At 41.1% G+C, this 230,686-nt stretch carries 233 protein-coding genes, 1 tRNA gene, 1 other RNA gene, 3 riboswitches and 1 other annotated feature (1 of these 239 cut by a window edge); of the genes, 166 read left to right on the top strand and 69 right to left on the bottom strand.

Annotated features, from left to right (window positions below):
• Together gmd and ACFPA1_RS11750 are read left to right on the top strand one after the other, a co-directional pair.
• A protein-coding gene (gene gmd, locus ACFPA1_RS11755) for a GDP-mannose 4,6-dehydratase (RefSeq protein ID WP_378583052.1) crosses the window boundary here: on the top strand, positions 1-217 show its 3' end. It extends 749 nt beyond the left edge of the window; the window shows 217 of its 966 coding nt (coding positions 750-966); its start codon lies beyond the left edge, outside the window; the stop codon is at positions 215-217.
• Positions 214-1,137, top strand: a complete 924-nt coding sequence (locus tag ACFPA1_RS11750; RefSeq protein ID WP_378583050.1) for a GDP-mannose 4,6-dehydratase — start codon at positions 214-216, stop codon at positions 1,135-1,137. Before gmd ends, ACFPA1_RS11750 begins: the two co-directional genes overlap by 4 nt.
• Before the next feature lie 131 nt (positions 1,138-1,268).
• On the opposite strand, the gene ACFPA1_RS11745 is transcribed toward ACFPA1_RS11750, so the two are convergent.
• From ACFPA1_RS11745 to ACFPA1_RS11705, 9 genes are all read right to left on the bottom strand, one after another.
• Complete coding sequence (locus tag ACFPA1_RS11745) at positions 1,269-2,555, bottom strand: glycosyltransferase family 2 protein (protein WP_378583047.1); 1,287 nt, start codon at positions 2,553-2,555, stop codon at positions 1,269-1,271.
• A 1-nt stretch (position 2,556) separates the two neighbouring features.
• Positions 2,557-3,333 carry a cephalosporin hydroxylase family protein gene (locus ACFPA1_RS11740; protein WP_378583045.1) on the bottom strand — a complete coding sequence of 259 codons (777 nt, stop codon included), beginning with the start codon at positions 3,331-3,333 and terminating at the stop codon, positions 2,557-2,559.
• Between the two features lie 38 nt (positions 3,334-3,371).
• The gene (locus ACFPA1_RS11735) at positions 3,372-4,277 is read right to left on the bottom strand and encodes an NAD-dependent epimerase/dehydratase family protein (protein WP_378583042.1); all 906 of its coding nucleotides are present in this window, start codon (positions 4,275-4,277) and stop codon (positions 3,372-3,374) included.
• Positions 4,274-4,804 (bottom strand): dTDP-4-dehydrorhamnose 3,5-epimerase, encoded by a 531-nt coding sequence (gene rfbC / locus ACFPA1_RS11730; RefSeq protein WP_378583039.1) that lies wholly within the window; start codon positions 4,802-4,804, stop codon positions 4,274-4,276. The genes ACFPA1_RS11735 and rfbC overlap by 4 nt, the downstream gene beginning before the upstream one ends.
• Before the next feature lies 1 nt (position 4,805).
• A complete protein-coding gene (locus ACFPA1_RS11725; protein WP_378583036.1) occupies positions 4,806-6,038 on the bottom strand; it encodes a methyltransferase domain-containing protein in 1,233 nt (410 codons plus the stop codon).
• 4 nt (positions 6,039-6,042) lie between these two features.
• Entirely contained in the window at positions 6,043-7,116 is a 1,074-nt protein-coding gene (rfbG, locus tag ACFPA1_RS11720; RefSeq protein ID WP_213144236.1) for a CDP-glucose 4,6-dehydratase, read from the bottom strand.
• Position 7,117: 1 nt separating this feature from the next.
• Positions 7,118-7,888, bottom strand: coding sequence for a glucose-1-phosphate cytidylyltransferase (rfbF, locus tag ACFPA1_RS11715; RefSeq protein WP_213144237.1), 771 nt, complete (start codon positions 7,886-7,888; stop codon positions 7,118-7,120).
• Between the two features lie 371 nt (positions 7,889-8,259).
• Entirely contained in the window at positions 8,260-9,267 is a 1,008-nt protein-coding gene (locus ACFPA1_RS11710; protein WP_378583033.1) for a hypothetical protein, read from the bottom strand.
• Between the two features lie 492 nt (positions 9,268-9,759).
• The gene (locus ACFPA1_RS11705) at positions 9,760-11,049 is read right to left on the bottom strand and encodes a hypothetical protein (RefSeq protein ID WP_378583031.1); all 1,290 of its coding nucleotides are present in this window, start codon (positions 11,047-11,049) and stop codon (positions 9,760-9,762) included.
• Positions 11,050-11,411: 362 nt separating this feature from the next.
• Between ACFPA1_RS11705 and ACFPA1_RS11700 the strand changes: the two genes are divergently transcribed.
• Complete coding sequence (locus tag ACFPA1_RS11700) at positions 11,412-12,794, top strand: sugar phosphate nucleotidyltransferase (protein WP_378583029.1); 1,383 nt, start codon at positions 11,412-11,414, stop codon at positions 12,792-12,794.
• A 75-nt stretch (positions 12,795-12,869) separates the two neighbouring features.
• Here the strand turns inward: ACFPA1_RS11700 and ACFPA1_RS11695 are convergent, their stop codons facing one another.
• The 4 genes from ACFPA1_RS11695 to ACFPA1_RS11680 form a co-directional block, all read right to left on the bottom strand.
• On the bottom strand, positions 12,870-13,154 hold the full coding sequence (locus ACFPA1_RS11695; protein WP_378583026.1) for a hypothetical protein: 285 nt from the start codon (positions 13,152-13,154) through the stop codon (positions 12,870-12,872).
• 35 nt (positions 13,155-13,189) lie between these two features.
• Positions 13,190-13,339 carry a hypothetical protein gene (locus ACFPA1_RS11690; protein ID WP_378583023.1) on the bottom strand — a complete coding sequence of 50 codons (150 nt, stop codon included), beginning with the start codon at positions 13,337-13,339 and terminating at the stop codon, positions 13,190-13,192.
• Positions 13,329-13,556: a hypothetical protein gene (locus tag ACFPA1_RS11685; protein WP_378583021.1), complete on the bottom strand. Its 228-nt coding sequence runs from the start codon at positions 13,554-13,556 to the stop codon at positions 13,329-13,331. Before ACFPA1_RS11685 ends, ACFPA1_RS11690 begins: the two co-directional genes overlap by 11 nt.
• A gap of 358 nt (positions 13,557-13,914) precedes the next feature.
• On the bottom strand, positions 13,915-14,469 hold the full coding sequence (locus tag ACFPA1_RS11680; protein WP_378583019.1) for a hypothetical protein: 555 nt from the start codon (positions 14,467-14,469) through the stop codon (positions 13,915-13,917).
• 294 nt (positions 14,470-14,763) lie between these two features.
• Between ACFPA1_RS11680 and rpoN the strand changes: the two genes are divergently transcribed.
• The 21 genes from rpoN to ACFPA1_RS11575 all read left to right on the top strand — a co-directional run bounded on the left by rpoN (position 14,764) and on the right by ACFPA1_RS11575 (position 38,251).
• Positions 14,764-16,086 carry an RNA polymerase factor sigma-54 gene (gene rpoN, locus ACFPA1_RS11675; RefSeq protein ID WP_378583016.1) on the top strand — a complete coding sequence of 441 codons (1,323 nt, stop codon included), beginning with the start codon at positions 14,764-14,766 and terminating at the stop codon, positions 16,084-16,086.
• Positions 16,087-16,141: 55 nt separating this feature from the next.
• Positions 16,142-16,390, top strand: a complete 249-nt coding sequence (locus ACFPA1_RS11670) for a glutaredoxin family protein (protein ID WP_213144244.1) — start codon at positions 16,142-16,144, stop codon at positions 16,388-16,390.
• A 144-nt stretch (positions 16,391-16,534) separates the two neighbouring features.
• The gene (locus ACFPA1_RS11665) at positions 16,535-17,557 is read left to right on the top strand and encodes a sugar-binding transcriptional regulator (protein ID WP_378583013.1); all 1,023 of its coding nucleotides are present in this window, start codon (positions 16,535-16,537) and stop codon (positions 17,555-17,557) included.
• A gap of 66 nt (positions 17,558-17,623) precedes the next feature.
• Positions 17,624-18,631, top strand: a complete 1,008-nt coding sequence (gene gap / locus ACFPA1_RS11660; protein ID WP_213144245.1) for a type I glyceraldehyde-3-phosphate dehydrogenase — start codon at positions 17,624-17,626, stop codon at positions 18,629-18,631.
• 163 nt (positions 18,632-18,794) lie between these two features.
• Positions 18,795-19,979, top strand: coding sequence for a phosphoglycerate kinase (locus ACFPA1_RS11655; RefSeq protein ID WP_378583010.1), 1,185 nt, complete (start codon positions 18,795-18,797; stop codon positions 19,977-19,979).
• A 153-nt stretch (positions 19,980-20,132) separates the two neighbouring features.
• Positions 20,133-20,894 carry a triose-phosphate isomerase gene (gene tpiA, locus ACFPA1_RS11650; RefSeq protein WP_378583007.1) on the top strand — a complete coding sequence of 254 codons (762 nt, stop codon included), beginning with the start codon at positions 20,133-20,135 and terminating at the stop codon, positions 20,892-20,894.
• Positions 20,887-22,419 carry a 2,3-bisphosphoglycerate-independent phosphoglycerate mutase gene (gene gpmI / locus ACFPA1_RS11645; protein ID WP_378583004.1) on the top strand — a complete coding sequence of 511 codons (1,533 nt, stop codon included), beginning with the start codon at positions 20,887-20,889 and terminating at the stop codon, positions 22,417-22,419. The genes tpiA and gpmI overlap by 8 nt, the downstream gene beginning before the upstream one ends.
• Before the next feature lie 207 nt (positions 22,420-22,626).
• Positions 22,627-23,925 (top strand): phosphopyruvate hydratase, encoded by a 1,299-nt coding sequence (gene eno / locus ACFPA1_RS11640; RefSeq protein ID WP_213144249.1) that lies wholly within the window; start codon positions 22,627-22,629, stop codon positions 23,923-23,925.
• A 291-nt stretch (positions 23,926-24,216) separates the two neighbouring features.
• A complete protein-coding gene (locus ACFPA1_RS11635) occupies positions 24,217-24,759 on the top strand; it encodes a DUF6241 domain-containing protein (protein ID WP_378583001.1) in 543 nt (180 codons plus the stop codon).
• Between the two features lie 116 nt (positions 24,760-24,875).
• Positions 24,876-25,109, top strand: coding sequence for a preprotein translocase subunit SecG (gene secG, locus ACFPA1_RS11630; RefSeq protein ID WP_213144251.1), 234 nt, complete (start codon positions 24,876-24,878; stop codon positions 25,107-25,109).
• 189 nt (positions 25,110-25,298) lie between these two features.
• A complete protein-coding gene (locus tag ACFPA1_RS11625) occupies positions 25,299-26,045 on the top strand; it encodes an alpha/beta hydrolase (protein ID WP_378582998.1) in 747 nt (248 codons plus the stop codon).
• Positions 26,046-26,076: 31 nt separating this feature from the next.
• Positions 26,077-28,464, top strand: a complete 2,388-nt coding sequence (gene rnr, locus ACFPA1_RS11620; protein ID WP_378582995.1) for a ribonuclease R — start codon at positions 26,077-26,079, stop codon at positions 28,462-28,464.
• A 383-nt stretch (positions 28,465-28,847) separates the two neighbouring features.
• A complete protein-coding gene (gene smpB / locus ACFPA1_RS11615; RefSeq protein ID WP_213144254.1) occupies positions 28,848-29,315 on the top strand; it encodes an SsrA-binding protein SmpB in 468 nt (155 codons plus the stop codon).
• 163 nt (positions 29,316-29,478) lie between these two features.
• Positions 29,479-29,814, top strand: a transfer-messenger RNA (tmRNA) gene (gene ssrA / locus ACFPA1_RS11610).
• Between the two features lie 333 nt (positions 29,815-30,147).
• A complete protein-coding gene (locus tag ACFPA1_RS11605; RefSeq protein WP_378582992.1) occupies positions 30,148-30,426 on the top strand; it encodes a sortase in 279 nt (92 codons plus the stop codon).
• Positions 30,427-30,549: 123 nt separating this feature from the next.
• A complete protein-coding gene (locus tag ACFPA1_RS11600; protein ID WP_241114035.1) occupies positions 30,550-31,968 on the top strand; it encodes a sigma-54 interaction domain-containing protein in 1,419 nt (472 codons plus the stop codon).
• A gap of 236 nt (positions 31,969-32,204) precedes the next feature.
• Entirely contained in the window at positions 32,205-32,969 is a 765-nt protein-coding gene (locus tag ACFPA1_RS11595; RefSeq protein ID WP_213144255.1) for an SDR family NAD(P)-dependent oxidoreductase, read from the top strand.
• A gap of 13 nt (positions 32,970-32,982) precedes the next feature.
• Positions 32,983-34,569 (top strand): class I adenylate-forming enzyme family protein, encoded by a 1,587-nt coding sequence (locus ACFPA1_RS11590; protein WP_378582989.1) that lies wholly within the window; start codon positions 32,983-32,985, stop codon positions 34,567-34,569.
• Between the two features lie 36 nt (positions 34,570-34,605).
• Positions 34,606-35,913 carry an MFS transporter gene (locus ACFPA1_RS11585; protein WP_378583438.1) on the top strand — a complete coding sequence of 436 codons (1,308 nt, stop codon included), beginning with the start codon at positions 34,606-34,608 and terminating at the stop codon, positions 35,911-35,913.
• Between the two features lie 72 nt (positions 35,914-35,985).
• A complete protein-coding gene (locus ACFPA1_RS11580; protein ID WP_378582987.1) occupies positions 35,986-37,047 on the top strand; it encodes an alpha/beta fold hydrolase in 1,062 nt (353 codons plus the stop codon).
• A 22-nt stretch (positions 37,048-37,069) separates the two neighbouring features.
• Positions 37,070-38,251, top strand: a complete 1,182-nt coding sequence (locus ACFPA1_RS11575) for a M20 family metallopeptidase (RefSeq protein ID WP_378582984.1) — start codon at positions 37,070-37,072, stop codon at positions 38,249-38,251.
• 60 nt (positions 38,252-38,311) lie between these two features.
• On the opposite strand, the gene ACFPA1_RS11570 is transcribed toward ACFPA1_RS11575, so the two are convergent.
• Both ACFPA1_RS11570 and ACFPA1_RS11565 read right to left on the bottom strand, forming a co-directional pair.
• Complete coding sequence (locus ACFPA1_RS11570) at positions 38,312-39,001, bottom strand: spore coat protein (RefSeq protein WP_378583435.1); 690 nt, start codon at positions 38,999-39,001, stop codon at positions 38,312-38,314.
• 536 nt (positions 39,002-39,537) lie between these two features.
• Complete coding sequence (locus ACFPA1_RS11565) at positions 39,538-40,053, bottom strand: hypothetical protein (RefSeq protein ID WP_378582981.1); 516 nt, start codon at positions 40,051-40,053, stop codon at positions 39,538-39,540.
• An 855-nt stretch (positions 40,054-40,908) separates the two neighbouring features.
• On the opposite strand from ACFPA1_RS11565, the gene ACFPA1_RS11560 reads away from it, so the two are divergent.
• A complete protein-coding gene (locus ACFPA1_RS11560) occupies positions 40,909-41,493 on the top strand; it encodes a hypothetical protein (RefSeq protein ID WP_378582979.1) in 585 nt (194 codons plus the stop codon).
• Positions 41,494-41,832: 339 nt separating this feature from the next.
• Here the strand turns inward: ACFPA1_RS11560 and ACFPA1_RS11555 are convergent, their stop codons facing one another.
• Positions 41,833-42,165: a DUF192 domain-containing protein gene (locus ACFPA1_RS11555; protein WP_378582976.1), complete on the bottom strand. Its 333-nt coding sequence runs from the start codon at positions 42,163-42,165 to the stop codon at positions 41,833-41,835.
• Positions 42,166-42,391: 226 nt separating this feature from the next.
• On the opposite strand from ACFPA1_RS11555, the gene ACFPA1_RS11550 reads away from it, so the two are divergent.
• The 11 genes from ACFPA1_RS11550 (at position 42,392) to ACFPA1_RS11500 (ending at position 50,220) form a co-directional block, all read left to right on the top strand.
• A complete protein-coding gene (locus ACFPA1_RS11550; RefSeq protein ID WP_378582974.1) occupies positions 42,392-42,565 on the top strand; it encodes a Flp family type IVb pilin in 174 nt (57 codons plus the stop codon).
• 32 nt (positions 42,566-42,597) lie between these two features.
• The gene (locus ACFPA1_RS11545) at positions 42,598-42,786 is read left to right on the top strand and encodes a Flp family type IVb pilin (RefSeq protein ID WP_378582972.1); all 189 of its coding nucleotides are present in this window, start codon (positions 42,598-42,600) and stop codon (positions 42,784-42,786) included.
• Positions 42,787-42,882: 96 nt separating this feature from the next.
• On the top strand, positions 42,883-43,392 hold the full coding sequence (locus ACFPA1_RS11540) for an A24 family peptidase (protein ID WP_378582969.1): 510 nt from the start codon (positions 42,883-42,885) through the stop codon (positions 43,390-43,392).
• Entirely contained in the window at positions 43,392-43,766 is a 375-nt protein-coding gene (locus ACFPA1_RS11535; RefSeq protein WP_378582968.1) for a TadE/TadG family type IV pilus assembly protein, read from the top strand. Before ACFPA1_RS11540 ends, ACFPA1_RS11535 begins: the two co-directional genes overlap by 1 nt.
• Positions 43,767-44,711: a pilus assembly protein TadG-related protein gene (locus tag ACFPA1_RS11530; RefSeq protein ID WP_378582965.1), complete on the top strand. Its 945-nt coding sequence runs from the start codon at positions 43,767-43,769 to the stop codon at positions 44,709-44,711.
• Positions 44,712-44,741: 30 nt separating this feature from the next.
• Positions 44,742-45,371 (top strand): Flp pilus assembly protein CpaB, encoded by a 630-nt coding sequence (gene cpaB / locus ACFPA1_RS11525; RefSeq protein WP_378582963.1) that lies wholly within the window; start codon positions 44,742-44,744, stop codon positions 45,369-45,371.
• Positions 45,368-46,552 (top strand): AAA family ATPase, encoded by a 1,185-nt coding sequence (locus ACFPA1_RS11520; RefSeq protein ID WP_378582960.1) that lies wholly within the window; start codon positions 45,368-45,370, stop codon positions 46,550-46,552. Before cpaB ends, ACFPA1_RS11520 begins: the two co-directional genes overlap by 4 nt.
• A gap of 13 nt (positions 46,553-46,565) precedes the next feature.
• Positions 46,566-47,909: a CpaF family protein gene (locus ACFPA1_RS11515; RefSeq protein ID WP_378582957.1), complete on the top strand. Its 1,344-nt coding sequence runs from the start codon at positions 46,566-46,568 to the stop codon at positions 47,907-47,909.
• A gap of 2 nt (positions 47,910-47,911) precedes the next feature.
• Entirely contained in the window at positions 47,912-48,871 is a 960-nt protein-coding gene (locus tag ACFPA1_RS11510) for a type II secretion system F family protein (protein ID WP_378582955.1), read from the top strand.
• A 4-nt stretch (positions 48,872-48,875) separates the two neighbouring features.
• Positions 48,876-49,805 (top strand): type II secretion system F family protein, encoded by a 930-nt coding sequence (locus ACFPA1_RS11505; protein WP_378582952.1) that lies wholly within the window; start codon positions 48,876-48,878, stop codon positions 49,803-49,805.
• Positions 49,806-49,881: 76 nt separating this feature from the next.
• Positions 49,882-50,220 carry a helix-turn-helix domain-containing protein gene (locus tag ACFPA1_RS11500; RefSeq protein WP_378582949.1) on the top strand — a complete coding sequence of 113 codons (339 nt, stop codon included), beginning with the start codon at positions 49,882-49,884 and terminating at the stop codon, positions 50,218-50,220.
• Positions 50,221-50,230: 10 nt separating this feature from the next.
• Here the strand turns inward: ACFPA1_RS11500 and ACFPA1_RS11495 are convergent, their stop codons facing one another.
• Both ACFPA1_RS11495 and ACFPA1_RS11490 read right to left on the bottom strand, forming a co-directional pair.
• On the bottom strand, positions 50,231-50,848 hold the full coding sequence (locus ACFPA1_RS11495) for a DUF2085 domain-containing protein (protein WP_378583433.1): 618 nt from the start codon (positions 50,846-50,848) through the stop codon (positions 50,231-50,233).
• A 131-nt stretch (positions 50,849-50,979) separates the two neighbouring features.
• Entirely contained in the window at positions 50,980-51,201 is a 222-nt protein-coding gene (locus ACFPA1_RS11490) for a hypothetical protein (protein ID WP_378582947.1), read from the bottom strand.
• A 315-nt stretch (positions 51,202-51,516) separates the two neighbouring features.
• On the opposite strand from ACFPA1_RS11490, the gene ACFPA1_RS11485 reads away from it, so the two are divergent.
• The 4 genes from ACFPA1_RS11485 to ACFPA1_RS11470 all read left to right on the top strand — a co-directional run bounded on the left by ACFPA1_RS11485 (position 51,517) and on the right by ACFPA1_RS11470 (position 54,516).
• The gene (locus ACFPA1_RS11485) at positions 51,517-52,515 is read left to right on the top strand and encodes a polysaccharide deacetylase family protein (RefSeq protein WP_378582943.1); all 999 of its coding nucleotides are present in this window, start codon (positions 51,517-51,519) and stop codon (positions 52,513-52,515) included.
• 131 nt (positions 52,516-52,646) lie between these two features.
• Positions 52,647-53,648 carry an AI-2E family transporter gene (locus ACFPA1_RS11480; protein WP_378582940.1) on the top strand — a complete coding sequence of 334 codons (1,002 nt, stop codon included), beginning with the start codon at positions 52,647-52,649 and terminating at the stop codon, positions 53,646-53,648.
• 86 nt (positions 53,649-53,734) lie between these two features.
• Entirely contained in the window at positions 53,735-53,968 is a 234-nt protein-coding gene (locus ACFPA1_RS11475) for a hypothetical protein (protein WP_378582938.1), read from the top strand.
• A gap of 113 nt (positions 53,969-54,081) precedes the next feature.
• Positions 54,082-54,516 carry a GtrA family protein gene (locus ACFPA1_RS11470; protein ID WP_378582935.1) on the top strand — a complete coding sequence of 145 codons (435 nt, stop codon included), beginning with the start codon at positions 54,082-54,084 and terminating at the stop codon, positions 54,514-54,516.
• A gap of 13 nt (positions 54,517-54,529) precedes the next feature.
• On the opposite strand, the gene ACFPA1_RS11465 is transcribed toward ACFPA1_RS11470, so the two are convergent.
• Positions 54,530-55,237, bottom strand: a complete 708-nt coding sequence (locus ACFPA1_RS11465; protein ID WP_378582933.1) for a DNA alkylation repair protein — start codon at positions 55,235-55,237, stop codon at positions 54,530-54,532.
• Positions 55,238-55,922: 685 nt separating this feature from the next.
• Between ACFPA1_RS11465 and ACFPA1_RS11460 the strand changes: the two genes are divergently transcribed.
• From ACFPA1_RS11460 to ACFPA1_RS11445, 4 genes are all read left to right on the top strand, one after another.
• The gene (locus tag ACFPA1_RS11460) at positions 55,923-56,894 is read left to right on the top strand and encodes a cation diffusion facilitator family transporter (RefSeq protein WP_378582930.1); all 972 of its coding nucleotides are present in this window, start codon (positions 55,923-55,925) and stop codon (positions 56,892-56,894) included.
• A 207-nt stretch (positions 56,895-57,101) separates the two neighbouring features.
• A complete protein-coding gene (locus tag ACFPA1_RS11455) occupies positions 57,102-57,878 on the top strand; it encodes a hypothetical protein (RefSeq protein ID WP_378582927.1) in 777 nt (258 codons plus the stop codon).
• A 28-nt stretch (positions 57,879-57,906) separates the two neighbouring features.
• Entirely contained in the window at positions 57,907-58,545 is a 639-nt protein-coding gene (locus tag ACFPA1_RS11450) for a class D sortase (RefSeq protein ID WP_378582924.1), read from the top strand.
• A 126-nt stretch (positions 58,546-58,671) separates the two neighbouring features.
• Positions 58,672-59,673, top strand: coding sequence for a DUF3231 family protein (locus tag ACFPA1_RS11445; RefSeq protein ID WP_213144284.1), 1,002 nt, complete (start codon positions 58,672-58,674; stop codon positions 59,671-59,673).
• 56 nt (positions 59,674-59,729) lie between these two features.
• Here the strand turns inward: ACFPA1_RS11445 and ACFPA1_RS11440 are convergent, their stop codons facing one another.
• The gene (locus ACFPA1_RS11440) at positions 59,730-60,242 is read right to left on the bottom strand and encodes an acyl-CoA thioesterase (RefSeq protein ID WP_213144285.1); all 513 of its coding nucleotides are present in this window, start codon (positions 60,240-60,242) and stop codon (positions 59,730-59,732) included.
• A gap of 125 nt (positions 60,243-60,367) precedes the next feature.
• Here ACFPA1_RS11440 and nadE point away from each other — a divergent pair, with 125 nt between their 5' ends.
• Entirely contained in the window at positions 60,368-61,189 is an 822-nt protein-coding gene (nadE, locus tag ACFPA1_RS11435) for an ammonia-dependent NAD(+) synthetase (RefSeq protein ID WP_378582921.1), read from the top strand.
• Positions 61,190-61,242: 53 nt separating this feature from the next.
• Here nadE and spo0A read toward each other — a convergent pair whose 3' ends face one another.
• Positions 61,243-62,016, bottom strand: a complete 774-nt coding sequence (spo0A, locus tag ACFPA1_RS11430; RefSeq protein WP_378582918.1) for a sporulation transcription factor Spo0A — start codon at positions 62,014-62,016, stop codon at positions 61,243-61,245.
• A gap of 361 nt (positions 62,017-62,377) precedes the next feature.
• Between spo0A and ACFPA1_RS11425 the strand changes: the two genes are divergently transcribed.
• The 6 genes from ACFPA1_RS11425 (at position 62,378) to ACFPA1_RS11400 (ending at position 68,629) form a co-directional block, all read left to right on the top strand.
• Complete coding sequence (locus ACFPA1_RS11425) at positions 62,378-63,547, top strand: MASE3 domain-containing protein (protein WP_378582915.1); 1,170 nt, start codon at positions 62,378-62,380, stop codon at positions 63,545-63,547.
• A 113-nt stretch (positions 63,548-63,660) separates the two neighbouring features.
• Positions 63,661-64,491 carry an amino acid ABC transporter substrate-binding protein gene (locus ACFPA1_RS11420; protein ID WP_378582912.1) on the top strand — a complete coding sequence of 277 codons (831 nt, stop codon included), beginning with the start codon at positions 63,661-63,663 and terminating at the stop codon, positions 64,489-64,491.
• The gene (locus ACFPA1_RS11415; RefSeq protein WP_378582909.1) at positions 64,478-65,173 is read left to right on the top strand and encodes an amino acid ABC transporter permease; all 696 of its coding nucleotides are present in this window, start codon (positions 64,478-64,480) and stop codon (positions 65,171-65,173) included. The genes ACFPA1_RS11420 and ACFPA1_RS11415 overlap by 14 nt, the downstream gene beginning before the upstream one ends.
• Positions 65,174-65,443: 270 nt before the next feature.
• Entirely contained in the window at positions 65,444-66,178 is a 735-nt protein-coding gene (locus ACFPA1_RS11410) for an amino acid ABC transporter ATP-binding protein (protein ID WP_378582906.1), read from the top strand.
• A 364-nt stretch (positions 66,179-66,542) separates the two neighbouring features.
• The gene (locus ACFPA1_RS11405; RefSeq protein ID WP_378583431.1) at positions 66,543-67,085 is read left to right on the top strand and encodes an NfeD family protein; all 543 of its coding nucleotides are present in this window, start codon (positions 66,543-66,545) and stop codon (positions 67,083-67,085) included.
• A 26-nt stretch (positions 67,086-67,111) separates the two neighbouring features.
• Positions 67,112-68,629, top strand: a complete 1,518-nt coding sequence (locus ACFPA1_RS11400; protein WP_213144293.1) for a flotillin family protein — start codon at positions 67,112-67,114, stop codon at positions 68,627-68,629.
• Positions 68,630-68,743: 114 nt separating this feature from the next.
• On the opposite strand, the gene ACFPA1_RS11395 is transcribed toward ACFPA1_RS11400, so the two are convergent.
• Complete coding sequence (locus ACFPA1_RS11395; protein WP_378582904.1) at positions 68,744-69,673, bottom strand: ROK family protein; 930 nt, start codon at positions 69,671-69,673, stop codon at positions 68,744-68,746.
• Between the two features lie 11 nt (positions 69,674-69,684).
• The gene (locus ACFPA1_RS11390) at positions 69,685-70,134 is read right to left on the bottom strand and encodes an AAA family ATPase (RefSeq protein WP_378582902.1); all 450 of its coding nucleotides are present in this window, start codon (positions 70,132-70,134) and stop codon (positions 69,685-69,687) included.
• Positions 70,135-70,418: 284 nt separating this feature from the next.
• Here ACFPA1_RS11390 and ACFPA1_RS11385 point away from each other — a divergent pair, with 284 nt between their 5' ends.
• The 4 genes from ACFPA1_RS11385 to ACFPA1_RS11370 all read left to right on the top strand — a co-directional run bounded on the left by ACFPA1_RS11385 (position 70,419) and on the right by ACFPA1_RS11370 (position 75,569).
• Positions 70,419-71,219, top strand: a complete 801-nt coding sequence (locus ACFPA1_RS11385) for a UTP--glucose-1-phosphate uridylyltransferase (RefSeq protein ID WP_378582899.1) — start codon at positions 70,419-70,421, stop codon at positions 71,217-71,219.
• Between the two features lie 40 nt (positions 71,220-71,259).
• On the top strand, positions 71,260-73,242 hold the full coding sequence (locus ACFPA1_RS11380) for a galactosyltransferase-related protein (RefSeq protein WP_378582898.1): 1,983 nt from the start codon (positions 71,260-71,262) through the stop codon (positions 73,240-73,242).
• Positions 73,243-73,507: 265 nt separating this feature from the next.
• On the top strand, positions 73,508-74,218 hold the full coding sequence (locus ACFPA1_RS11375; RefSeq protein WP_378582894.1) for a response regulator transcription factor: 711 nt from the start codon (positions 73,508-73,510) through the stop codon (positions 74,216-74,218).
• Positions 74,196-75,569, top strand: coding sequence for a HAMP domain-containing sensor histidine kinase (locus ACFPA1_RS11370; RefSeq protein WP_378582892.1), 1,374 nt, complete (start codon positions 74,196-74,198; stop codon positions 75,567-75,569). The genes ACFPA1_RS11375 and ACFPA1_RS11370 overlap by 23 nt, the downstream gene beginning before the upstream one ends.
• A 30-nt stretch (positions 75,570-75,599) precedes the next feature.
• Here the strand turns inward: ACFPA1_RS11370 and ACFPA1_RS11365 are convergent, their stop codons facing one another.
• The 5 genes from ACFPA1_RS11365 to ACFPA1_RS11345 all read right to left on the bottom strand — a co-directional run bounded on the left by ACFPA1_RS11365 (position 75,600) and on the right by ACFPA1_RS11345 (position 80,057).
• Positions 75,600-76,358 carry a (S)-benzoin forming benzil reductase gene (locus ACFPA1_RS11365; protein ID WP_378582889.1) on the bottom strand — a complete coding sequence of 253 codons (759 nt, stop codon included), beginning with the start codon at positions 76,356-76,358 and terminating at the stop codon, positions 75,600-75,602.
• A 387-nt stretch (positions 76,359-76,745) separates the two neighbouring features.
• The gene (locus ACFPA1_RS11360) at positions 76,746-77,489 is read right to left on the bottom strand and encodes an ABC transporter ATP-binding protein (RefSeq protein WP_378582886.1); all 744 of its coding nucleotides are present in this window, start codon (positions 77,487-77,489) and stop codon (positions 76,746-76,748) included.
• Positions 77,486-78,184, bottom strand: a complete 699-nt coding sequence (locus tag ACFPA1_RS11355; protein ID WP_378582885.1) for an ABC transporter permease — start codon at positions 78,182-78,184, stop codon at positions 77,486-77,488. Before ACFPA1_RS11355 ends, ACFPA1_RS11360 begins: the two co-directional genes overlap by 4 nt.
• A gap of 62 nt (positions 78,185-78,246) precedes the next feature.
• Positions 78,247-79,116, bottom strand: a complete 870-nt coding sequence (locus ACFPA1_RS11350; protein ID WP_378582882.1) for a substrate-binding domain-containing protein — start codon at positions 79,114-79,116, stop codon at positions 78,247-78,249.
• Positions 79,113-80,057 (bottom strand): substrate-binding domain-containing protein, encoded by a 945-nt coding sequence (locus ACFPA1_RS11345; protein ID WP_378582879.1) that lies wholly within the window; start codon positions 80,055-80,057, stop codon positions 79,113-79,115. The genes ACFPA1_RS11350 and ACFPA1_RS11345 overlap by 4 nt, the downstream gene beginning before the upstream one ends.
• 244 nt (positions 80,058-80,301) lie before the next feature.
• On the opposite strand from ACFPA1_RS11345, the gene ACFPA1_RS11340 reads away from it, so the two are divergent.
• Entirely contained in the window at positions 80,302-80,964 is a 663-nt protein-coding gene (locus ACFPA1_RS11340) for an FMN-dependent NADH-azoreductase (RefSeq protein ID WP_378582877.1), read from the top strand.
• 37 nt (positions 80,965-81,001) lie between these two features.
• Here ACFPA1_RS11340 and ACFPA1_RS11335 read toward each other — a convergent pair whose 3' ends face one another.
• Entirely contained in the window at positions 81,002-81,784 is a 783-nt protein-coding gene (locus tag ACFPA1_RS11335) for an undecaprenyl-diphosphate phosphatase (protein WP_213144305.1), read from the bottom strand.
• Between the two features lie 197 nt (positions 81,785-81,981).
• Between ACFPA1_RS11335 and ACFPA1_RS11330 the strand changes: the two genes are divergently transcribed.
• Complete coding sequence (locus ACFPA1_RS11330) at positions 81,982-82,740, top strand: DUF4931 domain-containing protein (RefSeq protein ID WP_378582874.1); 759 nt, start codon at positions 81,982-81,984, stop codon at positions 82,738-82,740.
• Between the two features lie 103 nt (positions 82,741-82,843).
• Complete coding sequence (gene rodA / locus ACFPA1_RS11325) at positions 82,844-84,013, top strand: rod shape-determining protein RodA (RefSeq protein WP_213144307.1); 1,170 nt, start codon at positions 82,844-82,846, stop codon at positions 84,011-84,013.
• Between the two features lie 263 nt (positions 84,014-84,276).
• Here rodA and ACFPA1_RS11320 read toward each other — a convergent pair whose 3' ends face one another.
• The gene (locus tag ACFPA1_RS11320; protein ID WP_378582870.1) at positions 84,277-85,269 is read right to left on the bottom strand and encodes an ABC transporter substrate-binding protein; all 993 of its coding nucleotides are present in this window, start codon (positions 85,267-85,269) and stop codon (positions 84,277-84,279) included.
• Positions 85,270-85,522: 253 nt separating this feature from the next.
• On the opposite strand from ACFPA1_RS11320, the gene ACFPA1_RS11315 reads away from it, so the two are divergent.
• The 5 genes from ACFPA1_RS11315 to ACFPA1_RS11295 are packed head-to-tail and all read left to right on the top strand — an operon-like array spanning position 85,523 to position 89,427.
• Positions 85,523-86,527 (top strand): FecCD family ABC transporter permease, encoded by a 1,005-nt coding sequence (locus ACFPA1_RS11315; RefSeq protein WP_378582868.1) that lies wholly within the window; start codon positions 85,523-85,525, stop codon positions 86,525-86,527.
• Complete coding sequence (locus ACFPA1_RS11310) at positions 86,524-87,579, top strand: FecCD family ABC transporter permease (protein WP_378582866.1); 1,056 nt, start codon at positions 86,524-86,526, stop codon at positions 87,577-87,579. The genes ACFPA1_RS11315 and ACFPA1_RS11310 overlap by 4 nt, the downstream gene beginning before the upstream one ends.
• A 25-nt stretch (positions 87,580-87,604) precedes the next feature.
• The gene (locus tag ACFPA1_RS11305; protein WP_378582863.1) at positions 87,605-88,426 is read left to right on the top strand and encodes an ABC transporter ATP-binding protein; all 822 of its coding nucleotides are present in this window, start codon (positions 87,605-87,607) and stop codon (positions 88,424-88,426) included.
• Entirely contained in the window at positions 88,419-89,216 is a 798-nt protein-coding gene (locus ACFPA1_RS11300) for an IucA/IucC family C-terminal-domain containing protein (protein ID WP_378582861.1), read from the top strand. The genes ACFPA1_RS11305 and ACFPA1_RS11300 overlap by 8 nt, the downstream gene beginning before the upstream one ends.
• A complete protein-coding gene (locus tag ACFPA1_RS11295) occupies positions 89,176-89,427 on the top strand; it encodes a DUF2573 family protein (RefSeq protein ID WP_378582858.1) in 252 nt (83 codons plus the stop codon). Before ACFPA1_RS11300 ends, ACFPA1_RS11295 begins: the two co-directional genes overlap by 41 nt.
• A gap of 175 nt (positions 89,428-89,602) precedes the next feature.
• Here the strand turns inward: ACFPA1_RS11295 and ACFPA1_RS11290 are convergent, their stop codons facing one another.
• Positions 89,603-89,734, bottom strand: coding sequence for a YuzL family protein (locus ACFPA1_RS11290; RefSeq protein WP_213117818.1), 132 nt, complete (start codon positions 89,732-89,734; stop codon positions 89,603-89,605).
• A gap of 219 nt (positions 89,735-89,953) precedes the next feature.
• Here ACFPA1_RS11290 and ACFPA1_RS11285 point away from each other — a divergent pair, with 219 nt between their 5' ends.
• The 8 genes from ACFPA1_RS11285 to ACFPA1_RS11250 all read left to right on the top strand — a co-directional run bounded on the left by ACFPA1_RS11285 (position 89,954) and on the right by ACFPA1_RS11250 (position 97,645).
• Positions 89,954-92,341 (top strand): 3-hydroxyacyl-CoA dehydrogenase/enoyl-CoA hydratase family protein, encoded by a 2,388-nt coding sequence (locus ACFPA1_RS11285; protein ID WP_378582856.1) that lies wholly within the window; start codon positions 89,954-89,956, stop codon positions 92,339-92,341.
• 107 nt (positions 92,342-92,448) lie between these two features.
• On the top strand, positions 92,449-93,624 hold the full coding sequence (locus ACFPA1_RS11280; RefSeq protein ID WP_378582854.1) for an acetyl-CoA C-acetyltransferase: 1,176 nt from the start codon (positions 92,449-92,451) through the stop codon (positions 93,622-93,624).
• 73 nt (positions 93,625-93,697) lie between these two features.
• Entirely contained in the window at positions 93,698-95,479 is a 1,782-nt protein-coding gene (locus tag ACFPA1_RS11275) for an acyl-CoA dehydrogenase family protein (RefSeq protein ID WP_378582851.1), read from the top strand.
• A gap of 178 nt (positions 95,480-95,657) precedes the next feature.
• Positions 95,658-96,017: an arsenate reductase family protein gene (locus ACFPA1_RS11270; RefSeq protein WP_213144317.1), complete on the top strand. Its 360-nt coding sequence runs from the start codon at positions 95,658-95,660 to the stop codon at positions 96,015-96,017.
• Positions 96,018-96,090: 73 nt separating this feature from the next.
• Positions 96,091-96,474, top strand: coding sequence for a glycine cleavage system protein GcvH (gene gcvH, locus ACFPA1_RS11265; RefSeq protein ID WP_213144318.1), 384 nt, complete (start codon positions 96,091-96,093; stop codon positions 96,472-96,474).
• A gap of 109 nt (positions 96,475-96,583) precedes the next feature.
• On the top strand, positions 96,584-96,823 hold the full coding sequence (locus ACFPA1_RS11260; RefSeq protein WP_213144319.1) for a YusG family protein: 240 nt from the start codon (positions 96,584-96,586) through the stop codon (positions 96,821-96,823).
• Between the two features lie 145 nt (positions 96,824-96,968).
• Positions 96,969-97,325, top strand: coding sequence for a toprim domain-containing protein (locus ACFPA1_RS11255; RefSeq protein WP_213117825.1), 357 nt, complete (start codon positions 96,969-96,971; stop codon positions 97,323-97,325).
• An 8-nt stretch (positions 97,326-97,333) separates the two neighbouring features.
• Complete coding sequence (locus ACFPA1_RS11250) at positions 97,334-97,645, top strand: thioredoxin family protein (RefSeq protein WP_213144320.1); 312 nt, start codon at positions 97,334-97,336, stop codon at positions 97,643-97,645.
• A 481-nt stretch (positions 97,646-98,126) separates the two neighbouring features.
• Here the strand turns inward: ACFPA1_RS11250 and ACFPA1_RS11245 are convergent, their stop codons facing one another.
• The gene (locus ACFPA1_RS11245; RefSeq protein WP_378582846.1) at positions 98,127-99,041 is read right to left on the bottom strand and encodes a nuclease-related domain-containing protein; all 915 of its coding nucleotides are present in this window, start codon (positions 99,039-99,041) and stop codon (positions 98,127-98,129) included.
• A 245-nt stretch (positions 99,042-99,286) separates the two neighbouring features.
• Between ACFPA1_RS11245 and ACFPA1_RS11240 the strand changes: the two genes are divergently transcribed.
• The 10 genes from ACFPA1_RS11240 to sufB all read left to right on the top strand — a co-directional run bounded on the left by ACFPA1_RS11240 (position 99,287) and on the right by sufB (position 109,713).
• Positions 99,287-99,643: an SCP2 sterol-binding domain-containing protein gene (locus ACFPA1_RS11240; protein WP_378582844.1), complete on the top strand. Its 357-nt coding sequence runs from the start codon at positions 99,287-99,289 to the stop codon at positions 99,641-99,643.
• Positions 99,644-99,724: 81 nt separating this feature from the next.
• Positions 99,725-99,826, top strand: a riboswitch (SAM riboswitch).
• A gap of 69 nt (positions 99,827-99,895) precedes the next feature.
• Positions 99,896-101,212, top strand: coding sequence for an O-acetylhomoserine aminocarboxypropyltransferase/cysteine synthase family protein (locus ACFPA1_RS11235; RefSeq protein WP_378582840.1), 1,317 nt, complete (start codon positions 99,896-99,898; stop codon positions 101,210-101,212).
• A gap of 125 nt (positions 101,213-101,337) precedes the next feature.
• Positions 101,338-101,443, top strand: a riboswitch (SAM riboswitch).
• 122 nt (positions 101,444-101,565) lie between these two features.
• Positions 101,566-102,591, top strand: a complete 1,026-nt coding sequence (locus ACFPA1_RS11230) for a methionine ABC transporter ATP-binding protein (protein ID WP_378582837.1) — start codon at positions 101,566-101,568, stop codon at positions 102,589-102,591.
• Positions 102,584-103,249 carry a methionine ABC transporter permease gene (locus ACFPA1_RS11225; protein ID WP_213144325.1) on the top strand — a complete coding sequence of 222 codons (666 nt, stop codon included), beginning with the start codon at positions 102,584-102,586 and terminating at the stop codon, positions 103,247-103,249. Before ACFPA1_RS11230 ends, ACFPA1_RS11225 begins: the two co-directional genes overlap by 8 nt.
• 14 nt (positions 103,250-103,263) lie before the next feature.
• The gene (locus ACFPA1_RS11220) at positions 103,264-104,094 is read left to right on the top strand and encodes a MetQ/NlpA family ABC transporter substrate-binding protein (protein ID WP_213144326.1); all 831 of its coding nucleotides are present in this window, start codon (positions 103,264-103,266) and stop codon (positions 104,092-104,094) included.
• 373 nt (positions 104,095-104,467) lie between these two features.
• Complete coding sequence (gene sufC / locus ACFPA1_RS11215; RefSeq protein ID WP_213144327.1) at positions 104,468-105,253, top strand: Fe-S cluster assembly ATPase SufC; 786 nt, start codon at positions 104,468-104,470, stop codon at positions 105,251-105,253.
• 24 nt (positions 105,254-105,277) lie between these two features.
• Positions 105,278-106,588: a Fe-S cluster assembly protein SufD gene (sufD, locus tag ACFPA1_RS11210; protein WP_378582832.1), complete on the top strand. Its 1,311-nt coding sequence runs from the start codon at positions 105,278-105,280 to the stop codon at positions 106,586-106,588.
• Positions 106,588-107,817 (top strand): cysteine desulfurase, encoded by a 1,230-nt coding sequence (locus ACFPA1_RS11205; protein WP_378582830.1) that lies wholly within the window; start codon positions 106,588-106,590, stop codon positions 107,815-107,817. The genes sufD and ACFPA1_RS11205 overlap by 1 nt, the downstream gene beginning before the upstream one ends.
• Entirely contained in the window at positions 107,807-108,244 is a 438-nt protein-coding gene (gene sufU, locus ACFPA1_RS11200; RefSeq protein WP_378582828.1) for a Fe-S cluster assembly sulfur transfer protein SufU, read from the top strand. Before ACFPA1_RS11205 ends, sufU begins: the two co-directional genes overlap by 11 nt.
• A 71-nt stretch (positions 108,245-108,315) precedes the next feature.
• Positions 108,316-109,713 carry a Fe-S cluster assembly protein SufB gene (sufB, locus tag ACFPA1_RS11195; RefSeq protein ID WP_213144331.1) on the top strand — a complete coding sequence of 466 codons (1,398 nt, stop codon included), beginning with the start codon at positions 108,316-108,318 and terminating at the stop codon, positions 109,711-109,713.
• On the opposite strand, the gene ACFPA1_RS11190 is transcribed toward sufB, so the two are convergent.
• A complete protein-coding gene (locus ACFPA1_RS11190) occupies positions 109,702-109,920 on the bottom strand; it encodes a hypothetical protein (RefSeq protein WP_378582826.1) in 219 nt (72 codons plus the stop codon). The two genes, sufB and ACFPA1_RS11190, sit on opposite strands and share 12 nt — an antisense overlap.
• Positions 109,921-109,987: 67 nt before the next feature.
• On the opposite strand from ACFPA1_RS11190, the gene ACFPA1_RS11185 reads away from it, so the two are divergent.
• The 5 genes from ACFPA1_RS11185 (at position 109,988) to yunB (ending at position 114,290) form a co-directional block, all read left to right on the top strand.
• Positions 109,988-110,833: a DUF72 domain-containing protein gene (locus tag ACFPA1_RS11185; RefSeq protein WP_378582824.1), complete on the top strand. Its 846-nt coding sequence runs from the start codon at positions 109,988-109,990 to the stop codon at positions 110,831-110,833.
• A gap of 27 nt (positions 110,834-110,860) precedes the next feature.
• Positions 110,861-111,682 (top strand): sulfite exporter TauE/SafE family protein, encoded by an 822-nt coding sequence (locus tag ACFPA1_RS11180; RefSeq protein WP_213144333.1) that lies wholly within the window; start codon positions 110,861-110,863, stop codon positions 111,680-111,682.
• Between the two features lie 10 nt (positions 111,683-111,692).
• Entirely contained in the window at positions 111,693-113,042 is a 1,350-nt protein-coding gene (locus ACFPA1_RS11175; RefSeq protein ID WP_378582821.1) for a bifunctional metallophosphatase/5'-nucleotidase, read from the top strand.
• Positions 113,043-113,109: 67 nt separating this feature from the next.
• On the top strand, positions 113,110-113,412 hold the full coding sequence (locus ACFPA1_RS11170) for a YunC family protein (protein WP_378582819.1): 303 nt from the start codon (positions 113,110-113,112) through the stop codon (positions 113,410-113,412).
• A 92-nt stretch (positions 113,413-113,504) separates the two neighbouring features.
• Positions 113,505-114,290, top strand: coding sequence for a sporulation protein YunB (gene yunB, locus ACFPA1_RS11165; RefSeq protein WP_213144336.1), 786 nt, complete (start codon positions 113,505-113,507; stop codon positions 114,288-114,290).
• A gap of 28 nt (positions 114,291-114,318) precedes the next feature.
• Here the strand turns inward: yunB and ACFPA1_RS11160 are convergent, their stop codons facing one another.
• Positions 114,319-115,302: a M23 family metallopeptidase gene (locus tag ACFPA1_RS11160; RefSeq protein ID WP_213144337.1), complete on the bottom strand. Its 984-nt coding sequence runs from the start codon at positions 115,300-115,302 to the stop codon at positions 114,319-114,321.
• 178 nt (positions 115,303-115,480) lie between these two features.
• Between ACFPA1_RS11160 and lipA the strand changes: the two genes are divergently transcribed.
• On the top strand, positions 115,481-116,401 hold the full coding sequence (gene lipA, locus ACFPA1_RS11155) for a lipoyl synthase (protein ID WP_213144504.1): 921 nt from the start codon (positions 115,481-115,483) through the stop codon (positions 116,399-116,401).
• Between the two features lie 56 nt (positions 116,402-116,457).
• Here lipA and ACFPA1_RS11150 read toward each other — a convergent pair whose 3' ends face one another.
• Positions 116,458-117,096: a YhcN/YlaJ family sporulation lipoprotein gene (locus tag ACFPA1_RS11150; RefSeq protein WP_378582816.1), complete on the bottom strand. Its 639-nt coding sequence runs from the start codon at positions 117,094-117,096 to the stop codon at positions 116,458-116,460.
• Between the two features lie 115 nt (positions 117,097-117,211).
• Here ACFPA1_RS11150 and ACFPA1_RS11145 point away from each other — a divergent pair, with 115 nt between their 5' ends.
• Positions 117,212-117,487 carry a YutD family protein gene (locus ACFPA1_RS11145; protein WP_213144339.1) on the top strand — a complete coding sequence of 92 codons (276 nt, stop codon included), beginning with the start codon at positions 117,212-117,214 and terminating at the stop codon, positions 117,485-117,487.
• Positions 117,488-117,521: 34 nt separating this feature from the next.
• On the opposite strand, the gene ACFPA1_RS11140 is transcribed toward ACFPA1_RS11145, so the two are convergent.
• Both ACFPA1_RS11140 and ACFPA1_RS11135 read right to left on the bottom strand, forming a co-directional pair.
• Complete coding sequence (locus ACFPA1_RS11140) at positions 117,522-117,815, bottom strand: cytosolic protein (protein WP_213144340.1); 294 nt, start codon at positions 117,813-117,815, stop codon at positions 117,522-117,524.
• A gap of 58 nt (positions 117,816-117,873) precedes the next feature.
• Entirely contained in the window at positions 117,874-118,140 is a 267-nt protein-coding gene (locus ACFPA1_RS11135; RefSeq protein WP_213144341.1) for a DUF3055 domain-containing protein, read from the bottom strand.
• Positions 118,141-118,328: 188 nt separating this feature from the next.
• On the opposite strand from ACFPA1_RS11135, the gene ACFPA1_RS11130 reads away from it, so the two are divergent.
• The 3 genes from ACFPA1_RS11130 to ACFPA1_RS11120 all read left to right on the top strand — a co-directional run bounded on the left by ACFPA1_RS11130 (position 118,329) and on the right by ACFPA1_RS11120 (position 120,922).
• Complete coding sequence (locus ACFPA1_RS11130) at positions 118,329-119,630, top strand: EAL domain-containing protein (protein WP_213144342.1); 1,302 nt, start codon at positions 118,329-118,331, stop codon at positions 119,628-119,630.
• Between the two features lie 27 nt (positions 119,631-119,657).
• Positions 119,658-120,095 carry a DUF86 domain-containing protein gene (locus ACFPA1_RS11125; RefSeq protein ID WP_213144343.1) on the top strand — a complete coding sequence of 146 codons (438 nt, stop codon included), beginning with the start codon at positions 119,658-119,660 and terminating at the stop codon, positions 120,093-120,095.
• A 62-nt stretch (positions 120,096-120,157) separates the two neighbouring features.
• Positions 120,158-120,922, top strand: coding sequence for a TIGR01457 family HAD-type hydrolase (locus tag ACFPA1_RS11120; RefSeq protein WP_378582811.1), 765 nt, complete (start codon positions 120,158-120,160; stop codon positions 120,920-120,922).
• A gap of 39 nt (positions 120,923-120,961) precedes the next feature.
• On the opposite strand, the gene ACFPA1_RS11115 is transcribed toward ACFPA1_RS11120, so the two are convergent.
• Entirely contained in the window at positions 120,962-121,462 is a 501-nt protein-coding gene (locus ACFPA1_RS11115; protein WP_213144345.1) for a phosphatidylglycerophosphatase A, read from the bottom strand.
• Between the two features lie 184 nt (positions 121,463-121,646).
• On the opposite strand from ACFPA1_RS11115, the gene yutH reads away from it, so the two are divergent.
• Positions 121,647-122,657, top strand: a complete 1,011-nt coding sequence (gene yutH / locus ACFPA1_RS11110) for a spore coat putative kinase YutH (protein ID WP_213144346.1) — start codon at positions 121,647-121,649, stop codon at positions 122,655-122,657.
• A gap of 71 nt (positions 122,658-122,728) precedes the next feature.
• On the opposite strand, the gene ACFPA1_RS11105 is transcribed toward yutH, so the two are convergent.
• Complete coding sequence (locus tag ACFPA1_RS11105) at positions 122,729-122,971, bottom strand: NifU family protein (RefSeq protein WP_241114018.1); 243 nt, start codon at positions 122,969-122,971, stop codon at positions 122,729-122,731.
• A gap of 136 nt (positions 122,972-123,107) precedes the next feature.
• Between ACFPA1_RS11105 and ACFPA1_RS11100 the strand changes: the two genes are divergently transcribed.
• Positions 123,108-123,434 (top strand): YuzD family protein, encoded by a 327-nt coding sequence (locus tag ACFPA1_RS11100; RefSeq protein WP_213144348.1) that lies wholly within the window; start codon positions 123,108-123,110, stop codon positions 123,432-123,434.
• 50 nt (positions 123,435-123,484) lie between these two features.
• Here the strand turns inward: ACFPA1_RS11100 and ACFPA1_RS11095 are convergent, their stop codons facing one another.
• Both ACFPA1_RS11095 and ACFPA1_RS11090 read right to left on the bottom strand, forming a co-directional pair.
• Positions 123,485-123,850, bottom strand: coding sequence for a HesB/IscA family protein (locus ACFPA1_RS11095; RefSeq protein ID WP_378582806.1), 366 nt, complete (start codon positions 123,848-123,850; stop codon positions 123,485-123,487).
• 135 nt (positions 123,851-123,985) lie between these two features.
• Positions 123,986-124,225: a YuzB family protein gene (locus tag ACFPA1_RS11090; protein ID WP_213144349.1), complete on the bottom strand. Its 240-nt coding sequence runs from the start codon at positions 124,223-124,225 to the stop codon at positions 123,986-123,988.
• A 263-nt stretch (positions 124,226-124,488) separates the two neighbouring features.
• Between ACFPA1_RS11090 and ACFPA1_RS11085 the strand changes: the two genes are divergently transcribed.
• A complete protein-coding gene (locus tag ACFPA1_RS11085; protein WP_213144350.1) occupies positions 124,489-125,556 on the top strand; it encodes an NAD(P)/FAD-dependent oxidoreductase in 1,068 nt (355 codons plus the stop codon).
• Positions 125,557-125,603: 47 nt separating this feature from the next.
• Here the strand turns inward: ACFPA1_RS11085 and ACFPA1_RS11080 are convergent, their stop codons facing one another.
• Complete coding sequence (locus ACFPA1_RS11080) at positions 125,604-126,599, bottom strand: NAD(P)/FAD-dependent oxidoreductase (protein WP_213144351.1); 996 nt, start codon at positions 126,597-126,599, stop codon at positions 125,604-125,606.
• A gap of 435 nt (positions 126,600-127,034) precedes the next feature.
• Here ACFPA1_RS11080 and ACFPA1_RS11075 point away from each other — a divergent pair, with 435 nt between their 5' ends.
• The 10 genes from ACFPA1_RS11075 to kapD all read left to right on the top strand — a co-directional run bounded on the left by ACFPA1_RS11075 (position 127,035) and on the right by kapD (position 134,056).
• Entirely contained in the window at positions 127,035-128,252 is a 1,218-nt protein-coding gene (locus tag ACFPA1_RS11075) for an NAD(P)/FAD-dependent oxidoreductase (protein WP_213144352.1), read from the top strand.
• 162 nt (positions 128,253-128,414) lie between these two features.
• On the top strand, positions 128,415-128,906 hold the full coding sequence (locus ACFPA1_RS11070; protein WP_213144353.1) for an NUDIX domain-containing protein: 492 nt from the start codon (positions 128,415-128,417) through the stop codon (positions 128,904-128,906).
• Positions 128,907-129,061: 155 nt separating this feature from the next.
• On the top strand, positions 129,062-129,190 hold the full coding sequence (locus tag ACFPA1_RS11065; protein WP_213144354.1) for a YuiA family protein: 129 nt from the start codon (positions 129,062-129,064) through the stop codon (positions 129,188-129,190).
• A 134-nt stretch (positions 129,191-129,324) separates the two neighbouring features.
• Positions 129,325-129,648 (top strand): YuiB family protein, encoded by a 324-nt coding sequence (locus tag ACFPA1_RS11060; protein WP_213144355.1) that lies wholly within the window; start codon positions 129,325-129,327, stop codon positions 129,646-129,648.
• A gap of 120 nt (positions 129,649-129,768) precedes the next feature.
• A complete protein-coding gene (locus ACFPA1_RS11055) occupies positions 129,769-130,377 on the top strand; it encodes a 3D domain-containing protein (RefSeq protein ID WP_213144356.1) in 609 nt (202 codons plus the stop codon).
• 89 nt (positions 130,378-130,466) lie between these two features.
• Positions 130,467-130,844, top strand: coding sequence for a DUF309 domain-containing protein (locus ACFPA1_RS11050; RefSeq protein WP_213117866.1), 378 nt, complete (start codon positions 130,467-130,469; stop codon positions 130,842-130,844).
• Positions 130,845-130,909: 65 nt separating this feature from the next.
• The gene (locus ACFPA1_RS11045) at positions 130,910-132,418 is read left to right on the top strand and encodes a leucyl aminopeptidase (protein WP_213144357.1); all 1,509 of its coding nucleotides are present in this window, start codon (positions 130,910-130,912) and stop codon (positions 132,416-132,418) included.
• Between the two features lie 101 nt (positions 132,419-132,519).
• Positions 132,520-132,765 (top strand): hypothetical protein, encoded by a 246-nt coding sequence (locus tag ACFPA1_RS11040; protein WP_241114017.1) that lies wholly within the window; start codon positions 132,520-132,522, stop codon positions 132,763-132,765.
• Between the two features lie 116 nt (positions 132,766-132,881).
• Positions 132,882-133,262: a hotdog fold thioesterase gene (locus tag ACFPA1_RS11035; protein ID WP_213144358.1), complete on the top strand. Its 381-nt coding sequence runs from the start codon at positions 132,882-132,884 to the stop codon at positions 133,260-133,262.
• A gap of 170 nt (positions 133,263-133,432) precedes the next feature.
• Positions 133,433-134,056 (top strand): 3'-5' exonuclease KapD, encoded by a 624-nt coding sequence (kapD, locus tag ACFPA1_RS11030; RefSeq protein WP_213144505.1) that lies wholly within the window; start codon positions 133,433-133,435, stop codon positions 134,054-134,056.
• A 36-nt stretch (positions 134,057-134,092) separates the two neighbouring features.
• On the opposite strand, the gene ACFPA1_RS11025 is transcribed toward kapD, so the two are convergent.
• Complete coding sequence (locus ACFPA1_RS11025) at positions 134,093-134,473, bottom strand: kinase-associated lipoprotein B (protein WP_213144359.1); 381 nt, start codon at positions 134,471-134,473, stop codon at positions 134,093-134,095.
• Between the two features lie 129 nt (positions 134,474-134,602).
• Here ACFPA1_RS11025 and ACFPA1_RS11020 point away from each other — a divergent pair, with 129 nt between their 5' ends.
• From ACFPA1_RS11020 to ACFPA1_RS10990, 7 genes are all read left to right on the top strand, one after another.
• Complete coding sequence (locus ACFPA1_RS11020) at positions 134,603-135,343, top strand: peptidylprolyl isomerase (protein WP_213144360.1); 741 nt, start codon at positions 134,603-134,605, stop codon at positions 135,341-135,343.
• 79 nt (positions 135,344-135,422) lie between these two features.
• Positions 135,423-135,632 carry a hypothetical protein gene (locus ACFPA1_RS11015; protein ID WP_213144361.1) on the top strand — a complete coding sequence of 70 codons (210 nt, stop codon included), beginning with the start codon at positions 135,423-135,425 and terminating at the stop codon, positions 135,630-135,632.
• Positions 135,633-135,730: 98 nt separating this feature from the next.
• Positions 135,731-136,285 carry a superoxide dismutase family protein gene (locus ACFPA1_RS11010; RefSeq protein WP_213144362.1) on the top strand — a complete coding sequence of 185 codons (555 nt, stop codon included), beginning with the start codon at positions 135,731-135,733 and terminating at the stop codon, positions 136,283-136,285.
• A gap of 161 nt (positions 136,286-136,446) precedes the next feature.
• The gene (locus ACFPA1_RS11005) at positions 136,447-136,785 is read left to right on the top strand and encodes a hypothetical protein (protein ID WP_213144363.1); all 339 of its coding nucleotides are present in this window, start codon (positions 136,447-136,449) and stop codon (positions 136,783-136,785) included.
• Between the two features lie 214 nt (positions 136,786-136,999).
• Positions 137,000-138,202, top strand: coding sequence for an alanyl-tRNA editing protein (locus tag ACFPA1_RS11000; protein ID WP_378583427.1), 1,203 nt, complete (start codon positions 137,000-137,002; stop codon positions 138,200-138,202).
• Positions 138,203-138,349: 147 nt separating this feature from the next.
• Entirely contained in the window at positions 138,350-139,762 is a 1,413-nt protein-coding gene (gndA, locus tag ACFPA1_RS10995) for an NADP-dependent phosphogluconate dehydrogenase (protein WP_213144365.1), read from the top strand.
• A gap of 73 nt (positions 139,763-139,835) precedes the next feature.
• Positions 139,836-140,213, top strand: a complete 378-nt coding sequence (locus tag ACFPA1_RS10990; RefSeq protein ID WP_213117877.1) for a PH domain-containing protein — start codon at positions 139,836-139,838, stop codon at positions 140,211-140,213.
• A 46-nt stretch (positions 140,214-140,259) separates the two neighbouring features.
• Here the strand turns inward: ACFPA1_RS10990 and ACFPA1_RS10985 are convergent, their stop codons facing one another.
• Positions 140,260-141,426, bottom strand: coding sequence for a MalY/PatB family protein (locus tag ACFPA1_RS10985; RefSeq protein ID WP_378582793.1), 1,167 nt, complete (start codon positions 141,424-141,426; stop codon positions 140,260-140,262).
• A 92-nt stretch (positions 141,427-141,518) separates the two neighbouring features.
• Between ACFPA1_RS10985 and ACFPA1_RS10980 the strand changes: the two genes are divergently transcribed.
• Positions 141,519-141,782, top strand: coding sequence for a DUF1871 family protein (locus tag ACFPA1_RS10980; RefSeq protein WP_213144367.1), 264 nt, complete (start codon positions 141,519-141,521; stop codon positions 141,780-141,782).
• A 141-nt stretch (positions 141,783-141,923) separates the two neighbouring features.
• On the opposite strand, the gene ACFPA1_RS10975 is transcribed toward ACFPA1_RS10980, so the two are convergent.
• Positions 141,924-142,145, bottom strand: coding sequence for a helix-turn-helix domain-containing protein (locus ACFPA1_RS10975; protein WP_213144368.1), 222 nt, complete (start codon positions 142,143-142,145; stop codon positions 141,924-141,926).
• 229 nt (positions 142,146-142,374) lie between these two features.
• Between ACFPA1_RS10975 and yugI the strand changes: the two genes are divergently transcribed.
• The 10 genes from yugI (at position 142,375) to ACFPA1_RS10925 (ending at position 153,914) form a co-directional block, all read left to right on the top strand.
• Positions 142,375-142,773: a S1 domain-containing post-transcriptional regulator GSP13 gene (gene yugI / locus ACFPA1_RS10970; protein ID WP_213144369.1), complete on the top strand. Its 399-nt coding sequence runs from the start codon at positions 142,375-142,377 to the stop codon at positions 142,771-142,773.
• Between the two features lie 181 nt (positions 142,774-142,954).
• A complete protein-coding gene (locus ACFPA1_RS10965) occupies positions 142,955-144,154 on the top strand; it encodes an ornithine--oxo-acid transaminase (protein ID WP_378582790.1) in 1,200 nt (399 codons plus the stop codon).
• 79 nt (positions 144,155-144,233) lie between these two features.
• Positions 144,234-145,505 carry a Glu/Leu/Phe/Val family dehydrogenase gene (locus ACFPA1_RS10960; protein ID WP_213144506.1) on the top strand — a complete coding sequence of 424 codons (1,272 nt, stop codon included), beginning with the start codon at positions 144,234-144,236 and terminating at the stop codon, positions 145,503-145,505.
• Positions 145,506-145,629: 124 nt separating this feature from the next.
• The gene (locus ACFPA1_RS10955) at positions 145,630-146,793 is read left to right on the top strand and encodes an iron-containing alcohol dehydrogenase (protein WP_378582787.1); all 1,164 of its coding nucleotides are present in this window, start codon (positions 145,630-145,632) and stop codon (positions 146,791-146,793) included.
• 645 nt (positions 146,794-147,438) lie between these two features.
• Positions 147,439-148,788 carry a glucose-6-phosphate isomerase gene (locus ACFPA1_RS10950; protein ID WP_378582784.1) on the top strand — a complete coding sequence of 450 codons (1,350 nt, stop codon included), beginning with the start codon at positions 147,439-147,441 and terminating at the stop codon, positions 148,786-148,788.
• Between the two features lie 211 nt (positions 148,789-148,999).
• A complete protein-coding gene (locus tag ACFPA1_RS10945; RefSeq protein WP_213144373.1) occupies positions 149,000-149,407 on the top strand; it encodes a YugN-like family protein in 408 nt (135 codons plus the stop codon).
• Positions 149,408-149,592: 185 nt separating this feature from the next.
• Entirely contained in the window at positions 149,593-149,757 is a 165-nt protein-coding gene (locus ACFPA1_RS10940) for an aspartyl-phosphate phosphatase Spo0E family protein (RefSeq protein WP_241114154.1), read from the top strand.
• Positions 149,758-150,488: 731 nt separating this feature from the next.
• Positions 150,489-152,162, top strand: coding sequence for a DUF6044 family protein (locus tag ACFPA1_RS10935; RefSeq protein ID WP_378582781.1), 1,674 nt, complete (start codon positions 150,489-150,491; stop codon positions 152,160-152,162).
• A gap of 18 nt (positions 152,163-152,180) precedes the next feature.
• The gene (locus ACFPA1_RS10930) at positions 152,181-153,200 is read left to right on the top strand and encodes a glycosyltransferase (RefSeq protein WP_378582778.1); all 1,020 of its coding nucleotides are present in this window, start codon (positions 152,181-152,183) and stop codon (positions 153,198-153,200) included.
• Between the two features lie 90 nt (positions 153,201-153,290).
• Positions 153,291-153,914 (top strand): LysE family transporter, encoded by a 624-nt coding sequence (locus ACFPA1_RS10925; RefSeq protein WP_378582775.1) that lies wholly within the window; start codon positions 153,291-153,293, stop codon positions 153,912-153,914.
• A 43-nt stretch (positions 153,915-153,957) separates the two neighbouring features.
• On the opposite strand, the gene ACFPA1_RS10920 is transcribed toward ACFPA1_RS10925, so the two are convergent.
• Positions 153,958-155,322: an amino acid permease gene (locus tag ACFPA1_RS10920; protein WP_378582772.1), complete on the bottom strand. Its 1,365-nt coding sequence runs from the start codon at positions 155,320-155,322 to the stop codon at positions 153,958-153,960.
• Between the two features lie 34 nt (positions 155,323-155,356).
• Positions 155,357-155,518 (bottom strand): hypothetical protein, encoded by a 162-nt coding sequence (locus ACFPA1_RS10915; RefSeq protein WP_213144378.1) that lies wholly within the window; start codon positions 155,516-155,518, stop codon positions 155,357-155,359.
• Positions 155,519-155,748: 230 nt separating this feature from the next.
• Between ACFPA1_RS10915 and ACFPA1_RS10910 the strand changes: the two genes are divergently transcribed.
• The gene (locus ACFPA1_RS10910) at positions 155,749-156,516 is read left to right on the top strand and encodes a TraR/DksA C4-type zinc finger protein (protein WP_378582769.1); all 768 of its coding nucleotides are present in this window, start codon (positions 155,749-155,751) and stop codon (positions 156,514-156,516) included.
• 49 nt (positions 156,517-156,565) lie between these two features.
• On the opposite strand, the gene ACFPA1_RS10905 is transcribed toward ACFPA1_RS10910, so the two are convergent.
• Entirely contained in the window at positions 156,566-156,772 is a 207-nt protein-coding gene (locus ACFPA1_RS10905; protein ID WP_213144380.1) for a YozQ family protein, read from the bottom strand.
• A gap of 139 nt (positions 156,773-156,911) precedes the next feature.
• Here ACFPA1_RS10905 and ACFPA1_RS10900 point away from each other — a divergent pair, with 139 nt between their 5' ends.
• The 8 genes from ACFPA1_RS10900 to ACFPA1_RS10865 all read left to right on the top strand — a co-directional run bounded on the left by ACFPA1_RS10900 (position 156,912) and on the right by ACFPA1_RS10865 (position 162,945).
• Positions 156,912-157,049: a hypothetical protein gene (locus ACFPA1_RS10900; protein WP_213144381.1), complete on the top strand. Its 138-nt coding sequence runs from the start codon at positions 156,912-156,914 to the stop codon at positions 157,047-157,049.
• A 34-nt stretch (positions 157,050-157,083) separates the two neighbouring features.
• The gene (locus tag ACFPA1_RS10895; protein ID WP_213144382.1) at positions 157,084-157,974 is read left to right on the top strand and encodes a cation diffusion facilitator family transporter; all 891 of its coding nucleotides are present in this window, start codon (positions 157,084-157,086) and stop codon (positions 157,972-157,974) included.
• Between the two features lie 276 nt (positions 157,975-158,250).
• Positions 158,251-159,189, top strand: coding sequence for a magnesium transporter CorA family protein (locus tag ACFPA1_RS10890; protein WP_213144383.1), 939 nt, complete (start codon positions 158,251-158,253; stop codon positions 159,187-159,189).
• 212 nt (positions 159,190-159,401) lie between these two features.
• The gene (locus ACFPA1_RS10885) at positions 159,402-160,658 is read left to right on the top strand and encodes a S8 family peptidase (RefSeq protein ID WP_378582764.1); all 1,257 of its coding nucleotides are present in this window, start codon (positions 159,402-159,404) and stop codon (positions 160,656-160,658) included.
• A gap of 188 nt (positions 160,659-160,846) precedes the next feature.
• Positions 160,847-162,067: a tetratricopeptide repeat protein gene (locus ACFPA1_RS10880; protein ID WP_378582761.1), complete on the top strand. Its 1,221-nt coding sequence runs from the start codon at positions 160,847-160,849 to the stop codon at positions 162,065-162,067.
• 16 nt (positions 162,068-162,083) lie between these two features.
• Positions 162,084-162,236: a hypothetical protein gene (locus ACFPA1_RS10875; RefSeq protein WP_378582759.1), complete on the top strand. Its 153-nt coding sequence runs from the start codon at positions 162,084-162,086 to the stop codon at positions 162,234-162,236.
• Between the two features lie 76 nt (positions 162,237-162,312).
• Complete coding sequence (locus ACFPA1_RS10870) at positions 162,313-162,486, top strand: hypothetical protein (RefSeq protein WP_378582756.1); 174 nt, start codon at positions 162,313-162,315, stop codon at positions 162,484-162,486.
• A gap of 60 nt (positions 162,487-162,546) precedes the next feature.
• Entirely contained in the window at positions 162,547-162,945 is a 399-nt protein-coding gene (locus ACFPA1_RS10865) for a cytosolic protein (RefSeq protein ID WP_378582753.1), read from the top strand.
• 249 nt (positions 162,946-163,194) lie between these two features.
• Here ACFPA1_RS10865 and ACFPA1_RS10860 read toward each other — a convergent pair whose 3' ends face one another.
• The 8 genes from ACFPA1_RS10860 to ACFPA1_RS10825 form a co-directional block, all read right to left on the bottom strand.
• The gene (locus ACFPA1_RS10860) at positions 163,195-164,721 is read right to left on the bottom strand and encodes an MDR family MFS transporter (RefSeq protein WP_378582751.1); all 1,527 of its coding nucleotides are present in this window, start codon (positions 164,719-164,721) and stop codon (positions 163,195-163,197) included.
• Positions 164,722-164,884: 163 nt separating this feature from the next.
• Positions 164,885-165,448, bottom strand: coding sequence for an FAD-dependent oxidoreductase (locus ACFPA1_RS10855; protein ID WP_378582748.1), 564 nt, complete (start codon positions 165,446-165,448; stop codon positions 164,885-164,887).
• 169 nt (positions 165,449-165,617) lie between these two features.
• Entirely contained in the window at positions 165,618-166,820 is a 1,203-nt protein-coding gene (locus ACFPA1_RS10850; protein ID WP_378582745.1) for an MFS transporter, read from the bottom strand.
• Positions 166,821-166,834: 14 nt separating this feature from the next.
• Entirely contained in the window at positions 166,835-167,239 is a 405-nt protein-coding gene (locus ACFPA1_RS10845; protein WP_213144394.1) for a MarR family winged helix-turn-helix transcriptional regulator, read from the bottom strand.
• 142 nt (positions 167,240-167,381) lie between these two features.
• A complete protein-coding gene (gene metH / locus ACFPA1_RS10840) occupies positions 167,382-170,831 on the bottom strand; it encodes a methionine synthase (protein ID WP_378582742.1) in 3,450 nt (1,149 codons plus the stop codon).
• The gene (locus ACFPA1_RS10835; protein WP_378582740.1) at positions 170,812-172,671 is read right to left on the bottom strand and encodes a bifunctional homocysteine S-methyltransferase/methylenetetrahydrofolate reductase; all 1,860 of its coding nucleotides are present in this window, start codon (positions 172,669-172,671) and stop codon (positions 170,812-170,814) included. Before ACFPA1_RS10835 ends, metH begins: the two co-directional genes overlap by 20 nt.
• A gap of 2 nt (positions 172,672-172,673) precedes the next feature.
• The gene (gene metC / locus ACFPA1_RS10830) at positions 172,674-173,861 is read right to left on the bottom strand and encodes a cystathionine beta-lyase (RefSeq protein WP_378582738.1); all 1,188 of its coding nucleotides are present in this window, start codon (positions 173,859-173,861) and stop codon (positions 172,674-172,676) included.
• Positions 173,861-174,973: a methionine biosynthesis PLP-dependent protein gene (locus tag ACFPA1_RS10825; RefSeq protein ID WP_378582736.1), complete on the bottom strand. Its 1,113-nt coding sequence runs from the start codon at positions 174,971-174,973 to the stop codon at positions 173,861-173,863. Before ACFPA1_RS10825 ends, metC begins: the two co-directional genes overlap by 1 nt.
• A gap of 82 nt (positions 174,974-175,055) precedes the next feature.
• Positions 175,056-175,170, bottom strand: a riboswitch (SAM riboswitch).
• A gap of 515 nt (positions 175,171-175,685) precedes the next feature.
• Between ACFPA1_RS10825 and ACFPA1_RS10820 the strand changes: the two genes are divergently transcribed.
• The 15 genes from ACFPA1_RS10820 to ACFPA1_RS10750 all read left to right on the top strand — a co-directional run bounded on the left by ACFPA1_RS10820 (position 175,686) and on the right by ACFPA1_RS10750 (position 192,670).
• A complete protein-coding gene (locus tag ACFPA1_RS10820) occupies positions 175,686-177,512 on the top strand; it encodes a polysaccharide biosynthesis protein (protein WP_378582734.1) in 1,827 nt (608 codons plus the stop codon).
• Positions 177,513-177,553: 41 nt separating this feature from the next.
• Positions 177,554-178,795, top strand: a complete 1,242-nt coding sequence (locus ACFPA1_RS10815; protein WP_378582731.1) for a DegT/DnrJ/EryC1/StrS family aminotransferase — start codon at positions 177,554-177,556, stop codon at positions 178,793-178,795.
• 29 nt (positions 178,796-178,824) lie between these two features.
• Complete coding sequence (locus tag ACFPA1_RS10810) at positions 178,825-179,538, top strand: sugar transferase (RefSeq protein ID WP_378582728.1); 714 nt, start codon at positions 178,825-178,827, stop codon at positions 179,536-179,538.
• Between the two features lie 14 nt (positions 179,539-179,552).
• The gene (locus ACFPA1_RS10805; protein WP_378582725.1) at positions 179,553-180,452 is read left to right on the top strand and encodes an alkaline phosphatase family protein; all 900 of its coding nucleotides are present in this window, start codon (positions 179,553-179,555) and stop codon (positions 180,450-180,452) included.
• Positions 180,453-180,540: 88 nt separating this feature from the next.
• A complete protein-coding gene (gene galE / locus ACFPA1_RS10800; RefSeq protein ID WP_378582723.1) occupies positions 180,541-181,554 on the top strand; it encodes a UDP-glucose 4-epimerase GalE in 1,014 nt (337 codons plus the stop codon).
• Positions 181,555-181,588: 34 nt separating this feature from the next.
• Positions 181,589-182,869 carry an O-antigen ligase family protein gene (locus tag ACFPA1_RS10795; protein ID WP_378582720.1) on the top strand — a complete coding sequence of 427 codons (1,281 nt, stop codon included), beginning with the start codon at positions 181,589-181,591 and terminating at the stop codon, positions 182,867-182,869.
• Between the two features lie 108 nt (positions 182,870-182,977).
• Complete coding sequence (locus ACFPA1_RS10790) at positions 182,978-183,730, top strand: YveK family protein (RefSeq protein ID WP_378582717.1); 753 nt, start codon at positions 182,978-182,980, stop codon at positions 183,728-183,730.
• Complete coding sequence (locus ACFPA1_RS10785) at positions 183,720-184,406, top strand: CpsD/CapB family tyrosine-protein kinase (protein WP_378582714.1); 687 nt, start codon at positions 183,720-183,722, stop codon at positions 184,404-184,406. The genes ACFPA1_RS10790 and ACFPA1_RS10785 overlap by 11 nt, the downstream gene beginning before the upstream one ends.
• A 47-nt stretch (positions 184,407-184,453) precedes the next feature.
• Entirely contained in the window at positions 184,454-185,203 is a 750-nt protein-coding gene (locus ACFPA1_RS10780; RefSeq protein ID WP_378582711.1) for a glycosyltransferase family 2 protein, read from the top strand.
• A gap of 12 nt (positions 185,204-185,215) precedes the next feature.
• Positions 185,216-186,382, top strand: a complete 1,167-nt coding sequence (locus ACFPA1_RS10775; RefSeq protein ID WP_378582709.1) for a nucleotide sugar dehydrogenase — start codon at positions 185,216-185,218, stop codon at positions 186,380-186,382.
• A 170-nt stretch (positions 186,383-186,552) separates the two neighbouring features.
• Positions 186,553-187,476, top strand: a complete 924-nt coding sequence (locus ACFPA1_RS10770; RefSeq protein ID WP_378582707.1) for a glycosyltransferase family 4 protein — start codon at positions 186,553-186,555, stop codon at positions 187,474-187,476.
• A 94-nt stretch (positions 187,477-187,570) separates the two neighbouring features.
• Positions 187,571-188,506 carry a glycosyltransferase family 2 protein gene (locus ACFPA1_RS10765; RefSeq protein ID WP_378582705.1) on the top strand — a complete coding sequence of 312 codons (936 nt, stop codon included), beginning with the start codon at positions 187,571-187,573 and terminating at the stop codon, positions 188,504-188,506.
• 51 nt (positions 188,507-188,557) lie between these two features.
• Complete coding sequence (locus tag ACFPA1_RS10760; RefSeq protein WP_378582704.1) at positions 188,558-190,006, top strand: hypothetical protein; 1,449 nt, start codon at positions 188,558-188,560, stop codon at positions 190,004-190,006.
• Entirely contained in the window at positions 190,003-191,469 is a 1,467-nt protein-coding gene (locus ACFPA1_RS10755; RefSeq protein WP_378582703.1) for a lipopolysaccharide biosynthesis protein, read from the top strand. The genes ACFPA1_RS10760 and ACFPA1_RS10755 overlap by 4 nt, the downstream gene beginning before the upstream one ends.
• Positions 191,453-192,670 carry a hypothetical protein gene (locus ACFPA1_RS10750; RefSeq protein WP_378582700.1) on the top strand — a complete coding sequence of 406 codons (1,218 nt, stop codon included), beginning with the start codon at positions 191,453-191,455 and terminating at the stop codon, positions 192,668-192,670. The genes ACFPA1_RS10755 and ACFPA1_RS10750 overlap by 17 nt, the downstream gene beginning before the upstream one ends.
• A 142-nt stretch (positions 192,671-192,812) precedes the next feature.
• Here the strand turns inward: ACFPA1_RS10750 and ACFPA1_RS10745 are convergent, their stop codons facing one another.
• Positions 192,813-194,642, bottom strand: a complete 1,830-nt coding sequence (locus ACFPA1_RS10745; protein WP_378582698.1) for a metallophosphoesterase — start codon at positions 194,640-194,642, stop codon at positions 192,813-192,815.
• A gap of 324 nt (positions 194,643-194,966) precedes the next feature.
• Positions 194,967-196,025 (bottom strand): lactonase family protein, encoded by a 1,059-nt coding sequence (locus ACFPA1_RS10740; RefSeq protein ID WP_378582695.1) that lies wholly within the window; start codon positions 196,023-196,025, stop codon positions 194,967-194,969.
• A gap of 211 nt (positions 196,026-196,236) precedes the next feature.
• On the opposite strand from ACFPA1_RS10740, the gene ACFPA1_RS10735 reads away from it, so the two are divergent.
• Together ACFPA1_RS10735 and ACFPA1_RS10730 are read left to right on the top strand one after the other, a co-directional pair.
• On the top strand, positions 196,237-196,935 hold the full coding sequence (locus ACFPA1_RS10735) for a DsbA family protein (protein WP_378582692.1): 699 nt from the start codon (positions 196,237-196,239) through the stop codon (positions 196,933-196,935).
• A gap of 1 nt (position 196,936) precedes the next feature.
• On the top strand, positions 196,937-197,359 hold the full coding sequence (locus ACFPA1_RS10730) for a disulfide oxidoreductase (RefSeq protein ID WP_213144435.1): 423 nt from the start codon (positions 196,937-196,939) through the stop codon (positions 197,357-197,359).
• A 117-nt stretch (positions 197,360-197,476) separates the two neighbouring features.
• Here ACFPA1_RS10730 and ACFPA1_RS10725 read toward each other — a convergent pair whose 3' ends face one another.
• Both ACFPA1_RS10725 and ACFPA1_RS10720 read right to left on the bottom strand, forming a co-directional pair.
• A complete protein-coding gene (locus tag ACFPA1_RS10725) occupies positions 197,477-198,367 on the bottom strand; it encodes a DUF2935 domain-containing protein (protein WP_213144436.1) in 891 nt (296 codons plus the stop codon).
• An 85-nt stretch (positions 198,368-198,452) separates the two neighbouring features.
• Positions 198,453-198,692: a glutaredoxin family protein gene (locus tag ACFPA1_RS10720; RefSeq protein ID WP_378582688.1), complete on the bottom strand. Its 240-nt coding sequence runs from the start codon at positions 198,690-198,692 to the stop codon at positions 198,453-198,455.
• Between the two features lie 275 nt (positions 198,693-198,967).
• Here ACFPA1_RS10720 and ACFPA1_RS10715 point away from each other — a divergent pair, with 275 nt between their 5' ends.
• The 3 genes from ACFPA1_RS10715 to ACFPA1_RS10705 all read left to right on the top strand — a co-directional run bounded on the left by ACFPA1_RS10715 (position 198,968) and on the right by ACFPA1_RS10705 (position 202,459).
• Entirely contained in the window at positions 198,968-199,564 is a 597-nt protein-coding gene (locus tag ACFPA1_RS10715) for a cell wall hydrolase (RefSeq protein WP_378582685.1), read from the top strand.
• A 196-nt stretch (positions 199,565-199,760) separates the two neighbouring features.
• Positions 199,761-201,179 carry an NAD-dependent succinate-semialdehyde dehydrogenase gene (locus ACFPA1_RS10710; RefSeq protein ID WP_378583424.1) on the top strand — a complete coding sequence of 473 codons (1,419 nt, stop codon included), beginning with the start codon at positions 199,761-199,763 and terminating at the stop codon, positions 201,177-201,179.
• A gap of 155 nt (positions 201,180-201,334) precedes the next feature.
• Positions 201,335-202,459 (top strand): HAD family hydrolase, encoded by a 1,125-nt coding sequence (locus ACFPA1_RS10705; protein ID WP_378582684.1) that lies wholly within the window; start codon positions 201,335-201,337, stop codon positions 202,457-202,459.
• Positions 202,460-202,566: 107 nt separating this feature from the next.
• On the opposite strand, the gene ACFPA1_RS10700 is transcribed toward ACFPA1_RS10705, so the two are convergent.
• Positions 202,567-202,707 (bottom strand): hypothetical protein, encoded by a 141-nt coding sequence (locus tag ACFPA1_RS10700; protein WP_378582682.1) that lies wholly within the window; start codon positions 202,705-202,707, stop codon positions 202,567-202,569.
• Between the two features lie 48 nt (positions 202,708-202,755).
• The gene (gene serA, locus ACFPA1_RS10695) at positions 202,756-204,399 is read right to left on the bottom strand and encodes a phosphoglycerate dehydrogenase (protein WP_378582680.1); all 1,644 of its coding nucleotides are present in this window, start codon (positions 204,397-204,399) and stop codon (positions 202,756-202,758) included.
• Positions 204,400-204,501: 102 nt separating this feature from the next.
• Positions 204,502-204,715: a binding site (T-box leader), on the bottom strand.
• Positions 204,716-205,006: 291 nt separating this feature from the next.
• Here serA and ACFPA1_RS10690 point away from each other — a divergent pair.
• Genes ACFPA1_RS10690 through thrB form a run of 3 tightly spaced genes read left to right on the top strand, consistent with a single transcriptional unit; the run spans position 205,007 to position 208,270 of the window.
• Entirely contained in the window at positions 205,007-206,302 is a 1,296-nt protein-coding gene (locus ACFPA1_RS10690; protein WP_213144441.1) for a homoserine dehydrogenase, read from the top strand.
• Positions 206,299-207,369, top strand: coding sequence for a threonine synthase (gene thrC / locus ACFPA1_RS10685; protein ID WP_378582678.1), 1,071 nt, complete (start codon positions 206,299-206,301; stop codon positions 207,367-207,369). Before ACFPA1_RS10690 ends, thrC begins: the two co-directional genes overlap by 4 nt.
• A complete protein-coding gene (gene thrB, locus ACFPA1_RS10680) occupies positions 207,356-208,270 on the top strand; it encodes a homoserine kinase (protein ID WP_378582676.1) in 915 nt (304 codons plus the stop codon). The genes thrC and thrB overlap by 14 nt, the downstream gene beginning before the upstream one ends.
• 27 nt (positions 208,271-208,297) lie before the next feature.
• Here thrB and ACFPA1_RS10675 read toward each other — a convergent pair whose 3' ends face one another.
• Positions 208,298-210,835, bottom strand: a complete 2,538-nt coding sequence (locus ACFPA1_RS10675; protein WP_378582674.1) for an EAL domain-containing protein — start codon at positions 210,833-210,835, stop codon at positions 208,298-208,300.
• A 74-nt stretch (positions 210,836-210,909) separates the two neighbouring features.
• Complete coding sequence (locus ACFPA1_RS10670; RefSeq protein ID WP_213117933.1) at positions 210,910-211,053, bottom strand: hypothetical protein; 144 nt, start codon at positions 211,051-211,053, stop codon at positions 210,910-210,912.
• A 156-nt stretch (positions 211,054-211,209) separates the two neighbouring features.
• Here ACFPA1_RS10670 and ACFPA1_RS10665 point away from each other — a divergent pair, with 156 nt between their 5' ends.
• From ACFPA1_RS10665 to ACFPA1_RS10620, 10 genes are all read left to right on the top strand, one after another.
• Positions 211,210-214,449, top strand: coding sequence for a BTAD domain-containing putative transcriptional regulator (locus ACFPA1_RS10665; RefSeq protein WP_378582671.1), 3,240 nt, complete (start codon positions 211,210-211,212; stop codon positions 214,447-214,449).
• A 153-nt stretch (positions 214,450-214,602) separates the two neighbouring features.
• Positions 214,603-215,799, top strand: a complete 1,197-nt coding sequence (locus ACFPA1_RS10660; RefSeq protein WP_378583421.1) for a substrate-binding domain-containing protein — start codon at positions 214,603-214,605, stop codon at positions 215,797-215,799.
• A 169-nt stretch (positions 215,800-215,968) separates the two neighbouring features.
• Complete coding sequence (locus ACFPA1_RS10655) at positions 215,969-216,724, top strand: ABC transporter ATP-binding protein (protein ID WP_213144446.1); 756 nt, start codon at positions 215,969-215,971, stop codon at positions 216,722-216,724.
• Complete coding sequence (locus ACFPA1_RS10650) at positions 216,721-217,428, top strand: ABC transporter ATP-binding protein (protein ID WP_378582668.1); 708 nt, start codon at positions 216,721-216,723, stop codon at positions 217,426-217,428. Before ACFPA1_RS10655 ends, ACFPA1_RS10650 begins: the two co-directional genes overlap by 4 nt.
• A 17-nt stretch (positions 217,429-217,445) precedes the next feature.
• On the top strand, positions 217,446-218,306 hold the full coding sequence (locus ACFPA1_RS10645; protein WP_378582665.1) for a branched-chain amino acid ABC transporter permease: 861 nt from the start codon (positions 217,446-217,448) through the stop codon (positions 218,304-218,306).
• Between the two features lie 4 nt (positions 218,307-218,310).
• Positions 218,311-219,309, top strand: a complete 999-nt coding sequence (locus ACFPA1_RS10640; protein ID WP_378582662.1) for a branched-chain amino acid ABC transporter permease — start codon at positions 218,311-218,313, stop codon at positions 219,307-219,309.
• 12 nt (positions 219,310-219,321) lie between these two features.
• A complete protein-coding gene (locus ACFPA1_RS10635; RefSeq protein ID WP_213144450.1) occupies positions 219,322-219,501 on the top strand; it encodes a hypothetical protein in 180 nt (59 codons plus the stop codon).
• 14 nt (positions 219,502-219,515) lie between these two features.
• A complete protein-coding gene (locus ACFPA1_RS10630; protein ID WP_378582660.1) occupies positions 219,516-220,526 on the top strand; it encodes a 3-oxoacyl-ACP synthase in 1,011 nt (336 codons plus the stop codon).
• Between the two features lie 5 nt (positions 220,527-220,531).
• A complete protein-coding gene (locus tag ACFPA1_RS10625) occupies positions 220,532-221,434 on the top strand; it encodes an alpha/beta fold hydrolase (protein ID WP_378582657.1) in 903 nt (300 codons plus the stop codon).
• A gap of 282 nt (positions 221,435-221,716) precedes the next feature.
• Positions 221,717-223,201, top strand: coding sequence for an acyl-CoA synthetase (locus ACFPA1_RS10620; RefSeq protein WP_378582655.1), 1,485 nt, complete (start codon positions 221,717-221,719; stop codon positions 223,199-223,201).
• Between the two features lie 174 nt (positions 223,202-223,375).
• Here the strand turns inward: ACFPA1_RS10620 and ACFPA1_RS10615 are convergent, their stop codons facing one another.
• Entirely contained in the window at positions 223,376-224,260 is an 885-nt protein-coding gene (locus tag ACFPA1_RS10615; protein WP_378582653.1) for a selenium metabolism-associated LysR family transcriptional regulator, read from the bottom strand.
• A 215-nt stretch (positions 224,261-224,475) separates the two neighbouring features.
• On the opposite strand from ACFPA1_RS10615, the gene ACFPA1_RS10610 reads away from it, so the two are divergent.
• Both ACFPA1_RS10610 and ACFPA1_RS10605 read left to right on the top strand, forming a co-directional pair.
• Positions 224,476-224,841 (top strand): SCP2 sterol-binding domain-containing protein, encoded by a 366-nt coding sequence (locus tag ACFPA1_RS10610; RefSeq protein ID WP_241113813.1) that lies wholly within the window; start codon positions 224,476-224,478, stop codon positions 224,839-224,841.
• 137 nt (positions 224,842-224,978) lie between these two features.
• Complete coding sequence (locus ACFPA1_RS10605; protein ID WP_378582651.1) at positions 224,979-226,232, top strand: DEAD/DEAH box helicase; 1,254 nt, start codon at positions 224,979-224,981, stop codon at positions 226,230-226,232.
• 884 nt (positions 226,233-227,116) lie between these two features.
• Here the strand turns inward: ACFPA1_RS10605 and ACFPA1_RS10600 are convergent.
• The 4 genes from ACFPA1_RS10600 to ACFPA1_RS10585 all read right to left on the bottom strand — a co-directional run bounded on the left by ACFPA1_RS10600 (position 227,117) and on the right by ACFPA1_RS10585 (position 230,135).
• A complete protein-coding gene (locus tag ACFPA1_RS10600) occupies positions 227,117-228,655 on the bottom strand; it encodes a cation acetate symporter (RefSeq protein ID WP_378582649.1) in 1,539 nt (512 codons plus the stop codon).
• Positions 228,655-228,981, bottom strand: a complete 327-nt coding sequence (locus ACFPA1_RS10595) for a DUF485 domain-containing protein (RefSeq protein ID WP_213144457.1) — start codon at positions 228,979-228,981, stop codon at positions 228,655-228,657. Before ACFPA1_RS10595 ends, ACFPA1_RS10600 begins: the two co-directional genes overlap by 1 nt.
• Positions 228,982-229,286: 305 nt before the next feature.
• Positions 229,287-229,359 (bottom strand) — tRNA-Ala (locus ACFPA1_RS10590).
• 80 nt (positions 229,360-229,439) lie between these two features.
• Entirely contained in the window at positions 229,440-230,135 is a 696-nt protein-coding gene (locus tag ACFPA1_RS10585; RefSeq protein ID WP_213144458.1) for an MgtC/SapB family protein, read from the bottom strand.
• Positions 230,136-230,686 lie beyond the last annotated feature (551 nt).

Genomic DNA, 230,686 nt, shown 5'->3' with positions numbered 1-230,686 from the left:
TGAACTTGTAGAAATCGCTTTTACTCATGTCGGATTAAATTGGGAAGATTATGTGATTCAGGATCCAGCTTTTATGAGGCCGGCAGAGGTAGATTTGCTCCTAGGAGACCCACAGAAGGCAAAAAAAGAGTTGGGGTGGGAGCCAAAGGTTTCTTTTGAGGAATTAATAAAGATGATGGTAGATCATGACATGCAAAAGTACGGTCAAAATCAATGAAGGCACTTATTACGGGAATAACAGGTTTTGTCGGGAAACATCTTGAGTCCTTCTTGAGGGATAAAGCGGATGTTTATGGAACTTCCCGGTCAAATAGAAGCAAGAATCATATTTTTGAAGTAGATTTACTTTCTGAAACAAAAGTCACCCGGTTAATTGAGGAAATTAAACCGACGCACATTTTCCACCTTGCAGGGTTAAGTAATGTTAAAGATTCTTGGAAACAAAAAGCGGATTTTATTCAGGCTAATGTGATAGGAACGATTCATTTATTGGAAGCTGTCAGAAAAGTAGATAACAAAATAAAGGTCATGACGGTCGGCTCGTCAGAGGAGTATGGACGGATTCAGGGAGAATTAGACAAGGTTATTGAGGAGACTGCATTGCATCCGGTTAGTCCTTATGGAATTAGCAAGTGTGCAGTAAGTATGCTTGTCAGTTTATATCACCGGTCATATGGATTAAACGTCGTCCATGCCAGGCCATTTAATCATATAGGACCTGGGCAAAGGTTAGGATTCGTAACATCTGACTTTGCCTATCAAATAGCACTTATCAATAAAGGGAGAATAGACGATCCTGTCCTCCGGATTGGAAATTTAAAAACAGCAAGGGATTTTACCGATGTAAGGGATATAGTGGAAGCTTATTACAATATCGCATGTTTCGGTATAGCGGGGGAAGCTTATAATGTGTGCACTGGCCAAGGAGTTTATATTCAAGACATATTAGAGAAATTTTTAAGTTATTCAAATAAAAAGATTGAACTCGTGGTTGACCCAAGCAAAATAAGAGTGGCAGAGATTCCTAAACTAGTAGGGGGCCCCGAAAAATTATATAAATTAACCGGCTGGAAACCAAAACGAAAACTTGATGATACATTAAAAGATATTTATGATTATTGGATAAATAATCTGTGAAGCACCAACGGCTATTCAATCTCCTTGCAGTCGGTACGTGTGTTCATAGAAAAGAGAACAACGGCAAAGGGAAGCCCTTTGCCGTTGATTAATTTTGGATATTAAATATTGTTGCTTAACTTTACTTAGCATTATATTAGATATAAAAATGGTGCACTGCTGGCTACATATAAAAAATCTTTCCTATTTTCGTATCCTTTTTTTGTTAGATGTTGTGTATGAATGTTAGGCTGCACGGAAGCAATAATCACAAAAGGACGAACGGGCAGTTCAGAAGGGTCCGTTAACTTCTCGAAGAAATTTGGTTGTGTGGACAGCGCGGATTCTTCAAGAAATCCGTGAACCGGTATATGATTCTCAGAGAAATATTTCCACCATAGTATGATACTTACTTGTAATGACCCTATTAAAATGATGGGACGTTCTTTTGCTAACTTTTGGAACCTAACTGCTGAACTTTCTATACTGGCGACAATTTGTTCAGGTGGTTTCTCTGTTGTCATTAATGCATTCATAAATTCATAAACGAACTCTGAATCAATGACTCGATCTTTCAAAAAGGGGGTGTGTTCAAAACAGCTCATTTGTACCCAGCTCATTTGTTGAAAGACAAGCACATCAAAGAAATCTTGAATAAGTTCCGAAGGCACATTTTTTTCTTTTAGAGTTAGATATAAATTTTTGATAAGTTGTGTATGAGATGTAGAGGCTATAGTTTGTTGTCTCTCGGGATTGGAAGTAATGGAATTAATTTGGTCATAATGGGTCTTCTCAGGGAAGTGACGATAAAAAAGTAGTCTCTCCTTTACCTTGACGGCACTCCCCAGCAAGAAAAGCTCTAAACAGAGAATAACATCTGGCCCATACTCCTCCATAAATAACCTTGTTTGTTTTAAATATTCAGAGCGCCACAAACCATAAATAACAGACCCCATCCAGGTAACGTTTAAGAAAAATTGGTGCAATCGTTCAGTAAAAGTAAGATTAATTGTCTCTATTGCTTCGTGCTCATCGTTAAGATATTTGCCTTCCGTATCAATGATGGAAATTTCTGTTACACATATAATTGCCTCAGGGTGCTGGTTAAATTTTTGTAGACACTTGCTGATATAGGCTGGATGCCGCAAATCGTCAAAGGCTTGCCACATAAAAAAGTCACCTTTTGACAACTCAAAAGTCCGGTTAAAGTTTTTTGCGGCGCCAATGTTCGTATCATTTCGGAAATAGTGAATACGTGGATCTTTTTGTTGATACTGTTGGCAAATTTGTGGTGTAGTATCAGTGGAGGCATTATCGGATATGATGATTTCAATGTTAGTGTATTCTTGTGATAACAGTGATTCGATTGCTTCTGCAATGTATTTTTCACCGTTATAAACAGGCAGACCAATACTGACCAAAGGCTTATGTTCAGTCATGTCACTCATCTTCCTTCATTCTTTTTAACCAGGCCGATGGCCAATGGGTTACATTTTGTGTAAGGGAACTTTCATTGAAGAGCCATGCAGGCTGTTCTAATGTAAACTCCGGATGCTCTTTTGCAAACTCCAAAACAGCCGTACACGGATTATCCTCTATCCAGCCTTTTTCCCCTCTAGGGACATCATGCAATTCCTTCATAATCCCGTCTGTTGAAACTATATATGACCCGCTTGAAACGAAAGGATGGTAAGCTTCAAGTTCTTTTTTTACATGGTCTTTTGAATGGCATGAATCTAAAATAACCAAAACTGTTTCTTCCTTTTTAATCATAGACTTTACTGTATTTATCGTATCGGCAGCAGCCGAATCGCCCTCAATCAAAGTAATATACGGGTATAGTTCATGACCTTCTATCGCCCGGCGATTATGAGGACGAATCTCAATATCAATTCCAATAACCCTTCCTTTTTCCATCGCTTTACACAGGCTTGCATAATAGATTAATGAACCGCCATGGGCAACGCCCGTTTCCACAATTACATCAGGCTTTATCTGATAAATCACTTCCTGTATACGGATTAAATCCTCGGGAAGCTGAATAATGGGTCTTCCCATCCATGAGAATGTATACACGTATTTCTCGTTCCAGCCGACCTTAGTCCAAATATCAGAAAGTATTTCGAAGGAGGTTTTACAATATAATGGAAGGGATTTTTGGCTGATTCCGTCATCAATGATTAACTGATTATTTTCTGAGTCAATGGTAATTTTCATGATCGCTCTCCATTCAGTTCTTTAATTTAAAATTCAATTTACACTTGATTTTTTCTCCACCAAGCTATGGTCCGCTCTAAGCCTCTATCTAAGTCAATTTTCGGGCTCCATTTGATCTCATCTTTTAGAAGTTTCGTGTTTGCCCCGATAAACAATGGCTCTGTATCAGGAAATGGAATTGCCCCAAGTTTTACTAATTCTGATTTACCTAATTTATCTGCAATTCTAGAAATCATTTCCTTTACCTGAATGGAATGTCCCGAGGCTATATTCACGGGTCCTTGCGCATCGCTTTCCAATAACGAAACAAACGCTTCTGAAGCATCCTCGACATGTAAAAAATCCCGATATTGCTCTCCGTGGGTGCATAAAGCTTGTTTATTGTTTATTAACGAGTTAATCACAGTGGGTACCAGTCTTGAACGGTGTTCCTTTGGTCCATATAAAAAAAATATTCGCCCCCAGGCGCTGCTAAGTCCTACGGATTCCGAAAACGAACGAACAAGACTTTGAAGCGCATTTTTAGCGGAGGCATAAGGGGGTTTGTTCGAGCAAGGAGTGATGTTTTCTGAAAGGTATCCATAGCTCCAATCGTATTCAGCGCAAGTCCCTGCAAATACAGCTCTTTTACCGCCATATTTCGCGAAGTTATATAGCAGCTCTATACTTGCTTGAACCCAAAGATAATTATTTAGTGAACGCCAATATTCCCCTGGTGTCGCTTCCCATGCGAAATGGAGAAGATGTGTAGGTTTAATGTTTTCTATCAGATCCCTGGTTTCTTTTACATGCAACAGATCAGCTCTGTGCCATTTGCATTTCAACATAGGGGTATTAACAAATTTCCTGCTAACCGCATGAACCTCAAAATCCTTTTCTATTAATTTCTTTATGACATGACTGCCTATCCACCCATTTGCCCCTGTCACAAGAATCCGCTTCATGTTTTAAAATCCCTGTAGGATTGATCTTTATTAGAGGCGATAACATCCTTTATAGGCCAATCAATATTGAAGGAAGGATCATTAAACCTAACCCCTTCTGCATAATTCGGCTGATAAAATTCACTCATTTGATACAATACTTTGGTGTTTTCCTGCAATGTTTGAAACCCATGAGCAAACCCTTTTGGGACATATAGCATTTTCTGATTTTCCTCACTTAATCTAACGGCAATCCATTGTTTAAATGTTTTAGAATCCGGACGTAAATCGATGATAACATCATAGATTTCTCCCTTTATGCAGCTAACCAATTTAATTTCTTCATAGGGAGGTGTTTGAAAATGCATCCCTCGGACAATTCCTTTTTTCTTATTGTATGAGAGATTAGATTGAACAAACTCGACATTCAATCCATGGTCATCAAACTCTTTTTTGCACCAAGTTCTAACAAAAGAGCCCCGTTCATCGTAATATGGCTCAACTTCAATAATGAAGGTACCTTTTAATTTAGTTTCTGTAAAAATCATTTTAAAGCACCTCAATTTCAGGAATTGCTACAACAAATTGGCCGCCCCATTCTCTTATAAAAGACATTTGGTCCATAATTTCTTCTTTCAAGTTCCACGGCAGAATAAAAACATAGTCCGGCTTTGTTTCAGAAATCATATCCGGCGCTTTGACAGGAATATGTGTCCCGGGTAAATACAGCCCCTGTTTAAAAGGGTTTCTATCAACTGTATAGGGAAGAAGTTCTTTCCCAATGCCGCAATAATTTAATAATGTATTTCCTTTTGCGGGAGCTCCATATCCTACAATTGTTTTTCCTGACTTTTTGGCCTGTATAAAAAATTCTAAAATCTTAACTTTTGTTTGCTTAACCAAATCATAAAATTTTTGATATGTGTCAAGACGGTGCAAGGATAGGCTTTTTTCTTTTTCAATCAGTTTCCCTATATTGGAATGAATGACTTTTGACCGATCTTCTTCATGCTTTGCAAAGATTCTCAGTGAGCCGCCGTGCGTAGGAATTTCCTCTACATCAAAAACTTCCAGATTATGTGCTTTAAATATTTCCTGAAAGGTTAACAGGGAAAAATAAGAGAAGTGTTCGTGGTAGATGGTATCGAATTGATTTTGACAGATAAGGTTTAATATGTGCGGGAATTCTACAGTAATGACCCCTAAAGGGTGCATTAATTGTTTCATCCCGCCTACGAAATCGTGCAGGTCAGGAACATGGGCCAAAACATTATTTGCGATAATTAAGTCTCCTTTAAGGCCTTCGACAACTAATTGCCGGGCAAAGACCTTGCCGAAAAACTCAGTCCTAGTCGGAATTCCTTTCTCCATCGCTTTAAGAGCAACGTTTTCAGCCGGTTCCACTCCTAGGACGGGAATATTTTTTTCTTTAAAATATTGAAGTAAGTATCCATCATTACTAGCAATCTCAATAACCTTTGAATGGGGGCCGAGCTTAAATTTATCTATTACACTATTTACATAATTTTTTGCATGGTCTAACCAACTGTCCGAAAAAGAACTGAAATAAGCATAGTCTTTAAAAATATGTTCGGGAGATTCAAATTCTTCTAATTGGACTAAAAAACATTGGTCACATACATACGTATGCAATGGATAAAACGGCTCCATTTTACTAAGTTGATTTTCCTTTATAAAAGAATTTGCCAACGGGGAAACCCCAAGGTCCACAAATGTATGCTTTAAAGGAGACCGGCAAAAACGACAGGTTTTATCCGACATTTTCTCAAACTCCCTTTATTTGTTCGTATCTTTTAATCTGATTCACCGTAAATGGCCCCATCACTGTTCCTGACTCGTAATTTCTAAACCATTCGACCGTCCATTTAATTGCTTCCTTCGTAGATAGTTTAGGGACCCAGCCTAATAATTTTGAGGCTTTTGAACTATCAAGCTGTAAATAAGCAGCTTCGTGTGGATGCATTTCATTGTTTTCATAAGTAATGTCAATTTTTCTACCCCATAACTGCATTGTCATATTCAGAACATCCTGTACCGCAAATTCCTGACTAATCGACGGGCCAAAATTCCAGCCTCCGCCAAAGGACGAATCGTCCCACAGCCTTTCAGCTAGCTGAATATATCCACTTAACGGCTCCAGTACATGCTGCCATGGGCGAACTGCATTTCGATTTCTGACGATTAATTTTTTGCGTTCTAAGAAGGAGCGCATCAGATCTGGCACTAATCGTTCCTCCGCCCAATCCCCGCCGCCGATTACATTTCCTGCTCTTACTGAAGCTAGATTAATAGAAGGGATATGTTTGGTTTGAAAAAACGACCTTCTATACGATTCAGTTACAAGTTCAGCACAGCCTTTACTGGCACTGTACGGATCATGGCCGCCCATTCGGTCTTGTTCCTGGAAAGACTTTTTAATTATTGTGTTTTCATAACATTTATCACTTGTTACATTCACGATAACCTTGACGCTGTTTGTATGTCTTGCTGCTTCCAATACATGGGCTGTACCTAAAACGTTTGTTTTAAACGTTTCAATTGGGTTTTGGTATGATTTCCTAACGAGAGGCTGAGCTGCTAGATGAAAGATAATATCTGGCTGGTAATACTTCATTGTTTGTTCAAGTTGTTCAAAATCGTTTATATCGCCATAGCACGACTGGCATTCTGCTGCGGCATTCGTTAAATCAAATAGATTGGGGGATGTAGGTGGATGAAGCGAATAACCGATTACTTTTGCGCCAAGAGATGAAAGCCAAAGGGACAGCCACGTACCTTTAAACCCAGTATGTCCAGTTACAAAGACTTGTTTTTCGTTCCAGAATGCATGATTTGACATTTCACCACACCTTCCATGGAGCTTCATTCAAACGCCAATATTCCTCAAGCTTCATTTTATCTCTTAATGTATCCATTGGCTGCCAAAAGCCCGTATGCCTAAAGGCTGCTATCTGTCCCAATTCAGCCAAACGCTCGAGTGGTTCTTTTTCCCAAGCCGTTTGATCTCCTGCGATATATTCAAGGACGGCGGGTTCCAATACAAAAAATCCTCCGTTAACCCAGTTGCCGTCACCTTGCGGCTTTTCTTTAAAGCCAGTCACTGCATCTTTAGCTGCTATGCTTAACGCCCCAAATCTTCCAGGAGGTTGAACTGCCGTGACTGTTGCTAATTTCCCATGTTTTTTATGAAATTCAATTAAATTTTCTATATTGACGTTGCTAACTCCGTCGCCATACGTGAAACAGAAGGGTTCTTTATCCAAGAATTTTTGAACTCTTTTTAACCTTCCTCCTGTACTCGTATGTTCGCCGGTATCCACAAGCGTTACCTGCCATTGCTCCGAACTATTATTGTGAATCACCCGTTTATTATTGGATAGATCAAATGTAATGTCTGACATATGCAAAAAGTAGTTGGCGAAATATTCCTTTATCATATACCCTTTATAACCAAGACAAATAATAAATTCATTAATGCCGTAATGGGAATAAATCTTCATAATATGCCAAAGTATCGGTTTTCCCCCAATTTCAATCATTGGTTTAGGCTTGAATTCTGTTTCTTCACTGATTCTCGTTCCATAACCTCCAGCCAATATGACAGCTTTCAAATTCTCACCCCTTATGTGTAAGCATCTTTTTTATGGTATGCAACCACAAAATCGTAGGTTAACACTTTCTAAGCTTTGTATAAGATCGAAAAGTAATCGGAAAGGAAAGAGTTGAGGAAAAAAATAAACAGAAACACCAATGTGTTGTCTGTTTGTTTTTTTGAAAAGTTAGATGAGGAACGTATGAAAGGTTAATCGAAGAAGGTCAAGCTTAAAATTATGTAAAAACAGGGACATTGATAGAAAGAGAGGCGACCCTAAAGGGCGGCCCCACAGTTTGAGATTATAAAGAACTGTTTGTTTACCGTGCTTTTAGAACCACTAAAACTAATGACTGCTTTAAGGCTTTAGAGATAGTGGTCTACATATGATTATTCATTTTGTTCTTTCATTTGTTGCAGTAATATCTCCATTTTTGCTGCTTTTCCATTTTTATCTTCCTCTGTTGGTTGTGTAGCATGGAATTTTTGAAGCAATTGCTGGACTGTATCCTCGAAGCTTGCAGGACGTGCTAGGCCGAGCAAACCAGCGTCCCCAGTCTCACAAGTTGTAATATGCAATTCCCAACCACCAGCCATTATACCGGAATCGGCTAGTGCCTGGTCGATGATATAAAGATTCCATACTCCATTTGGATCCATTCCATTAAAGACGCTTAATAATGTATTTCCTGATGGTGCAGGTGCAGGTGGTGGGTAAGTGCCAAAAATTCCGTTGTTCGTAGGACGGTAAGTTCCTGAAACGATTGGAGTTGGTACTGTTGTCGCAGCATTGTCATCGAAGGTAAGTGTAACGTTATTTATGTCAGTTCCGCCCCCAGCACTTGACATTAAAATTGTATTAGGTCCTGTATTCCCAGCTGGTCCCACCAGCATGGCACTTATATCAGCTGGAAATGTATGTGACAAATTATTAAATGTTACTGTTACCTGTATGATAGAACCTGTTAAACCGGAAACTACAATTGGTGAAGGATAAGGAGCTGCCGGACCCTCGGTGCCTTCTGCTGGGATTAAAATCGGTGTTGTATTTGAAAAAGTTGTAGTTCTTGTCGTACATGTTGCTGTTGCGGCTACGAGATCCAAAACATTTTCAAACTTGAATTCTAACAACATTTCCTTTTTAATCACATCACGAAGGGTTCTTTGGACACTTGTATCAAGGGTAAAAAGATTTGTTAGCGAAACTGTTGCAGGAGAAAAAGTAGTACGTGCAGGGGTTAATGTTCCGAGAACGAATTGAAGCTTCTCTGCTTCTGCATTTAGCAAATGAGCTAAAGCCAGTTCTTCTAGTGCGATTGATCCAAGAAGCAGTGGAACAGTTTGTCCAACACTAAGCGAAATCGTGGGTGTAATATTGGGGATATTTGGATTAGACATTTAATCACTCCGTTTCATTTATTTATATAAGTTCGTTTTAGAACCTGATCTTGAACTAAAGCCCAGGAAAGAGGAATAAATCCTAACTGAAGGAATTCCTTAAAGGATAGTTAAGATTGCTAATTAGAGCTTATACACTCGTATAATACGAAAAAAGTTATAAATAGTACGGGCTTATTAACATGAAAATTGTATTAAAGCGTCCATTTTTTGAAACACTAGTATGATAGATTTTAAGTTAATGGAACCTTTTAGGTGATTTTCATTGGAATAGATTTAACCATTAAAGCTAAAGGTTCTGCTGAGTGTCCATTACACAGTCAGGTTATTGGAAGATCTAGGGAAGGGTATGGGAATACATTGACTGAGGATACGCAAAAAGAATATGTATTGGCAAGGGCTCAATTAGCAATGATGAAAACTTGATACCATGATGGGGCAATCCAAAATCTGGATTGCCCCATTGATTTATTTTTACTGATTAACAATTTACTATAAACCGGAGAAGCTTATCGTTACCTGACCATCTCCAGTGCCGACACCGGCTGTGTTGACTTGGCTGCTGCCAGCGTTGTACGAACCGCCGCCACCGCCGCCACCGCCATCAGCATTAACAGCATTAAAGCCGCCACCGCCGCCGCCGCCGCCTCCGGCAAAACCACCACCGCCGCCGCCGCCGCCGCCGCTAGGAGCACTATCAGAGCCGCCGCCGCCGCCGCCAGCACCTAAACCACCGCTAGTACCATTACCTTGGGGACCAGTGCCGCCAGCACCACCGAAACCACCAGCAATAATATTGGTGCCGCCAGCACCACCAGTAGCGTTGAACAAAACAGTCGCGTCCCCGCCTTTACCGCCAGAACCAGTTATGCCGCCGCCGCCGCCGCCGCCAGCATCAAAAGTAGAGGCGCCGCCGCCGCCGCCGCCAGCACCGAAACCATCACCGCCATTTTCACCAGGAAGACCAGTACCACCGCCAGCACCACCAATGCCACCTAAAATATTAGTGCCGCCAGCACCGCCTCCTCCGTTATCGTCACCATTACCTGCTTTTCCTGCAGTTCCATTTGAGAAGGTTGGGGGAAGATCTGCTAAAGGAACGGTAGCGTTCACTCCGTCACTTACATTGCTAGTTTCAAAAACACCACCAGCACCCCCGCCGCCACCTGCTGCAACCAGTAGTGTAGTTGAATTTAAAGTACTACCACGCCAAACAAACGATCCACCGCCGCCGCCAGCACCAGAAGTGGCATTATCGATACCCTTTTCCCCTACAAATATGGATAGAGTTTCTCCAGGGGTAACCGGAAAAGTTCCTTCTATTGATGCACCTAAGCCTCCTGTAGCAGATCCTAGGAAGTCTCCACCTTTTGCACCAATAGCCTGGATTCTTGCAGTAGTTGCAAAGTCGGGAACAGTAATCGTTGTAAGTCCTGGCGTTGTAAAGGTGGAAGTCCCTAAGTTTGCCAAAAATCCTGCCAAATCCAACGTATTTTCAAATTTGAACTCCAATAGCATTTCCTTCTTAATCACGTCACGAAGGGTTCTTTGGACACTTGTATCTACAGTAAGAAGATTCGTAATAGAAACGGTTGCAGGGGTAAAAGTAGTCCGTGCAGGGGTTAATGTTCCAAGAACGAATTGAAGCTTCTCCGCTTCTGCATTCAGCAAATGAGCCAAAGCGAGTTCTTCAAGAGCGATTGAACTAAGAAGCAACGGAACAGTTTGTCCTACACTTAGCGAAATCGTGGGTGTGATATTAGGGATATTTGGATTAGACATTAAAACACTCCTTTATTATTAATTTATATAAGTTCGATATAGAACCTGCACTTTAATTTAGGTAACTGTAAACAAAAAAAGGAATACACTGAGTGAATTCTATAAAAATAGACTAGTTAAGGTTACTAATTGAAACTTATACACTAGTAGCATACGAAAAAAGTTCCGAATAGTACGGGCTGGTCTCTCATTAAAAAAATTTTTTTGTTGGGGCTAAAAAAGTCCAAAGTAACTACTTTCATTTTTATTTTTAATCAAGTATTCTTGGGAGTTTATCTATTACAAAATGCCGGATGCACTCATATGATAATAATTCAAGTGGAATGATTTTTTGGATAATTTATTGTATAGAGGTGCATAAAATGAAACTTATTTTGCTCTCAGGGGGATCCGGAAAACGATTGTGGCCGCTTTCCAATGACTCCAGATCGAAGCAATTTTTAAAAATGCTGACACGTGCAGAAGATGAGCTAGAATCCATGGTCCAAAGGATCTGGCGGCAATTAGATTCGAATCAATTAAGCAATCATGCCTATATTTCTACCAGTAAAACACAAGTGGATATCATACAAAGCCAACTAGGGACTGAAGTACCGTTAATTATTGAACCGCAGCGAAGAGATACCTTTCCGGCCATCACTTTAGCAGCAGCTTATTTGTATTCCATCATTGGTGTTAATCGAAATGAAGTCATCATTGTCATGCCTGTTGATCCATTTGTGGAAAATCAATTTTTTAATAAAGTCAAAGAATTAGAGGATGTCATTTTGGATTCAACGATGGAAATCGCTTTAATTGGTGTACATCCTACCTATGCTTCCACAAAATACGGGTACATTATTCCGGAAAAAGGAAAAGGGGACTGTGAACAGGCGCGTGGATATATAAATGTAATCGGGTTTAAGGAAAAACCGACAGAAGAGCAGGCAAAGCACCTGATAAAAAATCAGGCCCTATGGAACTGTGGTGTATTTGCCTTTAAACTCGGCTATATGATTGATCAGTTGGAAAAAAGAGGTTTTCCTGCACAATATGATAAAGTAATAGAAAACTATAGTAGTCTGCCTAAAATAAGTTTTGATTATGAGATTGTCGAAAAGGCCAAGCGAATTGCCGTAATCCCCTACAACGGTTATTGGAAGGACTTGGGGACTTGGAATACATTGACTGAGGAGATGGAGACAAATATCCTGGGCAGCGGGTCAATTAGTCATGATTGCAGCAATACACATTTAATCAATGAATTGGAAGTACCTGTGTTTGTTTTGGGTGCTTCGAATATAGTGGTGGCAACGAGTCCCGATGGTATTTTGGTTTCTGAAAAATCAGCAAGCCACCAAGTCAAAGAAATCGTCAAAGATATGGAACAACGGCCTATGTTCGAGGAGCGCCGTTGGGGGTGGTATCGTGTCTTGGACTACAAAAAGTCAACTGAGGGAAAAGAGGTACTGACTAAGCGATTATTCGTATTTGCAGGTCATAACCTCAGCTATCAATATCATCATTACCGGAGTGAAGTTTGGGTGGTCGTCGAGGGGGAAGGGGAATTCGTTCTGAATGACAAATTGTCTTATGTAAAAAAAGGCGATGTTCTAACCATTCCTTTAGGCGCAAAGCATGGAATCAAGGCAAGTAGTGATCTTGAAATCATTGAAGTTCAAATGGGGAGTAAACTGGATGAAGGAGATATTGTTCGGTTATTTATGTCATGGGAAGAAATGAAGAAAGCCATTGGGAGTGAGTAATTTTTCATGCGGTAATGATAGTAAAACTCTTGCATAAGGGCAATCCAGTTCTTAAGGATTGCCCTAAAAAATTTTTTAAAGTAAAAAATCAATCGTATCTTCAAGCTCAAACAATAACAAAATTTCTTTCGCAATGATTGCGCGCAGCACACGTTCGGCCTTCCTGTTTGCCTTTTTTAGATCTTTTTTTGATGCTCTTTTACATTTAACGTCCTTCACTGTTTTTCGAAGTATTTTTACCTCTGTTTCTAATAAATGTGCCAGTGATTGTTCCATCAAGGCAATACCTGCTAGCTTCAATGTAACTACATCCCGCCTTTTGGGGATATGAAAATCTTTTGGAATTTCCGGTAAACCCATTTTGGCCCTCCTCTTTTCGTTATACTTTCCCTCGGTTAAACCTCTGCAAATTTCTGCACATTATAACCTATGTTTTCATTATCTTTTTGTGCAATAGAAAATAACAATTCGGTCTTTAGAGACTTAGTCCAAACTGGACCCATAAATAAAACAGACAGCATTTTTGCGGTCTGTTCATTTTCCAATTAACACCCTTCTCTTTTGGTCCGCCAGTCGCTTAAATTCTATAATAGAATCCCTGATAGCCTTTATATCTCTTAATACAATAAAAAAATCGTCTCTTTCCTCCATTGCTTCTTCAAGCATACTGAGGGAATTTATAAGGTGATTGAAAGATGATTCAATATGGGAGAGAGAATCTTCAAACATTTGGCTAAACTTTTCACTAGGATGCTCCTCCATGTATATTTCCCCCTTTCCCATGGAAGACAAGACAAAAGTGATTAATCTTTGGGGTCTTTATGATCTGTACATTTTCAATGCCTTTTTTTGCATTTATGACAAACAATTTTTTCCTTTTTGACGACCTCTAGTGTATTTTCCAATTTCTTTAGTAAAAGCCATTCCTTCATCACAATGGTTTCGAGCATTTGTCTTACCGAATGATTTATATCAAGGATGTCATCATTACATGGTTTAGTAGGAAAATTGCCCTTTTTGCCTACAAAGGCTTTGATTTTTTCGGCTTCAGCTTTAATAAGTTTGGCTAGAGCCTTTTCTTCCTTAGCAATGGATTCAATTAATTTAAACAGAACTTTATCTAATGATTGTTTTTTACGGCGTTTCTTCGAGGAGCGTTTTTTTCGATTTCTACTACCACTACTGCCACAACTACCACTACTGCCACAACTACCACTGCTACCACAACTACCGCTGCTGCCGCTGCTGCCGCTGCTGCCGCTGCTTTCACTGCTTCCGAAGCTGCCGCTGCTTTCACTGCTTCCGAAGCTGTCGCTGCTTTCACTGCTTCCGAAGCTGTCGCTGCTTTCACTGCTTCCGAAGCTGTCGCTGCTTTCACTGCTTCGGAAGCTGCTGCTGCTCTCGCTGCTTCCGAAGCTGCTGCTGCTCTCGCTGCTTCCGAAGCTGCTGCTGCTCTCGCTGCTTCCGAAGCTGCTACTGCTGTCGCTGCTTCCGAAGCTGCTGCTGCTTTCACTGCTGCCGTAGCTGTCGCTGCTTTCGCTGCTGTGGATACCTTTATGCGGATGTTTTTTACTGGTGCTACCTCTGCTGCTACCACTTCTGCCACTACTGCCGGGACCTTTATGCGGTCGCTTTGGGCCACCATCCTTGTCATGATGCTTCGGCATTGTTCCACACCTCTTTTTGATTTTTTTTCACACGGTATATATATGTGTTAATGCCCGGATTGGTGTTACAACATGGCGAAAAAGAAATTCGAAAGAGGCTAAAAGAAGAGCTAAAAAAAACGAATTACAACCATTGGAGGGAATACCATATTGGTCACAATTTACTCTTACTATATTTGATGGGACCGAAATGACAGTATAATAGGAACAGGTGTTTAAACTGACTAATTAAATCCAACCAACTAATTTCCATTCACGAACCTAACTCTTTCATGTAAAATAGAACCCAAGGGGGGATAGGAATGAATTTTAAGCCAGGTTTATGGCAACAACAAACACTCAAATTGACCATGACGCAGGAACTGTCCCAGGCGATTGCCTTATTGCAGTATTCAGCGCAAGAATTGACAGCATTTTTAGAAAATAAGGCACTTGAAAATCCCCTAGTACAAATTGAAAATGTCAATGAGCGACCAATGAATCCGCTGCTTGACCGGAACCGGCGCAAACATCAAAAGATGGAAAAGGATTGGATTGAGCAGATTGGCGCTAAGCCATACTCGGTTGAGGAACAATTAATCTCACAGTTAAATATAACAAAGCTCCCGGCGGCGGAGTTAAAGGCAATTCGCTATCTTATTCAGAATTTAGATGAAAACGGTTACTTTACTGGTGACTTACACGAGGTAGCCGCAACATTAAGAATACCGCTTGAGCTGGCTGAAGACGGTCTGGCCGTTCTTCAGACGCTTGAACCGGCGGGAATTGGGGCGAGAAACCTGCAGGAATGCCTGCATATCCAGGTAGATTATCTTTTGCCTGATAACGAGCTCGCCAAAAAGATTATTTCGGACTATTTTGTCCCGTTTGCTGAAAAGAAATGGAAGCAAATTGCGAAGGAACTTCAGGTCTCATTAAAAGAGATCCAAGATGTTTTTGACGAGATCCAATTTTTGAACCCGAAACCGGGAGCGCTTCTAGGAATAGAGGCAGCTTCTTACATCATTCCAGATGTGATTATCGAACAAACACAAGAAGGGCTAATCGTCCGAATGTTTGATGACCCCATTCCGAAAATTAGTTTTAATGATAAATATTTTCATAAATTTAAGGACCAGGATCAGCAGGTCAGCAAATTTCTTCATGAGAAGGTACAGGATTATCAATGGATTTTAAAAAGTATTGAGCAGCGAAAGGAAACGCTGACACGGGTGGTTACCAAGATTGTCGAAAAGCAGCCTGCTTTTTTCCAAAAGGGTCCTCAATATTTGGCGCCGATGACGATGAAGGAAATTGCCTCCGAGTTGGATGTTCATGAATCGACTGTCAGCCGGGCGGTTCGGGAAAAATATGTGCAAACTCCGATTGGGACATTTCCGTTGAAGTCGTTTTTTTCGAGTACTATCCAAACCGTATCGGAGGAAGAGTCCACCTCGTCGACACAGGTAAAGAATGCTATTAGCAAACTGATTGAAAAAGAAAACAAAGAAAAGCCGCTTTCTGATCAGGATATCGCGGAGCAATTAAAGGTCTTGGAGGGAATCGTCGTCTCCAGAAGAACGATTGCCAAATACCGGGACCAACTTGGCATCCCGTCTTCTTCGAAGAGGAAGAGGTTTAATTAGCGGGGGCATTTGGGATAAGCTGCCCCCTGGATAAAAGGTAGAAAGGATACAAACTATGCCGCAAACAACCATTACCCTATACACAAGAAACGGCTGCCCTCTATGTGATAAAGCCAAAGCGACCTTGCTCGAGCTGAAGGAGGAATATGATTTTTCTCTGGAGGAGATTGATATCGAGCAGGATGATGAGCTTCATGAGCGCTACGGACTGATGATCCCGGTTGTCAACATAGATGGGGAAGAAGCTGCTTACGGGTTCGTTAACAAATTTGAAATAAGTAATCGTTTGCAAGAAAAATCCTAAGTTTAAATTAGTTGAATTAAATTTTCACTCCTGCTACAATAAAAAACGTAGTAAGGGTGATTTTTTTTTGGTGGTTGTGGGACATAATATGTCTATGGTGGACATTTTTTGACCAACTGCATATAATAAAGGAGTATGGAAAACATGCAGTCATTCATCGATATGACAAAAAGATTATTGCCCGATTTCCTTCCAGTCCTGCAAAAACGTCATTCCATCTTAAGATACATAGGGATGATGCAGCCTGTAGGCAGGAGGAGTTTAGCCACAAGCCTTGGACTAACCGAAAGAATCCTTCGTAGTGAAGTAGAATTCCTCAAAGAGCAAAATCTTATTTATACAAACAATGTAGGAATGAGTTTAACTCTTGAGGGAAAAAATTTGCTTGAGGATTTAAACGGGTTTATGCGTGAGTTGAAGGGTATCGACGTCATGGAACTGGAACTAAAGCATCAGCTTGGTATTAAAAAAGTTATCATTGTTCCAGGAGACAGCGACGAATCTCCGATGGTCAAAAGCGAGCTTGGCAAGGCGTCTGCAGCCTGCATGAAAAAGCTTTTTCAAGGAGAAAATATCATCGCTGTTACAGGCGGCTCAACGATGGCTGCCGTAGCGGAATGGCTCTCACCTGAAGCCTCAGGCAAGGAATTGCTGTTTGTACCTGCACGAGGCGGGGTTGGCGAGGATGTTCAAAATCAAGCCAACACGATTTGCTCCAATATGGCGCAAAACACCCATTCTAGACACCGCGTCTTTTATGTTCCCGATCAGGTCAGCACGGAAATTTATGACTCCTTGATTAAGGAACCCGGCATCCACGAAGTTTTGGAATTAATCCGCTCCGCCAACATGGTTCTCCATGGAATTGGGGATGCTATGACAATGGCCGAACGGCGCAAGACGAACCCTGATATATTGGAAAAGCTGGGAAATGGTAAAGCTGCCGGCGAGGCTTTCGGCTATTATTTTAGCGAGGCTGGCGAGATTGTCCACAAAGTGGTCACCATTGGGCTTCAGCTAGAGGATTTGGAAAAGATTCAAAACGTGATTGCAGTCGCTGGCGGAACATCAAAGGCAAAAGCAATCAGGGCTTATATGAAGCAGGCACCGCCATCCACGATATTAATTACGGATGAAGGGGCCGCAAACAAATTATTAAACCAGTAATAGTTAATGAAAAGGATTATTCCTTTTTAAAAATAAAACCCTGCCCATCTAAAGGAGGAAATTAACATGACAGTAAAAGTTGGTATTAATGGTTTTGGACGTATCGGTCGTAACGTATTCCGTGCGGCATTAAACAATAGCGAAGTGGAAATCGTAGCAATCAATGACTTAACAGATGCAAATATGCTTGCTCACCTTTTAAAATATGACACTGTTCACGGAACACTTGCAGAAGATGTAACTGTTGATGGTGAATACCTAGTAGTTGGCGGCCACAAAGTGAAGGTTCTAGCTGAGCGCGACCCTGCACAATTAGGCTGGGGCGACCTTGGTGTAGACGTAGTAGTAGAATCTACTGGACGTTTCACAAAACGCGAAGATGCAGCAAAACACCTTGAAGCAGGCGCTAAGAAAGTTATTATTTCTGCTCCAGCAACTAACGAAGATATCACAATCGTTATGGGTGTTAACGAAGACAAATACGATGCAGCTAACCACCATGTACTTTCAAACGCATCTTGTACTACTAACTGCTTAGCTCCATTTGCAAAAGTATTAAATGACACATTCGGCATCAAGCGCGGTATGATGACTACTGTTCACTCTTATACTAACGACCAGCAAATCCTTGACTTGCCACACAAGGACTACCGTCGTGCTCGTGCAGCAGCTGAAAACATGATTCCAACTTCAACTGGTGCTGCAAAAGCGGTTGCGTTAGTTTTACCAGAACTAAAAGGCAAATTAAATGGTATGGCAATGCGTGTTCCAACTCCAAACGTTTCTATCGTTGACTTAGTAGCTGAATTAGAAAAAGATGTAACTGTTGACGAGATCAACTCAGCTCTTAAAGAAGCTGCTGAAGGTCCATTAAAAGGTATTCTTGCATACAGCGATCTTCCATTAGTTTCTAGCGATTACAACGGTGCTACAGTTTCTTCTACTGTTGATGGTTTATCAACAATGGTTCTTGAAGGAAACATGGTAAAAGTATTATCTTGGTACGATAACGAAGTTGGTTACTCTAACCGCGTTGTTGACCTTGTTGATTACATCGCTAAAAAAGGACTTTAATTCTTTTTCTCCAATCCCGTTGGATAGGAATGGAATTTTTACCGCAAACTATTTATAATGATTAATGGTATTCCAAGGGGAGTGGGTGATGGGAGCCCCTCTCCTTTTTTACTGTGTTTACAGGGATTTTTTCAAAAGCCATACATAAGGAGGTCCTTTTTCGATGAACAAAAAGTCAGTAAAAGATGTTGATGTGAAGGGTAAACGCGTGTTTTGCCGGGTGGATTTCAACGTTCCGATGCAGGATGGAAAAATTACCGACGAAACGCGAATTCGTGCGGCACTGCCAACGATTCAATATTTAATCGAGCAGGGTGCAAAAGTAATTCTGGCGAGCCATTTAGGCAGACCAAAGGGCAAAGTGGTTGAAGAAATGCGACTAACTCCAGTGGCGGTTCGCCTGTCTGAACTTCTTGGAAAAGAAGTGAAGAAAGCAGATGAAGGCTACGGGGATTCTGTTAAAGCGTTAATCGACACCATGACTGAAGGCGACGTTTTATTGCTTGAAAATGTTCGTTTCTACCCTGGTGAAGAAAAGAATGATGCAGAACTTGCGAAGTCATTTGCAGAGCTAGCCGATGTTTATGTAAATGATGCATTTGGTGCTGCACACCGTGCTCATGCTTCCACAGAAGGAATCGCACACCATTTGCCAGCAGTATCTGGCTTCTTAATGCAAAAAGAGCTTGATGTTCTTGGCAAGGCATTGTCAAATCCGGAACGTCCATTCACAGCGATTATTGGCGGGGCAAAGGTAAAGGACAAAATTGGTGTTATTGAAAATCTATTAGAATTGGTTGACAACTTGATTGTCGGCGGCGGCCTTGCTTATACGTTCGTTAAGGCACAGGGCCATGAAATCGGTAAATCGCTGCTTGAAGAAGACAAAATTGACTTAGCTAAATCCTTTATGGAAAAAGCAAAGGCGAAGGGCGTTAACTTCTATATGCCGGTTGATGCGATAGTTGCTGACGATTTCTCAGCAGATGCCAATACAAAAGTGGTTGCGATCGAAGAGATTCCTGCTGATTGGGAAGCATTAGATATCGGACCAAAAACAGCAGAAATTTACCGCGATGTCATTCAAAAATCCAAGCTTGTCATTTGGAACGGGCCAATGGGTGTGTTTGAAATCGATAAGTTTGCTGGCGGTACGAAGGCTGTTGCGCAGGCTTTGGCAGATGCTGAAGGTGCGTATTCCGTTATTGGCGGTGGCGATTCCGCAGCGGCAGTTGAAAAATTCGGCCTTGCTGATAAAATGAGCCACATCTCCACAGGCGGCGGCGCTTCATTGGAGTTTATGGAAGGAAAAGCACTTCCAGGTGTAGTGGCGTTGAACGATAAATAATTTTTATCTACAAATTTCAGGTGGATATCTACAAAGATTGAACCGTTATCTACAATTTTTAAAATATATCTACAAATTTTAGGCAGATATCTACAAATTTTGGACTGATATCTACATTTCAATTTTTTTAACCAAAGAAAGGGATGTTCCAGCATGCGTAAACCAATTATTGCAGGTAACTGGAAAATGCACAAAACACTTTCCGAAGCGAAAAGCTTTGCGGAAGAAGTGAAAGGCCTCGTGCCTGCTGCTGACAAGATGGATTCTGTCATTTGCGCACCTGCGTTATTTTTACAAAGCCTTGTGGAAACGGTCAAAGGCAGCGAAGTGAAAATTGGTGCTCAAAATGTGCATTTCGAAGAAAAGGGTGCCTTTACAGGCGAAATCAGCCCTGTAGCACTTGCTGACTTAGGCGTTCAATATGTCATTATCGGCCACTCTGAGCGCCGTGAAATGTTCAATGAAACAGATGAATCAGTTAATAAAAAGGTTCTTGCAGCATTTAAACACGGCCTAACACCGATTGTTTGCTGCGGTGAAACATTAGAGCAACGCGAAAATGGCGAGACTATGAACCTTGTCGGCTCTCAGATTGAAAAAGCTCTCACAGGCTTAACGGAGGACCAAGTAAAAGTAACGGTCATTGCTTACGAACCAATCTGGGCAATCGGAACAGGTAAATCTTCGACTGCTGCAGATGCAAACGAAGTGTGCGCTCACATCCGCCAAGTTGTTGCTAAGCAATTTTCCGAAGATGTGGCAGCGGCTATCCGTATTCAGTACGGCGGCAGCGTGAAGCCAGAAAACATTAAAGAATACATGGGACAGCCTGACATCGACGGTGCCCTTGTTGGCGGCGCAAGCCTTGAACCGCAGTCATTTTTGCAATTACTAGAGGGTGGTAAATATGAGTAAAGCTCCTGTTGCCCTCATCATTCTTGACGGCTTCGGCTGCCGGGATGAGCATAAAGGTAATGCGGTCTACCATGCGAAAAAGCCAAATTTTGACCGCTATTGGGAAACTTACCCGCATAACCATTTAACTGCGAGCGGTGAAGCAGTCGGCTTACCGGAGGGGCAGATGGGTAACTCGGAAGTCGGTCACCTAAATATCGGTGCTGGCCGGATTGTTTACCAAAGCTTAACTCGTGTGAACATCGCCATCCGTGAAGGGGAATTTGAAAAAAATGAAACCTTCCTTGGCGCAATGGAGCATGCGAAGAAAAATGGCACAGCTTTGCATCTGTTTGGCCTTCTGTCAGACGGCGGTGTGCACAGCCATATTAATCATATGTTTGCCCTTTTAAAATTGGCCAAGGAAGAAGGCGTGGAAAAAGTATATATTCACGCATTCCTTGACGGCCGTGACGTCGGCCCACAAACAGCGCCAACATATATTAAAGAGACTATGGAAAAAATGAAGGAGATTGGTATCGGTGAATTCGCCACCATTTCCGGACGTTATTACTCCATGGACCGTGACAAGCGCTGGGAGCGGGTTGAAAAATCATACCGGGCAATGGTGTATGGAGAAGGACCTTCTTACAAGAGCCCACAAGAGGTTGTAGAGGATTCTTATTCTCACGGAATCTATGATGAATTCGTTCTTCCATCGGTCATCGTCAAGGAAGACGGACAGCCTGTTACAACCATCCAGGACAACGATGCAGTTATTTTTTATAACTTCCGTCCGGACCGGGCCATCCAGATTTCGAATACATTTACAAACGAAGACTTCCGTTCGTTTGACCGCGGACCGAAGCATCCGCAACATTTACACTTTGTTTGTTTAACACATTTCAGCGAGTCGGTCGACGGCTACGTGGCCTTTAAGCCGACGAACTTGGACAACACGTTAGGTGAAGTATTGTCGCAAAATAATATGAAACAGCTGCGCATTGCTGAAACGGAAAAATATCCGCATGTCACGTTCTTTATGAGCGGCGGACGCGAGGACAAGTTCCCTGGCGAAGAGCGGATTTTAATCAATTCGCCAAAGGTACCAACTTATGACCTTCAGCCGGAAATGAGCGCCTACGAAGTGACTGATGCTTTGTTGAAGGAAATTGCAGCGGATAAATTTGATGCGATTCTCTTAAACTTTGCCAACCCAGATATGGTCGGTCACTCCGGCAAGCTTGAGCCAACCGTCAAGGCGATCGAGGCAGTGGATGAGTGCTTAGGAAAAATTGTCGATGCAATTCTTGCAAAAGGCGGTACAGCGATTATTACTGCCGACCACGGAAACGCTGATGAGGTGGTGACCCTTGAGGGCAATCCAATGACAGCACACACCACTAACCCAGTGCCGGTTATAGTCACGAAGCAGGGTGTTGAGGTGCGTGACGGCGGTATCCTAGGAGATTTAGCGCCAACTATTCTGGATCTTTTAAATGTGAAGCAGCCGGCGGAAATGACAGGAAAGTCGTTGATTAAGTAAAGTTCGCTTAAAAAATCGATTCGCCAATAGAATGCTGGTATTCGCCAATAGAACTGCGAAATTCGCTAATAGGACTCCTGAATTCGCTAATAGAATAAATAAATCCGCTAATAGAACCAGAAAATTCGCTAATAGGGTGTAATTTTTCACCTAAAATTGAACAGAACTTGATTAATAAAATTAATTTTTCAAAGGAGAGAATTAAAAATGCCATATATTATTGATGTTTATGCTCGTGAAGTATTAGATTCCCGCGGTAACCCAACAGTTGAAGTTGAAGTTTTCACTGAATCAGGCGCATTCGGCCGTGCTTTAGTACCAAGTGGAGCTTCCACTGGTGAATACGAAGCAGTTGAACTTCGTGACGGCGATAAGAGCCGCTACCTTGGCAAAGGTGTTCAAAAAGCAGTTGACAACGTAAACGACATTATCGCGCCAATGTTAGTTGAAGAAGGCTACAGCGTGCTTGATCAGGTTTCTGTCGATAAAGCTCTTATCGAGTTAGACGGAACTGAAAACAAAGGCAAATTAGGTGCTAACGCGATTCTTGGCGTATCTATGGCAGTGGCTCATGCTGCAGCAAACTACCTGGATGTTCCTTTATACCAATACCTTGGCGGCTTCAACTCCAAGCAGCTTCCAGTGCCAATGATGAACATCGTAAACGGCGGCGCGCATGCTGATAACAACGTAGACATTCAGGAATTCATGGTTATGCCTGTCGGTGCTCCTAGCTTCAAAGAAGCTCTTCGCATGGGCGCAGAAATTTTCCACAGCTTAAAGTCTGTTTTAAAAGGCAAAGGCTTAAACACTGCTGTTGGTGACGAAGGCGGCTTTGCACCAAACCTAGGCTCTAACGAGGAAGCATTACAAACAATCATCGAAGCTATTGAAAAAGCTGGCTACAAGCCTGGCGAAGAAGTTATGCTTGCTATGGACGTTGCTTCTTCTGAACTTTACAGCAAAGAAGACGGCAAATACCATCTTGAAGGCGAAGGCAAAGTCAAGACTTCTGAAGAAATGGTTGCTTGGTATGAAGAGCTTGTTTCTAAATACCCAATCATCTCTATCGAAGACGGTCTTGATGAAAACGACTGGGAAGGCCACAAGCTATTAACTGAGCGCATCGGCGGCAAAGTTCAATTAGTCGGTGACGACCTATTCGTTACAAACACTAAGAAGCTTGCAGAAGGAATTGAAAGAGGCATTGCCAATTCTATCCTAATCAAAGTAAACCAAATCGGTACATTAACTGAAACATTTGATGCAATCGAAATGGCTAAGCGCGCAGGCTACACTGCAGTTATCTCTCACCGTTCTGGTGAAACAGAAGATGCAACAATTGCTGACATCGCTGTTGCTACAAACGCTGGTCAAATCAAGACTGGTGCACCATCTCGTACAGACCGCGTTGCGAAATACAACCAATTGCTTCGCATTGAAGATCAATTAGGTGAAACTGCACAATATAACGGAATCAAGTCTTTCTATAACTTGAAGAAGTAATTTTTAATAAAATTAGGACCTCCTGCCGTACTAGGCTGGAGGTCCTTTTATTATGTTTCGGGGGTGACTGTCGGATAAGTCGCTTTTACTGGCGGATAACGTATGGTTACTGTCGGATAAATCGCTCCAACTGTCGGATAGCATTTCGTCACTGTCGGATAAAACCAGTTTACTGTCGTAGCATCCATTTATGAAAAAAATTGGAATGAAAAGCAGGGAATCAACTTGCCTTTGTATAATAATACTTAGAAAACAACATTGTTTAAAACAGATAGACTGGGGAAGATGGGAATGAAAAAAATTCTGAAAAGGTTATCGAAGATACAGTGGGTGCTTATAATTGTTGCTGTTCTTGCTACTGGATACTATCTTTTCAACGGATCTTTGCCTTTTCAAAAAGCGGATGTCACCATGAAGGAGCAAAAAGCAAAGAGTGGGGAAACCGTCATCCAAATTGAGGATGCTGACGTCAGCCAAATTGCAGTGGAGTTCCCAATGGATATGTCCGAAACGGCAATCATGGATGCTATTCACAAAATGTCTCACCAAAAGGTGATCGCCAATAAAAAGTGGGGAGCAATCCCATTAACAAAGGAACGGGTGGAACGATTGCTGGAAATAGTTAATGCCCACCCTGCTAAATATGAAAATGCTTCCCTTTACATCGCTATCTTAAATCGCTGGGAAAAAGGAGAGTTTTCTAGGATTGATACCGACCACAATGCTATTTGGAATCTTCAAGGCGGAACGATAGGAAAAGCGACAGGAGTATTATCACTGGATGAGGAGAAAAAGTATATTGAGGCCAATTTCAATATTAAGGTAAAACAATAATCCTTTTCATGCAGTCTCAAATCCAAAACCTGTCACAGAAAGTTGTATTGTTAAAAAGGCTTAATTATGGTAAATTTAATATACTGTGTATTGTACGTCTACAGGAGGTGGCCTTCATGCATGCATTTTTAGTTACATTATTAGTGATCGTAAGTATTGCACTTATCGTTGTTGTCTTACTTCAATCAGGTAAAAGCGCTGGTTTATCCGGTGCCATTTCCGGTGGTGCTGAACAGTTATTTGGTAAGCAAAAAGCACGTGGAATCGACTTGATCCTTCACCGTATCACAGTCGTCCTATCAGTTCTATTCTTCTTGCTCACCTTAGCCGTTACCTACTTCAAAATCTAATATAAGTAAACAAAAACCCGGCCCCGCGCCGGGTTTTCTGCATTTTGAGCGAGAGCTTCAGTGGTGTGTCCATCTGGGCAGGACAATGTCCACGCGCGGCACTATTCAAGCATTTTGGTAGAATGTTCACTTCTTCTTTGATTAAACTAAGGAATAGCGATATTTTGTGTTAGTGAAGGAGTAGTATGTATGAGGATTACGTTACCGAAGCCATTTTTGTTTGAGGGAGGGAAGCGGGCTGTTTTGCTGCTGCATGGATTTACTGGTAATTCTTCAGATGTCCGGATGCTTGGGCGTTTTCTGGAGAAAAAGGGCTACACCTGCCATGCGCCGCATTATAAGGGCCACGGAGTACCCCCAGAAGAACTGGTTCACACTGGTCCGGAGGATTGGTGGCAGGACGTATTGAACGGGTATGAATTTTTGAAAAATAAAGGCTACGATGAAATTGCGGTTGCCGGTTTATCCCTTGGCGGCGTATTTTCCTTGAAATTGGGATACACTGTACCTGTAAAGGGAATTGTCACCATGTGTGCCCCGATGTATATCAAAAGTGAACAAGTTATGTACGAAGGAGTTCTCGAATATGCCCGTGAATTTAAAAAGCGGGAAGGAAAATCAGACGAGCAAATCGAATTGGAAATGGATGAATTTAAAAAGACACCAATGGGGACGCTTAAGGCTCTCCAGGCATTGATTGCCGATGTACGCGACAATGTCGATATGATTTATGCCCCAACCTTTGTGGTTCAGGCCCGCCACGACAACATGATCAACACCGAGAGCGCCAATATTATTTTCGAAAATATTGAATCGGAAAAGAAGGAAATCAAATGGTATGAAGAATCCGGCCACGTCATTACGCTGGACAAAGAGAAGGAACAACTGCATGAAGATGTGTACGCCTTTTTAGAAAAGCTAGATTGGCTCGTATAACGTTAAAAACCTTATTAAAGGAGGGATTAATATGGAAGAAAATATTAAAAAGCATGTCGACAGGCTTTTGCAATATATGAAGGACGAGGCATACAAGCCGTTAACAGTTCAGGAGCTGGAATCCGCGTTGGGTATTTCGGATTCTGCTGATTTTAAGGAATTTGTCAAAGCACTTGTGCAAATGGAGGAAAAGGGTCTTGTTGTAAGAACCCGGGCGAACCGCTATGGTCTTCCTCAAAAAATGAATCTAATCCGTGGCAAGTTGACGGGGCATGCAAAGGGATTTGCGTTTGTTATTCCCGAAGAGGCAGGGATGGATGATATTTTTATTCCGCCGACAGAAACGAATAATGCCATGCATGGGGATACCGTGCTAGTTCGAATTTCCTCGGAAAGCTCGGGCCAGCGCCGCGAGGGAAGCATTATCCGGATCATCGAACGAGGTATACAGCAAATTGTCGGTACTTATGTTGAAAGCAAAAGCTTCGGTTTCGTCATACCGGATGACAAGAAATTTGCTAGTGATATTTTTATCCCAAAAGAGGCATCCAAGGGTGCGGTCGAAGGACATAAGGTAGTCGTAAAGCTTACCTCCTATCCTGAGGGGAGAAAAAGTGCTGAGGGCGAAGTAATTACCATCCTTGGCCATAAAAATGACCCTGGTGTGGATATTTTGTCTGTTATACATAAGCATGGGTTACCGATGGCGTTTCCGGATGAAGTTCTGCAGCAGGCTAATGAGACACCAGACACAATCGATGAAAGTGAGCTGGTGAATCGCCGTGACCTTCGTGGCGAAACCATTGTGACGATTGATGGCGCGGACGCAAAAGACTTGGATGACGCTGTTACCGTTACGCGACTCGATAATGGTAACTACAAGCTCGGCGTCCATATTGCCGATGTCAGCTATTATGTAAAAGAAGGCACGCCGATTGATGTCGAAGCTGCGGACCGGGCTACAAGTGTTTATTTAGTAGACCGTGTAATTCCGATGATTCCACATCGGTTGTCGAATGGAATCTGTTCCCTGAATCCAAAGGTAGACCGGCTAGTGCTATCGTGTGAAATGGAAATCAACGAGGAAGGCCAAGTCGTCTCTAATGAAATTTTTCAAAGCGTAATTAAAACGACTGAGCGGATGACGTATTACGATGTCAACCGGATACTCGTCGATAAGGACGAGGAGACGAGGGCGCGATACGAGGCGCTGGTACCGATGTTCGAATTAATGGGCGAGCTTGCTTCGATTCTTCGGGCTAAACGAATGAAGCGGGGCGCAATAGATTTTGATTTTAAAGAATCAAAGGTATTGGTTGATGAGGAAGGAAAACCAAGCGATGTTGTCTTGCGTGAACGTTCAGTAGCGGAACGCCTGATTGAGGAATTCATGCTGGCGGCCAACGAAACGGTAGCCGAGCATTTCCACTGGATGGATGTTCCGTTCATTTACCGAATCCACGAAGATCCAAAGGAAGACAAACTGCGCAAGTTTTTCGAGTTTATTACTAACTTCGGGTATTTTGTAAGGGGGACAGCAAACAATGTCCACCCGCGGGCATTGCAGGAAATTATTGAAGAGGTCCAGGGCAAGCCAGAGGAAATGGTTGTTTCCACTGTGATGCTGCGCTCCATGCAGCAAGCGAAATATGATCCCGAGAATCTTGGCCACTTCGGGTTATCAGCCCAGTTTTATACCCATTTCACCTCGCCAATCCGCCGTTATCCGGATACGATTGTGCACCGGTTAATCCGGACATATATTATTGAAGGAAAACTGGATGAGGGCACAAGGGCAAAATGGAATGCCGAGCTTCCAGATATAGCAATGCATTCTTCAAAAATGGAGCGCCGTGCCGTTGATGCGGAGCGCGAAACCGATGAATTGAAGAAAGCTGAATATATGGAAGACAAGATTGGCGAAGAGTACGATGGAATCATCAGCTCCGTCACGAACTTCGGAATGTTTGTCGAGCTGCCGAACACGATTGAAGGACTTGTCCATGTCAGCTACATGACCGACGATTATTACCGTTTTGACGAGCGCCATTATGCGATGATTGGCGAGCGAACCGGGAATGTGTTCCGTATCGGTGATGAGATTACCGTTCGGGTCGTTAAGGTCAATAAAGAGGAGCGCTCGATTGATTTTGAAATCGTCGGCATGAAGGGTACGCCACGGCGTGAGCGTTCTACAGTGCCGAAGGTCTTTAAGACGGGCAGCAATGAGTCAAAGCCTCGCCGGAATAAGCAGGGTGAGCGTGGGCAGCAGGGCGGCCGAGGAGGCAAACAAGGTGACGGCAAGTCCGATGCTGGCGGCGGTGGCGGCCAGGGCGGCGGAAAGTCGAAAAAGAAACGCAAATTTTATGAGAACGTTCCGAAAAATAAAAGCACCAAGCGGAAGAAAAAGAAATATTAGGGAGAGAGCCTTTTTTGGGCTCTCTTTATTAACTTTAATTGAGTATGAAGACCAGGACTTAGTTGTACGAGCTAGAAAATGTCCTTCATGTTGCAGGTGAAGGACAAAATGCAGGGGTGGAAGTCGTAAAATGTCCTTCATAAAGCGGATGAAGGACAAAGTGCAGAGGTAGAAGTCGTAAAATGTCCTTCATAAAGCGGATGAAGGACAAAGTGCAGAGGTGGAAGTCATAAAATGTCCTTCATAAGGCGGATGAAGGACAAAAAGCAGAAGTGCGAGGCTGAAAATGTCCTTCATCCACCGCGTCATCCCTTTCACCTTCTTTTCTAATTGTATAGACTCACCTGTTCTGTTAAAATTAACACGTAAACGAGGTGAAAATTATGCCAAAAGGTGAAGGAAAAGTCGTTGCCCAGAATAAAAAGGCTTATCATGACTATTTTATCGAGGAAACATACGAGGCTGGAATCGTCTTGCAGGGAACGGAGATTAAGTCCATCCGTGCCGGCAAAGTGAACCTAAAAGACTCCTACGCGCGAATTCATAATGGAGAAATCACCCTTATCGGAGTGCATATCAGCCCATATGAGCAAGGAAACCGCTACAATCATGACCCGGAACGAGAACGAAAGCTACTGCTTCATAAGCGTGAAATTTTAAAGCTTTTTGGGGATACTAGAGAAGCAGGGTATTCTTTAATTCCATTAAAGCTTTATTTGAAAAATGGTTTTTGCAAGGTGCTGCTTGGACTTGCAAAAGGTAAAAAGAACTACGATAAGCGTGAGTCTTTGAAGCAAAAAGAAGCAAAACGTGAAATCGAGCGCGCCTTCCGCGATCGTCAGAAGATGTAAAAAAGGCAATTTGATATATCTTACAAATACTTACAATTGAAAAATCCTCTAAATGTGTTATAATAAATTTGTCGCTGAGATGAGCGGCAAACAACTTGGCTCAAGAGCTTGCCATTTTCCTAACGTCTTGCTTCATAAAAGCAACTTTTTATAATGGGGACGCTACGGATTCGACAGGGGTAGTTTGAGCTTAGGTTGCGAGTCGAGGGGATCGGCCTCGTTAAAACGTCAAAGCCATAACTGGCAAAACTAACAACAACTTAGCTTTCGCAGCTTAATAACTGCATAGCTGTTCGCCCCTCCATCGCCTATGTGGTAGGGTAGCGGACTCACTCTTAGTAGGCTACGCCGGAGTCCACCGCCTGAGGACAAAGGAAGAGAACAACCAGGCTAGCTGACCGGACGCCTGTCGATAGGCAGATGGATCAGCGAAGCGCGAATATGTCGACTACACTCGTAGAAGCTTAAGTGCCAATATCTTTGGACGCGGGTTCGATTAGTAATTAGTCGCCTTATGTGGTAACACATAAGTGAAAATCTGGCTTTATCGGTGAAACCTAAGTTGCTTGAAAAAGCGATAAGGCAATGCCGAGCGGTATGTGGAGCAATCCAACAGCCGTGTATCGACTTATAGGCTGCCAAACAATCCATTGGTAGTACTAAGATGCGAAATCTCATACCCCAAAAAAGGGTAAATCTACATTTCGCATAAAACGCCAGAGGACCTGTAAACAACAAACAGGTTCAAGATATAGTCAGTGCCATGACGAAAGCATGGAAACGCACGTCCCGCCGTCTCCACCATACATAGGTGGATACAAGATCAGCAGAAATGCTGGTCTTTTTTAATGCTCTTTTTTCTCCGGTCGGACACAGAGACACGGTGTTTAGAAAGTTTGGCGGACTGAAACCGGGCGATTTTTTTATCCTTGAATTCCCTTATGGCACTTTTAAATACAAAATGGCTTCTTCGAAAATTGTCGATAAAAATGATCGGACCATCATTAGAAAGGCGGGCAAGGAGGAATTGGTCCTGTCCACCTGCTACCCGTTCCATTTTGTCGGCAATGCGCCGAAACGATATATCATTTATGCCTATCCGGTTGAATAAAACCGGATTTTTTGTATTAAAAAAGAGGAAATTTCAAATATTTGGAGAATGTTTGATTATAAAAGGAATCAAACAGAAAAGTTGATTCGATTTTTCATCAACAATCTTTAGGGGTGAGCGCCAGTGGAAAATGAGAACTTCTTTTTATCGGAAGCCATGCGGATGAATGGAGTGGAAAAGTCGGATATCGAAACTATTTTGGTGTCGATTTTTCATGGAAGCTACGATGGAGTCTATGTTGCGGATAAAAACGGTGTCGGAGTGATGGTAAACAGGGCTTACTCCAAAATAACCGGTGTGAAAAGTCACGAACTGCTTGGAAAAAGCATGGAGACTGTGGTGAAAGAAGGGATTGTTTCTGAATCGGTCACATTAAAAGTATTAGAAGAAAAAAGACCGGTCACAATCATTCAAACAGTAAGAGGCAAGGAACTGCTGGTAACCGGGAGTCCAATTTTTGACCCGGGCGGTGACATAGCGTTTGTTGTCACGAATGTTAGGGACATATCAGATTTAAATCAAATGAAAAACGCACTCTATCAATCTAGAAAATTAACAGAAAAATATTTAAGTGAAATTGAAGATTTCAAAAAACGGGAATTAATCCAAATGCATGTTGATGGGATAGTCGCACAAAGCCAGGAAATCATGAAGGTTTTTCATCTGGCAAGAAAAGTGGCCAAGGTAGATTCCGGTGTGCTGGTCTTGGGGGAGTCTGGAGTAGGAAAAGAGGTTATTGTCAATTATTTGCATAACGAAAGCGACCGGGCCGATAAGCCATTAATTAAAGTCAATTGCGGTGCCATTCCTAAACACCTGCTTGAATCCGAACTATTTGGCTATGAAAAAGGGGCGTTTACCGGTGCGGACAGCCATGGAAAACCGGGGTTGTTTGAGCTGGCAAATGGGGGTACCATCTTTTTGGATGAGATTGGTGATATGCCAGTTGATCTTCAGGTGAAATTATTAAGGGTGCTTCAGGAGTTTGAAATCATGCGAGTCGGCGGCCGGAAAAGTATTAAAATTGATGTAAGGGTTATCTCCGCGACGCATATGAATCTGGAGGAAATGGTCGATAAAAATGATTTCCGAAGGGACCTTTATTACCGGCTAAACATCGTTCCTATCCGGATTCCTCCATTAAGGGAAAGGAAAGCCGACATTGTGCCGCTTGCGTTCTATTTTTTAAATAAAACGAATAAAAAAAGCAAGCTGAATAAACGATTTCATCCTGAAATTCTGAATTTCTTTGAAAAATACCATTGGCCAGGGAATATCAGAGAATTGGAAAACTTGGTGGAAAGACTAGTGATTACCTCCGATCATGACGAAATCCAGATTAAAGATTTGCCGCCAAATTTACTCAGAGGTTTGGAAAAAACAACAACAGAAAAGGGAAAGTTAAAGGAAATTTTGGCCAATGTGGAGCGGAAGGTCATAAAAGAACAAATGGAGGAATCCAGGACAACCAGGCGTGCTGCGATGGAATTAGGAATTAGTCAGTCTGCGCTAGTAAAAAAGATGCAAAAGTTAGGTATATAAAATTTTTGATGAAAAAAGGAATCAAACCCTAATATCCTTATTTTAGAGCCGACGTTTATTTGTCGGCTTTTTTCTGTTCTTTTCAACATTGTTTGACAAAAATTTTATAAGAATTTGTCGATTAATATCTAAATATTAAATATTTTCTATTTATTCAAAAATTGGCACGATAATTGCAATATAAAAATATGGATTGTCATTAAAAAAATAAATTTGACGGAAGGTGATGAAAATTGATGGATTTTCCAACTTTTGAGCTTAGTGGAAAAGTGGCCCTTGTAACCGGAGGAAGTAAAGGAATTGGCTTAGGTATGGCACAAGCTTTGGGCCGTTATGGGGCAACTCTTGTCATTACCAGCCGGGGGGCCGATGAAGGAGAAACGGCCGTACAACAATTAAAGGAAGAAGGCATGAATGCCGCTTATATTCAAGCTGATGTGACAAAAAAGGAGCAGGTAGAAAAGCTTGTCCAGAAAACAGTCGAGCGCTTTGGCTCGCTTGATATCTTGGTCAACAATGCCGGCATGAATATCCGCAAGCCGTTGGTCGAAGTGGAAGAAAGCGATTGGGACCGAGTATTGGGGGTCAATTTAAAAGGGATTTTTCTGGTCGGGCAGGCCTGTGCCAAGCAGATGATCAAACAAAACTACGGGAAAATTATTAACATCTCCTCCATTTTTGGAAGCGTGGGAATGTCGTTTCAAACTTCCTATGCTGCCAGTAAAGGCGGCATTAATCAATTAACAAAAATCTGGGCTGAGGAATTGGCACCAAATAACATTACTGTCAACGCGATTGGCCCTGGCTATATTATGACGCCGATGACGCAGGATTGGCTTTCCGATCCTGAGCGGGTCGAAAAGATCGTCAACTCTACGATGATCAAAAGATTTGGGGAAATATCAGACCTCGTTGGACCAGTCGTGTTCTTGGCATCTGATACATCAAAATATGTGACAGGCCAAGTGCTCCACGTCGACGGCGGTTGGACGGCACGTTAAAGGAGGTTGCTGCATGAATATCGTAAAGGAAATCCATTTTAATCGTGAATTAAAAGTATTCGAGAACCGGCCGCAGAATCTTTTTGCGATGTTGGAGGAAGCTTCCCAGAAGTTCCCTGAACACGAAGCGCTGGTCATGAACGGAGTACGATTAACCTACAAAGAAACGTACGATAAAGCGCTAGAAATTGCCGGCAATTTACAAAGTTCCTTATGTGTAAAAAAAGGCGACCGAATTGCCCTGCTACTTGGGAACAGTATTGAATTCAGTTTACTGGTATTTGCCTGCGCTAAATTGGGTGCCATTTTTGTACCGTTAAATACCCGTTTAAAAGAAAACGAGCTTTCCTATATGCTCGAGCAATCAGGCAGCCAGCTCTTGTTTGTCGATGATGAATTTTTGGAAACAGTTGAAAGCATGAGAGACAGCAGTTCAACTGAAACGATTCAAAATTTCTTTTTAATAGGAAATAAAACTCCTAAACGAAAAGACTATTTACCTTTTGAAATCCTTGAGCAGCCTGCGTCTGTTTCCGAGGTTCCTGTTTCAGAGGATGACCCCCTATTTATTATGTATACATCTGGAACTACCGGGTTGCCAAAGGGAGCGGTCGGAAGCCATTTAGGTGCCATTCACAGTTCCATCAATTATGAAACTGTCTTTAAAACGACGCACAAGGCGAAGACACTGATTGCGGTTCCGCTCTTTCATGTGACCGGATTAATTGGGCAGCTTTTTCATATGGTACGAGTGGGCGGCACGTCCTTGATCATAAGGAGATTTAAGACGGAGGAATTCATCCGCTTGGCAGCCGAAGAACAGGTAACATTCTTATTTAATGTACCGACCATTTATGTCATGATGATGGCCCATCAGGATTTCTCATTATACAGCTACACAAATGTAAACTGTATCGCATATGGTGGAGCGCCAATGTCGACAGAAACCATTTATAAATTGAAAAAATATTTTCCAAACGCCTATTTGCAAAATGCATACGGGGCAACGGAAACATCTTCTCCGGCAACGCTTATGCCGCAGTCATATAACGAAGCGAAATTTCAATCGGTTGGCTTGCCGGTGCCGGTTGGCGAGTTAAAGGTCGTAAATGATAACGATGAGCCATGTTCACCGGGAGAAGTCGGGGAACTATTAATTAAGGGGCCGATGGTGGTAGAGGGATATTGGGACAATGAAACAGCCAATCAAACCTCATTTGTCGATGGGTTTTGGCGCTCCGGCGACCTGGCCAAAATGGATGAGGACGGCTTTGTTTATATAGTCGACCGGAAAAAGGATTTGATTAACCGCGGTGGTGAAAAAATCTTTTCCATCGAGGTCGAAAATGTCCTTTATAATCACCCAAAGGTGCACGAAGCCGCCGTAGTCGGCGTTCCTGATGCCATTTTTGGAGAAGTGGTCAAAGCGGTCATTGTAACGAAAGACCAGGAGGTTATTGACCCACAGGAAATAAGAGATTTTGTAGCTGAAAGATTGGCAAATTACAAGATTCCGAAACTAGTAGAATTTGTTTCCGAGCTGCCTCGCAACCCTGCGGGGAAGGTTTTAAAAAATGCATTGAAGAACCTGCAAAGCTAATTTTACATTCGAAAGGATTTGATTCCATTGTCCACTATGGCAAAAAAAGCTTGGAAATATCGTTATGTCGTTCTTGTCATTCTTTGGTTAGTCTACATTATTAACTATTTTGACCGGATGGCCGTTCTAACCTTCCTTCCGTTTATCCAGAAGGATTTAAATCTGACACCGGTCGAGGTTGGCCAGCTTGCTTCCGTGTTTTTCTTCGCTTATGCTGCGGCGCAAATCAGTGCAGGCTTTCTTGCGGATAAAATTGGCGCCAAAAAGGTTATGTATATTGCAATTACAGTGTTTACTGCAGTTACAGCCGTAACCGGCATGGTGAAAAGCTTCGCGCAGTTTTTAATGCTCCGCATCGGTTTGGGATTAGGGGAAGGCCACCATTTTGCACCGGCCATCCGCGCCATCAATAACTGGTTCCCATTCAAGGAAAGAGGAAGAGCAGTTTCGTTCTTTGCCACCTCTTGGGCTGTTGCACCGGCCATTGTTCCGGTTATCGTTACCAGCATTTCTGTTTACTTTTTCGCAGGTGACTGGCGTCCGGTCTTCTATGTTCTGGCCATCCCGGGTGCACTTGGAATCTTTTTATTATGGAGATTTGTAGCAGATTCTCCAAAAGAAATGATTGAAAAGGGACGATTGAGCAAGGACGAAGATATTGAAGATGGAGCAGTTTCCGCCACTCTTACAAAAGAAGAAAAAAGAAAGCAATACGGAGTTTTCTTAAAGGATAGTAATTTTTATGTGTATACGTTGTGCTTATTTTGCCAGCTGGCCGTATATTGGGGTTCATCCACTTGGCTGACTTCTTTCTTGGTTACCCAACACGGATTAAATATTAAAGAAATGGGCTTTTTCGCATCCGCTCCTTACATCGTGGCCTTCTTCGCGATGATGCTTGGCGGCTGGCTGATGGATAAAGTTCTTCATCGTATGAAGCCTGTTGCCTTGATTGCCTATATCGGCTGTATTCCAGTTCTATGGATGCTTGGTGCTGTTGAAAAAGGGAATACAGGTATGTTACTGACGCTCCTTTTACTTACTGGTTTCTTTGTTAACTTAAACTTCGGTTCCATCTATGCTTACTTGCCAAAGCGCTATCCAAAAGAAATTGTCGGAAGTGCAACAGGATTAGCAAATGGTATCGGTCAATTAGGATCGTTTGTTTCTCCTCTTGTTGCCGGATATTTAGTAAAGGTTGGGGCAAATGGTTCACAGGATTTTAGCGGTGTTTTCATATTCTTCGCGTTGACTGCAGCATTAGCGGCTATGTGTGCGATTATTTTGAAAGAGAAGCAGATACATCAGCTTGCGGTAGTGAAAAATGAGAAATCAGTAATTTAATTTTTAGAAAATAGGGAACGAAGTCTTTCTAAGCATCTTCGTTCCCGCTATTTGAAGCAAGGGGGACAAATCGTGCCAACAAATACAGCAAACAAAGAGGCATCTTTTCTTGAAAAAGAACAGAAGCGCTGGGAAAGATTTTTCAACACCCTAAACAGTGGTGACTTTAAATTCGGTCATACGACCAGACAATTAGTTTGGAAAAAAAATAAAGCCACCTTATGGCACTATCCGGCAGCAACAACAAAAAAATATGATGTTCCTATTTTTATTGTCTATTCGCTATTCAATCAGCCAACGATTCTCGACTTTGCTCCAGGCTCAAGTGTTCTCGAAGGACTGGTAAACAGGGGGTATGATGTCTATTTATTAGATTGGGGCGTCGCCGGATACGAAGATAAAAATATCTCAATTGAAGATTATGTAGCCAGCTATATCAAAAAAGCGGTTCAGCGGGCATTAAGGCATTCCGGTGCGGAGGAAATATCGGTGGTGGGTTATTGCCTGGGCGGCACGCTGGCAGCGATGTATGCCTCCATAGCTGAGGAGCCAATCAAAAATTTGGTGACGGCTGCTGTTCCGATTGATTTTAGTGTGGCGGCCTCCCTTCCGGAAAACTGGGCGGAAGCGATGCTTGAAGGGAACATGAATCTCGACCGCTTTATCGAAGTGTATGGATTAGTACCGCCTGTTTATGTGGAGGCCATGTTCAGGTCGATCACTTCACCGGTGTACAACACCCCTTACACGCTCCTTTTATCACGGGCGCATGATCAAAGGTTTACGGAAAAATGGCATCGGATGAACACATGGACAAAGGGGCACGTCCCGTTAACCGGCGGAGCGTTTAAGCAGTTAAACGAAGACTTGTTTAAAGGAAATAAGCTGGTTAAAGGCGAATTTACCATTCACGGCAAAAAAGCAGATTTAAAAAATATTAAGGCGAATCTATTGGCCGTCAGCATGAAAAGTGACAACCTGATTCCAGAAGAGCAAAGCAAGCCAATTATGGATTTGGTTTCAAGCGTGGATAAAACGTTTTTACGTATAGAAGGCGGCCATGTGAACTTAGCGATGTCCGGTAAATTTGCCGGAATTTTGGATGACTGGCTTAGTGAACGTTCAACGAAATAAAAATAGCAAGGTGGGGAAGCAAATGCAGAAGCTGCATTCGATATATGAGATGGTAAATGTAGAAGAATCGGTCCAATTTTTGCAATCTCTTATCCAAGTTAACAGTGTTAATCCTGACGGCAATGAAAAAAGGGTCGCTGAGGCTATTGAAACGTTTTTAGCTTCATCCAAGCTTCAAGTGGAACTGGATGACCTAGGCAATAACCGGGCCAACTTATTTGTTACTTATCCAGACAGAAAAACTGACGAGAGGTATTTAGTTTACAGCGGTCATTTTGACACAGTCCCAACCGGTAAAGTGGAATGGCAGCATGCTCCTTTTTCCGGGGAAATCGTCGGCAACAAAATGTATGGCCGCGGAACTACTGACATGAAAGCTGGAGTTGCCGCGATGATCCTTGCGATGGAGTATTTATCTCGGGCCGGTGTGAAGCTTAAGGGTAAGCTGCAGTTTGTCGGAACTGCCGGAGAAGAGGTCGATGGCTACGGTGCCAAAACGGTTGTCCAAAAGGGTCAGATTGACAAAGCGACAGCCATGGTTATCTCGGAGCCAAGCGAAAATGAAATCTATAATGCCCATAAAGGCTGCTTGTGGCTAGAGATTACTACATATGGAAAAACTGCTCACGGCTCCATGCCGGATCAGGGCGTTAACGCAATTTTAGCCATGAACGATTTTATCAATGCTCTTCTTAAGTATGAGTTTTCTTATACTCCGCATCCAATCCTGGGGCATCCAACCTTAAATATCGGCACCATTGAAGGCGGCGTCAAAACAAATGTAGTGCCGGATCAATGCAGCGTGACGCTGGATATTCGAACAGTTCCAGGGCAGGATATTGACCGGATCTTAAAAGATATTGATGAGTTGCTGAAGGGAATCGCTGAAAAAACAAAGGCATCGTACCAAATCAAAATAATCAATCGCATGGAATCGGTTAGTACAAAGGAATCTGACGAGTTTGTACAAATGGCGGTCAGGACTGGTAAGAAAGAGTTAAACTTGGACTTGAGTCCAACCGGTGTCAATTATTATACAGATGCATCTGTTTATCAGCCTCATTTGCAGATTCCAACGTTCATCTTTGGCCCGGGGCACCCTAAACTTGCCCATCAGCCGGATGAATATGTGGAAATTGACAAGTTCATCCAATCGATTCGTTATTTTATGGCACTGGCCATTGAGTATTTAGGGGAGAAATAAACAAGCTGGAGGCTATCTTATTGGGGTCTGACCCTTTAAGACAGCCTCCAGTTTTTATGTTTAGTGCTTTAAATTCATGTTGTTGTTCATGCCTAAATTCATATTGGCATTCATGTTCATATTCATGTTTTGCGTTTGCGGCATGCCCTGTGCAGGAGCAAAGGAGTTAACAATTTGCGTCATATCCTGCTGGGCCAGCTGTGGTACTTGGTAGTAATGGTTTTTATTTTGATAAATGGACAACTCATAAGCCATTTCAATGCAGTTCGGCACAGAGTCTGCAAGCACGCGGCGGACAACTGGATTGGTTGTTTCACAAGCGGCTGTTGTCTTGTGGGAAGCACCGGATTTACAAGCTGCTAGCATACAGCCGGAAATAAACTCATCGGAGATTTCCGTCATGTTCTGCATTGGCTTTTTCGGCTGGGTCGGAGTTAACCCATAGACAAAGTCATTCCCCTGCTTCATTTTATAGCTTTGCGTCGGCTTAGACGGGTCCTGCCCGGATTGGAAGCACTGCAATGTAATATTATATTCATCCTGAATGAATTGATATTGACGGTCTAAAATATCAAGCAGCTCAGGATCTTTTACATGCGGGCGCAGCATCAAATACTGATTTAAGGTCCCAATTGACCCATTCAACACTTCATGTACATCAAACATTTCATGGCCGCCATGGTTCAACTGCTGCGGCACAGCTCCTGTATGCATATTTTGGTGCATTTGCCCCTGCTGATTCTGTAACATCAATCGAATCTCCTCCTCAAAAAAATTGGACACAGCCACTCATTATTTTGGTTAAAGGGGGGATTGTTATTCTCTTTTGAGATTTATAAAAACTTTCCATTGAGGCATGGGGACGGTTCTTCTGTGCATCAAAAGCAACTGTACTTATTTCCACAGGATGTTGTTTAAAATGGAATAAAAGAAACATATTATTAATGAACAATAGGGCTATCATTAGTGATAAATAAAAATAAAAGGGAGTTCAAATTCATATACGAATTGAACTCCCTTTTAAGGTTTAAGCTAGATGTTATATTGCATTTGTCATTCTCCATCGGAAGGTGTATAACCTACCTTTTAATGAACAAAAAGGAACTAATGAACCCTCAAAAGTTCATCCCTTTTGTTATTAAAAATATAAATAGTTGGAAACTCAAATATTCCCTTCGCCTACCTTTTCTACAATAACAGCTGTCCGGGTAATGACCATTCGGTCTACAGGAAGTGATTTGTCATAAATAAATGTGACAAACATTTTCCTTGTTTCAAAGTTGGCATCATCGTATCCGCCCATATACGGAGTGGTAAAGCCAGTGCTGCCTCGGGCAATCAGGCAATTTTTCAATACTAACTTCTTTTCCATTTTGATAAATTTTATATTGATTAGTTTGCAGGTTTGTTTTTGAATAATCAATTCTTGTAACAAGATGCTGGTCGACAGTCACTTCAATTGGTGAAAACACCGCAGGTTCAGGTTTAGGAATGGTAACCGATATGCTCCTTTGACTTGTAAGCTCATCTTTATACCATCCTTCGATTCTTATCGTGTAAACACCAGGCTGCAGGTCTGTGATGGTGGCAGTCTGAGTTGCTGAGCTAGAAGATGCTTGAGTTGCTTTTAGTACATTATTGACGAAAACCTTATATTGGTCAGGCTGGGTACCTGTGGTCTGATTTGCCAAAGAGATGGCAACAGACTTTGCATCGATTATCTTAACTTCAATTGGTGAAAGGACAACCGGTTTAGGCTTAGGAATGGTAACCGATGCACTGCCCTTGTTAGTAAAGTTCATTTTGATATCATCTTCGATTCTTATTGTGTATCATCAAGCTACAGGTCTGTAATTGTAGCAGTCTGAGTTGCTGATCAAGCAGGTACCTGAGTTGTATTTAGAGTATCGTTAACAAAAACTGGGGTCCAGTCGTTTGGCTGGGCCAGGAAAAGACAATTCTCTTGGCATCGATGACCTTTACTAGCAAGTGGATTACAAGTCACATCCTCGATCGAATATAAAAATTATTACTGTAAATTATGTAATGATTAACTCCAAAAAGCTCCCAGACAAGTACATAATCAGGATTATCAGTCAAGGTAGAGCATCAGTCATCATACCTAAGCTTGAACCCGCTGTCCTATCACCAATTGAAGAATTTGATTTTGCAATATTGGCACTAGTTAAAACTGAGAATGTAAATATTATTAGGATTATTGGTATTAATAAAGTTTTTCAATTCTTTGCCCACCTTAAAAATTATACATTAATATGAATCTACTTAATTAAATTTGAGGAATAGGTTCCGAACTTCGATGTTTCATCCCCGATTTCTTGGGAGTATTTTTCTTTTCATTTGAATGCAGCTGTTATTGTATGTGAATAATTTTTTTAGCATAATTAAACCTCCTTTCACTAAATTAAGTGAACGTTTTTGTTCTCCTTGTTGAAATTTTAACTCCTTTTCTAGGAATAATTAATAAATGTTAACTAACCCAAACTGCTTAGATTTTGAACAAGCACATATTTTAGATGGATTTTAATTACCATTCAACGAAAAGAATGTAACTAGACCTAATTATTAGAAATATATGGATTTTTTCATTGTATTTTTATAGAATGTATTTTATATAGAACAAATTAATGGGGGATAATATGAAATCAATTCATTTAATACTTTCTCTTGCATTAGGGATTGTAGCATTATCAGGCTGTTCTTTAGATGATAAAAAAGTTGGAGCAGAACCAAAACAAGAAGTGACTAAAGTTGTAAAAGAAAAAAAAGAGGTATCAGCAACAGAAGAAAAGTTTGAAGATAAGGAAATAATAGAATTTGAAGGGATTTCTTTTAAATTACCAAAAAACAATGAGGTTATTCCACTAGAAAAACAACCATTACCAACAAAAGCATTTTTCTTAGACAGAAGTCATCTGGGAAATCTTAATGTAGTTGTGGAAAGTCTGGCTAAACCAGTGACTTTGGACCAATACATAGAATTGGTTGCTATCAGTACAGGTTATAATTATCTATCGAAGCAAAATTACTCAAATGGAGAAATTCAATGGAACGAAAGCGTAAGCTTAAATCAGGTAAGCGGCAAAAACATTAAATTGAATCAAAGAACCTTTATTTACAATAATAAAGCTTATATTTTCACTTATGGTTCTTTAGAAGGCAATTATGATTTAAACTTAAAACTTTATGTGGAAGTTACCAACTCCGTTAGTATTACAAAATAAGCGGGTTCGGTTCTAAAGTAAAAATGGGAGTTCAATCATATCAATTGAGCCCCCATTTTTTTGTACTAAACAACAAATCCGTTATTTCTGCATGAATCCTTTTTTTACTTAAGCGTACATCCAATTATTCATAGAATGGAGGATGTTGTCATTTTTCAGTTCCTTCACACTGATATCGCGGACAAGCTGCTTGTTAAGGTAAATTTAAAGGCAGCGGTTCCTGTGATTGGTTTTGCAGATAGCGCTGGATTTGACGTGAAAAAATAAAAATAATGAAAGTAAAACACAGCACATCTCTTCAAAACATTCAGCAATCATCTTTTATTTTTCCAAATAGGTTTATATAGAACATTTGATTTTGCATCCTATGCTAATTCCTAATGTTTTTGCTGATCCTGACGGAAGCTCTAAAGTAGAGTATGCCTCCTTCACAGGCTTAGTAATCCTCCATGGCTCTAACATATGATGAACCTCTACCACTTCATTCTGTTCATTAAGAAGAACAACATCAATAGGGAACTTCATAAAGAACATATGGACAGCATTACAAGGGATGATCCAAAGTCCTTCATTTGAAATAGGGTTTTTTCTAAACATTAGTCCCTTGAACCTTTTTAAAAAAGTATTGGCCAAATTAATTTGATAAGGTATAGTAATAATCCTTTCTTCCATAATAACGCTCCTCATAATATGATTTATTTTGTTCATTATAATAAACATTTTTTTAATTAAAAAGAACGAAAAACTAAGGAATTATTAGAAAATATTAGAAAATAGTAGATAAATATATAAAAATTCACAAAAACGAACAAAAATGAGTGTTTTCAAATTTTAATTTCCGTTTTATATTTGTATTAAGTTCTTAATATAGAACAAAGAGTTGGAGGAGGGGAAAAAAATGCTACAAAAAGCAAAGGAATTAATGATAGAAGAGGAAGGTCAAGCTTTAACAGAGTATGGTTTGATAATTGCATTAGTTTCAGTTCTAATTGCTGGAGCACTAATCACTTTTAAAACCGAATTAAACACAGTTTTTACTAATATTGCTACAGCATTAAAGAAAACCACTTAAGCATAAAAATAATTTAGATAGGAGTCGAAACCATGATGCAAAAATTGAAGAACTTAATTGTTGAAGAAGAAGGTCAAGCTTTAACAGAATACGGCCTGATAATTGCATTGGTATCAGTTTTAATTGCTGGAGCACTAATTACTTTCAAAAACGAATTAGTGACTGTATTTACTAATATTGCAAGTTATTTAAATGGAACAACTAAAACTGTAACACCGTAATCGTATAGAAGATTATAGAAACTATAATTAAACGAATTTAAAGCCCTGCTTATATACAAGTAGGGCTTAATTCTTAAAATAACGGGGTAAAAATTAATGATTATAAAAATAATTTTAGTGATAATATTGTTAATCTCGCTTTATACAGATGTTAAAAATAGAAAAATTTTGAATATTATTACATTACCTTCGATTTTAATTGGCTTTATATATCATTTTGCCACCCAAGGTTTTGAAGGCTTCCTTTTTAGTGGTAAGGGTTTTCTTACTGGTTTAGGCCTATTAATCATCCCTTATCTTTTAGGTGGAATGGGTGCAGGTGATGTAAAGTTGTTGGCAGCTATAGGTGCGTTAATGGGTACAAGCTTTGTTTTTTACTCATTTATCTATATTGGCTTAATAGGTGGGTTAATAGCCTTGGTATTACTAATAAGGAACAAAGGATTAGTAGATTTAATAAAATCATTTTTTTATACGATTGCGTTTTTTAGAAGTAATCTTGGATCAATGTTTATCAGTAAAGACAAACCTTCAAGAATTTCATTTCCGTACGGAATTGCGATAGTTTTGGGTACATTATGTACATTATTTTGGGGTGGATTTTGATGAAATCAGAGAAAGGTCAATCGCTTGTTGAATTTGCATTGATTCTTCCGTTGCTCGTTTTAATGCTGTTTGGAATTATTGACTTTGCTCGGATTTTTCACGCGTATCTAACAATAGACCATGCGGGAAGAGAAGCTGCTCGAGCTGCGAGTATAGGCAAGGATGACACTTATATCAAACAAAAAGCCGTTGATAACGGAGTTAGTATAAATTTAAAGGATACTAATATAGCTATTTCCCCAACGGGGGCAAAAAAATCAGGTGATAATGTAACGATTACAATTAATTATCCAATAAATTTTCTAACACCTTTAATTAGCAACATAGTTGGATCAATAACTTTAAATGATACTACTGTGATGAGGGTGGAGTAGATGAAAAGATTATTAAGATTACTAAAAATTGAAGGTGAAAATGGAGCCTCATTGGTAATCGTAGCCTTAGCAATGGTTGCCCTATTAGGCTTTACTGCTTTAGCAATAGATGGTGGAAGGCTTTATACCGAAAAAAGCAAACTTCAAAAAGCAATGGATTCTACAGTCCTGGGTAGTGTCCAAGGACTTCGCACTAGCGAGGCTAGGGCTATAGAGATTGCAAAAGATATCTCTGAAAAAAATGGTTATAAAGTATCTGAAAGTGATCTAACGATTTCAAGTAGTTCGATAAAGGCTACTAAACAAATTAACGTCCCTATGACCTTTGCAAAGGTAATTGGGGTAAATACTACAGCAATCAGTGCGACAGCAAGAGCAACGGTTGGTCCTTTAACCAAAGCAAGTGGGATTGCACCGTTTGTCATTCAGAAAAGTGATATTCCTAGTGCAACTATACTTAATTGCGGGTCGACAAATCCAGGTGACCTTAGCGGTAACTGCGGATATCTAAAAAGTTCGGAGAGTAACCTTCGTGATGCAATATTGAAAGGAGCGACCTATGATTCACTTAACACTGTTTGGACAGACCCAGGAGGAAACGTCGGTCAGGTGAAACAAGGAATAGACGAATTAATAGCTAGAGATCAACAGAAGGATGCAAACGGAAATTTTATTAAACCTCAATGTCAAAGTGCAAGTACCGCAGATAATTCATGCGAAAGGGTTTTAACTTTTGTAGTTATCGAAGAATGGAAAGATGTAAATGGGGATCCGGTAAAAGGGACTAGTGAATTAAAAATTGCTGGATTTGCATCATTTTATATTGAAAAATATGAGGGACAAAAACTCTATGGAGAATTTATTAAAATGGTTGGACAAGGTGAAATTGGTAGTGGAACGGGAATTGGAGAATACGGACTAGTTGGTGTAAAGCTTGATGAATAATAGCTTTGTCATTGGAAGTAGGAGGACGATATGAATACAAAAAAAATTTGGATAATTTCATTAATATTAGGAATAATTGTTGCGAGTTTTGTTTATTTAACCATTTTTTCTAAAGGAAATAATTCTACTCCAGCCAGTGCACCTGTTAGTCAGGTAGAGACAAAGAGTAAAAACCCTAATGATTCAAAAGATAAGGCAAAACAGGATGAAAAGGCTGAAAAGGAAAAGGCTCTTAAGAGAGAATTCATAAACCCAATTGTTGAAATAGGTAAAGGAAAAAGGGCTATTTCGTTAAGAATTAATTTGGAGCAGGGGGTTTCCGGATATATCGCCCCTAATTCAATGGTAGATGTGATTGCGTATGAAAATACAAAGGATGATTCTACAGGCAAAGAGTACAAATCAGCTGTTTTAATTCTTGAAAATGTGAAGGTACTTACCTCCGGCAAATCATCAGACAATAAAGAGGAGGCCCTTCACTATGAAACTGTAACGATGGAGGTCACACCGGAAGAAGGGGTTATGCTTGGATTAGCAGCAAAAGATAAAGATGGATTCTATTTAATGCTTCGTAATACCGAAGACACTGAAACTGGAAAAACCGGAATAAAGCAGACTAGAGAGGTAATCAAAGAAGGTACGAAGGAGGAAAAGAAATGAGCATAAATTGGGTTTATTTTTCTGATAAAAATTCTCCTTCCAGGGAAATTGATAAACTATTAGAGAAACAGCAATACCAAGTTGTTTCGACAGATCAATTTGATAAATTGCACTCCATTTTAATGGGAAATAGTCAGTCGGTTTTATTTTTGGAAGCTTATACAAGGTTCAATATTTATGATTTATGTCAGGAAATCTCTGTACTTTTCCCACATGTTTATATAATTTTAATTGTTCCTGAGGACATGGAAAACCTGAAAAAGGCTATGCTTATGGGGGCCTCTGATACTCTCCGTTCTTCTTTTAATCTTGGCGAGCTTTCGGAGGCAGTTGCTCATGCTAAGAAGTTCATGCATCATAGAGGAAAATTGGAGCCTAATGCACTAAGCCTTGTAAAAGAGAAATGTAAAGTTATTGCTGTTTCCAGTCCAAAAGGTGGAGCAGGGAGGACAGTGTTATCAGTTAATCTTGCTGTAGCATTTTCCAAGTTGGGAAAGAAAGTTGCGGTGTTTGATGGAAATCTGCAATTTGGCGAAGTGAGTATTTTTTATAATGTTAAGCCAAAAAGATCTATATATGAATGGGTAAAGGAAGGATATGGTCGCGAAAATTATTCCATCAATCAATATATGACTCTTGTTGATGGAAATGTTTCTGTTTTAGCTGCACCCCCTCGGCCTGAATTTTTCGAAGGAATTTCCGAAAAGCACATAAAAGATGCTATCGAAGAAGCTAAGAATCTATTCGATATTATTCTAATTGATATGCCTGTATATTTATCTGAAATTCATTTACGCTTCTTGGATCTATCAGATGAAATCTTACTCGTGGCATTAAATGAAATATCGTGTTTAAGGTTATGCCAACTTTATTTGGACACCTTGGAAAGTATTAATCTTAAGGATAAAGTAAAACTGGTGATGAATCGATACGTAAAAGGTCAGGGCCTCGAATTAAAAAAGATTAAAGAAATTTTGGCCTCAAATGTTTTCCACACCCTGCCGGAGCAAATAAATATAGTTTCATCTTCGATTAAAACTGGGCAGCCTTACTTACTATCTAACCCAAGAAGCAGCATTAGTAAGGCAGTTTTATGTCTATCAGAAAAGACTTTGGAACAAAAAAGTGATGTTCAACTTCCAATTAAAAAGGAGAAAAAATGGTTTCATGTAGGAAAGTGAGGTGGAAAGAACAATGTCTTTATTTCAAAGGTATATAGAAGGTAGTGGTATAAAAAACTCTACTGGAGAACTAAATGAACTAGCGGTCATCAGGAGGTCAGATGAATTTTGGCAAATAGAAAAAGCTCTCCACGATTATCTATTGGATGAATTAAAAAAATCACCAGGGCAAAACAAGGATGAGGAGAGACAAAAAATAGAGACATGGAGTCAAACATTTTTTGACCAACAGGTTAGCAGGCTAACATTTGAAGAAAAACAAGATATTTTAAACTACGTGAAGGATGAATTACTGGCCTATGGTCCGATTACTCCTTTATTAGAAAATCCTGCAATAAATGAAGTCATGGTTAATAGTTTTGATGAAGTGTACTATGAGAAAAACGGAAAAATTTTTAGGAGTAATTTATATTTCACCGATAATCAACATGTTTTAAGAGTAATTGAGCGGATTGTATCACCTATAGGAAGACGTATTGATGAAAGTTCTCCCATGGTTGATGCCCGTCTTCCAGATGGTTCACGTGTAAATGCAATTATTCCTCCGTTAGCTTTAAAAGGTCCTAGTTTAACTATTCGAAAATTTTCTGAAACACCATTCACTATTATGGATTTAGTTCACTTTGGAACATTAACTGAAGAAATGGCAGAATTTCTAGATATTTGTGTAAAGTCAAGGCTCAATATTTTTATAAGTGGAGGTACAGGTTCAGGAAAAACCTCTTCTTTGAATGTTTTATCTTCATTTATTCCAAATGAAGAACGAATAGTTACAATTGAGGATGCTGCGGAGTTAAAGCTTCATCAGGAACATATAATTTCCCTTGAATCCCGCCCTCCAAACATTGAAGGGAAAGGTGAGATAACAATTAGGGATTTAGTACGCAACTCCTTACGGATGCGGCCTGATCGTATTGTAGTTGGGGAGGTTCGTGGAGCAGAGGCATTGGATATGCTTCAGGCAATGAATACTGGTCATGACGGAAGCTTAAGTACTGGGCACGCTAATTCTCCAAGAGATATCCTTTCTAGGATAGAGACAATGGTGTTAATGGCAGGCTTTGACCTTCCTGTACGGGCGATACGGGAGCAAATAGCAAGTGCCATTGATTTAATTGTCCAGCAAGCAAGGATGAAGGATGGCTCAAGAAAAATAACTCATATTACGGAAGTTTTGGGAATGGAAGGGGAAACTATAGTTCTTCAGGATATTTTTCTATATAAAGAAATTGGATATACAAAAGATGGTCGGATTAATGGAAGATTTATCAGTACTGGTATCCGTCCAAAATTTGCTGACAAACTTGAAGTTAGCGGCTATTCCCTGCCCGCCTCATGGTTTGTAGGAGAGTGGTAGAAATGATGTTTGCCATTGAATTAATAATTCTATTTTTAATATTTAGTACTTTGATATTTCTTTTTTTAAATGTGTTTTTATATAAGAAAAGAATGAATAAGCGCATTAAAGATTTTTTGCCTAAATCGCATAGTGAGGAAATTGCAGACAAGCATAAAGGCCCTTCATTGCTTAAACGAACTTTCCATTCAGTAGCTCTGTTATTTAAAGATCTGCAATTTAGCGAATCCACAGAGAAATTATTATTAGAAGCAGGGAGTAAATTGAAAACTGAAGAATTTTTTGCTTTAAGAATAATTTGTTCAGGTGGGCTTGGGTTTTTGTTATTTTTATTTAACTTTTCATGGTATATTAGTGGAATTGCTGTAATTGTCGGCTTCTTCATACCAAAAATTTATATAAAGCGGAAAAGGAAAAAAAGGTTAACCCTACTTTCTTATCAGTTAGTTGAAGTACTTGGTATGATGACGAATTCATTAAGGGCCGGTTTTAGTTTTATGCAGGCAATACAGCTTGTAGGAAAAGAAGTACCAGACCCAATTGGGCCTGAATTTGAACGAATTGTAAGACAAACTGGATTAGGCATTCCCTTAGAAGATACCTTTGAAGAATTAGTAGGAAGATTGCCTAACAAGGAACTTGAAGTAGTTATAAGGGCAATATTAGCTCAAAGAAAAAGTGGAGGGAATCTTGCTGAACTTCTCCAAACAATGGAAGAAACCATACGAGGCAGGGTTAGAATTTTAGAAGAATTGAATACTTTAACCTCCCAAGGAAGATTGTCTGCATGGATTATTACCTTGCTGCCAATTGGTCTCGGGTTATACCTAGCATTAGTAACAGGAGATTATTTTCGCCCAATGCTAGACCATCCTTTAGGGTGGACATTACTTTTTGTAAGCATTGTTTCAAATATTATTGGATGGTTGTTTATTCAAAAAATCATCAAAATCGAGGTGTAAGGTAATGAAGGGATTTTTCCTATTTCTTCTAATATCCGCATTCATGACTTTCCTTCTTGCAGCAATATTGTTTACTTTTTATAAAAGAAAGATAGCCTTAGTTAATCGTATAAATATGTATTTTGAAGAACCAATAGACAGGAAAAAGGATCAAGAATTGACAAGAAAAGAGAATAAATTAGGAATCCTGTTTCAACTTTATTGGAATAAAGGAACACAATGGCTAAATAAACGATTATCACGGGCAGAAGTGAAAAAAATAGACATACTGCTTAGAGATGCTGGTTATCCGTTTAAATCGGCCATCGATTTTAGATTATTCCAGCTTGTACTATGTGCAGCCTTTAGTTTACCTATTATTTTTTTGATAATGCCTGCTTCTGATAACAAAATGTTAACCTGGATGTATGCAATAGTATTGGGAATATTGGGTTTGAGATTCCCAGTGTTTTATCTAGGGAAAAAAAAGAAGGCAAGAATTATAGAAATTAATAAATCAATGCCGGATTTTTTTGACACCGTAAATCTATTGCTAGAAGCAGGGATGGGACTGGACTTGGCCTTAGCTGAAGTGTCAAAACAAATAAAAGGTCCTCTTTCCGATGAGTTTCACCAAGTATTGGAAGATATGAAACTTGGAAAGTCAAGAAGAGAAGCATTTTATGAACTTCGAAAAAGAGTCCCATCGGAATCTTTGCAAAGTATAATTACATCAATTATTCAAGCTGATCAACTAGGTATTGGTATGGCAAAAGTGTTAGGGAATCTGACCTTACGTATTCGTGAACAGCGTAGGGAAGCAGCACGAGAGCAGGCAATGAAAGCACCTGTTAAGATGCTATTTCCAATGGTGATATTTATTCTTCCGGCGTTATTCATCATCATTTTAGGTCCATTTGCAATCCATTTGGTTACAAAAGGGCTTGGTGGCTAAAAACTGAAAATAGATTAATGAAAGAAGTTCTATTAGAATGGTGGGGATTTTTGAAGTTAGTAAGAGGAGAGATACAATGGATGGAAAAAAACTCCAGAGATTACGAATGGAGAAGGCGTATTCAATAACCAAACTTAGTTTACTTACAGGCATTTCAAAGTCATATTTAAGTTTATTGGAAAGGGAAATCCAAACGAATCCCGGACTAGAAGTTTTATCAAAAATCGCTAATGCTTTAGAAGTACCAGTTGAATACCTGGTCACAAATCAATACGATGAGGGATCTCCTAAAGTTGGAGTAACTCCTGGAAAAAGCAAATTAAAAGTTGAAATCGAATTATCTGAGGACCAGTTGAGTCCTCAGAAATTACAACATATTAAAGATTTAATTGATGCAATAAATAATGAAGTGTAAAATTTCCCGATTATGAAATTACTAATTCATGTAGTAGTGAAAGAAAAGTTAAAAATATCAGACTGCTAAAAACAGATAAAGTCCATTTGAGGATTAAGAAACGAACCGAAGAAAATAGAATTGAAGCACATAAGCTAAACCAAATTATAATAATTAGAACAAGAAGGCCATTAATAATAGAATAAGGGAGTATCCCCCAATAAATTAACAGCCCCAAACACAAACTAAAAAGCATCGGCAATATCAAATTACTAAAATTCTTTACTACTGGCTGGCTAGTTTGTTCAAGTGATTCTCCCTTAACCACCGGATAAACAAAATAAGGAAGCACCGACCCAAAACAAATCCCAGTCACCAGCCTCCTGGTATTCGTACTTTCAAAAAGGTGAGAATACGACCCTAACCCATCAACCACCAGAGGAACCATAAACACTAGAAGAAAAAAGCTCATTTTCACTGTAGGAATTGTCACAGGTGTTTTACTTTTCACCAAATGCAAATATATAAGCGTCGAAAAAATGCCAATATAAATCCCCGTATCACGTGCGCAAACAGACAGTGCTTTTCCGGAAACATGGAGTGACCGTTCATCAATTTGATGGCAAATAGCCCGGCCGAAAAAATCCAATATCTCCTGCAGCAAAATCCATCACCCCTTAGTGAAAAGAACCCATCCTCCTTCATCAAGGAGTTGGGTTCTTCTTTATTTACAAAAAATCTTCCGTACCTCCACATCCATGCGCTCAAACACGCATCTCCCTAATACCCCGTCATAAAAGCCGGCGCCAGCGACATCGCCGACAGTGCAAACCAACAGATGCAACTTAAAACAATCGAAACGATTCCAACAGTTAAACAAGTTTTCCCAATTCCTTTTTTCTCCACGTCTTGGTCATTCATCCAAATAATCCCTAATATAATTCCAACAACGGGTATGAAAAACGATAAAATGTAAAGCAGTGCTTTTAATCCACCCGACACGAGATCACCTCCAAATGTCGAAAACTTGCCGATTCCATCTTGGGACGGGAAAATCCTCACACAATGATATGTATGACATAGGAAAATGGAATTTGCCTGTACTATTTGGAAATATTTGATTAAATTTCCACCCGATTGAAGTGTTTTTCGGTTACAATGGGGTGGATAGATTTTGTAAGTACTTGTCTAAAAATCTATTAATCTGCCAGTTGTTTTAATATAATTGTAATATTATTAATATATTTGTAACAATCAAGAGAAGAAATCGTCTATAATGGTGGATGAAAAATAAATACCTTCAAAGAGGGATGAACGATGGGGAAACTGAAGAGGAGAAGACAGGTGAGGGGGGCTGTATTCCTTCTTACCATGATTGGGCTGCTGGCAATTGGAATGTTTGCCGTAAACTATTTTCAGGCAAACGCAGCAGGCAAATCTGCTAATCAGGCAAACAACGAGCCTATGAAAAAGGCAAATGCTGCGATGATGGGAAAAGGGGCCCATGATGACCAGCAGGAAAAAGAAATGATACGAAAACAAATGGAAAAAGCCATGGCGTCTAGAAATGAACAAGAGAAAAGGAAGGACCAGGAAAATCCACCATCTGATCCGGCTTCGGCCCAACCACCAGCTAATACACCTGCTCCTGAAACTACAACAGAACCCAACACGAATCCACCACAGACGGCTTCGGCCCAACCGCCTGCTCAGCCAAATGGCAAAAGAACAATTTATTTAACATTTGACGATGGGCCATCGGCCATATCGGGCGACATCATTGCACTATTGGAGCAACACCATTTTAAAGGAACTTTTTTTATGATTGATGGAAATATCCGCAAATATCCCGATGCGGCGAAATTAATGGTGCAGACAGGAGAAGCGGTGGGACTGCATAGTGTCTCGCACCGGAAAGAAGTATTTTATGCTTCGGCAGACACCGTTTTGGGCGAACTAACCCAGAATCGGAATACATTACGGGAAATTACCGGAGTAGATTCTTTTTTAGCAAGAACACCATACGGAAGCTCGCCTTATATGACACCTCAATATAAACAGGTTGTTAAGGATAACGGCTATTTCATGTGGGATTGGAATATTGACAGTAAAGACTGGTATTATAAAGACGCGCGGTACATCGACAACGTCATCGCACAACTCAATGCTAAGGCAGGCCACAATGGCCCGCTGGTGATTCTTCTTCATGAGAAAAAAGAAACGCTCGCCCATTTGCGGCAACTGCTCGATTATTTAACCCAGCAGGGCTTTGAAAGTAAGGCGATTGACAGTACGATACCACCTGTTCAATTTTAAAAAGTATGTGTTCACATTTAATCCAATATTTAAATTCGAAAAAATGTAAACAAATTTGATATAATAAATTTGTAAATTTCACAATTTTAGTGAAGGTTATAGTAAAACATAATGGGGTTCGATAATTACCGATGATGAATAAACTTTACCAGACCAGAGGCTTCAAGAGAATCTTAATCTTTATTGTGATTGCATTGGCTTTATATGCGATGAAATCAATTATTAATTTAATATTGCTGACCTTCATTTTTGCGTTTTTAATGGATCGGCTCGTTCAATTCATTGAAGACAAAATCCCGCTAAATAGAAAGCTGCTGGTGGTTATCTCGTATGCCACCATTGTTGGTTTGCTTACCTATGGATTGGTTATGTACCTGCCGATGATTGCTGGAGAAATCACGGCCCTCATTAAACAGCTGACGGCTTTTTATACGTCGAAGCATGATAATGTGGTCCTGAATTATATTGTCAGCCAAATGAATGAAGTGAAAATCTCCAGTTATTTGGAACAGGGAGTCACATACCTTTTAAAGTACTTTACAGACATTAGCAAAATAAGCCTGCAGGTTTTGCTGGCGCTTCTATTAAGTTTATTTTTCCTATTAGAAAAACCAAGGCTGATTGAATTCACCGGGAAATTTAAGTCGAGTAAGGTTGCCTCGATTTACGTTGAAATTGAATTCTTTGCGCAGAAGTTTGTCCGGACGTTTGGTAAAGTAATCGAAGCGCAATTAATTATTGCAGTTGTAAACTGTATTTTAACAACCATTTCTCTTTGGCTGCTGGACTTCCCGCAGCTCGGCGGCTTGTCGATTATGATTTTCCTACTCGGCTTAATTCCAGTGGCAGGGGTGATTATTTCACTGATTCCGCTGACCATCATCGCCTATAGTATCGGAGGCCTGATGAAGGTCCTTTATGTCGGGATTGCGATCGCCATCATCCATGGCATCGAAGCCTACATTTTGAACCCGAATTTAATGAGCTCGAAAACGAATTTGCCGGTTTTCTATACCTTCATTGTGTTGATTTTCTCTGAGCACTTCTTCGGAGTTTGGGGGTTAATTATCGGGATTCCGGTATTTGTCTTCCTCTTGGATGTTTTGGAAGTGACCGAAACCAAGAAACCTTAATTTTTAAAAAGCCCAATCCCTGGGCTTTTTTGTTTTGCTCGAAAAATGGTATTCTAATTTTAATTAGACACATGGGAGGAAAGTTTATGAGTGAATGCAAATTAGATCATTCGCACGATGATGTAAAAAAGAAATATGAATCACAGGCGGCATTTTTACCGGAGGAAATGAATCCATTGTTTGAACAATTTTTCGAAAAAGAACACACCCAGGAAATTTTGAATGAAGTCTTTCATTTGTTGAAAAAATATGACTTAGCTTCCGAGGAAGAAAAGAGTGAACGGACAAACCGTTTGAATATGGTGTTGAGAAATTTATAAAATGAAGTAGCGGCCTCCCTTGTATTTGATTTGGGAGGCTTTTCGTTGTTTAAGGTAGGGAATTGAAGGGCACTTTAGAATTTAATTGAACAGTATATTTCGGAGGTTCATTAATGAAGTACTCCTTTATTCGTTTTTTAATTGTCGGAGTCATCAATACGATAGTAGGTTTAACCACCATGTATGTACTACTGAACGGGTTACGTTTATCCTACTGGTGGTCCACCCTGTTGGGGAATATCGTCGGGGCAGGGGTCAGTTTTATATTAAACAGAAATTTCACTTTTAAAAACGAGGCTGCAATTGGTGGCACCTTTGTCCGGTTTGTCTTTGTGATTGGTATTTGTTATTTTGTTTCTTACTCTTTAGGACTGAAACTAGCTATTTGGTTTTTAGAAAAATTGTCATTGTTTCCGAAGGAGTTTGCAAAGGATTTAGCGGTTTTAATAGGGACTGGAATTTATACTATTATGAATTATTTAGGTCAGAAGCATTTTGTTTTTAAAGGAGCAGAAAAAAGCAAAACGGACCCCAATGTTATTACATAGGGGTCCTTTCAAATTAACAAATGCACGTCTTCCTCTTAACACCAATTCTATTGAGGTTTTCAATTTTTTGAATGTAATCTGTTGCTAATGGCACCTTACAAGCTGTCCTGCCGACATCTACGTGAACCTTGCCAATTTTCTCTGCCACCCTTTTGGCTTCTTCATTCAGTTCAGTCACATAGGCCCCAACACTAATAACAAACCCATTCATCACATAGCGGACGCGGTTTTTCTCCTGATGGACAGTAGACTGAACCTGATGCATCAGGCTCCGAATCTCCCCAAGATCCAGCATTTCGTCAGGAGTTATGGAAAGGTAATTCGAATATGTGCTCCATCCAGCCACTGCAATCATTTCCTTATCTGATTTCATCCATTCTCGGGCCAGTTCAAGCGCAAACTGACTTTCAGCTGCAACTCCGGCAACCGTGTATTCGGCCAGCATATACCAATCGGCTTTCTGAACCCAACGCTGGAGAGTTTCTTTGGTCATTAATTTTGGGTTGATTGAAAGACCGGCCAGGTACATCGCATCACTATTTCCGGTTTCATATAAAGCGAGCGCCAATTCCTGATCCTTTTTCACATGTTTAACCAGCTTTTTCAAATCGCCGACCTTTACTCCAAATAAAGGCCCGCGCGCCCCGTGATTAATAAAGGTCTTCTTCGTTTGTTCGGAACCGAGCTCCTCAAGAGTCTGCATAATCTCTTCTAATTTCATTTCCTGCCTCCAGCTTTTTCTCCTATTTTACCATCATTATGGAAATTTTTCTGTTATCGCATTCATTAAGCCTTTCTAGAAAATATTAAGATTAGCCAATTTAAAAGAAGGATAGTTGTAAAGAACACATAACACCCGAGCAAAAAATTTTTCAGCCGGAAAGTAGTTATGAAGTAACTATAAGACCCGAAGGGATAAATTTTTCGGTAGAAATGGAGTTATGAAGTTCTCATAAAGCCTGTACGAGAAAATTTTTCGGTGGAAATGGAGTTATGAAGCGCTCATAAAGCCTGTACGAGAAAATTTTTCGGTGGAAATGGAGTTATGATGCGTTTCATAATGCGTGAGTGAGTGAATTTTTCGGTGTAAAGGGAGTTATGAAGCTTTCATAAAGCCAGAGTGGGTAAATTTTTCAGTGTAAAGGGAGTTATGAAACGTTCATAAAGCCTGAACGGGTAAATTTTTCGGTGGAAAGGGAGTTATGAAGCACTCATAAAGCCTGAATGGGTAAGTTTTTCGGTGGAAAGGTAGTTATGAATGGTTCATAAAGCCTGAACGGGTAAATTTTTCGGTGGAAAGGGAGTTATGAAGATTGTATAACTCCCGATTTAGAATTTTTAGTCTGGCAAGTGTAGTTATGAATGGCCTGATATGCAAAATGAATTAGTAGAAAAGGGGACATTGGATGGGAGAACTATTTAAGTTATTAAAGCGTGGAAATAAATCGGCAATGCTTGCGGCTATTGTGAATACCGTTATTGCCATTATCAAAGGCGTGGCCTATATGTTTACCGGAAATGTAGCGATGTTTGCGGAAACTATGCACAGTTTAGGGGACGCTGCAAACCAGTTTTTTGTGTTTATCGGTTCGGCCTTAAGTAAAAAAGCCCCAACGGAGAAGTTTCCAAACGGATTCGGCCGGCTTGTCAATCTAGTTTTACTTGGCGCGGTGTTGATTGTCGGCATTATGGCGTTTGAAACTATTAAAGAAGGCTATCACCACATGGTTCATCCAACTGCGTCTGGCGGTTTTATCATCAATATCATCGTTTTGGGGGTGTCGACCATCCTTGAGACATTTGTTCTGTTTAAAGCGATGAAAGAGGTCCTCCATGAAATTGGCCTGGAAGCAAGAGGTCCTGGCGTATTTGCTAAGAGCTTTGCCAATCTGGGCAGAGCCAAGCCGGCGACGAAGCTTGTATTTATGGAGGACCTTGTTGCAACCATGGGCGGTCTGCTGGCCATTATCGCTGTTGTTATTGCCCATTTTTCCAACATCCATTGGCTCGAAGGATTAGCTTCCATTTTGATTGGAGCCATGATGTTTTTTGTGGTTGGCAGGGTCTTTTTGGACAATGCAGCAGGGGTAATTGGCCAAGCTGACGAAGAAATGGAGAACAAAATTGGCTCGCTTGTTATTGCAGATCCAGATGTCAAGGATATTCAAGGAATTACCGTTATTAAGGAAGGGGAAGACCTTCATGTTGAATTGGAAATCGAAGTCGACCCGCAGCTAACAGTTGCCGCGGCGGATGATATTAGAGACCGCTTAGCGGAAAAAATATTGGCTGAAAACGGCGTAGTCGATGTCAAGATTGAAATTGATGAGGAAGACGAAGTTAAGCATTGGGAAAATAGACCTCGGCCTACTGTTTAGTAGGTCTATTTTACCAACAGTTTGTTCTTTATAATGAAATAATTGTAGCTTTTTATAGGTTAGTAATTTATACTAGATTTAGACGTTCTTTAGATAGAACGAAATAAATATCCAATAAAGAAAATTAATATAAAGGGGGAATTCCATATTTCATGATTCACAAGAAAATAAGGTTTTTCCGAGAAAAACTATTTGGGGGATATTTTTATGATAGGAAAGTCTAAACTCTATTTATTTACGTTGGTTGTAATGCTTATTGGTAGTTTATTCTTTGGTTTTCAAGCAGCTACCGCGACTAATAATGGACCGGCCATTAAGGTTCATATTGAAGGCGAACCTGTTAACATTACGAATTTTACTGTTTTTTATAAAATGGATGCTTCATCGGAAGAACAAAATGTACAACTTGAACGAAAAAATATCGAGCAGCCGTTTGATGGTTATTTATTATCCCAGGGACCAGTTCCCATTTCCATTTTTGCAAAGGGAATAATAGCTGATAAGGAAGTAACTTTTGATTTAAGCGACCGAGGAAAAGGAAATCCAAATGGCAATGGAGTGTTAGTATATTGGGCAAACTTGGCTGATAGTTCAGAGGAACAACCTCCAGTTGATGAAGAGCAGCCTGGAGATGGAGATTCAGGCCAATCGCCTGGTAATGAAAATAATCAACCTGGAGGAGGGACACCGGGAGATAATTCTGGAGGTCAAACACCACAACCAGGTGACACCCAAGGAAACCAACCAGGCAATACTTCAGGTAATACCCAAAATGGAACCACCCCAACAACTACGACTACACCTACAACAACAACTCAACCACAAACTACTCAAGTTACTCAGCCAGCAGTCCAGACTCTCTCAACCGTAAGTGGAGGAGCACTTCCAAAAACGGCAGGTCCTTGGATGAATTGGCTGCTTTTAAGCGGAGTGTTAGCGCTTGGTTCATCTGCAACACTTTTCATGAAGTTCCGAAAGTTATAAAACCATATCAAAAAGTGAGGGATGGAAGATGAAAAAAAGGATTTTTCTCTGGAGTTTGAGAACAATCTTCCTGCTCTCACTTTTTTCTATTCTCTTTTGCGGCTATCAAATCTATCTAACCCATGCCCAGGTAAGTGCTTCGCTAAAGGAATGGGAGAATAAGAAAGATACAGCTCCCCTAAAGGAGTCCCCTGTATCATTTTATGACAAGGAAATAATTCCGATTAAAAAGGCTCAGCCAGAGCAGACGCCGCTTTATTCTAACCTGCCTGCAACAGGCGCCGTATTTGGAAAAATTACTTTTCCAAAAATAAAAAAAGAATTCCCTATCGTCCAAGGCACGGATCAGGAAGAGCTAGCCAAGGGGGTTGGACATTATATGGGAAGCGTTCTGCCAGGTGAACATGATAATACCGTATTGGCAGGGCATCGGGATACAGTGTTTAAAGAGCTTGGCCGGATTGGAGTCGGTGATATAGTCGAAGTCGAAACGGAAGCTGGCCGTTTTACCTATAAAATCACAAGACAGCGAATTGTTCATAAAGACGACCGGACTGTTATTGTTCCCTATGATTATGCGGCCATAACTCTTATCACCTGCTATCCATTTGACTTTGTCGGACCTGCACCGGATCGGTTTATTTTAGTCGGAGAATTGCAAAACTGAGGCGTGGGGACGGTTCTTTTGCATCAAAATTTTGATGCAAAAGAACCGTCCCCATGCTTCACTTTGTATAAAATGGATGAATTACAGGGATTATATTCTTAGAGTACTTTTTAGGGAGGCTTACGTATGTCTGAGCGCAGCATTAGGTTGTCAAGTTCGGAAATTGCCGCATTATGGGCTACGTACATACAGGAAAACATGACGGTCTGTTTGCTCACCTATTTCTTGCATCACAATAAGGATGTGGAAATTAAGCCGATCCTTGAGAGGGCACTGCAGAATTCGGAAACACACCTTCAACAAATTACTAACATTTTTGAAAAAGAAGGCATTCCAATACCCGATGGTTTTTCAGAAAAAGATGTGAATTTGACGGCCCCGCCTTTATTTTATGATATGTTCGGGCTCAGCTTTGTTTATTCCTTGACCCGTCTACTGATGATTAATGGGAGTTTTTTGACGGCTAATGTGGCAAGGAAGGATGTTTTGGATTTTTTTATCACGATGAACTACAAATCAACCGAACTGTATAGGCAAGCAACTGAGTTAATGCTGTCCAAGGGGATTTACGACCGTCCGCCATACGTTCCTTATCCGGATAAGGTGGAATATGAAGACAAACTTTCCTATATTAGTGGTTTTGGAAAAAAAAGGCCATTAAATGTAGCTGAAATAATGGAGATTTTCTTTAATATTGAGCGAAATTATTTTTCGGTATTGCTTTGTATGGGCCTTCTTCAAGTGGTTAAGGATAAAGAAATTCATAGCTTTATTAAGGAAGGAAAAAAAATCTCTGAACAACAAATTAGAACGTTTAATGATATATTGATGAAAGAAGAGCTTTATGGCATTATTACAACCAATATTGAAGTGACGGATTCAACCGTCTCTCCATTTTCTGATCGGTTGGTTGTTACCCTTTTTCATTCCTTAAACGGCATTGATATCGCTCTGCTCGGTCATGCCGTGTCGTTATCGATGAGATCTGATTTAGTGGCCTATTATCAGAAATATATTGCTGAAATTCTTATTTACTCTGCAAAGGGAGTCGACCTTTTGATGGACCGAGGATGGTTCCAAAAGCCGCCTCATGCTCCTAGCAGACGAGATCTTCAGAAAATAGACTAGGTTCGAGCAGTGTGCAGTGAACCTAGTCTATTATTTTACCTATTAAAGTCTCCAGGTTATTCCCACGGTTTTTGCGTTGTAAAATATCCGGCCAGTTCTTTACTGTGTCTCCGATGTTCTTTCCGTTTTTCGGCCCTTTCTTTCCCTGTATCGTATAACTTTTTTTCTTCCTCAGTCTCAGGGATGATACCAGGGACTTTAGTTGGCTTGCCATCGTCATCTAATGCCACAAATGTTAAAAAGGCAGTGGCGGCAATTTTTCGATCGCCGGAAATCAGGTTTTCGGCAATAATTTTCACAAAAACCTCCATTGAAGACGTACCAGTCCAAGTGACAAACGATTCGAAGCAGACCGAATCCAACGGTGTAATAGGTTGAAGGAAGTCGACAGAATCGGTCGAAGCGGTTACACATTCGCTTCGAGAATGTCTTGTTGCTGAAATCGATGCAAGCATATCAACATCGCTCATCAGCTTCCCGCCAAATAATGTATTATGGTTGTTGACATCGTTTGGAAAAACCCGACTGGTCCTGACTACTCGAGACTCATTGCATGTTTTAGCTTCCATTATATAAAAAACCTCCATTTGCTTAACTATTTCTATTTTGCCCTAATTCCGTTCAATTTTTAGTGAAAATTCAGCGATTGTGGTACATTACAATATAATAGCACTTTCCAGGAGGTTTCAAATAAATGAGCATGCAGGCACAAATTATGAAGGAGTTAAACGTCTCTCCCAACATACAGCCGAAAGAAGAAGTCAGGAAGAGAATCGATTTCTTAAAAATGTATTTAACCAAAACAAAGGCAAAAGGCTACGTGCTTGGAATCAGCGGTGGTCAGGATTCCACGCTGGCAGGACGCCTGACGCAGCTGGCGGTCGAAGAGCTGCGAAATGAAGGGACGGATGCCTTATTCATCGCTGTCCGCCTGCCATATGGAGTCCAGCAGGATGAGGAAGACGCGAAGCGTGCGCTAGAATTTATTCGTGCAGATCGGGAAATGGTGTTTAATATTAAAGGAGCGGTGGACGAGGTCCAGAAGGAATACGACACAGCTACACCAACACAGCCGTTGAGCGACTATCAAAAAGGAAATGTTAAGGCGCGAATGAGAATGATTGCTCAATACGCCGTCGGCGGGATGGAAGGGCTACTTGTAATCGGAACAGACCATGCAGCCGAGGCGGTTACCGGTTTTTACACAAAATACGGTGACGGCGGGGCTGATGTTCTGCCGCTGACCGGCTTATCCAAAAGGCAGGGCAAGGCACTTCTAAAGGAATTGGGTGCAGACGAACTTCTATATTTAAAAGTCCCGACAGCCGACCTGCTTGATCAAAAGCCTGGTCAGGCCGATGAAACGGAGTTAGGCATTACCTACGATGAACTCGACGATTACCTCGAAGGCAAACAGGTTTCCGAGGAGGTTGCGGAAAAAATCGAACAGCGCTATATCTTGACTGAACATAAACGAAGACTTCCTGCCAGCATGTTTGACGAATGGTGGAAGTAATTAGCTATAAAAGAGACTGCCTTTTACAATAGGCAGTCTCTTTACGTAAGAGTTTATCCTACTTTTTGAAGCCTTAAATGATCAGCAATCAGTGCAATAAATTCACTGTTCGTCGGCTTTCCCTTTAAAGGGCTTACCGTATTTCCAAAGACCAGATTCAAATGCTCGATACTGCCCCGGTTCCAGCCCACTTCAATCGAATGCCGGATGGCTCTTTCAACCCGGCTTGGGGTAGTATTGTACAATTTGGCGATGGCCGGATAAATCAATTTTGTGATCCCGCCTAATAATTCCACATTGCGGAACACCATTTGGATGGCTTCCCGTAAGAAAATATACCCTTTTAGGTTTGCTGGAATTCCCATCGAGCGGAGCACGTCGGTGATTCTCACTTCTAAGCTCTCGCCGCTCTTATTCTCGTTCGCCGGCTTAGATTCTCTCGAGATTTTTATTGAATAACTTTCGTTTGAACAAATCGTTCTAATTGTATCGGATAACTGAGATAGCTCAAACGGTTTCAACAGAAAATAAGATACCCCTAACTCATTTGCTTTCTTAATGATATCCTCTTTTCCAAAGGCCGTTAACATTAAGACTTTGGTCGAAATATGATCGGCATAAAGTTTTTCGAGTAAAGAAAATCCGTCGGTATGAGGCATGATTAAATCCAGAATGACCACATCCGGATGTTCCCGTTTAATCAACTCCATTCCCTCCATGCCATTATGGGCGATTCCGACTACCTTCATATCGACTAGTTTTGACAGGTATTCATTAAGTATTTCCGTTAATTGAAAATTATCATCTATAATTCCAATTTTTATCATGTTTAACCAATTCCTTCCTAAAAAAATCCCACTACTAAGTATTTTTCGATAAATTTCGTTAGGTGACAAGTAATATTTTCCAACAAAAAACTTAGTATTTATATAAAACCCCTATGGTATTTGTTTGTTCCTGTCGAACTTTTAGCTTTATTGTAAAAATAAAAGGCTATTGAACTAGACTGTACTTTTCAATTTCGTTATTAATGTCTAATCCAAAGATATTATAGAAGGACGGAACCTTTACTACATAAGTACTATGTTGAAAGCGATTGCTAAATAGTCATAAAAATGCAACAATTACAGATGCTGTAAGGGGCAGTTCCCGTTTTATAATAAAATCATAACGGGGAGGTGTACCTAAATGAGATCCCATTTAACGGAGGGTAAATTTCTAGTTTATTCAACCATTGCGATCATCCTGCTGTTAGCCATTCATTTATTTCAGCAGAAAATCATAACCCTGTATAATCCGGAAAACTACGTTGGCTTCCATTTCATCTTAGAGGTTTTCAGCATCTCCATATCTGCGGCCATCTTCCTGAATGCTATAAAAACCTATGGGAAAACTCGGTCGAGAAGGATGCTGCTGCTTGCCTTTACTTTTTTTATCGTGGGGGCACTAGATACAATCCATACCTTGTCCTTTAAGGGTATGCCTTTTTTCTTTACCGAAAGCTCTGTTGCAAAAGCTACCTGGTTTTGGGTGGCGGCAAGGGTTTTTCAAGCGTTGTTTATTTTTTTAATCCTTCTTCTCCCTGATCGAACATTAAACAAAGACTATCGATGGCCAATGTTTATCTTTGCCACAACCTTGGTTTTGCTCATTAGTTTCATCTTTATTTTTTTCGAAAAAAACCTTCCGCTGCTAGTGATTGAAGGAAAAGGAACAACACCGTTGAAAAATGGCTTTGAGTATTTTGTCAGCTTCGTACAGTTTGTTTCACTCATTATTACCTTGTATCAATATTATTTGGAGAAAAGCGAAGCGAAACTGGCAATCGCCCTGGCACTTGTATATCTATTGCTAACAAGCTTAATTTTTACCGTCTATCAGAGTGTCTTTGATTTAGACAATTTTACTGGTCATTTATTCAAAACGATTGGATTTTACTATATATTGAGAGGTTTTTATTTTATCAGCAGTGAACAGGAGCACGAGAACCAAAAGGAACAAACGATTATCCCGCAGTTGCCTGGCTTTGTTTTTAAAGCAATAAAAAGCGAGAGTGAATTTATTCTAACTTATGGAGAAGGAAATATGTCTGAACATTTGGGCCATGATCAGAAAAAGCTCCTGGGGCAGCCGCTAGCTAATGTTTTTCCGGATTCTCAAGGTATTCTTAGTGATTACTGTCGCTTGTGTATAAACAGGCAAGAGGAGCGTACTTTTGAAATAGACCTAAATGATAAGGTATTGTTATTTTCCATTAAACCATTTGTGGAGAACGATAAAGATGTCATTCTCGGTACAATCGTGGATGTAACCGGAATGTATCAAGAGCCTCCCTCCAAACTGAACGCCATTATATAAGAAAATTTAACCTATCAGAACCATTCTGATAGGTTTTTAATTTTTATAAAAGGGCAAAATAAACCCATCACTTTTATGGGATTTGCATAACTCAAATTTAGGAGGTAACCATCATGAAAAAACTATCCATCATTTTCGCCTTGCTGTTGAGCTTCATGCTTGTATTGGCAGCCTGCAACAAGGATGACAAGGCCGATAAAAATAAAAAGACGGACAATAAGACAGCTGACAAAACGGACAATGACCTATTAGCCAAAATTAAGGATGACGGAAAAATTCTAATCGGAACAGAAGGTACATACCCACCGTTCACCTTCCATGATACAAACGGCAATTTAACCGGATTTGATGTGGATCTCGCCGAAGAGGTTGCCAAGCGTATTGGAGTAAAGGCGGAATTCAAGGAAACCCAGTGGGATGCAATGTTTGCCGGCCTTGATGCAAAGCGTTTTGATATGATTGCCAACGAGGTAGGAATCCGTCCTGACCGACAGGAAAAATACGATTTCTCAGACCCATATATCACTTCTGCTGCTGTTCTCGTTACCAATAAGAGCAATACAAAGGTTAAATCATTTGAAGATATCAAAGGATTAAATTCCGCGCAATCATTGACAAGCAACTATGGCGATATGGCGAAAAAGTACGGCGCAAATCTTGTTGGTGTGGATGGCTTCCAGCAGGCGGTAGAGCTGCTTGCGCAAAATCGCGTCGACGTAACGATTAATGACAAAATTGCTTATTTGGATTATACAAAGCAGAAGCCGGATGCACCAATTAAAATTGTGGCTACCGGTGAGGATGCGTCATCAAGCGGATTTATGTTCCGCAAGAAAAGCGACACGCTTGTTGATTCCGTGAACAAGGCCTTAAAAGACATGGTCGATGACGGCACCTACAAAAAAATCTCTGAGAAATGGTTTGGTGTAGATGTACTTAAATAGTATTTTCGCTGACCCGGAACGAACGGCCAGGTTAATGGATATCGCTAAAACCTCCCTCCAGCCCATGCTGGAGGGTGCAATTATGAACACCATTCCCTTAACCATTATTTCGTTTATTGTCGGAATCATTTTAGCTGTATTGACAGCCCTTGCCCGAATTTCGCAGGGGAAAGTATTGCGGGGGATTGCCGGAGTTTATGTATCCGCCATCCGCGGTACGCCTCTGTTAGTGCAATTATTTATCATCTTTTATGGGCTGCCGAACGTCGGAATTACACTTGATCCGTTTCTATCTGCTGTCATTGGCTTTTCGCTGAGCGTTGGGGCGTATGCATCGGAAATTATCCGCGCAGCGATTCTTTCGATCCCAAAAGGCCAATGGGAGGCCGGCTATTCCATTGGCATGACCTACGCGCAAGCTTTAAAAAGAATCATTTTGCCGCAGGCTGCGAGAGTATCGGTACCGCCATTATCAAATTCATTTATTAGTCTTGTTAAGGATACTTCACTCGCATCGCTGGTGCTTGTAACGGAAATGTTCCGCCGTGCCCAGGAAATCGCCTCCCGGAACTATGAATTTCTATTGGTCTATACCGAAGCCGCTCTTATTTATTGGGTTATTTGCTTTTTCTTGTCTGTGCTTCAGCAATATATGGAAAAGCGGCTGGATTGGTATGTGTGATGAAACTTTTCACTAAAATTTGGTGAATTTTGCGTAGAATCAATAACAAAAGGGTTCAAATAAGTAAATTTTATTACTTAAAAAGGGTTTCGTTTTGGATTTTTTACATTCGATAAGATTCTATCAGCGAATTTTACGGGTCTATCAGCGAATTCGGTCGTTCTATCAGCGAATTTCACCGTTCTATCGGCGAATTGAGCCATTCTATCAGCGAATCGATTTTTAATGACCTTTTTTAGAAAAAACCCGATTGAAAAAGGGAGTTTTACAATGATTTCAATTAAAGGATTACACAAGCAATTCGATCAATTAGAGGTACTAAAAGGAATCGACCTTGAGGTGGGGAAGGGTAAGGTCGTAGTTGTGATTGGTCCGTCTGGATCGGGGAAAACGACAATGCTCCGCTGCCTGAACGTACTTGAGATTCCTACAAAAGGTATCATTTCTATTGAAGGCAATAGTCTTGACTTTTCAAAAACCGTTTCGAAAAAAAGCATTGCCTCGTTCCGCCGTTTAACAGGAATGGTGTTTCAAAACTATAATCTCTTCCCGCATAAAACGGCTCTTGAAAATGTTATGGAGGGGCCGGTAGTGGTGAAGGGGATGGAGAAATCAAAAGCACGCGAGAAGGCAGCGGGCCTGCTTCAAAAAGTTGGCCTCGGCGATAAAATGGATTACTATCCTTCGCAGCTATCGGGCGGCCAGCAGCAACGGGTCGGAATTGCCCGGGCCTTGGCGATGGAGCCGGAGGTTATGCTGTTTGACGAGCCGACATCGGCACTCGACCCTGAGCTAGTCGGCGAGGTGCTAAGGGTCATGAAGGACCTTGCCCAAGAAGGGATGACGATGATTGTAGTTACCCACGAAATGCGTTTTGCCCGTGAGGCAGCAGACGAAGTCATCTTCATGGATGGCGGCGTTGTTGTCGAGCGAAACAAGCCGGAAGAAATTTTCACCAACCCGAAAGAAGAACGAACCAGGAAGTTTTTGAATATGATTCAATAAGTGCTTTAGCCGAGGGCTGGGGCACTTTTTGTTGTGCGGTTGAATTGGTCTGTTCTTACTGTCGGATAGCCCGGTCTTACTGTCGTTAAACAGGTTCACTGTCGGATAACCCAGTTTTACTGTCGTATAATCCAGTTTTACTGTCGTATAGGCCACTCTTACTGTCGCATAAACCATTTCAACTGTCGCTTAAGATTTTTGTGGAAATTTTCATAAATAATCCCCAAAAAGTGAAACTTTTCCCTTTTTTATCCGTATTATTGACTATACATATGACAGGGGAAGGGACGGATGTCCTATGCTCAAATGAAAACAAACTTTCCTTTGTGTATACAACTCACTATGAAGGAAAAGGATGATGCACATGGAACTTTTCGGCTTGCCATTAGCCACGATTTATTTGTACGGTCTCATCATTTCTGGAGTATTAACCGTTTTATATGTATTGTTTGCGGATGTGTTTCATTTTGACACAGGAGCCGGCGGTTTACACTTTCTCAACCCGGTCCTTATCTTTGCCTTCGTTACGGTTCTGTCTGCGAGCGGTTACCTGTTAGAAAGGCTGTCGGCCCTTCATTACTTACTAATCCTAGGAATATCAGCTGTTATCGCATTTATAGTCGTTACTTTGCTAAATGTTTTTGTTCTTGTACCGTTATCCTCCGCTGAGGAATCGCTTGTCTATAAAGAATCTGATTTAAGAGGTCGTATTGGCACCGTCATCACGCCGATTCCTGCCGACGGCTTTGGCGAGGTTATCATTGAAAATGCCAGCGGCCGGATTGCCAAGCCTGCCACAAGCTTTGAAGGGGAATCCATACCAAACGGTGTAAAAGTGCTCATTGTTCAGGTGAAGAATGGGGTTCTCGAAGTTACGATTCACCAGGAACTGGAAAGCTTTTTATAAAAGAGAGAGAAAGAGGAGGTTAAAACATGGAATTTGGTTTTGTATGGGTAATTATTGGGATTGTCGCACTTATCTTAATTGCATTAATCGGAGTATTTATTACCAAGTATCGGACAGCCGGGCCGGATGAGGCACTGATTGTAACCGGCAGTTTCCTCGGAAACAGAAATGTCCATGTCGACGAATCTGGTAATAAAATCAAAATCATCCGCGGAGGCGGTACGTTTATTTTACCAGTTTTTCAACAGGCAGAACCGTTAAGCTTGTTATCTAGCAAACTAGAAGTAACGACCCCGGAGGTTTATACCGAGCAGGGCGTACCGGTCATGGCTGACGGGGTATCCATCATCAAAATCGGCGGTTCCATCAACGAGATAGCCACAGCTGCTGAACAGTTCCTCGGCAAGCCGAAGGAAGAAAGAGAAAATGAGGCAAAAGAAGTTCTCGAGGGTCATCTGCGTTCCATTCTTGGCTCGATGACAGTCGAAGAAATCTATAAAAACCGAGATAAATTCTCGCAGGAAGTGCAGCGTGTCGCATCGCAGGATCTGGCCAAAATGGGCCTTGTCATTGTCTCATTTACGATTAAAGATGTTCGCGATAAAAACGGCTACCTTGAGGCCCTTGGTAAGCCACGGATTGCCCAAGTGAAGCGGGATGCTGATATCGCTACAGCTGAAGCGGAAAAAGAAACCCGCATTAAAAAGGCGGAGGCCGATAAGGAAGCGAAACGTTCAGAGCTGGAGCGGGCAACAGAAATCGCCGAAGCTGAAAAAGTCAATCAGTTGAAAACAGCGGAATTCCGCCGCGAGCAGGACATCGCCAAGGCCCGTGCCGATATGGCTTACGACCTTGAAAGCGCTAAGGCTAAGCAGGACGTAACTGAACAGGAAATGCAAGTAAAAATCATTGAAAGACAGAAGCAAATTGAACTCGAGGAAAAAGAAATCCTTCGTCGTGAACGTCAATATGATTCTGAAGTGAAAAAGAAAGCCGACGCCGACCGCTATTCGATTGAACAGTCTGCTGCGGCAGAAAAAGCCCGGCAAATTGCTGATGCGGAAGCGAATAAATACCGGATTGAAGCGATGGCGAAAGCGGAGGCTGAGCGCGTGCGTTTAGACGGTCTTGCTAAAGCAGAATCGCAAAAGGCGCAGGGTCTTTCTGAAGCCGAAATCATCCGCATGAAGGGTCTTGCCGAAGCTGAAGCGAAGCAAAAGATTGCGGAAGCATTCGAGCAATTCGGCCAGGCTGCGATTCTCGATATGATCATCAAAATGCTTCCAGAATACGCAAAGCAGGTGGCAAGCCCACTGTCCAATATTGAAAAAATTACGGTCGTGGATACAGGCGGCGGTTCCGGCCCAAATGGCGGTGCCAATAAAATCACCGGCTATGCTACTAACTTGATGGCCAGCCTGCAGGAGTCATTAAAGGCATCAAGCGGTTTGGATCTGAAAGAACTGATTGAAAACTACTCCGGCAAATCGAACGTGAAAAGAAGCATTGAGGAATTAACAGACGAAATCAAAAAGAAAGATTAATAGAAAGGGGCTGACCTGCTTAACCGCGGTCGCCCCTTTTTCAATGTGCACAGCATGTGCGAAATCCAGAAGTCGCAGCGGGATTCTACCCAAACACCACGGCTAACTCAGAACTTACCTCCCCTGTTTTTTAATAAAATTGTACATCGCGCCAATCATTCCTGCATCATTTTGATACTTGCAGCGCTCAACCGGTATTTTAATCCGTTTCCACCAAGGGAGCTGGTCAAGTTTATGATTGATTTTACTAATCAATCCTTGTTGGGCAATTACTCCGCCGCCAATTAAAATCTTTTGAGGGTTTAAGGTTGCGGCCAGATTGAAAATTCCATAACTAATGTGTTGAACCCACTCATCAACTAGTTTTCGTACCGAACTATTTTTCTTGGATTCCAGAAACACTCTTTCTCCTTCAATATGTTCGTGCTCACTAATGCCCTTTAGCTTTTTATAGGCTTTTATTAAGGCATTAGTGGAAGCATTGGAATGCAATATGTCCATGTCATAATTTCCTGCCCTTGTAATCATAAAACCAATTTCGCCGCCCCTAAAGCTGTGTCCATGTAAAAGACTCCCGTTTACAAAGATACCGCCGCCAATACCGGTACCAATGGTCATACAAATAAAATCGGTACAATTCTTTGCGTTGCCACTCACTTTTTCAGCTAACGCGACACAGTTTCCATCATTCTCAACTTCAATTGGCAGAGAAGTTCTTTTTTCCAGTAGTTTTTTTAGATTCTGGTGATCCAGAGCTGTGACCGCGCCCCCGCTTTCTGAGTAACCTGTATGCGGATTGATAAAGCCCGGTAAGCTAATGGCAACACCGCTCACTTGATGATTTTGGGTATACATATGAATTGTTTCTGCCATTTCTTTTAAAAATAGGTCAAGGTTCGTGCAATTGGTTTTGTAGCTGTCCTTTGAAAGAATGGTTCCATCTCCTAACAATAGCCCATGCTTTACTTTTGTCCCGCCAACATCAAAACTGATATATTTTTTAGCTTCCTTTCCGTCAATTTCGAAACTAGTATATTCTTTCACCTTTCATCCTCCTATTTGCGATTATCAAGCCCAGAAATTTGACTAATAGTCCCCTCATCCGAAGTAGGCTTCTCGAATTCCTTGTGTATTTGTTTTAAAACATTATCTGATAACCGCTTCAAAACTCTGTTTCGTTTTTTACAAGTTTCATAATCAGTATCCACATAGAAAATTTCCAAAGTAAGGCCAAATTCCTTTGCCACTCGTCTCCATCTTTTTCGTCTGTCTCTTGTTCTGTTGGTGGTATCTACGAGCACATCATGTCCGCTTTTTAGCAATGTCCGGACCATGAGTTCAGCGTTTTCCCACACGAGAGGTTCTGCCTCTGCTTTATAAACTTGGCCGTGTAAAGCAAGCCTAAGATCATCGAGAGATACACGTACCCAACCTTGCTTCTGAAGGGTTTTGCCGTATGTTGATTTTCCACTAAGCGGCATTCCGCACATTATTCCTAGTTTCACTGTTCATCTCCTCCAAAAAAAAATTCCTGCCTGTAATCGAAATGACAGGAACAGACACATCATCACTTAAGCAACAGGTTCTCTATTTTATTGAATGCGAATGAGCATACATTTGAAAGGTACAAAAATCTATGTTGAATTAATCGAAATATTCAACTTGGGTGTGATACAAGCCGTTTCCATCCCATATCGATTCACATAAGTATAAAAGAAACTTCTAATGTCCTCTTAGAAGAATAATGTTCGTTTGTTTATTAACAATCAGAAGAAGGTGAGAAAAAGTTATGGTCAGGAAAGTAATCATTCCTGCTGCAGGGTACGGTACGCGAAATCTACCTATCACAAAAGTAATACCAAAAGAGATGCTGCCTGTAGGTTTAAAACCGGCCATTCATTATATCGTTGAGGAAGCAGTTCAATCGGGGATTGAACAAGTACTAATCGTCACATCAAATTCAAAAAACGCGATTATGGACTATTTTGATCATTCATTGGAGTTAGAGAACTGGTTAAGAAGCAAAAACAAAGAATATTTGCTTAAACATTTGGAACTACCAAAAGTAGAAATTTTTTATACAAGGCAGTCATATGCAAGAGGCCTTGGGGACGCAATTCGACTTGGCAAAGAATTTGTGGGAAACGAACCGTTTGGTGTACTGCTTCCGGATGATTTTGTCATTTCCAGCGAGGCTCCTGCTCTTAAACAATTAATTGATGTCTACAAGGAGACAAATAGCAGTGTTATTGGATTAAAGCAAGTCCAACAAGAGCAATTAAAAAATTATGGTGTCATTCAATGTTCAAGTAAAACAAATCCAATCGAAATCGAGAATATTGTGGAGAAACCTAAAACAGACCCACCTTCTGATATGGCTGTTATCGGGAGATATATTTTTACCCCAGAGATATTTAAATGTCTGGAGGAAATAAAAGCAGGGGTCGATGGGGAAATTCAGTTGACTGATGCTATTAAAACCTTGCTTGGCACAGAATCCATCTATGGAAAAATCATTTCCGGGGATCGCTACGATATTGGGGTTTTGGATGAATACGTTGAACTAATGAAAATCATGAGCAAAAGATAAAAAAGGGAGAAAAACGGGAGAAAAAAGGAGAGCGTTGTCGTTGTTAGAAAATGTATCAATCATTATACCATTCCAAACAGACAATGGGCCAAGGGCGAGGGCTTTTGAATGGATCAAAAAGTACTATGCCAAGGTCATGCCCGAAGCTGAACTATGTTTGGGAATCATCAGTGGAGACATTAATAAAGCGAAAGCCATCAACTTAGCAGCTAAAAAGGCTACAAAAGATATCTTTGTCATAGCAGATGCGGATGTCGTTTATGACCCCTCACTTATTGAGGAAGCCATCAAAGTACTAAAAAAAGCAGCATGGGTTGTTCCTTTTACTGAGATATATAATGTTGAAAAGCAAGGCACTAAAAAATTGCTTCAAACAAAACCAAAATGGCCGATGGATGTAAACTCCGGAGATTGTACAAAAGCAAATTGGCTTTATCAAGGTTTTGCCGGTAAACTCTTTGTCATTCCAAGGGCAAACTTTGAAGCAGTCGGTGGTTTTGATGAACGGTTTATTGGCTGGGGAGGGGAGGATGATGCTTTTTCACATTCTGTCCGCACCCTATGCGGGGACATTGTAAATGTTAAAGGAAGAATCTATCATTTATGGCACCCAAGTTCAAGCTATCAAACAAACCCAAATGGAAAGGCGAATGCCAATCTTCTCGGACGCTATCAACGTGCAAGTGGCAACAAGAAGAAAATGGCCGAGATTATTAATGAACGACGGGAAAGGAATAATCCTATTAAAATAGAAAATGTAAATGAATCAACAGCTTCCCCCAACAGTAAAGTCTGTTTTGCCATCCTTGTTCATGAAGACAGAGAGTTAGTTAAGCAGCTAATTGATAATGTTCGCTATTATTGCCCAAGCAGTACCATTGTCTTATACAACGGGGGAGAGGACCCGAAACTATGTGAGGGATTAGGTGTTCCTGTCTGCCCTTCTAGCCATAAATTAAAGCGGGGATGGACGACCATTTATTTTTTGGAAACAATGGAATGGCTCGAGAAACAGGGGATACAGTACGATTATTTTATTAATATTGATTCGGATGCCTTGTTTATCAGAAAAGGCTACGAGGAATTTGTTCAAGAAGAAATGAAAGATACGGATTATATGGCCGTCAAGCTGAGAATCCCAAAAAGTGGCTGGTATATTGGAAAAGAACTGAAGAAAGACATTAATCGTTGGAAAAAATTTTTTAATGTTAACCCTTTCTATGGCGTATTTAATGTGGGCCAGGTGATTTCAAGGACGCTCGTTCAAGCTTTACTGAAACAGGAACGGCTGGAAAGGCTAAAAAATGCTCTAAACAAAACGATTTCCTTCGGCACAGATGAGGTCCTGTTTGTTAACATGGCAAAGGAGCTTGGCTTCAGAATGAAAAAATATCCAAATGATACGGCCTCAACAATGATCCGCTATCGTCCATACTTTACACTGGACGAAATGATATCCTGCCTGAACAATAACGAAACTGGCGGGCTGTGCCACCCGGTGATAAGAGATCATGACGATCCAGTCCGAAAACTAATCCTTCATATAAATAGTGGCACTCATACTAAACGATATAAAAGCAAGGAGTATCCATGGCACGATAGTAACCCCAATAATTATTCGATTACGATTCCAATCAAAAGTAAATTCGGAAACAATGAGCTTATCGTAAGGTCAGGTTCGTCCTTGACCCACTATTGGCAGGACCCGGATGGGGAATGGAATAAAAGTGAGACATTTGCTACTAACGTTGTCGGAACACCGATATTTTTTCAAAATAATGCAGGTCAATTTGTAGTAGTCTGTAAATTAAAAAATGGAAGGCTTGGATTTTGGCTCAGGGACAATGAAGCATCCGGCTTTCCTTGGTATGGACGGTCTGTTTCCCGGCAGGAGAATATCGATGAGCTGATCATGGGAACCCAGCTTCAGAATAACGGCTGTGTCATCGTGTATAAATCCAACAATCAATTTTATTATTGGGAGTTTGATAAAAGTATATGGAAAGACATCTTTCCCAAATAAAAAAATTGGTGCCCCGACATCGGGACACCTTTTTATATTTTAAGAGAGGTATTTTGGGATGAGTAAGAGGCCATAAAGACCAACTACCATTCCGAAGAGGGGATTGCTTCGATAACTTGGGGGTCCGTCGAGAATCCCTTCTTCTTAGATGTCCTTATTTTAGCGGGAAAGATTGAAGATGTTATGAAGAACTTATGATGATTTTGTGAAGTTACAAAAATCACAGACCCAAGATGATATATTAATGATATGGGGAGTGATAATAATGAAAATATTATTAGTCGACGATGAACGTAGAATCATAGAAGTTCTCGAAGCTTACCTAGAAAGAGAAGGCTATGAAATTTATAGCGCAGATAATGGAATAGATGCTTTGAAAAAGGCGAAAACCCTGCAGCCGGATTTAATCATATTAGACTTAATGCTTCCCGATATTTCCGGTGAAGAGGTTTGCCGGCTTGTCCGCAAGGAATCCGATGTACCGATTCTGATGCTGACGGCCAAGTCAGCAGAAGACGACCGAATTAACGGCATCGTCATGGGCGCTGACGATTATTTAACGAAACCGTTCAGCCCGCGCGAGGTTGTTGTCCGCGTTCAGGCTATATTAAGGCGCGTCAAAAAGACTGAAAAGGTAGACCGCCTTGAATTTAACAGAAGGAAACTGGCGATAAATTTAGAGAAAAAAGAAGTAACCGTTAACGGACAATATATTACGCTTACCCCCATTGAATACAAGCTGTTAACCAACATGGCGGGCAATCCCGGCCGGGTGTACAGCCGCATGGATTTGCTTGAAAAAATTCAGGATGAAGGCATCTATTATGAAGGATATGAGCGCAGCGTTGATACCCATATCAAAAACCTGCGCAAAAAAATCGAGACCGACTCACGGCAGCCGGAGTTCATCATGACCGTTTTTGGCATGGGCTACAAATTTGGAGGGGTTCCCGATGTTGCAAACGCTCCGGTCTAAAATTCTCTTTTACCTGCTTTTGATTTCGATGATCGGTATATTGATCGTCAGCTTTTTTATTCAGTACGGTTTTGAAGAGAGTTTTAATAGTTACTTGGACCGGAATCGCGAAAAAAAGATTGATAGGGTGATCACCGAAATTGAAAAGGATTTTCGGCAAAATGGCCATTTTACAAGGGACCCGGTGTTTGCGATGCTGCACGAATATGCGATGGGCGATCAGCTTTATTTTCAGCTGTATGACCGCTACGGACAAATCCAGATGGACTCCTCCAATATCCGCAGCATGCTAAACAGTCTCGGCCTGACCGAACCGGAGCCAAGCGGTGAGGAATGGCATTCGAAAAATTATACACTTAAGGTCGACAACGCCATTATTGGTAAACTCGTCGCCATTTATCCAGAGGGCTTAATTGATGACGAGTATACATTTATCCAAACTATCCAGTTATACATATATGCCGCCGTATGCTTAACCGTTGTGCTGGCGATTGTCTTCAGTATGCTTTTTTCAAAAAAATTAACCTCTGGTTTGAAAAAGCTCTCGTTTGCGGCCGATGAGTTGCAGCAGCACAACCTCAATATCCGCATCCCATTAAAGGGGCTGCCAACCGAGATCAAGCAGCTGGCCATTTCCTTTAATAATCTGGCGCAATCGCTGGCAAAGGAGGAAATGCTGCGGAAACAGTTTACGGGGGACTTAGCCCATGAGCTCCGAACCCCGCTTGCTACCTTAAGAAGTCAGATCGAGGCTTTTCAAGATGGAGTTTGGGAGCCGACACCACAGCGCCTACAGGCCAGTCACGAGGAGCTGATGCGGTTGGTTAGGCTTGTGAACGAGCTGGAAAAATTGCTCGCCGCAGAAAACCCGCAAATGAAGCTCGAAAAAATAGAGCTCGATGCCTGCAGTGTGCTGGCGGCCTTATGGGAAATGTTTATGCCGATTTTTAAGGAAAAAGGAGTTCAGTTACATATTGAAGAGCCTGAGCAGGAGGAGATTTTTGAAGCAGACAAGGATCGCCTGATGCAAATTCTCTCTAATGTTCTAAACAATGCTTTGAAGTACACGCCGGAAGGAAAAAATGTGACCATTTCGGTGGCAACGGACCGCGATGGCTACGTCGGCTTTAGGATACAGGATGAAGGTTCCGGCATGGCGGAGGAAGATATCCCGCACATTTTCGAACGATTCTATCGCGGAGATAAGTCCCGGGACCGAAAAACAGGTGGAGCGGGTATTGGACTTTCCGTTGTGAAAGCCTTAATGGACGCTCATAAAGGGATGATCAAGGTGAAAAGCAGGATTGGAAAAGGAACAACTATGACGTTGTGGTTTCCGCGGGAAGATTAGTGTAAAGAAAGGGCCGCATCGGCCCTTTCTTTATGTAAGTAAATCGTTAATGTTGTAAACTTGCCCGCTCTCAACCGTTCCACTTAAGACGAGGTCTACTAACGCTCCGGCCACTACATCCGCTTTTAAGAGGACATTTTTTTCCTTGAACCCGATGAATTTTTCGAGGTCTTTAAAGGCATCTTGGGATGAAGAGCGGATCGTTTCTTGCATCTTTGTATCCATAACCCCGGGACTGAAGGCGAAAATTTTATGATTGGTTCCTAGTTCCCTTTGCTCAAGAGCCGCTGTTTGCGTAAACATATTTAACCCGGCTTTTGAGCTGCAATACACGCTCCAGCCCTCGATCGGGTGGACAGCAGCACCCGAAGTCACATTGATGACCTGAATGGTAGTGTTTGTATTCTGGGCTTTATTTAAAAATAGATTGGTAATCAAGATTGGCGCAATTAAATTCACCTTAATGTTTCGAATAGTCGGCGTTTGGTCCAAGCTGCCAACCGTCTGGATCGGCTCAATCACACCAGCGTTGTTGAAAAGAAGAATTTCTTCAGGCTCACCTTTAAAGATAAAATGGGCAACTTCCATAAAAACTTCCTGAACTTCTTTATCCAAGGCAAGATTACAGGAAAAATGTCTATAATTTACGCCTTTTTCAGCAGCAAGTTTTTTTAGTTCCTCATTTTCAGTTCGGGACACCGATATCACGGCCATTTGTTCATCGAAAAGACGCTTCGTAATGGCTTCGCCCAATCCTTTCGAGGCACCAGTAACAATCGCATATTTCATGGAAAAATCCCCCTTAATTTTCATCCTTTCATTATTTTATGTTTGTAAAAGGTTTAATTCAAGAAAGAGGTTTCGGGAAAAATAAGTTTTATCTGCGGATCTAAGGAGTCAATCGGCGAATTTTAGACGTTAATCGGCGGTTTGAACCGGTTTATCGGCGAATCTAAGCATTCTATCGGCGAATTGAAGGGGTCAATCGGCGAATTAAAAATGTCTATTAGCGAATTTAAACGTTCTATTAGCGAATTTAAACGTTCTATTAGCGAAACAAAGCATTCTATTAGCGAATTCAGGCCCTCTATTAGCGAATCCAAATTCCCGCTTCTCATCAGTACAGAACCAACAACAAAAAAACGCAGCCTCCCATAAAGAGAAGCTGCAAAAAACTTAACGTGCAATCGGATAGAACTTTTTCCACTCATTTAAGAAGGACTGAGTGGAAGAATTGGGATGTTCAAGGACCCGAGGGGTAGGTCCGGATTGCTTTACTTCTCCGCCAACGATAATTGCCAGCCGGTTTGTTAGATAATGAATTTCCATCAAATCGTGGCTCACAAACACAGCGGTTGTCCCGGTTGTGGAAACTATCTCCTTGAAATCTTCCATGAGCTTGATTTTCGTAGGAAAATCTAATGCTGAAAATGGCTCATCAAGAAACAGGATTTCCGGCTCGACAATCATCGCTCGCGCCAAATTCACTCGTTGTGCCTCGCCGCCGGATAAATAAAGGGCATTTTTTTTCGCCAAATGGCTAATCCCAAACAACTCCAGCCAGCGCGTAACTTTTTCCTTAATAACGCTTTTAGGAACCTTTCTTAACGTTAAACCAATGGCAACATTATAAAAAACAGTACCGTCTAAAAGTAAAGATTGCTGCAGGGCAATCGAAAATTTCCGCCGCAACTCAAGAGGGGCGCTGCCAGAGGGAATTACCTCACCGCGGAAAAGAATTTCACCACCAGAAGGCTTCTCCAAAAAAGCAATCAACTTCAGCAAAGTGCTTTTCCCCGCCCCGTTCGGGCCCATAATCCCCAGAAATTCGCCGCTTTCAATTTGAAATTCAGGAATGTTAAGGATGCTCCGGTTCCCCGCATCATAAGTGATATTTTTCAATTCAATTAACGGTGTCACGAGAAACGCCTCCTTTGCTGCAGAAAAGTTAATGCCGCTGTAATAAACAGGGCTAGGGATAACAGGATAAACGACAAGGCCAACGCAATATCGAAGTTACCTTTTGAAACTTCCATCACGATGGTGGTCGTTAGGATGCGGGTATCTCCCTGGATATTCCCGCCGACCATCATCGCGGCGCCTACCTCGGCAATGACTCGGCCAAAGCCCGCCATAATTGCAGCAACAATCGCAATTTTCGATTGCTTTAAGAGAATCATTAATGTCTGCAGCTTAGTAGCGCCAAGGGCCTTAATTTGTAGTAACATTTTTTCGTTTATTTGCTGGAAGGCAGAACTTGTCAGGCTTGTCACGATCGGTAATGAGACTAGTACCTGGGCCATCACAATGGCGGTCGGCGAGTACAGCAACCTCCACTCCCCAAGCGGACCGGATCGCCATAAAAACATCGTAATCCAAAGACCGGCAACAACAGGGGGCAGGCCCATCCCCATATTGATAAATAATAATAAAACCCGGCGGCCACGGAATCGTGACAACCCAAGCAGGATCCCAAGCGGCAAGCCAATCAGGGTGCTAATCAGAATGGCAATCAGACAAACTTTTAGAGTCAGCCATGTAATCGCAAAAACCTCAGGATTACCGGTAAATATCATCTCTATCGCTTTCTTCAGTCCATCGATTAGCAGTTCCATACGTACCTCCTGGTGCCGGGAAGGCCGTCCAATCAAGAGCGGCCTTCAGCTAAGTTAAGATTTTATTCTGTATAGCTAATAAATAAAGATTGTCCATATTCTTTCTTGCCAAAGTTTTCAATGACTTCTTGAGTCTTCTTATCTACCATGAATTTAACAAACTTTTCTCCGTCCTTGCTGTTGACCATATTATGTTTTTCAGGGTTAACCTGCATGACATGGTAAATGTTCATTAAATCTTGGCCGCCTTCAACGACGATTTTCAACGTGTCTAAGTTTTTCTCTTGAGCTAACCATGTGGCACGGTCTGTTAATACATAGCCTTTTTTCTCAGCAGCAACCTGGAGGGTTTGTCCCATTCCTTGACCAGTGGACACATACCATTCACCTTCTGGCTTTATTGTATCTGCCTGCCAGATGCTTAGTTCTTTTTTGTGTGTACCAGAGTCGTCACCGCGTGAAATGAAAACACCGTTCGTATCAGCAATCTTTTTGAAGGCTGCTTTAATGTCCTGGCCACTAACATCGGCTGGGTTTTCCTTCGGCCCTACTAAAACAAAATCATTGTACATAACGCGTTTGTAGTTGATGGCATCGCCAGCGTCAACTACCGCTTTTTCAGCTGCAGGAGCGTGAACTAACAGGGCATCTGCTTCACCTTTTGTTCCCATTTCAAGGGCTTGTCCAGTACCAACTGCAATTGTTTTCACTTTTACGTTATTTTCTTTTTCAAACATTGGAATGATAACATCAAGCAGGCCGCTGTCCTGTGTACTAGTAGTGGTTGCTAAAATCATTTCCGTTGGAGCTGGTTTTTCTGCCGCTTTCTTTTCTTTAGGGGCAGCATTTGTTTTCGTATCGGAATTGCCGCACGCTGATAAAATTAAAAGCATCAAAGCAAATAGAGTAATCAATAAACGATTTTTTCTCATAAAATTAGTTCCTCCGATGTAGTTGTTTGATAGATGATTTTTCCTAAATCTGAAACATCATAACCTTCGAGATTGGTTAAGCTGTTTTTGAAACTGGCTGATTGCAGGAAGCGAATGAGTTCCGCCAGGCTTTGTTTGTTCTCTTCTGTGAAGCGAAAAACAAGGTCGAAATTTTCCTTTGCAACCGGTATAAAATCAAGCCCTAACTGAATGGCAGCGGACTGAATGCCAAAGGCGACATCGACAATTCCACGGCTTATGTAGGAGGCGGCAGATAGGTGGTTCCATTCTTCGTTCCCATAGCCAAAAATTTTACTAGGATCGATTCCATAGCTTGATAGTTTAGAATCTAGTAAAAAGCGCGTTCCTGCCCCTTTTTGCCTGTTAATAAAATGCACGTCTTTTCTTGTCAGGTCGTGGAAATCCTGTATCCCTTTTGGATTCCCTTTGGCGACGATGAAGCCCTGCTCACGGGCGGCCAATCTCATCACCAAAATCGATTCATAAATAAATAACTGATGGATAAATGGCAGATTATATTCTTGTGATGTCGGGTCTAATAGATGGATGGCGGCAATATCAGATTGCCCACGATATAAGAGCATCAACCCTTCCAAACTTCCGATATAGGAAGGCTGGATTTGCAGGCTTAGGGCACTCGCCACCTGTTTGGAAATATGCTCAACCAGAAAGTCGTGGCTGCCGGCCAAACGAATTGGTGCTGTATGATGGTAAACGGGTGAAGCCTGTTCTGCAGCCGGTTTCTTTGCTGGCGCTTTCATGTTTTCTTTATATCTTTCCAGTTCCGCATGTTCGATTCTCATTTTATTACCGATCTTGAAGGCCTGAAGCTCTCCGCGTTTGATAAGCTCGTAAACGGTGTGCTTGGAAATTTGAAAAATCTGCGCGACTTCATCGGGAGTATAGGCCTTTTCCTCCATAACAATCCCTCCTTTTGCTAGTTTTCTAATATTTTAAAAAAATCATATCATACTGAATGTGACTTTTGTTAAGTTTTGTAAGGTTTTATTAAGTTTTGTTTAGAAATGTCACGAATCGTTCATGGTTTTAATCAGAATTCATAATACGTTCACAAACTTCACCTTTTGTTCAATAGTGAGCATATGAAGTTTGTTGTACTATTAATAGAAGGAGATTAATTTTTGAAAAAGGGAAGGGATTTGAATGTCCAAGCTTTTATATATAACCGCCAATCCGAAAGTAGATTCAAAGCTTTCAAAAGGGGCACAGATCGGGGAAGTGTTTCTCGAGGAATTCAAGAAAATACAGCCAGATGTTGAAATTGAGCATATGCACCTTTACAGCATGGATATCCCGGAAATAGACATGGATTTATTATATGGCCGGGCAAAGCTTTCTTTTATGGGGTATACGAAGGACCAGTTGTCTGAAGACGAGCGGACGAAGCTTGAAAAAATGCATGCGCTGGCCGAACGTTTTATCGCGGCCGATTACTATGTGTTCGTGACGCCAATTTGGAATCTGGGCGCACCGCCGATTTTAAAATCGTTTATGGATTGTATGTTTCTTCACGGAAAAACCTTTACGAACACGGAAAACGGCCCGAAAGGATTGCTGACAGGAAGGAAGGCACTTCATATTCAAACCCGCGGCGGCATTTATTCAACCGGCCCATTGGTCGAATTTGAAATGGGTGACCGCTATTTAAGAAAGGCCCTTGAATTCCTCGGCTTTGAATTAATGGACACCGTCTATGCTGAAGGGCTGGACCATTATCCAAAACAAATCCCGGAAATCATGGCAGCGGCAAAAGAAAAAGCGGCTGATGCGGCCAGAGAAATGGCGAAAGCAATTGTTACAATATAAAAAAACTCGGCTCGCACCGGAATGCGAGCCGTGTTTTTTAGAATTTTCCCGTAAACTGAAAGAACAGCACAATTAATCCCAGCACCCAAACGTACACCGCAAACGGCTTCAAGGAATGCTTTTTCAAATAGCCAATCATCCATCTGACCGCTATATAACCGAAGAACGCAGAAGAGACAATTCCGACGAGTAAGGCAGACAGTGAAATTTCCTCCGCACTGCCGCCAAACAAATCCTTTGTTTGCAGAACAATTGCTCCGGCAATCGCCGGTGTTGACAACAGGAAGGAAAAATAGGCTGCCGTTTCCCGGTCCAGCTTACGCCAAAGTGCCGCCACAATCGTCATCCCCGAACGAGAAATGGCCGGCATAATTGCAACCGCCTGAAATGTGCCGATGATAAAGGCATCCTTATAGCTGATGTCGTCCATTCTCTTATGGCCGTTTTTCGCAGAATCGGCCAGCCACAGGAATAAACCTGTAATTAAAAACTCCCAGCCAATCGTTACGCCTGTTTTGGAAATTTCATCAATATAATCTTTAAAGGCCAGTCCGAAGATCACCGCTGGAATTGTTCCGACAATAAGCAAAAACGTTAATTTACTGAACGGTTTCTTGAGGATTTTAATAAATTCATCCTTATAAAAGACGAACACAGCCAGCAATGTTCCCACATGCAGCATCGTATCGAGCAATAGGCCCGCTTCCTGCAGTCCGAACAAATTTCTTCCTAAATAAAGATGACCGGTACTGGAAATCGGCAGAAATTCCGTCAGCCCTTGAATAATCCCGAGGATAAGTGCTTCAAGTTTGGTTAACATATATTCCCTCTCAGTTCATATTTTTTTGGCTAAGCCTGTACATTCCATTCATATGCGTATTTTTACTTATTCATGAAAATCATCTGTGTTTTTACAGTTATGAAAAACAAAATATCTCCAAAAAGACAAAATAGGTGCAAAGGTGCTGTATTCTCCCATAAAATAAAAGTATAGTAATCCTCGAGAGGAGAATCGGGTTGGAAAATAAACATCTTTATTTTAATACTTCCATTGGGGTCAAAAAGCCGGAAAATTACCGTAATAAAGAGCAGGCCTGTCCATTTTGCGCCAGAGAAGAGCTTACCGACCTGATTGAGGTCGATGGTCCGATTATTCTCTTGAAAAATAAATATCCCGTATTGGAAAATGCCTATCAAACCGTGTTAATTGAAACGGACGATTGTCATGCGGAACTATCCACCTATTCAAAAGAGCATTTACATAGATTGATTAGGTTTGGATTGAAGCATTGGCTGGATATGGAAGAAAGCGGAGGCTTTAAGTCCGTTATTTTTTTCAAAAATCATGGCCCGTTATCTGGAGGCACCCTGGCCCATCCGCATATGCAAATTATTGGACTGAATGATCTTGACTATAAAGAAAAAGTCGAGCCTGAAATGTTTGAGGGCATTTTGATTGCTGAAGAAAATGGGGTCCGCTTTACGCTTTCCACTAAGCCCCGTGTTGGTTTTTACGAGTTTAATGTGGAAATGCCGGAGTTTGGCTATCAGGAGCGCTTTTCGGAATATATGCAAATGGCTGCTCATTATATTCTTCATCATTTTCCCTTTAGGGCGACGAGCTATAATATTTTCTTCCATCATCTTGATGGGAAAATTTACGCCAAGGTTGTACCTAGGTTTGTAACGACGCCGCTCTATATTGGCTACGGTCTTCCGCAGGTGCCAAATAATTTGAATTGGATGGCGGACGAACTAAAGCGGATTTATTTTTAGATTATGTAAATTCACCCAAACACAGTTTGAAAGTTGTGATTTGTGTTCATTAAAAATATAATGGAGGAATGTACAAGTCTTTTTTTTAAGGTGGGACTTCTTCGTGACTTCAAAGAACACAACCTCCAAGATTGATTACAGTCTTGTTTTGATAGTTTTATTATTGTTTTTGGCTAGCTGTGTGTCGATATATAGTGCGCAGGCGAGCGGTCAATATAAGGAAAACTTTCTGCTGAAGCAAATTGTCTGGTATGCGGTTGGCGGCGGAATTGTCGCGGCGGTAATGACGCTGGATTCCGATCAGCTCCGCAAATTAACCTGGTACGCTTATGGCTTTGGTATCTTTTTGCTCGGCTTTTTAATTGTCGCCCCAACCAGCATTGCTCCTGTAATTAACGGGGCGAAAAGCTGGTATAAGGTTCCTGGCATGGGATCTTTGCAGCCTTCTGAGTTTGTAAAGATTTTTATCATTTTGGCACTGGCGCGGGTGATTGATGACCATCATCAAAAAAATCAAGTTAAAACGCTGCAGACTGACTTTTGGCTGCTGGTGAAGCTTGGTCTTGTGACAATGGTGCCGTTGCTCTTGGTGATGCAGCAGCCTGACTTAGGAACCTCGCTCGTATTTTTGGCCATTTTATTAGGGATGATCTTTATCTCGGGCATTTCATGGAAACTGCTTGTGCCCATGTTCTCAGCCGGAATTGTGCTTGCATCAACCATTCTCTATTTTGTTTTATGGAAGCCTGATTTGCTGGAAAAATATCTAGGTGTCAAACAGTATCAGTTCGGCCGGATTTATTCATGGCTCGACCCTTATAATTTCCAAAGCTCGGCCGGTTATCAGCTAACCAAATCGTTAATGGCGATTGGCTCTGGGCAAACTGGAGGGAAAGGCTATGGCCACCGGGAAGTATATTTGCCGGAAAGCCATACTGACTTTATTTTCAGTGTTGTCGGCGAGGAATTCGGCTTTATTGGCGCAAGCGTGCTGATTAGTTTATTCTTTTTGCTAATTTACCATATTACAAAGGTTGGAATGGAAACAAAGAATCATTTTTATACCTACATTTGTGTTGGTGTCATCAGCATGATTACCTTCCACGTCTTCCAAAACATTGGCATGACCATCGGCGTCCTGCCGATCACAGGTATTCCGCTCCCGTTCATCAGCTACGGGGGAAGTGCGTTGATGGGGAATATGCTGGGGCTGGGATTGATTTTTTCCATTAGGTATCATTATAAAAAGTATATGTTTTCGACAACGGCATAATTGGTTTGAAAAAGAGCGACTTTGTTTCGCTCTTTTTTTCTGTCTGTACTGGGTTTGGCGGATAACATTTGGAAGTCGGCGGATAACTCCTTGAACTTGGCGGATATCCGGCAAGATTCGGCGGATAACTCCTATATTTCGGCGGAAATCTGCCCCAATTTGGGGGATAAACTCTCCAAATATGTCCACAAAGGAGAAAGAGCAGGGCCATGGCAAGCCCTGCTCTTTCAATGTGAATTGTATATGGGAAGTTTTTTTAAAAACTATTTCTTAAGCATGATTTTTTCAAGATCATCTAGCATCAAGTTGGCCGCAATAACCCCGCCGGCAGTGTTCCAAACAGCATCGCTGACCTCATGGGCATTGCTGTTTTTAACAACATTTAAGTTTTTCCAAAGCGGGTCCGTTGTCCATTCCTTAGCGGTATTTAAAGCAGTCTGGTCGCCGTTAGGAGCGTAAGTGAAGTAGAAAAGAACGTCCGCGTCCATTTTCGGGATGACCTCTTTGCCAACCTCAACTGCCAGATTTCCAAGTTTATTAGAAGGTGTAAATAGCTCAGCCTGCTGGGCAGCACGCTTAAATCCTAACTCTTTAAAAATCACCCCAGAGAAGGAATCTGTATAATAGATTCGGGATTTTCCAGCCATAAAGCGGACGACTGAAACCTCCTGATTTACTTTGTCACCGAGTTTTTCCTTTAATGATGCAACTTTATTATCGAAATCACTTAACACTTTGTTGCCTTTTTCTTCTTGATTGACAGCTTTAGCATATAATTTAAAGTTTTCCTTCCAATCACCCCGCAGCGTTTCGGAAAAAACGGTTGGGGCAATCGCACTAAGTTGATTGTATACTGCTTCCTGACGCATCTTGGTACCGATAATTAAGTCCGGTTTCAGTGCAACGATTTTTTCCACATTAACTTCGCTTTCAGTTCCGACAACTTCTACGCCATTCATGTCATTTTTAATATGATCATACCATGGGTCGCCCAGCCAGGATTGAACAGCGCCGACTGGTTTAATGCCTAAAGCTAATAATGCTTCAGTTCCTTCGTTTGTCAAAACCACCACGCGTTTAGGTGTGCCCTTAATTGTGGCAGAGCCCATCGCATGTTCAACTGTATAAGATTTTTCGGTTGTAGTTCCATTTTCCTTCTTCTCTGTTGATTTTTCTGTATTCCCGCCGCCGCAAGCCGCCAATAAGAAAACAGCCATGACGGAAAAGAGGGTTAGAAATGATTTTAATGCTTTCATCTAGGTATGTATCCTCCTTATCTAATTGTGAATGATAATCATTTTCATTTATAACCTAATCATAATGTGCCTGCCGTTCAGCTGTCAACAGTTTTATTGAAAATGATTTTCAAAATCAATGACAATTTCATGAAGGCTGGCAGCATCATAATTGAAAACGGTTATCAATTTAATTGACAATCATTATCAATTAGCGATAGACTAAAGTAGTGAGAGGATTTGACTAAAGATAAAGAGAGAAAGGTTTTTCAACATGCTTTTAAAAAGTTCCTCCTTAAAATGGGCCGGCTTATTTGCGGCTATTATTCTAATGCTGTTACTTATGTGTGCGAGTGTCATCTTCGGATATACAGACACGAATTTGCAAATGGCGATTGACGCTTTTACAAACAATAATGGCTCAAATGAGCATATCATCATTCAAACGGTCCGGCTGCCGCGGGCATTGATTGCTTCCGTAGTCGGCGCAAGTCTCGCTATTGCCGGGGTGTTAATGCAAACCTTAACGAAAAATCCGTTGGCATCACCCGGGATCTTTGGGATTAATGCGGGGGCAGGGTTCGCTGTAGTAGTCGCGATTACCTTATTTTCTATTGATAGTACACAAGGATTTAATGCATTAGCCTTCCTTGGAGCAGCGGTCGCGGCCATCAGCGTTTATGTCATTGGCTCCGTAGGTCGCGGCGGTTTAACACCAATGAAACTCACATTAGCGGGTGCGGCCATGGCGGCTATGTTCTCGTCTTTTACGCAAGGTTTGCTCGTTTTGAACGAAGCCCTCTTGGATCAGGTGCTGTTTTGGCTCGCTGGCTCGGTCTCCGGCCGAAAGCTAGAAACGCTTGTTTCAGTCTTGCCATACATAGGAGCAGGCTGGCTTGGCTCCCTCCTGATTTCTGGAAAAATGAATATCCTTGCTATGGGGGAAGACGTAGCGAAAGGGCTTGGGTTAAATACCGGGTTCATTAAAATCGGCATTGGGGTGCTTGTCATTCTACTTGCAGGTGGATCCGTGGCTGTGGCCGGACCGATTTGCTTTGTGGGAATCTTCGTGCCTCATATCACCAGGTCGATTGTCGGAATTGACCATCGCTGGGTTATCCCGATGGCCGGGGTTTTAGGGGCTATATTATTATTGGCAGCTGATATTGCTGCACGATATTTGTTAATGCCGTCAGAGGTTCCTGTCGGTGTGATGACTGCCATTATTGGAACTCCGTTCTTCATTTACATTGCAAGAAAGGGGTTCAATGCACGATGAGCAAATATAAAAATTTTCGTCTGTTTAATGGCAGATTCTCCGTTTTAATGGACCGAAAAGCTGGAATTACTTTTACTGTCCTGCTGATCATCACGTTTGCGGTTTTTGTCCTGAGTACGGGATCCGGGGAAATGAAAATTAATCCTCTGACAGTCTTAAAGGTTTTATTTGGCTCCGGGCCGGATATGGAGACGCTGGTCATCACCTCCTTCCGCCTGCCCCGCATTATTGTCGCCCTCATTGTTGGCCTGTGTTTAGCAACAGCTGGCGGTATTTTGCAAGGGATGATCCGCAATCCGCTGGCATCTCCTGATGTGTTGGGAATTACCGGCGGGGCGGCGGTTGCTGTTGTCGGCTTTTTAGCGATATTTAGCGACAAAAACCACTCGCTGACCGTCAGCATTGCTTGGCTCCCGCTAGCCGCTTTTATTGGCGCTGGGGTTGTAGCATTTTTAGTTTATTTCCTTGCTTGGAAAAATGGAGTTTCACCGATTAGGCTTGTGTTAATTGGAATCGGAATTTCCACCCTTATGCAGGCATTAACAACCCTTTTGATGGTGATGGGGCCCATTTATCAGGCGAGTCAGGCGAATATTTGGATTACCGGAACCGTCTATGGCTCCAATTGGAAAAACGTCGCCATTCTTGCCCCGTGGGCAGTGATTTTCTTGATTATTGCCTTTGTGGCAGCGCGGACGCTAAATATCCAAGAGCTTGGAGATGACGTAGCGACTGGCTTGGGTGAAAAGGTACAGAAGCACCGCTTTCTATTATTAATGATTAGTACGGCATTAATCAGCGGTTCCGTGGCATTTGCCGGCGGCATTGGCTTTGTCGGGCTAATGGCACCGCATATGGCGCGCAGGCTTGTCGGGTCGTCCTTTGGTGCGTTGCTGCCGGTTTCAGCATTGCTTGGCGGAATCCTTGTGATGCTGGCAGACCTGATCGGCCGGACGATGTTTTCACCGTTGGAGGTGCCTGCAGGAGTATTTACAGCAGGAATCGGTGCCCCTTACTTTATTTACTTACTTTTTAAAACTAGAAATATCTAAATCTTGCTGAAGGAGCTGGCTTTATATGACAAGTTCGATTGAAACAAAGGAGTTGTCCATATCCTACGGAGAAACTCTCATCATAAAGGAATTAGATTTAAAAATTCCTAAGGGTGAAATTACTGTCTTTATAGGTGCAAATGGATGCGGAAAATCGACTCTGCTTCGTTCAATTGCCCGTCTTTTAAAGCCGAAAAGCGGCTCTGTTCTTCTTGATGGTAAAGCAATCTCCAAGCTATCGACAAAGGAGATTGCAAAAAAAATGGCGATTTTGCCACAGTCACCGACTGCACCTGAAGGCTTAACTGTCCTGCAGCTTGTTAAGCAGGGACGCTATCCACACCAAACTTGGCTGCGGCAGTGGTCGGAAGAGGATGAGAAAAAGGTAAAAGATGCCCTTAAAGCAACACGGCTAGAGGATTTAAAGGACAGACCTGTGGATTCCCTTTCCGGCGGCCAAAGGCAACGGGCTTGGATTGCCATGACCCTGGCTCAGGATACAGAAATTATTTTACTTGATGAGCCGACGACCTACCTGGACATGACCCACCAAATCGAGATTCTTGATTTGCTTTTTGAATTAAATGAGAAGAAAAAACGGACGGTGGTCATGGTGCTACACGACCTAAATCTTGCCTGCCGTTATGCCCATAATATTGTCGCCATCAAGAATCAAAACGTCTACGCCCAGGGAAAGCCGGAGCTTGTGATCAACTGCAGCCTGGTGAAAGACGTATTTGATATGGACTGCGAGGTAACAATGGACCCGCTGTTTGGAACTCCATTATGCATTCCATATGGCAAGGGAAGATGTATATTAGATAAGGCGGCGGCTGCCAATGGTTAAACTGCTAACAGATGAAGAAATTGCTGTACTAAGTAAATACAGGCTCAAAGCTGCTTTGGAAGATTCCTTTGAAGCAGCTCATTTACTTGATGAAGCCTTCTTAAAAAATTTTATGGCGGACCTTTCTGATGCGATTGGTGCTCCCTCGGAAAAAATAGCTGCCTCGATTTTTATCAAAAGGTATGCCTTTTTAGCGGTAATTTCGCTTTATGCGATGACCGCCTGGAATAAAAAAATCAATGTTTCGTTTGAGGCTGTTAAAATGGAGGCCGCTTCAGAAGAGAGTAACTGGCTTCCGGCTTTCTCACTCAAGGATTTTACAGCTGAAGATTGGGATACCAGGGAAGCACGTTCTCAATGGCGGAAAGGTGTGGTCAAAGAGCTTTTTGCAAAAAATATTTACCCGCTAATAACACTGTTTGAAAAAACATTTGGTATTTCGAAATTGATTCTGTGGGAAAATATTGCTGTTTATATATTTTGGCTGTACGAATCACAATTAAAAGAACATAAAAATGCAGTAGAGGATTTTTCGTTCTTAATTTTTGAAGCAGAAGGGTCTTTATTTGGCCGCTATAAGCTGAACCCACTGCAAAAATATTACGTTGAAAAAATTTATTTGGATGAGCAGGCAGAAGAGGTACGCATTAGAAAAACGTGCTGCTTTACATACCAGCTTGAAGGGAGCAGCAAACGCTGCAAAACCTGCCCGTGCAGTCTAAATGTCAAGAATGGAAGGTGCCAGGAAGATGGAGAAGGATTTTGCTCAGCAGTTCGAGGCCTTGCTTGAGAAATATAGTGAGCTGTTGGTTGGGGAAACTGATGGAGAGACAAAAGAAAAAGTAAAGGCTTGGGCGCTGTACTCGCATATCGCCAAGTCGATGCCAGCGTTAATCGGCCACTGGAGTGCGCTTTATCCGGAAGCGCGCGCGGAAATGAAGGAAATTATTAATGAAATTAAGGTCTTAAATGAACAGCATAGGCAGTCTACGCAGAAGTAATTTTTCGATTCGCCGATAGAATTGCCGGATTCGCTGATAGAAACTTAAAATTCGCCGATAGAAGTTCAGAATTCGCCGATAGAATCGAAAAATTCGCCGATAGACAACTCGGAATGCGAATTTCCACCAAAAAAGGTGCTCCAAACTGAATCCAGGAGCACCTTTTTTCTAACAATTATCGTTTAAATTGACTATTCTGGCTGTTTTGCTTGTCCACTCCGCTTGCTTCACGGCCCGGTCCGGCATTTCCTTGCACACTCGCTGCGCTGACGCCTGCCTTAGACGGATTTTTCTTCATTTTCGCCATTGTTTATCACCTCAAAATATAGGTTGCCCAGCCCCAAAAATATATATCGTAGTGAGAAGAAGAATCATTATTCAAAAAAATTTCAATTTTCCACGTTTACCGATTGCACAATTTTTTGAAATATCTTATAGTAATTAGTAGTAAAACTCATTCAGGTGTTTGAAATTTTTTTACCCAAAAAATGAATGAGTATTCATTCAAAGTTTGAAGGGGGAGACAATGTTGAACCAATTAATCAAAAAAGCAGCCGTTTTAGGATCCGGAGTTATGGGTTCAGGTATTGCGGCACATCTAGCAAATATCGGCATTCCAACACTATTATTGGATATCGTGCCACGTGAATTGACAAAAGAAGAAGCAGCCAAAGGACTTACATTAGAAGATAAACAGGTACGCAACCGCATCGCAGCCACAAACATTCAAAAATTACTTAAGCAAAAGCCAGCACCACTTTCAGCCAAGAAGAATATCGCGCTAATCGAAGCAGGTAATCTTGAAGATGACCTTGAGAAACTGAAAGATGTTGACTGGGTGATCGAAGTAGTCGTTGAAAACCTCAATGTTAAGAAGCAAGTTTTTGAAAAAGTTGACCAATACCGCAAACCAGGCAGCATTATTAGCTCCAATACTTCTGGTATCTCTGTTGAAGCGATGGTGGAAGGCCGTTCAGAGGATTTCCAAAAGCACTTCCTTGGAACACACTTTTTCAACCCGCCGCGCTACCTGAAATTATTAGAGATCATCCCTACACAATATACTGATGCAGAAGTGCTTTCATTCATGAAAACATTTGGCGAGGATGTCTTAGGTAAAGGTGTCGTTGTAGCGAAGGATACACCAAACTTTATCGCCAACCGCATCGGAACTTACGGCCTGCTCGTCACTGTCCGCGAAATGTTAAAGGGCGGTTATAGTGTCGGTGAAGTTGATTCCCTCACTGGTCCACTAATTGGCCGTGCAAAAAGTGCTACCTTCCGAACTCTTGATGTAGTTGGACTAGACACTTTCTATCACGTTGCTGGGAACGTGTACGAAAAAGTCGAAGGCCATGAGAAGGAAGTTTTTGAAGTACCTGCTTTCCTTAAGCAAATGATTGAAAACGGCTGGTTAGGAAGCAAGTCTGGTCAAGGTTTCTTCAAGAAACAAGGTAAAGAAATTCTTGAATTAGATCCACATACACTTGAATACGGTCCGCGCAAAAAGCTGTCTACTCCATCCATGGAGCTTGCTAAGCAGGAAAAGGGCACCGGCAACAAATTGAAAGCGCTTGTTTACGCAAATGACCGTGCCGGACAATTTTTATGGAATACCAACTCCCAAAACTTAGTTTATTCCGCTAAGCTTTTAGGGGAAATCGCAGACAATATCGTTTCCATCGACCGTGCCATGAAATGGGGCTTCGGCTGGGAGCACGGACCGTTCGAAGCATGGGATGCCATCGGTGTTGAAAAATCAGTTGCGAAGATGAAGGAACAAGGCATGGAAGTCCCTTCGTGGGTCACCGAAATGCTCGAAAAAGGCTTCACTTCCTTCTATAAAGAAGAAAATAACGAGCTTTACTACTACGATAAAGGTGAATACAAGCTTGTTGAGTTCAATCCAAAGGTGATTGATCTTAAGAAAATTAAGAAACAAAAAGGCGTTATTAAGAAAAACAGCGGCGCAAGCCTAATCGATATCGGTGATGGAGTAGCACTCTTAGAGTTCCATTCTCCAAACAATGCACTCGGCATGGACACGATTCAAATGATCAACTTTGCTGTTGATGAAGTGGAGAAAAACTACAAGGGTCTTGTTATTGGTAACCAGGGCAAGAACTTCTGCGTAGGTGCTAACCTGGCAATGATGCTGATGGAAGCGCAGGATGACAACTATTGGGAGCTTGACATGGTAGTTCGTCAGCTTCACAAAGCATTATTAAAAGTAAAATACAGCGCCAAACCGGTTGTCGCTGCGCCATTTGGCATGACACTTGGCGGCGGGGCTGAGGTTTGCTTGCCATCTGCACATATCCAAGCTTCTGCTGAAACCTATATGGGTCTTGTCGAAGTCGGAGTCGGACTATTGCCTGGCGGTGGTGGAAACAAAGAGCTTTACATCAAACACTTAGAAAACATGCCAAACGGAGTTCAATTCGACCTCCAGCAGGTTGCCAATAAGGTATTCGAATCAATTGCTACTGCAAAGGTTTCCACTTCTGCTGAAGAAGCGCGCGAGAATAATTTCTTAAGCAAAGCTGACGGAATCAGTGTAAACGGTGACCACTTATTATATGATGCAAAGCAAGCTGTACTTGCTTTACACGAAAAAGGATATAAAGCACGCGTGAAGAAAAAGGTTCCGGTTGTAGGTGAAACAGGCTATGCAACACTTTTACTTGGTGCTGAAGCGATGAAGCTTTCCGGCTACATCTCTGAGCATGATTTAAAAATTGCCAAGAAAGTTGCCTACGTCATTGCCGGCGGTAAAGTACCATATGGTACCGAAGTCGACGAGGAATATCTATTAGACCTTGAAAGAGAAGCTTTCTTAAGCTTAATCAAAGAACCTAAAACACAGCAGCGCATGCAGCACATGCTTGTAAAAGGCAAGCCGTTAAGAAACTAGAAACGAGCTTGAAGTATTAAACGTTAAGTGACAGCCAGGGGCCCTGCGCCCTTGGCAGACATATAGATTCGTATATTCCAAGAATGGAAGAAAGAGAGGGAACTTGCATGAGAGAAGCGGTAATCGTTGCCGGAGCAAGAACACCGGTCGGCAAATCGAAAAAAGGAACGCTTGCCCAGGTTCGTCCCGATGATTTGGGAGCATTAGTTGTTAAAGAAACATTAAAACGTGCCGGAAATTATGAAGGTAATATCGACGATTTAGTCATTGGCTGCGCGACACCTGAAGCAGAGCAAGGCATGAACGTGGCAAGAAACATTGGGGCATTGGCAGGACTTCCGCACACGGTTCCAGCCATTACTGTCAATCGTTTCTGTTCATCCGGTTTACAGGCAGTTGCCTATGCAGCACAATCTATTATGCTTGGTCATACGGACACAGCGATCGCCGGCGGCGTGGAATCAATGAGCTTGCTGCCAATGGGTGGACACGTGATCCGGCCAAACGCAAAACTAGTCGAAAGCGCACCGGAATATTACATGGGAATGGGGCATACAGCTGAAGAGGTAGCGAAAAAATATGGCATTACCCGTGAAGAGCAGGACGCTTTTGCAGTAAGAAGTCATCAACGCGCTTTCAAAGCCATCCAGGAAGGCAAATTTGTTGATGAAATCGTTCCAGTTGATGTTACTTTCCGTTCTGTCGGTAAAGACAATAAACTGGTTGAAAAAACAATCAAGTTTTCTGTTGATGAAGGTGTTCGTCCGGAAACAAATCTTGAAACACTTGCAAAGCTTCGTCCTGCATTCTCGGTAACAGGTTCAGTAACTGCCGGTAATGCATCACAAACAAGTGATGGTGCGGCTGCAGTTATGATTATGGACCGCGAAAAAGCTGAAGCACTTGGCCTTAAGCCATTGGCAAGATTCCGCTCCTTCGCTGTCGGCGGCGTTCCGCCGGAAATCATGGGTGTCGGTCCGGTTGTTGCCGTTCCAAAGGCTCTTAAGCTTGCTGGCCTTGAGGTTTCCGATATCAACCTGTTTGAATTAAACGAAGCCTTTGCTTCCCAGTCCATCCAGGTCATCCGCGAGCTTGGCCTTGATGAAGAAAAAGTGAACGTAAACGGCGGTGCGATTGCATTAGGCCACCCGCTTGGCTGTACAGGTGCAAAATTAACCTTAACGCTAATCAATGAACTAAGACGCAGACAGGAACAATTCGGTGTCGTTACCATGTGTATCGGCGGCGGAATGGGTGCTGCAGGCGTATTTGAATTACTTTAATTTATTTGGCGGCGGCCATCCCCTCGAGCGAGTCGCCCCCACCCTGCCAATTTAAAATTAGGAGGAATTTTCGATGACTGAAACTAAAAAAATCGTTAAAGGCGGAGCCTTTTTAATTGAAGATCTTACTTATGATCAAATCTTTACCCCGGAAGATTTTACGGAAGAGCATTTAATGATTGCCAAGACAGCTGAAGACTTTGTGGAAAAAGAAGTTCATCCTGTTCTTGAGCGTCTTGAAAACCATGAATTTGATATTACTGTCAAGCTTTTAAAGGAAGCTGGCGAACTGGGTCTATTAGCTGCTGACGTACCTGAAGAGTACGAAGGTTTAGGCTTGGACAAAATCACTTCATCTTTAATTACTGAAAAAATGGCCGGCGGCGGCGGTTTCGCGCTTTCCCACGGTGCACACGTAGGTATCGGTTCACTGCCAATCGTTTTATTCGGTAACGAGGACCAAAAGAAACGCTATTTACCAGCCCTTGCATCTGGTGAAAAACTTGCCGCTTACGCACTAACTGAGCCAGGTTCAGGTTCTGACGCTCTAGGCGCAAGAACGACTGCCAAATTAAATGCAGAAGGCACTCACTATATTCTAAACGGCGAAAAGCAATGGATTACCAACGCCGGCTTCGCAGATGTATTTGTTGTTTACGCTAAAATTGACGGTGAAAAGTTCTCAGCATTTATCGTAGACCGTAGCTTCCCTGGCGTTTCTACCGGAGCTGAAGAAAAGAAAATGGGTATCAAGAGCTCATCCACTCGTACCCTTATTTTAGAAGATGTCCCAGTTCCAGTTGAAAACCTATTAGGCGAAATCGGCAAGGGCCATGTTATCGCGTTCAACATCTTAAATATCGGTCGTTACAAGCTTGCAATCGGTGCTGTGGGCGGTTCAAAGAAAGCATTTGAAATGACTGTAAAATATGCAAACGGCCGTCAGCAATTCAAAACACCAATTTCTCAATTTAATTTAACAAAAGAAAAATTCGGAACATTGGCTTCTGAAATTTATGCTGCTGAAAGCTCTGTATGGCGTACAATCGGTCTTTATGAAGATAACCAAGGCAAGCTTTCTGATGAAGAAACAAAAGACATTAAGAAACTTGCTGATTCTATCGCTGAATACGCAATCGAGTGTTCATTAAACAAATTCTTCGGCAGTGAAGTACTTGCTCATGTGGTTGACGAAGGCGTGCAAATCCATGGCGGATACGGTTTCATGCAGGAGTATCCAATTGAAAGAGCATACCGTGACGCCCGTATCCAGCGTATTTTCGAAGGAACAAACGAAATCAACCGTCTTCTTGTTCCAGGAACGCTTGTGAAAAAAGCGATCAAAGGCGAGCTTCCATTATTCCAAAAAGCAATGGCCCTTCAAGAAGAATTAATGATGCTAATGCCTGAAGAGCCAGGCGATGAGCCGTTAGCACAGGAAAAATATCTAGTAAAGCAAGCTAAGAAGCTTGCGCTAGTTGCCGCTGGTTTATCAGCTCAAAAATTTGGCAAGGCCCTTGAAAAAGAGCAAGAAATCCTTGCAAATATCGCTGATATCATTTCAGACGTATATTCAATGGAATCTGTTGTATTACGCACTGAAAAAGCAATTGCCAAAGACGGTGCAGAAAAGAACCAGCAGAAACTTCTTTACACTCAAATCTTCTGCCAAGAAGCGTTCAACCGTGTCGAAGCTGTTGCGAAAGAAACACTTGTGGCTGTTGAACAAGGCGACATGCTGCGCATGATGCTTTCCACACTAAGAAAGCTGACTCGCCACACTCCAATCAACGTAATTGCGAAAAAACGCGAAGCTGCCGATGTCATCATCGAAGCAGAACGTTATTTAGTTTAATATCTTGTACCGGGTCCCCTTTGTTCATGGAGGGGCCCTTTTTTATTTTTGAATTTTTTCAAAACTTGGCAGGATTTTCACGAAATTAGTCGAATTGTTTGGTTGGATATTTTTTATTTTGAAAATAGTTATGGTAATATTCAATTATGACTGAATTTTAGTAAAAGGCGGTGAAAGGATGTCTTTGACTTTTTACTGGTATCCGAAATGCGGAACATGTCGAAACGCAAAAAAGTGGCTTGACCAGCATGAAGTTAATTACGAGCCTGTACATATCGTGGAAAACCCTCCATCCCGTGAGGAAATTCGAGATTTTTATCAAAAAAGCGGCTTGGAATTAAAGAAGTTTTTCAACACTAGCGGAATGAAATATCGTGAATTAGGCGTTAAAGACAAATTAAAGACCGCTTCCGAAGATGAACTGTTAGACTTGCTTGCGTCTGACGGCATGTTGCTGAAACGCCCAATTTTAACAGACGGTGAACATGTCACTGTCGGCTTTAAAGAAGATGAGTTTGAGAGAGTATGGACGAAATAGTCCATCATTAAAATGGCAATCGATTTATTTCGATGATAGATATTATTAGAAAAATCATGGAGGGATTTAGACAATGAGCACACCAAAAGAATTGCGTTATACTGAAGAACATGAATGGGTAAAAAACGAAGGCAGCCTCGTGCGTATTGGCATCACCGACTTTGCACAGCATGAATTAGGAGACATCGTTTTCGTTGAACTTCCTGAAGTCGGCGATGAGATCAATGCCGGCGAACCATTCGGCAGCGTTGAGTCTGTTAAGACGGTTTCCGAACTTTATTCTCCGGTAAGCGGCAAGGTTGTTGAAATTAACGAAGATTTGAATGACAACCCTGAATATGTGAACGAATCTCCATATGAAAAAGCATGGATGATCGTGGTTGAAGTCTCAAATAGCGGCGAGCTGGATGAACTGATGACTGCCGAGCAATACGAAGAAATGATTAAAGAAGATTAATTTTTTGAGCGAAAAAGCGCCCATTGCGGGTGCTTTTTCTTTTTATTACCACTTTTTCTTCTGAGTTAATGGGGAAACTATTAATAAAATTATATGGCAGGTGGAAAAAATGGCATTGAATCAACATAAGATAGACGTAACAGACCGGGTAGTGGGCAAGCTCAAAAATGGAGAATTAGAGCTGTTTTTGGAAAATCAGTCAATCGGCATATGTAAGCTTCCAGAGAATGTTCAAATGAAGCTCGAACATCATTTTGAAGCCGAAGGCCAAAAAATATATCAGCATGTCACCACAACAGAGGGCCGGGATGCCAAGTATACTGACTGTGATGATGGTGGATGGTGCTGAGAAATGAAAGGATTCCATCATCTTTTAAGCAAATTCCTATTTTTAAAATACTAATGATGGTATAGTTGACATACAAAGATGTGTACACGTATTAGTAATTCCGGAATATGTTAACAGTAAACCACTTCATATCAGGTGATGGATGATGAATGATTCGTATGTTGACAAAGTTCTTATTGTGGAAGGAAAATCGGACAAAAACAAGGTCAAGAATATTTTAAAAGAGCCCGTCGAAATAATTTGTACAAACGGGACCATTAGTCACACAAAGTTGGATGAGTGGATTGATATTCTTGAGGACAAAGATGTCTACATTCTTGTTGACGCCGATGCTGCAGGTGAAAAGCTGCGCAAGCTTTTTAAAAGGGAATTTCCAAATGCAGAGCATTTATATATAGACCGAATGTACCGCGAAGTGGCAACCGCCCCAGAGCACCACTTAGCAACGGTTTTGCTGGGGGCAAACATTGACGTGCATAAAGAGTTTTTAGAGATGGGCTGAAGTTACTGATGTTAGAATGGAATCGAGATGAATTTTCCGCGTTTTGGGAGCGCGGCGAGCGCGGTCTAGTTTACTTTTATACACCCATGTGCGGGACGTGCCAAGTGGCCGGGAAAATGCTAGTTGTCGCGGAGGCAGCACTTGGGGATGTTAGTATTGGAAAAATGAACCTAAATTACTATCCCGATTTGGCTCGGTCTTTTGCGATTGAAAGCGTGCCGTGCCTGTTGTTTGTTGATAATGGGCGTGTGGAAGAGACGCTTTACGCATTTCATTCGGTTCCGTATTTGTTAGAGAAGATAAAAAAATACTTGAGATGATGAGCAGACGCCGAGTGGGGCGTCTGTTTTTTTTGTTTGAGGAAAAAGATAACAATTAAGGCGTCTTAGAGCCCGAGCTGCCGAAAAATCGAGAGGAAGGGTAACCAATAAAGGGAATGGGTGCCCGGTCCAGCGCAAAATTGAGAGGAAAGGTAACCAATAAGGGATATGGGTGCCCAAACCGCTGTAAAACCAAGAGGAAGGGTAACCAATAAAGGGAATGGGTGCCCGGTCCGGCGCAAAATCGAGAGGAAAGGTAACCAATAAGGGATATGGGTGCCCAAACCGCTGTAAAACCAAGAGGAAGGGTAACCAATAAAGGGAATGGGTGCCCGGTCCGACGCAAAACCAAGAGGAGGGGTAACCAATAGGGGATTGGGCGCACGACCCGCTGTAAATCCAAAGGGAAAGGTAACCAATAAAAGGAATGGGTGCCCTGGCCGTAAACTTATTATCCCCCAATACCCAAAAAGGTAATTATTTACTCAAAAAACGACCATTGACCATGTCCTATTAGTTTGTAGTTTTCCTTAAGAACCCTTCGAATCATTTTCTTAGAAAAAACGCCCCCGCACCACTCAAACACCAAATTCGTCGTAATCTTAAACTTCGGAAAAAGTAACCTTAACTCCCCAACACACCGCAACACCGCAGACTCCAGTTTCTCCTGACACCCACACGTATTACAAACCATTTTCCTCTCCCCAACAGAAACCGAAAATGAGTTGCACTTCGAACAATAAGGACCCTTTTTCAGCTCCTCATGTGTATAAGTCGGCTTTGTGGCATTTGGATAATCACCTTGATCCAAAGAAATTAACAGGTCTGCCAATCTCTGATGGCCTCCATTCAGGTTTGATGGGATATTTTCTAATTTTCTTATGAAGCGATTGAGTTGTGTTGGGAGAATAACATGATTGTTTTGAGGAGCAATGTATAAGGTGAACGTGGGGTTAATATGAACCACGTAGGATTCAACCGGCAAATTAAATCTGTATTCATCGAGAAGCTGCCGCAGCTTGGATTCGCTGCGCATTAATTGAAGGATAGGGTCGTCAATTTCGGTATCATTTTTACAAAAACGGTCGGGATCAGATTTATAAATATAGTCTCCTTCAAAATTTTTAACATCAATCAGGTAAATTGTTTTTTGAAAAATAATAATAGTATCGGTTTGGAAGTATTTTCCTTTCAATTTAAAGAGCAAGTCATTTACTACGATGCAGTTATTCTTCATTCCTTCGGTAATAGCATCAAACATCACTTCTCCTTGATAGCCTTTTTCAAGAGAGTAATACTTTCTCCTGTCTATATCAGCAAGTGCCATACGCGGGTTTAGGGCCCGTAACATAAGCAACTCCTTTGGTACTCCGCGCGATTTTTTTGGTGTAGGCATAGTCCACATCCTCTCAAATAATTATAAATACCCATATCCAATTTTACTCCAACTTACTAAAAAGCAAATTAGAAAGTACGAATATTTTGTTAACTTTACCAGTATCTTGCATAGTGCGACATATTTCTCGGGAAATGTTAATATTTCCCCACACGTCCGAAGATAATGTCGAGCAATTCATAAAGGAATAGGCAAATCGCTGCTGAATAGTAATTGGTATAGACAAGGATTTCGGAGTGATTAAAATGATAGAAGAGGTTAATAGCTTTTTAAAAACATTCAAAGACCAAGGACATATTCTTCCGCTAATTCAGCACGCAGAACTTAGGATTAGCCTAAGCACCACCGAACAGCAATCGGTTCAACTGGTTATTAAAAACGGGGAAATATTCGCCCTCTATGATTCACACCAGGAGCAGGCAAATTGTCAAATCCATGGCGGCCTACAAGAACTAAAGCAACTTCTCGAAGGGCAAGAAAGATTAAGGGTACTGCAACGTAATGGCGCCCTGAACGTAAAAGGCGCACTAAGGGCTGCATTATTACTGGAATCACTATTTTATTTAACTAAAGCTCAGACAAATCTTGCCGAAATAATTTAATCAAAGGTATTGACTCGGAATTAAACTTCAGGTATTATCTTTTTAGAATATTCAAGCAATGAACAGCAAACTAAATATACATTCTTATCAAGAGCGGCGGAGGGACTGGCCCGTTGAAGCCCGGCAACCGGTGACCACACGGTGCTAAATCCAGCAGAGCAAACGGGCTCTGAAAGATAAGAAGAGCGGAGAACCCCCATCTTCTTATAGGAAGCATGGGTTTTATTTTTATATTGGGAGGGAATAAGAACTATGTCAGAAAAACAAAAGAAGTTAAGGTTTGAAACATTAAGTGTTCACGGTGGCCTCTCACCAGACCCTGTAACAGGAGCACGGGCGCTACCAATCTATCAAAATAACGCCTACCAATTTAAAAGCACAGAGCATGCCGCCAACCTATTCGCCTTAGCGGAACCTGGGTACATATATACACGGATTCATAATCCAACCACAACTGTTTTCGAAGAAAGAGTATCGCTCCTAGAAGGCGGCGTTGGCGCACTGGCAGTGGCAAGCGGTATGTCTGCCATCACATTGGCCATCTTAAACATTGCCGAAGCGGGTGATGAGATTGTTGCTGCATCCAATCTATATGGTGGAACGTATAATCTATTTGCAGTGACCCTGCCTAAATACGGGATTAATGTGAAGTTTGTAGACCCAGAGAATCCGGAAAACTTCCGTGCCGCCATTACGGAAAAAACAAAAGCTGTTTTCGCTGAAACGATCGGCAATCCAAGCTTAAGAATCCTTGATATTGAAAAGGTAGCCAATATTGCTCATGAAGCAGGGGTTCCTCTTATCGTGGACAATACCTTTGCAACACCATACTTGTGCCGTCCAATTGAGCATGGCGCTGATATCGTCGTTCACTCCGCAACTAAGTGGATATTAGGTAATGGAACAACTACAGGGGGCATCATTGTCGACGGAGGAAAGTTCGATTGGAATTCACCGAAATTCCCTGGCTTAACAACGCCAGACTCCAGCTATCATGACCTTGTTTATGCAGAGGCACTTGGACCGGTTGCTTATATTATTAAAGCACGCGTACAGCTTCTCCGCGACATGGGGCCGGCACTAAGCCCGCAAAGCTCATTCCAGTTTGTTCTTGGGTTAGAAACGCTTCATGTACGGATGAAAGAGCATGTCGCCAACACCAAAAATGTAGTGGAATACTTGCATAATCATCCTGCGGTTGAATGGGTTTCTTATCCGGGGCATCCATCACATCCTGACTATGAATTGGCGCAAAAATATTTACCTAAGGGCGCTGGTTCAATGGTTGTATTTGGCATTAAAGGCGGAAGAGAAGCCGGTGCGAAATTAATCGATGCGATCACCCTATGGGCGCACGTGGCTAATGTCGGCGATGCCAAGAGCTTAATTATCCACCCGGCAAGCACCACACATCAGCAGCTGGATGCGGAAGGATTAAAGTCAGCAGGTGTTTCCGAGGACTTGATCCGTCTTTCCATTGGAATCGAAAATGTTGAGGACTTAGTAGAAGATTTAGAGGACGCAATCGAAGCTGCAACAGGCTTAACATCTTTAAAAACAAATGCCTAAATTTTCCTTAAATAGTTTTTTGAAAATGTAGAATTTTGTCGTTGACACTACTATCTAACCGTGATACTATTACTTTCATAATAATAGTATTAATGCATGTATAATTAAATATAGGATAGCTTTTGCTCTTATCAAGAGAGGTGGAGGGATGTGCCCTATGAAGCCCGGCAACCGTCAATTTTATTGAAATGGTGCCAATTCACACAAAGCCGCGGCTTTGAAAGATGGGAGAAAGGATTCATTTGATAATGATGCCTTTCTGCCTTTGCGGAGAGGCTTTTTATTTTACTAAAATAGAATTCTTTCATGAAAATTATCAAATCCTATAATAAGGACAAGAAGTAGGTGATTCAATGATTTCCATTAAAAATGTACGAAAGATTTTTTCTACCAAGCAGGGACAGCTAAAAGCTGTTGATGAAGTAAACCTGGATATAAAAGAAGGAGAAATCTTTGGTGTGATCGGATATAGCGGGGCTGGTAAAAGTACCTTAATCCGCATGTTAAATGGCCTTGAGCTGCCTACGGGTGGAACTGTCAACGTGGCTGGCCGGGAGATTTCAAAAATAAAGGGTGCAGAGCTTAGAAAAGCCCGTCAGGAAATCAGCATGATTTTCCAGCACTTCAATCTACTTTGGTCAAGAACAGTCAGCGAAAATATCGCTTTTCCATTAGAGATTGCCGGAGTGAGCGCGCCGGAAAGGAAAAAACGAGTTGAAGAGTTGATCAAGTTAGTTGGCCTTGAAGGCAGAGATGACGCCTACCCTTCACAGTTGAGTGGCGGGCAGAAGCAGCGGGTCGGGATTGCCCGGGCCCTTGCCAATAACCCAAAGGTGCTGTTATGTGACGAGGCAACATCAGCGCTCGACCCACAAACAACAGACTCTATTCTCGACCTTTTAGTGAATATCAATAAACAATTCGGCTTAACGATTGTGCTGATTACTCACGAAATGCATGTCATCCGGAAAATCTGTCATCGAGTGGCGGTCATGGAAAGTGGGCGGATTGTCGAGCTTGGTCCGGTGCTTGATGTATTTAAAAACCCTCAGCAGCCGATTACGAAACGGTTTGTCCAGCAGGTAACCGAACCGGAAAAAACAAAGGAAACAGCAGAGCATTTGCTAGAGCGCTATCCTCATGGAAAGGTCATTCAACTATCGTTTCTTGGGGAGGCAACAGAACAGCCATTAATCACACGTGTTATTCGTGATTTTGATGTCGTAGTAAATATTCTCCAAGGGAATATTTCTCATACGCAAAATGGGTCTTATGGAACATTATTTATTCATTTGGATGGCCAAGCTAATGAAATTCAGAAAGCCATCGATTATATTCACTCGCAGCAAGTGGGCGTGGAGGTGATCAGTAATGGCTGACTTTATGGAATTAGTTAAGTGGGATGAGCTGTTACTGGCAACACGTGAAACGATCTATATGACCGCCATCTCGGTCCTTGCGACATTTATTTTGGGCTTGTTACTAGGCCTGCTTCTATTTCTAACGAGTAAAGGAAACATATGGCAAAGCCGTGGGGTAAACATTATTATTGCTGGCTTTGTAAATATTTTTAGATCCATTCCCTTTATTATCTTAATTGTTTTATTAATCCCTTTTACTAAAGTTCTCGTTGGAACAATGCTCGGTGCCAATGCTGCACTGCCGGCACTGATTATTGGAGCAGCTCCGTTTTATGCTCGAATGGTGGAAATCGCCCTTAGGGAAATTGATAAAGGTGTGATTGAAGCATCACAATCAATGGGTGCCACACACGGACATATTATTTTTAAGGTATTAATACCTGAATCCTTGCCAGCATTAATTTCCGGGATTACCGTTACGGCGATTTCACTTGTTGGCTTTACTGCAATGGCTGGGGTCATTGGAGCCGGTGGACTTGGCCATTTTGCCTATCTAGAAGGCTTTCAACGCAACAGGCCAATGGTTACATTAGTGGCAACGATTGCTATTTTAATCTTAGTTTTTATTATCCAATTTATTGGAGATTATTTTACAAAGAGAACAGATAAACGTTAACAGGAGGAGTAAAAATGAAAAAAGTTCTGGGTTTGATCTTCATTGCGTTTACCGTATTTGCCTTAGCGGCCTGCGGCGGTGCAAAAAATGATTCAGCAGATAAAGATGGGAACAAAAAATTAGTTGTTGGTGCGACTGCTGTACCACACGCAGAAGTACTTGAAGCTGCAAAGCCAATATTGAAGAAAAAAGGTATTGATTTGGAAATTCAAGTTTTCCAAGACTATATTCTGCCAAACGTAGCATTAAAGGATAAAGAAATAGATGCAAACTATTTCCAAACACCTGGATATTTAGATCTGCAGATGAAAGAAAATAAAGATTTTGATTTTGTCAGTGTGGGTGGGGTTCATAAAGAACCAATCGGGATTTACTCAAAAAAGTATAAAAGTCTAAAAGATCTTCCAAATGGTGCAACCATTATTATGAGTGATTCTTTAAGCGACCACGGCCGTATCCTGCCGATTTTTGAAAAGGCTGGATTAATCAAGCTTAAAGAAGGCGTTGGTGCAAACGCAAGAATAGATGATATCGTTGAAAATCCAAAGAACCTGAAGTTCCCTAAATTAATTGAAGCAAAATTATTAGCATCTTCTTTCGAAAACGGTGAAGGTGATGCGGTTGCCATTAATACCAACTATGCATTAGAAGGCGGCATTGATATTGGAAAATATGGTATTGCCTTTGAAGGCAGTGACGTGGTTCCAGCCAACCTTGTAGTAGTTCGTTCAGAAGACAAAGACCGTAAAGAAATCAAAACACTTGTAGAGGTTCTTCAATCGAAAGAAATTCAAGATTTTATTAAGGAAAAATACAAAGGTGCTGTTATCGCAGCAACTGAGTAATTACTAAATATGTAGGAATATTGCAGAAAAGTCAGTGAGGATTCACTGGCTTTTCTGCATTCATTACATGAAAGACCATTAAGTAGTAAAAAATAGATGCCATAACCACCCATGGCATTTTAGCAAAAAATAAGGTATCATTTTATTCGGGCTTGTATTACATAAAAAGTCTTTATCTGAATTTTCTTTAAAAACTTCCTGCTATTCTCATTTAGCATGTTCTTAGTGAAAATACATGCTAGTTATTACTATTAAAAAGTTGCTAACAAATTTCATTTGTTATAAGATTGTAATGAGAATAAAGTGAGAATGAATGTGGAAGATCTTAAAAAATCTGTCTGCAAAGATACAATACATTTTCGGAGGTATGAATATGGCTGGATCAACTTTAACAATCAAAGATCTGCACGTAGCAATTGATGGGAAAGAAATTTTAAAGGGTGTCAACCTTGAAATAAAAGGCGGCGAAATTCACGCCATAATGGGTCCTAACGGAACTGGTAAATCTACATTATCTTCTGCTATCATGGGTCACCCTAAATATGAAGTAACAAGTGGCAGCATTACGCTTGATGGGCAAGACGTTTTAGAAATGGAAGTAGATGAGCGCGCTCGTGCTGGACTATTTTTAGCCATGCAATACCCAAGCGAAATTAACGGTGTTACGAATGCTGACTTCTTGCGTTCTGCGATTAACAGCCGTCTTGGCGAAGGCAACGAAATTTCTTTAATGAAATTCATTCGTAAAATGGATAAGCAAATGGAATACCTTGAAATGGATCTAGATATGGCGCAGCGTTACCTTAATGAAGGCTTCTCCGGCGGTGAGAAAAAACGTAATGAAATACTGCAATTAATGATGTTGGAGCCGAAAATTGCAATTCTCGATGAAATCGACTCCGGTCTTGATATTGATGCCTTAAAGGTAGTATCAAAAGGTGTCAACGAAATGCGCGGTGAGGATTTCGGATGCTTAATTATTACTCACTATCAACGTCTGTTAAACTATATCACTCCTGACCATGTGCACGTAATGATGCAAGGCCGTGTGGTAAAATCCGGCGGGGCAGAGCTTGCACAGCGCTTAGAAGCAGAAGGATATGACTGGATCAAGCAAGAGCTTGGTATTGAAGATGAAACAGTTGAGCAAGAAGCTTAAAAGCTTTTGTTAGGAGGGTTAGCAATGACAACAGAAACAACATTACCGTTTGATAAGGGTTTTGTGAGCTCTTTTTCAAAAGAAAAGAGCGAGCCTGCTTGGTTTGAAGAGCTTCGACTGAAGGCACTTGAGCATTTTCACGAACTGCCGATGCCTCGGCCAGATAAAACAAAAATAGATAAATGGAATTTTACACAGTTTGAGCAGCATACAGTTAAAAGTGCTCCATATACATCTTTGGCAGAACTGCCAGAAGAGGTTAAAGCATTAGTAGATTTGGATGCGGCACAACAAAATTTATATATTCAGCGCAACCAAACGCCAGCCTTTATTTCTCTTTCAGAAGACCTAAAGGCAAAGGGTGTTGTGTTTACCGATATTTTCACTGCTGCTAGAGAGCACGGCGATTTATTGAAAAAATATTATATGACACAGGCGATCAATGCTGATGAGCACCGTTTGACTGCTCTTCATGCTGCATTTGTCAATGGCGGAGCCTTCCTGTATGTTCCGAAGAACATCGAAATTGCGGAACCGATTCAAGCAGTTTTCGTTCATGACAATGCGGAGGCAAACCTGTTTAACCATGTTCTTGTCGTCGCAGAAGATAACAGCTCTTTAACATATGTGGAAAACTATATTTCCACAGTGGAAGAGTCCAATACCTTGGCAAACATCCTGACAGAGGTAATTGCCAATACAAATGCAAAGGTGCAGTACGGTGCTGTGGATACTTTGGCAAAAGGAATCACAACCTATGTGAACCGCCGCGGTGTCACCGGCCGCGATTCCCGAATCGAGTGGGCGCTTGGCATGATGAATGAAGGCAATACCATTTCTGAAAATACCACCAATCTTCTTGGTGACGGTTCTAATGGCGATACGAAAACTGTTGTGGTTGGACGTGGTGAGCAGACCCAGAACTTTACGACAAAGGTTGTTCATTTTGGCAGACATACAATAGGAAATATCTTGAATCATGGCGTTGTTAAGGATAACGCTACTTCTATCTTCAACGGAATTGGCAAAATTGAACATGGCGCCTCTAAATCTGACGCTGAGCAAACATCACGCGTGTTAATGCTGAGTGAAAAAGCTCGCGGCGATGCGAATCCAATTTTATTAATCGACGAAGATGATGTTATGGCTGGCCACGCTGCTTCTGTAGGACGCGTTGACCCAGTGCAATTATATTATTTGATGAGCCGCGGTATTCCGAAGAAGGAAGCGGAACGTTTAGTCATTCATGGCTTCCTTGCACCGGTGGTAAATCAGCTTCCAATTGAGAAAGTAAAAGAGCAATTAGTGGAAGTTATTGAAAGGAAAGTAAGATAATGAATATCCAAGATATTCGCAAACTGTTTCCTATTTTAGACCAGGAAGTTAACGGCAAGCCATTAGTTTATCTGGATAGCTCTGCGACATCGCAGAAGCCCGTTCAAGTTATTGAAACACTTGACAAATACTACCGCGAGTACAATTCAAATGTCCACCGCGGTGTGCATACATTAGGTACAAAAGCAACAGATGCTTACGAAGGTGCCCGTGAAAAGGTCCGTAAGTTCATCAATGCGAAATCCATTCAAGAAGTTATTTTTACAAGAGGAACGACGACCTCCCTTAACACGGTGGCGGCAAGCTACGGCGCCGCCAACCTGAAGGAAGGCGACGAAATCGTCATTACCTATATGGAGCACCACAGCAATATCATTCCTTGGCAGCAGGTAGCTAAATGGACTGGTGCCCAGCTGAAATACATTCAGCTCAAAGAGGATGGAACGATTTCATTAGATGATGTTCGGGCGACTATTACACCGAACACAAAAATTGTGTCGGTGATGCAGGTATCCAACGTGCTTGGCGTCATCAATCCTGTTAAGGAAATCGCCAAGATTGCCCATGAAAATGGCGCTATTATGGTAGTTGACGGTGCACAAAGTGCTCCGCATATGAAAATTGATGTTCAAGATTTAGATTGTGATTTCCTTGCTTTTTCCGGCCATAAGATGTGCGGACCAACCGGGATTGGTGTCCTTTACGGGAAAAAGCATCTGCTTGAAAAAATGGAGCCGGTTGAATTCGGCGGTGAAATGATTGATTTCGTGGAATTATATGAATCAACCTGGAAAGAGCTGCCGTGGAAGTTCGAGGGCGGAACACCAATTATTGCTGGTGCCATTGGTCTTGGCGCAGCGATTGACTTTTTAAATGAAGTCGGTTTAGACAATATTGTCGAGCATGAACATAAGCTTGCAGCCTATGCGCTGGAAAAAATGTCAACTGTTGAAGGCATGACGATTTATGGTCCGCATGATCCGGCAAAACGCGCTGGTCTAGTGACTTTCAATTTAAGTGATGTTCACCCGCATGATGTAGCGACGGTTCTGGATGCGGAAGGAATCGCTGTCCGCGCCGGCCATCACTGCGCCCAGCCGTTGATGAGATGGCTTAAGGCATCGGCAACAGCTCGTGCCAGCTTTTACCTATACAACACAGAAGAAGATATTGATAAACTCGTAGAAGGGCTTGTCAAAACGAAGGAGTATTTCAGCGATGTCTTCTAACTTAGATGCACTATACCGAAGAGTAATTATGGACCATTACAAAAACCCGCGCAACCGCGGGGTTTTGGAGGATGGAAGCCATACGATCAATATGAATAACCCGACCTGCGGTGACCGTATTCAATTAACATTGAAGGTGGAGGACGGCATTGTCGTTGATGCTAAGCAGGAAGGGGAAGGTTGTTCGATTTCCATGTCATCTGCTTCGATGATGACGCAGGCCATTAAAGGCAAGAAAATCGAAGATGCATTAAAGCTGTCGAAGATTTTTTCGGATATGATGCAAGGCAAAGAAGTGGATGAGGATATCGATTTAGGCGATATCGAAGCACTTCAAGGGGTTGCCAAGTTTCCAGCCAGAATTAAATGCGCAACATTGGCTTGGAAGGCAATGGAAAAAAGCTTGAAAGAAGAGAATCAAGATTAAAACGGTTCTGAAAGTATCCGGCCTCTTGCCTGGAGCTTTCACCTCTCGTAAAAAAAGGAGGAATACTTGCGATGGCGAAGAAAATGCCGGAGATCGGCGAGTATAAATATGGTTTTGCCGATAAAGACGTTTCCATATTCCGATCAAAACGTGGTTTAACACGTGAGATTGTTGAAGAGATTTCAAAAATGAAGGGTGAACCTCAGTGGATGCTTGACTTCCGCTTAAAATCACTTGAAATATTCTACAGTAAACCAATGCCGCAATGGGGCGGTGACTTAAACTCATTGAATTTCGATGAAATTACCTACTATGTAAAACCATCGGAGAAATCAGAAAAGTCGTGGGATGAAGTACCGGAAGAAATTAAAGCGACATTTGACAAACTTGGAATTCCTGAAGCCGAGCAAAAGTATCTTGCAGGGGTTTCTGCGCAATATGAATCCGAGGTTGTTTACCATAACATGAAGGAAGACCTTGAGGCATTAGGAATCATCTTTAAGGATACCGATTCTGCGTTAAGGGAAAACGAAGATATTTTCCGCAAACACTGGGCAACGGTTATTCCGCCAACTGATAACAAGTTTTCTGCTTTAAACTCAGCTGTTTGGTCCGGCGGCTCTTTCATTTATGTACCGCCTGGTATTAAGGTGGATACACCGTTACAGGCCTATTTCCGGATTAACTCGGAAAACATGGGGCAGTTTGAAAGAACGCTGATCATTGTCGATGAAGGTGCATCTGTCCACTACGTTGAAGGCTGTACAGCACCTGTTTATACAACTAACTCCCTCCACAGTGCAGTTGTTGAAATCATCGTTAAAAAAGGCGGCTACTGCCGTTATACAACGATTCAAAACTGGGCAAACAACGTCTACAACCTTGTAACAAAGCGGACTGTCTGCGAAGAAAATGCGACAATGGAATGGATTGACGGTAACATCGGTTCTAAATTAACGATGAAATATCCCGCTGTTATTTTAAAAGGCGAAGGCGCTCGCGGGATGACCTTATCCATTGCAATTGCTGGCAAAGGCCAAGTACAGGATACAGGTTCTAAGATGATTCACTTAGCACCAAATACTTCTTCAACGATTGTATCTAAGTCGATTTCTAAGCATGGCGGAAGTGTAAACTATCGCGGTATGGTCCATTTTGGACGTAAAGCAGACGGCGCTCGCTCTAATATCGAATGCGATACGTTGATAATGGATAATCAATCTACTTCAGATACGATTCCATACAACGAAGTGTTAAATAACAACATCTCACTTGAGCACGAAGCAAAGGTTTCTAAGGTTTCTGAAGAGCAATTATTCTACTTGATGAGCCGCGGTATCTCCGAGCAGGAAGCTACTGAAATGATCGTTATGGGCTTCATCGAGCCATTTACAAAGGAACTTCCAATGGAATATGCTGTTGAGATGAACCGCTTGATCAAGTTCGAGATGGAAGGCTCAATCGGTTAATATTTTTGAAAAATTAAACCCGCTTGCTGGGATAGGCAGGCGGGTTTTTGCTTTGGGAATGGGGTTACTCTCGGATGGGGGCGGGATACTCTCGGATGGGTACGGAATACTCTCAGAAAGGATGATTACTGTCGTATAGGTCCTTCCCACTGTCGGATAAGCCGTTCCAACTGTCATATAAAGTGCGCCAACTGTTGTATAAGCCAACACAACTGTCGTCCAACTATTCCCAACTAAAAAGGTTATGCTATTATAAAAAGCGGAGGTGAATCCATTGATATACATCGGTCTGACAGGCTGGGGCGACCATGACAGTTTGTATACAGGTCCAATCACGCCCAGAGACAAATTAAAGGAATACGCGGGCCATTTTCCAATCGTTGAAGTGGACACCGCTTTTTATGCGATACAGCCCCAAAGGAACGCCTTGAAATGGGTTAATGAAACACCTGCCAACTTTCAATTTATCGTCAAAGCCTATCAAGGCATGACAGGTCACAATCACGGTGAAATACCATTTGAAAATAAACAAGCAATGTTTCAAGCATTTATAGAATCATTGGACCCTTATATTGAGAAAAATAAACTTGCCATGGTTTTATTCCAATTTCCGCCGTGGTTTGATTGCAAACGGGAAAATGTCGATTACTTAAGATGGTGCAAACAGCAAATGGGAGAAATCCCATGTGCACTCGAGTTTAGGCACCAATCCTGGTTTGCGCCGCAATACCGCAAACAGACACTGGAGTTTATGAAACAGGAAAATTGGATTCACAGCATATGTGATGAACCGCAATCCGGGGAGGGTTCCGTTCCGACGGTTCTTGTATCCACAAACCAACATAAGGTTCTCGTCAGATTCCACGGCCGCAATGTCCATGGCTGGCAAAAGAAAAACGCCGAGAATTGGCGGGATATCCGCTACCTATACCGCTATAACGAGCAGGAGCTTAATGAATGGGCCGGACACATCCACAAGCTTGCCGAGGAATGCGCAGATGTGTACCTCCTTTTTAACAACAATTCTGGCGGCGACGCAGCAGATAACGCCAAGCAGATGATGGACATATTAAATATTGAATATGAAGGATTGGCTCCAAGACAGCTGGACTTATTTTAAAAGCAGACAAAGAAAGAAAGTGAAATAATGGAATGGATTGTTCTTCTGATTATCGGAATTTGCGCAAGCTCATTGGGCTCGCTGATTGGCCTTGGCGGCGGAATAATTGTCGTGCCGGCGTTGCTCTATTTGGCGACAGTAAACGGGTTTGCCCACATCACGCCGCAGGTTGCCGTTGGGACATCTCTTTTTACGATGATTTTCACGGGGCTTTCCTCGGTGTTGGCCTATGCAAAACATAAAGTGGTTGATTATAAGAGCGGTCTTATTTTTCTAATCGGCAGCGGCCCGGGGAGTATTTTAGGGGCGTGGGTAACAGAAAGAATGAACCTCCATGCTTTTAATTTATATTTTGGTCTATTTATTATTCTCGTCTCGATTATCCTGTTTATAAAAGATAAATTAAAGCCAATACCATATCGGAAGGACAGAGGCATTACCCGTACTTTTACGGATAACAGGGGTAAAACCTTTGAATATGGCTACAGCCCCGTTGTTGCTGTCATTGTTTCGTTTGTTGTCGGGTTTTTATCAGGTATTTTTGGTGTTGGCGGCGGCTCGCTGATGGTTCCAACGATGATTCTCGTCTTTTTCTTCCCGCCGCATGTGGCTACAGCAACATCGATGTTTATGATTTTACCAACCTCAATTTTAAGCTCCATAACGCATATCTCATTAGGAAACGTCAACTGGCTTTATGCTTTAGCACTTGTGCCGGGGGCTTATATAGGGGCGAACATTGGCGTATTTTTAAATACAAGATTAAAGAGCAAAACGATTGTCTGGATATTAAGAACAGTTCTTGTCATCGTCGGGGTTCGGCTAATCTATGAAGGAATAACAGGGTAGGTAGATGCAAATGGAAAGAATACATATATACCATACGAACGACATCCACAGCCACTTGGAAAATTGGCCGCGCATTGAGCAATTTTTGAAGCAGCAAAGGAAGCACCACCAAGATCAAGACGAGGTTTTCCTATTTGATATTGGCGATTTCATAGATCGCTGGCATCCGTTGACAGAGGCGACCATGGGTAAAGCGAGTATTGACCTCTTAAACGAATGCCAATATACTGCGGTCACAATTGGCAATAACGAAGGAATCAACCTACCCCATGACGGGCTCGATCAGCTTTATGATGATGCACAATTTGATGTGCTGGCAGCAAATCTTTTTCAAAAAAATAATCAGCAGCCAGGCTGGGTGAAGCCTTATCAAATTTATCGAACCAAATCGGGTACTCGCCTTGGCGTCATCGGCCTAACGGCTAACTTCGCGCGTCTCTACGAATTACTGGGCTGGAATCTGACCGAGCCGATTAATGAGCTTAAAAAATGGATCATAGCCGTAAAGGAACAATCGGACATGGTTATTCTGCTTTCCCACCTCGGTCTTCGTGATGACGAAAGGATCGCAACAGAATTTCCTGAGATTGACGTAATTCTGGGTGCTCATACTCATCATTTTTTGGAAAATGGAAAGCTTGTAGACAATACGCTTTTGGCGGCCGCCGGAAAATTTGGCTATTATGTGGGCCATGTTACGATTATGTTGGACAGCCAGAAAACCATTCAAGACAAACAAGCCATTCTTTATGATACAAAGGAGCTTCCGGCGGCTCAAAATGAGGCTCAGATAGCAGAGGCCTTTCTAGATAAAGGGAAAAAGCTGCTTAATGGAAGAGTCACGAATCTAACGAAGCCATTCTTAAGCGATCCGTTTAAAGAAACAGAGTTCTCGCTTTTCCTATGCAAAGCTTTACGGGATTGGTGCCAAACTGATTGTGCGATGATCAATGCCGGACTCCTTCTTGGTCCGTTATCCGGCGATGTGACAGAATTTGACCTTTTAAACATCTGCCCACACCCGATTAATCCATGTGTTGTCGAGGTTAACGGCGAAGAATTAAAAGATATATTAATCGAAACGATGGACGAAAGCCTTCATCAAAGGCAAATCAAAGGGCTTGGTTTTAGAGGAAACATGCTGGGAATCTTTGTTTATGACGGAATCACGTTTCATTCCGGAGAAATTTTTATTAATGGAGAAAAGCTGGAGCCGCAAAAAATCTATACACTTGCACTACCGGATATGTTTACGTTTGGGCATTTCTTTAAAGGAGTTCTTCCTCATAAGGATAAGCAATATTTTCTGCCGGAATTTTTGCGCGATATCCTTAAATGGAAACTAAAGACCCAGTCTTAATCCTGGGACACACGCTTTTTCCTTTTCCTACATAATGTGATAGTAGGGAAAGGAGTGTGGAATCCTGATGATTGATCTTTCACCAATTGAAATTGACGGCCATACGTTCCTGGCGGTCTCCGTGTTACTTCCGAAAACGACCTTGCTTGCTGTGACAAGCGATAAAGGATATATAATGTGCGGTGCGTTGGATGTCGGCTTATTAAATGATAAACTAAAGGACCGTAACATTATCGCAGGAAGAGCTGTCGGAGTAAGAACGATTGACCAGCTGTTGAACGCGCCGCTGGAATCCGTCACAATTGGCGCGGAGGAATTAGGAATCTCAAAAGGCATGATTGGCAAGGACGCTTTGCTGAAAATGATATAAAAGTCTGCTATCGTAGCAGGCTTTTTACCATTTATTTATTGGGCTAGTTCACCCCTTTTTCGCATACACATACGATGAAGGGGTGATTTTTGTTGGCAAAATTTCGCATGTACCGGCGGCGAAGAGGTCCGTTGCCTTTCCGATATGTCATGCTTTTAACTTTTGTCTTTTTCCTGTTGACATCAGCAATCAGTGTGTTGCTTGTGAACAAAGGGATTGAACCTACCTTAATGAGATATGCCGAATCCGAAACCCGAAATATTGCTTCGCTTGTGATAAATAGAGCTATTACGAAAAGGACCACCAATGTCGGAGAAAATAATCAGGTCGTGCAAATCATCCCAGGCAGCGATGGGGAGAAACAAAACTTTCAGTTAAATACGGATTTAATTAACAGGGTATTAGCTGAAACAACGGCACAAATTCAAAAGAATTTGAAGGCGGCAAAACAAGGTAATCTTGCCCAGTTAGAACAGATTACAGATGTAGAAATTGAGACAGAGAACACGAAGGATGAGAACTCGATCACCTGGTATGTTCCATTAGGGCAGGCAACCAATATTGCTTTGCTAGGGAACCTTGGTCCGAAAATCCCTGTCAAATTTCAAGCCATTGGGGAAGTGGAACCGGATGTGCATATCCAAACGAAAGAAATGGGGATTAATAATACATGGGTGGAAGTCTCGATTGAGATTGAGGTATCCGTTCAAATTATTACTCCATTTGCTACGAAAATTACGAAACTGAAGCAAAGTATTCCAGTCGGAAGTGCTCTTGTCGAGGGAACGGTTCCGCAGTTCTATAACGGCGGAGGAGGTATGATTCCATCCATTCAGGTTCCCGAGAAAAAGCAGGATACCAAAAAATCAGGAAATTAGCAAAAGGACTATCCAAATCGGATAGTCCTTATTTTTTTCTAGCGTTTATTCGTTCAAGACGTTTCCACTTTGCCAAATACGGATAGGGGTCAAATGACCATTCGGTAATCCCATTATCTTTATACATGCCATAATGGAGATGCGGCGGGAATTTCCCTGATGTGCCTGGAGGGCCGTAGCCGGAGCTTCCTACTCCGCCAATTACCATCCCGGGTTCAACAATTTGCCCGACCTTTAAGTCTTTGGCAAACCCACTGAGATGGGCAAAGTAATGATATGTGTTATTGATATCCCGGATGCCTATTCTCCAACCGCCAAATTTATTCCAGCCCTTCATTTCCACAATCCCGTAACAAGTAGCCCTTACCGGTACACCATAGCCGGCAAAAATGTCAGTACCCTCATGAATTCTTCGGCCGCCCCAGCCCCGGGCATCTCCCCAGGTGCTGCGATAGCTGTGATTGCTTCTTAAAGGAACTGGGAAAACATTTGTATCCAAATTCAGCCGTCCAAAATGACGGTACATTTTGGCATAGCTGACGATGCTGCCAACCGATCGATCCCGGTGGTAATAATCCCATAAACCGATTTTAATATTATCTTCATCTACTCCATAAGAAAGCAGATAATGAGCAAAGGAATACAATACATCTTCATCATTTTTCAGGCTGGCATTTCCATCTCCATCCCCATCAACTCCGACTCCATTAAAAAACTGGATAATTGCAGGATTCTCTTCGGATGGATTAGGATTAGTCAGCCCGGCCCATTGTTCAGGGCGAAAATAAATGCTAATCAGGCTCTCTGGTCTTGGTAAATCGCGGCGTGCCAAGCGGACATTTCGTTCATATTGGTCAACCGCAGCTAAATAATACCAAGGAATTTGAGTGATGGTTTCAACCTTCTTATAAAGTTTCATTCGTTCTTGGTATGGATTGGCTTCCGCAGCTTTTGCCTCTATACTTGAGGTAAATAACAACAGGAAAGCTGCTATTATCAGCACAGCCCGCATAGGAATTCTCCCTTCCCATTTATAGTTCAAGGTTAGTTTATGAATTCTAGAACATTTCATTATGGTCAATAATTGGAAATCGGGAAAATCATTGGGGCAGATGCTGACTTCTTGTCGTTGTCGACCCAAGTATGTTAAAGTGACAACAGGAGTGTTTAAACATAGTCGGGGGTGCATGATGAGCAAGAAAGAGGAAGTCCTGAGAAAACCTGATTGGTTAAAAATAAAGCTTAATACAAATGAATCATATACAGGATTAAAGAAATTGATGCGGGAAAAGAATCTTCACACCGTTTGTGAAGAGGCGCGCTGTCCAAATATTCACGAATGCTGGGCAGTACGGCGAACGGCTACCTTTATGATTCTCGGTGATACATGTACCAGGGCCTGCCGCTTCTGTGCTGTAAAAACAGGTCTACCTACGGAACTTGACTGGCAGGAACCGGAAAGAGTCGCTGATTCCGTTCAGCTTATGAACCTGAAACATGTTGTCGTAACCGCAGTTGCCAGGGATGATTTAAAGGATGGCGGTGCAGCAGTATTCGCAGAAACCATCCGGGCCATCCGCCGGAAAAACCCGTTTACAAGCATTGAGGTCCTTCCGTCTGATATGGGCGGAAAAGAAGAGAACCTTCGAACATTGATGGATGCAAAGCCAGATATTTTAAACCATAATATCGAAACGGTGAGACGCCTGACACCAAGAGTCAGAGCGCGTGCAAAATATGATCGTTCCCTAGAATTCCTCCGCCGGGCAAAGGAAATGAATCCAAGTATTCCTACAAAATCAAGCTTAATGATTGGCCTTGGCGAAACAAAAGAAGAGATTATTGAGGTTATGGATGATTTGCGGGCAAATCATGTTGATATCATGACGATCGGCCAGTATTTGCAGCCGACCAAAAGCCACCTAAAGGTTATAAAATACTATAGCCCCGATGAGTTTAATGAATTACGTGACATTGCCATAAGTAAAGGGTTCAGCCATTGCGAAGCGGGACCACTTGTTCGTTCTTCTTATCACGCTGATGAACAAGTAAATGCTGCCGCAAAGCATAAGCAATTACTTGGTGAACAAAGTACGCAGGAAGCCCAATAACTTGAATTTAAAAAAGAGTTCAGCCCTTAGTTTAATTCGGGTCTGAACTCTTTTTATTAGCGTTTGTGATTATAATCCATATCGTCCTTTGTCAGGCCGTTTTCATCTTCACTATCGTTCAGTCTTGTTCCTTGTGGAGATGTTTTCATTTGCTTGATTACATAATTTACCTGGTCACGTGATTTGCCGCTGAGGGAATCCAAATTCGCCAAGTTTTGGATATCCTGGATATGGACCTTATTATCACTGACATATACATGGTAGTACCTTGGGACAACGGATAATGCTGTTTTCTTCACTTGGTCAGCCGTTAAATTTCGGTCCTTCGAATCGGTACGGTACGCCACTAAAACTTCTCTGTCCGTTACCAATGTAGCCACATCATGGACGTTTGGATTATTGGCGCTTAAGCGACTGATGACATGGGCTACTTGTTCACGGTCAAGGGCCGTGTAGCCATTATTTGTGTTATTATCGTTCATCAGTGGACTCTTTTGGTGACGTACAAAGCCATAGTCATTGCTGGCGTTACGGATATCCTTGCTCGCACCTTCACGGTAGAGCTCATGCCGTTTATTGTTCACATTAATGGTATTGCCGGATTCTTCATATATATCGTTTTTACCCATATCCTTAGAACAGCCTGTGACTGCAGTTAATGCACATAACCCAATGATTATGCCTAATCTTTTCAATATTAACACCTCCTTTTATTAGATTTTCCAAAGCGCTCATTTTTTTTCTTAGTAATTGATGGTGAATCGGTTATAATGGGATAAAGAATAGCTGGCAAAATTTGAGGTGAAAACCATGATTCTTATTAATAACACTACTTACGAACTTGTACAGGAATTTCGGAATGGTTTTAATGAGGAAGCCCTAAAGGCTAGATATAGTGACATCTTATCCAGATATGATTATATTGTGGGGGATTGGGGCTATGGCCAGCTCCGATTAAAAGGCTTCTTTGAGGACCAAAATCAAAAAGCAACCTTTGATACAAAAATCAGCACATTAAGTGAGTATCTGTATGAATACTGCAATTTTGGCTGTGCTTATTTTGTGTTAAAAAAGGTTAAAAAATAAACGAAGGGGCGATTTAATCCCCTTCGTTTATTTTTTAAGCTTCGTTATTGTTATACGGGGCCTGTTCATCGGTTTCTTTATCATCATGTGGAGGATGCGCTCCCGGGTATTCTCTTGGCAAATCCTGATGCAGGGCCTTAAACTCATAGTTAAATGCACTGTACCGGCGCTGCCCCTCTTTCCACGAGGTACTCTTCAGTTCTACAGGGTCTTCTTTACGAATCGGCGACCCTAAAGGGCCCTCGGGAAATTCTTCCGCAGTCAGATAGTTCCGCTGTACTTCCACATTCGAGAAATCCCCGTATTTATCGGAATCCTTTTCAGCCATGTTCCTCACTCCTTTTTCTTTTATTATTTCATCCTGAGTGAAAAACATGAGTCAACCTTTAGATAATCTCCTGTAAGAAGGATTTTAGCTCTTCTGCCTCTGCTTCATTAATATTAAAAGCATATTCTAAATAACCTTCCTCCTCGAGATCATCATGCCCAATGATGGCAAATCGATTTCCTTGCATATTCATTACTAGGGATTTGCCGTAGTGCCGGTCCGTTTTTACGACTGCTAAATCATAACGCTGATTTTCCCCGACAAAGCTGACAAACCTTGTTTTGGTATTTTCGGTATCATCATATAAGAAAAAACGCTCGCTCATTTTATATCTCCTTTTAAAAAATACTCTCACATTATCTATAGTAACAAATTCCTGCAGTGGATGGGAGGAGGATTAAATTTCCCAACCATTTGTTTAGGAATATTTTTCTTTGAAAAATACGAATAATGTAAAAATATGTTATAATATAACTAAATCTGTAAGATAAACTGGTTGTGAGGGATGAATGTATGGCTCGTCGCATCATGAATATGCTATTAGGGGTAATGGAATGGGGGAAGATTTTGCTTCCTGCTGGTTCCTTGCGCTTTTATCCGCCTCAATTTATATTGCGCAACCCTGTATTAGAGGGTGTAACAGCCGCCTTTCAATCAGGCTTGGAGGCAGCAGTTATTGTTTTTCACCTGCAAAATATGAATGAATTGTCGGTTTTAAAAGGCAAATCACAGCAAGGTTATTTCATGAAGCAGTTAAAAAAGTATTTTCGCCATGCTGTCCAAGAGGAACTGAAAGAAGAGGAGATCATCGCGCTGCATGACTTTTATGGCGATGTGGTGACCTTGATTATGAAGGTGGATGTTGATAAAAACACTTTGTCTGATATGGATCATGTCATAAACGGATTGCTTTATTATGTTGAGGGAAGTCTGCAAAAACATTATCCTTCACAGCAAATTCACTTTGAAACCGGATATATGTTTATTGACAAGAAACATTACTCCATTTCTGATTCCATCCAAAAAGCCCATCGACAGGCCATTGCGATGGCTGAAAAAAGACTGGCAGTAAAATATGATGATATAGATTATATGATCAATCAAATTATTACTAATAAAAATATCCGTCTGCTGGCCCAGCCCATTATTGATGTGGCAACAAATGAAATCCGTGCATGGGAGCTCTTGACACGGGGGCCTAAAGGTACGGCAGTAGAAAATCCTTTGCCGTTATTCTCGGTTGCAAGACAGACAGGGACATTATATGCACTCGAAATGCTGGTATTGGAAAAAGCGTTTGAACAAATTAAGAAAGCAAAATGCAGACAGGATATTTTTATCAATTGTACTCCGTTAACCCTTGGAAATATTCGTTTCACAAGGGATATAAAGAATTTATTGCAAAGATTCACTGGTATATCACCAAAACAAATAACAATTGAAATTACAGAAAACGATTCAATCGAAGGTTTAAAGAATTTCATTTATAATATAAAAATGTTACGATTAATGGGGTTTCGAATTGCCATTGATGATACAGGCGCGGGATACTCCAATTTAAGTACCATTAGTGAAATTATGCCGGATATTATAAAAATTGACCGATCTCTCATTCAAAATATCGATAAAAACTCGCTTAAGGAATCGATGTTAAAGGGGATTCTCCTAGTCGCGCGGGAGGCCGGTTCACTGGTTGTCGCGGAGGGAATCGAAAATGAGGATGAGGCATCTGTCCTCACAAGAAACAAGGTCGATTTGGCACAAGGCTATTTCTACGCTCCGCCTACTGTACTAAACATGGAAATGGCAACTTAGAACAGAAAATAGAAGGAAGTGGAGTTCATGTACTTTGTTGACCGGGATAAAATTGAAACGACATTAGTTTATTTGGAAACACAGATCACTCATTTCTCTACCCAGCAGGTATGGTCGACCCCCATTGAAAAGGCGGCATTAGAAAGGCTTACTCACATGATGCTCGAGTCGGTATTGGATGTCGGTAATGCCATGATTGACGGCTTTATCATGCGTGACCCAGGAAGCTACGAAGACATTATAGATATTTTAATGGATGAAAAGGTCGTTACTGAAGAAACAGGAAGCAGCCTGAAAGCTCTAATCAGTTTTCGGAAAAAACTGGTGCAGTTTTATACGGAAATTGACCATAGCGAATTAACCCGGGAATTTTCAAATCATTTGCCTGCACTGACTATTTTTTCAGTGAATGTACGGGACTATCTTACGAATGAATTGGGACCAGTTTCAGCATTTAAAAACTAAGACCGCCAATCGGTCTTTTTCTTTTTAAAGAGGAGGACAAGATCAATTAAGGAGTGGGATGATTGAAGAAATATAAAGGATATTTAATTGATTTAGATGGAACGATGTACAAAGGCACGGAGAGGATAGAAGCGGCTTCTGATTTTATTAAGAACCTTCAGAAAAAGGAAATACCCTATTTATTTGTGACAAATAATTCTACCAGGACCCCGGCACAGGTGGCGGAAAAATTAAACAGCTTTGATATTCCAACTACGGAAGATAGGGTCTTTACGACAAGTCAGGCAACCGCCAATTATATCGAAGAACTGAAAAAGGATGCCTCTGTCTATGTTATTGGTGAAGAAGGGATTCGCACAGCACTTGAGGAAAAGGGCTTTCGGTTTGCCGGGGAAGATGCCGATGTTGTCGTAGTGGGTCTTGACCGCTCGATTGATTATGAAAAGCTGACAATTGCCTGTCTGGCTGTCCGAAACGGAGCCACATTTATTTCTACAAATGGCGATATCGCCCTGCCAACTGAAAGAGGGCTAGTACCGGGCAATGGCTCGATAACATCGGTTATAGCAGTATCAACGCAAACAAAGCCGATTTTTATCGGAAAGCCGGAAGCAATTATTATGGAGCAGGCGTTAAAGGTTTTAGGTGTGGCCAAAGAAGATACGCTGATGGTGGGCGATAATTATGATACCGATATTCTAGCGGGAATAAATGCAGGGATCGACACTTTGCTCGTTCATACGGGCGTCACCACGAAGGAACTGTTAAAAGGATATACTATTCATCCTACATATACTATCGATACACTGGACCATTGGGAACCATAAAAGGATGGCTGAAATAGCCATCCTTTATCATTTTTAATCTTATTCACAATTGGCTGCAGCGTGTGCCAGTCTGCTTGAGGCGGCAGCGGCAATGGCGCCAACGATATCATCTAAAAAGGTATGGCATTGACCAGTTGATTTATCATTTAAATGTGCCAAAATACCAGGCTTTTGCTTATCGATATAGCCGTAATTAGTAAAGCCGATTGAACCGTACACATTCACGATCGAAAAAGCCAAAATCTCATCCACCCCGTAGAGACTTTCGTCTGTTGCGATAATTGATTGCAGCGGCTCCTCAAGCATCCCTTTTTCAGCTAAGACATCAAGCTGGATTCCGGTAATAATGGCATTTTGAACTTCCCTTTTAGTAAGTACTTTTTCCACGTTCGCAATACAGTCTTCCATTTGCAGGTTTTTATGATATTTTTCCTGGAGATAAAAAACCAAATTGGCAATATCTTGGATTTCTACCCCTCTTTCTTTCAATAACCTGTGAGCCGTTTCCTGAACAACATTTGTCTTTTTTTGTTCTGCCATCCCTTATATCACCTTTTCTGTAAATTTTTCTATAATTGCTCTATTAACTTATGATATGCAATTATCCTTTCAAGAATCAAATAAAATAACTTTATGATTTGTTATTACTAAAAGGAAGACAACAAGTTTTCTTGGCTTTACTCATATATATGACGTAGAGGTGAAAAGAAGAAGGGGTGGAGAGATGCTGCGAAAAATGCTGGAGGATCAATATGGAATCAAGGCTGACGAACAGGTTAAAATAGATTCTTTTGATGCGCTAAGAGGAAATGGCTTGCTATATTTGATTGTAAGTCCTGGGGGAAGAGAGGAGGAGGATATGCAGGAACTGGCAAGCATTGCTGAGCATATGCGCCAAACAGGTGACAAAAATGTCCCTGCATTCATGCAGACTAAGGATGGCAGCTATATTACAAACTGGGAACAAAATAAATACTGCGTATTAGTAAACCGGCAGACGGACCGGCAGCAGCGAATATCCAAATTGGGGCGGAAACTGGCAAAATTTCATGAGCGGGGCAGAAGGGTGCCTTTTCAGATTCAGCGGTCGAGCAGAGTTGGACAATGGAAGGGGATTTGGGAAAAACGGCTGGAACAGATGGAAAAAGTGTGGAGTGGACTGCTTTTTCAAACACCTGAGGATGAATTTGAAAAATTGTTTATTGAGTCCTTTCCGTATTACATGGGATTAACAGAGAATGCGATCCAATATTTAGTGGATACGGAAATTGATGATTCCCCCTTGGAAACAGACAGCGGGACAGTTTGCTATGAACGTTTCACGAAAAAAACGTGGGGCGGCCAATATATGATCAGAAATCCATTTGAATGGGTATTCGACCACCGCAGCCGTGATTTGGCTGAGTGGACAAGGGAACAATATTTTCATAATATCCAGACATATGATATGGAATTAAAACAGTTTTACGATGAATATCAGGGGATATCCCCATTGTCCTCTTTTTCATGGCGGCTTTTATATGCCCGCTTAATTTTTCCGCTCCATTACTTCGAATGTGTGGAAAATTATTATATTACTCGCTCGGAACAGGAAAAAAAGCAGTTGGAGGATACTTTAGGGAAAATTTTGCGGCAGTCCTCCGAATACGAACGTTTTCTGGCAGGCTTTTTTCATATTTCAGGGGCGCCGGTGAAACACTTAAGCCTTCCGCAGCTGGATTGGTTATATTCTTAATGGGCTTTAACTGAATACAAAAAAGCGATTGCATCTTTAGGCAATCGCTTTATTATTATTATTATTATTTTTTAAAAAACTTGCTCGACTTCAACAACACCAGGTACTTCTTCTAGTAAAGCCCGTTCAATACCTGCTTTTAGTGTGATGGTAGAACTTGGGCAAGATCCGCAAGCGCCAAGTAAGCGAAGCTTAACAATGCCTTCCTCCACATCAACTAGTTCGCAGTCTCCGCCATCGCGAAGAAGAAATGGGCGTAATTTATCTAATACTTCTTGTACTTGTTCAAACATTTCCTGTTCTGACACTTTCATCGACTCCTTTCCTAACTATATTATACTGTCGCAGCAAGGAAAAATCCATTCTCAGAAACTGGAGAAATAAAGTCATTTTCTTAGGTTTTGAAGGGGCTATATTGTAAAATAAAAGAAAAATATAAGGAATGGTTTTATGGAATTTACGGAAGTGGAAATTATCCTATATGGAGCGGCAGTACTCTGCCCAAGCTGTGTGAATCTGCCATCCTCAAAGGAAACCTTTGAATGGCTGGAAGCAGCGATTGCGAGAAAATTCCCGGAGCAGCCTGTTAAAATGACCTATGTAGATATTTTTCAGCCGCCTGAAGATAGCGATAAATCGCAATTTGCCCAGAGGGTTATTGAAGAGGATATGTTTTATCCGGTTGTGGTGATAAAGGATAAAGTGGTTGGCGAGGGTAACCCTCGTCTTAAAACGATTTTTTCTGAATTGGAAAAGTACGGGTACAAGGCGATATAAGAAGGAAAGAGGCTGTCTCGAAAGACAGCCTCTGATCTTAATACAAAGTCTTAACACTCCTCAGGTGTTCCAGCTGCTGTTGCGGTACGGAAAGATGAACCACAGCCGCAAGACGCAATCGCGTTAGGGTTATCAATCGTAAACCCGCCGCCCATCATCGATTGCTTGTAATCGATTTTCGTTCCATTTAAGATTGGTGCACTCTCTTTATCGACAAGAACCTTTATGCCAAATTGTTCAAATTGATGGTCATCTTCTTTAACTTCTTGCTCAAAACCCATGCCGTAAGATAAGCCGCTGCAGCCGCCGCCTTTTACACTGACTCGCAAAAAAGCGCCTTCCTCTTCATTATGCTTCATCATATCTTTAATTTGCAGTGATGCTGCTTCTGTTAAAATAACGATATCTTTGCTCAAAAATGACCCCTCCTTAAAGATTTGAGGCTTATAAACTTAGTATATACACTAGATGAAAACTACTCAACTAATACGATTACTAGTAACAGGATATGCTGCCATTATAAAAAAGGGAGCGGCAAGCCCCCTTTATATTTAGAACATAGGATTTTCTTCGAGATACTGATAAATATTATCCACCAAATCTTCAGGGGTTTTACCCGTAACAACTTCTCCATTCACAAGCGCATAGAGAGTGGATGCGCATTTACCACAATAGCCGAGACATCCATATTCAATGATATCCAAATTTGGATCTCTTTCTAATATTTCTAGTGCTTTCTGTGCCCCACTAGCAAGATTACTGACACAAAATTCAATGATCGGCTTAATCATTACCTTCACCTCTCCACAACTTCTAATCCTACCGCTTTTAGGCTGCTTCGTCAATTATCACGTTCTTGGCAAACCTGTCAAGATGTATTTTAAATGTGTTGTTATTTAGCCATATTTTCGTTATACTCATATTTGTGTGTTAAATGGACGGAATATCTATTTCAATAAAATCCCACTCGTAATTTCAATTGAAATACTGTCTTTCTGAACAAAATAAAAAAATAGAAAATCTATAGTACAGTTATGACAAAGGGGAAATAAGCATGAAAAAATTAGTCATTCTTGGAGGCGGTTATGGGGGCATGAAGATTCTCTCCGAACTTCTTCCCAATAACCTGCCGGAGGACGTGACCATCACACTTGTGGATCGTGTTCCTTACCATTGTTTAAAAACAGAATACTATGCTTTAGCTGCTGGGACGATTTCAGATAAAGAAATACGCGTTTCCTTTCCAGAGCATCCTAAACTTGAGGTAGTTTTTGGGGAAGTCATCGGGATTGACAGAGAAGAAAAAAATGTCCTGTTAAAAGACGCTCAGCCAATAAGCTATGATGACCTCGTTATCGGATTGGGCTGTGAAGATAAATACCATGGTGTGCCGGGTGCTGATCAATATACCTATAGCATTCAAAGTATAGGTAAATCAAGGGAAACCTATTCTGTCTTGAATAATTTACCTCCTGGTTCAGTCGTTGGGATTGTTGGGGCAGGCCTATCTGGAGTGGAGCTTGCCAGCGAATTAAGCGAAAGCCGCGATGATTTGCAAATAAAATTATTTGACCGCGGGAAGCATATTCTCTCTGCATTCCCTGACAGGTTGAGCAAATATGTAGAGAACTGGTTTGTAAAGCATAACGTTGAAATCATTAATAATTCTAATATCACCAAAGTAGAGGAAAACACCCTTTATAACCATGACAAGTCCATTTCTTGTGATGTTATTGTATGGACAGCAGGGATCCAGGCGAATAAAGTTATCCGTGAAATGGAAGGGGAAAAGGATAGCTCGGGACGAATGGTGTTAACTCCGCAGCACTTTTTGCCTCATGATGAGCATGTTTTTGTTCTCGGTGATTGTGCAAGCCTGCCGCATGCACCAAGTGCACAGCTAGCAGAAGGACAGGCCGAACAGATTGTCGAAGTTTTAAAAAAGCGCTGGAATGGCGAAGAACTGCCAGATTCTTTCCCGCCTATCAAATTAAAGGGAGTTCTTGGTTCATTAGGGAAAAAGCATGGCTTTGCGATGCTAGCAGATCGGCCTTTAACCGGCCGCGTTGCCCGTCTGCTAAAATCAGGTGTACTGTGGATGTACAAATTTCATAACGGATAATACTAAAAAGGCGTCCTAATTTGGACGCCTTTCGTATTAGTTAATAATTATTTATCAAACATGGAAGAACTATGAAGTGGTTGGATTTTTGCTTTAGGGTCCATGTATGCCTTCGCATTATTTACGGCAGTAGGGGCTTCACCGAAACCGCAGGCAATTAATTTTACTTTTCCATCATAGGTGCAGATATCTCCGGCAGCGTAAATTCCAGGGATATTGGTTTCCATCTTGGAATTTACCTTAATGGAGTTCTTTTCAATTTCGAGGCCCCATTCTTTAATAGGTCCGAGGGAGGAAACGAAGCCATAGTTGCAAATAACGGCGTCAACGTCAACGGTTTCTTTTGTTTCTCCGTTTACGGTTTCAAGAACGACCTGTTTAATGCCAGTTTCATCACCGATTAATTCTGCAGGAACATATGGCGTTTTCACATCTACTTTGGAATTCATCAAGTTTTCTACGCTGTGTTCATGGGCGCGAAACTTGTCACGGCGGTGAACAATCGTTACTTTTTCGGCAATTGGCTCAAGCATTAGTGCCCAGTCGACCGCAGAGTCACCGCCGCCAAATACCACAACCTTTTGTCCGGCAAATTGATTCAAATCATCGATAAAGTAATAAAGGTTTTTTCCATCATACTGAGCAGCGCTTTCGAGCTCCAAACGACGAGGCTGGAATGCACCATTTCCAGCAGTGATAATAACGGTTTTAGAATAGTGGATCTCTTTGTTTGTTGTTAATTTAAAGGTTCCATCATCCTGCTTTTCAAGCTTTTCCACAGATTGCTCCAGAGCAACTGTAGGCTCAAACTTGGCCATTTGCTCCTTTAAGTTATTTATTAACTCCTGTGCACGGACTTTTGGGAATCCGGCAACATCATAAATATATTTTTCCGGATAAAGCGCAGATAATTGACCGCCCAACTGAGGCAAGCTTTCAATAATTCTAACGGATGCTTGTCTCATTCCCCCATAAAAGGCAGTAAAAAGACCAACGGGGCCTCCTCCAATGATGGTAATATCATAAACCTTTTGCTCTTGCACTCCGTATCCCCCCAACTAGTAGTTACGATTCCACTCATATCATAACATAAAATATGTAAATCCTCATATCTTTGTTGAGAAAATTATGACAATGAATAATAATTTGTGAAAATTTATACTATTTTTGCGATAAATATATTCGATAAATTGCTTGAATTTCGGATAGAAGTAGCATATGATGTATTGTGGATATATTGTTAAGATTTTGTGACAAAACAGGTACAATTTTTTATGAAATGTCTTGCTCTGTTTTTCACAAAATAGCATTTGTTTGGATTCCCAAACTTTATGTTTGCTAGGTTCTTTATTTTTATCCTCGTTCGTGAATTATATCACATACATTTTCCAGTGAACCAAAATAATAATCGACAAAGCTGTGGAAGATAAGAAAAAGAGGATTTATTAAAATATTTTATAAGGGTGGAAGTGATTGCGTTGAGAAAGCCTAAAATTGTTATTCTCGGAGCGGGCTACGGCGGACTGATGACGACTGTACGCTTGCAAAAGCACCTTGGTGTTAACGAAGCGGATATTGTCTTAGTGAACAAAAATGATTACCACTATGAAACCACTTGGCTGCATGAGGCTTCAGCCGGTACATTGCACCACGACAAGGTTCGTTATGATATTCGCGATGTCATTGATCGCAGCAAGGTTGACTTTGTTCAAAGTACCGTTGTTGAGATTAAGAAGGATGAAAAGAAAGTTATTTTAGAGAACGGCGAAGTGGAATATGATTATCTTGTGATTGCACTTGGCGGAGAGCCTGAAACCTTCGGCATTAAAGGCTTGAAGGAATATGCTTTCGGTATTACGAATGTAAATTCCTCCCGTTTGCTTCGTGAGCATATGGAATATCAATTTGCCACTTACAATATGGAAGAGGAAAAGGATGATACACGCTTGACAATTGTTGTCGGCGGCGCTGGTTTCACAGGAATCGAGTTTCTTGGAGAATTGACCAATCGTGTTCCGGAATTATGTCATGAATACGATGTGGATCAGCATAAAGTGAAAATTATCTGTGTTGAAGCTGCACCAACTGTACTGCCTGGATTTGATCCTGAATTAGTAAAGTATGCTGTATCACAATTGGAGCGTAAGGGTGTTGAATTCTTAATCGGAACGGCAATTAAGGAGTGCACGCCTGAAGGGATTTTTGTTGCAAAAGGTGAAGATGAGCCTCGTGAAATCAAAGCAGGTACTGTTGTTTGGGCGGCCGGTGTCCGCGGAAACTCCGTTATCGAAAAGTCCGGTTTTGAAGCAATGAGAGGGCGTGTCAAAGTTCAGCCTGATTTAAGAGTTCCTGGTTTCAATGATGTCTTCATTCTTGGCGACAGCTCGCTGGTTATTAATGAAGAAATCAACCGCCCATATCCGCCGACTGCGCAGATAGCGATGCAGCAGGGTGAAGTGTGTGCGCGTAATATTGCTGCACTTGTACGCAATAAGCAGGACCTTGAAGAGTTCAAGTTTGATAATAAAGGTACTGTCTGCTCTCTTGGTGAGGATGACGCAATTGGAGTTGTTTTTGGTAAGAAAATAACAGGGGCAAGTGCTTCTTTCATGAAGAAAGTAGTCGATAACCGTTCTCTTTACATGATTGGCGGAGCTGGTCTTGTATTGAAAAAAGGTAAATTTAATATCTTTTAATAAATCTCCGTAACAAAAAAAGGACAGGGCAGCCTGTCCTTTTTTTGGCTAATAAGAAAGTATAAATTCAACTACGCCTCTGTCTTCGTCCTGTCGGACTAGCCAATCGGCGAGTTTCCATTTATTAGAATAGTTTTAAAAGCTACAGATAGGGGGAAAATTATGAGCAGTCGGGAAAAACGCGGGAAGGTCTGGCTGGCTGTTTCCGGATTAGTTCAATCCGATGCGGGGGAATGGCTGGTAGTTAAAAAAAGGTATGGTGGGTTAAAAGGCAAGTGGTCCCTCCCTGCAGGCTTTGTGGAAGAAGGTGAGACGGCAGATGAAGCCGTGCTTCGAGAGGTGAAGGAAGAAACGGGAATTGCTTGTACGGTTAAAGGACTGATTGGGCTACGTACGGGTGTTATTAAAAGTGAAATTAGTGATAACATGCTGGTGTTTTTACTAGAACCAGCCGGGAAAATGGAGATTACCCATCAGGAATATGAATTGTACGAAGCTAGATTTATGGCGCCGGAAGAACTGCTTAAGGAAAAGGAAGCATCGATTCTTTTAGAGTATCTGATTGAGCGAAAGGATTTACTTGAGAAGCCTGTTATCGACGGCGTAAATCCTGGTGACCAGTTTGGCTATACCGCTTATAAATTATTTTTTTAATTTTTTGAAAATTTACGTCACACTTAGAAAATGAAAGAAAACATTAGGTGTATCCGTTTTCTTCTGTCCAAATTGCTTGAATTTCGCTCTTTCTTTTTATTTAAATACTTGGTATATTATCAGAAAATTAAGTTAATAGGAAAGGGATGTTTATAATGACAGTTCAAAGTGTTGACACAAAAACCTGTGATTATTGTTCCGGAAACGGCTATTTTCAATTAGTTCTTGGCGGATCCGAAACCTGCGCAAGCTGCGGCGGCACTGGCAAGAAAGTTGAAAAATAACCGTTCCTCGGAAAAAAGGCAAACCCAGTTCTTCGAAGACTCGAAGGGCTATTTTTTTGCGTTAAAATGCTGTTAATATTGACTCCCACATGGACATTGAGTACACTATATGTTGATGCAAAGGGGGAGTTTCAATGCAGATGAGCATTGTTGTCTTGATTATTTCAATTTTACTGTTTTTTGTGTTGTTTTTTGGAATTGGCTTTATTTTGAATATGCTTTTAAGAATGTCGTGGATTATGGCTGTCATTTATCCGTTTGTCGCCATTTTTATCATAGATAAAGTCTCATTTTTTGAATATTTCACCAATAGCAAAGCAGCTTTTTTAGACTTAGGGCACAGACTTGGCTCCTTAGCAACTGCGGATGTCCTTATTTTATCTAGTGGTCTGGCAGGGGCAATTACCGCAGGTCTTACCATCAAATTCTTACGAAAAAATGGATATCAAATGTTTTAGACCTTCTCTAATATGAAGGTCTTTTTTAATATAAAATTTAATTGGTAATTTTTTTCACTTCTTTTTTGAATAATTCATTCCTACTTGGGAATGAATATTTTGGGAGGAGTGAAAAAGAGAATGAATAAAATGAAAAATTGGACGAAACGATTTGCTATGATTATTTTGTTCTTTTTGGCATTATTCGCGACGTTCCAATCTATTTCAGGTTTACCTGTGCAGACTCTGTTTTTTCATCTAGTTAAAGCAGTTTCGGTAAGCGAGGCAGTTACCGCGCCTGCCCAAACACTGGAGAATTCCATCGATTGGTCACAATACCCTAAACATACCGTGACAGCAACCGGCTATACGGCAGGGGCAGAATCCACCGGGAAAAATCAGGGCCACCCCGAATATGGAATCACTTATTCTGGTGTTAAAGTAAAACGTGATTTGTTTTCCACCATTGCAGCCGACCTAACTGTTTTTCCAATTGGAACCGTCCTTTTTATTCCGGGGTATGGGTATGGAGTGGTCGCTGATAAAGGCGGCGCTATTAAGGGAAATCGTTTGGACCTTTATTATGAAACTGTTGAGGATGTTTACAGCCATTGGGGCAAGAAAACGGTCGATGTATATATTGTTCAAAAAGGAAATGGCAAACTGACAGAGGAACAGCTGCAAGCATTAAATGAAGATAAATCCCTGCAGGTCTTCAGGCAGCAATATACAAGCTCAGAAAAAAAATAACAGGCCCTGTGCCTGTTTTTGTTTTTTAATGGAATTCTTAATGCCTATCTAATAGAATTGAATAAAAAGGTTTAATGGCAGGTGGTTTCATGGATTATCCAATCGAGTATTATGAGTTTTTTGTCAGTTTTAATGAAGGGGATTATTATACTTGCCACGACCTGCTCGAGGAAATGTGGCTGATTGATCGGGATAATCTTTTTTTAAAAGGATTATTGCAAATGAGTGTGGCCATTTATCACTATGAGTACGGAAATGTGAAGGGAGCCAGGCCTATGATGGCGACAGCCCACCGCTACCTGCAGGCATACCGTCCCAAGTTTTGGGGGCTGGACTTGGAAAAAGTCTATCCATTTATTGAACAATGCTTGGCTCTATTTCCTCAAGACATAGACAGTGTCCCGTTTGAACAGGTAGGGGAATTGCCAAAGCTGCCACAGTTGTTTTTGTATTTGGAGGATGTTTAGAGTATCGAAATAAATTGCCTGATTCGGTATAATGGATTCGAATCAAAAAGCGGAGGTCGATTAAAATGTTTGATGTAAAAAAAGAATTCGATTTATCAGCAGAGCATGAAAGCTTAGTTATAGGTCTATTGGATAAACCGGAGAAGTTTTCCGGACTGCTGGCCAACTTGGATGAGGCTTTTGATGGGCAGTTGACAGAACTCGTCAAAACAGGGGATATCTCGGCAAAGCTAAATAAAATTAACAAAGTACATAGCTTCGGCAAAATCGGTTCCAAGCGGCTTTGGATTGTCGGTCTTGGCAAAGAAAAGGAACTATCCTTTGATAAATTGCGGAAGGCTTTTGGACGTCTGTTCAAAGAGTTAAAGGCGGGCAAGCAGACAGAAGCGTCCGTATATTTGGATTCTTTCATAAGCGAAAAGGTAGATGGACCGGATGCTGCTCATGCGCTAAGTGAGGCATATGCTCTAGCCACTTATCAGTTCGATGGCTATAAGCAAAAATCAAATGAACCTGAGAAGAAGCTTGAACAGCTAACAATTTGTTGTAACAGTGTTGATGAGGGGGAAATATTAGCCTCATTAACGGTTGGATATGCCTTTGGCAAGGGAACCAATTCAGCCCGCAAGCTCGTTAACACTCCAGGTAATATGCTGACTGCTACTGATATGGCTGATTATGCTGTAGAACTCGCTAAGAAGTACGATTTTGAGGCAGAAATCCTCGATAAAGCTGATATTGAAAAATTGGGTATGGGGGCTTTCCTCGCTGTCAATAAAGGGTCTGTAGAGCCGCCGAAAATGATTGTTTTAAAATATCAAGGTAAAGAAGAATGGAAGGATGTCATCGGCCTTGTTGGAAAAGGGATCACTTTTGATACCGGAGGCTACTCCATTAAAACGAAAGCAGGCATCGTTGGAATGAAATCTGACATGGGCGGTGCAGCCGCTGTTCTTGGTGCCATGGAAATTATCGGCGAACTTAGACCAGAGCAGAATGTTGTGGCTGTTATCCCATCAACGGACAATATGATTAGCGGAAATGCCTTTAAGCCGGATGATGTAATTACTTCTATGAGCGGGAAAACAATTGAAGTTTTAAATACAGATGCGGAAGGCCGGCTCGTCCTTGCTGATGCGGTAACCTATGCAAAGCATCATGGAGCCGAGTACTTGGTGGATGTTGCTACCCTGACAGGAGGTGTTATTACTGCCCTTGGTTTAAACACCACAGGCGCTATGACAAATCATGAGACGTTATATGAGCAGGTATTGGAAGCCTCGATGGAAGCAGGCGAGCAGATGTGGCAGCTGCCTCTGTTTGAAAGTGAAAAGGAACGGGTCAGGAACAGTAAAGTGGCTGACCTTAACAATTCTCCAGGCAGCGAAGGTCATGCCATTGTTGCCGGAGCGTTTATCGGCGAATTTGCTGAAAATACACCCTGGGTTCATTTGGACATTGCTGGGACAGCGACGACATCAAAATCTCATGACCTTGGCCCTGCCGGGGCAACAGGCGTCATGACCAGAACGCTCGCCCTTTTTGTTGAACGCTTTGAGCCTATTGAAAAATAGGAAAGGGGCTTGCCATAGACTAAGCCCGCCCACTCCAAACCAGTTATCCTTGCATATGAAATAGTATAGGCAAGTATAAAGGAAAAGGAGGAAAGGCCTTTATGTACCCATATTATCGAAGTCCATACCCGGTCCAGGATCAAAGGTTTATTGGAGGATGGGGATGGGGCTTGCCGTTGGCTATTGGCGGGCTTAGTTTTTTAGGAGGTTTGATTGGCGGTGGATTAGGGGCTTCTTGGGCTGTTAGACCGCCGTTCTATGGTGGTTTTGGATACCCTGGCATTGGCTATCCGGGCATTGGATACCCTGGCATTGGCTACCCTGGTTTTGGTGCACCTTATTATTAATATTTGAAAAAACAGCTCTGTGCGGGCTGTTTTTTCTTTTAAAAAAATATAAAGGAAATTGTTCAAAAAACGAGAATAGGTTAATGTGGACCAAATACATATCGGAGGGAAAATACATGATAGAAAATACATTATTACAAGCACTTGGAATTGAAGTCACCCACCTTGAAAAGGGAAAAGTTATTGCTACTATGCCGGTTGATGAACGCACTCGCCAGCCATTTGGAATTTTGCACGGCGGGGCATCGGTTGCTTTGGCGGAAACAGTGGCAAGTGTCGGTGCCTATGAGTTAGTTGACCAGGAGACTGAGGTTGTCGCTGGACTTGAAATTAATGCTAATCATGTCCGCTCCAAACATGAGGGAGTGGTTACGGCTGTCGGAACTGTCCTGCACCAAGGGAGAACGACACAGGTTTGGGATATTAAACTTACCGATGAACAGGACCGCCTCATTTGTGTATCAAGATGCACGATGGCCGTCATTAAAAAGAAATAGCCATAAGTGGGGATGGGAGATATTTTCCGTCCTTTTTTACTATATTGTACAAAAATTTAAAAAATTTACTTCAAATTCATGCTATAATGTAAGAAATGAGCACAATTTTTTGTACAGGTATCGCTATATAATGTAATAAGACGACTTAAATGGAAAGGTGGGTGAAAGTGATGAAGGCAGCGCGGCAGCATTTGTTTATTGATTTTGAATTTACAATGCCTGAACGGAATGTTCGAGTGAAGGACTTTTTTGCGGAAATTATTGAGGTTGGAATTGTTGCGGTAGTGGACGATCATATTACGGAGCAGTTTTCCTCTTTTGTTACACCGCTTAAATTTCCAAGATTAACCGAACGCTGCAAGTCCTTCTTACATATTACGCAGCAGCAAGTGGACACGGGGTTATCCTTTTTTGAGTTTATCCGAAAGCTCGAGGAGTTTAATAAAAATAAATTGGATACCACCATTGTTACATGGGGAAATATGGATATGAAGGTACTTCGCCAGAATTGTTTAGCGGCAGGCGTTGTGTTTCCATTCCATGCTGCAGAATTAGATTTATCGATGGAGTATAAACGATTCTTCGGTGACCAAAATCAAACCGGTCTTTGGAAAGCGGTCCAGGAATATGGGAAGGAAGGTACAGGCAGGCACCATCGAGCCCTGGATGATGCGTTGACTACCTATAATATATTCAAGTTGGTAGAAAAGGATAAACGTTATTTAGAGAAGCCAAAACCAACGACCATTGGTGATCGAATTGATTTTTCAAAGTTCTTAAATGAATTTGCATAAAAGGCCAAATCACTTTAATGGATTTGGCCTTTACTATTACTTAAAATAATCCTTTTCAAGGGAATCCAACATGTTCAGGCTCATTTCGGCCCATTTGGTTTGCATCTCCTCCAGTTCGTTTCTCATTTTTCCACATGCTTCCTTCAGTGATGATAAATATTCAGGTACGTCCCCTTCGAATGGTTTGACCATTTGTTTCGGAATATTCGCCTGTTCCCGATGTGCCAGTGCCCGTCTTTCATGAAAAATCATAACATCAGCATCCTTAGGATTATGTAAATCCCCTTGCATAGGGTGCTTGGCAACCGCCAAAACCCTAACCAAATAGGCTTGTGGTCTTACATCCGTGATTTCCCCGATATACTTTCCAGTCTTATAAATCCCCGTTACAATCGTTCCTAATTCTAATTCCGACACAATAAAACACTCCTAACTCTAAAATTCATTCTTTTGCTTCTTCCATTTTATTACGAAAAATAATAAATTAAAAACATGATGCAAAAAATTATAATCTCGTTTAAAGCGAGAGAATGGAGGGAAGCTAGTATGAGAAGGAATCTACATATCTTTATTTCTTTTATAATCATGGTTGTTCTATTGGCCGCATGTGGGACGAGCAGTAAGCCGGAAGAAAGTAAATCGGACACTGCCGCGACAAAAACTGAACAGAAGAAAGGAGAGCAGCAAGTGGGAAATACAGTTTATCCACAGCTTACAACAGAAGTAGCTGATAATGAACGGCTCGTGGAAATGGAAACTTCAATGGGGAATATCAAAATCAAATTATTTCCGGAGCAGGCTCCAAAAGCAGTCGAAAATTTTGTAAAACATAGCGAGGCTGGTTATTATGACGGCCTGATTTTTCACAGAGTCATTAAGGACTTCATGATTCAAGGCGGAGACCCGAACGGGAATGGGACAGGCGGCCAAAGTATTTGGGGTAAGCCGTTTGAGGATGAGTTCTCGAAAAACCTGTTTAACTTGCGCGGGGCGTTGTCAATGGCAAACGCAGGTGTCAATACGAATGGAAGCCAGTTTTTTATCGTTCAAAGCACTAAGCTTGATCCATCGATGAAGTCGCAAATGGAAAAGGCCGGTTATCCGAAAGAAATAATCGAGGCATATGCAGAGAATGGCGGGACTCCATGGCTAGACTTTAAGCACACTGTTTTTGGCCAAGTGGTCGAGGGAATGGATATCGTTGACAAAATTTCCGATTCAAAGGTTGATGCAAAGGACAAGCCTGAAACAGATGTTGTGATTAAGCATATCAAGGTCCTAAAATAGGAGAATAAAAAATTGGTCTGAAACATCATTTATTGTATAATTAAGCTTTAAACAGGTCTCTGTAGAAAGGGAGATTAATATGTTTCAGCCATTTATTCTATCCTTGTTTTTATACTTCCCGGAAGATAAATCAGAATATATCCCAGCTGTCATCAGCTTTGCGATTTTCTTTGTGGCAGCCATACTTACGTTTCGCTTTATCATAAAAATTTCAAAGCGGGAAGCGCTGAAGGCAAAAGAATTAGAGAAACAGCTTGAACAAAATAGCACTTCACAAAAGAACAGCTAAAATAGGCTGTTCTTTTTCTTTTTGGCACAGCGGGAATAGGACAATATTCGATTGTTCATACTAATCGCAAATTGTCTATTGTGGGGGGATCCATAAATATGAAAAAACTTTGCCTGTTCATTCCGCTCCTGTTTCTGTCGGGATGTATGGAAAAGACGATTACAAAGGTGAATGTGGAAATGTATAATGCTTCAGGAGATTCGCTTGGAACGCTTGAATTGGCTGAGCAGTCAAGCGGGGTGAAATTGACTGGAAGCCTAAAGGGCCTGACGCCGGGTGTACATGCTATTCATATCCATGAAAAAGGCACATGCAAAGCACCTGATTTTAAATCGGCAGGGAACCATTTTAACCCGGAAAGCAAAGAACATGGCCTCCTTCATCCCAAAGGTGCCCATGCCGGCGATTTGCCGAATTTAATTGTTGAGGATGACGGATCTGCGAAAGTAGACCTGATGGCCCCGAATGCGACGCTAAAGGATGGGAAGAAATCCTTGTTCACAAAGGAAGGTACCTCCATTGTCGTAACCCAGAAAAAAGATGATGGTATGACGCAGCCGGCAGGCAATTCCGGAAAAAGAGTGGCCTGCGGGGAGGTTTCCAATAATAAACAGAAACCGGGCCAAAAGAAAGCTCAGGATGAAAAACGATAACAATGGTTGTAATGTCCATTTCTCCTAAAACTAAAAAGATGCAAATCGGGGCTGTCATCATCCAATGAAGGAAGCCCTTTTTTCAAAGAATAGGTATCTATCTACGCTTATCCCACTAGTTGTACATACACTACCATGAAATAGTTTAGGAGGGATAAAGGATGAGCAAAAGACAAATGGGCGGATTTCCAGGTCAGTTTGGACCAATGGGGTCTCCGCAAATGACAGGATTTCCACAAATGGGCGGTTTTCCACAGCAAGGATTCCCACAAATGGGCGGCTATCCACAAATGGGCGGTTTTCCACAGCAATACCCGCATATGATGGGCGGTTACCATGGCTATCCGCAAATGGGCGGTTACCATGGCTATCCACAAATGGGCGGTGTTCCACAGCAAGGATTCCCACAAATGGGCGGTGTTCCACAGCAAGGATTCCCGCAAATGGGCGGTTTTCCACAGATGACCACTCCTACTGGCCCAAGAAAAGAAAAAAAATAATCCCTCAATGAAATTAATACGACTTTAATCAATTCTACCTGTTCCTTTCGAGGGAGCAGGTTTTTCTCTGGCTAATAGGAAAGTATAAATTCAACTACGCCTCATGAACCGTCCTATCGGATTCGCCAATCGGCGAGTTTTCATTTAACTTGATTAATTGATTATTTTTTTCCACAATGGGTATAGTGAAATACTTCGGAGGCGAGCATTTATGATGGAAAATAAATTGTACTATACTGACTCGTACATAAAATCCTTTACAGCGGAAGTTGTAAAGCAGGAACAGGATTCTTCAGGCAATTGGTTCGTTGTGTTATCGCAGACTTCCTTTTACCCGACCGGCGGCGGGCAGCCATTTGATAAAGGCTTGATAGAAGGAGTCAAAGTGGTTAATGTGGAGGAAGTCGATGGTGAAATTCGCCATTACCTTGAGATCCCATTACCCTTGGAGAAAAAAGAGGTATGCGGGGAACTTGATTGGGAGCGGCGGTTTGACCATATGCAGCAGCATGCCGGCCAACATATATTGTCCGCGGCGTTTGAGCATTTATTTGAGTATAAAACTGTTGGTTTTCACCTAGGTAATGAAACCGTCACGATTGACTTGGATACTGAACAATTAACCGTTATAGAAGCAGAAAAAGCCGAGGAATTGGCCAATCAAATTATTTTAGAAAATAGACCGATTGAAACAAAATGGGTGACCGAGAAGGAATTATCTCAATACCCTTTACGAAAAGAGACGAAGGTTAAGGAAGATATCCGCCTCGTTATCATTCCGGATTTTGATTATAACGGCTGCGGCGGGACGCATCCGAAAGGAACAGGTGAGGTAAGGGCAATTAAGATTTTAGATTGGGAAAGACAGAAGAAAAAGGTCCGCCTTCAATTTGTCTGTGGTGAACGTGTCCTGAAGCAGTTTTCTCAGAAACAAAAGGTGTTGTTGAGCTTAACAAACCTTCTTAATACACCAGAACCAGAGATGGAACAAGCAGCCATTCGGCTACTGGAAGGCAGGAAAGCAATGGAGAAGGAACTGGAGCAGCAGCAAGAGCTCCTACTAAAATATGAAGCGCAAGAGCTTCTGGGCAAGTCATCATCCGCTGGTGTTATTGGTGAAGTATTCCAAAACCGTTCGATTCAGGAACTGCAAAAGCTGGCAAGGCTTGTGACTGGCGAAAATGATGCAGTCGTGGTTGTGCTGGCAGCAGAAAATGAAGACCGGCTCCAGCTAGTATGTGCTAGAGGGGCGTCCCGAACCGAAAAGATGAATAAGTTGATTCAAAGCGGACTGGAAATCATTAACGGCAAAGGCGGGGGCAATGACTCCTTCGCCCAAGGCGGCGGTGCCCCTCAAGTTTCAAGCGAAGTGCTTTTGCAGCATATACTAGATTCGCTAAAAGTGGCTTCCACATAAATTTAAAAAATTGGATGAACATCCCTTCTCAGTGAATACTAAAATTGAATTTTCTAAATTAGTGTATTAGAGTTGTTTGAAATATTTTTTCGTTTATAATAAAAAATGGTGAAATATTTTTTAAACATCTTGAAGGGATGATTTAGATTGGCTAAACAACAAGTGGGCATTGTAGGAGTCGGAGTGATGGGGAGAAGTTTGGCATTGAATTTTGAAAGCAAGGGTTTCTCCGTGTCTATCTACGACCTATCAGCCGAGAAAGTAAACGAAATATTAGAGCAGCATAAAGATAAAAATATTACCGGAACCACAAACATCGGGGAATTTATCCAATCGCTGGAAACACCTCGGAAGATTTTGTTGATGGTGAATGCCGGTGTGATTACGGATAAGGCAATTGAATCACTCGTTCCACATTTGGAGCAAGGAGATATCCTTATTGATGGTGGGAACAGCTACTATCAGGATACGATTCGCAGGAATGCGGCGCTTGCGGACAAAGGGATTCTTTTCATTGGTGCCGGAGTTTCTGGAGGAGAAGAAGGGGCATTAACGGGTCCTTCCATCATGCCGAGCGGCCAAAAAGAAGCATACGAGCACGTAGGGCCGCTGCTTACAGCAATTTCTGCACAGGTAGATGGTGAGCCATGCTGTACATACATAGGACCAGATGGAGCGGGACACTTTGTCAAAATGGTACACAATGGCATCGAGTATGGGGATATCCAGCTTATTTGTGAAACTTACCATCTTATGAAATCAATGCTGGGCTTGTCCGCAAAAGAACTTCATGAAGTTTTTCATGAATGGAACCAAGGAGAGCTAGACAGCTATCTTATCGAAATTACTGCGGATATTTTTACAAAAATCGACCCTGACACCGGCAAGCCCTTAGTTGACGTCATTCTTGATACGGCCGGACAAAAGGGAACGGGGAAATGGACCAGTCAATGTGCGCTTGAATTAGGTGTGCCACTATCCACGATTACTGAATCGGTCTTTGCGCGGTTTATCTCAGCAATGAAGGATGAACGTATGAAAGCCAGTAAAATTTTAAGTGGGCCGCGCGACAATAAGTTTATTGGAAACAAGCAGGATTTTATTGAGCATATCAGAAAAACTTTATATTTTAGTAAAATCATTTCCTATGCACAAGGGTTCAGTCAATATCAATCTGCCTCCAAGGAGTATAAATGGGACCTGAAGCCAGGTGAAATTGCAAAGATTTTCCGGGGAGGCTGCATTATTCGAGCGGCATTTCTGCAAAATATCATGGATGCTTATGACCGCGATCCGCATTTGGAAAATTTATTGTTGGATTCTTATTTTCAGTCGGTTACCGCTGATTATCAAGAGTCTGCTAGGGAAGTGGTGGCAACTGCCGTAAAGATAGGAATTCCAGTTCCAGGGTTGTCAAGTGCCGTTGCCTACTATGATAGCTACCGTTCAGCAGTATTGCCTGCCAACCTGCTGCAGGCGCAAAGGGATTATTTTGGAGCCCACACCTATCAGCGAGTCGATAAGGAAGGAACCTTCCATACCGAATGGCTGGAAATCTAGAAAAACTCACAGTATCTCTGTGAGTTTTCTTGTATACTTAAATAAGATAAGTTGGAAGAATGGGGGATTATTGATGGGATTTTTGGATGGCTTAATGGGTAATGCTTCGGAAGTAAATGTTGCAGAAATTCAAAGGGAATTTGCAAAGGTGCTGGCGCCGAATGAACAAATTGAGAAGGCGTATAAGCTGATTCGCGACTTGTTCCTCTTTACAAACAAGCGCTTGATTTTAGTGGACAAGCAAGGTTTAACAGGAAAGAAAGTCGAGTATCATTCGATTCCTTATAAGAGTATTACTCATTTTAGCATTGAAACGGCCGGGAATTTTGATTTGGATGCAGAGTTAAAAATTTGGGTTTCCGGCAGCGCCCTGCCCTTGCAAAAACAATTTAACAAAAATTTAAATATCTATGAACTGCAAAGCGTACTGGCTGAATATGTACTAAAATAAATAAATCCTGACCCCTGCTGATTTACGTGTGGGGCCAGGATTTCTTTTATTTATCAAATGCTATTTTCAGCCGCTTCAATCCTTCGATTAAATCATCCATTGGGCAGGCGATGTTCATGCGGACGAAGCCTTCCCCGCCTGGTCCGTATTTTGGGCCGGGCTCGAGCGCCAGTTTTCCTTTTTGGAGGAGGCGCTGCCGAAGTTCCTTATCGCTAAGTCCAAGCTTTCGGCAATCCAGCCAAAGCAGATAGGTTCCTTCCGAGTCGATGCAAGTAATTTCAGGCAGATGCTCCTTAAGAAAGGAAATTGCGAAATCTTTATTACTCTGAAGATAATCAAGCAAATCCTCGAGCCAAGCCTCGCCTTCAAGATAGGCAGCTTCCATCCCGGTAATGCCAAAAGTATTCAGTGAAAAGGACCCCTGCCGCCTCATCGTTTCCTGGAATTGAGTACGCAAGGTCTTATTTTTGATTACAACAGCGGAAGCGTGCAGACCGGCAAGATTGAAAGTTTTGCTAGGGGCAATAAAAGTAATCACCTTTTCAGCTATTTCCTCATTCAGTGACGCAATCGGTATATGCTTATGCTTTTTATAGACGAGATCGGAATGTATTTCATCAGAAAGAATCAGGCAGTTATACTTTAAACAGAGGTCTGCCATTTTCTCCAGCTCTTCCTTGGTCCAAACTCTTCCTCCAGGGTTATGCGGACTGCACAGCAAAAAGAGCTTGCAGCCTTGCTTTAAAGCATTTTCAAAAGCGGTAAAGTCAATCCTGTACCTATCTTCATCAAGAATAAGCGGAGCATTGATAATCTTTCGGTTGTTTTTTTCTATCATATCGAAAAAAGGTGTATACACTGGTGATTGGAGCAGTACCTGATCGCCCTCTTCGGTAAACGTTTGGATAGCCGTGCTGATTGCCTGTACTACGCCGCCGCAATACAGAAGCCAATTCGGCTCAATACTCCACTGATGTCTTTTGAAAAGCCATTCTGCTATCGCTTTAGATGTGGAGGGAGGTACAAATGTATAGCCGAAAATACCGTGCTCCACCCGCTCCTTTATTGCCGTGATGACAGCCTGTGGCGGCTTGAAATCCATATCTGCAACCCACATCGGCCACAGGTCCTCTTCTCCAAAAAGCTGCTTTGTTGCCTCCCATTTAACTGAGGAGGTATTCCTCCGGTTAATTCTTTCATTAAATATTGACATCTTTGTCCCACCACCCGAAATATTTTTATAGTACCTATCTCTTATGATAAAATATTTTAAGCAAAATGGAAAAGTAATAGGAGATTTTTACGATGAGAAAAGAGATTCAAACAAATTTGAAGATCGTTGATTTATTGAATGAATGGAACCCATTTCAGTTGACAAACGCCAGTTATGAAACAGAGATTGCGGATGTGATTCAGGCTGTCCATGAATTAGATGAGCCTGCCAAGCTGGCAAGGAGAATTCAAGATATTTATGAATTTTCTTTTGAGAGAATCATTCCGTTGGAGAACTGCTTGAAAATGGCGGAAGAACTTTTAACCATTAAATCCAATGATTCATGTTCGCTCTAACAAAAAAAAGCGGACCAACTGTTAGGCGGTCCGCTCAAAAAGGGGGGAATACTAGAAAGCTTATGTTATCATAATTTCCACATTTTCCCCTTTATATACTAAATAAAATAAAAAAAGCGGAAATTTTTCCGCTTTTTTTCGTCATTCATTAACATATGGTTCTTTATGGTTTTTTAAAAGCTCTGCAGCCGGAATATCGAGAACAGTAGATAGTTTTAAAATCGTTTGAGAGCTTGGCATTTGTTCCCCTGACTCATAATTCTCAATCGTTTGAGTCCCTACTCTAACCTTTTGTGCAAGTTCCTCCTGGGTCATGTGGCGTCTTTCACGGGCCTCTTTAATAATATGACCGATTGAATTCATACTGTTCACCCCTATTTTTGGATAGTTTGCTGTCTATTATTATATCATGGTAACAATTCTTTTTTTTAATCTCATTGCAAAATAATGTTACGATATTCTGACAATTTGAAAATATTGAAGAATTTGTTTATTTTTTGGAAAATAGTTTTTGATTATGACTAACTGATGTGATATAATTTTATAATGCGTATAAGAGGGATATATAATTTATTTACTTAGGAGTGTTTTCATGTCAGGAAAAATTGAAACCGGTAGTATTATAACAGGTAAAGTAACAGGTATTCAACCATATGGAGCATTTGTTGCTTTGGACGGAAATACACAGGGTCTTGTTCATATTTCTGAAATCACGCACGGATATGTGAAGGATATAAACGACCATTTAAAAGTAGGCGACGAAATAAAGGTTAAAGTTTTGTCGGTGGATGAAGGGGCTGGGAAAATTGGCCTTTCCATCAAAGCTACAGAAGAAGCACCAGTTCAACAAGCGGCACGCCCTAAAAAGCCACGTAAGCGCCAGGCTGCAGCCATTATCCAAGAAGGCGATGGACAGCAAGGATTCAACACATTAAAAGAAAAGCTTCAGGAATGGATTGACCAATCTCAACGAGAAGAAATTAAAAAATAGTATTTTTAAAGCCTAGACTCAGCATATAACGGGTCTAGGCTTTATTTTTTCTGTTAACCGTCGCAATTGATTCTGTTAAAGAAGAATATAAAAATTTTTGTGAACAAATTCATTCTTTTATCGTGCTGGGCTACAATAAAGATGTATGTAACTAAATTGCCTGAAAACGGAGGATTCATAAATGCCTGCAAATATAAATTCGCAAGAAATTATTGAAAAAACCGAGAAGTATGGCGCTCATAATTATCATCCCCTGCCAATCGTGATTCATAAGGCCGAAGGAGTTTGGGTGGAAGACCCGGAAGGCAATAAATATATGGATATGCTAAGCGCCTATTCAGCGGTCAATCAAGGCCACCGCCACCCCAAAATTATTCAAGCGTTAAAGGAACAGGCGGATCGGGTAACGCTGACTTCCCGTGCTTTCCATAACGATCAGCTAGGACCTTGGTACGAAAAAATTTGTAAAATGACAAACAAAGAAATGGCTCTCCCGATGAATACCGGTGCTGAAGCAGTGGAAACTGCTGTAAAAGCAGCAAGGCGCTGGGGCTATGATGTCAAAAAGATTCCTGATAACCAAGCTGAAATCATCGGCTGCGTCGGAAACTTCCATGGCAGAACGATGCTGGCAGTATCTTTGTCTTCTGACGACGAATACAAACGTGGTTTTGGCCCGATGCTTCCGGGGATTAAACTAGTTCCATACGGCGATATTGAGGCTTTAAAGTCGGCAATTACACCTAACACTGCGGCTTTCTTAATTGAACCAATTCAAGGTGAAGCGGGAATTATCATTCCCCCTGAAGGATATATCAAGGCAGCATATGACCTTTGTAAGGAAAATAATGTTCTGTTCATTGCCGACGAAATTCAAGCAGGCCTGGCACGGACAGGAAAGATGTTCGCCTGTGAATGGGAAGGCATTGAACCGGATATGTATATCCTCGGAAAAGCACTTGGCGGGGGCGTATTCCCAATCTCCTGCGTTGTGGCCAATAACGATATTTTAGGAGTCTTCAATCCGGGCTCACACGGGTCCACTTTTGGCGGAAATCCGATGGCATGCGCAGTATCAATCGCAGCACTCGACGTTCTTCAAGAAGAAAAACTTGCGGAAAGGTCATTGGAATTGGGAAAATATTTCGTTAAGAAACTAAGGGAAATCCAGAATCCAAAAATAAAAGAAATTCGCGGGCGAGGCCTGTTTATTGGTATGGAACTCTCTGAACCTGCTAGAAAATATTGCGAGCAATTAAAAGATGAGGGTCTTTTGTGTAAAGAAACCCATGACAACGTCATTCGCTATGCTCCACCGCTGGTCATTACAAAAGAAGAACTCGACTGGGCAATTGAACGAATTCAAAAGATATTAGGATAACGACTTTCATGCATGAAGGCAGCGGGGCCTTAGCCCTGCTAAACGTATGGGGATTTTTTGATATAGTAGGGGTGCAATGATGGGGAATACGGTTGGAGATGGAAAGGAAAAAGAGACATTAAGCCTGCTTACATCTACACAAATGGTCTTTCGCGAAGTATTAGATAAGCTTGGGTTTAAACCGGTGATGTTTGATTTGCTGTCTGAGCCAATGAAGTCGCTCATTGTGAGAATTCCAGTGAGGATGGATGATGGATCGACACAAATTTTTACAGGCTTCCGGGCCCAGCATAATGATGCCCTTGGGCCAACAATCGGGGGAATCCGATTTCATCCCCGCGTTTGTGAAGATGATATAAAGGCATTGGCAATTTGGATGAGTTTAAAATGCGGGATTGCCGGCCTCCCTTTCGGAGGAGGAAAAGGGGGAGTCCTTTGTAATCCAAGAACCATGTCAATGGGAGAACTTGAACGGTTAAGCCGCGGTTATGTACGGGCAATCAGCCAAATTGTCGGGCCGACAAAAGATATTCCGGCCCCGGATATTTACACGAATGCCCAGATTATGGCATGGATGCTTGATGAATATAGCAAGCTTAAACAGTATGGTTCAGCTGCATTCATTACTGGTAAGCCGCTCGTACTCGGGGGTTCAGAAGGCCGTGATATAGCCGGAGCATTGGGGGCAGCAATCTGCATTGAAGAAGCAGCCGAAAAACAGGGGTTAAGACTTAAGGGAGCCCGGGTCATCATTCAAGGGTTCGGCAATGCTGGAGGCTTTATTGCCAAGTTTCTGCATGAGGCAGGAGCAGATATTATCGGAATTTCGGATGTATATGGTGCCCTATATGAACCGGACGGCTTAAATATAGAGTACCTTCTTAAACGGCGTGACAGCTTTGGCACGATATCAACTCTTTTTGACGGTGCCATTACAAATGAAGAACTACTGGAGCAGGACTGTGATATATTGATACCTGCTGCTGTCTCCAATCAAATTACGGCAGAAAATGCACATGCCATAAAAGCAAGGATTGTGGCTGAAGTGGCAAACGGGCCAACGACCATTAAAGCAACCAGAATCCTTACTGAGCGTGGCATTTTTCTGGTGCCAGATGTTTTAACTGGGGCCGGGGGTGTAATTGTATCTTATTTTGAATGGGTTCAAAATAAACAAGGATACTATTGGGGCAGAGAGGAAATCCTGGATAAACTGCGAGAAAGAATTGTCCAATCTTTTACCACGGTCTATAACTTGTCGCAAAGTCGAAATATTAATATGCGTTTGGCTGCCTATATGACGGGAATCCAAAAAATGGCCGAGGCATCTATTTATAGAGGATGGGTTTAAATGAAGAAAGGAATGCCCGCCTGCAGGCGGGTATTCCTTTGTCTCCAGGGATATGTTGGGCGCCAACTTTGCAAAAAAACTTAATATCCTTAATAATAAAGAATGGAAGGGAGTGTTCAAAAAAATGGATAATTTTATTTTTCAAAATCCAACCAAATTAATTTTTGGGAAAGATCAGCTTCAACAACTAAAAGTAGAAGTTCCGCGCTATGGAAAAAAGGTCCTGCTAGTTTATGGGGGCGGAAGCATCAAGCGTACTGGTCTCTATGACAAGGTCGTGACAATTCTAAATGAAATTGGGGCAGAGGTATTTGAACTTCCTGGAGTAGAACCCAACCCACGTATTACAACGGCCCGAAAAGGGGTAGAAATCTGCAAAACAGAAGGAATAGACTTCATTTTGGCCGTAGGCGGCGGAAGTGTAATTGATTGTAGCAAATTAATTGCTGCCGGAGCGAAATATGACGGCGATGCCTGGGATATAGTCATTAAAAAGGCATTTGCTAAGGAAGCGCTTCCGTTCGGCACCGTGCTGACACTGGCCGCAACCGGTTCGGAAATGAATGCGGGTTCCGTCATCACAAATTGGGAAACAAATGAAAAATACGGCTGGGGAAGTGCAGTAACATTTCCGAAATTCTCTATTCTTGATCCAGTTCATACTTATTCCGTTCCAAAAAATCAAACCATATATGGGATTGTCGACATGATGTCCCACGTTCTTGAACATTATTTCCATCTTACTGAGGAAACGGATTTTCAGGATCGCATGTGCGAATCTCTGTTGATTACAGTTATGGAAACAGCACCAAAATTGCTGGAAGACCTTGAGAATTATGATCACCGGGCAACCATTCTTTATTGCGGCACCATGGCTTTAAACGGTATTTTAAATATGGGCTACCGCGGCGATTGGGCAACCCATAATTTAGAGCACGCAGTGTCGGCAGTTTATGACATTCCGCACGGCGGCGGCCTTGCGATTCTTTTCCCGCATTGGATGGAGCACAATCTTAAAGTCAAGCCTGAGCGTTTCAAGCAGCTTGCCGAACGGGTTCTTGGCGTTAATTGTGAAGGGAAAAGCGCTGAGGAAGCAGGCCTTGAAGGTATTCGTAACCTGCGGGAGTACTGGAACAGTATCGGTGCCCCTGCTCGTTTAGCTGATTATGACATCGATGAAAGCAAGCTTGACCTGATGGCAGACCGTGCGATGGCCAACGGGGAATTTGGCAGCTTTACAAAATTGAATAGAGAAGATTGCTTGGCGATTTATCGTGCAGCATTATAAAACAAGAGGCTCAGGCATATTGCTAACAGGATTACTTGTGAGGTGCAAAATGGTAAATCACAAACCTAATCACATAGCAAATCGCATAATTTTCCCAACAGAAATCACAGTATATTGCACAGTCCATAAGGCTTTGAGATAAAAATATCTCTAAGCCTTTTTTCAAATATTCATTATCTGACTAAAGCAACCGTAAGTTGTATAAGTTTACTAGACACTAAATAGAGTTTGATAAATAAGCGGAGAAATTTCCCTTAATAAGTAAATAAGATTAAGAATAACTTAAATAGGCGGAGAAATTTCCCCTATTAACTCAAAAAACTTCAGTATTGGGGATTTTGCTTTGTTTAAGCGGAAAACCTTCCCTTATTTACGCCGGAATGAGCCCCATTCTACATTTAGCGGAAAAATCTTCGCTTATTTATTTTACTATCACTAGTTACTCAATTAAGGATAAGACTTCTTATGTTTTAAAAAAATTTTGTTTCGGACAAAACGAAATGAAAATGGCAAAAGACGAAAAATGTCCAATTTTGTAAAAAAATCATCAAAATTGGGTACGCTTACAACAGGGGGCTTTTCTTGCTAATCCACCCCTTATTCGATAAAGTGATTTATGAAATATAAAATAATGGAGGATCATGCATGACACATGTTCGTTTTGATTACTCAAAAGCTCTCTCCTTCTTTGGAGAACATGAACTTACATACTTAAGGGATGCTGTTAAAGTTGCCCACCATTCCCTGCATGAAAAAACCGGAGCTGGCAGTGACTTTTTAGGGTGGATTGACCTGCCAACTAACTATGACAAAGAGGAATTTGCCCGGATCCAAAAGGCAGTTGAAAAAATCAAGACAGATTCCGATGTTCTGCTTGTTATCGGGATTGGCGGCTCTTATTTAGGAGCAAGAGCTGCAGTTGAAATGCTTCAGCACAGCTTTTACAATGCCCTGCCAAAAGACAAGCGGAAGACCCCGCAAATTATTTTTACGGGCAATAATATCAGCTCTTCTTATATACGGGATATTATGGACCTTCTAGAAAATAAGGATTTCTCGATTAACGTGATCTCCAAATCCGGAACAACTACAGAACCGGCGATTGCTTTCCGTATTTTCCGTAAACTACTCGAAGAAAAATACGGTGTTGATGAAGCCCGCAAGCGAATTTATGCAACAACCGATAAAGCGAGAGGAGCTTTGAAAACACTTTCGAATGAAGAAGGCTATGAAACCTTTGTCATTCCTGATGATGTCGGTGGCCGCTATTCCGTGTTAACAGCTGTCGGCTTGCTGCCAATCGCTGCGAGCGGAGCGGATATTGTGAAAATGATGGATGGGGCTGCGAAAGCTCAAGAGGACTATAGCCATTCAGAGCTCGAGGACAACCAGGCTTATCAATATGCTGCCGTCAGAAACGCTCTCTATAATAAAGGTAAAACCATTGAAATGCTGATAAATTATGAGCCAGGGCTGCAATATTTTTCAGAATGGTGGAAGCAGCTGTTCGGAGAAAGTGAAGGAAAAGACCAAAAGGGCATCTATCCTTCATCGGCTAATTTTTCAACGGATCTTCATTCACTTGGTCAATATGTGCAGGAAGGGCGCCGTGAACTATTTGAAACCATCATCAAGGTAGAAAATCCACGTCACGAGCTGACTATTGAGAAATTTGATAACGACCTTGATGGACTTAATTATTTAGCAGGTCAGACTGTGGATTTCGTTAATAATAAGGCATTTGAAGGAACAATGCTTGCCCATACCGATGGAGGCGTTCCGAATTTAATTGTATCGATTCCGGCAATGGATGAGTATACATTTGGCTATCTTGTCTATTTCTTTGAAAAGGCATGTGCCATGAGCGGTTACCTGCTTGGCGTCAACCCATTTGATCAGCCTGGTGTGGAAGCCTATAAAGTGAATATGTTCGCTCTTTTAGGCAAGCCTGGTTTTGAGGAGAAAAAGGCGGAACTGGAAAAGCGTTTGAAATAATGATAATTAGGAGTGCTGATTTAATCTTCAGCACTCTTTTTTAGCTAATAAGGACTAATAAAATTTTTCCAAATTTTATTAGCCCTTAACGCATAAATTCAACTACGCCTCTGTCTTCGTCCTATCGGACTTGCCAATCGGCGAGTTTTCATTTACTGAAATTTCTTCAAACGGGAATACTAACCTTAATGTTTAAAAGGGGTGATATGTTATGAAGGAATTGCCGTCTAAAGTTGAAGGAAAACAATTTGATTTGTATAAGCTTGAGCAAAAGTTAAAACCAATCGGCTATTCTATTGGCGGTAATTGGGACTATGACCATGGTTCCTTTGATTACAAAATAGATGATCAAGAAGGCTATCAGTTTTTAAGGCTGCCTTTTACAGCGATTGATGGCAGCCTCGACAAAAATGGCTGCACGGTCGAACTTGGCAGACCGTTTCTGCTTGCTCATCAATATGAAGCAGGGGTTGATGTGCAAGGAACTTCCGGCAACTTTTCCGGTTCCTTTAATCAGTTCCAAGAGCCAACCGACAAAGATGCCAGTCTTTCAGATCATGCCTTGAACGCAGGGCAATCACTTGTAGCGGAACTGGAATCCGTATTGTTAACAGATTAGGCTTTTTGCTTAATGGGAGAGGAGGAGGTGAAGGACTGCCTCTCTCCTTAACACCAAGAATTCATGTTCACAAAATCTTCACAAAATGAACTATTCTTTTGGAATTAAGGTACTTGTATATATCTAGGAAAACTTGTAAATTATGTTTAATACTATTGTTATATTATGAAATTGAGGGTTGGAGCATGATGATGAGCGAGAATTCTTTGTTATCCATTATTGAAAAAACGAGGCAGGAAATGATTGAATTAGCTCAACTTTATGGGTACTCCAATCCTAATGTAGTCCAATGCAGTCAGCTGCTGGACCAACTTTTAAATACATATGACAGGAATACTGTAAAACATTAATACATGAAAAAGCCTTCCATTTGACGGAAGGCTCTGGCTATCGGAAAACCTTCGATAGCCTTTTTTATTCTTTTTCTTTAATGATTCACCGTTGCTTTAATTAGGACCTTCAACTCACAATAAATAATTGGTGAATTTGCTAAGAAAAAGAGTCTAGGTAAAGTAAAAATGAATTTTTTTCTATTGATCTATTTATCCTCCGGCAACCCACCTTTTCGTTTTCCTTTTGAAAAAGTTTGACCTTTTTAGTGAGCATTTAGTCAATGAAGGATAATAACAAAGATTAAATAATGCTAGTCAATGGGTTTCATGACTGCAACTTGCCTATCTGCATAAAGGAAGTAACCTACTTATTGAGTAGAAAAGTGTGTTGCAATATATTTGTTGATTTGCCTCCCTGTTGATTGGAGCGTAGGGCATCGACTCCTGCGGGATATAGAGGTCACTGGAGACCCCGCAGACGCCATAGCGCCGAGGAGGCTCCAGGACCTCTCCGCGGAAAGCGAATGCCCGGAGCGGAAATCAACAGGCCCAGTAGCAGGGACAAAAAATAGATATTGATGTTTAGATTCTGAGAAGTAAAAATTGCCGAAAAAAAATACTCTTACCAGACAATCTAATCCTTCCAATTGACGGAAGGCTTTTTTTATGGAATAATTTCCAGCCAAATTGCAAAGTTTAAAAGAGAAATTGAACAAATTACAACCATATTTTTTGAGGTGCAAAAAGTGATGATGGAAACAAAAAAAGAGCGAAGATATATCATCTTTGCCTTGCTTGTTTTAGCAGTCTATCTTTCTCCGTTATTTATCCTTCAGGAAAATGCTCATATTCGGGTTCACGATAATTTGGACTCTAACATCGCCTGGTATAAGGTCTTGGCAAGGAGCGGCGAAATGTTCGGCGGTGTTGAAGGGGCAGTTCCGCAAATTATTAATGGGCTCCTTTCAAGGAATGCCTTTGGAACGGAGTACAGTGTTATTGTTTGGCTTCATTCTTTGCTGCCAACGATGACGGCCTATGCGTTGAGTCAGGCATTAACGAGAGTTACTGCATTTTTAGGGATGTATTTGCTGTTAAAAAATCATTTTCTTCCTGATGGGCGCTGGCTTTCATTAAACATTGCCACGGCCCTGGCCTTTGCCCTGACGCCGTTTTGGCCATCTGGGATGTTGAGTACATTAGGGATGCCGCTTGCTCTGTGGGCGTTTTTAAATATCCGCAGCGGTAAAGGTTCTTTAAAGGATTATGCGGTGTTAACCTTCCTGCCTTTTTACGCCAGCATCGTTTTGGGTTTTTTCTTTTTTTTAAGTGCGATGGGAGTTTTTTGGCTGGTAGATTGTCTTCGTAAAAAGGACTGGAACCTTCGCTTCTTGTTTGCGATTGTTTATATGACATTTGTGTTTGCAGTCGTTGAGTATCGTTTAGTCTATTCTTTTTTATTTAAAGGCGAACCGAACAGCCGCGACGAATATTTTCATGCGCATCTGCCTTTATGGCGAGCTGTCCGGCTTACCTTTAAAAATTATCTACTTGGACACACCCATGTAATGACCGTTCATACTTTAATCATCCTGCCGGCTACCTTTATCGCTTTTTATTTTATTGTATCGAAAAAGCTGTGGAGGCAGGAAAGAATCTTTGTTTTATTATTTGCCCTAAATTTCTTCTTATCATTATGGTATGCGTTCTGGTTTTATGAAGGCTGGCTGCCTTTGACGAAAAAATTCCACTTTATGGATACCTTTAATTTTGCCCGTTATCATTTTTTACGGCCGATGGTGATCTATGCGAGCTTTGCGTTAGCCCTTAAAATCATCACCATGCAGGGAATCAACTGGGCGAAAACAGCCCAGAGTTTGGCGATAATGCAGCTTCTGGTGCTGGGACTTTTCAATGATGAAATCATTTACCGCGACAAACCGACAGTGAAACAGTTTTATGCCGAGGATTTATTCGCGGAAATTAAAGATTATATTGCCCTGCCCCAGGAGGAGTATCGGGTCGCAAGTATTGGCATCCATCCTGCAATCGCCCAGTTTAATGGTTTTTACACACTTGATACATACAATAATTTTTATCCATTAAGCTACAAACATCAATTTAGGAAAATAATTGAAAAGGAATTGGCTAAAAATAAAACCATTCAAAAGTATTTCGACCAATGGGGCGGGCGCTGCTATATTTATACAGCACAGCTTGGAAAGAGATATATGATAAAAAAAGATTCCAAGCGCCATCTAAAAAACTTGGAATTAAACACAGCTGTTTTTAAGGAAATGGGCGGGCGTTATATTTTTTCAGCTATCCCGATCGATAATGCTGCTAAAAATCAGCTGACACTTGAAAAAGTGTTTGTCACCAAAACGTCTGCCTGGAAAATTTACTTGTATAAGACATTTTAACATCGGGGGTATTAGCAGATGATGGAACCAATCCTTACTATTGTTGTACCGTGCTATAACGAGGAGGAGGTTTTGCCGGAAACGATGGTGAAGCTTCAGCAGCAACTTGAGGAGCTGATTGCCGATTCGCTTGTTTCAAAGCAAAGCAAGCTTTTGTTTGTAGATGACGGAAGTAAGGATCGAACATGGGAACTGATTTATAAAGAGGGGCTGCGAAATAAGTATGTCCGCGGCTTAAAATTGGCCCGCAATGTCGGTCACCAAAACGCACTTGTGGCTGGGCTCCATGCGGCCAAAGATTATTCTGATTGCGTCATTTCGATTGATGCGGACCTTCAAGATGACATTCGGGCCATCCGCGAATTTGTTATGAAATTTAATGAAGGCAGCGAGATCGTCTACGGTGTACGAAAAGGACGGGAAACGGACACCTTTTTTAAGCGAAGCACGGCCCAAGGCTTTTATAAAATGATGAGAAAATTAGGTGTTGACCTTGTGTATAACCATGCTGATTTCAGGCTGATGAGTAAACGGGCCCTACATGAACTGGAGCGTTTTAAAGAGGTGAATTTATTCCTGAGAGGAATCGTACCGCTTCTCGGGTTTCGCACGGATGTGGTGTATTATGACAGGCTCGAAAGACAGGCAGGAGAGACTAAATATCCGTTAAAAAAAATGCTGGCATTTGCCTTTGATGGGATTACCTCCTTTTCTGTTTCGCCGATCCGTTTTGTGCTGGTAATTGGCTTTGTTTCTTTTCTGATGAGTTTATTCTTTGGCGGCTATTTCTTGGCGCTAAAATTTTTAGGCAATACCGAAACAGGCTGGACCTCGATGATTACCTCCATCTGGTTAATCGGTGGACTGCAGTTGATTTCAATTGGCCTAATAGGGGAATATATCGGAAAAATATATAAGGAAACAAAGCAGCGGCCTAAATACATTGTTGATATCGATACGTTAAATCTGCCGATTCCCCGGCGTCATTTACTGAACACTACAAATGATGAAGAACTATATCCTGTAAACCTAAAATAAGAGGAGGGCCTGCCCTCTTCTTTTTTGTCGTACAACCTCCCTCCCATGAATACATATGGATAGACAGGCTTTTTGGGGGGAGAAGAGCAAATGAATGTATTTTTGAGTTATATTTTACTTGGGTTATCGCTGGCTGCTCCCATTGGTCCAATCAATGCAGCGCAAATTGACAGGGGAATCCGGAGTGGCTTTATGCACTCATGGCTGATTGGAGTAGGTGCGGTCGTTGCCGATGGCGTGTATATGCTTGTCGTTTACATAGGAGTTGTAAAGTTCCTCGATACTGAGTTTATGCAGACATTTCTTTGGCTGTTTGGCTTTTTTGTGCTCATTTATACGGGGGTTGAAACAATCCTCAATGCTGGGAAAATTCATTTGAAGCATTATCGGGGAAAGGAACCGCTGTTAAAATCATTTTTGACGGGGTTCTTTATGTCGATTTCAAATCCTTTAACCATCCTTTTTTGGCTAGGAATTTACGGCTCTGTTCTTGCGAAAACGGCCGCTTCTTATGATGCAGGGCGGCTTATATTGTACAGCAGCGCCATTTTTATTGGGCTGTTGATTTGGGACATCATGATGGCGAGTGTGGCCAGCAGCTTTCGAAATTTTTTAACCTCAAGGCTTCTCGTGATAATTTCGATACTTTCAGGTCTATCTTTAATAGCGTTCGGCATGTATTTTGGTTTTCAGGCGATAAGTATTTTATTTTAATCACTTTAGGGAAAAGGCGGCATTTAGCCGCCTTTTTGCCGGATTAAGCAGTTGGCCATGGTTTAAGGATGGTTTTCTTTTTGTTCTTCTCGCTTCTTTTCCATTTAACTCTCATGATTAAGGTAATCGCACCAATCACTCCCACAAACGCAATGCTGATGAAGAAACCAGGTCTGCTGGAAGCATGGAATAAGGTGCCGCTTACCGCAATTACAATCAACAGAATTCCAAGATAATATTTTATTTTATCATTAGCAGTTATCTTAAGAATTTTTCTTGGAGAAATAAGAATAAACATCCAATTATAAAGCAGCATCAATCCGGCAGCCGTCGTTATATATTCATAAATTCGATTTGGCATCAGTAAAGCTGACACGACAGATGCAGTAATGCCGATTATCGTAAGAATTAGTGTAGGCAGCGGAATCTTTAGCTTTCCTTCCTTTGCAAAGCTTGCCGGAGCATCCCCTTCTTTTGCAAGGGTAACTAAAACACTCGTAACTCCATAAAGTGAAGCAGCCATGGTAGAAAAGCCTGCAATTATTAAAGCGCCATTAAAGATATGCGGCACAAACGAAAGGTTGTAAGCATCCAATGCAATAACAAACGGGCTTTCCTTCGCGTTGAATTGCTGCCAATTGACCATGGTGACGGCAATCCCTATCGAAAGGGTATAGATGACCATCAGGGAAAAGAGCATAACCCTGCCGGCCTTTGGAGCTTCCTTAGGGTCTTTTAATTTAGTTGCCATTAAACCCAGAATTTCAATGCCGCCAAAGGCATAATAGGCAAAAATAACAGCAGACCACAGTCCTTTCATTCCGCCAGGAAAGAAATCCTTTTTGCTGTTAGGATACTGAATCGGACGGTCACCATCAATCACGCCAAATAAGGCCAACAGGGCAATAATAATAAACATTAAAATGGCTGCCACCTTTAAGACAGCAAGAACATTTTCCAGCTTATTTAAAATGCCTACACCAATTAAAATGATGGCCAATCCTAGGATGGCGTAAACGGCAGCAAATACCCAGAGGGGAATGTTTGGGAACCAGAATCGTGAAAAAATAGATAGTGCGGTCATTTGGCTTCCCATAATCAAAACTTCTGAACACCAATAAACCCAGCCGCTGCTAAACCCAGCCCATCTGCCGTAAGCCTTTTTGGCATAAGACCTAAAGCCGCCCTCGAGCGGCTCTTTGGCGGTCATTTTTGATAGGGCATCAAATACAAAATAGGTGCCAAGCGCAGCGATTAAATAGGCAATTAAAATGGACGGTCCCGCCATCCTAATTGCCAAGCTCGAGCCCAGGAAAAAACCTGTCCCAATTGTACAGCCAATCCCAAACAAGGAAAGCTGCCACCAGCGCAAAGTAGTTTCCTTTGCGCCAGACGTTGACTTACCCATATAATATCTCCTTTTATACTGGTCTTGGTCCCGGCTATACGTTGCGCCCAGTGGCACCTGGTGATTTGTCAGTAATGCTTTGGTTATTATAATCTTCATCATTTAGGCCAGGCATTTGTCTTCTATCCGACCCTAAATACTCTCCCTGGTGTTTTTCTTGCACCTTTTTAAACTTATCAAAGTTTTCATTTACCAAATTAATCCCTCTTTTCTAATGCTCAAATATATTTCTTAAGATATACTCCTGCCCGTTTCTTATTCAATCTTGAAAGGATGTTCGTTTGTTTTTTGATGGAATTAAATTTTTATTACATAAACCGCCGCGAAACAAATGAAACTAATGAGGAACTAGACTAAATTGGACACATCAGGCATGATATAGATTTTTTATGACAAACGCTTTTCTAATGAAAGGGGTAGATTTGGATGTTATCGACAGAAAAGCTGGCTGGTTTGCGCTTGCAATTATTAGAGGAAAAGAGTGAACTGGAGGCACATTTGGAGCAAAATGACCACTTGGGTTTGGAAAGAGGCCATGCTCATGAGTCAATGGGGGAATTATCCTCCTACGACAATCATCCGGCCGATGAGGCGACGGAGTTATATGAGCGGGAAAAAGATAATGCCTTACTGGAACACTATAAATTAGAGCTCTATAATGTTAATCAGGCTTTAGAGGCGATGGAAAATGGGACATACGGGAAATGTGCGGTATGCGGCAAAGAGATTCCACTAGAGCGTTTGGAAGCCTTGCCGAACACTACCTACTGCATTGAGCATAGCCCGGATCAGGTGACCTCTCATAAACGTCCTGTCGAAGAAGGTGTCCTTATGCCGCCATTTGGTAAATTTGATATGGATGAAAAGGACGAGAGCGTTGCCTTTGATGCAGAGGATTCCTGGCAGACAGTTGCCCAATGGGGAACGTCGGACACGCCATCCGACCTGGCCTTCCCGCAGGATGATTATCAGGACGTGTACGTTGAGGCAGATGAAAATATCGGCTATGTCGAGGACTATGAAAATTTTGTCGGCAATGATATGTATGGAAAAAATATCACCGTTTATCCTAATCCACAGCATGAAAAATATGAGGATTCACTTGATGAAGAAGGCATCATGACAAGCTTCGGGGATTTACCTGCTTATGAACATGACCCGTATGTGGACCGGGATGATAAGCAAAGGAACTGATTCAAAAAAAAGAAAACAGCTTTCAAACGAGAGCTGTTTTCTCTGATTTTTACTCTGATTTATTGTTATTCAGTGGAATGTCTGCACCGTCTTCATTTTCGATGACGGCACCGATTTCACCCTCGGCATAGACATCGCTTACCTGCTCATGCGTCGTGGCAAAACCGGTGGAAAGTGGATCGCTATTTTGATAATAACTGGCATGAAAGAAACTGCCCGCTACTTCAGTTCCTTTTTTGGGGTCTTTTTTCACCATGTATCTCTCTCCTTTTTGTTATAATTGTCTAGCTGCAGTGCCTGGTTAAGGCGTATTCGCTTTTCGTGTTACATCTGTATTGTTTCTTTTTATTTTAGTCTTACTCCTATAAAATAAATCCATGGAAGGGGCACTATATATGAAGAAGAGAAATGAATTTCCATCGCAGGAACAATTGGATCAGGCATTTCACTTTTTGCATGATGAAATTAACAGAATCTCGATAATCGAAGAAATTGAAATGATTAAAAAAGAAAAAGACGGGCATGAAGAGTAAAGGGAGCAGCTTGGGCTAGTTTTAGGGGGTTGTTATGGGAACAAGAGAAGCTTTGGCAAAAAAAATTGCCTGGATAAGTGTCATAAGTAATATTATCCTTACTTTAGGAAAAATGATAATAGGCTGGTATGGCCATAGTGATGCCGTATTTGCCGATGGAATCCATTCGGCTGCCGATGTTTTTGCATCCGTTATTGTTCTGCTTGTTATCAAAATTGCCAATAAACCTGCCGATAAGGAGCACCCATATGGACATGGGAAAGCAGAGGTCATTGTTTCAGGTATTGTGGGTATTTTATTGTTCCTTGTGTCCATTTATCTTGTATTCGAAGGGATTACAGGTTTCTTCAAGGAAGTCGAATCACCGAGCCTTTTGGCGATGTGGGTGGCGGTATTTTCTTACGTTGCAAAAGTGGTTTTATATAGAAGTTCTATGAACGTGGCCAAACAGAATAACTCAAAAGCAATTGAAGCAATCGCTTTTGATCACAAAGCCGATATTGTTGCTTCGCTTGCGGCTGCCATTGGTGTTCTGATGTCCATCATCGGTGAACGCTTTTCGATTCATCTTCTGCAGTACGGTGATAAGGTAGCAAGTATTTTTGTTGCCTATCTCATTTTTAAAATTGCCAAAGAAATGTTAACTGAAGCATTCGATATTTTACTGGAGCGGAATATTAACAATGAAACCATTCAAGAATATATTGCTATTATCAATGAATTTTCCGATGTGAGGCGGATCGACCGCATTAGGGCTAGAGAACTCGGTCATTACATTTTAGTTGACTTACGGATTTCCATCGACCATTTTAAGACCATTAAGGAAGGGCATGATCTTGCCAGATCTATCAAGGTAAAGCTGATGGAACAGCATGACAATATCGAAGAAGTGCTTATTCATTTAAACCCTTATTTTCCGGATTAAAAATAATTTACCAAAAAAAACTGATTTGTACTTTCGGAAATTTGGGTTTATGATAGGATTGGTATAGGGTGCTGCATCTTGCGGTACCCTTAAAAAAAATAAAATAACACTACAGTAAAGGAGTTGATATTTTTGAGTTATTCCATAGACCCTGACCCTGAAAGGAGCGGGGAAGTCAATGTGTTTTTTGAATTGATGAAATTGGCTGCTACAAGAATATCAACTCTAAAAAAAGGCGGTTGGCTTCCTCAAAAATGAGAGTGAGGAGGTTTTGGCATGTTGGAAATTTTTAAAAGCACTGAGACAAGAATGTTAGAAAAGGTGGATGCCATTTCAAAGGGCTGCTGGGTAAATATGTACGCCCCGACAGCAGAAGAAATAGCCAAAGTTTCAAATGACGCACAGGTCGACATCGACATTATCAAAGACGCGCTGGACGATGAAGAGCGCCCAAGGATTGAGCGTGACGATGGCAGAATCTATATTATCGTCGACTTTCCTTATATCGTTCATGACGATACAGGCCTTGCTGTTTACGAGACAATCCCAATCGGCATTATCTTGACTGATGAAAATATTATTACCGTTTCTTTGAAGGACTCGCCAATTATTGATGAATTCCGGAAAAACAGGGTAAAGGAATTTTACACCTTCAAAAAAACACGTTTTGCCCTGCAGATATTATTTGTCATTTCATCTTATTATCTTCGATATCTAAAACAAATCAATAAGAAAACCAATGAGATTGAGCGGGTTGTCCATCAATCCTTGAAAAATAAAGAGCTTTACGCATTTCTTGCGTTGGAAAAAAGCTTGGTTTACTTCACTACTTCTCTAAAGTCAAACAAGGTCGTTATGGATAAAATTTTGCGCTTTAATTACTTGAAAATGTATGAGGAAGATAAGGATTTATTAGAAGATGTGATTATTGAAAAAACACAGGCGATCGAGATGGCGGAAACCTATCATTCTATTTTAACGGGAATGATGAATGCATTTGCCTCGATTATCTCAAATAACCTGAACATCGTTATGAAATTCCTAACTTCCATCACTATTATTCTTGCACTGCCGACGATGGTGGCGAGTTTTTACGGAATGAACGTAGAGCTTCCATTTGAGAAAAACACCTATGCATTTGCCATCCCATTGATTCTCTCGGCTTGTTTAGCCTGTTTAACGGCCTATATCTTTTGGAAGAAGAAATATTTTTAAAAGTCAAAACCGTCCCTTGGAAGAGGGGCGGTTTTTTATGCTGCAAGAGCTCACGATTAGTAAGACTATAATTTTTTGCAGTTAATTTTTAAAAAATAAATAATTTTCCCAACATTAGATAGCTTGACTACCAGTCATCGGTTGTGATTTTTCCGAATAGTTTTTTGTATCAGCGCTAAACGCTGTACATACTTTTCGGAGGGAGTTTCTGGATGAAAAAGAGAAGATTATTGGGGACGGTTCTACTCAGTGCAGTCATGGGAATTTCGACGTTTGCTTCAGGTGCCTTTGGACAAACAAGCAGTCATGAGTCTTACCGAGTATTCATTCAAGGCCCGGTAGTGGAAAAAGCCAAAGCTAAAGCCAACTATGGTGTCCGCTGGGATTTTGGAGCGGAGGGCTTTACGACTACTGTCAATTCCCAGCAATACCAAGCACTTTTGAAAAATAAAAACCTGACAATTGAAAATCTCCCGGAAATGCAGCTCACAGATAAACCGGAGCCTAAGGCAAAACCGGGGGGCGGGACTGCTACGGGACCAAGTGACAGGACGCCATGGGGAATAGAGGCAATTTATAATGATGCCAGTATTTCAGCGACATCCGGCGGAAGTGGAATAAAGGTTGCGGTGCTGGATACAGGGGTTATTAATCATGACGATTTGAAGGCGAATATTGAACAGTGCAAGGATTTTTCACAAATGAAGACCAATTTAGTAGATAACAGCTGCAACGATGGCAACGGCCATGGTACCCACGTTTCCGGTACTATCCTTGCTAACGGGGGCAGCACTGGAACCGGAATTTATGGGGTTGCTCCGGGTGCAAAGCTTTGGGCCTATAAGGTGTTAAGTGACCGCGGATCAGGATATTCGGATGATATAGCTAATGCCATTCGAATGGCTGCCGATGAAGGAGTTCGTACTGGTTCCAAGGTCATCATCTCAATGTCGCTAGGCTCAAGCACAAAGAGTACCCTCATCGAAGATGCCGTTAATTATGCATATGGCAAAGGTGTGCTTGTTGTCGCCGCCGCTGGAAATGATGGACCTGGTACAAATACCATCGGCTACCCTGGCGCTCTTGTAAACGCTGTAGCTGTGGCTGCATTGGAAAATGTTCAGGAAAATGGCACCTATCGTGTCGCAGATTTCTCATCACGTGGAAATCCGGCAACGGCAGGTGATTATATCATCCAGGAACGTGATGTTGAAGTTTCCGCTCCGGGAAGAGCGATTGAGTCGACGTGGAATGATGGAGGCTATAACACGATTAGCGGAACATCCATGGCAACCCCTCATGTTTCCGGGCTTGCAGCGAAGCTATGGGCGGCAAATACATCCTGGTCCCATACCCAGCTCCGCACCGAACTACAAAACCGGGCAAAATTAGTTGATATTAAAGGAGGCTCTGGAGCAGCAACAGGCGACGACATCGCATCAGGTTTCGGTTTCCCTAGAGTAAAATAATAATAATAGGTGGCGGGGGCACAGGCCCCCGCCGTTTTGACACATGATTCCTTCTTGGCTAAATAACCACTAGGTAGCGAAAAGAGCCTCTCCTTTACTATTTTACAAATAGTCTGAAAAAAATATATTTAAGAAAAGAAAGTATTGTTGTAAAATAGTGTAAAAAAGAGAGGCAAGCTGGTGACATAATGGAATTTGGAGCACTGATCAAATACTATCGTACCCAGAGAGGAATCACCCAGGCAGAGCTTGCTAAAGGGATATGCTCGGTTCCCCATTTAAGTAAAATTGAGAACAACTCTAAAGAAGCAAACGAAGAGACCATCGCCCTTCTGCTTGAACGGCTGCAAATAAGCATGGAAGAGATGGAGGAAAATGAGGAAAAAATAAAAGTACTCATACGAGAATTTAGCAACAGGATTAACTTTTATTTAAAAGAAGAAATTGAAGAGACTTATCAGAAATTAAAATTGATAGAACATTTAATTCCGTTTTCAAAGTATATCTATATTTGGGAGTTATTTAAATATAGGTATCTATTATTTAAGGGGAAAATGGACGAAGCAGAGCAACAAAAGGATTTATTGTATAAGCAAAAGAAAAATTTTTCCCAACATGAAGAGTATTTATTTCGATATTATAATGCGGTATTTTTAATGTGGAAGGGTCAGTATAAAAATGCCGATGACATTTTTGATACCCTTCATACTGAAAATAACTATCAGGCAACAGATGGAGAATTCCTTTACCATCGGGCTCTGGTTAAGAGTTCCTTAGAGCAGTCAGGTCATGCCATTCATTTTGGTAAGCTGGCGCTGCAAATGTTTATGAATCAGCACAACTTTATCCGGATTCTTCATACCCTCATGCTGTTAGGAATAAATTATACAAACTCTAATATTTATGAAGAAGCGGAAGAATGTTTCCAACATATTATCAGGAATGCCGAATTACTGAAGGAAAAACAGCTGCTTCCACAGATTTACCACAATATGGGGCATTTACAGTTTAAAATGAAGCACTTTGATCAGGCATTGTTTTACTACGAAAAAAGTCTCGAGCTTCAACCCAATATTAATCAGCATTACCTGGTTACCCTGTATTCCATAGGGGAAATAAATTATCTTTTAGGATCACAAGAAAAATCTACGGAGTGCTTTCAGGAAGTAAATTCTTTGGCGAAGGATCTCGGGGCAAAAAGATACAGGCTCTTAAGCGAGTACTATCTCCTGCTGATGGCTTCACCAGTAAAAGGATATAAATTTTTAGAATCAAAGGTAATACCATATTTGGAAGAAGTTAATGAATCTATTGAGGACCTTACCCATTATTACAAAATGCTTGCAGATTACTACAATGGAAAAGGTATGGTTTTGGAAGCTTTCAATTATTTAAATAAAATAACATAAAAAAGGAGGCAAATTTATGAAGAAGGTAGTTATCGGAGTAATTCTATCCGTTTCAGTGCTTGGATTGTTCACTTTTGCAGGCAACGGGAAGGTACAAAAGACTAGTAGTGATGTAGCAATTTCAACTTACATGTCTTCGCCACCGCCAATTCAACCGCCAATCGGTTGATTTTAAAAAATCCCTGATTATTCAGGGATTTTTTTTGTGCATACTAAGTAGTAAATTTTTTGAAGAGGTGTTTCTTATGACCGATAGTAACAAAGAGCCGCAGTTTCAAAGCGGGAAGGCAGAAGACAAGTCCGATAAAGGGCTTTACGGATTAGATCCGGAAATGAGCTTATTATCTGTGAATTTTGCCACGACGGAAAATCCCTTCCTGAATGAACACTATCAGGAAGACTCGAAAGAAAACCAATAAAAATGGTTATGCTATTCATAATGTGTTTAAATTTTTGGCAGTGATTTGGGAGGTATTTTAATGAAATCTTTTGTGGTAAGTTTTCATCAAGAAGATAATGTTGATACGATGCAGGTTCAGAAATTAAATCAAGAGGAATTTGAAAAAGCGACAGAAGGCGGTACAAGACATCTATTTGAACTGGACACAAACATAGGCCTTTTCATTTTTTTCGATGGAGCAGACAAAGACGGGGACATCTCCTACATGGTGCTCCAGTATGAAGAAGACAACGAAGATCCGGTTGCCTGCTATTCCTTCCAGCTTAAGGATTTTTACGAATTTATGGCCCTCTACCTGAATGATTTTGAATTTAATGAAGAACAAGACGAACAGGACGAAGAAGAATACGGCCCGGTTCATCATTTAGCGCATTTACTATTTCATATTGCGGGTGAGGGCAGGGATTTGGAGGTTTAAACAGTAAAAGGACGCCAATTTTAGGCGTCCTTTTACTGTTTTTGGTCTAAAAACTGGTTACTGCAGTCTTTAAAAAGGGTAATTTCATGAATTTTGGCACCCAAGAAGGGAAAATTACATCTTTTAAAATTTCTATCGGCGAATTTTGCACTTCTATCGGCGAATTCAGGGGTTCAATCGGCGAATTCGAGACTTCAATCGGCGAATCAAAAAAGCACCAGACCCCCAAACAGGATCCAGTGCTCTATTTTACCCCCGCGAACCTTCTTTATTTACCTCAACCCGAGCTTTCCCCATAAAGAATATTGTCACCGCCGCCAAAGCAATAGGAATCAACGTAAGCGTAAAGGTATAGGTAATTGATTCCGCCAGCGCATGAATGATCTTATCTAAAATAACACCAGGAATTTTCGCACGTTCACTTGCTTCAAAGATTTCTCGAGGATCACCCATTTTAAACCCACCGCCGCCCTGTCCGCCAGCGCCTTGCATTCCCTTAAATGCCTCTTTCAAACGATCTGTAAAGACATTATTTTGAATCGTACCGTAAATCGTTACCCCCAGCGTCATTCCAAACGAGCGCAGAAATGAGTTCGTGGAGTTCGCTGTACCTCGATATTGCGGCTCTAGGTTATGAAGCGAGGCGGTGGGCAGAAGGGAGAAGGAGAATCCGACGCCAAAGCCGACAAGAATCATAAAAATGGTCAACATCAAGCGGGACGTATCCTCGGTCATGGTACCTAAGCAATACATGCCAACAACATATGAGATTATCGATATCACCATCAAATTCCGATAAGACGTTTTTGTTAAAAAAATACCTCCGATAGAGCTCCCGGCAACAGATCCGAGCATCATCGGGGTTAAAATCAAGCCTGCATTTTTAGCTGTTCCGCCGTAAACCGCCTGCACAAAAATCGGAATAAACACTGTCAAAATAATAAACGTGCCGCCATATAAAAAGGCGAGAATCTGCGATGCAGCAAACAACCGTCTTTTAAAAAGCCATAACGGTAAAATCGGTTCTGCAGCCTTGAATTCCGCTATAAAAAATGCAACGAAAAAGACCACAAAACTAACAAACAGGCTGATAATCAGAGCAGAATTCCAATCATATTCTTTTCCGCCCAGCTCCAACGCGAACATAAGGCTGACAACCGAAATGACCAGGGTAACCGCGCCAAGCCAATCAATTTTTAGCTTTGAATGCTGTAAGGATTCATGATAATAACGAACAATTAAAATAATCGAAACCAGTCCAAGTGGGATATTAACATAGAAAATCCAATGCCAGCTGATATAATCTGTAATATAAGCACCCAAAAGTGGGCCAAGTACGCTTGACAGGCCGAAAACAGCGCCAAGCAGGCCGGTCATCTTTCCACGTTTCTCTGGGGGAAAAATATCAAAGACAATCGTAAAAGCGATCGGCATTAAGGCGCCGCCGCCAATGCCCTGAATGGCTCGGAAAATACTTAATTGAACAATGGTTTGCGATAATCCGCAGAGGGCCGAACCAATCAAAAACACCGTTAACCCAAACAGGAAAAAGCGTTTCCGCCCATACATATCGGATAGTTTCCCGAAAATCGGCATGCCAGCCATGACGGCTACCATGTAGGCAGATGTGACCCAAACAAATTTATCGAGCCCGCCAAGGTCAGAAACAATCGTCCCCATAGCCGTGGCCACAATTGTGTTGTCCATGGCAGACATCAAAATGGCCAGAAGCAGACCGGCTGTCACCAGGTTAATATTGCTGTCATGTTTGATCATAAAAGTCTCCTTATTCAATTTTCATCTAATGGGCCATAGGCCAAGAAACCTCCTACGCATCAATTTTAACTGACAGCCGACAGAAAATAAATTTGAATTTTTAATAAAAAAAATCCCCTTACAAAAGGGGATACTCGTATCACTGGGTAAACTCCAGTTATAATTAAGCTTTTAAAACATCATGGTCAACGTAGCGCTCACCATTGATTTCGCTGATCACATTAATGGCAACCTTTGCGCCGTCACCGGCAGTAATAATTGTATGTACGCTGACACCAGCAGCAGTACCGGCAGCCCAGATACCGTCAATGTTTGTTTTTCCTTCGGCATTTACATCAAAAACTGTTTTGATTCTTGGTTCTGTACCTGGCTTTGTATTTAATCCAGCCTTTTCAGCAAGGTCAGTCAAAGCGCCAGTTGCAATAATGACATGTTTTGCTTCGAACGTTTTTTGATCTGTCTCTACTGAAAATCCAGCATCAGTTTTTGTAATGTTTGTAACGGTCGCTTGAACAATTTCCGCACCGAATTTGCGAGCCTGTTCTTTTCCGGTTTCCACAAGTTCAGGGCCTGTAATTTCTTTTACACCATAATGGTTTTCAATCCAAGCGCGTTTAGTCATGCTCTTATCATTATCAATAACCAATGTTTGTTTCCCAGCTTTTGCAGTAAATAAAGCAGCACTAGCGCCAGCAGCGCCTGCACCAACGATGACAACATCAAACATATCAAAACCTCCAATTTTTTATTTTTCAATATTAATGTAGCCAATTACAAACTAAAAGTAAAATGAACTGCTTATTTCAAACCTTTTGTAAAACGAAATAAAAATAAAAAGAACCATCATTTCCGTCTAAGGTTTAATGGTTCTTAGGTTCATTTCCTGTATAAGCATTTTATGATATTTCCTGTGCTCTAGATTGCGCCTTTGCAGTCGTTTTCCTTTTTGTATAAAGAACATAAAATAAACCAACGCCGATTAAAATATAAAATGCGCAAATGAAATACATCGAGCTATATTCCATTTTGGCGGCAATTATGCCCACTAAAAATGACCCAAATGCAATACCTGTGTCGTAAATGGATAAAAATGTTGCTGTCGCCAAGCCTCTTTTTCGAGGTTCTGCATTTTGAATCGCAATCGTTTGGAAGGTTGGAAAAAGTGTTCCCCAGCCTAACCCGATTAGACCTGCTGAGAGGAGGAACGTAAACGCTCCATTACTTTGGCTCAAGACGACCATTCCAATTGCAAATAGAATGAGACATGGATATGAAATCACATTTGGACCATATAAATCCAGCCATTTTCCCGTAAATGGTCTTGAAATTAGCAGTACCACCGCATAAACGACAAAGAACAAGCTCGAAACATGCTCCAAATGAATTTGGGCTGCATAGATGGATACAAAAGAAAGCAGCGCTGAATAAACAATTGCCAGGAAACCGCCGACGATGGCAATCGGAACAGCGGAAGACTCAAACAGATTACGTACTGAGAATGCTGCAGCCGCCTTCTGTTCGTCTTGTTCCTGTTTCGGAAGCTTAACGCTTAGTCCGGTAATCAACGCGCCAATTGCCACTGCAATGCTTATGATAAACATGATTTTAGCGCCCCATTGCTGCATCGTCATCAACCCGACAAATGGTCCTAATACCATGGCCATATTGGTTGATAAGACGAAATAACCCATTCCTTCCCCTCTTCGTGAAAAAGGAATGATGTCAGCAACGATCGCTCCCGCCGCTGTTGTTGCCATACCAAAACCGATACCATGCAGCAGGCGAATCACTAAAAATCCAGCTGTTGTTTTAGGGAATAGGTAAAAGGGAGCCGCTGCGGCAAAAAGAATCAGCGCGGTTAACAGCACCTTTTTGTTTCCAGCACGTTCAAGCCAGTTACCTGCAAGCGGCCGCGAAATAATAGCAGAAAGCAAAAAGACGGTTGTCATTAATCCTGCCTGTGAAGCACTTGTGTGAAGCTCATTCAACGCATAGCTTGGAAGTGTCACTAGCAAAATATAAAAGGCCAAAAATAAGAAAAAGTTACTTGCCGAAATACCAATAAAATTTTTTGTCCATAATTTTGGTTTGTTAGACATTAGATGCACTCCTTTTAATAAAGCTGTTCAAGCCAGCTTTTTTGCAGCTGATAAAGCTCCTCCTTATGTGATTTTGGGAGCAACGATTTATTCAATTCGATGACGATTTTCTCCCACTCCGGATATTTGGCATGCGCCTCATCCGTTAATTGAACTCGTTTTTCACGTTTATCCTGACCGGGAATCTGTTTAACGTAGCCTTGTTTAACCATGCGCTGGATTGTTCGGGTCATGGGAGGGGCTTCAACAGCTAAATATTCACTGAGCTCTTTTTGAGTTAATGAGCCTTTGTTTTTTAAAACAAAAATAACGGCCCATTGCGAACCGTATAATCCCGTTGGTTTCAATGCTTCATTCAGTTTGTTCGTAAGACGTCTTGATAATTGATGAAGGGTATGGATTAATTCGTGATTGATCATAAATACGCTCCAAATTAATAATTAGTTACCTAGGTAACTATAATGGATATATTATTAAATGTCAAGAAATGTTCACAATATGTCGACCTTCCTAAACAAAAAAAACTCCGCGGAACATTATTCCGCGGAATCTTGCATAAGACTATCTTGACACATTAAAATACCTAGCCTCTGGATGGGCGAAAACAATGGCAGAAACAGATGCTTCAGGCTCCATCATACAGCCATCTGTTAACTGGACACCGATATCCTCCGGCTGGATTAGCTTAAAGAGCTTCTTCTGATCTTCCAGCTCAGGGCAGGCAGGGTAACCAAATGAGAACCGCTGACCTTGATAATGGGCCGCAAAACGGTCCTGCATGGTAAAGGTTAGAGGATCCGGGAAGCCCCAGCGGTCACGCATCTGCCGGTGAATCAATTCTGCCAGACCTTCGGCACTTTCAAGAGCGAGGGACTGCAGGGCATGGCTTTCAAGGAAGCGGCCGGATGCTTTAAACTGATCAGCGTGCTCGCGAATGCCCCTTCCGGCAGTTACCGTAAAGAAGCCGACATAATCCATCACGCCGCTATCGACTGGCTTTAGGAAATCTGCCAAACATAAATATGGTGCAGATTCCTGACGAGGAAAATCAAACGTCTCAATAACCTGTTCAGGATTTTCTGGATCATAAATATGAACCTTATTTCCCTCTGATTGTGCCGGGAAAAATTGATAGACGGCCGCAGGTGTAATCCAGCTATTTGCGCTGGCATCCGCGAGCAGATTATCAACCATGTCTTTTACTTTCCAAGCCTTCTCATCCTTCTCGGCCAGCAATTTTGAAATTTTCCCTTTAACTCCAAGATGGTGGCCCAACAGCATCTGCATATTGATATATGGTTCAATGTGCGACAAGGAATAGGATTTTAGGACATGCCGTTTTGTATCTTTTGGAATAAAAACTGGAACCTCAGTAGAGATAGCAGCCCTTTGCTTTACAGCCACTGAAGCGGCAGACCGGACTGGCAGCTCTCTTGGAACATCTAAGGAGGCCAGCTTTTCCTGTTTTTCGGCAAACAATTTTTCAAGCTCCTCTGGGGATTGAAGCTGGTTAGCGAGTGCTAAGCCATTCATCGCATCCTTTGCGTAAAGAACAAGTCCTTCGTATTCCTTGGCAATTTTCGTATCCGTAAATTTGCGGGAAAGTGCCGCACCGCCTACAAGAATAGGGAGGGAGATGCCTGCTTCCTTCATATCCTGTGCCGTTAACACCATTTGCTGGGCCGACTTTACCAAAAGACCGGAAAGTCCAACCATGTCCGGCTGTATCTCGCGAATGGATTTAATCAATTCAGCGGGTGCTACCTTAATCCCAAGATCAATGACTTCGTAGCCGTTATTGCTGAGAATAATATCGACCAGGTTTTTCCCAATATCATGGACATCGCCTTTTACCGTGGCCAAAATGACCTTTCCTTTTGAGGCAGACACATCGCCTTTTTCCATAAACGGTTCCAAGTGGGAAACGGAGGCTTTCATGACCTCTGCACTCTGGAGAACTTCGGCGACGATTAACTGGTTATCATTAAACAGCCGTCCAACTTCCTTCATCCCGTCCATTAACGGGCCGTTGATAATATCAAGCGGAGCAGGGTACTTCGCAAGCGCCTCATCTAAATCCGGAAGGAGCCCTTCCTTTGTACCTTCGACAATATAGTAGCCGAGCCGTTCCTCAAGACTCATATCGAGTGTAGTGCCTTTTGCTTCCTTCTTTTTATCCCGATAAAAATCAGTGAAAACAGCCAATGTTTCATCGGTAGTATCGAATAATAGAGCTTCCGCCAGTGCCACTTCCTCTTTGGAGATGGAAGCAAAGCGTTCCAGCTTTTCTGTATTGACAATCGCATAATCCAGTCCCGCCTGGGTGCAATGGTAGAGGAATACAGAATTCAAAATTTCCCTGCCGACAGGGGGCAGCCCAAAGGATACGTTACTAATGCCAAGTATCGTTTGTACACCGGGAAGCTGTTCCTTGATTAACCGGATGCCATCAACCGTGGCTTTAGCGGAACCAATATATTGCTCATCCCCTGTACCTACAGGAAACACTAATGGGTCAAAAATTAAGTCTTGTGGCTTCAATTTATATTTGTTGACTAAGATATCATGAGAACGGCGGGCAATTTCCAATTTACGTTCTGCAGTAACCCCCATGCCGGTTTCATCAATAGTCCCGACAACAACGGCAGCCCCGTAGCGGTGAATTAACGGAACTACCGCTTGGAAACGCTCTTCGCCGTCCTCAAGGTTAATGGAGTTAATAATCGCTTTTCCCTGCGAGTACTTCAACGCCTTTTCAATAACCTTTTCATCTGTTGAGTCGATGACAAGCGGCACCTTTACCTTTTTGACGACTTCTGTGATGAATTTTTCCATATCGATAAGCTCTTCACGGTCCGGGTCAGCAAGACAGATATCGATGACGTGAGCTCCGCCTTTTACTTGGGCCCGGGCGACTTCTGCCGCTTCTTCAAATTTACCTTCAGCTATCAAACGTTTAAATTTACGTGACCCAATAACATTGGTACGTTCTCCAACCATGATCGGCCTTAAAGTTGGATCATCGTAAATGAACGGTTCAATTCCTGAAACCATATGATGGGAGGATGGCTGGAATTCCCTTGGCTTGTAATCCTTCATTGCATCGGCAATGGCGCGAATGTGATCAGGGGTCGTACCGCAGCAGCCGCCGACAATATTGAGCCAGCCATGAGCGGCAAAGTCACCCAGCTTTTTCGCCAGTGTTTCCGGTGTCTCATGATAGTGGCCCTCCTCGTCAGGCAGGCCAGCATTCGGATAGCAGCTGACTGCCGTTCCAGACAGATTGGCGAGCGAGCGCACATGGTCCTGCATAAACTCCGGTCCTGTTGCGCAGTTCAACCCAACAGCCACTGGATTCATATGTTCGATGGAAATATAAAAGGAATCAATCGTTTGCCCCGCCAAAGTCGTTCCCATTGGCTCGATTGTTCCGGAAATAAACAGCGGCAATGTTTTGCCGGTTTTTTCAAACGCTTTTTCGATGCCGACATAGCCAGCCTTAACATTCAGCATATCTTGAGAAGTTTCTAGAAGGAGCAGGTCAACTCCGCCGTCAATCAAGCCAATTGCCTGTTCCTCATAGGAGGCAGCCAGCTCATCAAAGGTTGTTCCGCCGGTAACGCTTAATGTCTTTGTCGTAGGTCCCATGGAGCCGGCCACATAGCGAGGCCAATCCTCGGTGGAAGCTGCCTGAGCTTCCTTCACAGCAATCATCGCAGCAATTTTATTGATTTCATAAGCTTTATATCCAAGCTGATACTCATCTAAGACAATGCTGGTGGCACCGAATGTGTTAGTCTCGATGATATCAGCTCCGGCCTCTAAATATTCGCGGTGAATGCGCGCAATAACTGCTGGAGCAGTTAAATTGAGATTTTCATTACAGCCCTCGTACTGTTCACCGCCAAAATCATCAGCAGAAAGATCTGCTTGCTGCAGCATCGTTCCCATTGCCCCGTCCATGACAAGGATGCGTCTTTTCAACTGCTCACTAAATGGTCGTTTCGACATAGCTGTTCCCCCTCAGTTCACACGCACGCTGTCGGGCATAAAGGGCCAGTTCAGCAGTAAGCTCATAGCGTAAAAATGGTGTGATTAAATAAATTCCATTAAATAAATCTAAGGCTGCATCGATTAGCCCCTTGGTAATTTCAACGCCTTCTTTTGCCGCTTGGAGCGGGTTATCATGAAGTGAGGCCATTCGTTCACGAATAGAGTCGGCAATTTTAATGCCAGGTACTTCATTATGAAGGAATTCAGCATTTTTACTGCTGGTAAGCGGCATTAAGCCGATGTAGATCGGTGCTTTTAAATGTTTCGTATGCTCATAAACTTCAAGCAGTTTTTCTTCGGAAAAAACCGGCTGGGAGATAAAATAGTCGGCCCCATGCGCAATTTTCTTCTCCAACCGTTTGACCGCTTTTTCCACCGAGCGGACATTCGGGTTAAAGGCTCCAGCAATGCTGAACGCCGTTTTCTGTCCCAAGTCCTTTCCGGAAAAAGATAAACCTTCATTTAATTGTTTAATCATTTGAATCAGTTCAAACGAAGAAACATCATAAACGGAAGAAGCCCCCGGAAAATCGCCGACACGAGCAGGGTCGCCAGTAATTGCCAGAACATCATGCATTCCTAACGTGTGTAAACCCATCAAATGTGATTGCAGACCGATAATGTTGCGGTCCCGACAGGATATATGGATAAGCGGACGCATTCCTAGTTCTTTTTTTACTAAATAGCCTAAAGATTCATTGGAAATCCTCACTTGCGCAAGAGAATTATCTGCTAGTGTAATCGCATCAATTCCGGCTTCCTTTAAAACCTTTGCCCCTTCAAAAAACTTCGTTGTATCAAGCTTTCTTGGCGGATCCAATTCAACGATAACTGATGGCCGTTCCTGCACAATATCTTGAAGTGGGGCGTAGTCCCGCTTGGCAGGAGGATCTTCAACTATGATTTTCTTTGGTTTTAATTCTACTACTTTATCTGTTATCGGAGCGCTGTTTTTTAATTCGGTGGCAAATGCCCTGATGTGTTCAGGTGTTGTGCCGCAGCATCCTCCTAAAAGTCGGACACCTTGCTTGCGGAATTCAGCCGCAGACCTGCGGAAGTAATCGGCATCACCATCATAATGAAACTTTCCATCCGTATAAGCAGGGAGACTGGCGTTTGGATAGGCTGAAAGAAAGGCTCGCTTAGGCAGTTCGATTTGTTCGAGCGCAACCAGCATATGATGCGGGCCAAGCCGGCAGTTTAGGCCGACAACGTCAGCGCCTAGCCCTTCAAGTCTCTGCAGAGCATCATTGACAGGAGTACGGTCCTGCAAAATTCCTGGTTCTGCAAGGGAAACTTGCGCAACAATTGGCAGATTGGTTTCCTTTCTGGCGATGGTCAGGACGGTTTCAAGCTCTTCCAGGTCGTAGAAGGTTTCGAGTAAAAGCCCGTCAACTCCCTCTAATAAAAGGCAATACAGCTGCTCGCGAAAGCTCCGTTTAATTTCTTCTATTGAAATGGATTTGGGCTTGATGCCACGGTTGCCGCCCAAGGTCCCAAGCACATAGGCACGGTTCTCGGCAGCTTTTTTGGCATTTAGTACAGCGGCGCTGTTGATGTCCTTGACTGAATCCTCTAGCCCGTATCGTCCAAGCTTTAAATAGTTGGCCGCATAGGTGTTCGTTTGAATAATATCGGCACCGGCATCAATATAGGCTTTGTGGATATTCTGAATTTGCTCAGAGCGGGAAAGATTCAATTCCTCAAAACAGGAATCTTTTCCATAGGAATAAAGCATTGTTCCCATAGCCCCGTCGGCTATCAAAATTTGATTTTGTAATTTTTCTAAAAAACTCATCGCTATTCTCCTTGAGAGAGCACATAATTATTCACCTGAAGCTTTTCCAAGGCTTGTGAAAAATCCTTGATTAAATCAGCAGGGTTTTCCAGTCCGACGGATAGGCGAAGCAGGCTATTTTTAATTCCCCTTTTTTCACGTTCCTCCTGAGGCATGGCGGCATGCGACATTTTGGCCGGATAAGACAAAATTGACTCTACTGCACCAAGGCTGACCGCAAAGACAGGGATTTTTACATTTGACACAAAGGTACGCATGGCATCCTCATCAGCAAGCTCAAAAGAAAGGACTGCACCTGCACCGCTTGCTTGCGCCTCCTGCAATTCCTTTTGCGGATGATTTTCAAGCGCTGGGTAATACACTTTTTCAATAGCTGAATGTGACTCTAGGAATCTCGCAATCTCTAAAGCAGCTCTTTGCGATTGTTCAAGCCGGACTTGAAGAGTTTTTAGACCTCTCATCACAAGCCAGGCATCCTGCACACCGAGCACTGCGCCAAACGAATTTTGTAAAAAATAAAGCTGTTTTGCTAATTCCTCGTCTTTTACTACCGCAAGTCCTGCAACCACATCGCTGTGGCCTGAAAGAAACTTAGTGGCACTGTGAAGGACAATATCAGCACCAAGCTCTAACGGCCGTTGCAGTGCAGGAGTTAGGAAGGTATTATCAACAAAAGTCAGGGCGCCAATGGACTTTGCCAACTGGCTGATGGCTTTGATATCGGTCACCTTCAACAACGGGTTGGATGGTGTTTCTACATAAAACGCCTTTGTATTTGGCTTAATTGCTTGCTTGACTTGATCAAAGTCAGTCATATCCACAAACGTATGCTCAATCCCGAAGCGTGTCAAAACTTGTGTTACCATGCGATAGGTCCCGCCGTATACATCTTCTGTAACAATCACATGATCTCCGGAGGAGAGAAGCAGGAAGGCTGTGGAAATAGCGGCCATTCCTGAAGAAAAGGCAAACCCGCGAACTCCGCCTTCAAGTTCCGCAATGATATCCTCCAAGGCTTCCCGAGTCGGGTTTAAACTGCGGGCGTAATCATATTTTCCGAAACTATCAATTTCAAATTGATGAAAGGTGGATGCATGCTGGATTGGAACACTGACCGCTCCTGTTTGTGCATCCATTTTATGACGATTATGAAGCAGCCTTGTTTCAAAACTAAATTCTTCGTGTCCCATTACACATTCACTCCTTCAACCAATTTTGCAAAAGCTTGCTCTAAGTCAAAAATGATATCTCCTGCGTCTTCAATTCCTACAGAAAAACGCAATAGACGGTTACAGACACCTTGTGCAATTCGGATTTCTTCCGGGATATCAGCGTGGGTCTGAGTCGCCGGATACGTGATAAAGCTTTCGGTTCCGCCAAGGCTTTCAGCAAACGAAATCAGTTTTATGTTTTGCAGGAACGGATTTACCCACGTTTCATCTTTAATACGGAAAGAAACCATTCCGCCTCTTCCTGGGTAAAGGACATCTGTCACCGCATCGCTATTAGAAAGAAACTTAACAACAGCCTTAGCGTTTTTCTCATGCCGTTCCATACGGAGCGACAATGTTTTCATCCCGCGCATTAACAACCAGGAATCGAAGGGGCTTAAAACGGCACCCGCACCGTTATGATGGAAGGCCAATGCTTCACAAAGTTCCTTACCCTTCGCAACAATAAGTCCAGCAAGAACATCATTGTGGCCTCCAAGGTATTTCGTTGCACTATGAATCACGATATCTGCACCAAGTGCAATCGGCTGCTGCAGAAGAGGGGTATAGAAGGTGTTGTCCACAATTAACAAAATGTCATGCGCTTTGGCAATTTTTGCAATGGCAGCAATATCGGCTTCCTGCATAAGCGGATTAGTTGGTGTCTCCAAGAAGATTGCTTTTGTATTTGGTGTAATGTTGTTTTCAACCTCTTCAGGACAACAGGTATTTACATATTGGCTTTTCAAGCCCCACTTTTGAAAGCCTTTTTCGAGCAAACGGTAGGTTCCACCATATAAATCCTCGCTAACCAGCCATTCATCACCAGACTGAAATAAGGAAAGAATCGTTAAAATGGCCCCCATTCCAGAACTGCAGGCAAAGCCTTGGTCTCCGCCTTCTAAATCGGCGATAGTTTTCTCAAGCAGCTGACGTGTTGGATTTCCGGTTCGAATATAATCAAATCCTGTGGATTGTCCAATCCCCTCGTGCCGGAATGCAGTTGAAAAATATACTGGGGGATTAACGGTTCCTGTTGTAGTTTCACTGCGGTTCCCAATTTGAGCAAGTTTCGTATCCATTTTATACATTGTTGTCTACACTCCTTTTTGATATTAAAAAAAGGCCTTCTATAAGAAGAAGACCTTTGCATGTACAATACATCTGTCACTCTTCTTATCTCGCAAATTAGTAACAATTTGCAGGACTTAGCACCGTTTCAATGTAAAAGACATTGAAGGTTGCTGAGGTGTCACCGGGCCCTTCCCTCAACCTCTCTTGATAAGAACATATTAATATTTTGACTATTTATAAAATTTACTACAGTTTTGGCGGTTCGTCAATTAGTTTTTTATCCAAGGAAAGCAGTAAAGTGTAAAACAATTCTATTATCAGCTTTAAAAGTACAATTGTCCATTTTTGGCTTGTCCTCATTATTGTAAATTACTATTTTATTTCGGATTTTACAAAACAGAACAGGAGGAAAAAAATATTAGGGATATTTACCTAGTAAGTTCTGAATGGTATTTTTTTCAAATAAAATAGTTCTTGTTAAGGTACAAGTGATTCGTAAAATAGAATTTTACTGGTGAGGTTTCCTAGCCATTATCAAAGGAGACACTCGATCATGCTGTGGGTTTAAATATACCTTAGACGCAAGTCGTCGAGAGCGTGGTGTGAGGGGGGGTTAGATGCCCTATACATAATTAAAGTTTTTGATTATTTAGGGCTTCACGAAGCCTGGATAATCAAAAGCTTTAATCTTGGCTGCTATAAAAGCTAATGTACAAAAGGGGAGAGATTATGACCTACAGACAGAGGTTGTCATTATTTTTTTTAATAGACTCATGTATTGTCATAGGTGCAATATTCTTAAGCAGATTTCTGGTTGATGCTACCACTCATTTATTTACCTTTTTGATTATTTTTACTTCATTTTCAATTTTACTTAGCCACCACATCTTTTCAGTCATGTTCAACCTTTATAAAAAGGCTTGGGAATATGCCAGCATAGGAGAGTTATTAATCATTTTTAAGGTTGTGACCTATTCAATCATTTTTGCTGCAGTCCTGCAGAAAATTTTCTTCCTTGAAATCAATGTCAGGCTTCTCGCTGTTACTTGGTTACTCCATATTATATTCATTGGCGGCTCCAGATTTTGCTGGAGAGTTTTTCGGGATTCTCATTATCAAAAGAACCAAAATAAAAATCGTACCCTCATCATTGGTGCGGGAGCTGCAGGGACAATGGTTGCCAGACAGTTATTGAAGAATCGGGGTATCAATCTTCTTCCTGTGGGCTTCATTGACGATGACATCCACAAACATAAGCTAGATATTCTTGGGATTCCTGTTGTTGGCGGGGTAGCCTCCATTGAACAAGCTGTTCAAAACTATAACATTAAAAATATTGTTATTGCTATTCCCTCACTTAGCAAGAAAGAGTTAAATGTGATTTTTCAGGAATGTGCCAAAACGCCCGCGAAAACTAAAATTCTTCCAATGATTGAAGATTTGGTGACTGGAAAGGTATCCGTAAATCAATTTCGGGACGTTCAGGTCGAGGACCTTCTGGGGAGAGATCCTGTAGAGTTGGATATTGCTTCTATATCAAAAAACATTACCGGCAAAACTGTGTTGGTTACAGGTGCAGGAGGTTCGATTGGTTCTGAAATTTGCCGGCAAATTGCCCGTTTTAACCCTCTTAAAATCGTCTTGCTTGGTCATGGTGAAAACAGTATTTATTCGATTGAAATGGAACTGAAAGAAAGCTTTGGCGAATCAGCAATTAAATTCATAACAGAAATTGCCGATATCCAAGATGCGGCAAAAGTGGAGGCTGTTATGATGCATCATCAGCCAGAGGTTATTTATCACGCTGCGGCACACAAACATGTACCGCTAATGGAACACAACCCTGAAGAAGCAGTGAAAAACAATGTGATTGGAACGATGAATGTGGCAAAGGCAGCCAGTTTGTATGGTGTGAAAACCTTCGTGATGATTTCCACCGATAAAGCCGTTAATCCAACTAGTGTTATGGGTTCAACGAAAAGACTGGCAGAAATGATCATTCAGTCAATGGATAAGAAGTGCGGAACGAAGTTCGTTGCTGTTCGCTTTGGCAATGTATTGGGAAGCAGGGGCAGTGTGATTCCGTTATTTAAACGGCAAATTGAACAGGGAGGCCCTGTTACCGTTACTGATCCTGATATGAAGCGTTATTTTATGACGATCCCTGAAGCCTCAAGGCTGGTCATCCAGGCCGGCGCACTTGCCAAGGGTGGAGAAATATTTGTTTTAGATATGGGAGAAGCAGTTAAAATTATCGACCTTGCCAAAAATTTAATCAAATTATCCGGATATTCCATTGAGGAAATTGGGATCGAAATAACGGGGATGAGGCCTGGTGAAAAGCTGTTTGAAGAACTTTTAAAAGAGGATGAAGTACAGGAAGGGCAAGTCTACCCGAAAATTTATATTGGTAAAACCTCAGAGCTTTTTATAGAAGAGATTGACGATTTAATCATAAATTTTGCTGACATGGACAAACAAGAGCTTTCAGAACTGCTGTTAAAGATTGCAAATAACCGATTGCCCGCCAAAAGAGCATTGTCTATTTCCGGTTAGTTTGCTATGCGAGAACTATAGGAAAAGGGTTGATAAATATTATGAATTTGCCAATCTCTCATTCTAGAGTAACAAATGTTAAAAGAAATATTCCATTTTCACCTCCAGATATATCGGAAATAGAAATTAACGAAGTTGTCAACACATTAAAATCCGGTTGGATCACAACTGGCCCTAAGACAAAGCTTTTAGAAAATAAAATTGCGGAGTTTACCAATACCCAAATGGCTGTGTGTTTAAATTCAGCAACAGCTGGCATGGAGCTGACTTTAAGATTGTTAGGAATAGGCGAAGGCGATGAAGTCATTACTTCAGCTTATACCTATACAGCCTCTGCAAGCGTCATTCATCATGTCGGGGCAAAAATTGTCCTTGTAGACACGGCTGAAGATTCTTTTCACATGGATTATGCGCAGTTAGAAAAGGCTATTACGGCAAATACGAAGGCTATTATTCCGGTGGACATTGCTGGAATCATGTGTGATTACGAGAGGGTTTTTGAAATAGTAAATAGGAAGCAAAATCTTTTTAGGCCTGCAAATGATATCCAAGCAGCTTTTGGCAGAATCATTGTATTAGCTGACGCCGCACATTCCTTTGGTGCAACTTATAAAGGGAAAAATAGTGGGGAAGCAGCAGACTTTACTAGTTTTTCCTTTCATGCTGTCAAAAATTTTACTACTGGGGAAGGCGGGGCGGTAACCTGGCGTGACATACCCGGTATAGCCAATGAGGACATTTATAAAAAATATATGCTGTATTCTCTTCACGGTCAATCAAAGGATGCACTTGCAAAAACGAAACTGGGTGCGTGGGAGTATGATATTCTTTCACCCGCCTATAAATGTAACATGACTGATATTATGGCTTCCATTGGTTTGGGGCAAATGGAAAGGTACCCGTTAATTTTAGAAAGAAGAAGATCATTAATAGAAAAATATAATGATGGATTGCGTGATAGTGAAGTTGATGTATTAGATCATTATGGAATTGACTTTTCTTCAAGCGGGCATCTATACCTAGTTAGACTTCTTCATAAAGATAAAGAGTCTCGTAATAAAGTTGTAGAAAAATTGGCAGAGATGGGCATTGCCACGAATGTTCATTATAAACCACTTCCATTGTTTACCGCATATAAGAAAATGGGATTTCATATCAATGAATATCCAAATGCCTATAGGCAGTTTGCTAATGAAATTACACTTCCATTGCATACTTTGTTAAGCGATGAGGATGTAATTTATGTAGTTGAAAGTTTAAAGACAGCCCTGGAAGAAGTGTAAATTGGTGACAGAAGCGGGGGAACAGCTTAGTGCTAGTAAGGGAATGGGAAGATTTGCCCGATGCCATAAAAAAAGAAAGCGTAAGGAAATATTACAATACATTAAATAAGAAGCGTCTTAGTTTATTAAATAAGCGTGTATTTGATATCATACTTGCTATTCTGATTTTCATCATTCTTTCCCCTATTTTCATTATAACTAGTATTGCTATAAAGATAGATTCTAAGGGGCCTATTATGTTTCGCCAAGTAAGGGTAACGCAATATGGAAAGCAGTTCAAGATATTTAAGTTTCGAACAATGGTAAAGGATGCGGAACAGCTTGGCGGACAAATAACCACTAAAAATGATAGCCGGGTTACAAGAGTCGGAAAGATTTTAAGAAAACTCAGATTGGATGAGATTCCCCAATTATTTAATATTATTGCCGGCGATATGAGTTTTGTCGGGACAAGGCCTGAGGTTGTTAAATATGTAGAAAAATATTCAGATGAGATGATGGCAACATTGCTGCTTCCAGCAGGGGTTACCTCTAAAGCAAGTATTCACTATAAGGATGAGGAAAAACTTTTGGTTAATGCTAATGATGTTGATGAGATCTATTTAAAGGATATTTTGCCCAAGAAGATGAAATATAACTTAAGAGGTATAGAAGAATTTAGTTTTTTGGGTGAAATCAGGATTATGTTTGGAACTGTGCTAGCAGTAACTAAGAAAGAAAGAAGCAGAGAAAGAAATTTTTAGGGAGAAGGCAGTATATGAAGAAGAAATTGGCTGTTTTATTATCAGTTTTTTTTGTTTTGAGTGCGTGTACACAAGACCATTCCCAAAAACAAAATAAATCTGAGTTGCCGAAAAAAGAAACGGTTAATTCCGAGGAAAAAGAAACATCAATAGCAGGGAAATTGCCGAAAATTGATCATATTGTCATCATTGTGGAAGAAAATCATTCACAAGAGCAGATTATCGGAAACCCGTCAGCACCATATATCAATTCTTTAGCTGCAGAGGGTGCCAGCTTAACGAATAATCATGGTACCAGCCGGCCGAGCCAGCCTAATTATTTAGACCTATTCTCGGGTTCTAATCAAGGTGTTTCAAGCAACGATGTACCGGAGTCTAAATTTTCAGCCCCTAATTTAGGAAGTGAGCTTATTGAAAAGGGCTTTTCTTTTGCTGGGTATTCGGAAGACCTGCCTTCGATTGGTTTCAACGGAAAGACGAGCGGCAACTATGTCCGCAAGCATAATCCATGGGTTAATTTCAGCAATCTCCCACAAGAGACAAATCAACCGCTTGGAAATTTCCCAAAGGATTTTAGCAATCTCCCAACTGTTTCATTTATCATCCCAAATCAGCAAAATAACATGCATGATGGGTCGATTGAGCAGGCGGACAAATGGTTAAAGGAGCATATAGATTCCTATCTCCAATGGGCAAAAAGGAATAATAGTTTATTGATTGTCACTTGGGATGAAGATAATGGTTCAAAGGAAAATAAAATTCCAACCATCTTCATTGGTCCTATGGTGAAACCAGGGAAATTCAATGAGGATCTAAGCCATTTTAATCTTTTAAGAACGATAGAGGATATATACGGGTTAGGACATGCAGGGAAAAGCGATACTGTACAACCAATAATAAACATTTGGAAATAAGAGAAATGCAAAAGACGAACAGGCCTTGCCTGTTCGTCTTTTGCATTACTTTGGAATTAACACTCAAGCCAATTAGGAGTGAATATATATGTCTATACTCATTACAGGTGGAGCAGGTTATATTGGCAGCCATACATGTGTAGAACTGCTAAATGCCGGCTTTGAAATTATTGTTATAGATGATTTTTCCAACAGTAAACCGGGTTCAATAAATAGGGTAAAAGAGATTACGGGTAAAGAATATAAGTTTTACGAGATTAATATACTAAATCGTAATGCTCTTGAGGATGTCTTCTCAAGTAATCACATTGAGGGAGTCATTCATTTTGCCGGATTAAAAGCGGTTGGGGAATCGATATCCACTCCACTTCGTTACTATCATAATAATATTTCCGGGACGCTTAGCCTTTGTGAGGTAATGAATAAGTATGATGTAAAAAAGCTAGTGTTCAGCTCATCTGCAACCGTATATGGCATCCCGGAAAGGGTGCCGATTTCAGAGGATTTCCTACTTGGAGCAACAAACCCATATGGCCGCACCAAGCTAATGATAGAGGAAGTTTTGCGGGATTTATATGCTGCCGATAATAGCTGGAGCATTGCCTTGCTGCGTTATTTTAACCCTATTGGGGCACATGAAAGTGGATTGATTGGAGAAGATCCAAACGGAATTCCTAACAATTTAATGCCATTTATTACCCAAGTGGCTGCAGGGAAATTAAATGAACTGCAAGTGTTTGGTAATGACTATCCAACAATAGATGGAACAGGTGTAAGAGACTACATTCACGTAGTCGACCTTGCGGCTGGCCATTTAAAGGCACTGGAAAAATTACGATCATCTAATGGAGTTGAAGCCTATAACCTAGGAACAGGAAGGGGTTACAGTGTGTTGGAATTGCACTCAGCTTTTGAAAAGACATCCGGAAGAAAAATCCCTTATAAGATTGTTGATAAAAGACCAGGAGATATAGCAGTTTGCTATGCGGATCCACAAAAGGCAAAGAGCGAACTTGGCTGGGCTGCAAAAAGAGGAATTGAAGAAATGTGCAGAGATTCATGGAGATGGCAACAAAAGAATCCTCGTGGATATAAAGTTTAAATAAATTAACACCATTTCAGGAGGGTGTGCATTTATGGATTTTAGCCTATCAACACCACCGAAAGAGCGTATTTCCATAGTCATACTTCTGGTTTTTTCGGTTACATTAGGTGCTTATCATATAGATATTGGGTTTTCCTTGCTGCCCTACATGATGGTATGCGCTTTGATGTTTTTATATGGTTTTTTTAATTTCAAAATTCCAAAACTAAGGCCTTTCGAAATTGCCCTAATGGTTTTCTTTCTTTATTATTGTTCGACTGGGTTATTTGCAAAGTTTCCAGAAAGCAGCTTGCGTTTGATTTTGGGGGTTTGGCTTGTCTTTTTTTGTTATTTTGTCATGCGGCATATTCTTTTTAGGACAAGCATAGAAGGAATCGAAAAGGCAATTGGCAGAACCGGGATTATTTTCAATCTTTTATCATTGTTACTCTACTTTTTAGGACTTGCTATGTTAAGTTTTAATTTTTCCGGTAACGGAATTCGTCATCTGGGAGTTTTGATTGATCGCGGGTTTCCTAGATTAATTGGAACGTTTTATGATCCGAACTTTTTCTGTTTCGGGAACTTACTATTTTTTTTCTACTATCTTACACATTTGCATAAGAAAAGTTCAAAGTTCGGACTATTGTTGACTTCAATGACATTGCTCCTCACTAATTCACGTGGTGGAGGAATTGCTTTAGCAGCAGGGCTTATAGTTGTATTTTTTTCAGTGAAACCTTTGCAAAAAATCAAAATGCTGTTATTTATACCACTGTTCGCTTTCTTTATAAATTTACTTTGTAAATTTATTTTTTCTATTGACTTATACACGCTGATGATTGAACGTTTTGAAACTTCTGATAATGGCAGCGGCCGATTTGATATATGGATGCATGGATTAACGATGTTCCAAGACCATCCGTTTTTTGGAATCGGAATATTTAATTATCGATCATACAATTTGCATTTATATGGAGACGGTCACTTTATGCACAATACTTTCCTGGAGGTATTAACAGAATCAGGGGTTATTGGATTTTTGTTATACATTATCGTTTTCATAAGCATATTTTTAGAATACTTTTCAATTAGAAGGTATGGAACAAAAGCCCGATATTTATTAATGGCCTTTTTCTCCATGGTGATCCTGATGAACTCATTGTCTGTGATCGTAAATGAGTCAATGTTCTTAATCTTTGCTCTCCTTCAAAGATATTTGTTTGAGGCTGATAGAACAATATTACAAATAAAGCAAAAAAACATCTCCAAACATCAGCTTACACAACAATATTGCCATAAAAATAATTATGAATTAGAGAGTTATTATTAAAGAACTAATTAATATACTTTAGAGAAATAAGTTTAAAGTGAAATTTTTGTATTTTGGTTGTTCTTTAATAGTGATACTTTTGTTCCTTTAAAAATTTAGGAGGGCACAATGGAAGAAACGATTAGTATAAAAGAGTTGCTTAAAACTTTGCGAAAGCGGCTTATTTTAATATTGGGCATCACCTTCATGGCTGTATTAATAAGCGGGGTCGTAAGCTTCTATTTCTTAACACCAGTTTATCAAGCATCCACGCAATTGCTTGTCAATCAATCAAAAAGTGTACAAACTCCATATCAATACAGTGAAGTACAAACTAACCTTCAATTAATTAATACCTATAATGTCATTATAAAAAGCCCGGCCATCCTGGAAATTGTCATAAAGGACTTAAATTTAGATATGACGGTAAAACAATTGACTCAAAAAATCAGCGTCGGAAACGAAGAAAACTCACAAGTAGTCAACTTATCAGTTCAAGATCCAAATTTCGAAAAGGCAGCGAACATTGCGAATAAAACGGCTGAAATTTTCAAAAGTGAAATCGTTAAAATCATGAATGTGGATAATGTCAGCATTCTTACAGAAGCTGATATATCCGACCACCCTTCACCAATAAAGCCTAGGACAATGTTGATTATGGCGATTTCTTTTGCGGTTGGTCTCATGGCGGGAGTATGCATTGCGCTCCTATTAGAATTCTTTGATAACACGATTGAAAATGAGCAAGAAATCGAAAAGCTAATTGGTGTCCCTGTACTTGGTATCATCGCGACAATGGATAAATTAAACCTAAAAGATAATATGAATGCTATCAGTTCAGAGCAAAATGCAAGGTTAAGAGGTGAGACAATTGGTTCGTAGCAAAAACAAAAAACAGGCTCATTCAAATAAAAGAACATTGATTACCTTGTTAGATTCTAAATCACCGATTGCTGAGCAATATCGAATCATTCGCACGAATATCCAATTTTCCTCCGTTGACCAAGAAATAAAATCATTAATGTTAACATCTGCCGATCCAGGTGATGGAAAATCGACAACTGCGGCAAATTTAGCAGTGGCTTTTGCGCAGCAAGGAAAGAATGTGCTGCTTGTCGATGCTGACCTACGAAAACCAACGATGCAATATACCTTTAATCAGACTAATACGTTTGGGCTGACGAGTGTATTAACAAAGCAAATAAACCTGGAACAGGCAGTTGCAGAAATAGATGAAAATCTTTATCTTCTAACAAGCGGACCCATTCCGCCGAATCCTGCTGAATTACTCGGCTCAAAAGCAATGGATCATTTCTATGCAGAAGTCCTGGAATCATTTGACTTAGTGATTTTCGACACGCCTCCCGTTTTAACGGTTGCTGATGCGCAGATATTGGCCAATAAATGTGATGGAACTGTTTTGATTGTTTCTAGCCGTAAAACCGAAAAAAACCGGATCGTTAAAGCCAAGGAGCTTTTAGACGCAGCACAAAGTAAGCTGTTGGGCGTTGTGTTAAACAACAAGAAGGTTAAACAGTCAGATTATTACTATTATTAAAGTTCAAAATAATTACCACTATTTTTTAAGAGTGAGGATTAGATGCAATGAATGATTTAGTTTCAATCATAACACCTACCTATAATTGCGGTAAGTTTATCGCTGAAACGATAGAGTCGGTTAGGCAACAAACCTATCAGAACTGGGAAATGATTATTGTTGATGATTGCTCAACTGACAACACCAAAGAAATTGTAGAGGAATATATTAATCAGGACAAGCGAATTAAGTATCATTTACTTGAAAAAAATTCAGGGGCCGCTGTAGCCAGAACCAAGGCGATGGAGCTTGCGTCGGGAACATATATGGCATTTTTAGACAGTGATGATCTATGGCCTACGGAAAAACTTGAGCGGCAGCTATCCTTTATGAAAAAGAATGGCTACGATTTTACCTGTACTGAATATGAGCAGATTGATGAGAAAGGCACTCCTTTAAATAAATCAATTAAAACAAAGAACAAAACTAACTATAACGGTGTATTGCTAAGCTGTCCTGTCGGTAATTCGACAGTGATGTACAATAGTCAACATTTAGGAAAGTTCGTTGTACCTAATATAAGGAAAAGAAATGATGATGCTCTTTGGCTGCAGATATTAAAGAAAGAGAAGTACATTTATGGATTGCCTGAGAATCTGATGAAATACAGAGTAAGAAGTAATTCGATATCAAGTAATAAGTTAGACTTAGTGAAATATCACTGGTACTTATATAGAGAAATAGAAAAACTGTCAGTTATCCGGTCTTCATTTCATATATGCTGTTGGGTTTTCTTAAAAGTTTTTAAGATCAAGTAGGTGAGGATATAAATGAAAATAACAATCGCTGGGATAGGCTATGTAGGCTTATCAAATGCAATCCTATTAGCGCAGCATAACGAAGTCATTGCGTTAGATATTTTGCAAGAAAAAGTAAATTTTATTAACAATAAGAGGTCGCCAATAAATGATTATGAGATAGAAGAGTATTTGTCTACGAAAGAATTAAACCTGATAGCAACAACTGATAATTATATCGCTTATAAAGACGCAGAATATGTTATTATCTCCACCCCCACTGACTATGATCCGGATAAGAATTATTTTAATACAAGAAGTGTTGAAGCGGTTATTGCTAACGTATTAGCTATCAATCCCAAGGCGGTTATGGTCATTAAATCAACCGTACCGGTAGGCTATACGGAGAAGGTAAGAAAGAAATTTGAAACAGAAAATATTATATTCTCCCCGGAATTTTTAAGAGAAGGAAAAGCTCTTTATGATAACTTATATCCTTCAAGAATTGTTGTTGGTGAACAATCTGACAGGGCCAGGGTATTTGCAGATTTATTAGTTGAAGGTTCTTTAAAAGCCGATATCTCTGTTTTATTTACAAATTCAACAGAAGCAGAAGCTATTAAACTGTTTTCCAATACCTACTTGGCGATGAGAGTCGCTTTTTTTAATGAGCTCGATTCGTATGCAGAGGTTAGAGGATTAGAGTCAAAACAAATCATTGAAGGAGTTGGACTTGATCCTCGGATAGGGAATCATTACAATAATCCTTCTTTTGGGTATGGAGGCTATTGCCTGCCTAAAGATACAAAACAGTTACTCGCTAATTATGCAGATGTTCCAAATAATATCATGAAAGCAATTGTTGATGCGAATAGAACAAGAAAAGATCATATAGCGGACTCGATTTTGAAGAGAAATCCCAAGATTGTAGGAATCTATAGGCTGACCATGAAAATGGACTCTGATAACTTCAGGCAATCCGCCATTCAAGGTATTATGAAGCGCATTAAAGCTAAAGGAATTGAAGTCGTTGTCTATGAGCCATCTATTCATGAAGAAAAATTCTTTAATTCTAAAGTAATTAATGACTTTGAAGAATTTAAGAGAATAAGTGATGTGATTGTCGCTAACAGATTAACAAATGACCTTAAAGAAGCAGCCCATAAGGTTTATACAAGGGATTTATTTAGCAGAGATTAATAATTTAAATCTTATGTATTTAATATACGGATTGAAGAGGGTGATTCAATGTGTATAAGGTAGGGATATGTGGGCATTTTGGCGGTGATCACATATTCGTGGATGGACAGACGGTAAAAACAAAGATATTGAAAGAAGAATTGGAAGGTAGCATCGGGAAAAAGCAAGTAATGTATGTAGATACATTCAATTGGAGAAAAAAACCGCTAAAGCTGCTTCTCCAGTGTATTTTACTGCTGAAAAGGTGCGACAATATTATTATTTTACCAGCACACAATGGAGTTAAAGTATTTGTTCCAATTTTTTCAATGTTAAATAAATTGATGAGAAAAAGGATCCACTATTTTGTGGTAGGGGGATGGCTGCCATCATTGATTAATCTAAACAGATGGCTGCTAAAATTCCTTAAATTATTCGATAATATATTTGTTGAAACGGCTTTTATTAAAAATTCGCTAATTGAAAATGGATTGAACAATATTCAGGTTATGCCAAATTTTAAAAATTTGGAAATACTTGATGAGGAAAGACTTCAAAGACACTTTTCAACACCTTATAAATTATGTATTTTTTCAAGGGTTATGGAAGAGAAAGGAATCGAAGATGCGATTGAAGTTGTTACAAATATAAACTCTTCCCGCAATGGCGTAGTGTATGAACTTGATATATTTGGTCCGATTGAAAGCGAGTATGAGGACAAATTTAACCAATTAATGAAGAAGTCACCGGAATACATTAGTTATAAAGGTGTTGTTGATTTTAATCGTTCGGTTGAAGTGTTAAAAAACTATTTTTTACTCTTATTTCCAACCCGGTTTAGAACAGAGGGGCTTCCAGGCACTATTATTGATGCATATGCGGCAGGTGTTCCTGTAGTTGCCTCAAAGTGGAATTCCGCAGAGGAATTTGTTATTGAAGGAAAAACGGGGTATATTTTTGAGTTTAAAGATATTACTAGTTTTAGATTAATCTTAGAAAAGATAATAGATAAACCGGACATGATTGAAGGAATGAAAAATGAATGCTTAAAAAAGGCTGAAGATTATACACCGGAAAGTATTATTACTAGATTGTTGTCCGAATATATACACTAAATGAGATCCCCATTTTTACTAAAAAATGGGGATTATTTGCTTTTAATGATGCGTGATTTTGCTGATGAAACACAAACCAACGGGGATGTTAAAAATGAAGGAATTAATTTCAGTAATAATGAGTACCTATAATGAGAAGGAAGAGTGGCTTAAAGGCAGTATTGAATCCATTTTAAATCAAACCCATTCACACCTTGAATTCGTCATCGTATTGGATAATCCTAATAGTCTGCTGATAAAAAGAGTGGTATTTGAGTATGCAAAGAAAGATGAGCGAATTATTGTCATCGAAAATGATAAAAATATAGGACTGACTAATAGTCTTAATAAGGCCTTGGAATATTGTAAAGGCGAATATATAGCCCGAATGGATGCAGATGATGTTTCGGACCATCACAGATTAGAAAATCAATTATATTACCTAAAACAATATAATTTAGACCTTGTAGGATCTAAGATTAGGAGAATAGATGATATCGGCAGTATTATCCAAGAATCGTCAAATCATCCTGTTTCACATCATATTATTAATCGTGTTTTGAAATATGATAATTGCATTCCGCACCCAACCTGGTTAGTTAAAAAGGAAGTGTATGTTAATTTAAATGGCTATCGGAACCTGCACACGTGTGAAGATTATGATTTTCTTTTGAGATGCAAGAAAAAATTTCGGATTGGCAATTGTCATAATGTGACTTTGTCTTATCGGCTTAATCCGATTAGTATATCAAGATCGAATGCATTAAAGCAGCTTTTATCTGCTGATTTTTTGCAAAAAAATTTTAAAAACATTGAATTAATAACCCAAAGTAACATTGATCAATATGTCAAGAAAAAGACCAATATAAAAGCAATGGAAAACTTTGATAAGGCACAGATTTATTTTAAGAAAGCATTAATATGCAAGGAGAAAAACCAATTATTTAAAATGGCACTAAACCTGATATTTGCTTTTACAACATCAAAATACTTTTTTATTAAGTGTAAAAATATGTTAGCTGTTAGAATGATTAAATTAATTGAAAGGTGAAAATTAATTTTCTAGAGGAACTCTTACATTACTATACAAGGAGTTTAGAAAATGATTGGACAGATAAAGCCGCTTAACCTAGTAACAGATTACTTGATTACAAAATTACAAATATCTGAAGATGCAAGTTATGAAGTATTAGAGATTAGCGCAAATGAACTAATAAAAGCTAATCGTTTAGATTTGATTGCAAAATACATGTATATCCTTTTTAAGGAGCAAAATATAAGGTCAAATTTTGCAACGGAAGTCTACACGAAACATTTGGAAGCCTTTTCAAAGGGTTCATTTAAAGAGCCTGGCAACGATAATAAAAATAGTTTGGAAGACTATATTAACGTTTTTAATGAAATGATTGATGACATTAAGTTTTATGGATTTGATGAGAGGATTTCATACATTCCTGTTAGCAATGATATGGGGATATTAGATGGTGCTCATCGAGTAAGTTCCGCTGCTTACTTTAATCAAACTGTGAAAGCTGTAAAATTCCTGGATATTCCCTCATCAAACTATAATTATGAATATTTCAGAAACGCATTATTAGATGAAAAATATTTGGATTTTATGGTCCAAAATTATTGTAAATTAAAAAAGGATATATATGTAGCATGCTTGTGGCCCAGTGCTGCCAGTCAAAGTAAGAGAGAGCAAGCTTTTGAATTAATAAAAAAAACGTCTAAAGTTATTTATTGGAAAAATATCAACTTAACCTATAATGGGCTTCGAAATTTAATGATTCAAATTTATGGTCATCAAGATTGGATAGGCAATTATAGCAATCACTATTCGGGAGTTAACCGGAAGGTGGATTATTGTTATGGGGAAGGGAAATTCACCATTATTATCCTAGAAAACGATGATTTTGAAAGAATTCTTAAATTAAAGGAAGATATTCGCAATATTTTTAAACTGGATAAACACTCTATACACATTACCGATACCGATCGGGAAGCAGCTCAAGTAGTAGATTTATTGCTAAATGAAAATTCGGTAAATCATTTAAATAATGCTTTGCCAGATAAGTATCCAAATACAATCAAGGACATATTGGAAATCAAAAGCAAAAATGAGCATACGGAGTCGGTAATTATGTGTCCAAAGGCTACATTGGCGGTTTATGGGATTGAGGATGTTGGCGGTATATTCCAGATGGACAAATCATTAAGCTCCGATGAGATCACAAAAATTACGCAGAAGTATGACTTTTTGTATGATACGAACAATTTTTTCGTTTACGATGAGTTGAAATTTATGTCATTACCAATTGCGCTGGAATATAGCGATATCGATTCCGATAAAAAGAAACATATGATTGAAAAATATATAACAAGAGATCATGCCTTAAGAAATAAGAGGCTTTTGAAAAACAGAATTAAAATAACGATAAGAAAGAAAACAGCTAAAATTTATGACTTTTTTATTATTTTTCTAAAAAAAGTTGGTTTATTTGAAATGGCAAGGAAAATTTATAAATCAATCAGAAGGGAAAGTATATGAAAGTCAGTGGAGCGGTCCTTTCTTTTCCGAAGACTTATAATAAAATGTCAAAGCCGGTAAAAGCATCAGTCTGGTTTATGGTGGGAAGTTTTCTGCAAAAGGGAATTTCCTTTTTGACTATTCCAATATTTACAAGGTTGTTATCAACAGAAGAATACGGAATTGTAAGTGTTTATACAGCTTGGTCCAGTATTTTGGTTATCTTCGCTACTTTAAATTTGTCTGGGGGTGTATATAATCGCGGCTTATTAAAATATGAAGAAAATAAATTTACAGCTTCACTGCAAGGCCTATCGACAGTATTTGCTATAAGCCTTTTATTAATTTACTTAATATTTCATAATAGTTTTTATGAATTCACGAAATTGTCTCATACTTTGATGCTTACTATGTTAATTTGTTTTATTTTTCTTCCAGGAATTAATTTTTGGTATGTTGGCCAAAGGTTTAAATTTGAGTATAAAAATGTGATTACAGTCTCTATTTTTAGCACCATTTTAACAACTGTGGTAACAATAGCCGCCGTCTATTTCAGTGAAAACAGAGGTTTCATGAACATATTGGCTATGACTATTATGCCAGCGTTGATTGCTGTACCTTTCTATTTAAAAAACTTTTTAAAAGGAAAAAGGTTTTTTGACAAAGAAATATGGAAATATGCCTTAGTTTTTAATTTACCACTTGTTCCGCATTATCTGTCAAATTTGGTTTTAAGTCAATCAGACAGAATTATGATCAATAATCTTGCAGGCAGCAGCTATGCAGCCATTTACAGCGTTGCTTATTCAGTGGCCATGATAATGATTATTTTGTGTGATTCAATTAATGCCTCGCTTACACCTTGGAGGTATCAGAAATTGGAACAAAAGGAATATAAAGAAATAGGTGATGCATCACAAAAAATCTTGATATTAATTGGCTCAATCATTGTGTTATTCAATATCTTCGCCCCAGAAATAATAAGGTTATTTACGCCGCCCAGTTATCATGAAGCAATTTGGGTTATTCCTCCCATTATTTTAAGCGTTTACTTTATCTTCTTATATTCTTTTTTTTCGAATGTGGAGTTTTATTTTATGAAAACCAAATTTATGATGTTGGCTTCAGTAGCAGCGGCAGCTCTAAATATACTGCTTAACTATATTTTTATTCCTATTTATGGGTATCTTGCAGCGGGATATACGACTTTATTCTGCTATGTTATTTTTACTATTGCCCATTTCGGTTTTATGAAAAAGGTTTGCAAAGAGAATATTGGTGATAGCCAAATTTATGATATGAAAAAGATTTTGCTCATTACTTTAGCGATTTGTTTTTTAACGGCAGCATCAACGTTGCTGTATAACCTGATCATGGTGAAATTTATACTTTTAGCGATAATATTAATCTTAATTGTCGTTATGAGAAATAAAATTACAAATGTTATAAGAAAAGTGGTTGGGAAACGTGAAAAAGAATATTAGTGACTTTAAAGACCAAAAAAGTTCAATTCATTTATTATTTCTTTGGAATAAGCATTTAGGGAGTAAACAAAAGGTAATTAATTTGCTAGCCAATGACTTTAAAATCATAAAGATTGTAAAAATTATTTGGACTGAGAAATATAAAGTTAAAAATTATAACAGACTCTTTTCAGCTGATTTTATCAACAATAATTTTAAGATACAGGATATGGAAAATACCTTTGAGTGCATTATCTTTGAGGATAATAAAGCAAAAAGGGGATGCTATAGTGTAGACGGAACTTTTTTGACAGATTGTAATACTAATATAGTTGATTTGAAAAATAAAGTTTATCAAGATTTTAAATTTGATCAAGTGTATTTTTCTTATAATACCCCGATGACGATTCAACTGGGGTATTTGCTGTTTTCTCCACAAACTTTCATTAATATCCTAGACCATAATGACGATGAAACTTTAACAATAGAACAAGATTTAGCAGGCGCAAATGAATGGCCTAGCTTGGTAGAATTTTTTGAGGTTATGAATAATTGTTCAAAATATGTGGTTTTAAGGAATTTTGAATTCCTGCCATATGAATTTGTTGATAATGATAAAGATATTGATGTTTTAACTGATGATGTAAAAAAATTCGCGCTCCTGGCAAATGCAAGAAAAAGATCGTTTGGAACCAGCGGCTACGAAATTTGTGTCAATGGTGAATGGATCCCGCTTGATATAAGGTATATCGGAGATAACTATTACGATTCTTCGTGGGAACATGATATGCTGAACAATTCAACCTATAGCAGCAATAATATAAAATGTATTAATGATTTAGATTACTTTTTTTCTTTGCTTTATCATTGCAAGGTTCAAAAACTAGAATTTAATATTAGATATGTTGAACTATTAAATAGGTTGGCAATGAAGATTGGACTAGAGAATTATGGAAAAAACCTAATTTATGATGATGAAAAAATTTCTATTCTTTTATATAGTTATTTGAACAGTAAAAAATATGAATATGTTGAACCGATTGATAGGTCTATTACGTTAAACAGAAAATTTATCGCTAAGCTATTAAAGTATTATGAAAAAAATAAACCGGCGGAAAGGAAAGCTTTAAAATTTCTTTTGCTTTTCTATAAGCTTGTACCAAGTAATATAAAAGCACTTATACCTTCAAAATATAAGCAGCAAATGAAGAACTCAACTTAATTGGTGATGTTGGACTGCCCCCCCATTATGTATAGCTGGTGACACAGTTGTACGTAATGGGGGGCTTTTCTTTTTTAATATATGTTTAATAAATCGATAAAAAGACGAACAGGTTTACCTGTTCGTCTTTGCAGCATAGACTCTATTGAATTAATTTGCCGTCTGTCCCGAAGTTATAGGTTACTCCATTAATGGTGTACAATCCGGTTTTCATAATGCCGGAATCAGCACCAAAGTAATAGGTATCACCTGAGATGGCTTGCCAGCCCTTCCTCATGATCCCATCAGGACCAAAGTAATAGGTGTTGCCTGAAATCTTCTGCCATTCGGTGCGCATTACCCCATCATCACCAAAATAATAGCGGTCTTTTTGATAGGTTTGCCACCCGGTTAGCATGACATCATTTGCGTAGAGGTAAGTTTTATCTCCATCTTTAACCCACTTATAGGTAATCAAAGCGCCATCTGATCCGAAGTTATAGAGTACCCCATCAACGGTGTACCAGCCAGTTTTCATAATGCCGGTATCAGCACCAAAGTAATAGGTTTTGTCAGAGATGGTTTGCCACCCTTTTCTCATTACTCCATCAGGACCAAAGTAATAGGTGTTGCCTGAAATGGTTTGCCATTCGGTGCGCATTACCCCATCATCGCCCAAATAATAGCGCTTATTATCGACGGTTTGCCACCCTGTTAGCATCGTTCCATTTTTATAGAGGTAAGTTTTATCTCCGTCTTTAACCCACTCATAAGTAATCAACACGCCATCTGTCCCGAAGTTATAGGTTACTCCATCAATAGTGTACTTGCCAGTTTTCATAATGCCGGTATCAGCACCAAAGTAATAGGTGTTACCTGAGATGGTTTGCCAGCCCTTTCTCATTACTCCATCGGGACCAAAGTAATAGGTGTTGCCCGAAATGGTTTGCCATTCGGTTTGAATGACACCATCTACGTAATAGTAAGTATTGCCCCCCTCTGTAATAAACCCATTTTTAACCAGCGGAGTCCCGGAATCAATTGGCTGTAAAGTTCCACTGTTTATTTGATTCAGAATATCTTGTGCAGCTGGGTCAGGAGCATAATTGCTAACAGTTAAAAGCTTTCCGTCGGCAGTTTTTACGACACCATTGGCATCGAAGGTTACATTTAAAAGGCCAAGATATTTAAGATTGTAGCTAGCCTGAACAATAACCGTCGGTTCAGTTTTATTAACAATCACAGGTGGACTTATTTTCTCATGTGAATGTCCTCCGACGATTATATCTATTCCATTTACATTATTGGCAAGACTTAAGTCAGTACTGTAACCTAAATGGGAAAGGGCGATAATTTTATTAACTCCCAGACTTTTTAATGCTTCTACAGTTGCTTTAGCTTTATCTGTTGGATTACTAACAGGTATAGGATAATTATAGGAAGTAGTAAGCAGCCCGAAAATACCCACTTTTTCCCCGTTGACATCTTTAATCATCGCTGGGTAGAGTTTCCCGCCTATAGGGGAAGTAGTGATCGTGTTTTCAGAGAAAGGCCCTAATAACGGGTCCCCTGATACATTGACATTGGCACTTAATACAGGGAACTTCAGTCCTCTCATGAAGTCTGCCAGTACATAGGTACCATTATCGAATTCATGATTTCCTAACGTCATAGCATCAAATTTTAAATTATTCATAAACCATGTATCTGCTTTTCCGAGGTACTTTGTGAAGTAGTCGGTTCCATAAAATACATCGCCTGCATGTAAGAGTAGTGCATTTGGATAAGTTTTCCGAAGCCCATTTACAGCAGTAGTTAACATTGGATACTGCTCTACATGCGAATGTGTATCATTTACATGCATTATTGTGAGAGTAAAATTGCTTGGTGGTTTTGTTGGCTTGGCTGCTTGGGCATTGTCCATATATGGTAAAAAGTAAAAGGACAAAAATGCGAGCATTGCTATTATAACTAATCTTTTCCTAGCCTTCATTCACTAAATTCCCCCCTCATTTTTCCAAATTGTTTTCCTGATGAATCACATTGTAAGCAACATCTAGCTGATTTATAAGGTTACAAGTTTGTTTTTGTTGAAAATGCACCTCCTTTAATAATCATGTTTGTAGGTTGTCAGGATGGCCTTTTGTATATTGTGTGAAATTATCCTTTATAAAGAACAAACAACTCAGAGGAAAATAGGAGAAAATCCCCAGATGGCTATTTAAATATATATGCTAACAGGTAATTTTATTTACTAGGTCCTTCAAAAAATTTTCTTTATTAAAAAAACAGGATAAGCGTCAGCTTATCCCGCGATTTATATATTCAAAAACTTCACACAAACCGGATGCGGCGCGTTAAAATCCGACTGCAGCAATGTCAATCTTCCTGAATCTTCATCCCTCGCAAAAAGCACAAGATTCCCCGACTCCTGATTAGAAGCAACAATAAACTTCTCGGAAGGATCCAGTTCAAAATCCCTTGGCCAGTCTCCTTCAGTAGACGTATGCTCAATAAACGTCAATTCACCAGTTTCTCCATTAACACTAAAGACAGCAATACTGTTATGCCCGCGATTTCCGGCGTATACAAACTGGCCATCGGATGAGACATGAATCGCGCTTCCTTGGTTATTCTCTTTAAAATCCTCCGGAAGAGTAGAAATATATTGCTTTTCAGTAAAATGGCCATTTTCCGGATGATAGGTTAATACAATTACCTCAGAGCTGAATTCTGTCATCAAATAGGCAATGCGGCCGTTTGGATGAAATGTCAAATGACGCGGCCCGCTGCCTGCTTTTAATGGCAACAACTTCACTTTTGTAAGTGTACCGTCATCCTCCACCTGATAGGTTATCAGCGCATCTATCCCCAATTCGACCACCGCCAAATAATTTTCATCAGGGGTTAGGCCGGCATAATGGGTATGAGCTTTTTCCTGTCTTGGGTCCGGCCCGCGGCCTTCATGCTTTATACTTGAAGCGGCAGGCTGAACAGATCCGTCTTCCCGGTTAACAAGATGAGACTCGACAGTACCTTTATGATAATTGGCGGTAAAGACGTAATTCCGCTGGCTGTCGATACTAACATGGCAAGGCGGAGAACCAGGTGTCATTTGCCGGTTTAAAGCTGTCAGCTCCCCGTTATCATTTATTGAAAATGCAGCAACGCCGCCAACATCCCCCTCTTTCCCCACTGAATAAAGAAAACGATTATCTTTGCTAATCGTTAAGTAGGTAGGGTTTTCCAGCTCCGCTGCCACTTTCAAATTTTCTATCTTTCCTTCCTCGGCATTTAAGGTAAAGGAGTAGACACCTTTGCTTTCTCCCTTTGTGTAGGTACCGATATAACCCATATAGCTGCTGTTAATCGTCATATTTGTGCTCCTTTGTAATCATAATCTAACTTATTTTATCAATTTTAGTTGAAAGTTATAAAAAATAACAACAGAATGTACTGGCTAGTGCAATAAAACTAATAACGGTAAAACCAATTATTTGATTTATTCCAATAGATAAGTAATATTAAAACTATCTGGGAAAATAAATTCATCACATATATAACAGTTTTTTCGAAGGAGTCTGATCATGGCAAATAATAAAAAAACAAATACGAAGAATTCGTCATCGAAGTTTATCTTTTGGGTAATAGGGTTAATCGCTATAGGTGTTTTGGCACTTATTTTTTTAGGCAACCACTCCAAGGATAAAGAAGCAGCTAAATCAAATGAGATTGACTACAGCCATCAGCCGTTCTTAGGTAAGGAATCCGCCCCAGTATCCATCATTGAATTTGGGGATTATAAATGTCCGTATTGTAAGCAGTTTTCTGCATCTGCTGTCCCGTTTATTGAAAAGGAACTGGTGGATACGGGAAAAGCTAAATTCTACTTCTTTAATGATTCCTTTATTAATGTGGATTCTGAGCGTTCAGCGAAATTTGCGGAATCTGTATATGCGGTTCTTGGAAACGATACATTCTGGAAGTTCCATGAACTTCTTTATAAAAAGCAGCCTGAAGATCAGAAATATGAAAAAATCGATCTTTATACGGAAGAGTTCTTAACTGATACACTAAAGGAAGTGGCCAGTGACAAAGAAGTGGATAAGGTGGTTAAGCACTTCAAAGCCGACAAATCGAAGGATGCCTGGCAAAAGGATATGGATTATGTGAAAAAGTTAAATGTTCAAGGAACTCCCGCATTATTTGTTAATGGTAAAAAGTTCGAAGGTCAATCCATTGACGACTTAAAAGAGATGGTCGAAAACGCCGCGAAGGGGAAGTAATATGAACAAATCCCTGCTTCTTTCCTGGATTGCCGCGCTTATCGCCACTTTAGGCAGCTTGTATTTTAGTGAGGTTCTGCATTTTATTCCCTGTACGCTGTGCTGGTATCAGCGGATATTTATGTACCCATTGGCGATTATGTTAGGAATTGCTGTCTATCGAAACGATCTTGACATATATAAATATGTACTGCCATTATCAGTCATCGGTATGCTGGTATCCGGCTACCATACACTGCTTCAAAAACTTCCTTTCTTACAAAGGTTTGAAATGTGTACAAGCGGGGTACCTTGCTCCAAGGATTATATTAACTGGCTTGGGTTTATTACGATTCCTATCTTAGCCTTCATTGCCTTTACAATCATAACAATCAGCATGGTAATCGTGGCGCGCAGCCAAAAAGAAGAGACTATCCGCGGATAGTCTCTTCTTTAGCTAATAGGAAATTATAAATTTTTCAAATTTATAATTTCCTAACGCATAAATTCAACTACGCCTCTGTCTTCGTCCTAACGAACTCGCCAATCGGCAAGTTTACATTTATAGGCGCTGCTGTTCCTGTTGTTTTACCTTTAATCGTTCTTCTAAAACATGCACGATTTGCAAGAAATGGTCTGCTTCTCTGACAACATGGTCGGCTAACAGCGGGTCGATGACATTTCTAATTTGGCAGGTCTTAATAAAATCCAGGCCGGCTTGCTTGAAAGCACGCAGTTCCTGAGTGGCACTTTCACTGTCTTTATTGAGTTTTCCAATAATAGGATACGTAGGGCTTTTTTTATACAACATTGATTCAACATCACGCGCCTGATTTAGGAGGACCTCAAAATCATCCCCAAATTTTCTGGCGGTAATCACCAAATTCCGTTCAGATTGATCGAGAAGGGAGGCGATAAAGCGCGAATGCTCCATCATAATTTTTAGCCAAAAAACATTTTCTTTGATAATCGCATCCTGGATGGGGTCTAATATTCCATCATTTAATTTTTTTAAAGTCCTCATAAAGTATTCAGCTTCACGGGCGATATGGTCCACAAGAAGCGGGAAGTTAAACCCCATGACTTTACAATTAATGATTAAGATGAGCAGGTTCCGCTTAAAATTCCGCAATCCTAATACTAACTGAATGGTATCTTCATTTAATTTCCGTACTGCTGTTACATTATAAGGTGTTTGATGAGCCCTTTTTTCCTGCTCTGCAAAGTATTGATAAAATCGGTCCGTTTGTTGGATAAGCTGCTTGTCTTTCCGATTGAAGCCTTCCCCTAAAAAATAGGAATGCTCCTTCATAATTCGCAGCCAAAATTTATTTTCAGTTAAAGAACGTTCAATAAACATCTGTTCTGTAAGGGATTCAGGTGGTGCTGCAAAGTTTTCTGGGGCAGTTAACATTTTGTTAAATTCCTGTTCGCTAAGTCCTTGATAGACCATTAGCCGCCCTCCTTAAACACGCATAGTACATTATATTTAGGGTTTTAGTGTTTATGATAGGCTGCTTGGTCCAGTTTAATAATTATTACGTTAATCCAAGAAGCTTGCTTAATTTCTTCTCTTGAAAGCCTAATACCAGTTTTCCATCAATAAAGATGGCGGGGGTTGCGAAAATTTTCTTTTCCTTTAACTGATCCAAGTACGCTTTATTAATAGAGGCATTCCGCTCTTCGAATTTAATTCCCTTTTCTTTTAAAAATGTTTTTACCTGATCACAGTAAGAGCAGCCATTGCTGCTATATACAATTACTTCATGTGGGGACACCTTTAAAAACCTCCATATACAATCTTGTAATTAAAGATAATCAATCACTTACTATATTACAAGCTTGAAACATTATGTAAAAAAGGGACCGAAATCATCCATTTTCTCCAACCACTGGATTAACAAATAAGTTGGTGATTAATACCAAAGAGCATGGAAAGCCTATTATGCTAGTTATTGCACAAGTTTACCACTTTTTAGGTAATGAATAAGTGTGTTACAACTGATAGCCTTGGTTGTAGAGAAAACGTGCTACGAATTTAGGAGGTTATCAAATGAATAAACTTAAAAAACTAGTGATTGCAGCCGGGTTAATGCTATCAATGTCAGCTTTTACTTTAAATGGACAAACAGAAGCAGCAACAACTACACACACAGTACATTATGGTGAGACATACTGGAATATAGCAAAAGGATTCGGTGTTCCTGTCAATAGCTTAATGGCTACGAATAATAGCAGACCACTGATCGCAGGTAAAAATATTACTCTGCCAAACTCTCCAGTTACTGCGGCAGACAAAGAGTTAATGGCACGTTTAGTCCGTGCTGAGGCTGTTGGTGAGCCATATGCAGGGAAGGTCGCAGTGGCAGTTGTCGTCTTGAACCGAGTAAAAAGTGATCAATTCCCAAATAGCGTTAGGGAAGTTATCTATCAAATTTCAAATGGACACTATGCGTTTACTCCTGTAGAAAACGGTCAAATCAATCAAGCCGCTGATGCTGAATCAAAACGAGCTGTCAACGAAGCAATAGCTTTAATGGGTAAAGGAAATGGTTCTCTATTTTTCTATAATCCTAATACTGCTCAAAGCTCTTGGATTAAGTCACGTCAAGTGACTGTAAAAATCGGCAACCATGTATTTGCAAGATAAGCTTAGTATTTCCAAATAAAATAATTTTTTAATAAAAAGCAGCGTATTCCAACAATTGGAATAGCTGCTTTTTTGTTCCTTAATTTAGATGCTTCTAATAGCCGTGTGATTGGATGAGTTGATATAATGGAAGCAGTACAAAAGGGAAGGGGAGAATGCAATGGATACTTTAGGACAGAAATATCAAATTTACCCAATGTATCTTGATGGTAAATGGGTAGGCCAAGATTATGAAACGTTAACGGAAGTCGTAAACCCGGCGACCAAGGAAGTCATAGGAGCAGTACCCACTGGAGGTGCTTTTGAAGCGGAACAAGCTGTTGATGCGGCCCATAAGGCATTTAAAACCTGGTCGAAAAAAACGGCTGAAGAACGCTATCAGCTCCTCATGAAATGGTACCAGTTGATTGATGAGAACAAACTTGAAATCGCTAAAATTATGACAATGGAGCAAGGCAAGCCGTTAAAAGAGGCCGTTGGTGAGGTCCAGTACGCCAATAGTTTCATTTCTTGGTTTGCTGAGGAAGGCAAGCGGGTTTATGGGGAAACGATACCTGCTTCTCATCCAAACAAGCGCATTCTCGTACGCAAGGAGCCTGTAGGTGTTATTGCGGCGATTACTCCTTGGAACTTCCCTGCTGCGATGATTACTAGAAAAGTGGGCCCTGCGCTTGCAGCCGGTTGTACGGCGGTAGTTAAACCAGCTAATCAGACGCCTCTAACCGCGTTAAAGATAGCTGAACTTGCCCATGAAGCGGGAATACCAGAAGGCGTATTAAATGTGATAACCGGTAGATCCTCAGAAATCGGGGATGTTTGGTTGAAAGACCCTCGTGTTACTAAAATTACTTTTACCGGTTCGACCGAGGTCGGTAAAACATTAATGAGGGGCGCTGCCGAAACTGTGAAAAAAGTATCACTTGAGCTTGGCGGAAATGCACCGTTTATCGTTATGGATGATGCCAATTTAGCAAAGGCAGCGGCAGGCCTTGTCCAATCGAAATTCCGCAATGCCGGACAAACCTGTATTTGTACGAACCGAGTCTATGTTCAGGAAGGTGTAGCAGAGGAATTCACGAAGCTATTCCAAACGGAATTAGAGAAGCTTAAAGTTGGAAATGGGCTTGAAGACGGCGTCGATATCGGTCCATTAATCGATCAAGCAGCCCGCAGTAAAGTGGAAGAACTCTTACAAGATGCAATCGAAAAGGGAGGCAGGGTCGTTTATACAGGACTAAAACCGGCGGAAGAGAAGGGCTATTTCTATTCCCCAACAATTTTAACGGATGTGCAGGATGACATGGAATGCATGAAGGATGAAATCTTTGGCCCGATTGCACCGATTGCGACCTTTAAGACGGAAGAAGAAGTGATTGAACGTGCTAATAATTCAAACTATGGTTTAGCTGCTTATGTCTATACCGAGAATTTGAGCCGATCGTTTAGAATCACGGAGCAGCTTGAATACGGTATCGTTGGTCTCAACGATGCGCTGCCTTCAGTTGCGCAAGCACCGTTCGGCGGATATAAGGAAAGCGGTATTGGCCGTGAAGGTGGTCATTTCGGAATTGAGGAATTTTTAGAAGTGAAATATATTTCCATCGGTTTGGACTAAAATAAAAAGCAAGCCGTGCACCAGAATGAACACCGGCGCACGGCTTGTTTCTATTTTTGCTATCACTGAATCTTCTCTCTTTTTACTTTTATTCAGTTCGTTTACTGTGGTACGATAACGTATAAAAGCAGACAGGGAAATGGGGTATTAGGAAATTGATTAAAACGATTTTATTCGACGTTGACGGGGTTCTATTAAGCGAGGAACGTTACTTTGATGCATCGGCGCTAACCGTCTGGGAGATGCTGATAAGCAGTAATTACTTGGCTTTATCACCTGAAAAATTCAAAACAGATTATAGCGATAAAGAAATAGAAGAAATTCGAAATGTTGTATTTGAAAATGATAAAATCCTGAAATTCCAAAAATCACGCGGCCTAAATGCCAACTGGGATATGATTTATTTATCATTTGCCCACCAGCTAATTCATCTACTTTCACAAATCAAAGAATATGAAATTGAAAACATTAGAAAATGGTGTCAAGCACCAATCAATCATAAAACCTTACTTGAGATTGGTGGGGTGTTGAATAATTATTCGGTTGAACTGGATTTCGGTTTGTTTGTGAAGGAGTTTGAGAGGTCCGAGGCAACTAAGCAAGAACTGCTTGATTATTTGAATGTGCTGACCTTTGAGAAGCTTGGTGTGGAAACCTCTAGTTTTCAAAAAGGGGAGCTTTGGTCTGTATGTGAGCATGTTTCTCAGGAATGGTATGTGGGCGATGACAATATTATTGCTTCAACCGGCAAGCCTTCTGTCCAGAAAGGCAAGAAAGGCTTTTTAGTTAATGAAACAACATTGGCTCCTAAAGAAGATATAGGAGAGCTATTTCAATTTTTAACAGCCTCGGGGATTGAGATTGGGATTGGAACAGGCCGTCCCGAATTGGAAACGATTCAGCCATTTCAACACTTGGATTGGTTAAAGCATTTTGATGTGAGTCGGATTGTGACTGCGGATGATGTCGCCAAGGCTGAGCAGGAACTTCCAGAAGGTAAATCTTTATCAAAGCCGCATCCGTATACCTACATATTGGGTCTGCATCGCAAAGATCTGTCCGTGCAGGAGTGTTTGAACACGCCGCTGCCAATCAAGGATGGCGATTCTGTCCTGATTGTCGGGGATTCATTGGCAGATCTACTCGCTGCAAGGCAGATGGGATGCCAAATCGCTGCCGTGTTAACCGGGTTATCCGGGAAAGACGCCAGAAGTGAATTTGAGAAGCATAAAGCGGACTATATTCTCGATTCGGTGCTTGATTTAAGAGAAATTCTTTAAAAAGTTGCCTGCTATTAGTGTATTTTTTTAGTTTATTAGCGAATTTGAGGATTCTATTAGCGAATCAAAGTCATTTATTAGCGATTTTTAACGTTTTATTAGCGAATCTAAAAGTAAAAACCGAACCCTAAAATTTCTATCGGCGAATTTTGAGGTCCAATCGGCGAATCGAAGCTTTTTATCGGCGAATCTCCGCCCTCAATCGGCGAATTCAACCATTCAATCGGCGAATCAAAAAGTTCCAACATAAAAAGGCTGCCCCTATAAATGGAGCAGCCCTATTTAAATTCAAAAAATCAAACACTCTCCACTGCCTGCGGCTCAACGCGGCCTGCCTCAAACGTATCGACATTTGATAACTCTAAAAATTGTGCTTCGTCTAAACCAGGAATTTGGACAAGTTCACGGCTGACTTCAGTACCGAGCGTCTTATCAAGCGTCAACACCATGATGGCCTCGCCGCCAACTTCTGTACGGCCAACCTGCATGGTACCGATGTTGATTTGATAGTCTCCAAGTAAAGATCCTACCTTTCCAATCATCCCCGGCACGTCCTGATGTTTAATATATAATAGATATTTCTCAGGCTTCACGTCAATCCGGTATTGATTAATCTTTACAATCCGGGCACCGTAGCCGTTTAACACAGTGGCTCCAATCCGAGCAGTTTCATCACCTTGCGAAACTGAAAGCTCCAAATAGTTGGCAAAGCCTTTATTCGTAGCATTTTTCTGCACATTATAGGAAACGCCCTGCTCTTTCAATAAATGAAGCACGTTGATGAGATTGACAGAATCGCTTAAATGATAGGATAAAACACCTCTAAGCATTGTCCGTGTCAATAATTCTGTATCCTCATCGATTAGATCACCATAATAATTGATTTCTATTTTTGTAGGTGCAGAGTTTTTCAATAATTGAATGACAAGCTGGCCGACTTGGTCGCCAAGTACTAAATAAGGCTGGAGCTTGGCTTGCGTTTCGCCTGACATTTGCGGCATATTTACCGCATGCTGGATGGATTGGTTTTCAAAAATCTCAACGATTTCCGCGCTGACTTCTTCTGCTACTTTCTCTTGTGCCTCAACGGTAGAAGCGCCAAGATGCGGAGTAACGATAATATTCGGATTCTGCAATAGCTCTGGGTCACCAACCGGTTCTTTTTCAAATACGTCAAGGGCAGCACCGGCAACATGGCCAGACTGAATGGCCCGGACTAATGCTTTTTCGTCAATGATACCGCCGCGGGCACAGTTCACGAAGCGAACGCCTTTTTTCGTTTTGCTTAAAAATTCATCATTAATAATTCCGCGAGTATCATTAGTCAGCGGTGTATGGATGGTAATAAAATCAGCCTCGGCCGCAATTAAATCAAGGCTTGCTTTGGTAATGCCAAGCTTTTTCGCGCGGTCTTCCGTCAAATATGGGTCAAAACCCAAAATATTCATGCCGAAGCCTTTTGCCCGTTTGGCCACTTCAGTACCGATCTTGCCCATACCAACAACACCAAGTGTCTTTTTGTACAGCTCCACTCCTTTAAAAGAGTTGCGGTCCCATTCACCGCCGGAGGTCTTTTGGTGGGCTTGCGGAATTTTTCTTGCCATGGCCAGCATCATCGCCAATGTGTGCTCAGTTGCAGCAATCGTGTTGGCACCAGGTGCGTTAATGACGATGATCCCTTTCTTGGTAGCAGCGTTGACATCAATGTTATCCACGCCGACACCTGCTCTAGCAATGACACGCAGGCGGCCTGCTGCCTCAAGAAGCTCTCCTGTTACCTTTGTTTGGCTTCTCACAATAAGGGCGTCGTAATCACCGATAATCTTTTTTAATTCATCTGTAGGCAGTGTTGGCTGTCTTTCCACAATGAAATTGGCATGGTCGACTAAGCATTTTAAACCTGTCTGGCTGATTCCGTCGGTTACAAGCACTTTGTACATTTTTAAAACCTCCAGTTTGTTTTTTTATAAAAATTTTAATAGCTTACGGTATTTCATTGAAAAATAAAAAACGCCCCTCATAACAGACACAGTGGTCGTGTTATGAGGGACGTAAGTTAACGTGGTGCCACCCTCTTTTGCCGCAACACCGGTGCGGCCTCTAAGCAAATAACGGGTTGGTTATACCCGGGCTAGCCTACTAAAATTTCAGCAGCCAGTTCAGAAGGGCTGGGCATTATAGAAATTAGCACCGGTTCGCAGCGTCCACCGGCTCTCTGAAACTATTTCCTATTGCCGTCTTCATCATCACTTTTTCATTAATAGAATACACCCAATTGAGTGAAATTTCAAAATTCAACTGAATATAGGCATTATTCTACATCCCGCTTTCGGGCTTGTAAAGGGGTTAAATTCAAAAAAATTTGCCAGTTTTCTCTGAAAATTTTTACTCAAAATGAAGAACCTTGCTATAATGCAATAGTAAGCGATTACAGCAGGGAAAAGTCAGAAATATATCTATTGTAAAAAAATGAACAGACCCTTATAATGTCTACAATAGAAATACAATTGTTCACACCAGAAGGACATAGGAACGGAGGGGAAATGGGTGAAAGCAATTTCGATTGGATTACTGGGGTTGGGTACCGTTGGCTCAGGTGTTGTCCAAATTATTAAAAATCATCAGGATAAATTAATGCACCAGGTGGGCTGCCCAGTAACGATTAAAAAAATTCTGGTTCAAAATTTAATTAAAACTAGACCTGTTGAAATCGAAGCAGGATTATTAACGAATAATGCTGATGACATCTTATTGGATGAAGAAATAGATGTTGTCATCGAGGTTATGGGCGGCATTGACGCCACAAAAGACTATTTGATTACGGCCCTCCGTCAAGGCAAGCATGTTGTGACTGCCAATAAGGATTTAATGGCTCTCCATGGCTCCGAACTGTTAACGGTGGCATCAGAGTATGGCTGTGATTTGTTTTATGAGGCGAGCGTGGCTGGCGGCATCCCGATTCTCAGAAGTTTGGTGGATGGTCTTGCTTCTGATCGTGTTACGCAAATGATGGGGATTGTCAATGGAACAACAAACTATATTTTAACGAAAATGAGCAATGAAGGCCGCTCCTATGATGAGGTGCTGAAAGAGGCGCAGGCTCTCGGTTTTGCGGAGACTGACCCGACATCTGACGTCGAAGGATTGGATGCAGCCCGTAAAATGACCATCCTTGCTACATTGGGCTTTTCCATGCATATTGATTTAGAGGATGTAAAGGTGAAGGGCATTTCGGGCGTAACGGAAGATGATATCCGCTACGGGAAACAGCTTGGCTATACGATGAAGCTGATTGGATATGCCCACCGCGAAGGAGAAAAGGTCGAAGTTAGTGTCGCCCCTACCTTCTTATCTGACAATCATCCGCTTGCTTCCGTTCAAAATGAATACAATGCTGTTTATGTGTACGGTGAAGCTGTGGGTGAAACGATGTTTTACGGGCCTGGAGCAGGCAGTCTGCCAACCGCAACCTCCATTGTTTCCGACCTTGTCGGTGTGGTGAAAAATTTGCGGCTTGGTGTGAATGGGAAAAGTGCCGTGACCCCGCAATATCCAAAGCAATTAAAGGATGATAACGAAAAATATTCGAAGTACTTCCTGCGTATCCACGTCAGGGATGAAGTTGGTGTTTTTGCCGATATAACAACGATTTTTGCCAATTATGGGGTCAGCTTTGAAAAAATTCTTCAGCTGCCAATTAAGAAACATGAAACATCAGAAATTGTCCTAGTAACCCATAAAGCTTCTTTAACAAGCTACGATGGAATTCTACAGGAGTTAAATGACCTGCAAGCTGTAAAAGAAATAAAAAGTGCATATAGAGTGGTGAGGAAAACGATATGAGATGGCCAGGATTAATTGAAGCATATAAAGAATTTTTACCAGTAAATAATGAGACACCAAAGCTAACGCTAAATGAAGGAAATACTCCTCTAATTTACTTGCAGAATCTTTCCAAGGAGTGGGGAGTAGAGCTTTATGTAAAAGTTGAAGGAGCCAATCCAACTGGTTCCTTTAAGGACAGAGGAATGGTCATGGCTGTTGCCAAAGCGGTTGAGGAAGGCAGCAAAACTGTAATTTGCGCTTCCACCGGAAACACTTCCGCTGCTGCTGCAGCATATGCAGCCCGGGCGGGTATCAACTGTATCGTTGTGATTCCGGAAGGGAAAATTGCCATGGGCAAACTTGCTCAGGCGATGATGTATGGGGCCGAAATCATCTCCATTGAGGGGAATTTTGACCAAGCTCTTAAAATGGTGCGAGATATCAGCGAAGTAGAGCCAATCACATTGGTTAACTCAGTTAACCCATTCCGTCTAGAAGGGCAAAAAACAGCTGCATTTGAGGTTTGTGACCAGCTTGGTTCAGCACCTGAAATTTTAGCGATCCCGGTTGGAAACGCCGGCAACATCAGCGCTTATTGGAAAGGCTTTATAGAATATAACAGCAAAAAAGAAACTGGTTTGCCAAGAATGTTCGGGTTTGAAGCTGCAGGGGCAGCCGCTCTTGTACATAACCGCGTGTTTGAAAATCCGGAAACAATCGCAACAGCGATTCGGATTGGCAACCCGGCTAGCTGGGATTTGGCGGTTAATGCAGTCAAAGAATCTAACGGTCAGTTTGATGAAGTTACCGATGATGAAATCGTCGCAGCTTATAAAAAATTAGCTTCTACTGAAGGTGTTTTTGCAGAGCCGGCATCCTGCGCTTCTATCGCTGGTGTTTATAAATCATTACAAAACGGGAAAATCGCCAAAGGGACCAAAATTGTCGCTGTTCTTACAGGAAATGGCTTGAAGGATCCGGACACAGCTATTCAAAGCAGCTTGGTGAAACCTGTTGTATTGCCAAACGATGAAAAGGCTGTGGCAGAGCATATTCGAGGGGTTGTCGGGCATGCCGCTGAATAATCAATGGATGATCAAGGTTCCGGCAAGCACAGCCAATCTTGGTCCGGGATTTGATTCCATGGGGCTGGCGGTAGATCTGTATTTGACTTTAGAGGTGGAGAAAAGTGACCATTGGGAATTCTTTTCTCCTAACCCTGAATTAACCCAGCTTCCAACTGATGAAACCCATTTTATCGCACAAATTGCCCTTGAGACAGCTAAGAAATATGGAAAAGAGCTAACTCCCTGCCGTGTAAAAATGGAAAGTGAGATTCCCTTGGCACGCGGACTTGGTTCAAGCGCTTCTGCTATCATTGCAGGGATTGAACTTGCTGATATCGTGGGTGGCTTAAACCTGACAAAGGAGGAAAAGCTTCTATTGTCAACTGATATAGAGGGCCATCCGGACAATGTTGGGGCATCCCTTTATGGGGGCCTTGTCATCGGAAGTTATCGGCAAAACGAAGTGGAGATGCTGAACTTTACCAATCTTTCCTTTGAGATGGCTGCGGTTATTCCGAAAGAAATCTTATTAACTAAGGATTCACGCGGAGTACTGCCAAACAGCTTTTCTATGAAAGAAGCGATCGAGGCTTCTTCGGCTGCGAACGTATTGGTGGCATCCCTGTTAAGTGAAAATTGGGAAATGGCCGGAAAAATGATGGAACGAGATCGGTTTCATCAACCTTATCGGAGACCACTGATTCCTTTTTATCAAGACGTTGAACAATTTGCCAAAGAGAATGGGGCATTCGGAACAGCATTAAGCGGCGCAGGTCCAACTGTCCTTTGCTTTGCTGAAAAGGGCAATGGCCGTCAGCTGGTTACAGATATCCAAAAGGCATTCCCGGAAATGACCGTTAAGCTCTTGCAAATTGATTCCTCCGGCAGCAGAGTCTGTGAAACAGCGAAACGGAAGTAATTTAAAACAAAGCAAAAAGAGGCTGAATCATTCAGCCTCTTTTTGCTTTTTCAAATATTGCTCAAAATCGCTTTTATTTAATGGTCTACTAAATAAATAGCCCTGCATTAAACAACAATCTCTAGAAAGTAAAAATTCCTTCTGATATTCCTTTTCAACTCCTTCTGCAATTACTTGAAGCTTTAAGCTTCGGCCTAGATTAATAATAGCTTCGGGAATCTCGGAGTTCTCAAAATCTTCTTCGATATTCTGAATAAAGGATTTATCTATTTTTAAGCAATCGATCGGTAAATCTTTTAAATAGCTTAAAGACGAATAGCCCGTCCCAAAATCATCAATAGAAATGGAGATTCCCAAACTTTTAAGTGTACGAAGTGATTGAACAATTTCTCGTGAATTATTCAAAAGAATGCTTTCTGTAATCTCAATTTCAAAACAGTCAGGACGTAATTCACTATTGGCAAGAATTTCTTCAATCATCGTGACCATCTTGCGTGGTTCCTGAAACTGCCGGGCAGAAAAATTTACCCCTACTGATAACGGAATAGGCCTATTCATGTTCCAGACGCTTACCTGACTGCAGGCTGTTTTCATCACAAATTCCCAGATTGGCTGAATTAATTCTGTTTCTTCGGCAATTGGGATAAAAATTTCCGGCGAAACAACACCCAATTCATCATCCGTCCATCTCAGCAAAGCTTCAACACCAAAGATGGTACCTTCTTTTACATTGATTTTTGGCTGGTAATAGACTTCTAATAATTCATTTTCAATCGCTTTTCTTAAGCGAGCCTCAAGATGTGGTCTTTTTATATTCGCCTTTCTTAACTGTTCTGAAAAAACAACAACTTTGTTTCCTCCCATTTTCTTCGCCGTATACATGGCCGTATCTGCGTAGATAATGAGACTTTCGATATTATCTGTGTGCTCGGGGTAGATGCTGACACCACAGCTGGCTCCCATATAAATTTCTGTTTCATCAAGAAAATAAGGGGCTTTTAAGTTGGAAATGATTCTCTCAGCAGAACTCTTTGTATCTTGTAAATTATAATTGAACAATAAAATAATAAATTCATCGCCGCCTTGCCTGATGATGAAATGATTTTCATTATTGGGCAGGCTATCCTTTATACGGCTGGCAGTCATTTTGAGGATTTCGTCCCCTTTGGAATGCCCAAAGGAGTCATTAACTTCCTTAAAACGGTCCATATCCATGAAAATAACCGATAAGGTTTCTCTATTTTGATTCGCCCTATTTACAATCGAAGGCAGTTTTTCTTGAAAATATCTTCTGTTAAGCAGTCCTGTTAACGCGTCATGATTCGCTTGGTATTCGATAAATTCCCTGCTCTGCTGGAGATCCGTTACATAGTTGTGCAGGTCCTTAGACAAAGCATTGACGTTTTCCGCGAGCATGCCCAGCTCATCCTTACGTTTCAAATGCAGGTTTTTTCCAAAATTGCCTTTGGCTATTTCATTGACCCGATCCACGATGTAACCAATCGGCCTGGTAATGGAGTTTGAAAAAATAAAGCTGATAATTAACACGATAATCATAATGATAATGGAAAGCAGGATATGAACCTTAAGTTCATGCGCCAATTCATTTTCTATCAGTCCATAATCATAAACGAGGCCCGTCACAAAAGCTGTACCATTGGCTGAACCGGGGACGAAGGTTTTCATAACGTTTTTGCCATTTAAGTGGGCCTTGTAGGATTGCGTTTTCCCTGTTTTCATCGCCATTTTGATTAAAGCAGCATCTTTTTTATAGTTTTCGTATTTATAGTCACCGTACCACATAGGACGCGCTGAAATGCGCATATAGGAGTTGCCGTTTAAATGAACGTATTCGTCCTTTTTTCCAAAATTCTTGGGATTGAAAACAGTTAACTCCAAAATACCTTTTTGCTTGGTATAATCTTTTATAATTTTTTTAGGGCCAAAAAGATCCTCATATTCTATTGCTTCACTGTCCCGGAAATAAGGGTTTATGATATAATTCGTTGTCCCATCATAATAATAGCCCCATTTATCAACGTGATCCGGATCCGAAGAGGCTACTTCGATCGGTCCCGACCAATAATTTGGCAGTGTTAACCCCTTTCCGACCGTAACAGGCTTTAACGCAAAAAGCTGCTGATAGGCTTCATACCAATAGCCCCATCCCTTAGTCGACATGTTAATTTCCTGAGGGTCGGATGATTTCACACCAATAATGTCATCTTCTGTCTTTGCCATTAAAGTAATGTGTGAGACCCCGACGTCCTTGGCTATTTTTTTGAGCTGCTCGTTTGAGACATCCTCCCAGCGGGGCGGAAGCTGATCCTTGATGGCGAGGGAGGCAATCCGTAAACCCCTGCCAAGAATATCTTCAACATATAAGGAACCCTTGGTTGTATTTTTGACATGATAGGAAATTTCCTTTGTGATCATGGAAATCTCTCGATTGTTAGTACTAATGAGCTGATTTTTTGACCGAATATAATGAAAGGCATTATTCGTAACTAAAATGATAAATACAAGCAGACAAAATAATAGCGGAAGTTTTTTCTTTATAGACAAGCTTTAACACTCCAATGAGCAGCATACACTTCCTTTTAATAAGGTGTGTATGCTGTTGTAGATTAGGGGACAGATTAACCCTTTATTCCATGGAGCCATTCTTCATAGCATTCATCACATAGTGTTTCATGCCTTTCTTGATTGGCTGAATCAAACGAAACCTGATGAAGATGTTTTTCCTCAAATTGGTTTGTGCAATAAAAGCATGTATCAGGCATTTTCTATCCTCCTTTATAAATATAGATAGTTTAGTTTCTTCCCGCAACCTAAGTTTTATAATAGAAAAAAATCTTTCAGCAACTCGTCCTACTATCTCCCAGTATGGTAAAATAGTGTAAAAATTGGGAATTTTTTAGAGGGGGAGGCCTTCAAGTATGAAGCTTCCAATTATCCAAACGAAGCTGCGGGTTCCTGCAGTGAAAGATGAATTTCTAAGAAGAGCAAATCTTACGAGGAAGCTGAAGAAAATACCAGAACATCCCTTAACTATTATTCATTCCGGGGCTGGCTTTGGAAAAAGCACCGCACTTGCCTTGTTCATGAAGGACGAAAATATTAATGGCTGCTGGTATTCCATCTCTTCTATGGATGATGATATCCTTCCGTTTCTGTCTCATATTATCCATTCCATTCGAAAAGCTGCCCCTGAGTTTGGCAGAGAGTTGTTAACCTTTGTGGAAACCACAGATCGTTATATCCGCAATGAAGAAATAGGTTTCCTCTGTTCTTTGTTTATTAATGAAATCCTTGAAACCAGTTCTGAAATCATTTTGATTTTGGATGATTTTCACCAAATTGAACAGTCCTATACCATTAATAGTTTCATGGAAAATCTTCTCGAGCATATCCCTGCCAATTTGCATATTGTGATCTCCAGCCGAAGCCGTCCGGTTTGGAAGCCTCTTACAAAAATGAAAGTGTGCGGACAATTGCTGGAAATTACCAAAGAGGACTTAATTCTGACCATCGAGGAAATGGAATTGCTCTTGTTGGACTTATATGGCCTGGAGGTGGAACATCATCATTTATTAGCTATTTATCAAGTAACAGAAGGATGGATTATTGCCACATGTATGATTGCCCAGCAAATTCCCTTGAAACAGGACATTTCCGCTTTAATTGAGCAAACTTCCCTGTCCCTTCATGACTTTTTTCAGTATCTAGTTTTGGAAGTGTTTTCAAAGCAGCCGCCCATTATTCAGCAATTTCTTGAACAAACATCTATTTTTGAGGAGATTGAAGAGGAATTATGTGACGAGGTCATCGGCATTCAAGCGGCCTCAAGTATGTTGGAACAGTTAAAAGACCGAAACCTGTTTATCCAAAAAGTCGACTCAAAGCATTATCGTTACCACGCATTATTTAAGGATTTTTTAGAAAATCATTTTGAAAAGAATCATCCGGAAAACTTTATCTTCCTGCATGAACGATGTGCCCGTTTTTATGAAAAAAGGGAGCTTTGGGAAAAGGCACTTTATCATTACAAAAAAATAAAACAGTTTAAAGCGATTGCCTCTATATTGCAGGAAAAGGGCTTTCACATGCTAGAAAGCGGTAAATTAGAAAGCTTAGCGGATTTATTAAAAAAAATCCCTGAGGATGAGTTCGATACCTACTATCTTCTTTGGCTATTGAAAGCGGAGGTATACCGATACCGTTCCCAATATCTTGACGCCGAAGAATGTTATCATGAGGCTTACGAAGGTGCCCGGAGGAGAAATGATTTTCTCGGAATAAGCAGGGCTTTAGAGGGAAAAGCAAAGATTTACTTGGACACGATTCAGCCTCAGCGTGCAGAACAGCTTTTATATGAAGCGATTGCCCACCGCGAAAAAAGCAATAGCCCCGTGGAGGAGAGCGGCAGACTTTATGAATTATTATCCGAGAATCTGCTTAACTCCGGGAAAGCAAAAAAAGCGGAAGTTTGGCTAAAAAAAGCCAAGGAATCGACTATTTCCAAGCTTGACGGAAGCCTCGAGGCAAGATTGTATCTACGAACAGGACGGTTTGAGAAAGCAAAGAAATTTCTATATATGAAAAAAGCTGAAGTTAAGAATGTTCAACTTTCTTCCCTGCCGCAGGCACACCGTGAAATTGACTTATTACTTTCCATTATCGAGGCTTTTACTGGAGAAGGGAATAAAGCAAAAGAGCTTGCCCAGGCAGGCATCCAGCAGGGAATCAGCTTGAAGGCTCCATTTGTGGAGGCCTGCGGGTGGATTAGGATGGGGCACGCTGTTCAAATTTTGAATAAATATGATTCTTCGTTAGCGGAAAACTGCTATCAGACGGCACTAGAATTGATGGATAAATTGCAAGTTGACCGTGGTAAGGCAGAGCCATTAATGGGACTTTGTATTTTATATGGCGTCAGAGGGGAATTCGAACGGGCGATGACGGCCGGTAAACGTGCTTTGCAGGAGACGGAAAGAGTGAATGATCTTTGGCTTTCGGCCATGATTACGCTTGGCATGGGGATCACTTGCATTCATAATGAACGATTCTCAAAGGCCCTGGATTACTTGGAGCAAACGAATACCATGTTTGTACATTGTGAGGACTCTTATGGTCAAATGCTCAGCAATTTCTGGCTGGCCTATTGTTTTCACATCGAGAAAAATTGGAAACAATTCAGGACAGCCTTTGCTGAGTTTTTAAATATTGTCCAAACACACGAATATGAATTCATTTTTCATAAAAGATCTGTCTTTGGTCCAAGAGATTTGCAGGTGTTCATTCCTATGTTAATAGATTGTTTAAAAGAAGACGGACAAACAGGATTTGCGGCCAAAATTCTGCAGGATATGGGAATTGCCGCCTTAGAATCCCACCCCGGTTATTCCATCAGGGTCCAAACCCTTGGGCAATTCAGGATTTGGCTGGCGGATAAGGAAGTCGGTGAAAAGGAATGGCAGAGAGAAAAGGCAAAGGAACTATTTCAATTATTGATGACTACCGGTGAATTAATTTCAAAAGAAGAGATTATTGCAATCCTTTGGCCAAATCAAGAGCGAAAAAGTGCTGACCGGGACTTCAAGGTGGCCTTAAACAGCCTGCAGAATGTCCTTGAACCCGCACGGAAGGCAAGGGCTGCCCCTTTTTTTGTAATAAGAGAAGGAAGCTTCTATGGATTAAATCAACTGGCGGTGATTGAATTGGATACAGTCCTTTTTCAGGACTTGATTCAAAAAGGGCTTCAGGAAGCAGAACCTGAGAAAGGGCAGCTTTTTTTGGAAAAGGGCTTAAAGCTCTATCAGGGGGAGTATTTGCCTGACCGCCGCTACGATGATTGGTGTATCAGCAAAAGGGAGAGGATGCTCGTTTATTTCCTAAGAGGAGCGGAAAAAATGGCTCAAGCCTATGTTCGTCAGGAAAATTATGATGGGGCCATTTTCTGGTGTGAAAAAATATTGGAGCGGGACCGTACCTGGGAAGAAGCATACCGGCTGCTCATGTACTGCTATTATCGTAAAAATAACCGACCGCAGGCCTTAAAATGGTATCAAAAATGCACCGAGGTCCTCGAAAAAGAACTAGGTGTTTCGCCGCTTGAGCCAACAAGGCATATGCGTGACATGATTATGGAATCTGACAGCTATATACAGCCAATCTGACAGCCTGAAAAAAAGGCTGTTTTTTTTGTAACTTCTTTGTAACTCCTATTTCCTATGATGAAGTCAAAGCATTTCCATGATTGACCTGAAAAATTTTAAGGGGGAAGAGATGTGAAGGGAAGCAGAAAAAGATGGGCATTTTTAGGATTACTAATGTTTGTGATGCTGTTTGCCAGTGCGTGCAGCTCGGACAAATCATCATCAGAGCCGAAGGACAACGGTGGAAAGAAGGAAGAAAATAAAGCCCCAATTAAAATCGGTGTGCTTGCATCAAAAACTGGAGCCTTGGAGTCCTACGGTAAACAAACATTAAGAGGCTTTGAGCTGGGACTACAATATGCTACAGACGGAAAGATGGAAGTGGATGGCAGAAAAATTGAATTCTATGTGGAAGATACCGAAACGAAGCCGGAAGTAGCTGTACAAAAAGCAACGAAACTATTAGAAGAAGATAAGGTAGATTTCTTGGTTGGATCGTCTAGTTCGGCTGATACATTAGCAGTACTTCCGCTGGCTGAGGAATATAAAAGAATTATGGTGGTTGAACCAGCTGCAGCGGATACGATTACTGGATCCGAGTTCAACCCTTATATTTTCCGAACAGCACGGAACTCTTCACAGGACGCAGTTGCAGGTGCAGCAGCCATCGCGAAAAAGGGTGTCAAAATTGCGACCCTAGCTCCTGATTATTCATTTGGACGTGACGGGGTAGCAGCATTTAAAGAAGCGGCTAAGAAATTAGGTGCTGACATTGTAAAGGAAGAATATGCGGATCCGGCAGCAACGGATTTTACCTCTAATATTCAAAAAATCATTGATGCCAAACCTGATTACTTATTCGTAGTCTGGGCCGGCGCTAACTCTCCATGGAAACAGATTGCCGATATGAAGGTTCAGGAAAAAGGCATCAAAATCTCAACCGGAGCACCGGATATTGCGGCCTTATCTACAATGGCGCCGCTTGTAGGAATGGAAGGCTTCACTGTCTATTATCATGATCTTCCAAAAAATAAAATCAATGATTGGCTTGTCGCTGAACATAAAAAGAAATTTAACAATGAGGTTCCCGACCTATTTACACCAGGAGGTATGAGTGCGGCGATCTCCATTGTGGAAGCTGTCAAGAAAACAAAAGGCGATACTGACGCCGATAAATTGATTAAAGCGATGGAAGGAATGAGCTTTGAAACACCGAAAGGAAAAATGACCTTCCGACCTGAGGATCACCAGGCACTGCAGTCATTATATGCGATTAAGCTTGAGAAAAAGGATGGCGTGAATTATCCGGTTCCGGTATTAATGCGCGAGCTGACTCCCGAGGAAACCGCTCCGCCAATTCGTAATAAATGAAAACTCGCCGATTGGCGAGTCCGATAGGACGGTTCATGAGGCGTAGTTGAATTTATGCGTTATGAAATTATAATTTCATATTAGCTAAATAAATTTCACAGGTGAGTGGGGGGATTAAGGTTTAATCGGATCCCCCTCTTCCTATTTGTAATCTAGGGTGGTGATATGTTTGGCAGCATTGATTGAAACAAATGATTTATCGATAACCTTTGGCGGCCATACCGCGGTTGATTCCGTTACATTAACAGTTCCTGAAAAACACTTTAAGTCAATTATCGGGCCGAATGGCGCCGGAAAAACGACCTTTTTTAATCTATTAAGCGGGCAGCTTACGCCGACAAAAGGGAAAATTTATTACCGGGGGAAAGACATCACTGCTTTTTCACCGACGAAACGAACCAGGGCAGGAATTGGCCGTTCCTTTCAAATTACAAATGTATTTCCCAATTTAACCGTTTTGGAAAATGTCCGGCTCGCTGTCCAATCGCAGTCGGGAGTCCGCTATCAAATGCTCTTTCATTATAAAAAATATCGCCAATTTGAAGAGAAGGCGCTGGAATGGCTGAGGCTGGTGCTTCTCGATGACAAACAGGACTCACTTGCCGCTAACCTTGCCCATGGTGAAAAGCGGAAGCTGGAAATTGCCATGCTGCTGGCATTGGAAACAGAGGTTTTGCTACTGGATGAACCGACCGCGGGGATGTCCCTGGAGGAGGTTCCAGCGATTTTGGAGGTCATCAAGCGGATTAAGCAGCAAGGGGATCGAACCATCATTCTAATTGAACACAAAATGGATATGATTTTAGATTTGTCCGATTCTGTCATGGTTTTGTTTAACGGCAGGCTTCTGGCTGACGGCACGCCAGAGGAAATCATGAAAAATGAGACGGTTCAGTCGGCCTATTTAGGAGGGCTTTACGAATGAGCGAACTACTGCAGCTAAAGGACATAGAAACACATATTGGCCAATATCATATTCTTCAGGGTGTTTCGTTGGAAGTGAAAAAGGGAGAAGTGACCGTTTTGCTTGGCCGAAATGGAGCAGGTAAGACGACCACTTTACGGACTATCATGGGGTTTACGCCTGCTTCCAAAGGAAGTGTGATCTTTAAAGGGGAGTCCATTCAGACTCTTGCCCCCTATACCATTGCCAAAAAAGGGATTGGTTTTGTACCGGAAGACCAAGGGATTTTTTCAGGCTTAACCGTTGAGGAAAATATGAAGGTGGCAATGCAAAAGGAAAATACAGAAACCTTGAAGAGAATGGATTGGATCCTGGAGCTGTTTCCCGACTTGAAAAAGTTTTGGAAAAAGCCAGGAGGGCTGTTAAGTGGCGGGCAGAAGCAAATGCTGGCCATTGCCAGGGCCTATATTAATGAGAATGAATTGCTGTTAATCGATGAGCCGAGTAAGGGATTGGCTCCAATCGTTGTGGAAAAGGTGATGGAATCCATTACCCAAATGAAGGAGCAGACAACCATTGTTTTGGTCGAGCAAAATTTCATGATGGCGAGTACGATTGGTGACCATTATTACATTATTGATGACGGCCAGACAGTAAGCCATGGAACAATGCAGGAATTGAAAGAAAACGAGGAAAAGAAACGAAAATATTTAGGGATTGCCTAGGAAAGGGGAAGACCTTTGTGGATTTATTCTTCAATTTGGCTTTAAATGGGCTGGCGACTGGGATGCTCATTTTCCTGCTGGCAGCCGGGTTAACGCTAATATTTGGGTTAATGGATGTATTGAACTTTGCCCATGGCGGGTTATTTGCCTGGGGAGCTTACAGCGGTTTATGGATTTATGGAAAAACGGGGAGCTTTCTGATTGGGATTGCCGGTGCCGTCCTGACCGGATTCCTTTTAGGCATCATCACGGAAAAATGGATTATCAAACCGGTTTATGGGAATCATGTCCAGCAAATTTTAATTACACTTGGGCTCATGCTTGTACTTTCGGAAATGCTGAAGGTGATTTGGGGACCTAATCAAATTACCGCCACGCCACCGGATTATTTAGAGGGAAGCTGGGAACTAGGCGGCGTGATTATCATTAAATATCGGGTATTTATTATTTTGGCTGGCCTGCTTATTTATACGTGCGTGCAATTTTTGCTCAAAAAAACGAAAATCGGACTTGTCGTCCGAGCTGGCGTAATGAATAAGGAAATGGTCCAGGCATTAGGTATCAATATTCAAAAGGTATTTATGTTTGTATTTATGATTGGTGCAGGAATGGCCGCTCTCGGCGGAGTTCTTTTGGGGCCATATTCCGGAGTCATCCATGCGGGGATGGGAATGGAGTTTGCCATTTTAGCCTTTATCGTGGTAGTCATCGGGGGCATGGGCAATTTCAGTGGTTCCATTTTGGCGGCCATTCTTGTGGGGCTGTCCGGTTCGTTTATGGCGTACTATGTTCCGGATTTGTCGCTTGCTGTTAATATGCTGTTGATGGCAGTTGTATTGATTATTCGGCCGCAAGGACTATTTGGGGCAAAGGGGTGAGAATATGAAGTGGTTACGAACCAATAAGGGGACAACATTATTTTGGATAGTTGCAGCATTTCTCTTCCTCTTGCCATTTGTCTATGAATCTCGTAATCTGATGATTTTATTAACGCAAATATTTATTTTTTCGGTATTTGCAATGAGCTATGACCTGCTCCTTGGTTTTACCGGTATTGTTTCTTTTGGTCACGCGATGTTTTTTGGAATCGGAGCTTATTCGATCGGGATTTTTATGAAGCGATTTGAGCCGACGATGCTGAATTTCCTGCTTGCACTATTGGCAACACTTGCTTTAACGGCGCTGGTCAGCTTTTTAGTCGGGCTTTTGACGCTCCGCTTAAAAAGCCACTTTTATGCGATGTTGACGTTGTCTTTATCGGGATTGTTTCTAGTAGCGGCAGAAAAATGGCGGAGCCTGACCCATGGGAATGATGGCTTTACATTTCGTGTTCCGGAGCAATTTATTGACCGGACCGATTACTATCTGATTTGTCTGCTGATTATGGCGGCGGTGTTTATGATTTTAAAGCGGTTTACCAATTCACCATTGGGACGGGTGCTTCAAGCGATTCGCGAGAATGAGCAGCGCACCGAGTCACTTGGCTTTCATGTCCTCCACTATAAAATTGCCGCAAGCATCGTTTCCGGAGTATTAGCCGGTGTAGCGGGCATTCTTTATGCGATGTCACTACGGTTTGTCAATACAAGTGTTTTTTCGATGGACATCACATTGGATGCGTTGTTAATGACGATTATCGGCGGTGTCGGCACACTATATGGTGCGATGATCGGTGCCGGATTAATTGAATTTGCCCATGACTGGCTGACAGAGCTGGCGAAAGAGCATTGGATTTTTGAACGCTGGATTATCTTTTTTGGCATTATTTATATTTTAGTGGTCATGTTTTTCCCGAAAGGAATTGTCGGTACGTTAAGGACCATAACCTGGAAGCGGAAAAAGCAGCAGGCAGTCAATAAAAAAGAAAAGCTGGCGGGCTAGAAGGAGGCGTCAATGGATACGAATCAAGTTACCTCCTTTGTCGTTCGTTTTCAATTGGCTGCAGTCGAAAAGGAGACCGGGTCCCGGCACTGGAGGATTAAAGTGACCCATGTGCAGGAAGACCGGGAAACTTTATTCGAAACGATTGAAGAGGCGATGTTGTTTATGAAGGAAATTGCGGAAGATTCATAGAGTAGGTGATCGTTTTGCAAATAGGCATAGTCAGTACAGGGATATACTTGCCGGAAAAAACAATGACTGGTCGGGAAATCGCCGAAAAGGCAGGCATTCCGGTGACCGTTGTAGAAGAAAAAATGGGGATTAGGAAAAAGCATATTCCAGGTCCCGATGACCATACCTGTGAAATGGGCATCCTTGCTGCAAGAAAGGCGCTTGAGAAGGCCTCGTTTAATCCTTTGGATATTGACCTCGTCATTTATATCGGTGAGGAGCATAAGGAATATCCACTCTGGACGGCGGGAATCAAGCTGCAGGAAGCAATCGGCGCTTTTAATGCCTGGGCGTTTGATACGGCTTTAAGGTGCGGCACAACCGTGATGGCGTTGAAGGTGGCAAAAAGCATGATGCTCTCTGACCCAGGTATACGAACGGTTCTTCTTGCCGGGGGTTACCGAAATGTTGATTTCATAGATTACGAGAACCCTAGAACAAGATTTATGTATAATCTTGGCGCTGGCGGCGGGGCCATTCTTCTTCAAAAGGATTATTCGGAAAATCTTTTGCTGGAGACGGTAATCCTGACGGATGGTTCTTTTTCCGAGGACGTCGTCGTCGTTGCCGGCGGCACTAAACATCCAATCTCGAGCGAGGCGATTGCCAAACGCTTGAACATGCTCGATGTACTTGACCCTGAGGGGATGAAACAGCGCCTTGAGGAAAAATCAATGAGCAATTTTTTAAAAGTCATTCGCGAATCGGTTCGGAAGAGTGGGTATACAGTGGACGATATTGCGTATTTAGCGATTCTTCACATGAAAAAATCCGCTCATGAATATGTTTTAAGAGAACTGGGCTTGTCCGACGAGCAGGCAATTTATTTGGAGGATTACGGTCATATTGGGCAGATAGATCAAATCTTGTCGTTGGAGCTTGCTTTACGGGAAGAGAAAGTGAAGGACGGCGATCTTGTCGTTTTTGTCAGCGCCGGGATTGGCTATGCGTGGGGAGCGACAACCATTAAATGGGGAAAGGGATGATAGGGATGGTAAACGTATCAGTGAAGAGTGTCGAGCTTTCAAACGGAGAAACGCTTTTCTACCGGGAAAGGGAAGGCGGAGAAATAAAGGTATTATTAGTTCATGGTAATATGACTTCATCCAAGCACTGGGATCTCGTTCTTGAAAACATGGATGAGAAATATAAATTGTTTGCCGTTGATTTGCGGGGATTCGGCCTGTCTACCTATAACAACCTAATTATGTCGATTAAGGATTTCGCTGATGATGTCAAACTGTTTGTAGACGCGATTGGTTTGAAAGACTTTGCGCTTGTCGGCTGGTCAACCGGAGGTGCAGTGGGTATGCAATTCGCCGCTGATTATCCAGGATATTGCAATAAATTAATATTGCTTGCTTCCGAATCCACGAGAGGCTATCCTTTCGACGGGAAATTGAGTGATGCTGATGAGCCGCGCCGATTTACCTTACATGAAGAGATAAAGCGGGACCTTATCCGCACGATTCCTGTGCAAGCCGCCTATGATACCAATGATGCTGCGTTACTGAAATTAATTTGGAACGCAGTCATTTACACTCACAACCAGCCGGCACCTGATCTTTATGATGAGTATGTTCAGGACATGCGGACGCAGCGCAATTTGGCCGAGGTCCATCACTGCAACAATACCTTTAATATCAGCCATTTTCATAATGGACTTGTTCCTGGAAATGGCAAGGTCGACGACATTCATGTTCCTGTTCTGGTCTTATATGGTGAAAGGGATATGGTCATTGCCAGAGAAATGACGAATGAGCTTTTAGCAGATTTGGGAGATAAGGCGACCTATGTGGAATTGAAAAACTGTGGTCACTCCCCATTAGTGGATGACCTGCAGCAATTGTTGGAGGCTATGACGAAGTTTTTGGAGAGGGAAGTGCAGGTATAATAAGTTAGTGGAAAACGGCCTTTGAGGGGGTCGTTTTTTTTGGACGCTTCGAATTATTGTCTACATTGTGAACTTTGTAGATATGTTCCTTAAATTTGTAGATAAATTTTTAAAATTGTAGATATCCTAATGAATTTCGTAGATATCTTTAGAAAATTGTAGATATAATCCGAAAAGTGTTGATAACCCTTTCTTAAAACCTAGGAATCTCGTTCGGTGTAACTCCTCTGTAACCACTCCTAGCTAAAATAGCACCATCTAGTAGTGAAGGAGCGAGTTTTGGTGAGGTGGGAACTGGATTGGCTGGAAAATAGAGCGAGATTATCGCCAAATAAAGCTGCCATAATCGATGTTAAGACAAACGAGACTTGGACTTACGAACAATTGAGCGCACGGGCGAACAATGCGGCAGCAAACCTGCAAAACAGAGGCGTAAAAAAAGGCGATCGGGTTGCTCTCTTGGCCCCAAACGATATATGCTATTTTGATTTATTATTTGCCTGCGGAAAAATTGGCGCCATTTTTGTACCACTGAACTGGAGGCTTTCGGTTCATGAAATAAACGAAATATTGCAGGACTGCACACCGATTCTGATCGGGGTACATGAACAATTTATTCATATATATGATCAGCTTCCTGAGGAAAAACCACACTCTTTTATGGTCGAAGGCTCTAACTATTCTGAAATTAAATTTCTTCAAATAGTAGAAGAAATATCTGAAACCGACCCATTAGCGATGATTTACACGGGCGGTACAACCGGGAAGCCAAAAGGCGTTGTATTAAGCCATCGATCCATCCTCTGGAATGGGATAAATTCTATTTTGAGCTGGGGGCTGACGGATCAAGATGTCACCGTCAATTATATGCCCATGTTTCATACCGGCGGCTTGAATGCGTTAAGCATTCCTATCCTTATGATGGGCGGGACCGTGGTCATTGGGGACCATTTTGATGCGGCGGAAGCGGTAGAATCCATCAATCGTTACCAATGTACAATTATTCTCCTAGTGCCAACGATGTATCATATGTTAATCCAATCGGAAGAATTTAAAAGCAGCCATTTTCCTTCGATGAAAATCTTCTTATCTGGGGCGGCGCCATGTCCCATGCAAATTTATGAGGCGTTTCAAAAAAAGGGCTTGGCTTTTAAAGAAGGATATGGGTTGACAGAAGCGGGACCGAATAATTTTTATATAAGCCCCGAGGAAGCGCAGATAAAGCGCGGATCAGTCGGCAAACCCATGATGTTTAATTCCATCACTCTTGAAAAAACAAATGGCAGGGAAGCCACAGCAAACGAAGTCGGCGAACTATTAATCAGGGGCAAGCATGCTTTTTCGTTCTATTGGAATAATGAACAAGCGACGAACGAAACAATGACGGATGGCTGGATCCGCACAGGGGATTTAGCCAGAAGGGATGAACAGGGCTATTATTATATTGTCGGCCGGAAAAAGGATATGATCATCACTGGCGGCGAAAATATTTATCCCTTGGAAATTGAGCATTGGCTTGCGGAACATCCAGCTATCGAAGAGGCTGCTGTAATCGGCCTGCCAGACGAAAAATGGGGCGAAGTGGTAGCTGCTTTTATAGTTTTTAAGGAATGGAGCATAACTGATGACGAACTAAAAACATATTGTGAAGCCAAACTAGGCCGTTATAAAATTCCTAAAAAATTTATTCAAGTAAATGAACTGCCGAAAACCCATGTGGGAAAAATCGATAAAAAGAAATTAAAGGAAATGGCTATCAAAATATAAAGGAGAACTCCGTGCCAAGCACGGTTACGAAGTATTTGATACTAAAACCGAGGACTGCATCAAAGTAATCCTTAAACCTTAAATCACAAAAGAACTCGGGTTTGGGATGCCGGACGTTACACTTTACAGCAGAGGGGGGTATGAAGGCATGCCCCCCGTCAAAGTATTTGTTTTTTAGAGCGTTACAGCGGCTTGTTCAATAAATAGTTTGGCTAGGATGGATTGAGTTTTATGGATGTTATAGGTGAGATAAAAGAATCTTTCCTCATCAAATCCAGGAATTTCATACATTTTAAGTCTGTTTTGGGCAGCATATTCTCGTGCGGCTATTTCGGAAATAATCGAGATGCCAATATCTTGTATGACAAACTGTATTAAGCTCTGACTGGAATCTGTATAAGCAATAATATTCAATTTATCCTTTGATATTTTATGTTTCTTTAGAACCCTTTCAAGAATGGCATTTGTTCCAGACTCGGAGTTCCTCATGATAAATGGATACTTCAAAATCTCTTGAATGTTTACCGGTTCTGTTATATTTCGTTCATTTGCTGTAATCAGAACAAGCTTCTCCTTTAATAGCGGTATATAGTGAAGTTTATCGCTTTCATACTTTTCTCCTAAGACCCCAACTTCGACGGATCCGTTTAGTACTTTTTCCACGACATTTTTTGAGGAGGACTGGCTAATATGAAACATGGCATTTTCGTAATCTTCTCTAAAACTCTTGACCATTTTCGGCAGAAGGAACTGCCCCGGCACCGAGCTTGCGGCAACCCGAATCATGCCTCGAAGTTCAGTCATTCCTTGTTTTAAATCCATTAAAGCCTGGTCTTTTAAGAGCAATAGTTTAAGCGCCCACTGATAAAGCCGCTCACCGTGGGGAGTCAGTATACTTTCACGGCCAACGCGATCAAAAAGCTGCACATTCAATGTTTTTTCCAAGGCCTGAATATGGGAACTGACAGTAGATTGACTTAGAAAAATATCCTCAGCGGCCTTCGAAAAGCTTTTATGTTCAACCACCTTTGTAAACACATATAACTGGTGTAAATCCAACGAGAGTTCCTCCTATGTTTCATTCGTGAAAATCGATAATTGGTACCGGAATTAATAGATAGTTTAAATATATCATTGATATTTATGAATCCAATATTTCAAGTAGCTAATTTTTTTATTAGGTATTTTAAAGAGTTCATAAAATTGTCACTTTATCCTTGTGATACGAAACAGTATCATTGGATTAAAGGTCTATTTAAAGGAGGACTTCCTTAATGGAAAAGGCGATTCAAGAGTATTCTTTAACGGATTTAATGGCAAGAATTGAAGAAATCTTTAATGAAAATCCAGGTCCAATCCAAGGCTTTAACGCTGTTGTTCAATACGATGTGTATGACCAGATGCCGTCAACCTATCAGCATTATTTTCATGATGGTACATTAACAATTAAAGAAGGAGTCCAAGTTGCCCCTAACGTGACGATGTCTTTAAACTATGATACCTTCAAAAAATTTGTTTTGTGTAAAATGAGCGGTACGATGGCCCTGCTGACAGGAAAAGTGAAGGTGAAAGGTGACGTAAGTACTGGTTTGAAAATAGAAAGCATTCTCAAAAAATATAATCTAAAAGAACCTTTATAAAAATACCAGGCTGCCTGAGATAGCTCAGCAGCCTTTTGCTTTTTTGCTGGTAAATTCAATTTTCGCAAATGAATAATTGAAATTATTGTGGAAAACAATCATTATTAGTGAAGGTAATACAGAAAGTAGGCGGTTATTTGTCAGAATTTTTATCATTAGGGATTTCAACCACAGTAGTGGAAAAATTACGCGGGTATGGGATTGCAACCCCAACACCGATTCAACACCGGGCGATTCCGATTATTATGAAGGACATGGATACAATTGCCCAAGCACAAACAGGTACTGGCAAGACGCTGGCCTTTATCCTGCCCATCCTTGAAAAATTGAATCGAAAAGACGGTCATATTCAAGCCCTTATTGTGACGCCAACGAGAGAATTGGCTTTGCAAATTACGGATGAAATTGAAAAATTGATTCATGATTTCGATGATATTAATGTTCTAGCTGTTTATGGCGGGCAAGATGTTGACAGACAATTAAAGAAATTGAGGAACCATCCACAGATTGTTGTAGGGACTCCGGGCAGGCTTCTCGATCATATTCGAAGGGAAACAATCCAATTAGCGAATGTATCTTATCTTGTTCTAGATGAAGCAGACCAAATGCTTCATATTGGGTTTCTCAGCGAAGTTGAGGATATCATTAAAGAAACGCCCGCAAGCAGGCAGACCATGCTTTTCTCAGCAACAATTCCTCCTGAGGTTAAAAAGCTTGCAAATAAATACATGCGGACCCCGGAATATATTCAAGTCGAAAAAGTTCAGGGACCAGCTGACAATGTGAAACAGATTGCCATTCATACGATTGACCGTGCGAAGCAGGCAACTCTTATCCAATTAATTGAAACGCATCGGCCATTTTTAGCAGTGATTTTTTGCCGGACAAAACGGAGAGTTTCCAAGCTTTATGAAATTCTAAAAAGCCATGGATTTCCCTGTGATGAATTGCATGGTGATTTGTCACAGACAAAACGAGAGCAGGTCATGAAACGGTTTCGGGATGCGGAAATACAATTGCTAATTGCCACCGATGTAGCAGCAAGAGGACTTGATGTAGAAGGTGTAACCCATGTGTTTAATTACGATATTCCTCAAGATCCCGAGAGTTATATTCATAGAATCGGCAGGACCGGACGGGCAGGGACGAAAGGACTAGCTATCACCCTTTATTCTACTAAGGACCGGCCGACCCTTGATTTAATTGAAAAAGAGCTAAATATTAAAATAAATAAACAAAATCTAGGGAATGCGAATAAGGAAAAAGAAACTCAGCCGGACACTTCTGCAAAAAAACGACAAGATGGACAACAAATGAAAAATGTCCATCAACAGAAAAATGGTGAAAGAAAACATCAGAAGAAGAATTTCATAAGAAAAAAAACCCATTAAAAATGGGATTTCAGACTGTCGACAAATCCGAAGATTTTGGAAATCGACAGTCTTTTTTGTTTGGCTACATTAAAATTGTCTGTTGATTTCCGTTCCAGGCGGCTTCGCTTTCCGCGGGCGGTTCGGGGAGCCTCCTCAGCGCTTTCAGCGCCTGCGGGGTCTCCCCTGTCCCGTACTCCCGCAGGAGTCTTCGCCGCCTTCCACTCCAATCAACAGGTGTATTCAATAAAGACTTTCAATTCACAATATATTATTTAAATGAGTGATGAACTTAATGTTAGCGCCAAAAGGGGCTGGTTAAAGTGAATATGAATTTGTTTTCTATTGAAAAGTAAGTTTCAGACGGCACCTTCTTTGCTTGATAGACAAATATATTGATTTCTCGTTTATCTTTAAGAAGTTCGGATTATGGCGGCCATCTAATCCTGACTTCTTTTTTAAGTCACTCATGAACCCATGAGGGACAAAATAGAAGAATCCCGCAAATGAAATGTCCCTTATAAAGCTTTTGAAGAACCAAAACGGAGGATTGAAAAATCAAGTGAAAAGGCTATCCTTACCATAACCCTCGCGACATATTTAGCAAGATTATAAAAATTGTGTGGCAAATCTTTATATTGATTTGCCTCCATGTTGATTGGAGCGGAGGGCACCGACTCCTGCGGGATACAGAGGTCACTGGAGACCCCGCAGGCGCCATAGCGCCGAGGAGGCTCCAGGACCTCCCCGCGGAAAGCGAGTGCCCGGAGCGGAAATCAACAGGCCCATTAGCAGAGGCAATTAATTAATAATAAAAATCAGTTTTTAGACAAATAAAAAATTGCCGAGAAAATCCCATTCTCGACAATCTGATCCCATTAATTGGGTTTTTTAACCTTTATATTTTATCTTCCTAAACCAATCCCTGTATTGGATTTAACGAGGACTTCCTCATATTTTTTAACATCAGCTTTTTGGCTGGAAAAGATGGTTCCAAGGTAACCAGCAAGGAAACCAAGCGGAATGGAAACTATCCCTGGTGTGGTGTAAGGGAATAATGGGTTCCCTACAAAAATAGCTTTACCTACTTCCGGGCTAAATACATTCGGACTGATCAGCACTAAGCCGATAGCTGAAATTAGACCGACAACCATCGCCCACATCGCGCCGGTTGTATTAAAGCGTTTCCAATAGATGGTGTATAAAATGACCGGTAAATTCGCGCTAGCTGCAACAGCAAAGGCGAGCGAAACAAGGAAGGCGACATTCAGCGTCTGTGCGCCTAAGGCAAGAATAATGGATACGACAGAAACCCCGATGGCTGCGTAACGGGCCATCAATACCTGTTGCTTTTCGGTTGCTTTTCCTTTTTTCAAAATTTCATTGTAAAAGTCATGGGAAAAAGCTGAAGCTGCTGTCAGCACCAGCCCTGCAACAACAGCAAGAATAGTTGCAAACGCCACCGCAGAAATAAAGGCAAACAACATATTACCTCCAATTGCTTGAGCTAATAAAGGAGCTGCCATATTTCCGGCTGGGTTGGCAGCAATAATTTTTTCATTGCCGACAAATGCTGCAGCACCGAAACCAAGGAAAATGGTCATAACGTAAAATATTCCAATAACCCAAGTAGCATAAACAACAGACGAGCGTGCCGTCTTGGCATCCTTTACGGTAAAGAAGCGGACAAGAATGTGAGGAAGCCCTGCCGTTCCAAGAACAAGCCCCATATTTAGAGATAATGTATCCAGGCCGTCTTTGTACTTTACACCTGGATTTAGGAAGGATTCTTTTAAAGGAGTTGCCGTTTTCATTTGGGCAAACATATCGGTAAGGCTGAAATTAAACTTGGCAAAAACAATCATAGAAATAATGAAGGTGCCGCCCATTAACAGGATTGCTTTAATGATTTGCACCCAGCTTGTTGCATGCATTCCGCCAAAGATAACGTATACCGTCATTAACACCCCGACGATTAAGACAGAGGTTGTATACTCCAATCCTAATAATAATTTAATAAGTGCACCAGCACCGACAAGCTGAGCAATCATATAAAAAATAGAAATCGTCATTGTATTCATAGCGGCGAATCCGCGGATTTTTTTGGCATCAAAACGAGCCGCTATCATATCGGCAAAAGTGTATTTGCCAAGGTTTCTTAACGGTTCCGCTACCAAATAAAGAACGACAAGGTAAGCCACTAGAAACCCAATGCTATAGAAAAATCCATCAAAGCCGGTCAGGGCTACAGCACCGGCAATTCCTAGGAAAGATGCTGCAGACATATAGTCACCTGCGATGGCAAGTCCATTTTGCCAGCCGGTAAGGCCTCCGCCAGCCGTGTAAAATTCACTGGCATTCTTAGTTTTCTTTGAAGCGAAATAGGTGATGACCAGCGTTACGAGAACAATGGCAAGAAACATAAGGAATGCAGGGGTATTCATTAGCTATTCCCCCTTTCTTGAATGACCTGGGATGATAACTCATCAAACCTTGCAGCTTTCTTAGAATAAAGCATACATAAACCCCATGTCATAACAAACTGAAGGAAAGCAAATACCCATGCCCAAGTAATACTTCCGATAAATTTTGTATTAAGTATCGTTGAATAAGAGGTTAAGATTGGCAAGGCAAAATAAAAACAGAAAAAGAAGATAGTAAATGGAATTATAAATTTTTTCTTTTCGGAGAGTAATGTCTGAAACGAAGAAGACTGGACAATAGAACTGTAATCGTTTTCAGTTTGAGCGTTTATTTTTTTAGCTTCCAAAGAGAAGCTCCCCCTTTCGTATAAACCACTGGATTAAAGAATGTGGAATTAAGATAAAAAAAGATGATGACAGGTAATGATGCAGGGGCCAAAGGTGTTATAAAGCTTCTGATACAATCGGCTTGAGATTTCCCTCCTTTCGATTACAGATATTTCTAAAATTTGAAAATATTTTACGTTTTTTATTATAATTTTAAGAGAATCATAGTTGCAAGGGGAAATTCTCTTATTTTGGAAATTTTTTATCAACTTTGGAGAAATAAAAAAAAACCTTTGCAGTTGCAAAGGTTTTTTCAGAATAATGATGGAGACTATCGGGATCGAACCGACGACCTCTTGCATGCCATGCAAGCGCTCTCCCAGCTGAGCTAAGCCCCCGATGGATTAGTACAAGGAAAATTATATCTGCATTACGAGCGTATTGCAAGAGGAAATTTAGAGAATTAAAAAGAATATTTTTAACTAATGCTTTCAATTTCCACCTTTTTAACACCTTCTACATCGGAAACAGCCGTATATACATCCGTTGTCTTTTCGCGGTAGTCAACAGCAACTAAAATTTGTACCAGGTGATCACCGTTATCTAGATCCTTAATCCGTATTCTGCGCAAAATATACTTTTTCTCAAGTAAATAAGATATAGCTTTATCAATCTGATCCCGGTCTCGAATAAATAATTGAAGCATGATTTCTTTTTCCCGTAATTGCTTTGGTCCGAAAATTTTCATAACGGCAGGGATAAATTCTACACTAATTATAAGAAGGGCAACGCCGACGAATGCTTCTAAATAAAATCCCGCTCCTACGGCAATCCCTATACCGGCAGCCCCCCAAATCATGGCAGCAGTAGTTAGCCCGGAAATGCTGTCATTGCCTCGTCTTAAAATGACACCTGCTCCAAGGAACCCAATTCCCGAGACGATTTGTGCCGCCAACCGCAATGGGTCCATGGTAATTCTAACTCCATTTGAATTAGGGAACATATAAGCCGATTCAATAGATACAATTGTCAGCAAGCAACTGACAACTGAAATGACGAGACTTGTTTTTAATCCTACTGGCTTTCTTTTTAATTCTCGCTCAAGGCCTATAATTAGACCGAATACAGCTGAAATTCCTAATTTCATCAGTATATCTAAATCCAAGCTGCTCATAAATTCACGTCCATTTTATATATTCGTTTTTGAAAACCCATTTGTTATTATATATACTCTGATTCTTGCATAAAGGACTGCAATATGGAAGAACAAAAGTGTGCGCTTCATTAATTACATATACAATTATTGTTTGTTTTATGTATTTACAGTCTAGAATCTGTAATATGCTTCTAACATTTCATAAGGATGAAATTACAAGGATAAAATTCGTTTCTTGAGGTCGATAATATTTTTTAATGGATATATAGGTGGAGAACTTAAAATCATTTCAAAAAAGTTATAAATTATATTGCAAACATTTATTTATCATGGTATATTAATTCTCGTCCTCTTCGAGAGTGTCGAACAACTGAAAAAGAAATTTAAAAAAGTTGTTGACATCGAGAAGTTGATTGTGATAAATTAAGGGAGTCGCTTTTGAGAGCGAGGCTAGAAAATAGCGAGTGAACAAACACTCAACAGTATGATAGTTCTTTGAAAACTAAACAAACAAAAACGTCAACAAACAATAATATTCGTTTCATTTGAAACGAAGCCAACGTAACATT

The organism is Neobacillus sp. GCM10023253 (assembly GCF_042653105.1).
GTDB lineage: Bacteria > Bacillota > Bacilli > Bacillales > Cytobacillaceae > Neobacillus > Neobacillus citreus.
Note: the sequence above shows the minus strand (reverse complement) of the source record. Positions and strands in the feature narration are given on the sequence as shown.

Bases quoted from the DNA above. Each gene is read 5' to 3' on its own strand.
- ACFPA1_RS11750 (WP_378583050.1), top strand. From the start codon at position 214: ATGAAGGCACTTATTACGGGAATAACAGGTTTTGTCGGGAAACATCTT.
- ACFPA1_RS11745 (WP_378583047.1), bottom strand. From the start codon at position 2,555: ATGACTGAACATAAGCCTTTGGTCAGTATTGGTCTGCCTGTTTATAAC.
- ACFPA1_RS11740 (WP_378583045.1), bottom strand. From the start codon at position 3,333: ATGAAAATTACCATTGACTCAGAAAATAATCAGTTAATCATTGATGAC.
- ACFPA1_RS11735 (WP_378583042.1), bottom strand. From the start codon at position 4,277: ATGAAGCGGATTCTTGTGACAGGGGCAAATGGGTGGATAGGCAGTCAT.
- rfbC (WP_378583039.1), bottom strand. From the start codon at position 4,804: ATGATTTTTACAGAAACTAAATTAAAAGGTACCTTCATTATTGAAGTT.
- ACFPA1_RS11725 (WP_378583036.1), bottom strand. From the start codon at position 6,038: ATGTCGGATAAAACCTGTCGTTTTTGCCGGTCTCCTTTAAAGCATACA.
- rfbG (WP_213144236.1), bottom strand. From the start codon at position 7,116: ATGTCAAATCATGCATTCTGGAACGAAAAACAAGTCTTTGTAACTGGA.
- ACFPA1_RS11710 (WP_378583033.1), bottom strand. From the start codon at position 9,267: ATGTCTAATCCAAATATCCCCAATATTACACCCACGATTTCGCTTAGT.
- ACFPA1_RS11705 (WP_378583031.1), bottom strand. From the start codon at position 11,049: ATGTCTAATCCAAATATCCCTAATATCACACCCACGATTTCGCTAAGT.
- ACFPA1_RS11700 (WP_378583029.1), top strand. From the start codon at position 11,412: ATGAAACTTATTTTGCTCTCAGGGGGATCCGGAAAACGATTGTGGCCG.
- ACFPA1_RS11695 (WP_378583026.1), bottom strand. From the start codon at position 13,154: ATGGGTTTACCGGAAATTCCAAAAGATTTTCATATCCCCAAAAGGCGG.
- ACFPA1_RS11685 (WP_378583021.1), bottom strand. From the start codon at position 13,556: ATGGAGGAGCATCCTAGTGAAAAGTTTAGCCAAATGTTTGAAGATTCT.
- rpoN (WP_378583016.1), top strand. From the start codon at position 14,764: ATGAATTTTAAGCCAGGTTTATGGCAACAACAAACACTCAAATTGACC.
- ACFPA1_RS11670 (WP_213144244.1), top strand. From the start codon at position 16,142: ATGCCGCAAACAACCATTACCCTATACACAAGAAACGGCTGCCCTCTA.
- ACFPA1_RS11665 (WP_378583013.1), top strand. From the start codon at position 16,535: ATGCAGTCATTCATCGATATGACAAAAAGATTATTGCCCGATTTCCTT.
- gap (WP_213144245.1), top strand. From the start codon at position 17,624: ATGACAGTAAAAGTTGGTATTAATGGTTTTGGACGTATCGGTCGTAAC.
- ACFPA1_RS11655 (WP_378583010.1), top strand. From the start codon at position 18,795: ATGAACAAAAAGTCAGTAAAAGATGTTGATGTGAAGGGTAAACGCGTG.
- tpiA (WP_378583007.1), top strand. From the start codon at position 20,133: ATGCGTAAACCAATTATTGCAGGTAACTGGAAAATGCACAAAACACTT.
- gpmI (WP_378583004.1), top strand. From the start codon at position 20,887: ATGAGTAAAGCTCCTGTTGCCCTCATCATTCTTGACGGCTTCGGCTGC.
- eno (WP_213144249.1), top strand. From the start codon at position 22,627: ATGCCATATATTATTGATGTTTATGCTCGTGAAGTATTAGATTCCCGC.
- ACFPA1_RS11635 (WP_378583001.1), top strand. From the start codon at position 24,217: ATGAAAAAAATTCTGAAAAGGTTATCGAAGATACAGTGGGTGCTTATA.
- secG (WP_213144251.1), top strand. From the start codon at position 24,876: ATGCATGCATTTTTAGTTACATTATTAGTGATCGTAAGTATTGCACTT.
- ACFPA1_RS11625 (WP_378582998.1), top strand. From the start codon at position 25,299: ATGAGGATTACGTTACCGAAGCCATTTTTGTTTGAGGGAGGGAAGCGG.
- rnr (WP_378582995.1), top strand. From the start codon at position 26,077: ATGGAAGAAAATATTAAAAAGCATGTCGACAGGCTTTTGCAATATATG.
- smpB (WP_213144254.1), top strand. From the start codon at position 28,848: ATGCCAAAAGGTGAAGGAAAAGTCGTTGCCCAGAATAAAAAGGCTTAT.
- ACFPA1_RS11605 (WP_378582992.1), top strand. From the start codon at position 30,148: ATGCTGGTCTTTTTTAATGCTCTTTTTTCTCCGGTCGGACACAGAGAC.
- ACFPA1_RS11595 (WP_213144255.1), top strand. From the start codon at position 32,205: ATGGATTTTCCAACTTTTGAGCTTAGTGGAAAAGTGGCCCTTGTAACC.
- ACFPA1_RS11590 (WP_378582989.1), top strand. From the start codon at position 32,983: ATGAATATCGTAAAGGAAATCCATTTTAATCGTGAATTAAAAGTATTC.
- ACFPA1_RS11585 (WP_378583438.1), top strand. From the start codon at position 34,606: ATGGCAAAAAAAGCTTGGAAATATCGTTATGTCGTTCTTGTCATTCTT.
- ACFPA1_RS11575 (WP_378582984.1), top strand. From the start codon at position 37,070: ATGCAGAAGCTGCATTCGATATATGAGATGGTAAATGTAGAAGAATCG.
- ACFPA1_RS11570 (WP_378583435.1), bottom strand. From the start codon at position 39,001: ATGTTACAGAATCAGCAGGGGCAAATGCACCAAAATATGCATACAGGA.
- ACFPA1_RS11565 (WP_378582981.1), bottom strand. From the start codon at position 40,053: ATGAACTTTACTAACAAGGGCAGTGCATCGGTTACCATTCCTAAGCCT.
- ACFPA1_RS11560 (WP_378582979.1), top strand. From the start codon at position 40,909: ATGAAATCAATTCATTTAATACTTTCTCTTGCATTAGGGATTGTAGCA.
- ACFPA1_RS11555 (WP_378582976.1), bottom strand. From the start codon at position 42,165: ATGGAAGAAAGGATTATTACTATACCTTATCAAATTAATTTGGCCAAT.
- ACFPA1_RS11550 (WP_378582974.1), top strand. From the start codon at position 42,392: ATGCTACAAAAAGCAAAGGAATTAATGATAGAAGAGGAAGGTCAAGCT.
- ACFPA1_RS11545 (WP_378582972.1), top strand. From the start codon at position 42,598: ATGATGCAAAAATTGAAGAACTTAATTGTTGAAGAAGAAGGTCAAGCT.
- ACFPA1_RS11540 (WP_378582969.1), top strand. From the start codon at position 42,883: ATGATTATAAAAATAATTTTAGTGATAATATTGTTAATCTCGCTTTAT.
- ACFPA1_RS11535 (WP_378582968.1), top strand. From the start codon at position 43,392: ATGAAATCAGAGAAAGGTCAATCGCTTGTTGAATTTGCATTGATTCTT.
- ACFPA1_RS11530 (WP_378582965.1), top strand. From the start codon at position 43,767: ATGAAAAGATTATTAAGATTACTAAAAATTGAAGGTGAAAATGGAGCC.
- cpaB (WP_378582963.1), top strand. From the start codon at position 44,742: ATGAATACAAAAAAAATTTGGATAATTTCATTAATATTAGGAATAATT.
- ACFPA1_RS11520 (WP_378582960.1), top strand. From the start codon at position 45,368: ATGAGCATAAATTGGGTTTATTTTTCTGATAAAAATTCTCCTTCCAGG.
- ACFPA1_RS11515 (WP_378582957.1), top strand. From the start codon at position 46,566: ATGTCTTTATTTCAAAGGTATATAGAAGGTAGTGGTATAAAAAACTCT.
- ACFPA1_RS11510 (WP_378582955.1), top strand. From the start codon at position 47,912: ATGATGTTTGCCATTGAATTAATAATTCTATTTTTAATATTTAGTACT.
- ACFPA1_RS11505 (WP_378582952.1), top strand. From the start codon at position 48,876: ATGAAGGGATTTTTCCTATTTCTTCTAATATCCGCATTCATGACTTTC.
- ACFPA1_RS11500 (WP_378582949.1), top strand. From the start codon at position 49,882: ATGGATGGAAAAAAACTCCAGAGATTACGAATGGAGAAGGCGTATTCA.
- ACFPA1_RS11485 (WP_378582943.1), top strand. From the start codon at position 51,517: ATGGGGAAACTGAAGAGGAGAAGACAGGTGAGGGGGGCTGTATTCCTT.
- ACFPA1_RS11480 (WP_378582940.1), top strand. From the start codon at position 52,647: ATGATGAATAAACTTTACCAGACCAGAGGCTTCAAGAGAATCTTAATC.
- ACFPA1_RS11475 (WP_378582938.1), top strand. From the start codon at position 53,735: ATGAGTGAATGCAAATTAGATCATTCGCACGATGATGTAAAAAAGAAA.
- ACFPA1_RS11470 (WP_378582935.1), top strand. From the start codon at position 54,082: ATGAAGTACTCCTTTATTCGTTTTTTAATTGTCGGAGTCATCAATACG.
- ACFPA1_RS11465 (WP_378582933.1), bottom strand. From the start codon at position 55,237: ATGAAATTAGAAGAGATTATGCAGACTCTTGAGGAGCTCGGTTCCGAA.
- ACFPA1_RS11460 (WP_378582930.1), top strand. From the start codon at position 55,923: ATGGGAGAACTATTTAAGTTATTAAAGCGTGGAAATAAATCGGCAATG.
- ACFPA1_RS11455 (WP_378582927.1), top strand. From the start codon at position 57,102: ATGATAGGAAAGTCTAAACTCTATTTATTTACGTTGGTTGTAATGCTT.
- ACFPA1_RS11450 (WP_378582924.1), top strand. From the start codon at position 57,907: ATGAAAAAAAGGATTTTTCTCTGGAGTTTGAGAACAATCTTCCTGCTC.
- ACFPA1_RS11445 (WP_213144284.1), top strand. From the start codon at position 58,672: ATGTCTGAGCGCAGCATTAGGTTGTCAAGTTCGGAAATTGCCGCATTA.
- ACFPA1_RS11440 (WP_213144285.1), bottom strand. From the start codon at position 60,242: ATGGAAGCTAAAACATGCAATGAGTCTCGAGTAGTCAGGACCAGTCGG.
- nadE (WP_378582921.1), top strand. From the start codon at position 60,368: ATGAGCATGCAGGCACAAATTATGAAGGAGTTAAACGTCTCTCCCAAC.
- spo0A (WP_378582918.1), bottom strand. From the start codon at position 62,016: ATGATAAAAATTGGAATTATAGATGATAATTTTCAATTAACGGAAATA.
- ACFPA1_RS11425 (WP_378582915.1), top strand. From the start codon at position 62,378: ATGAGATCCCATTTAACGGAGGGTAAATTTCTAGTTTATTCAACCATT.
- ACFPA1_RS11420 (WP_378582912.1), top strand. From the start codon at position 63,661: ATGAAAAAACTATCCATCATTTTCGCCTTGCTGTTGAGCTTCATGCTT.
- ACFPA1_RS11415 (WP_378582909.1), top strand. From the start codon at position 64,478: ATGTACTTAAATAGTATTTTCGCTGACCCGGAACGAACGGCCAGGTTA.
- ACFPA1_RS11410 (WP_378582906.1), top strand. From the start codon at position 65,444: ATGATTTCAATTAAAGGATTACACAAGCAATTCGATCAATTAGAGGTA.
- ACFPA1_RS11405 (WP_378583431.1), top strand. From the start codon at position 66,543: ATGGAACTTTTCGGCTTGCCATTAGCCACGATTTATTTGTACGGTCTC.
- ACFPA1_RS11400 (WP_213144293.1), top strand. From the start codon at position 67,112: ATGGAATTTGGTTTTGTATGGGTAATTATTGGGATTGTCGCACTTATC.
- ACFPA1_RS11385 (WP_378582899.1), top strand. From the start codon at position 70,419: ATGGTCAGGAAAGTAATCATTCCTGCTGCAGGGTACGGTACGCGAAAT.
- ACFPA1_RS11375 (WP_378582894.1), top strand. From the start codon at position 73,508: ATGAAAATATTATTAGTCGACGATGAACGTAGAATCATAGAAGTTCTC.
- ACFPA1_RS11370 (WP_378582892.1), top strand. From the start codon at position 74,196: ATGTTGCAAACGCTCCGGTCTAAAATTCTCTTTTACCTGCTTTTGATT.
- ACFPA1_RS11365 (WP_378582889.1), bottom strand. From the start codon at position 76,358: ATGAAATATGCGATTGTTACTGGTGCCTCGAAAGGATTGGGCGAAGCC.
- ACFPA1_RS11355 (WP_378582885.1), bottom strand. From the start codon at position 78,184: ATGGAACTGCTAATCGATGGACTGAAGAAAGCGATAGAGATGATATTT.
- ACFPA1_RS11350 (WP_378582882.1), bottom strand. From the start codon at position 79,116: ATGAGAAAAAATCGTTTATTGATTACTCTATTTGCTTTGATGCTTTTA.
- ACFPA1_RS11345 (WP_378582879.1), bottom strand. From the start codon at position 80,057: ATGGAGGAAAAGGCCTATACTCCCGATGAAGTCGCGCAGATTTTTCAA.
- ACFPA1_RS11340 (WP_378582877.1), top strand. From the start codon at position 80,302: ATGTCCAAGCTTTTATATATAACCGCCAATCCGAAAGTAGATTCAAAG.
- ACFPA1_RS11335 (WP_213144305.1), bottom strand. From the start codon at position 81,784: ATGTTAACCAAACTTGAAGCACTTATCCTCGGGATTATTCAAGGGCTG.
- ACFPA1_RS11320 (WP_378582870.1), bottom strand. From the start codon at position 85,269: ATGAAAGCATTAAAATCATTTCTAACCCTCTTTTCCGTCATGGCTGTT.
- ACFPA1_RS11315 (WP_378582868.1), top strand. From the start codon at position 85,523: ATGCTTTTAAAAAGTTCCTCCTTAAAATGGGCCGGCTTATTTGCGGCT.
- ACFPA1_RS11310 (WP_378582866.1), top strand. From the start codon at position 86,524: ATGAGCAAATATAAAAATTTTCGTCTGTTTAATGGCAGATTCTCCGTT.
- ACFPA1_RS11305 (WP_378582863.1), top strand. From the start codon at position 87,605: ATGACAAGTTCGATTGAAACAAAGGAGTTGTCCATATCCTACGGAGAA.
- ACFPA1_RS11300 (WP_378582861.1), top strand. From the start codon at position 88,419: ATGGTTAAACTGCTAACAGATGAAGAAATTGCTGTACTAAGTAAATAC.
- ACFPA1_RS11295 (WP_378582858.1), top strand. From the start codon at position 89,176: ATGGAGAAGGATTTTGCTCAGCAGTTCGAGGCCTTGCTTGAGAAATAT.
- ACFPA1_RS11290 (WP_213117818.1), bottom strand. From the start codon at position 89,734: ATGGCGAAAATGAAGAAAAATCCGTCTAAGGCAGGCGTCAGCGCAGCG.
- ACFPA1_RS11285 (WP_378582856.1), top strand. From the start codon at position 89,954: ATGTTGAACCAATTAATCAAAAAAGCAGCCGTTTTAGGATCCGGAGTT.
- ACFPA1_RS11280 (WP_378582854.1), top strand. From the start codon at position 92,449: ATGAGAGAAGCGGTAATCGTTGCCGGAGCAAGAACACCGGTCGGCAAA.
- ACFPA1_RS11275 (WP_378582851.1), top strand. From the start codon at position 93,698: ATGACTGAAACTAAAAAAATCGTTAAAGGCGGAGCCTTTTTAATTGAA.
- ACFPA1_RS11270 (WP_213144317.1), top strand. From the start codon at position 95,658: ATGTCTTTGACTTTTTACTGGTATCCGAAATGCGGAACATGTCGAAAC.
- gcvH (WP_213144318.1), top strand. From the start codon at position 96,091: ATGAGCACACCAAAAGAATTGCGTTATACTGAAGAACATGAATGGGTA.
- ACFPA1_RS11260 (WP_213144319.1), top strand. From the start codon at position 96,584: ATGGCATTGAATCAACATAAGATAGACGTAACAGACCGGGTAGTGGGC.
- ACFPA1_RS11255 (WP_213117825.1), top strand. From the start codon at position 96,969: ATGAATGATTCGTATGTTGACAAAGTTCTTATTGTGGAAGGAAAATCG.
- ACFPA1_RS11250 (WP_213144320.1), top strand. From the start codon at position 97,334: ATGTTAGAATGGAATCGAGATGAATTTTCCGCGTTTTGGGAGCGCGGC.
- ACFPA1_RS11245 (WP_378582846.1), bottom strand. From the start codon at position 99,041: ATGCCTACACCAAAAAAATCGCGCGGAGTACCAAAGGAGTTGCTTATG.
- ACFPA1_RS11240 (WP_378582844.1), top strand. From the start codon at position 99,287: ATGATAGAAGAGGTTAATAGCTTTTTAAAAACATTCAAAGACCAAGGA.
- ACFPA1_RS11235 (WP_378582840.1), top strand. From the start codon at position 99,896: ATGTCAGAAAAACAAAAGAAGTTAAGGTTTGAAACATTAAGTGTTCAC.
- ACFPA1_RS11230 (WP_378582837.1), top strand. From the start codon at position 101,566: ATGATTTCCATTAAAAATGTACGAAAGATTTTTTCTACCAAGCAGGGA.
- ACFPA1_RS11225 (WP_213144325.1), top strand. From the start codon at position 102,584: ATGGCTGACTTTATGGAATTAGTTAAGTGGGATGAGCTGTTACTGGCA.
- ACFPA1_RS11220 (WP_213144326.1), top strand. From the start codon at position 103,264: ATGAAAAAAGTTCTGGGTTTGATCTTCATTGCGTTTACCGTATTTGCC.
- sufC (WP_213144327.1), top strand. From the start codon at position 104,468: ATGGCTGGATCAACTTTAACAATCAAAGATCTGCACGTAGCAATTGAT.
- sufD (WP_378582832.1), top strand. From the start codon at position 105,278: ATGACAACAGAAACAACATTACCGTTTGATAAGGGTTTTGTGAGCTCT.
- ACFPA1_RS11205 (WP_378582830.1), top strand. From the start codon at position 106,588: ATGAATATCCAAGATATTCGCAAACTGTTTCCTATTTTAGACCAGGAA.
- sufU (WP_378582828.1), top strand. From the start codon at position 107,807: ATGTCTTCTAACTTAGATGCACTATACCGAAGAGTAATTATGGACCAT.
- sufB (WP_213144331.1), top strand. From the start codon at position 108,316: ATGGCGAAGAAAATGCCGGAGATCGGCGAGTATAAATATGGTTTTGCC.
- ACFPA1_RS11180 (WP_213144333.1), top strand. From the start codon at position 110,861: ATGGAATGGATTGTTCTTCTGATTATCGGAATTTGCGCAAGCTCATTG.
- ACFPA1_RS11175 (WP_378582821.1), top strand. From the start codon at position 111,693: ATGGAAAGAATACATATATACCATACGAACGACATCCACAGCCACTTG.
- ACFPA1_RS11170 (WP_378582819.1), top strand. From the start codon at position 113,110: ATGATTGATCTTTCACCAATTGAAATTGACGGCCATACGTTCCTGGCG.
- ACFPA1_RS11160 (WP_213144337.1), bottom strand. From the start codon at position 115,302: ATGCGGGCTGTGCTGATAATAGCAGCTTTCCTGTTGTTATTTACCTCA.
- lipA (WP_213144504.1), top strand. From the start codon at position 115,481: ATGAGCAAGAAAGAGGAAGTCCTGAGAAAACCTGATTGGTTAAAAATA.
- ACFPA1_RS11145 (WP_213144339.1), top strand. From the start codon at position 117,212: ATGATTCTTATTAATAACACTACTTACGAACTTGTACAGGAATTTCGG.
- ACFPA1_RS11140 (WP_213144340.1), bottom strand. From the start codon at position 117,815: ATGGCTGAAAAGGATTCCGATAAATACGGGGATTTCTCGAATGTGGAA.
- ACFPA1_RS11135 (WP_213144341.1), bottom strand. From the start codon at position 118,140: ATGAGCGAGCGTTTTTTCTTATATGATGATACCGAAAATACCAAAACA.
- ACFPA1_RS11130 (WP_213144342.1), top strand. From the start codon at position 118,329: ATGGCTCGTCGCATCATGAATATGCTATTAGGGGTAATGGAATGGGGG.
- ACFPA1_RS11125 (WP_213144343.1), top strand. From the start codon at position 119,658: ATGTACTTTGTTGACCGGGATAAAATTGAAACGACATTAGTTTATTTG.
- ACFPA1_RS11115 (WP_213144345.1), bottom strand. From the start codon at position 121,462: ATGGCAGAACAAAAAAAGACAAATGTTGTTCAGGAAACGGCTCACAGG.
- yutH (WP_213144346.1), top strand. From the start codon at position 121,647: ATGCTGCGAAAAATGCTGGAGGATCAATATGGAATCAAGGCTGACGAA.
- ACFPA1_RS11105 (WP_241114018.1), bottom strand. From the start codon at position 122,971: ATGAAAGTGTCAGAACAGGAAATGTTTGAACAAGTACAAGAAGTATTA.
- ACFPA1_RS11100 (WP_213144348.1), top strand. From the start codon at position 123,108: ATGGAATTTACGGAAGTGGAAATTATCCTATATGGAGCGGCAGTACTC.
- ACFPA1_RS11090 (WP_213144349.1), bottom strand. From the start codon at position 124,225: ATGATTAAGCCGATCATTGAATTTTGTGTCAGTAATCTTGCTAGTGGG.
- ACFPA1_RS11085 (WP_213144350.1), top strand. From the start codon at position 124,489: ATGAAAAAATTAGTCATTCTTGGAGGCGGTTATGGGGGCATGAAGATT.
- ACFPA1_RS11070 (WP_213144353.1), top strand. From the start codon at position 128,415: ATGAGCAGTCGGGAAAAACGCGGGAAGGTCTGGCTGGCTGTTTCCGGA.
- ACFPA1_RS11065 (WP_213144354.1), top strand. From the start codon at position 129,062: ATGACAGTTCAAAGTGTTGACACAAAAACCTGTGATTATTGTTCCGGA.
- ACFPA1_RS11060 (WP_213144355.1), top strand. From the start codon at position 129,325: ATGCAGATGAGCATTGTTGTCTTGATTATTTCAATTTTACTGTTTTTT.
- ACFPA1_RS11055 (WP_213144356.1), top strand. From the start codon at position 129,769: ATGAATAAAATGAAAAATTGGACGAAACGATTTGCTATGATTATTTTG.
- ACFPA1_RS11050 (WP_213117866.1), top strand. From the start codon at position 130,467: ATGGATTATCCAATCGAGTATTATGAGTTTTTTGTCAGTTTTAATGAA.
- ACFPA1_RS11045 (WP_213144357.1), top strand. From the start codon at position 130,910: ATGTTTGATGTAAAAAAAGAATTCGATTTATCAGCAGAGCATGAAAGC.
- ACFPA1_RS11040 (WP_241114017.1), top strand. From the start codon at position 132,520: ATGTACCCATATTATCGAAGTCCATACCCGGTCCAGGATCAAAGGTTT.
- ACFPA1_RS11035 (WP_213144358.1), top strand. From the start codon at position 132,882: ATGATAGAAAATACATTATTACAAGCACTTGGAATTGAAGTCACCCAC.
- kapD (WP_213144505.1), top strand. From the start codon at position 133,433: ATGAAGGCAGCGCGGCAGCATTTGTTTATTGATTTTGAATTTACAATG.
- ACFPA1_RS11020 (WP_213144360.1), top strand. From the start codon at position 134,603: ATGAGAAGGAATCTACATATCTTTATTTCTTTTATAATCATGGTTGTT.
- ACFPA1_RS11015 (WP_213144361.1), top strand. From the start codon at position 135,423: ATGTTTCAGCCATTTATTCTATCCTTGTTTTTATACTTCCCGGAAGAT.
- ACFPA1_RS11010 (WP_213144362.1), top strand. From the start codon at position 135,731: ATGAAAAAACTTTGCCTGTTCATTCCGCTCCTGTTTCTGTCGGGATGT.
- ACFPA1_RS11005 (WP_213144363.1), top strand. From the start codon at position 136,447: ATGAGCAAAAGACAAATGGGCGGATTTCCAGGTCAGTTTGGACCAATG.
- ACFPA1_RS11000 (WP_378583427.1), top strand. From the start codon at position 137,000: ATGGAAAATAAATTGTACTATACTGACTCGTACATAAAATCCTTTACA.
- ACFPA1_RS10990 (WP_213117877.1), top strand. From the start codon at position 139,836: ATGGGATTTTTGGATGGCTTAATGGGTAATGCTTCGGAAGTAAATGTT.
- ACFPA1_RS10985 (WP_378582793.1), bottom strand. From the start codon at position 141,426: ATGTCAATATTTAATGAAAGAATTAACCGGAGGAATACCTCCTCAGTT.
- ACFPA1_RS10980 (WP_213144367.1), top strand. From the start codon at position 141,519: ATGAGAAAAGAGATTCAAACAAATTTGAAGATCGTTGATTTATTGAAT.
- ACFPA1_RS10975 (WP_213144368.1), bottom strand. From the start codon at position 142,145: ATGAATTCAATCGGTCATATTATTAAAGAGGCCCGTGAAAGACGCCAC.
- yugI (WP_213144369.1), top strand. From the start codon at position 142,375: ATGTCAGGAAAAATTGAAACCGGTAGTATTATAACAGGTAAAGTAACA.
- ACFPA1_RS10965 (WP_378582790.1), top strand. From the start codon at position 142,955: ATGCCTGCAAATATAAATTCGCAAGAAATTATTGAAAAAACCGAGAAG.
- ACFPA1_RS10960 (WP_213144506.1), top strand. From the start codon at position 144,234: ATGGGGAATACGGTTGGAGATGGAAAGGAAAAAGAGACATTAAGCCTG.
- ACFPA1_RS10955 (WP_378582787.1), top strand. From the start codon at position 145,630: ATGGATAATTTTATTTTTCAAAATCCAACCAAATTAATTTTTGGGAAA.
- ACFPA1_RS10950 (WP_378582784.1), top strand. From the start codon at position 147,439: ATGACACATGTTCGTTTTGATTACTCAAAAGCTCTCTCCTTCTTTGGA.
- ACFPA1_RS10945 (WP_213144373.1), top strand. From the start codon at position 149,000: ATGAAGGAATTGCCGTCTAAAGTTGAAGGAAAACAATTTGATTTGTAT.
- ACFPA1_RS10940 (WP_241114154.1), top strand. From the start codon at position 149,593: ATGATGATGAGCGAGAATTCTTTGTTATCCATTATTGAAAAAACGAGG.
- ACFPA1_RS10935 (WP_378582781.1), top strand. From the start codon at position 150,489: ATGATGGAAACAAAAAAAGAGCGAAGATATATCATCTTTGCCTTGCTT.
- ACFPA1_RS10930 (WP_378582778.1), top strand. From the start codon at position 152,181: ATGATGGAACCAATCCTTACTATTGTTGTACCGTGCTATAACGAGGAG.
- ACFPA1_RS10925 (WP_378582775.1), top strand. From the start codon at position 153,291: ATGAATGTATTTTTGAGTTATATTTTACTTGGGTTATCGCTGGCTGCT.
- ACFPA1_RS10920 (WP_378582772.1), bottom strand. From the start codon at position 155,322: ATGGGTAAGTCAACGTCTGGCGCAAAGGAAACTACTTTGCGCTGGTGG.
- ACFPA1_RS10910 (WP_378582769.1), top strand. From the start codon at position 155,749: ATGTTATCGACAGAAAAGCTGGCTGGTTTGCGCTTGCAATTATTAGAG.
- ACFPA1_RS10905 (WP_213144380.1), bottom strand. From the start codon at position 156,772: ATGGTGAAAAAAGACCCCAAAAAAGGAACTGAAGTAGCGGGCAGTTTC.
- ACFPA1_RS10900 (WP_213144381.1), top strand. From the start codon at position 156,912: ATGAAGAAGAGAAATGAATTTCCATCGCAGGAACAATTGGATCAGGCA.
- ACFPA1_RS10895 (WP_213144382.1), top strand. From the start codon at position 157,084: ATGGGAACAAGAGAAGCTTTGGCAAAAAAAATTGCCTGGATAAGTGTC.
- ACFPA1_RS10890 (WP_213144383.1), top strand. From the start codon at position 158,251: ATGTTGGAAATTTTTAAAAGCACTGAGACAAGAATGTTAGAAAAGGTG.
- ACFPA1_RS10885 (WP_378582764.1), top strand. From the start codon at position 159,402: ATGAAAAAGAGAAGATTATTGGGGACGGTTCTACTCAGTGCAGTCATG.
- ACFPA1_RS10880 (WP_378582761.1), top strand. From the start codon at position 160,847: ATGGAATTTGGAGCACTGATCAAATACTATCGTACCCAGAGAGGAATC.
- ACFPA1_RS10875 (WP_378582759.1), top strand. From the start codon at position 162,084: ATGAAGAAGGTAGTTATCGGAGTAATTCTATCCGTTTCAGTGCTTGGA.
- ACFPA1_RS10870 (WP_378582756.1), top strand. From the start codon at position 162,313: ATGACCGATAGTAACAAAGAGCCGCAGTTTCAAAGCGGGAAGGCAGAA.
- ACFPA1_RS10865 (WP_378582753.1), top strand. From the start codon at position 162,547: ATGAAATCTTTTGTGGTAAGTTTTCATCAAGAAGATAATGTTGATACG.
- ACFPA1_RS10860 (WP_378582751.1), bottom strand. From the start codon at position 164,721: ATGATCAAACATGACAGCAATATTAACCTGGTGACAGCCGGTCTGCTT.
- ACFPA1_RS10855 (WP_378582748.1), bottom strand. From the start codon at position 165,448: ATGTTTGATGTTGTCATCGTTGGTGCAGGCGCTGCTGGCGCTAGTGCT.
- ACFPA1_RS10850 (WP_378582745.1), bottom strand. From the start codon at position 166,820: ATGTCTAACAAACCAAAATTATGGACAAAAAATTTTATTGGTATTTCG.
- ACFPA1_RS10845 (WP_213144394.1), bottom strand. From the start codon at position 167,239: ATGATCAATCACGAATTAATCCATACCCTTCATCAATTATCAAGACGT.
- metH (WP_378582742.1), bottom strand. From the start codon at position 170,831: ATGTCGAAACGACCATTTAGTGAGCAGTTGAAAAGACGCATCCTTGTC.
- ACFPA1_RS10835 (WP_378582740.1), bottom strand. From the start codon at position 172,671: ATGAGTTTTTTAGAAAAATTACAAAATCAAATTTTGATAGCCGACGGG.
- metC (WP_378582738.1), bottom strand. From the start codon at position 173,861: ATGGGACACGAAGAATTTAGTTTTGAAACAAGGCTGCTTCATAATCGT.
- ACFPA1_RS10825 (WP_378582736.1), bottom strand. From the start codon at position 174,973: ATGTATAAAATGGATACGAAACTTGCTCAAATTGGGAACCGCAGTGAA.
- ACFPA1_RS10820 (WP_378582734.1), top strand. From the start codon at position 175,686: ATGACCTACAGACAGAGGTTGTCATTATTTTTTTTAATAGACTCATGT.
- ACFPA1_RS10815 (WP_378582731.1), top strand. From the start codon at position 177,554: ATGAATTTGCCAATCTCTCATTCTAGAGTAACAAATGTTAAAAGAAAT.
- ACFPA1_RS10805 (WP_378582725.1), top strand. From the start codon at position 179,553: ATGAAGAAGAAATTGGCTGTTTTATTATCAGTTTTTTTTGTTTTGAGT.
- galE (WP_378582723.1), top strand. From the start codon at position 180,541: ATGTCTATACTCATTACAGGTGGAGCAGGTTATATTGGCAGCCATACA.
- ACFPA1_RS10795 (WP_378582720.1), top strand. From the start codon at position 181,589: ATGGATTTTAGCCTATCAACACCACCGAAAGAGCGTATTTCCATAGTC.
- ACFPA1_RS10790 (WP_378582717.1), top strand. From the start codon at position 182,978: ATGGAAGAAACGATTAGTATAAAAGAGTTGCTTAAAACTTTGCGAAAG.
- ACFPA1_RS10780 (WP_378582711.1), top strand. From the start codon at position 184,454: ATGAATGATTTAGTTTCAATCATAACACCTACCTATAATTGCGGTAAG.
- ACFPA1_RS10775 (WP_378582709.1), top strand. From the start codon at position 185,216: ATGAAAATAACAATCGCTGGGATAGGCTATGTAGGCTTATCAAATGCA.
- ACFPA1_RS10770 (WP_378582707.1), top strand. From the start codon at position 186,553: ATGTATGTAGATACATTCAATTGGAGAAAAAAACCGCTAAAGCTGCTT.
- ACFPA1_RS10765 (WP_378582705.1), top strand. From the start codon at position 187,571: ATGAAGGAATTAATTTCAGTAATAATGAGTACCTATAATGAGAAGGAA.
- ACFPA1_RS10760 (WP_378582704.1), top strand. From the start codon at position 188,558: ATGATTGGACAGATAAAGCCGCTTAACCTAGTAACAGATTACTTGATT.
- ACFPA1_RS10755 (WP_378582703.1), top strand. From the start codon at position 190,003: ATGAAAGTCAGTGGAGCGGTCCTTTCTTTTCCGAAGACTTATAATAAA.
- ACFPA1_RS10745 (WP_378582698.1), bottom strand. From the start codon at position 194,642: ATGAAGGCTAGGAAAAGATTAGTTATAATAGCAATGCTCGCATTTTTG.
- ACFPA1_RS10740 (WP_378582695.1), bottom strand. From the start codon at position 196,025: ATGACGATTAACAGCAGCTATATGGGTTATATCGGTACCTACACAAAG.
- ACFPA1_RS10735 (WP_378582692.1), top strand. From the start codon at position 196,237: ATGGCAAATAATAAAAAAACAAATACGAAGAATTCGTCATCGAAGTTT.
- ACFPA1_RS10730 (WP_213144435.1), top strand. From the start codon at position 196,937: ATGAACAAATCCCTGCTTCTTTCCTGGATTGCCGCGCTTATCGCCACT.
- ACFPA1_RS10725 (WP_213144436.1), bottom strand. From the start codon at position 198,367: ATGGTCTATCAAGGACTTAGCGAACAGGAATTTAACAAAATGTTAACT.
- ACFPA1_RS10715 (WP_378582685.1), top strand. From the start codon at position 198,968: ATGAATAAACTTAAAAAACTAGTGATTGCAGCCGGGTTAATGCTATCA.
- ACFPA1_RS10710 (WP_378583424.1), top strand. From the start codon at position 199,761: ATGTATCTTGATGGTAAATGGGTAGGCCAAGATTATGAAACGTTAACG.
- ACFPA1_RS10700 (WP_378582682.1), bottom strand. From the start codon at position 202,707: ATGTTGGAACTTTTTGATTCGCCGATTGAATGGTTGAATTCGCCGATT.
- serA (WP_378582680.1), bottom strand. From the start codon at position 204,399: ATGTACAAAGTGCTTGTAACCGACGGAATCAGCCAGACAGGTTTAAAA.
- thrC (WP_378582678.1), top strand. From the start codon at position 206,299: ATGAGATGGCCAGGATTAATTGAAGCATATAAAGAATTTTTACCAGTA.
- thrB (WP_378582676.1), top strand. From the start codon at position 207,356: ATGCCGCTGAATAATCAATGGATGATCAAGGTTCCGGCAAGCACAGCC.
- ACFPA1_RS10670 (WP_213117933.1), bottom strand. From the start codon at position 211,053: ATGCCTGATACATGCTTTTATTGCACAAACCAATTTGAGGAAAAACAT.
- ACFPA1_RS10665 (WP_378582671.1), top strand. From the start codon at position 211,210: ATGAAGCTTCCAATTATCCAAACGAAGCTGCGGGTTCCTGCAGTGAAA.
- ACFPA1_RS10660 (WP_378583421.1), top strand. From the start codon at position 214,603: ATGTTTGTGATGCTGTTTGCCAGTGCGTGCAGCTCGGACAAATCATCA.
- ACFPA1_RS10650 (WP_378582668.1), top strand. From the start codon at position 216,721: ATGAGCGAACTACTGCAGCTAAAGGACATAGAAACACATATTGGCCAA.
- ACFPA1_RS10640 (WP_378582662.1), top strand. From the start codon at position 218,311: ATGAAGTGGTTACGAACCAATAAGGGGACAACATTATTTTGGATAGTT.
- ACFPA1_RS10635 (WP_213144450.1), top strand. From the start codon at position 219,322: ATGGATACGAATCAAGTTACCTCCTTTGTCGTTCGTTTTCAATTGGCT.
- ACFPA1_RS10625 (WP_378582657.1), top strand. From the start codon at position 220,532: ATGGTAAACGTATCAGTGAAGAGTGTCGAGCTTTCAAACGGAGAAACG.
- ACFPA1_RS10610 (WP_241113813.1), top strand. From the start codon at position 224,476: ATGGAAAAGGCGATTCAAGAGTATTCTTTAACGGATTTAATGGCAAGA.
- ACFPA1_RS10600 (WP_378582649.1), bottom strand. From the start codon at position 228,655: ATGAATACCCCTGCATTCCTTATGTTTCTTGCCATTGTTCTCGTAACG.
- ACFPA1_RS10585 (WP_213144458.1), bottom strand. From the start codon at position 230,135: ATGAGCAGCTTGGATTTAGATATACTGATGAAATTAGGAATTTCAGCT.